Raw genomic sequence first — 224,810 nt, 5'->3', positions numbered from 1 at the left:
TGCCGGACCAGCCGCGTGCGCGACGGGCGACAGCAACGCGACCGATGCGGCCAGCACCGCGCCGGCCGATGCGAGCCGGACTGCCTGTTGGATCATGGTTGTTCTCTCAGCGGATGATGTCGTTCTGATCGGACGCCACGCGCGCCGGCGGCGGCAGCGCGGCCCGTGCGCCGTCGTTGCAATCGGCGCGAGCCGTAATGTAGCAGAAAGCCATCGGCCGTGAACCGGCGCCCGGCGCGGATTATGGGCTGCCTCACGAAGCGCCCCGATCGCCAGGCCCTCACGCGCGCAGGCTTCGCGCGTCCTTCGTCCCAATGAAAAACGCGCGACCTCCATGGCTGGAGCGTCGCGCGCGACGGGTGAATCGCGCGCCGTCGGGCGCGGCCGGCCAATTCAGCAGCCGGTGTTCTTCACGCGTTCCACCTCGAGGCCGAACCACGGGCGCAGCCGGGTGCCGAGCACGTTGCCGGCGAACGCGCAGACGAGCCACAGCCAGCCGTGCAGGCTGCCCGACACGATCCCGCTGAAATAGGCACCGATGTTGCAGCCATACGCGAGCCGCGCGCCGTAGCCGAGCAGCAGCCCGCCCACTACGGCGGCGACCAGCGAGCGCGGCGGCACGCGCCAGACGGGCGCGTAGCGGCCGGCCAGCGAGGCGGCGGCCATCGCGCCGAGGATGATGCCGATGTCCATCACGGTGGTCACGTCGTGGCTGGCCGGCGCGGCGAGCGCGGCGGCATTGGGGCCGGCCATCCAGTACTTCCAGTTCGCGACGTCGATGCCGAGCGCGGCGAAGCCCTTCGCGCCCCACAGCGCGAACGCGGAGGTCACGCCCCACGGCCGCCCGGACAGCGCGAGCGTGGCGAAGTTGAGCACGGCCAGCGCGACGGCGCCGGCCAGCAGCGGCCACGGGCCATGCAGCCACGGCGAGGTGTGCGGCGCGCGCGTCTCGCGCACCAGGCCGCCGTGGCGGCGCTTCTCGAGCGCCACGGTCAGCGCGGCGATCGCGGCGAACACCGCGAGATTCAGCGCGAGCGCGGGCAGCACGCCGAACGCGCGGACCAGCGAGACGGGCCTCAGTTGCGGCATCGAGGTCCAGAACGGCATGTGCGCGGTGGCCACCACCGAGCCCACCACGAACGCGAGCAGCGTGACGATCATGCGCGTGCTGCCGCCGCCCACCGTGTAGAGCGTGCCCGAGGCGCAGCCGCCACCGAGCTGCATGCCGACGCCGAACAGGAACGCGCCGACGATCACCGAGGTGCCGGCCGGCGAGACGAGGCCGGTCACCGGATGGCCGAACAGCGTGCCGGCCGACAGCGCGGGGAAGAACAGCAGCACGCCGATCGCGAGCATCAGCATCTGCGCGCGCAGGCCGGCGCCGCGGCGGTCGGCGATGAACACGCGCCACGCGGAAGTGAAGCCGAACGCGGCGTGATAGAGCGTCATCCCGAGCAGCGCGCCGACCAGATACAGCGCGGCCTGCCGGAGGCTGACGGCCTGCGCGAGATAGACGGCGCCGAGCGCGACGAGCAACAACGCGACGCCGAGCGATTTCGGATTGATGGAGTCGAGCACGCGCGGAGCGCGCACCGGCGACGAAGGCAAAGTCGACATGAGCGGAGAAACGAAACGTGACGGAGAGAACAACCGGGCTGACGAGGTCGGAAGACGTGGTGCGAGGGGTGAATCGCGGGATTCGCGCGCTCGTTCACGCCGCCAATCGGATAAATCGGCGTGCCGAACCAGCGGGCATCGCGCCGGGCGCGATCACGGGCCACCCGGTCGGGCGTGAGCCGGACGCAAGCCTAGCACGAAACGAAATCCGCGCCGTGAGGAGGGAACGGCGCCGCCGCGCCGGCCAGTCGACCGGACGCGGCGGCGTTCATGCGAGCCGGCCCGCAAGCCGGCCGTCAACTTCAGTGCGACGAACGTTCGAAGCTGAACACGCGCTCGGCGCGCTCGCCGTTGGTACGTTCGACGGTCACGGTGCCGCGATTTTTCACATGCCAGCCGGGCCGCGCGGTCACTTCCGCGGGCGGCTGGCTGTCGATGCCGCCAAGCCCCTCGACGGGCGGGCTGGTGGCGTCGTCGAGCGAGGCGTTCGACTGGATCACGTTGTCCTGCAGCGGCGACGCTTCGCGGCGCGCCTCCAGCCCCTTGCCGTCCACGTCCACCGAGTTGTCGGTGGCTGCCATGTTGCCGTTGTCGAGCGAGGTGATGCGCTCGGCGGCGCGGCGCACCGGGTCGTCGTGCTGCTGCCCGCGATGACCGCGTTCGATCGGCGGCAGGCCGGTGGGCGTCTTGCCCGCGATCGACTCCGGCGTCTGCTTGTTCGCAAAGCCGGCCGCCTGCGTGCCGGCGTCGGGCTGGTCCTTGCCGGCCGCCGGCATCTTCACCGGGCTCTGGCCGGCCTTTTCGTGCTGTTGCTGCGGATAGGTGTTCGATTTGACCGGTTGTTCAGACATATGGGCTCCTTGTCGCGCCGCCGGTCGAGCCTGGCGACGCTGGTGGCGTTGAGTGGGCTGGGCCGTCGACGAAGGCGAAGGAACGCCGACGACGCGCGCGAGCCAGCAATCGGCGCATCGAGAGCGTCATCCCTTCTCCACGTTCGCCGCGGGCGGGTCCATGGATCCATGCAACATGCGTGCCGGCCTCGAGGCCCGTGACGACGGCCTGCGGGCGGCCTGCGCGCGACGGCGCGGCTCCATGCCGGCAATCGCTACATCGCGTTTGCAAATCTTCCCCGACCGCCACGTGCATTCGACCCCGCGTCCCGGGCACATGCCTGCGCGCGGCAACGCCGGAACGCAGACACGGCCAAGACACCTTACGCCGCCTCGTCGGGCCTGCGGGTCGGGTCGAAATCCTGCCAGCGGCCGTCGCGCCATTCGCCGTCCACGCGCTCGACCGAGATCGCTCCGGTCGAGCGCAGGATTTCCTCGGCCGCGGTGGCGTTGCCCTCGTTGACGTGCGCGGCCAGCACCACGCCGTGCTCGGTGCGTTCGAGCGTGCCCGTGCCCTCCTCGGCGCGCCCGCGCATGCCTGCCAGCGCGCCGCTGAACGCGCCCAGATAGGCGCCGAGCAGCGTCGTCGCGACGGGCACCCACCACGGGGTGTGCCAGATCGCATAGACCAGCAGCCCGAGCAGCAGGCCGATCGCCACGCCCCGCACGGTGCCGGCGATCGCGCCGCGCCCGCCCGGCTTGGCGGCCGTATCGGCGTACACATCGCCGCCGATCGGAAAGCGCCCGTGCTGGCCGTGCGGATTCAGGAAGAAGATCGATACGTCGTCGCGCCGGAACTGTCGGTCCATCAAGCGGCGCCGGGACGTTTCCGCGTCGGCGAAAGTCTGGAAGTTGCCTGTCACGATCATCGTCATGATGTTCTCCTCTCGGGATCGGGCGCATGTGCCGTCGCTCGTCCAAGCACGCAAGCGCCGTGCCGCGAGGCGCCGGGAGAACACACGGGAGAAAGCCGCGCGTGTCGCGCCCTTGCCGCGCGGCCGGCACGTGAATTGCGCGCTGTCCGGGCCGACAACGTCAGACGGAGGACAACGGATGATTCGGGTAGCGGATGTGATGTCGCGCGACGTGGTATCGATCGCGCCGAACGACACGGTACGGCACGCGGCGCAGTGCATGGCGCATTACGACGTGGGCGCGTTGCCGGTGTGCGATCGCGGACGCATCGTCGGCATCGTGACCGATCGCGATCTGACGGTGCGCGTGCTCGCCGACGACGTCGGCCCCGACACGGCGATCGGCGAGATCGCGACGACGCGGCCGGTCTGCTGCCGCGAGCACGACGATCTCGACGCGGTCCAGCAGCGCATGGCCGAGGCGCGGATCCGCCGGACGCCGGTGGTGACGGCCGGCGGGCGACTGGTGGGCATGCTGTCGCTCGGCGATATCGCCACGCGCGCCCAAGGCGCGTCGCAGGACGAACTGGCGAACACGCTCGAACGCGTCTCGCAGCCGGGCCAGTGATGCGCGGCTGATACGGACGCGCGACGACGCGGGCGGTAGCGCGACGCACTCCCGGCGTGGCCGCCGCGACAATGGCGGCAAGCTTTTGCGATCGGCGGGATGGCCGGCGTTGCGGCGCAGCCGACGCCGGCCGCGGTGCGGGCGAGGCGCGGGATCAGTACGTGGGCAGGCCGATGCAGGCGTTCGGATCGGCCGACGCGCAGGCGATCGAATAACCGGCCGCGCTCATGGCCAGCATGTCCTTGCCCGCGTCGAGCGCGTCGCGCAAATCGTCGGGGCAGCGTTCGTAGGTAATGAAGGCGGTACAGGCGACAGCGGACATCACGACCAGCGAGAAAGCAATCTTTTCAAGTACGACAAAACGGTGAGGCATCATCCCTCAATCCTCCTTTGAGGGCGTCATTCTATCGCAGCATAGGGTTTTTACCTAGGGATTGCACCGGAGTCGAGGGGCGCGACGCGGCCCGAGCCTGCCCATCACGATGCGAGCCCGCTGCCACGGGCCGTGAAGACCGCCAGGCGCGGGCTCGGGTGTCGGATTCACGCAACGCCGCCCGCCGTCGAGTGACGCGGCGCGGGCGAAATTGCATCGAAGGGTCGAATCCGCACGACCGGGCGGCGAGCTGCCCGGCCGGCCGTGCGGCATTCGGCGACGTTGCGCGTCAGGCGCTCAGATCGCCGTCGTGACGGGCGTGGTGGCAGCCGGGTCGGTGATGGTCACCTTGCCGTTCTCGACGCGCCCGGCGATGCGGCGCAGCCACGACGGGTTGTCGGCGATCGTGAACTGCAGGTCGTACCACTGGCCGTTGCACGACAGGTCCCAATGCGCCTCCACGCCCTGCCCGGCCGGCACCGTCAGCGTGCGCGGCGCCTGACCGTAGGCGAGATCGGTGGCGATCACCGTCATCGGCTGCGTGCCGGCGTTGGCGAGCGTCACGTAGACGTTGCCGTTGGCCACGTCGTAGCAGGTCGTCAGGTCCGGATGCGCGGCGGTCTCGCCCGAGGCCGAGCCAAGGAAGCGGCGGAAATAGCCGTTCGGGCCGTAGACGTGGATCGCGTAGCCGCTTCCCGCGTCGAGCGCCCAGGTATCGGACAGCTGCTTGCCGGCTTCCACCGTGTACGAACGCGGCAAGGCGCTCGAATCGTTGGTATAGACCCAGAAGTGCGCGCCCTGCGTGCCGCCGCTCGCGAACGTGAGCGTGTAGCCGGCGTTCGTCAGCTGCCCGTTCACGTGCAGCTCGTAGGGCGTCGGACGCGCGAGGCGCGTGCCCGGCTCCTGCGCGGCGATGCTCGGCGCGGCGCTGGCGGCCGGCGCGGTCTGCGCGGTGGTGCGCGCGCACTGCAGGTCGGCCTGCGCGACGTAGTTCGAGGTGCTCGGCAGGTTCGGGAAGGTGGCGTCCGACTTCGTGAAGTCGAGCGTCGACGTGAGGTCGCCGCATACGGCGCGACGCCACGGCGAGATGTTCGGCTCCTTCACGCCGAAGCGCTGCTCGATGAATTGCAGCACCGAGGTGTGATCGAACACCTGCGAGCTGACGAAGCCGCCCTTCGACCACGGCGACACCACGAACATCGGCACGCGCGGCCCGAGGCCATACGGCAGCGTGTCGGCGGTAAAGGTGCCCACCTCCTGCGCCGGCACCACGGTGTGGCGCTCGAGCGAGATGTCCACCGTGCTCGCGCCGACGTTCGCGGGCGGCGTCGAGACGAAGGTCGGCGCCTGCGGCGGCACGACGTGGTCGAAGAAGCCGTCGTTCTCGTCGTACATGATGAACAGGACGGTCTTGCTCCAGACGTCCGGGTTCGAGGTCAGCGCGTCGAGGATCGTCGAGATGTAGTACGCGCCGTAGAGCGGCGTGTACTTCGGATGCTCCGAATACGCGGCCGGCGGCAGCAGCCACGACACCTGCGGCAGCGCGCCGGCCTGCACGTCGGCCTTCAGCTGCGCGATGTTGCGCGTGCTCATGCCGCGCTGCTGCAGCGACGAGCCGGCCGGGGCGTTCACGAAATTCTGGAACGCCGCGAGCATGTTGGTGCCGTAGTTGCCCGTGTAGTTGTCGAAGTCGGTGCCTTGCTGGTACACCTGCCACGACACGCCGGCCGCCTCCAGGCGCTCCGGGTAGGTGGTCCAGGTCAGCGGGGCGCGCAGCTGGGTCGGCTCGAACTGGTTGTCGATGTAGTCGATGTTGTCGAGCAGCGGACCGCCGCCGGTGGCGAGCGGATCGACCATGCCCGTCATCAGGTACATGCGGTTCGGGTGGGTGTTGCCGGGAATCGAGCAGAAGTATTGGTCGCAGACGGTGAACGCATCGGCGAGCGCGTAGTGGAACGGCACGTCGTCGCGCTGATGGTAGCCCATCGTCATGTTGGTCTTCTGCGCGGCCCACTGGCCGGCGCGGCCGTGGTCGATCGCGCTGTGCGTGGTGACCCAGGTATGCGGCAGGCCGCCGATGCACTGCGCGTTCCAGTTCGGGTTGGTGGTGTCGTAGCGGAACGGCGCGATCACCTTGGTTGCGTCTTCCTGGCGCGGCTGGAACCACACCGGCTTGCCGTTCGGCAGCGTGACGGGGAAGCGGTCGTTGTAGCCGCGCACGCCGCTCAGGTGGCCGAGGTAATGATCGAACGAGCGGTTCTCCTGCATGAACACGACGATGTGCTGCACGTCCTGGATCGTGCCGGTCACGGTGGCCGGTTCAATGGCCAGCGCGCGGCGGATCGAGTCGGGCACCAGCGTGGTGGCCGCGGTGGCGCCGGCCAGGCCGGCGGAGAACTTCAGAAAATCGCGTCGGGATTGGGTGACCATGTCGGGTCCTGATGGATGGATCGTCGGACGTCAGGATTTCGGCGCCGTGAAGCCGGGCGGGCAATGCAGGTTCGCGGTGGCGACCGCGGCGTTGCCGCAGGCCGCCTTCGGCGGCGTGGTCACCGGCGCGGCCGGCCGCGAGTCGTCGCCGTTGCAGGCGGCGAGCGAGGCCGCGGCGGCGAGCATACCGATCAGTATCAAGTGCCGTGGTGCCGGCGTCTGCATGGGGATTTCTCCGTCGTGGGATATCAGGCGGACGCGGGCTCGCGTCCGGGGCGGGCGTCTCACTCCTCGCGCCCGCGGCCCCGACGATAGTTCGCGATTGTTACATCGCGGTGTTGGGAAACCCAACGATTCTCTCCGCGCGCCTTGTCCGGCTGGCTTGCCGTCGGATCGGTCGAAAGCAAAAAGAAAGCTTCGGCGGCCGTTCAGCCACCCTTCCGCAGCCGTCCGGGCGCGGCGGCGGGCGCCGTACCGGCACCAACGCTCACGTCGCCTCGCATTCCGGACCATTCCCGGCCATTCCGGGATTGCCGCGAATGTTCTACGATGACAACATCGATCCGCCAAGCGCGTTCCCCGGCCAGGACAGCCATGCGCACAGGCGGACACGCCATCCGACATCGTGAGACCCGATCGCATGCAAATCGCCACCCTTCCCGCCAACGAGGCTTCACGGCTCGCCCGGCTGCATGGCCTGAACCTGCTCGACACACCGGACGAGGAGCGCTTCGACCGCATTGCCCGGCTGGCGCGGCGCATCTTCGACGTGCCGATCGCGCTCGTTTCGTTGATCGACGAGAACCGCCAGTGGTTCAAGAGCTGCTTCGGCCTGGCGGAGCGGGAGACGCCGCGCGACGTCTCGTTCTGCGCCCACGCGATCCTTTCGCACGATGCCCTGGTGATCCCCGACGCCACGCTCGACCCGCGTTTCGCCGACAACCCGCTCGTCACCGGCGCGCCCGGCATCCGTTTCTACGCGGGCCACCCGCTCGCGCTGCCCGACGGCACGAATCTCGGCACGCTGTGCCTGATCGATACGCGCCCGCGCGAGATCGACGCGGCCGACCTGGTCCACCTGCGGGATCTGGCGGGCCTGGCCGAGCGCGAGGTGGCGGCCGTGCAGATGGCCACGCTCGATTCGCTGACCGCGCTGTCGAACCGGCGCGGCTTCGAGATGTTCGCGCAGCAGGCGCTGAACGCGTGCCGGCGCCGCGGCCTGCGCGCCTCGCTGCTGTTCTTCGATCTCGACGGTTTCAAGCAGATCAACGACCGCTTCGGCCACGCCGAGGGCGACCGCGCGCTGGTGCTGTTCGCGCAGTCGCTCACCACCGTGATGCGCGAGATCGACGTGATCGGCCGGCTCGGCGGCGACGAGTTCGTCGCGCTCGTGATGGCCGACCGGCTCGACGCGCACGATCTCGCCGAGCGGCTGCGGCAGGATCTAGGCGTGCGCAGCGAACAGGCCGGGCTCGCGTACCACATCCGCTTCAGCGTCGGCCACGTCGATTACGAGCCGGGCGACGATCCGTCGGTCACGCGGCTGCTCGCCGAGTCGGACCTGCGCATGTACGCCGACAAGAGCCGCACGAAGTCGGGGGCCGCGCCGCATTGAGGCGGCGTTGAGCCGGCGCCGGATCGGCTTTGAATCACGCGCGGGGAAGCTGCACCGGTTCCCGCCGAGCCCCGCGCTTCGGCGCCCCGCCGTCGTCCCCCACCTGGAGAGATTTCGATGCATGTCGCCGCTTCACTCGTCGCCATCCTGTCCGCGCTGATGCTGGGCGCGATGATTCCCGGCCCCAGCTTCGTGCTGGTGGCGCGCAACGCGATCGGGCTGTCGCGCCGCGACGGGCTCGCCACCGCGCTCGGCATGGGCGTGGGCGCGATCGTGTTCGCCTGCGTGGCGCTCGCGGGGCTCTACACGTTGCTCGGTTCGGTGGCGTGGCTCTATCTGGCGCTGAAGGTGGCGGGCGGCCTTTATCTGCTGTATCTGGCCGTGCAGTTCTGGCGCGGCGCGCGGCAGCGCTTCACGTTCGACGCCGATATCGCGCGCCACGGCGGCCGGCCGCTGCGCTCGTTTCGCGTCGGCCTGACCACGCAACTGAGCAACCCGAAGACGGCGATCTGGTACGGCAGCATCTTCGCGGCGCTGCTGCCCGCGCATCCGCCGACGGTGGCGTACCTGGTGCTGCCGCCCGCGGTGTTCGTGATGGAGGCCGGCTGGTACACGGTGGTGGCCCTCGGCTTCTCCACGCGCCGGCCGCGCGAGCTGTACCTGCGCGCGCGCGGCGTGATCGACCGCCTCGCGGCGGGCGCGATCGCGGCGCTCGGCCTGCGGCTGATCTGGAACGCGCGCGGCACGGGGATCTGAGCGGAGCCGCCGGCGAACGCGCGCGGGTCACGCATCCTGCCGCGCGCTTTCCCCCGTCCGTGCGAGGTCAGCCGCTTGCGAGGTCGGCGCTGCCCGGCTCCGGCCTGCGCGGACGCAGCGGGCGAGTCCGGGACTGCAGAAAACAGCGGAGTTCAGTGGCGCCGCTGGCGGCGCAGGTCGTCGCGCACGCGCTTGGCCGCGAGCAGCGCGATGTAGTCGAGGATGCGCGCGCCGTCGCGATATTCGGCGAGCGTCTTCTCGTAGAGGGCGGAAACGGTTTCCTTCGGCGTGTGGGTATCGGAGGCGATCGACTGGACGATTTCGTCGATGTTGATCTGTGTGGCCATGTGTTGCGCTCCTGATGGTGGGACGGAAGGACCAACGCGAACGGCACGGTGCGGAACGCCATTGAACGACGCACGGCGCCATTTCGCAAATAGAATCGATCTATGAATCTCGCATGATCATCACGAGGCGTTCGGTCACGATAAGCGAAGTAGCCGGCATGTTCCCGCCTCGTCGGGCGCCTGCCGCCATCACCGGATTCGTGCCGGCGGCGCGAAGCGGCGCCCCTGCCGGGATTCCGCCCGGGCGCTGCCCGCCCGGGCCGCCGGTGTCGCACGACGCGTGCCGCCGTCCTCCGCGTTGGCAGCGAAACCGCTGATCCCGCCCCTTGCGTTTGCCAAACGCGCGCCACTCGCGTAACTTTGATCGCCATTTGGCGGATTGCGCGCCACGTCCCCCGACCGCCCCTCCAGGAGGCCGCTTCACGATGGATATCGCCGTTCGCCGCCGCATCTGCGCGGCGCTTTCGCTCGTCGCCGCGTTCGGCGGCACGCTCGCCGCCGGCACGGCACACGCCGACACGGTCACCGTCGCCTCGAAGATCGACACCGAAGGCAGCCTGCTCGGCAACCTGATCGCCCAGGTGCTCAAGTCGCACGGCCTGGGCGTGACCGACAAGATCAGCCTCGGCGCCACGCCGATCGTGCGCAAGGCACTGGTGGCCGGCGAGATCGACGTCTATCCCGAGTACACCGGCAACGCCGCGTTCTTCTTCAACAAGAGCGGCGACCCGGTCTGGAAGGATGCCGCGCGCGGCTACGCCGAAGCCAGGCAGCTCGACTATTCGGCCAACCATCTGGTCTGGCTCACCCCGGCGCCCGCCAACAACACCTGGGGCGTGGCCATGCTCGGGCCGCTCGCCGGCCAGCAGCACCTGAAGACGTTCAGCGATTTCGGCCGCTGGGTGGCCGCGGGCGGCAAGGTCAAGCTCGCGGCGTCCGCCGAGTTCGTCAACAGCGCCTCGGCGCTGCCGTCGTTCGAGAAGGCCTACGGCTTCAAGCTGAAGCCGGACCAGCTGCTGGTGCTCTCGGGCGGCGACACGGCCGCCACGATCCGCGCGGCCGCCGCGCAGACCGACGGCGTCAACGCCGCGATGGTGTACGGCACTGACGGCGCGATCGCCGCCTCGGGGCTCGTGCTGCTCGCCGACGACAAGCAGGTGCAGCCCGTCTACGCCCCCGCGCCGGTGATCCGCGAGGCGGTGCTGAAGGCGCATCCGCAGATCGCCGACTGGCTCAAGCCGGTGTTCGCGAGCCTCGACCTCAAGACGCTGCAGACCCTCAACAGCCGTATCCAGATCAACGGCGAACCGGCCGCGCACGTCGCGGCCGACTATCTGAAGGCGAAGGGCTTCGTCAAATGACGGACCCCGCCGCGCCCGCGGCGCCCTCCGGCCGGGCCGGCCCGCGGCGACACGGCGGCTACGTCGACCGGGTCGGCGTGCTGGTCGCGCTCGCCGGGTGCGGCGCGCTCGCGCTGCCGTTCGTCACGTTCCGCGCGAACCGGATCGTGCCGGGCCACGGCCTGGCGCTGACCGACATCTTCCCCGCCCCGCTCGCCATGCTCGCGCTGGCCGGCTGGCTCGCGGCCGCCGCGTTCGCGCTCGCGCGCACGCGCCCCGGCTGGCGCGCCGCGGCCGGCACGGCGGCGCTGGTCTGGCTCGGCTACTGGCTCGGCGCGGCGCCGGCGCGGCTCGTCGGCGGCGAGATGCCGATCGCGCGCGTCTCGCCCGCGGCCGGCGCGTGGTTGCTGCTGTTCGCGTTCGCGGTGCTGATCGCCGACGCGCTGGCGCGGCTCGAGCTCGCCCCGCTCAAGCGCCTCGGCGCGCTGGCGGTGGCGCTGGCGGCGCTCGCCGCCGCGCTCGCGAGCGGCTGGTGGGACGGCCTGTCGGTGATGCAGGAATACGCGGTGCGCGCCGACACCTTCTGGAACGAGGCGGCCCGCCATCTCGCGCTGGTGGCCGGCTCGACGTTCGCCGCGTTCGCCGTGGCGCTGCCGGTGGGCATCGGCTGCGCGCAGCGCCCGGCCTGGCGCGCGACGCTGCTGCCGGCGCTGAACGTGGTGCAGACCATCCCGAGCATCGCGCTGTTCGGCATCCTGATGGTGCCGCTCGGCCTGCTGGCCGCGCACCTGCCGCTCGCCGCCGCGCTCGGCATCGGCGGGATCGGCCCGGCGCCCGCGTTCGTCGCGCTGTTCCTTTACGCGTTGCTGCCGATCGTGTCGAGCGTGGTGGTGGGGATCGACGGCGTCGACGCGCGCGTGGTCGAGGCCGCCGCCGCGATGGGCATGACGCCGCGCCAGCGCGTATTCGGCGTGGAACTCGTGCTGGCGCTGCCGGTGATCCTCGCCGGGCTGCGCATCGTGCTGGTGCAGAACGTCGGGCTGACCGCGGTGGCCGCGCTGATCGGCGGCGGCGGCTTCGGCACCTTCATCTTCCAGGGGCTCGGCCAGGCCGCCACCGACCTCGTGCTGCTCGGCGCGCTGCCGACCATCGCGCTCGCGTTCATGGTGTCGGTGGTGTTCGACGCGGCCATCCAGTCCACCCAACGGAGTGCTTCCCGATGATCGAGATTGAACGCGTGACGCGTCGCTTCGGGCCGCTCGTCGCCGTCGACGACGTCTCGCTCGCCATCGCGCCCGGCACCGTCACGGCGCTGGTCGGCGCCTCGGGCAGCGGCAAGTCCACGCTGATGCGCATGATCAACCGGCTGATCGAGCCGACCAGCGGCACGATTCGCATCGACGGCGTCGATACCGCCACGGTGCGCGGCGAGACGCTGCGGCTCGGCATCGGCTACGTGATCCAGGGCCACGGCCTGTTTCCGCACTGGACGGTGGCGCGCAACATCGCCACGGTGCCGACCCTGGCCGGCTGGCCGAAGGCGCGCATCGAGGCGCGCGTCCACGAACTGCTGGAACTGTTCGAACTCGATCCGTCGATCTACGGGCACAAGCTGCCGCACCAGCTCTCGGGCGGCCAGCAGCAGCGCGTGGGCGTGGCGCGGGCGCTGGCCGCCGAGCCGGCGATCCTGCTGATGGACGAACCGTTCGGCGCGCTCGACCCGATCATCCGCGGCAAGGCGCAGGACGACCTCGCGGCGCTGCAGCGCCGCACCGGCATCACGATCGTGCTCGTCACGCACGACATGGACGAGGCGCTGCGGCTCGGCGACCAGATCGCGGTGATGGACGGCGGCCGCGTGCTGCAGGCCGCCCCGCCCGCGCAGCTGCTCGCGCGGCCCGCGCCGGGCTTCGTCGAGAAGCTGGTGGCCGGCGCCGAGCGCCCGCTGCGGTTGCTGGCGCTGACCCCCGTCTCGCGGCTGGCCGAGCCCGGCCACGCGAGCGGCACGCCGATCGAGGCCGACCGCTCGCTGCGCGACGCGCTGTCCGAACTGCTGTGGCGCGGCGTCGACGCGCTGCCGGTGGCGCCGGCCGGCGGGCGGGCCGAGCCCGGTTCACGGCCCGACGCGCCAGCCGCCCCCACCCGCATCACGCTCGCCGCGCTGGTCGCGCATGCGAGGCACGGCGCATGAGCTTCGCGAGCGGCACGCCTGGAGGCAAGAACAGCGGCAGCAAGGCAGGCGGCACCGTCCCGCGCGCCGTGTCCGCCGCGGCACGGCTCGCGGCGCTGGCCGCGCTGCTCGTGCTGATCGCGCGGCCCGGCTGGCTGCAGCCGCTGTTCGCGCCGCTCGCCGAGCACGGCGCGCCCGCCATCTACGACCGCGCGAGCCTGATCGACCTGACGCTCGCGCACCTCGCGCTGGTGGCGGCGTCGAGCCTGATCGGCTCGGTGCTCGCGATCGCGGCCGGGATCGCCGTCACGCGCCCGGCCGGCGCCGATTTCCTGCCGGTGGCGCGCAGCATCGCCAACCTCGGCCAGACCTTCCCGCCGGTGGCCGTGCTCGCGCTCGCGGTGCCGGCCGTGGGCTTCGGCGCCACGCCGGTGCTGCTCGCGCTGACGCTGTACGGCCTGCTGCCGGTGTTCGAAAGCACGCTGGCGGGCCTCGGCTCGATCCCGGCCGCCACGCTCGACGCCGCGCGCGGCATGGGCATGAGCGCGCGCCAGCGGCTCGTCTCGATCGAGCTGCCGCTGGCCATGCCGGTGATCGTCAACGGCGTGCGGCTCGCGGTGGTGATCAACCTCGGCACCGCCACGATCGGCTCGACGGTGGCCGCCAAGGGCCTCGGCGACGTGATCATCGCCGGGCTCCAGACCTCCAACACCGCGTTCGTGCTGCAGGGCGGCGTGATCGTCGCGTTGCTCGCGGTGCTGCTCTACGACGCGCTCGGCCTGGCCGGCCGCCTGCTCGCGCCGGCCGACACGGCCGCGCGCCGCGCCGGGCGCGACTGAGCCGCCCGCGCTTCCTGCTTTTCCTTCCGCTCCCTTCCGCCGCCGTTGCCATTCGTCAATCGTGCCGGCCGCGCCGCGGCATTTGCGATGCATCCTATGGTTGATTCGCCTTCCGCGTAAAACGATTCCGGTCGATCGGGTGTTTCAAATAAACTTTCCATAACGCCCTATTGTTTTATCGTTTGCATCGTGCATCGATCGTTCACTGGTGAATAAACCAATCCCGACGAAGCGGACGCCGATATGCGGCGCTGCGATCGCATGTCGTTCACATTTAAACAGACCAAAAAGATCCAGAGCACCTCAGCGATGAAATGTAAATGAAAGATTCCGCCAAACCCTTTCTGGACGGGCCGTTCATGCCCGTCAATTAAGCGATTCATGGCGACTACCTGATTTTCGTGATTCGGGTCAACGATATAGGGGTTCGGGAAGGTAAAGAAAAAAACAAACGTCCCGTTAACGCACCTACGACGAACGGACGTCGCGCTGATTTTCGTCTCGAACCCTACTTACAAGAGGTTAATCATGAAAATTCTGCGGCTGAGCATCAAGACCAAACTGCTTGGTGCTTTCGGCTTGCTGGCGGCAGTCGTGGTGGGCATTTCGGCATTCGCGCTGAATGCGCTATCGGACACCAATCACGCGTTCGCCAGTTATACCGAAGGCATCAATGCGCGCGCCAACGTGGCCGAGGAAGTGCGCACGGCGGTGGACCGCCGCGCCATCGCGGCACGCAACCTGGTGCTGGTGACCCGGCCCGCCGACGTCGCGCTGGAAAAGGCCGACGTGCAGCGCGCGCATGCGGACGTGCAGCACGGGCTCGCGCAGTTGCAGTCGATGCTGGCCGCCGCCCCCGACGCCACCGACCGCGCCCGCGCGCTCGCCGCCACCATCGCCGAGGTGGAGCGCCGCTACGGCCCGGTCGCGCAGCGGATCGTCGACCTGGCGCTGCAGGGCAAGCGCGACGAGGCCACCACCGCCATCGACGACGAGTGCCGCCCGCTGCTGGCCGAGCTGGTGCGGGCCACCGACGCCTACGCAGCCTACACGCGCGAGCGCGAGGCCGGGCTCGCGCAGGCCGGCGCCGAGCGCTACGCGAGCGTGCGCAACCTGATGGCCGTGATCAGCGCCGCGGCGACCCTGCTGGCGATCGGCGCCGGGCTCTGGCTCACGCGCTCGATCACGCGGCCGCTGTCGGACGCGGTGCGGGTGGCGCGCACCGTCGCCGACGGCGACCTGACGAGCCACATCCTGGTGCGCGGCCACGACGAGACGCGCGACCTGCTCGACGCGCTCGACACCATGAACACGCGGCTCGCCGGCATCGTCAGCCGCGTGCGCGAGGGCAGCTCGGGCATCGCCGCCGCGGTCGGCGAGATCGCGGCGGGCAACATCGACCTGAGCGAGCGCACCGAGGAACAGGCCGCGTCGCTGGAGGAAACGGCCGCCACCATGGAACAGTTCACGTCCACGGTGCGACTCAACGCCGAGAACGCACGCCAGGCCAGCGCGCTCGCCAGCAGCGCCTCGGACGTCGCGCAGCGCGGCAGCCATGCGGTGGGCCGCGTGGTCCACACCATGAACGACATCGGCGAGCGCTCGTCGAAGATCGCCGACATCACCGGCATCATCGAGGGCATCGCGTTCCAGACCAACATCCTGGCGCTGAACGCGGCCGTGGAAGCGGCGCGCGCCGGCGAACAGGGGCGCGGCTTCGCGGTGGTGGCGAGCGAGGTGCGTTCGCTCGCGCAGCGCTCGTCGGTGGCGGCCAAGGAGATCAAGGACCTGATCGCCGCCTCGGTGCAGACGGTGCATGACGGCGCCGCGGTGGCTGACGAGGCGGGCCGCACCATGACCGAGGTCACCCAGGCGGTGGCGCGCGTGACCAACATCATGGAGGAGATCGCGGCGGCCTCGACCGAGCAGAGCCGCGGTATCGAGCAGGTGAATCTGGCGATCACGCAGATGGACGAGACCACCCAGCAGAACGCGGCGCTGGTCGAGCAGGCGGCGGCCGCGTCGAAGTCGCTGGAAGCGCAGGGGCGCCAGCTCGACGAGACGGTGGCGCGCTTTCGCGTCAACGCCGGGCGCCCGGACGCGCCGGTCGCGAGCGTCGTCTCCGAGCGCTACGCGGGCCACGCCGAATGGCGCCTGGCGACGGCATGAACGCCGCGCCCTGCCTGCTGCGCGACGGCTCGACGGCCGCCGCGCGCGCCGCGCGGCGCCTCGGCCGCGCCCGCCACGCCGACGCGCTCCACCACTGCCTGCGCCACGCACGGCGGCGCCCGCCGCGCGAACGGCGGCCGATGCCGCGCGCGCTCTGAGAGAGCGGCACCGCGTCGGCGCCTGGGCGGACCGGACAGTCTCTCGCGTCTCGCGGCCCGCGCCCGCCCGGCTTGACGCGGTCGGCATGGCGCCCCGGACGGAACCGGCGGCGTTCGGCGGTTCCGTATACCATCGCGACACCCTTCACTCACACCGAGCGCCCCATGAGCGACCTGTCCGCGTTCCCGATCACGAAGAAATGGCCGGCGCAGCATCCGGACCGCATCCAGCTCTATTCGCTGCCCACGCCGAACGGCGTCAAGGCGTCGATCATGCTGGAAGAACTCGGCCTGCCCTACGAGCCGCACCTGGTGCGTTTCGACGCGAACGACCAGCTCTCCCCGGCGTTCCTCTCGCTGAACCCGAACAACAAGATCCCCGCGCTGATCGATCCGGACGGCCCCGGCGGCCAGCCGCTCGGCCTGTTCGAATCGGGCGCGATCCTGCTGTATCTGGCCGAGAAGACCGGCAAGCTGATCCCGGCCGACGCGGCCGGCCGCTATGAAACGATCCAGTGGCTGATGTTCCAGATGGGCGGCATCGGCCCGATGTTCGGGCAGCTCGGCTTCTTCCACAAGTTTGCGGGGCGCGAGTACGAGGACAAGCGTCCGCGCGACCGCTACGTCGGCGAGGCCAGGCGCCTGCTCGGCGTGCTGGAGGCGCGGCTCGCGTCGAACGCCTGGATCGTCGGCGCCGACTACACGATCGCCGACATCGCGACGTTCCCGTGGGTGCGCAACCTGGTGGGCTTCTACGAGGCGCGCGAGCTGGTCGAGTTCGAGCGCTTCGCGAACGTCGGGCGCGCGCTCGAGGCGTTCCTCGCGCGCCCGGCCGTGCAGCGCGGCCTGACGATCCCCGCGCGCGACTGAGCGCGACCGGCCGGTGTCGCGCCGGCCCGGCACGATGCCGGCGGCGCGGTGCGGCGCTTCCCGCCGCTTCCCGCCGCTTCGCGCGTCCGCGGCGCCGCAGCGTCCTGCCCTTCCCTTCCCGCCGGATGTCCCGCGGCACGCCCGGCAAGGCTCAAGCCTTGGCGTAGAGCGTCGATTCGTCGAACCGATCGGTATCGAGCACGCGGCCGATCAGGATCAGCGCCGTGCGCTCGATCGCGGTGGCCGCGATCTTGCCGACGATGTCGGCCAGCGTGCCGGTCACGCGCGTCTCGTCGGGCCAGCTCGCGCGGTAGATCACGGCGATCGGGCAGTCGTCGCCGTAATGCGGGCGCACCTCCTCGACAATCTTCGCCAGATGCCGCACGCCGAGATGGATCGCGAGCGTCGCGCGGTGCGCGGCCAGCCCGCTAAGCGCCTCGCCCTCGGGCATCGTGGTCTTGCCCGCGTAGCGCGTGAGGATCACCGTCTGCGCGACGCCGGGCAGCGTCAGCTCGACGCCGAGCGTGGCCGCGCAGGCCGCGGTGGCGGTCACGCCGGGCACGATCTCGTAGGGAATCCCGAGTGCGCGAAGGCGGCGGATCTGCTCGCCGATCGCGCCGTACAGCGACGGGTCGCCCGAATGCACGCGCGCCACGTCCTGCCCCTTCGCATGCGCGTCGGCGAGCAGCGCGACGATCGCGTCGAGGTCCAGCTCGGCCGTATTGACCACCGTTTCGGCGCGATGGCCGTCGAGCACCGCCGCCGGCACCAGCGAGCCGGCATAGAGGATCACCGGGCAGCTGCGCACGAGGCGCTGGCCCTTCACCGTGATCAGCTCGGGGTCGCCCGGCCCCGCGCCGATGAAATACACCGTCATCTGTCGTGTTCTCCGTTGGAATGGCATGGCGCCGGGCATGCGGTCCGGCCGGCTTCCGCGCCCGGCATCACGACGCGCGCCAAGCGGCGAGCGCGTCGGCCAGCGCGGCCGGATCGTCGAAACGACGCCCGGCCTCGGGCAGCGTCGGCCGCTCGATCATCACGACCGGGATGCGCCGCTCGCGCGCGACCTCGAGCTTCGCCTCGGTCGCCGCGCCCCCGCTCATCTTGCTGACCAGTACGTCCACCCCGAGCAGCGCGAACAATGCACGCTCGGCGGACAGCTCGAACGGCCCGCGCGCGGCGATCACGTTCGCGCGCGCGTTGCCGGGATGCGCGTCGAGGCAGCGGACGGTCCAGTGCTGGTGCGCGGCAATCTCGTCCAGATGCGCGAGCGGCTCGCGGCCGAGCGTGAAGAACGGCCGCGCGAACGGCGCGATCGCGGCGGCCACGCCGGACCAGTCGCGCACCAGGCGCCAGTCGTCGCCGTCGCGCGCGGCCCAGGCCGGGCGGCGCAGCGCCCAGTAAGGCGTGCCGGTGGCCGCGCAGGCGGCCGCCGCGTTCGCGCTGATGCGCGCGGCATACGGATGCGTGGCGTCGGCCACCAGGCCGATGCCGGCCTCGCGCAGCCAGGCGGCCAGCCCGTCGGCGCCGCCGAAGCCGCCCACGCGCACCTCGCAGGCCAGATCGTCGGGGATCCTGCCGAGCCCGGCGAGGCTGTAGACGTCGGAGGCCGGCAGCGTGCGCGCGATCTTCAGCGCGTCGCCGGTGCCGCCGAGCAGCAGCACGCGCATGGCGGCGCGAGGCGTGTCGTGCGAGGTCATGCGCCGCCGTCCGCGAGCGGCTTGCGGACCTCGTAGAGCGTGACGGGCAGCGCCGGGCGCCAGGTGTCGAAGCCGCCGAGCGGCGCCGCGCCGGCCAGCGCGACGCGCGTGAGCGTGCCGCCGTGCCGGTCGCGCCAGTCGAGCAGCGCGGCCTCGGCCTGCAGCGTCACCGCGTTGGCCACCAGCCGGCCGCCCGGCTTCAGCGCGGCCCAGCAGGCGGCCAGCACGCCGGCCTCGCTGCCTCCGCCGCCCACGAACACCGCGTCGGGCACGGCAAGCCCGGCAAGCGCCTCGGGCGCGCGGCCCGCCACGATCGCGAGCCCCGGCACGCCGAGCCGGTCGCGGTTCAGCGCGATGGTCTCGCGGCGCACCGCGTCGGCCTCGATCGCGAGCGCCATGCACGATGGATGCGCGCGCATCCATTCGATGCCGATCGAGCCCGAGCCCGCGCCGACGTCCCACAGCAGTTCGCCCGGGGTCGGCGCGAGCCGCGCCAGTGTGATCGCGCGCATGTCGCGCTTGGTCAGCTGGCCGTCGTGCTGATAGGCGTCGTCGGGCAGGCCCGGGGTGAGCGGCACGGGCGGCGTGTCGGCCGCGCGCACGCAGTCGAGCGCGATCAGGTTCAGCGCGGCGACCTGCGGCGCGGGCCAGCCCTGCGCGAGCGCGTCGATGCGGCGCTCGTCGGGGCCACCCAGATGCTCGAACACGCTCATGCGCGTCGCGCCGTAGCCGGCCTCGGCCAGCCGCGCCGCGAGCGCGGCCGGCGTCGCGCCGTCGGCGCTCAGCACCAGCAGGCGCCGGCCATGATGCAGATGGCGCGCGAGCGCCGCGAGCGGGCGGCCGACGCACGACACGACCTCGAGATCCTGCAGTGCCCAGCCGAGCCGCGCCGCGGCCAGCGACGCTGCGGACGGCGCCGGCAGCACGCACAGTTCCTCGGCCGGCAGCTGCCTCGCGAGCGTCGCGCCCACGCCGTAGAACATCGGGTCGCCGCTCGCGAGCACGCACACGGCCTCGCCGCGCCGCGCCAGCAGCGCCGCGAGATCGAACGGCTTCGGCCACGGCTCGCGCCGCGCGCGCAGGCAGGCCGGCAGCATCGCCAGATGGCGCTCGCCGCCGATCACCACGGCCGCGTCGATCAGCGCGCGCCGCGCGCGCTTGCCGAGCCCCGCGAACCCGTCGTCGCCGATTCCGACCACCGTCAGCCACGCCGTCATGCCCCGTTCCCCATCCGTGCTCCACCCTTGCCGCGTTGCCGTCCATCGCCGCGCCGGGCACGCCGGCCGGCGCGCCCGGCGTATCTCGGCCGAACGAAAGCAGGCATAATACAGCCTCGTTCGCCGGTGCCCAACGGGCCTAACAGGGAACGCAGGGCGTGGCTTGCCGCGCCGCTGCGGCTGCCCCCGCAACTGCGCGCAGCGAGTGCGCCGCCCGTCGATGCCACGGCATGCCTGCCGGAAGGCGCGCGGCGGCAACCCGCTGCGCACCAGCAGACCTGCCGGCGCGATGAACGTGCCGGCCGGCATCAGGCGGGGTAAACCGATGCCGCTGCGGCGCACGCGCGAGTCGCGGGCGCCCGTCTCCCGCCGGCTCGCGACCTGACCCGGCACGCCGTTGACTCGTTCGTTATCCTCCCCTCGCTCGATCCATCGCCCGACCCTGAATCCGACCGAACGGCCGGCCGATGGCCGGAGCGATGTCGCGCCTGCCGCTGCCCCGCCCGCCGGCGCCGCGACCGCCGCCGCGCCGGCGATCCGGCCGAGCGCCTGCCCGGGGCTGGTGCGCGTGGTCGCGACGAAGGACGGCGGACTGTGCCGCGTGCGGCTGCCGGGCGGCCGGCTCGATGCCGCCGGCGCGCGCGCGCTCGCGGCGGCGGCCCGCGCGCACGCCTCGGGCGCGCTCGACGCGACCAACCGGGCGAACCTGCAGATCCGCGGCGTGTGCGCCGGCCACGAGGCCGCGCTCGCGGCGGCGCTGATCGAAGCGGGGCTCGGCCCGCTGCCCGACGGCGGCACCGATCTGGCCGCCGCGGCACTGCGCGACGACCTGCGCAACGTGATGCTGAGCCCGGCTGCCGGGCGCGATACGGGCGCGCTCGCCGACACGCGCGCGCTCGGCGCGGCGCTGCTGGCGATGCTGCAGACCGAGCCGCGCTTCGCCGCGCTGTCGCCGAAATGCTCGCTGCTGCTGGACGGCGGCGAGCGACTCGCCGCGCTCGATCATCCGCACGATCTCTGGTTCGCCGCGCTGCACGACGCCTCGGGCGAGCCGCGCTACGCGTTCGGGCTGGCCGGCCGCCCGCCCGTGACAGGCGGCGATGCGCCCGCGCTCGCCACGGTGGCGCCCGACCAGGTCGTGGCCACCGCCCATGCGCTGCTGCTCGCGTTCATCGAGCTCGCGCCGGCCGACGCGGCACGGCTGCGCGACGCGCTCGCCGTGCTGCCCGCCGAGGCGCTGCTCGCGCACGCGGCCGCGCGGCTGCCGTTCGCGCCGCACCGCGACGCGGCGCTGGCCGGCTGGCGCCGCGTCGCGGCCGAACCGCTGCGGCGCTTCGGCGTGCAGCCGGAGACGGACCCGGCCACGCGCCAGGTCGGCGCCCAGGTACCGCTCGGCCGGCTCGACGCGGCGACGCTCGTGGCGCTCGCGGCGCTGGCCGAACGCCACGGCGACGGCACGCTGCGCTTCACGCCATGGCAGAGCGTGCTGCTGCCCGGCGTGCGCGCGGCCGACGCCGACGCCGCGCTCGCCGCGCTGACGGCGCTCGGCCTCGTCGGCACGGCCGACGCGCCGCTCGCGCATCTGGTCGCCTGCGCGGGCAGCCGCGGCTGCGGCCGCGCGCTGGCCGACACCAAGGCCGACGCGCTGGCGCTGGCCGCGCGCCTCGCCGCGCCGGCCGAGGCGCATCTGAGCGGTTGCGCGCGCGCCTGCGCGCAGCCCTGGCCGGCCGCCGCCACGCTGGTGGCGGTCGAGGCCGGCCACTACGACCTTTACCGGCGCGACGGCGAGGCCGGCTTCGGCCGCCTCGCCGCGCGCCATCTGACGATCGACCAAGCCGCCGCGATGCTCGATGCGCCGCGGCGCACTCAGGACTGACTCGCATGCTCGACTACCTTCGCGACGGCCAGGCAATCTACCGGCAATCGTTCGCGACGATCCGCGCCGAAGCGGATCTGACGGCCATCCCGGCCGACCTGGAAAAACTCGCCGTGCGCGTGATCCACGCGTGCGGGATGGTCGACATCGTCGCCGACCTGCGCTTCTCGGCCGGCGCCGGCGCGGCCGGCCGCGCGGCGCTCGCGGCCGGCGCGCCGATCCTCTGCGACGCGCGGATGGTGGCCGAGGGCATCACGCGCGCGCGGCTGCCGGCCGCCAACCCGGTGTGCTGCACGCTCGGCGAGCCCGAGGTGCCGGCCCTCGCCGCGCAACTCGGCAACACGCGCTCGGCCGCCGCGCTCGAACTGTGGCGCCCGCAACTGGCCGGCAGCGTGGTGGTGATCGGCAACGCGCCCACCGCGCTGTTCCACCTGCTCGACATGCTCGACGCCGGCGCGCCGAAACCGGCGCTGATCCTCGGCTTCCCGGTCGGCTTCGTCGGCGCGGCCGAATCGAAGGCGATGCTGGCCGCCGACAGCCGCAGCGTGCCGTTCGTGGCCGTGGCCGGCCGGCGCGGCGGCAGCGCGATGGCCGCCGCCGCCGTCAACGCGCTGGCCACGGAGGTCGAATGAGCCTGCCGTTCGATTCGCTCCTGCCGCCCGTGCCGGCCGACCTGCTCGCCGACATCCCCGCCGCCCGGCCCGCTGACGTCCCGCCGGGCGCGCCGCGCGGCCGGCTGTTCGGCATCGGCGTCGGCCCCGGCGACCCCGAGCTGCTGACGCTGAAGGCCGTGCGCCTGCTGCGCGCGGCGCCGGTGGTGGCCTACTTCGTCGCCAAAGGCAAGAAAGGCAATGCCTACGGCATCGTCGAGGCGCATCTGGCCGAGAGCCAGTGCCAGCTGCCGCTGGTCTACCCGGTCACCACCGAGGCGCTCGCGCCGCCGCTCAGCTACGAACACATCATCGCCGACTTCTACGATACCGCCGCCGAGGTGGTGGCCGCGCATCTCGACGCCGGCCGCGACGTGGCCGTGATCTGCGAGGGCGACCCGTTCTTCTACGGCTCCTACATGTACCTGCACGACCGGCTCGCGCAGCGCTACGACACCGAGGTGGTGCCCGGCGTCTGCTCGATGCTCGGCGGCGCGGCCGTGCTCGGCGTGCCGCTCGTCTACCGCAACCAGACGCTGTCGGTGCTGTCGGGCGTGCTGCCCGCCGACCAGCTGCGCGCGCGGCTCGAGAAGGCCGACGCCGCCGTGGTGATGAAGCTCGGCCGCAATTTCGACAAGGTGCGCCGCGTGCTCGAGGAACTCGGGCTGGCCGGGCGCGCGCTGTACGTCGAACGCGCGACCATGGCGAACCAGCGCATCGTGCCGCTCGCCGAGGTCGATCCGATGGCCTCGCCGTATTTTTCGCTGCTCGTCGTGCCGGGGGAAAAATGGCAAGGCTGAACGTCGCGCCGGCGATCGTCGTGCTCGGCGCCGGCGCGCTGCCGGTGGCCGAGCGGATCCGCGCGCACTACGCGGGCGCGACCATCCACGCGCTCGCGGGCCGCGCGCGGGGCGACGTCGGGTTCGCCGAACTGGGCGCGCATCTGCGCGAGCTGTACGCGCGCGGCACGCCGATCGTCGCGCTGTGCGCGGCCGGCATCGTGATCCGCTGCGTCGCGCCATGCCTCGCCGACAAGGGCGTCGAACCGCCGGTGCTGGCGGTGGCCGAGGACGGCAGCGCGGTCGTGCCGCTGCTGGGCGGGCTGACCGGCGCGAACCTGTTCGCGCGCGAGATCGCCGCGCTGCTCGCGGTGGCGCCGGCCATCACCACCAGCGGCGAGTTGCGATTCGGCGCCTGCGTGCTGAATCCGCCCGACGGCTACGCGCTGGCCGACCTCGGCGCCGGCAAGCGCTTCGTGTCGGACCTGCTGGCGGGCGCCGGCACGCGCGTGGACGGCGACGCGCCGTGGCTCGACCAGGTCGCGCTGCCGCTCGACCCGGGCGCCTCGCATGCGATCCGCGTGACGCCGCGCGTGGCCGACGGCGGCGCCGGCGAACTCGTGATCCATCCGCGCAGCGTGGTGGTGGCGCTGCGGCCGGAGGCGCGGGCGGTGGCGCCGCTGGCGTCCACGACATCGCACCTGGACGCCTCGCTCGATTCCCGCGCCGATCCGCTCGCGGCCCACGTGCTCGACGCGCTGGCCGCGGCCGGTCTCGCGCCGCTCGCGCTGGCCGCGCTCGTCGCGCCGCGCCGGGCGATGCGCGACGCGGCGCTCGCGCGCGCCGCGCGCGCGCTTGGTGTGCCGCTGCGCTTCGTGCCGGACGCCGGCGCCGATGCCGGCGCGCTGCTCGACGCGGCGCTCGCGTCGGCCTCGATCGTCGCGACCCGCGTCGTGGCCGCCGATCCCGCCGGGCAAGCCCTCACCGCTGCGACGCATCACGGCGCCGAGGGCGCGATGCCCGTCGCGATCGCCGTGGCCGCCGCGCCCGTCGACGCCGACGCGCTCGGCCAGGCGCGCGGCAGCCTGACCGTGCTCGGCTTGGGCCCCGGCAGCGCCGAACTGATGGCGCCGGCCGCGCGCGCCGCGCTCGCCGCGGCCACCGACATCCTCGGCTACGCGACCTACGTGCGCATGGCCGGCCCGTTCCGCGCCGACCAGCGCGTCCACGAAACCGACAATCGCGAGGAATTGCAGCGCGCGCGGCACGCGTTCGAACTGGCCGCGCAGGGACGCCGCGTGGCGATGGTGTCGTCGGGTGATCCCGGCGTGTTCGCGATGGCCGCGGCGGTGCTGGAGGCGCTCGACGGCAGCGACGACGCGGCCTGGGCCGACGTCGCGCTCGACGTGGTGCCCGGCGTGTCGGCCGCGCTCGCCACCGCCGCCCAGGCCGGCGCGCCGCTCGGCCATGATTTCTGCGTGATCTCGCTGTCGGACAACCTGAAGCCGTGGAGCGTGATCGAGGAACGGCTCGCCCTTGCCGCGCGCGCCGATCTGGTGATAGCGTTCTACAACCCCGTGTCGCGCGCGCGGCCGTGGCAGCTCGATCGCGCGCTCGAGATCGTGCGCGCGGTGCGCACGGCCGACACCGTCGTCGTGCTGGGCCGCGACATCGGCCGGCCCGGCGCCACGCTGCGCAGCACGACGCTCGGCGCGCTGAGCGCGGCCGACGTCGACATGCGCACGATGGTGATCGTCGGCTCGTCGAAGACGCGCCGCTTCGTGCGCGGCGAGCGGGAGTGGGTTTATACGCCGAGGTTTTACGATTGACGGGGGCGTGGGTGGATAGATGGCCGGAAATGGCCGGCACGCCACCGTGCAACAACGCGACCGTCGCAGATCGGCTCTTTGCCGACCTTCGAACGTCGCCGGGCGAAAGACGGGTTTGCAACCTGGCCCGCGCCCTGAACCGCGCGAGTTCCCTGTCAGTCGGGAGGTAATCGTTGCAGTCATGCTAGCGCGCCAATGCTGGATCAAGAAACGCTCGCACTCGCTTCGGTTGAGCCGTCCTGTTTCCGTCGTAAAGGTGCAAGCCGATATGCGCGCCCGTAAGCTGCAGAAGCACTGGCACGAGTCGTCCCTCACGTATGTAGGGCGCGGCCGAAGCGCTTCAGGCGAAACAGGCGCTGGTCGACACACTCGGCGAGATTGCCAGCGACAAGGGTGCAACGTCGGATCGCATTCGCATGGCTGCTCGCCCGGAAACCTTGGATCGTTCCGATCCCGGGTACGACCAAGCTGCCCCGGCTTCATCAAGCGTGTAAGAACACTCTGCTATTCTTCGGCCCTCATTCTGGCTGACCAGGAGTAGCGACATGCGTTGGATAGTGCCTCTCGTACTGGCGATCGTATGGATGTGTTCCGCGCAGGCAGATCCGGCCGCTTTTCACGCGGGGGTAATCCGGCTCACGGGGGTGAACGACGCCGTCCCTTTCAACACGGTGATCTTTTACCCTACGCGTGAGCGTGAGGTTCCGTGGCAAGCAGGCCCGTTCACTGTTGAGGCGACGCGCGATGCTTCGCCCGTACCAGATGGCCGCTTCCCCGTTGTATTGATTTCACATGGCCGAGGCGGCAGTCCCCTCAGCCACCGTGAATTGGCCACGACCCTGGCTCGCGCCGGATTTATCGTCGTCTTGCCGACGCACGTTGGGGACGCGTCAGGCTATCCCCGGGCGCCGTCCCAAGCCCGGATTCTGATTGATCGCCCCCGGCAGGCAGAGGCCGCGCTCGATGCAGTCCTCGCGGATCCACGGTTTTCCGCGAGCGCCGATGTCGGCCGAATCGGCATGATCGGCTACTCGGCCGGTGGCTACACTGCGCTGATTCTGGCGGGAGCGAAACCCGATTTTGCGTATGCCAGTGCGTACTGCGCAGATCACGACGATCCGGGATCGTGTCCGCGTCCAGCAACGGGCAATGGTGCGCACGGCACCCAAGGCAAACCGGCCGTACCCGCTGACCTGGTAGCTTGGCAACCGCCCGCCGATCGCCGCCTGAAGGCCTTGGTGCTGATGGATCCACTGGCGATGATGTTTGAGGCATCCGGCTTGTCCGCCGTGCGCGTACCGACGATGCTCTATCGACCGCAGGACGACAGCTATCTTGGTTCTGCGAGAAACTCTCTTGCCGTTGTGTCAGGCTTGCCCATACCGCCCGCAGTCCACATCGTGCCAGGCAACCACTTCGTTTTCATTGATCCTTGTCCGGCCTCGGCCGCAGCCAGTGCGGCACTGATCTGTCAGGATGCGCCCGGGATCGATCGTGTGGAGATTCATCGCCAGATCGACCATGAGGTCGTGGACTTTCTACGCGCAAATCTATAAGTCATCCGTCTTCAGGCTGCGGAACAGCCGTTCCATCGGGGAGTTAACCCAACAATCTCCACGACGGCTCATGCGCTGCCTGATCCGATTGCCGGCCGAACTGCGGCCCTCGATGAACAGATCATGCGCGCGACTACGCGACGCCCTACGCTCGACATTCACGCGCTTGGCGCGCGCCCGATACGCATACAGGCGGGACCGCGACACGTCCATCACGGCGCAGACCCTCTCGATGGATTTTCCCGCACAAATCTGATCGATTATTTCGTAGGTTCGATCCGTTCCGACATCGAGCGCGCCGTGGTTTTTTTAAAAAAGCAGTCCCTGCGGCCTCGCACGATAGCGGAACGCCGGGTCGGCCGGCTCACGAGTAAAGCAAGAGAGTAGCCGGCCGCGCGGCCGAAAGCCGAAAACACGCCGCCAGCCGGTTGCATGCGCCGCCGCGCCCGGCCGGCATATGCCCGGGTATCGCCTCATCCACCTCAAACGGACCGCCAGGTGCAGCAAGCATCGTCCGCACCGCTCAAGCCCCCACCGCCAACCCGTCAATCATCACCTGATGATGCCCGAGCGAACACGGCTCGATGCGCGCCACCACGCCAAACACGTCAGCCAGGCTTTTCGCCGTGACAACCACCTCCGGCGCGCCAAAACGTTCGATGCCGCCGCGATGCAGCAGCATCGCGCGATCGCAGGCGCGCATCGCCGCGTTGATGTCGTGCAGCACCACCACGGTGACGATCCCGCGCTCGCGCGTGACCTCGCGCAGCACCTGCATCACGTGGAACTGGTGGTTCAGGTCGAGCGCCGAGAGCGGCTCGTCGAGCAGCAGCACGTGCGGATCGCGTGCGAGCGCCTGCGCGATCCCCACCAGCTGCCGCTGCCCGCCCGACAGTTCATCGAGCGAGCGCGTCGCGAGCGCGCCGATGCCGAGCCGCTCGAGCACCGCGTGCGCGGTGGCCAGATCGGCGGCAGAGCCCTGCCGCTGCAAGGCCGGATCGCGCGCCGCGCGCCGCGCGACCAGCACCGATTCGAGTACCTGCAGCCGCACGCCGGCCGGCAGCGTCTGCGGCAGGTACACCACGCTGTGCGAACGCGCGCTGCGCGCCGACAGCGCCAGCGGCTCGCCGTCGAGCGTCAGCCCGCCGGCGCTGGCGGCGGTCAGCCCGGCCAGCACGCGCAGCAGCGTGGACTTGCCGCTGCCGTTCGGCCCGAGCAGCGCCGTGATCATGCCGCGCGGCAGCGGCCCGGCCGACAGCTCGCGCAACACCTCGCGCCGGCCGTAGCGCACCGACAGCCCGTGAATCGACAGTCCGCTCATTGCGACCCTCCCTGCGAACGCACCACGATCGCGAGAAACAGCGGGATGCCGACCAGCGCCGTGACGATGCCGACCGGAATCAGCACGCCCGGCACGATCAGCTTCGAGGCGATCGACGCGAGCGAAAGCATCAGCGCGCCGCACAGCAGGCTGCCCGGCAGATAGAAACGGTGGTCCTCGCCGAGCAGCGCGCGCGCGATGTGCGGCGCGATCAGGCCGACGAAGCCGATGGTGCCGACAAACGACACCGCGAGCGCCGACAGCACCGCCACCCGCAGCAGCGTGCCAAGCCGCAGCCGGCGCACGTCGATGCCGAAGCTGGCCGCGCGCTCCTCGCCGAGCCGCAGCGCGGTGAGCGCCCAGGCATTGCGCATCGACAGCGGCAGCGCGATCGCGAGCGCCGCCGCGAGCACGCCGATCTTCGGCCAGTCGGCGCGAGCGAGCGAGCCGAGGGTCCAGAACACCAGCCCCTGCAGCGCGTCGGCCGAGGCGATGAACTGCATCAGTTCGACCAGCGCATGGAACGAGAACACCAGCGCGATGCCCATCAGCACCACGCCGGCGGTGCTCATGCCGCGCCAGCGCGCAACCAGGTCGAGCAGCATCGCCGAGGCGAACGCGAACACGAACGCGTTCGCCGAGATCACCCAGGTCTGCGGCACGTGCGGGATCGTCACGTCGAGCACGATCGCGAGCGACGCGCCGAACGCGGCGGCCGCCGACACGCCGAGCGTGTACGGGCTCGCCAGCGGATTGTTGAGGGTGGTCTGCATCTCGGCGCCCGACAGGCCGAGCGCGGCGCCCACCACCAGCGCCATCACCGCATACGGCAGGCGGATCTGCCAGACGATCACGGCGTTGGCCGGATCGGCGCCGGCCGGCGAGAAAATCGTGCGCAGCAGCGTCGCCAGCGGCAGGCCGGAGGGCCCGGACGAGAGATCGAACAGCAGCGACGCCACGATCAGCAGCGCGATCGCCGCGAGGCACAGCACGCGGCGCCGCGTGAGCCGCGCATAGACGCGACGCGCATGGCCCTCGTCGGGCGCATGCGCGCGCGGGTTGGCCATCGGATGCGCCATCGGGTTGGCGGTCGGTCGGGCCGCCGGATCGATCGGACCGGCCGGCCCGCCGTCGCGGCCGGCCGATGCGGCCGGCGCCGTCGGAAGCGGCGCGCTCATCGCGCCGCCTGCTGCGCGCCGCCCGCCGGCAGCGGCGAGTCCACCCATTCGGTGCCCGACACCGGCACCGCGAGGAAGCGGCGATACAGCTCGGCCTGCGTGGCGTGGACGTCGAGCGACGCGAAGCGCTGCGGATAGAACCACTTCGCGAACGCCTCGATCGCGATGATGTTGTACGGCGAATCGTAGTAGTTGTGCGCGATGCCGTGGACGCGGCCGTCGTGGATCGCCTTGATGGTGTCGAAGCCGGGCCGCGCGACCAGCTGCGCGAGGCTCGCGCGCGCGTCCTGCTCGCTCGTCAGCGCGCCCACCCGCAGCGACGCGAGGCCGGGTTTGGTGCGCGCGCCGGTGGCGATGTAGACGTCGGGCCGCGCCGTGATGATCTGCTCCATGCTGAGGTCGCCGAGCACGCCGGGCAACAGGCCCGCCGCGATGTTGCGCCCGCCCGCGGCGGTGATGAACTCGCCGAAGTTGCCGTTGCCGGCCGTGTGGCAGCAGCCGGCGTCCCAGACGCCCGCGAGCATGTCGATGAACACCTTCGGACGCTGCGCCTCGGGCACCGTGTCCACCACCTGCCGCACGCGCGCCAGATGCTGCTGGTAGAACGCAACGTAGTCGCTCGCCTCGCGCTCGCGGTGCAGCACCTGGCCGAGCAGACGGATGCTCGGCAGCGTGTTCTGCATCGGGTGCAGGCGGAAATCGATGAACACCACCGTGGTGCCGGTCGCCTCGAGCTGCTTGACGAGCGCGTTGTAGCGGCTCGGCCCGTGGCCCGCGAGGCTGAAGATCGCGACGTCGGGCTTCAGCGCGAGCGCCTTCTCGTCGCTGATGCTGTCCTCGCTGGCCTTGCCGATCAGCGGCACCTCGCGGATCTCGGGGAAGGTCTTCGCGTAGGCGTTGAACGCCTGCGGGTCCATGGTCGGCAGGTCGCCCTGCCAGCCGACGATGCGCGCGAGCGGATGCTTGCCCTCGAGCAGCGCGACGGCCTCCAGCGTGCGGCTCTCGCCAAGCAGGATGCGCTTCGGCTCGGCGGCCGGAATCCGGATCGCGCGGCCGGCCAGATCGGTGACGGTCCGCGCGTCCGCGGCGGCGGCGGTCGTCGCGGCGAGGGCCGGCGTACCGGTGGCGCAAGCCGCGCCGGCCAGCACGACGGCGGACAGGGCGCGCGCGGCCGGCACCGCGATCACGACGGACACGACCGCTCGGGCCGCGCGAACAAGGCTGAAAATCGACATGGTGGACATCTCAAATGAGAACGATTGCTATTTGTGCGTGGCCGACACTGTAGCGACGCTTTGTAATGCCGGTGTGTTGGGCGCGGGCGCTTTTGTAATGGATTGTGTTGGGCCGGCGCGCGGGCTGAAAGGCGATGCGCGGGACGATCACGGCTTGATGCGATTGCCGCTCGCGCGGCGCGCCGGTTCGCGGTAACGTCGCGCAGGCGCGGTGCGTCCGGTGCGAGAGCTGCTCTCCCGGGGTACCCGCCGCTTCGTTGCCTTCCTGCCCCGTTACGCCCATGACCTTTCGCCTGTGGCCCGATTCGCTGTTCGGCCGTCTCGTGACGATCCTCGCGGCCGGCATGTTCGCCGGCCAGCTGCTGACCAGCACGATCTGGTTCGACACGCACGACAACCGCGCGCTGGAGATTCCGGCTCGGCTGTTCGCGAGCCGCCTCGCCGACACGCTGCGCCTGCTCGACAACGCGCCCGACGCGGCCACCCGCGACGCCACGCTCGCGCGCCTCGCCGACGCGCGCTACCAACTGCGCTGGGTGGCCGCGCCCGAGCCGGCACCTGCCTCGCCCTCGTTCGTGCAGCGCGCCACGGGCGGCCTGATCGCGGGCGTGATCCGGCGCCGGCTCGGCACGCCGGTGGAAGCGCGGCTGCTCGATGCACGGCTGCGCGACGATGCCGGACGCCATCTCGGCATCCTGAGCCTGTTCAACTCGCGCATGCCGATGGGCGACTTCCACCTGCAACTGCAGGTGCCGAATCAGGGCTGGCTCGACGTGGTGGCGCACGAAGGCCAGGCCGGCATGCACAGCGAGCCGGGGGCGCTGGTGGCCGACTACCTGCTGCGGCTCTACCTGATCCGCTTCGTGGCCGTCTGCGGCTTCGCGTTCGTCGCGGTGCGCTTCGCGCTGCGTCCGCTGCGCGCGTTCGCGAAGGCCGCCGAGGCGCTCGGCCGCAACATCTATCGCGCGCCGCTCGCGCTCGACGGTCCGCAGGAGGTGCGCGGCGTGGCGAAATCGTTCAACGCGATGCAGCAGCGGCTGATCGACAGCTTCGCCGCGCGCACGCGCTTCCTGGCCGCCGTCTCGCACGACCTGCGTTCGCCGCTCACGCGCCTGCGGCTGCGCGCCGAGATGCTGCCCGATCCGCTCTGGCGCGAGCGGCTGCGCGGCGATCTCGACGAGATGGAGGCGATGCTGCGCGCCACGCTCGACGCCGTGCAGGGCATCGAGATCACCGAGCCGCGCCAGCGCATCGACGTCGATTCGATGCTGGCCGGCCTCGCCGAGGACGCGCGCGATGCCGGTCATGCGGTGCGCATCGAAGGCCACGCGGGCGCGCCGTATCCGGGCTTCGCGCGCAACCTGAAGCGCTGCCTGCAGAACCTCGTCGACAACGCGATCCGCTACGGCGGCGACGTCTCGATCCAGGTCGCCGACGACGGCCGCGCGCTGCGCATCGTGATCGGCGACCGCGGGCCGGGCATCCCCGATCCGGCGCTGCTCGAACGCGTGTTCGAGCCGTATTTCCGCGCCGCCACCGCGCACGACGGCACCCCCGCGCCGGACGGCACCGGGCTCGGCCTCACCATCGCGCAGGGCATCGCGGCCGCGCACGGCGGCACGCTCACGCTGCGCAACCGGGTGGACGGTGCGCGCATCGACGGGCTCGACGCCGAACTGGTGCTGCCGCGCGAGGCTTGAGGCTCGAGAGATGTGAGACGCGACGCGGCCGGCGCGGGACCGCAGCGTCGTCGTGCGTGGCGCGCCGCTTCGCAAATGCGGCGCCCGCTGCGGACCGGACCCGGGCCGCGGCCGCCGGCCGTGACAGACTTTGCCGGTTTGGGCAGGCGCTGCCCGTTTCCGTCCACCGTCGAGGTCCGCTGCCGATCGAGGCCGCCGGCCGTGCCGCCGTGCGCGCCGTTTGCCGGCACGCGGCGGCACGGGCCGGCCCGCATCGGTTCGAAGCGGGCGGCCCGCGAGGCACGCCGCATCCGGCCGGCCTCGCGGCGCGGCGTGCCGGTCGCGACCGCGCCGCCCGCCCGTCCCTCTTCCACCGCCTGCCCATGAATCGCTTCGATCCGCATCTCCTGCTCGACCTGCCCGGCTATCCGGAGCATGGCTACGCGCGGCTCGCCGATCGCATCCGCCACCTGCTCGCGACCTCGGCCGACATCCTGTTCGTGCAGGCCGAGGCCGTGTTCGCGCTGGAGGCCGTCGCCACCAGCCTCGCGCGCCCGGGCCTGACCGCCGTGAACGTCGTCACGAGCCGCTACGGGCGCTGGTTCGGCGCTTGGCTGCGGCGCGGCGGCGTGAGCGTCCACGACGTGACGGCCGCGCCCGGCCAGGCGATCGCGCTCGAGGCCGTCGAGGCCTGCGCCGCCGAGCTGGAGCGCGTCGACATCGTGGCCGCCGTGCATGCCGAATCGTCGACCGGCGCGCTCAACCCGATCGCCGGCCTCGCCGCGCTGGCCCGCGCGCACGACGCGCTGTTCGCCGTCGACGCGGTCGCCTCGGTCGGCGGCCATCCGCTCGAACTCGACGCGCTCGGCATCGACGTGGCCGTGATCGGGCCGCAGAAGGCGCTGGCCGGCCCGGCCGGCGTGTCGGCCGTGGCGGTCGGCGCGCGCGCCTGGGCGCAGATCGAGGCGGCGCCGGATTTCGCGCCGTCGGGCCTGTCGCTGGCCGCGCTGCGTCGCGAATGGCTGCAGCGCGATCGCGGCCTGCTGCCGGGCTCGCCGTCCGCGCTCGAATTCTGGGCGCTGGAGGCCGCGCTCGACCGCATCGAGGCCGAGGGCATCGCGCGGATGGTGGCGCGCCACGCGCAGGCCGCGCGCGCGAGCCGCGCGGCGCTGCGCGCGCTCGGCGTGACGCCGTGGATCGCGCACGACGACGACGCCTCGGCGCTCGTCACCGCCGCGCCGGTGCCGCCCGGCGTGGACCCGCTCGCGCTGATCTCGCACGCGCGCCGGCATGGCGTGGAACTCGCGCCCGGCTCCGGCGAGATCGCCGGGCAGATCGTCCGGCTCGACCACACGGGCCTGCGCGCCACCGCCGACGCCGTGCATGCGAACCTCGTCGCCTACGGCTGCGCGCTCGAGCAGCAGCGTTATCCGGTCGATCTCGACGCGGCCGGCCAGGCGATCGCCGACGCCTACGCGGGCGAGTGACGTTCGCCGGCTGGCGGCGAGGCGCACGCCGGATCGTCCGGCTCGATCACACCGGCCTGCGCGCCACCAATGACGCCGTGCAGGCGAACCTCGTCGCCTGCGGCCGCGCGCTCGAGCGGCAGCGCCATCCGGTCGATCTCGAGATGCGCCCGGACCGGCGATCGCCGACTCGGGCGAGTGACGCGCGCCGCGCCGGCATCGGGACCGCGACCGTGACGGCGCTCCGGACATCGGCCCGCAGCACCGCCGGCGACGCGCTGCCGACATCGGCCCGAAGTCCATCACCCCGCCCGTCGCCTCGCCCGCGTCAGATGCCGAGCGACTCGCGCCACGCCTCGCAGGCCTGCGCGTCGCCCCATGCCGGATAGAGGCTCGACGGGTCATCGAAGCCATCGGCCAGCCGCGTGGCGAGCACCGGATTGCGCTGCGCCGCGCGGAACAGGCCCAGCACGTGCGGCGCCGGCGGGAACAGCATCGAGTTGGTCCATTGCACGGCATAGGCGGCGTCGCGCCAGTACGCGGCGAACGCCGACAGCATCCAGCCATGCGTGAACGGCAGCGCGCCGCGCTCGACGATCGCCTCGACGTAGGCCGCCGCGCATTTCACGGCGCCATTCGCGCCTTGCCCCGTGATCGGATCGTGCAGCACCACCGCGTCGCCCATCCCCAGCACCGCACGCCCCGACGGCAGCACCGCCACCGGATGGCGGACCATCGGCGCGAACGACCCGGTCAGCGTGCCGTTCGCGTCGGTCAGCTCCACGTAGCGGCAGGCGTCGAGCTCCCAGGGCGTGAAGCGCCGCATCACGTCGAGCGAGCGGCCCAGGTGCGCGCCGGCCGACTTCACGTCGCGCCAGCAGTCGAGCGGGCCGCCCGCGATGCCTTCGAACACGGCGACATGGCACGGCCCGGAATGCGTGAGCGCCGGCATCACGAAGATCTCGCCGACGCCCGGCACCACGTTGAAGCTGACCGCGTCGGCCGGCCCGACGCGGCCGTCGCAGTGCAGAAAGGTCAGGCCCAGCACGCGCTGCGGGGTGCGGAACACCGAGCGCACCGCGTCGCGCTCGAACAGCTGGCCGGGCTCGCCGCGCCCGGTCGCCACCAGCACCAGATCGTGCGAGGCCGCCAGTTCCTCCAGCATCGCGACGTCGGCCGTCGCGATCCGCACCGTGCCGCCGCGCCGCGGCACCTCGCGCAGCAGCGCGGCGAACTTGATGCGCGGGTCGATCGCGGCCGCGCCGCGGCTCAGCGCGCCGCGCCAGGAGATCATGCGGCCGTTCGGGCTGCGCGCGTCCACCGCGCCGAACGTGATCGCGTTGATCGGCGGGCAGGCGTCGCGGCCGAACTCGATGCCGGCCGCACGTTCGAGCCGCAGCGCCTCGCCGAACAGGCACTGGCTCGATTTCACACGGCCGCGCTCGACGTCGTCGGGCTCGCGTTCGGCCACCAGCGTGACCGCGTAGCCGCGCCCGAGCAGCGCCAGCGCCGCCTGCAGTCCCGCCTGCCCCGCGCCGACCACGGCGATCCTGCGCCCCGCGCCGGCAGTCCCGGGGCTCTCCACTTGCATCATTGCTGTTACTCCGTCTCGTAGGCCTGGATTCGGGAGGCCGGTCAGTCCGGCCGCCCGCCCCATGCGAGGCACGCGTCGCGGCTGCGTGCGTGTCGTCGTGGGGCGCGTGTGCTGATGTCCTGGCCTTAACGGATGAAGGGGCGGGATTATTCCGCGAATCGGGTGCGGTGGATTGGAGATGCGTGGCGGCGCGGTGATGTGATGGAAGATCGCGCGGACGACGGGCACCTGCGCGGACCGTCATCCGCGATCAATGACCCGTCATGCCGGCAACCGGAGCGGACCGGCGCCCGGGCCTGGCAGGCGCGTGCCTAGCGAGCGGCGCCGTCGTCCGGCCGCACGGGCTTGCGCGCCGGCCAGCGATACAGCGCGGCGGCGCCGCGCAGCCCCGGCCCTTGCCGCACCGCCTCGACCTGCCGCTCGCGGAACCAGAACGTCAGCGCCACCACCGGCGTGCCGGGCCGCAGCATGCGGTCGAGCAGCGCCGCCAGCTTCGGCATCGGCGCCATCATCAGGTAGCAGGTCACGGCGTGCGCGTCGCTCAGATCGCAGCGATGGAAATCACGCCGCCGCAGCGACACGTTGGGCAGCCGCCGCGTGCGCCAGCGCGCCACCCAGTACGGCAGCGGCGACGCCTCGATGCCGCGGATCTCGGCGTCGGGAAACGCCCGCGCCAGCGCGATCACGAGCGCGCCCCAGCCGCTGCCCAGTTCGTAGACGATCGCGCGCGGCGGCAGCTTCGCCTGCTTCAGCAGCGCCACCACGTCGGCCGTCTCGGCCGCGCCCGACGACATCGGCGGCACGCCCGTGAGGATCTGGAACAGCAGCAGCGACAGGCAGAGCGCCACGACCACCACCAGCACCACGAGCGAGAGGATATCGGGCATCAGCGACCTGACTGGCGAAGCGATCGGTTACGCAGCCGGCGCCTGGCGCCGCCGGGCGGGTGCGAGTGAAAGCGCACATGCGAGCGCGATCCGGGCGGACCGCAACGAGGCGCCGCGCCGGATGCCCGTCACGCGCGGCCGAAGCCGTCGACGGCGGTGCGCAGCGCGGCCACCACGTCCGACCAGTCGCCGCGCCTGACCTGCCGGAACAGCCGCGCGCCGGCGTACCACGGGCTGTCGTCGCGGCCGAGCCGCCAGCGCCAGTCCGGCATGAACGGCAGCGCGATCCAGACCGGCTTGCCGAGCGCGCCGGCCAGATGCGCCACGGCGGTATCGACGCTGATCACGAGATCGAGGCGCGCGACCAGCGCCGCGGTGTCGGCGAAGCTGCCGAGCCGCGCGGACACGTCATGCAGCACGCCGCGCGCCACGTATTGCTCGAGCGCGGCGCGATCGCCCTCGCGCAGGTCCGGCTGCAGCGAGAAGAACGCCGCGTCGGCCTCGAGCAGTGGCGCGAGCTGCGCCAGCGTCATCGAGCGGTTGCGGTCGTTGCGGTGGGTGCGGCTGCCCGACCAGACCAGGCCGACACGCGGCCGGCCCGGCGCAGGCGCGGGCAGGTCGTCCCGGCCCGCGGCCAGCGCCGCGTCGGCATGCAGGTACGGCCCCGGCACCGCGATGTCGGCCTCGCGCACCTTCAGCGCGAGCGGCAGGCTCAGCATCGGAATGTGGAAGTCGAACGCGGGCACCGGTGCCGTCTCGCCGATCACCTCGGCCGCGCCGGGATAGTCGCGCAGCAGCGGCAGCAGCGGGTCCTGCACGCGCAGCACGACGCGCGCGCCGGCCGCGGCGAGCCGGTCGACGAAGCGCACGAACTGCAGCGTGTCGCCGAAGCCCTGCTCGTGATGGACGAGGATCGTCCGGCCGGCCAGCGGCTCGGCGCCGCTCCACTGGCTTTGCGCCGGGAAGCCGTGGCGCGTCGGGCCTTCGCGCCAGCGCCATTCGTACTCGCGCCAGCCGTGCTCGTATTCGCCGAGCAGCAGGTTGGTCTGGGCGCGGTTGGTGCGTGCGCCGACGTCGTTCGGATTGATCGCCAGCGCCTTCTTGAATTGCTGCAGCGCCTCGTCGAAGCGCGTCAGGTCGCGCAGCGCCACGCCGAGGTTGACGTAGGCGTCGGTGAAGCGCGGGTTCAGCGCGATCGCCTGCCGGTACGCGTCGAGTTCGTCGTCGTAGCGCGCCATCGTGCCGAGCAGCGTGCCGCGGTTGTAGTGCGCCTCGGCCGAGCGTGGCTGGAGCCGGCACAGCCGCTCCAGCAGGTCGAGCGCGCGCGCGTGCTCGCCGAGCGCGATCAGCGACATGGTCGCGCCGTGCAGCGCGTCGGGCCGGTTCGGCAGCCGTTCGAGGCTGCGCTCGAACAGCGCCAGCGCATCGGCATGGCGCTGCACCGACTGGCAGACCTGCGCGGCGAAATCGAGTTGCGCGTCCGACATCGGCAGGTGCGCCGCCGCGCGGACCAGATAATCGGCCGCGCCGGCGTGATCGCCCTGCCGGATCGCCAGATGGCCGAGCCCTTCGAGCGCGTCGCCCTGGGCGGGGTCGCTCGCGAGCACCTCGTGCAGCAGGCGCGTGGCCTCGCTCAGGCGGCCGGCGACGGCGTGTTGCTGGGCGGCGGCGAGCGCGTGCTCGGTATCTTGGGTCATGACGATCGGGGATGACGGACGGGTGGACGGCCGGGAGCGGCCGTCGCGGGGCAACATTGTAGCGGGTGCGTGTAGCGGGTGGGCGTGGCGCGAACCGGCGCGGGGCCGGCGCGCCGATGCACTGCGAGGCTTGGCGGGTTCGTGCGGATCGAACGCGACGCGTCGTGCGGGAGCAGCCGGCGTGTTGCACGCGCCGCTCGCGGCTGGCGTCGCGTTCGCGCTGGACGGCGGCGAGCGCCGCCGATCTGCGGCGAGCCGCGTGAAGCGCCCGGCCGCCGGGCGCCGGCCCCTCAGCGCACCAGCCCGCGCGCCGCCAGATTGCGGAACAGCGCGCGCGTGCCGAACTGCCACGGCGCCACCTCGGTACACAGCGACACGCGGTTGACGAGCGCGCCGAGCGAGGCCGTCGAGATCGTCACGCGATCGCCGAGATGATGCGTGAACCCGGCGCCGGCCTGATCGCGATCCTTGATCGGCGAGAACATCGTGCCGAGGAACAGCATGAAGCCGTCCGGATACTGGTGATGCGTGCCGCAGGTCTGCGCGACCAGGTCGAGCGGATCGCGGCTGATCTCCGACATGTGGCTGACGCCGTCGAGCTCGAAGCCGTCGCTGCCGTCGATGCGCAGCCCCACCGAGGCGCCGCGCACCGTGTCGATCGTGAACGCGCCGTCGAACAGCCGCACGAACGGCCCGATCGCGCACGACGCGTTGTTGTCCTTGCACTTGCCGAGCAGCAGCGCCGAGCGCCCTTCCACGTCGCGCAGGTTCACGTCGTTGCCGAGCGTCGCGCCCACCACCTCGCCGCGCGCGTTCACGGCCAGCACCACTTCCGGTTCGGGGTTGTTCCAGGTCGAGATCGGCAGCAGGCCCACCTCGCTGCCGAAGCCGACCGCCGACATCGGCTGCGATTTCGTGAACACCTCCGCGTCGGGGCCGATCCCGACCTCCAGGTATTGCGACCACACTCCGCGGTCCTGCAGTTCCTTCTTGAGCCGCAGCGCCGCCTCGGAGCCCGGCACGACCTGCGAGAGATCGGTGCCGATCGCACGCTGGATGGTGGCGCGCACCTCGTCGGCACGGCTCGCGTCGCCAGCCGCCTGTTCCTCGATCACGCGCTCGATCAGGCTCACCGCGAAGGTCACGCCGCAGGCCTTGATGGCCTGCACGTCGCACGGGGCGAGCAGCCGGATCGCGGGCCCGGCGCCGTCGCCGAGCTGCGCCGCGAGGATCTCGCGCGCGCTGCCGAGCGGCTCGCCCTCGGCGCGGCGCGCCACCTCGACCGCGTCGGGCAGGTCGAACAGGTCGGCCGTGGTCGGCGCGGCGGCCGTGATGTCGAACACCTCGCCGTCGCGCACGGCTACCACGCACGGCCCCTCGAAGCTCGCCGTCTTGCGCCAGACGCGGCCGACCAGCAGCGCGCTGCCGAGGTCGGCGGGAAGAAAATCGTCGATCGTGAACTTGTCTGCCTGGGATGCCATGTGTCCTGTCTCCTCCATCGGATGCGGCCGATGCTAGGGCGAAGCGTCCGGCCTGTCCAACTGGCGAACGTATAATCCAGCCAGCTGGACAGGCTCGGATGCCCTGCCGTTGTGCCGCCGTCGTCTCGCCGTCGTCCCGCCGCCGTTCCGTCCACGCCCTGCCCACCCGCGAGCCGCCCCGATGCCCAACCTGTCCGAGAAGGCCAGCCAGCCCGACAAAACCAGCGACGTGCCCGCGATCGGCCGCGTCCACGACATCCTCGACGCCTTGAAGACCACGCGCCGCCCGACCTCAGCGCGCGACCTGCTCGCGCTGACCGGCATGCCGCGCAGCACGCTCTACCTGACGCTCGACGCGCTCGAACGCCGGCAGTGGCTGGAAAAGATCGGCGACGGCTACGCGATCGGCGTCGCGCTGTTCGAGATCGGCAGCACCTACCTGCTCGCCGATTTCACGCTCGACGCGTTCCGCCGCGAGGCGGCCTGGTTCGTGGCGAAGCACAACGAGGCGGTGCAGATGGCGGTGCTCGACCGCGCCGAGGTGGTCTATCTCGCGCGCGAGGACCCGTCGCGCGCGGTGCGGCTCGTCTCCGACATCGGCTCGCGGCTGCCCGCGCATTGCTCGGCGCTCGGCAAGGCGCTGCTCGCCAGCCTCGCCGACGAGACCGTGCAGATGCTGCTGCCGGCGCGGCTGCACGCGCTGACCGAGCGCTCGCTGACGCGCCGCGCCGAGCTGATCGAGGCGCTGGCCGGCGTGCGCGCGAGCGGCTACGCAATCGAGCGCGAGGAAGCCTGCACCGGGCTCGCTTGCCTGGCCGTGTTCGTGGGCGTGTCGTCGGTGGGCAAGCGGATCGCCGTCAGCACCAGCGTCCCGGTGGACCGGCTCGACGCGAAGCGCGAGAGGCGGCTGCTGGTTGATCTGACCACGCTCGCGCAGCGCGTGGCGCGCGGGCTTTGAGCGCGACGCGACGAGGCCGCTCCCCGTCATCTGCAAGCTATGATTGTGATGGCTTTGGAAGCCATCGCGGGGAAGTGTGTCGAAGGCGCGAGACGGGCTGACCGTTAGTTGCGCGCGATACTTCGACGCTCCGAATGAACATCCCCCGCATCAATCGCGAATCAACATCTCCGGCAGCCACCAGCGCGCTTCCCAGGCGCGCGCCAGCCGTTCGGCGCGGCCGAGTCGCACGGCGGCATCGTCGAAATCGACCAGATGGATCTCGTCGGCCTGCGCGGGCCGCGCCGGCATCTCGTCGGTGCGTCCGTCGGTCAGCAGCCAGAGCGAGCGCGGCGCGCCGGGCCGCCGCCGGGCGAGCTGCGCGAGCAGCGCACGCGCCGCGTCGATGCCGAGCGCGAGCGGCGTGCCGCCGCCGCCCGCCACCGGTTCGAGCCAGCGCTCGTTCCACCAGCGCGGCACGGCCGGCCCGAAGCGCCGCTCGGCGCCGCCCGCGCCGAAGCAGATCAGCGCCACCTCGGCGCGCTCGCGCGCCGCCGCGTCGAACAGGCCGACCAGCAGCCCTTTCGCGCGCGCGAGCCGGCCGCCGTCGAGCATCGACGCCGAGCAATCGAGCACGAAGCAATGGAACGCGCGCGGCGCGCCGGCGCGCGGCCGGAAGCGCAAATGCGCCGGCGCGAGCGCGGCGCCGCGCGCGGCAACCAGCGTCGCGGCCCAGGCGATGCGCGTGCCGGGACGGCCGCGCCGGTCGGGGAGCTTGCCGTGCTGCCATCGAACCCCGCTGCCGGCGGCGGCGGGGGCATCCGTCCGATGGCTCAGCGTTTTTTTGACGGCAGGGGGATCACGCCCTTGACGGGCACCAGGCCGGCCGGCTCGGGCGGCAGGTAGCCCCAGTCGGCCTCGTCGCGCGCCGCGCTCGCCGCGGCCGGCGAATGCAAGGATGAGCCGGACGACGCCGCGCCGGCATCATCACCCGCGCGGCGCTCGTCGCGTGGCGCGTCCGGCGTCGGCCGCGACGGCGCGGGCGGCACGCTGCGACGGTGCCGCAACACGTCGTCGGCGATCCGATCAACATGCTCGTCGCGCACCGCCGCCTCGCCGTCGAGCGCCGCGAGCGCGCGCGCGGCGCGCAGCATCACCAGATCGGCGCGCAGCCCGTCCACGGCGGCCGCCATGCAGCAGGCCGCCACGCGCGCGTGAACGGCGTCGTCGATGCGCACCGTGGCGAGCGCCGCGCGCGCGCGGCGAATCCGTTCGACCAGCGCGGCCTGCGCCTCGCCATGCGCGGCGCGAAACGCGTGCGGATCGAGATCGAACGCGAGCCGCGCCTTGACGATCCGCTGCCGCTCGTCGGCATCGCGCGGGTTCGCGAGTTCGACCATCAGCCCGAAGCGGTCGAGCAGTTGCGGGCGAAGCTCGCCCTCTTCCGGGTTCATCGTGCCGACCAGCGCGAAACGCGCCGCGTGCGAATGCGAGATCGCATCGCGCTCGACGGTGTTGACGCCGCTCGCGGCGGCATCGAGCAGCACGTCGACCAGGCCGTCGGGCAGCAGGTTCACCTCGTCCACGTAGAGCACGCCGAGATGCGCGCGCGCCAGCAATCCCGGTGAAAAACGCACGGCCCCCTCGCCGAGCGCGCCGGCCAGATCGAGCGAGCCGGTGACGTGCTCGTCGGCGGCGCCGAGCGGCAGCGTGACGAAGCGGCCTTCGGGCAGCAGTTCGGCCAGCGCGCGCGCGGCCGTCGATTTGGCGGTGCCGCGCGGCCCGCTCGCCAGCACCCCGCCGATCGCCGGATCGACGGCCACCAGCAGCAGCGCGCGCTGCAGCGCGGCCTGCCCGACCAGCGCGGAAAACGGAAAGGGCGGCAGCGCGCCCGGCGCATTGTTTGGGCTCATCGCCGGCTTCCTTCGAGATGCTGCTCGACGGCGAGCAGTTGTTGTTCGAGCTGGTCGCGATAGGCGCCCGGCTCCTGCCAGAGTCCGCGCTGGATCGCCTCCAGCAGCCGCTCGCAGATGCCGTGCAGCGCGTGCGGATTGTGCTGTTCGAGGAACGCGCGCGTCGCGGCGTCGAGCACGTAGGCGTCGGTGACGAGCGCGTACTGATGGTCGGCCACCACGCGCGCGGTCGCGTCATAGCCGTACAGGTAATCGACGGTCGCCGCCATCTCGGCCGCGCCCTTGTAGCCGTGCCGCTTCACGCCGTCGATCCATTTCGGATTGACCACGCGCGAGCGGATCACGCGCGCGATCTCCTCGGTCAGCGTGTTGACGCGCGGCGTGTCGGGCCGGCTGTGGTCGCCGTGATAGAGCGCCGGCTGGCGCCCCGAGCGATGCCGGACCGCGGCCGCCATGCCGCCCTGGAACTGGTAGTAGTCGTTCGAATCGAGCAGGTCGTGCTCGCGGTTGTCCTGGTTCTGCACCACCGCGTCGAGGGTGGCGAGCCGCGCGCCGAACGCGTCGTGCGCCGCCTCGCCGGCGCTGTTCTGCGCGTAGGCGTAGCCGCCCCAGGCCTGGTAGGCGTCGGCGAGGTCCGCGTCGGTCTGCCAGCCGCGGCCGTCGATCATCTCCTGCAGGCCCGCGCCGTAGCTGCCCGGCCGCGCGCCGAACACGCGCCAGCCGGCGCGCCGCCGCGCCTCGTCGGCGGCCACGCCGCGTTCGACGAGCGCCGCCGCGTCGCGCTGCACGCGCGCGCGGATCGGGTTCCGATGCGCGGGCTCGTCCAGTTCGGCCACTGCCTGCACGGCCGCGTCGAACAGGTGCATGAGGTTCGCGAACGCATCGCGGAAGAAGCCCGACACGCGCAGCGTCACGTCGATGCGCGGCCGGTCGAAGATCTCGATCGGCAGGATCTCGAAGTCGGTCACGCGGTGGCTGCCGTGCGCCCACTTCGGCCGCACGCCGATCAGCGCGAAGGCCTGCGCGATGTCGTCGCCGCCGGTGCGCATGGTGGCCGTGCCCCAGACCGACAGGCCCACCGCGCGCGGATAGTCGCCGTGCTCCTGCAGGTGGCGCTCCACCAGCTGGTGCGCGGACTTCATGCCGAGCGACCAGGCCGCCTGGGTCGGCACCGCGCGCGTATCGACCGAATAGAAGTTGCGGCCGGTCGGCAGCACGTCGGGACGGCCGCGCGAGGGCGAGCCGCTTGGCCCCGGCGGCACGAAGCGGCCATCGAGCCCGCGCAGCAGATGGCGCAGCTCGTCGGCGCCGCAGGCGTCGAGACGCGGCGCGAGATCGCGCGCGACGCGATCGAGCACGGCCAGCGTGGCGGGCCAGCGCTCGGGATTCGCGTGGAGATCGGGGGTGCCGGCGAGCGCATCGACTACATCGACTGCGATCGCGGCTTGGTCGGCTTGGTCGGCTTGGTCGGCTTGGTCGGCTTGGTCGGCTTGGTCGGCTTGGTCGGCTTGGTCGGCTTGGTCGGCTTGGTCGGCTTGGTCGGCTTGGTCGGCTTGGTCGGCTTCGGCAGCGCCCGGCGCGCCGTTCGTCGCGATCGCACGATCATCGTCCGCTGCCGCATCGCCGTACCCGTCAACCTCACCAATCAACGCCGCCATCAGCCGCTGCGCGAGCAGTTCGAGCCGCTCGCGCGTGTCGCCGGCATGGCGCCACGGCGCCGGATCGACGGCCAGCAGTTCGGCGGGCCGCGGCCCGGTCCACGGCGCGGCCCAGTCGGCCGCGAGCGGATCGAAGCCGGCGCCGAGCGCGAGATCGCGCGCGAGCGCCGCGATCAGCCCCGCGTTCGCGCCGAGCCCGTCGCCGACCGGAAAGCGCGCCAGCGCGAGCAGCGTGTCGCGGCGCTGGCGCCCTGCGGGAGAGCGGCCGAAGGTGTGCAGCCCGTCGCGGATCTGCGCTTCCTTCAGCTCGCAGAGCCAGGCGTCGACGCGCGTGAGCAGCGCGTCCTCGTCGCCCTGCCCGGCCGGCGCGGCCATGCTCAGTTCCTCGTGCAGGCGGTGCTCGACGATGGTGTCGAGGATGGTCCGGCGCAGCAGCTTCGCGCGCCGCGCGTCCACCATCAGCGCCTCGTAGTACTCGTCCACCTGCCGCTCCAGGTCCTGCAGCGGCCCGTAGTTCTCGGCGCGCGTGAGCGGCGGCATCAGGTGGTCGACGATCACGGCCTGCGCGCGGCGCTTGGCCTGGCTGCCCTCGCCGGGATCGTTGACGATGAACGGATACAGGTGCGGCAGCGGCCCGAGCACGAGGTCGGGCCAGCACGCGTCGGACAGCGCGACGCTCTTGCCCGGCAGCCATTCGAGGTTGCCGTGCTTGCCGACGTGGACGATCGCGTCGATCGCGAACACGTCGCGCAGCCAGAAATAGAACGCGAGGTAGGCGTGCGGCGGCACCAGATCGGCATCGTGATAGCTCGCGTAGTCGTTGGCCTCGCGCGTGCGCGCCGGCTGGATCCCGACGAACACGTGCCCGGCGCGCCAGCCGGCGATCGGAAAGCGCCCGTGGCGCAGCGCCGGATCCTGCTCGGGCGCGCCCCAGCGCGCCTCGATCGCCTCGCGCGCGGCGGCCGGCAGGCGCGCGTAGCGGCGCCGGTAGGCCTCCATCGCGAGGCTCTGGAACGCCGGCCGGATCGCGCTTTGCGCCGCGTCGTTGGTCACGCCGCCGGTGAGCCGCGCGATCAGCGCGTCGCCCGACTCCGGCAGCGGCCCGGTGAGCGTGTAGCCGGCCGCGCCGAGCGCGGCCAGGATGCCGAGCGCCGAGGCCGGCGTGTCGAGCCCGACGCCGTTGCCGATCCGCCCTTCGCTGGTCGGATAGTTGGCCAGCACCAGCGCGAGCCGCTTGTCGGCGTTCGGCGCGGTGCGCAGCCGGCACCAGCGCCGGCCGAGCTCGGCCACGAACGCCACGCGTTCGGCATCGGGCTGGTAGCGCACCACGTCCACCTCGGTGTGCGGGCAGCGATAGGCGAGCCCCTTGAAGCTCACGGCGCGCGTGACGATGCGCCCGTCCACCTCGGGCAGCGCCACGTGCATGGCGATGTCGCGCGCATGCAGCCCCTGCGGGTCGGCCAGCCACGCCTCGCGATTGCCGCCCGACAGGATCACCTGCAGCACCGGCGCGTCGCCGGCCAGCTCGACGGCGGCGGGCGCGTCGATCGCGCCGGCCGCGAACGCGGTGGTGTTGAGCACCAGCGCCACGCGCTCGGACGCCACCAGCCGGTCGATCACCTCGCGGCTCATGGCGTCCTTCAGCGAGGTGACGGCGATCGGCAGCGGGTTGAGCCCCTCGCCTTCGAGCGCCTCGATCAGCGCGTCGAACACCGCCGTGTTGGCGGCCTGCCAGTGGGCCTTGTAGAACAGGATCGCCACCACCGGCGCGCCGGGCGTCCAGCGCGCGTGCCAGTCGTCGAGCGTGGCCGGCTCGCGCGCCGGATGGTAGAGCGCGGCGGCCGGCAGCGGCCGCGGCGGCGGCGGTTCCTCGCCCACCCCGAGCGCATGGAACGCGATGCTGCGCAACAGCGCCTGCGCGTTGTGCGCACCGCCCTCGCGCAGATAGCGCCACCATTGCCGGCACAGCGCCGGCTCGACGGTGCTCCTGGCGATCAGGTTCGGATCTTCCTGCAGGTCGCCCGAGAACATCGCGAGCCGCTGGCCGCGCCGTTCGGCGAGCGCCACCACCTGCTCGATCCCGTAGGGCCAGTAGGCCTCGCCGCCGAGATGGTCGATCACCACCACACGCGCGTGCCGCAGCACGTCGTCGATATAGAAATCGACCGACGCCGGCTGCCGCAGGAACGTCACGTTGGCGAGCCGCACGCTAGGGAAACCCTCGCCGAGCAGCGGCACGGCGCTCGCGAGCAGCGACAGCGTGGTGTCCGCCGAGCTGAGGATCACGATCTCGGCGGGACGCTGGTCGATCCGGATCACGCCCTGCGTGTCGTCGACGAAGCCGCCCGGCGTGGTGCGCAGCAGATGCATGGTGGCGGCGGGCGCGTCAGGCCGCCCGCGCGGCGCCGAGCGCGGCCGTGAAGGCCTGCTGCAGCGCGGCCGCGTCGAGATCCTCGCCGATCAGCACGAAGCGGCTGACCTCGCCCTCGCCGTCCTGCAGCCTGCGGTCGAAGTAGCTGTCGAAGCGCCCGCCCACGCCCTGGATCACGAGCCGCATCGGCGTGTCCGGCAGCGCCGCGAAGCCCTTCACGCGATAGATCGTGTGGCCGTCCACCAGCGCGCGCAGCGCGGCGATGGTTGCCTCGCGCGAGGTGACGCGCGCCGCCACCACCACCGAGTCGAACTCGTCGTGATGGTGGTCGGCGTCGTCGGCCGAGCCGTGGTGGTCGTGGCGCAGATGGATGGTTTCCTCCGAGGCCGCGTTCAGGCCGATCAGCGTCGCCAGATCGAGTTCGCCGCGCTGCGCGCGCACGATCTTCACGTGGGCCGGAATTTCCTCGCGAATGGTGGCCTCGACCGAGGCGAACTGCGCGTCGTCGAGCAGGTCGGTCTTGTTGACGATCACGAGGTCGGCCGACGAGAGCTGATCGGCGAACAGCTCGTGCAGCGGCGATTCGTGATCGAGGTTCGGATCGGCGCGGCGCTGCTCGTCCACGGCCCCGGGGTTCTCGGCGAACTGGCCGGCCGCGGCGGCCGGGCCGTCCACCACCGTCAGCACCGCGTCGCAGGTGAAGCTGTTCTTGATCGACGGCCAGTTGAACGCCTGCACGAGCGGCTTGGGCAGCGCGAGGCCCGAGGTCTCGATCAGCACGTGGTCGATGTCGGCGCGGCGCTCGACGAGCGCTTCCATCACCGGATAGAACTCCTCCTGCACCGTGCAGCACAGGCAGCCGTTGGCGAGCTCGTAGAGCTGGCCGGCCGCTTCCGCGCCCTCTTCGCAGCCGATGCCGCAACCCTTCAGGATCTCGCCGTCGATGCCGAGCTCGCCGAATTCGTTGACGATCACCGCGATCCGGCGGCCCGACGCGTTCTCGAGGATGTGACGCAGCAGCGTGGTCTTGCCGCTGCCGAGGAAGCCCGTGACGACGGTCACGGGAATTTTGCGCATTTGCATGGGAAGGATTCCGTCGGTGAGTCAGTGGATGATGCCATCGGCGCGTGGCATGGGCGATCGCGCGAGCAGGCCGCCACGCCGGCGGCCGGGGACGGCGCGCCGCCTCCCGCGGCGCGTCCCTCCGGAACCTCGCGCGCCGCGCGCCGGACCGGGTCCGGACGCGCCGCGAACGCGGCGGTTCCACCGTTCTGGCCGGTATCCGGGCTGGCGATCGCACCGCTTCGCCTTCCCGGACGCCGGCGGCATCCAGTGGCCTGGCCGCGCGTGACTCGCACGCGCGGTGAAGCGGGCCTCGCATCGCCTGCGCGATGCATTCGCTTACCGTTGCGGGGGCAGCACAGGTTGATCGCGGCCGCGGCGCGGCCCGATGCCCTGTTTCCCGTTCAACTGCGTGCGCAGGAATCCGCACGCGAGCACCAAAACGGCTGCGAGTGTAGGCGCCGCGCCGGGACGCGTCAAGGCGGCCGGGCGGGCCTCGCGCGGGCCGTCCGGCGCCGGGCGCCGGGCCGTCCGCGCGCCGTCGCTGTGCTATCGTATGCGCGCGTCTGGTGCCCGCTGCCGCGCTCGCGGCGGCGGTTGAACGGGAAACAGGAAGCGATGCGCATCCAGCGGCGCCTCGCGTGGCCTGTGCTGTCCTCGCAACGGTACGCCGCCGGCGGCGCGCGCAAGCGGGCCGCGCGGATCGACGAACGCCACTGCCGCGCGCGGCGGGAAGGCCTCGATCCGTTCGTTTCGATCGGCGGTCAGCCCGGATACCGGCCGACGCAATGGCGGGTTCGCCCGCCCCGACACGGCGCTCGCGAGGTACGCGCGCCATCGTGGCCGCGCCAGCGCGCCGTTCCGATCAACCCAGGTTCGATCCCGCTTTCGCATGACCCGCTCCGCTTCGCGTCCGGCCCCGGATCACGCGTCGTCATCCGCCGCGATGCCGTCCGGTATGGCGCGCGCGTCTGATGCCGCGCCGTTGTCATCCTCGTCGCCCTCGTCGTTATCCTCGTTGCCTTCGTCTTCGTTGCCTTCGCCCGCGTGCGCGCCGGCCGCCGGGGTGCCCACCGCCGATGCCTGCGCCCCGTCCGCCGTGCCGCGGCGCGTCGCGATCGGCGTCGGCTGCCGCGCCGGCCGCCCGGCCGAGGCGATCGACGCCGCGATCGACGCCGCGCTCGCGCGCCATCCGGGCCTGGCGCGCGAGGCCGTCGCGCTCGTCGCGACGCTCGACGCGAAGGCGGCCGAGCCCGGCCTCGTCGCCTGCTGCGCGCGCCACGGCTGGCCGCTCGTCGCGATCACGCGCGAGGTGATCGCGGCACTGACAAGCGGGCACGGCGCGAGCAGCGAAGCCGGCGGCGACCCTGACGACGCGCCCGTGCAGGCGGTGCAGGCGGTGCAGGCGCGCTTCGGCGTCGCCGGCGTGTGCGAGCCCTGCGCGCGCGCGGCCGCGCCGAACGGCACGCTGCTGGTACCGAAGACGATCCTCGACGGCGTGACCGTCGCGATCGCCGGCCCGCTCTGAACCCATCCCTCTCCCCATTTCCGCACTCAGGACCCGAAGGACGATCCGATGAAAACCGATCCCGAATCGCATCAGCGCATGACCGAACGCCGCCGCGCCGGCCACGAGAAGAAACAGGCCGAGGCCACCGTCGAGAAGGGGCTCTTGATCGTCAACACCGGCAACGGCAAGGGCAAGAGCACGGCCGCGTTCGGCATGGCGGTGCGCGTGCTCGGCCACGGCATGCGGCTCGGCGTGGTGCAGTTCATCAAGGGCGCGCTGCACACGGCCGAGCGCGACCTGCTGAACAGCTTCGCGCAGTGCGACTTCGTCACGATGGGCGACGGCTACACCTGGAACACGCAGAACCGCGACGCCGACATCGCCACCGCGCGCAAGGGCTGGGACGAGGCGCGCCGCATGATCGAGAGCGGCGACTACCAGATGGTGATCCTCGACGAGCTGAACACGGTGCTGAAGTACGAATACCTGCCGCTCGACGAGGTGCTGGCCGTGCTGGCCGCGCGCGCGCCGCTGCTGCACGTGGTGGTCACCGGCCGCCACGCGCCCGACGCGCTGGTGGAGGCCGCCGATCTCGTCACCGAGATGCGGCTCGTCAAGCACCCGTACCGCGAGCAGCACGTGAAGGCGCAGCGCGGCGTGGAGTTCTGATGACGACGGCCGGCGCGCCCGCCTGCCCCGCGCTGTTCGTCAGCGCGAGCGGTTCGGGCCAGGGCAAGACCTCCGTGACCGCCGGGCTCGCGCGGCTGCACCGGCGGCTCGGCCGGCGCGTGCGCGTGTTCAAGACCGGCCCGGACTTCCTCGATCCGATGATCCTCGCGCGCGCGAGCGGCGCCGAAGTCGAGTCGCTCGATCTCGGCATGGTCGGCGAGGCCGGCTGCCGCGCGCTGCTGGCACGCGCGGCAGCCGAGGCCGACGTGATCCTGATCGAGGGCGTGATGGGGCTCTACGACGGCACGCCGAGCAGCGCCGACCTGGCCTGCCGGTTCGGCGTGCCGGTGGCCGCGGTGATCTCGGCGAAATCGATGGCGCAGACCTTCGGCGCGCTCGCGTTCGGGCTCGCACGCTTTCGCCCCGAGCTGCCGTTTCACGGCGTGCTCGCCAACCGGGTCGGCTCGGCGCGCCACGCGACGCTGCTGCAAGCCGCGCTGCCCGACGACATCCGCTGGCTCGGCCACCTGTCGACCGACGCCGGCATCGCGCTGCCCGAACGGCACCTCGGGCTGCATCAGGCCGGCGACATCGCCGATCTCGACGCGCGGCTCGAACGCACGGCCGACGCGCTCGCGGCCACCACGCTCGCCGAGCTGCCGCCGCTGGTGCGCTTCGCGCCGCCCGAGCCCGCCCCACCGCTGCCGCGCTGGCTCGACGGCCTGCGGGTGGCGGTGGCGCGCGACGCCGCGTTCTCGTTCATCTATCCGGCCAATCTCGCGCTGCTGGCCACGCTCGGCGCGCGCGTGACGAGCTTCTCGCCGCTCGCCGACGAGCCGCTGCCCGACTGCGACGCGCTCTATCTGCCGGGCGGCTATCCCGAGCTGCATGCGGCGCGCCTGGCCGGCAGCGCGCGCAGCGCGGCCGGCATCGCCGCGCACGTGGCGGCCGGCCGGACCGTGCTGGCCGAATGCGGCGGGCTGCTCTACCTGTGCGAGACGCTGACCGACGCCGAGGGCACGACCACGCCGATGCTCGGCCTGCTGCCGGGCGCCGCCACCATGCAGCGGCGCTTCACGGCGCTCGGCATGCAGCGGCTCGACACGCCGCACGGGCCGCTCAACGGCCATACCTTCCACTATTCGAAGCTGGCGACGCCGCTCGCGCCGGCCGCGATGGCCGCGCGCCCCGACGACGGCGCGCGCGGCGAGGCCGTGTACCGGCACGGGCCGATCGTGGCGAGCTACCTGCATGCGTACTGGCCGTCGAACCCGCGCGGCCTCGCGAGCCTGCTGCGCGGCGAATGGCCCGACGCCTCCGCGCGTCTCTGAGCGAGGCCGGCGCGGCGGGCGCGCGCCACGTCGAAAGCAGGCCCCGCGCGCGGCGCGCGCCGGATCAGGTCGCGCCGATCAGCACGTCGGCCGGAATCCCGAGCCCCCGGTGCAGCCGGCGGATCATCGCGAGGCTCAGCGAGCGCTTGCCGTTCAGCACTTCGTAGATGCGATTGGTATTGCCGATATAAGGCCTGAGGTCGGCGACCGACAGGCCGTCCTGCTCCATGCGGTAGCGGATCGCGGCGATCGGGTCGTGCGCGTGCCGGCGCAGGCAGGCGTCCTCGTAGCGCTCGACGAGGCACCCGAGGATCTCGAGCTTGTCGCCGCCGGGCGTGCCGGGCTTGGCGCCGGCCTCGGCCAGCGCCGCCATCTCGGCGAGCGCGGCCTCGTAATCGGGTTCGCTGCGGATCGGGCGAATCGTCAGGTCCATCGGGTCATCTCCACGGTAGCCGCACCGGCCGGACGCGCGGCGGGATTCCGGCGGATGCCGGCCGGGAAGCGGGGCGAGCCATGGTAGTCCCCGTGCGGGACCATTCTCAATGCGACATGGCTGCGCGGGTATCGATCGGGACCGGCAGTGACGGGAATGGTGGCAGTGGCGCGCCGGCAAGACGAGGTCACCGACACCACCCGCGCCGGGACACCGATGACGACCAGGGCATGCCGAGGCGCGCGCGCCTAACGCCGCCTCGGCGCCGCCGCGAAGGCGGGCGGCACGGCGCCGCGGTCGAGCGCGTCGAGGCTCTCCGCGCAGTGCCGCGTCACGTCGCGCACCATGAAATGCACGAGCGTCTGCGAGACGTCGAGCGCGTTCGCGGTGGCTTCGAGCGTTTCCTCGCGCAGCCGCACCATCTCGAACGCGGTGCGGCTGCGCGCGGGAATCGCGGCCAGCGCATGCTGCACGCGCCGCAGCGCGTCGCGCGTCAGCACGGCCGCCTCGGGCGTCGGCGCGGGCGAGGCCGCTTCCAGCGCGGGCGCCTCCGCCTGGTCGGCGAACCAGGTGGTTTCGAGCGACTGGCGGCGGCACGCGTCGATCGACGCGTTGCGCACCATGCGCGTGACGTAGGCGAGCGGCTGGCGGATCGCGTCCTGGTTCGGAAAATCGACGAGCCGCACGCAGACGTCGTGAACCACATCCTCGGCACGGCTCGCGCAGCCGAGCACGCCACGCGCGACCTGGACCAGCATCGCGCGATGGCGGACCAGCACCTCGACGAGCGCGCCCGCGGCTGGCACCGCGCCGCGTTCGCTCGCCGGCTCGCGCCGCCCCGTTTCAGCGCCGCGAGCGTCCGTGGCGCCCGCCCGACGCGCACGGCGCGCCGGCGGCGGTAACACCCCGGCGAACGCCGGGGCGGCAGGTAGATCCGATCTCACGGCAGGGCTCCTTGGCGACGACGCGCATTCGACGGCGCGCGCGGCGTCGACGACACCGCCGCATTCGTCGCATTCGCCGTCGGGAATACGGAATCCGTCAATTTAATGCAAACACGAATCGTTCTCAATATTGTTTGAGGACATTCCCCCGCCTTCACCGAAAACCGTGTCGTATGACAGCCTCGCCGCGCTGGCTCGCATCATGCCCAAGCTTGCCGATCCGCCCACGATCGCGTCGGGGACTTTCATCAAACCCCATATAAAAAATCCGAATGCGACGGAACGCGGACGACATCGCGCTGTCATTTTTCCTGGCATCGATTTCCACGCAGGGTCCCGCCCTTCATCGATGGATCCTCGTCCGGCGCGTTTCACCGCGCGCCGACGCGCCGAACCGAACGCAGCCGGCCGCCCTCGCGGCGCCTGCTGCCGACGCCCAGGCGCCGCCGGGCCGCGTCGTGTCACGCGGCCCGCGCTCCCGTCGCCCCGAACCCGTTTTTTGAGGAAGTGCAGTCCGTTGAACCCCATTTCCGACGTTCCCGTTTGTGCCGGCGCCCGACACGCCCGCCGGCCCGCCTCGCGCCCCCTCGCGCGCCTCGTTCCCGCCACCGGCGCCATCGGCGCGCTGGCCGCGCTCGCCGCCCTCAGTCTCACCGCCGCGCCGCCGGCCGCCTCGACGCCGGCCTCGCCGACGCTGGCCGGCGCCGCGAAGACGCCGCTGCGCGTGTTCGCGGCGACGCCGTTCCCGAGCGCGCAGCGCTTCGTCACCGACCAGCTCGAAGCCGCGATCGGCGCGCACGGCGCGGCGCCGGGCCAACTCACCACGCTTGCCCCGCGCCGGCCTGCGCGGCCGGGCCTGCTCGGCGATGCCGGCGACCTGTTCTCGCTTGCCGCGCCCTCGCCCGACGCCGCCGCGGCGCCGCAGGCGAGCGGCGTGCGCACCGGTACGATCGAGCATTCGTTCGCGGACACGCTGCAGCGGCTCGACGTGCCGCCCGAGGTGCGGATCCAGATCGGCGACCTGGTCGCCGCGCACGCGCGCTCGCATGCCGCCGCGCAGGCCGGCGACCGCTACCGGCTCGCCTACGAGGTGACGCGCGACGGCCCGCGCCTGACCGCGCTCGACCTGCGCAGCGCTGGGCACCGCTTCGGCGCGATGTGGTTCCGTCCGCCAGGCGCGATGCACGGCGCGTTCTACACGTTCGACGGCACGCCGCTCGAAGCGGCGGCGCTGACCATGCCGGTGGTCGCCACGCGCATCAGCTCGCCGTTCGGCGAGCGCATCCACCCGATCTCGCATCTGCACCTGATGCATACCGGCGTCGATTTCGCGGCGCCGCGCGGCACGCGCGTCAACGCGGCGGCAGACGGCGTGGTGTCGTTCGTCGGCGTCGATCCGCATGGCTACGGGCGCTACGTGGTGGTCGAGCATCCCGACCACGATTCGACGCTGTACGCGCATCTGTCGGCGTTCGCGCCCGGGCTCGAGGAAGGCATGCACGTCGCGCAGGGCCAGCGGCTCGGCGCGGTCGGCATGACGGGCGCCGCCACCGGCCCGCATCTGCATTTCGAGGTGCGCGTGGCCGATACGCCGGTCGATCCGGTCGTCGCGCTCGCCGACGCCAGAAACACGCTCTCGCCGATGCAGCTCGACGCGTTCCGCCGCGAGGCCACCGACATGCGCACCGAGCTCGCCGCCGCGGCCGGCCCGGCCGCCGGCATCGCGATGCTCGACGCGGCGCCGGCCGGCGCCGGCCCGAGCACGCTCGACCCGACGCTGCGCGCGCTGCTGCCGGCAGCTGGCCTGGGCACGGCGTCGTAACGGCGGTAACGACGATGCCCGCGCCGGCGGTGTCGGCGACGCCAATGGCGCCGGCGGTAACGGCGGTAACGGCGGTAACGGCACGATCCAGCCGCGCAACGCGGCACGCGCCATGACGCCGCGCCGCTGTCTCGCTATCATCGTGGGCAGGCGCGCCGGCAGCGGCACGCCTCGCGGGCCGCGCGCGGCGCGGCACAGCATTCCTCGACGGGAGCGCTTCGATGGCGCCAACTCAGTATTTCCGCAGCCTCGCCGGACGCGAGCGCAGCGCCGACGGCAATCGCCGGCTCGGCCTGTCGCTCGCGTTCGTGGCGGGCGCGGCCAATGCCGGCGGCTTTCTCGCCGTCCACCAGTACACCTCTCACATGAGCGGCATCGTGTCGTCGATCGCCGACGACACCGCGCTCGGCGATCTCTCGCTCGCACTGGCCGGCGTGGCGTCGCTGCTCGCGTTCGTCTGCGGCGCGGCCAGCACCGCGCTCCTCGTCAACTGGGGGCGCCGGCGCGGCCTGCACAGCCAGTACGCGTCACCGCTCGCGCTCGAGGCGCTGCTGCTGGTGGGCTTCGGCATGCTCGGCAGCCAGCTTGCCGAACATCGCCCGTTCTATGCGCCGCTCACGGTGATCCTGCTCTGCTTCATCATGGGGCTGCAGAACGCGATGATCACCAAGATCTCGAACGCCGAGATCCGCACCACGCACGTCACGGGGATGGTCACCGACATCGGCATCGAACTCGGCAAGCTCTGCTATCCGAACCGCGCGCTGTCCGGGCCAACGCCGGATGGTGCCGCGGACCCTCTCGCGGCCCTGCCGCCGGTGCGCGCGAACCTGCCGAAGCTGCGCGTGCTCGGCGCGATGCTGGCGATGTTCATCGGTGGCGGCCTGGCGGGCGCGCTCGGTTTCCAGCACGCCGGCTACGCGGCAACGCTGCCGCTCGCGGCGCTGCTCGTCGCGCTCGCGATCGTGCCGTTCGCCGACGACGTGCGCGCGCGGCTCGACCGCTCCTGAGCGCACCGCGCCGCCACCGCCCGCGCAATACGGACAAAAACGCGGACGAAAAAAAGCCCGCCGTCAGGCGGGCATCCAATCCCAGTCAAGGAGGTGTCACACGAACTACGGGTTCAGATTAAGGTGCCCGCCGCGTGACCACAACCAAGCATTTCCGATATCGTTATCGCGCGCGCGTTGCTACCGCCCCCGCGCTCACGGCTCGTGCCGCAGGTAGCCCTCCCTGGCCGGTTCGCGCATCCGCCACGACACCAGGAACGAGATCGCGCACAGGGCCGTCACGTACCAGTAGAACGTCGCCTCCGTGCCGGCCTGCTTGAACCACAGCGCGACGTACTCGGCCGTGCCGCCGAACAGCGCGTTGGCCACCGCATACGAAAGGCCCACGCCCATCGCGCGGACTTCGGGCGGAAACATCTCGGCCTTGATCAGGCCGCTGATCGAGGTGTAGAAGCTGACGATGGCGAGCGCGACCGTGATCAGCACGAATGCCATCACCGGGTTCGTGGTGCCCGCGATCGCATGCATCAGCGGCACCGTGCCGATCACCGCGAGGCCGCCGAACAGCAGCATCGAGGTGCGCCGGCCAATGCGGTCCGACAGTGCGCCGAACACCGGCTGCAGCAGCATGTAGACGAGCAGCGCCACCGTCATCACGTTGCTGGCCGTCTTCGCATGCATGCCCGCCGTGTTGACGAGGTACTTCTGCATGTAGGTCGTGAACGTGTAGAAGATCAGCGAGCCGCCGGCCGTGAAGCCGACCACCGTGAAGAACGCGCCCTTGTGCTGCATCACGCCGCGAATCGTGCCGGCGTCGCGCGCGTGGCGCGATTCGCTGGTGGAGGTCTCGTCGAGCGACTTGCGCAGATAAACCGACACCAGCGCGGCCGCCGCGCCGACCACGAACGGAATCCGCCAGCCCCAGGCGCGCAGTTCCTCGGTGGTGAGGAACTGCTGCAGGATCACCAGCACCAGCAGCGCGCAGAGCTGGCCGCCGATCAGCGTCACGTACTGGAACGACGCGAAGAAGCCACGCCGGCCCTTCAGCGCGACCTCGCTCATGTAGGTCGCGCTGGTGCCGTATTCGCCGCCCACCGAGAGCCCCTGGAACAGCCGCGCGACCAGCAGCATCACCGGCGCGAGCGCGCCGATCTGGTCGTAGGTCGGCATCGCCGCGATCACCAGCGAGCCGCCGCACATCATCAGCACCGAGATCATCATCGCGGTGCGCCGGCCGTGCCGGTCGGCGATGCGGCCGAACAGCCAGCCGCCGATCGGCCGCATCAGGAAGCCGGCCGCGAACACGCCGGCCGTGTTCAGCAGTTGCGTGGTGGGATTGCCGCTCGGGAAGAACGCGTGCGCGAAATAGAGCGAACAAAACGAATAGACGTAAAAGTCGAACCATTCGACGAGATTGCCCGACGAGGCGCCGACGATCGCGAAGACGCGCCGGCGGGTGTCATTGGCGGCCACGAAGGCCGGATCGGTGAGATCGGTCATGCAGTTGGGTTCCTCGATTGGTCGTGTGGTGCGTGCGTAGGATGCGGGCGTGTGGCGCGGGCAGACGGAGGCTCCCGGCGGCCGCGAGCAGCCTGCTTGCGGGCGTCGGCCGGCCTGATCCGGCACCGCCCGCGTCCGCAGCGGCGCCATTTTATCCAATTGAAAGGTTGCGTGCCTTCAGGGGTGTCCCCAAGACCGGGGACAGCCCGCGCCCACCCGCATCGACCGCGCCCCGCAACACAAAAGCCAGCCCGGAGGCTGGCTTCGTTTCACGCGGACCGGCGTGGCCGCTCAGACGCGCACGTCGGGCGGCCGGTAGCGGCACTCGTAGCGCTTGCGCACCGTGCCGGACTCGTCGACGCTCTCGAGGAACACGTCGAACTGCCAGAGCCGCGCCATGTGCTTGAGCACCTCGTCGCTGTCGTTCGACAGGTGGCGGTTGTCGGTCATGAAGTGGCGCAGCGTGAGGCTGCGGTCGCCGCGCGTGTTGACGGCCCACACCTGGATGTTCGGCTCGCGGTGATGGATGTCGTACTGGCGCGAGAGCGCCTGCCGCACGTACTGGTAGCCGCTGTCGTCGTGGATCGCCGAGACTTCGAGCGAATCGCGCATGTCGTCGTCGAGCACCGAGAACAGCCGCATCTCGCGGATCAGGTGCGGTGAAAGATATTGCGCGATGAAGCTCTCGTCCTTGAAGTTGCGCATCGCGTAGTGCAGCGCCGGCAGCCACGGGCTGCCCGCCAGCTCCGGAAACCAGCGGCGGTCCTCCTCGGTCGGGTTCTCGCAGATGCGCCGGATGTCGCTCATCATCGAGAAGCCGAGCGCATACGGGTTGATGCCGCTGTAGTAGGGCTTGGTGACGGGCGGCTGGTAGATCACGTTGCTGTGCGAATGGAGGAATTCCATCATGAAGCCGTCGGCCAGCTTGCCCTGCTGGTAGAGCGTGTTGAGCAGCGTGTAATGCCAGAACGTGGCCCAGCCCTCGTTCATCACCTGCGTCTGCCGCTGCGGGTAGAAGTACTGCCCCACCTTGCGCACGATGCGGATCACCTCGCGCTCCCACGGCTCGAGCAGCGGCGCGTTCTTCTCGGCGAAGTACAGCAGGTTCTCCTGCGGCTCCGGCGGGTAGCGTCCTTCCACTTCCTCGTCGGCCGCCTCCGGCTTGCGGCCTGGCAGCGTGCGCCAGAGTTCGTTGACCTGCGACTGCAGGTAGGTCTCGCGCTCGCGCCGCAGCGCGGCCTCCTTGGCCAGCGACGGCTTCTGGGGACGCTTGTAGCGGTCCACGCCGTAGTTCATCAGCGCGTGGCACGAGTCGAGCAGTTCCTCGACGCGGTCGAGCCCGTAGCGCTCCTCGCATTCGGCGACGTAGTTCTTCGCGTAGACGAGATAGTCGACGATGGCGTGCGCGTCGGTCCAGAGCCGGAACAGGTAGTTGCCCTTGAAGAACGAGTTGTGGCCGTAGGCGGCGTGCGCGATCACGAGCGCCTGCATGGTCAGCGTATTCTCTTCCATCAGATACGCGATGCAGGGGTTCGAGTTGATCACGATCTCGTAGGCAAGCCCCATCTGGCCGCGCCGGTAGCTCTTCTCGGTCGACAGGAAATGCTTGCCGAACGACCAGTGGCGGTAGTTGACGGGCATCCCGACCGACGCGTAGGCGTCCATCATCTGCTCGGCGCTGATCAGCTCGAGCTGGATCGGGTAGATGTCGAGCTCGTATTGCTCGGCCACCTGCGCGATATGCGTGTCGTACTCCTCGATCAGCTCAAAGGTCCAGTCCGACGGGCACGGCAGCGGTTTGCGTTCGGCGACGTTCATGCGCCCTTCCTTGTGCCCGCTCTCGGGCATTGCTGGGTGCGGCGGCGAGGCGTCGGCTCCGGCTTGATCGGCGCCGGGGCCGGGCGCGTCGTCGCCCGTGTGGCGCGCCTGCCAGCCGCGCGCCTCGTTGTCCGGGTGGCGTGTCGTCATGCGATCAGGTTTCCACGTGTTTTTCGAACAGCTCGCGGAATACCGGGTAGATGTCCGCGGCCGACTCGGCCTTCTTCATCGCCATGTGCGGCTGCGACAGCGCGAGCTGCGCGTATTCGAGCCACAGGTTCTGCTCTTCCGGCGCCACCTGGATGTAGGCGAAATAACGCGTCTTGGTGAGGATGTCGTCCTGGAGGATCTTGCGGCACTTCGGCGAATCGTCGGTCCAGTTGTCGCCGTCCGAGGCCTGCGCGCCGTAGATGTTCCATTCGGTCGGCGAGTAGCGCTCGTTCATCACCTTGCGCATCAGTTCGAGCGCGCTCGACACCACCGTGCCGCCGCTCTCGGTCGAGTGGAAGAAGGTGTCCTCGTCCACTTCCTCGGCGCGCGTGTGATGGCGGATGAACACCACCTCGATGCGCTCGTAGTTCCGCTTCAGGAACAGATAGAGCAGGATGAAGAAGCGTTTGGAGAGATCCTTGCGCTGCTCGTCCATCGAGCCCGACACGTCCATCAGGCAGAACATCACGGCCTGGCTCGACGGCTGCGGCTGCTTCACCCGATTCACGTAGCGCAGGTCGAACGGATCGATGAACGGAATCCGCCAGATGCGCCCCTTCAGGTGATGGATCTGCGCCTCGAGTTCGGCGATCTCGACGCGGTGGTCGCCGGGATCGTCCTGCAGCGCCTCGAGTTGCGCCTCGAGCCCGCGCAGCTCGGCCACCAGCGGCGAGCCGAGCGCGATGCGCCGGCCCAGCGCGCTGCGCAACGAACGCACCACGTCGATGTTGTTCGGCGTGCCTTCCGCCGCCCAGCCCGCGCGCACGCTTTTCCAGCTCGGCACCGTCAGCAGGTGCGTCTTGACGAGCCGCGGCAGTTCCAGGTCGTCGAAGAAGTACTGCATGAACTCGTCGCGGCTCAACTCGAACACGAAGTCGTCCTGCCCCTCGCCTTCGTTGCTGGCCTGGCTGCCGCCGCCACCGGAGCCGCCCGGCGGACGCGGAATCTTGTCGCCGCGGATGTAGTCGGAATTGCCGGGATGCACGTGTTCGCGCCGCCCGCCGGACGCGTGGCGGAACGTGGGCTCCGCGATGTCCTTGCGTGGAATGGTGATGCTCTGGGTGCTTTGGATGTCCTTGATGCTACGGTCGCGGACGGCGTCGGACACCGCCCGGCGAATGTAGTTCTTGACGCGACGCAGGAAGCGTTCGCGGTTTGCAATGCTCTTGTTCTTGCCGGCAAGCCTGCGGTCGATGATTTGATGAAGCACTCCCGGTCTCCCGCTTGAAGGTCGATACGCCGGGACGTGCCGCACGATCCGCCGTGCGGCGCGTCGCTCAGGGTGCCCGCGCGGCGCGGCCGCGCGGGCGGTGCAACAGATGCGTCATGACGACTTGCGCACGCGCAGGTACCAGTCGCAGAGCAGGCGGACCTGCTTCGGCGTGTAGCCCTTGGCGACCATGCGGTTCACGAAGTCCTCGTGCTTGCGCTGCTCCTCCGCCGATCCCTTGGCGTTGAACGAGATCACCGGCAGCAGTTCCTCGGTGTTCGAGAACATCTTCTTCTCGATCACCACGCGCAGCTTTTCGTAGCTGACCCAGGCCGGATTCTTCCCGCCGTTCGCGGCCCGCGCACGCAGCACGAAGTTCACGATCTCGTTGCGGAAATCCTTCGGATTACTGATGCCGGCCGGCTTCTCGATCTTCTCGAGCTCGGCGTTCAGCGAGGCGCGGTCGAAGCTCTCGCCCGTGTCGTGATCGCGGAACTCCTGGTCCTGGATCCAGAAGTCCGCATAGGTCACGTAGCGGTCGAAGATGTTCTGCCCGTACTCCGAATACGATTCGAGGTACGCCGTCTGGATCTCCTTGCCGATGAACTCCGCGTAGCGCGAGGCGAGCAGATCCTTCACGAACGACAGATACTTCTGCTCCGTTTCCGGCGGGAACTGCTCGCGTTCGATCTGCTGCTCGAGCACGTACATCAGGTGGACCGGGTTCGCGGCCACCTCCGAGCTGTCGAAGTTGAACACGCGCGAGAGGATCTTGAACGCGAAGCGCGTCGACACGCCCGTCATGCCTTCGTCGACGCCGGCGTAGTCGCGATACTCCTGATACGACTTCGCCTTCGGATCGGTGTCCTTCAGGTTCTCGCCGTCGTACACCTGCATCTTCGAGAACAGGCTCGAGTTCTCGGGTTCATGCAGCCGCGTGAGCGCCGAGAACTGCGCCATCATCTTCAGCGTGCCCGGCGCGCAGACGGCTTCGGCCAGCGAGGAACTGCGGATCAGCTTCTCGTAGATGCGGATCTCTTCCGACACGCGCAGGCAGTACGGCACCTTCACGACGAAGATCCGGTCGAGCAGCGCCTCGTTGTTCTTGTTGTTGCGGAACGCCTTCCATTCGGACTCGTTCGAGTGGGCGAGGATCACGCCGTCGAACGGGATCGCGCCGAAGCCTTCGGTGCCTTTGAAGTTGCCTTCCTGGGTGGCCGTCAGCAGCGGGTGCAGCACCTTGATCGGCGCCTTGAACATCTCGACGAATTCGAGCAGACCCTGGTTGGCGAGGCAGAGGCCGCCCGAGTAGCTGTAGGCATCGGCGTCGTCCTGCGCGTACTGTTCGAGCTTGCGGATGTCGACCTTGCCGACCAGCGAGGAGATGTCCTGGTTGTTCTCGTCGCCCGGCTCCGTCTTGGCGATGCCGATCTGGCGCAGGATCGACGGATAGCGGCGCACCACGCGGAACTGGCGGATGTCGCCGTTGTATTCGTGCAGCCGCTTGACGGCCCACGGGCTCAGGATGCTCTTGAGGTAGCGGCGCGGGATGCCGTATTGCTCCTCGAGGATCGGGCCGTCCTCGTCGTAGTCGAACAGCCCGAGCGGCGATTCGTTGACGGGAGAACCCTTCAGCGAATAGAACGGCACGCGCTCCGCCAGTTGCTTGAGACGCTCGGCGATCGACGATTTGCCGCCACCGACCGGCCCGAGCAGATAGAGGATCTGCTTCTTCTCCTCGAGCCCCTGCGCCGAGTGGCGGAAGTACGCGACCACCTGCTCGATCACCTCCTCCATTCCGTAGAACTCGCGAAACGCGGGATAGACCTTGATGACTTTGTTCGCGAAGATCCGCGACAGACGCGGGTCGTTTCGCGTATCGACCTGCTCCGGTTCCCCGATGGCCGCCAACATGCGTTCGCCCGCGGTGGCGTACGCCGATGGATCGTTCTTGCAGAGCGCGAGATACTCTTCGAGCGAGAACTCCTCCTCGCGGGTTTTCTCGAAGCGGTTCGCGAAGCTGCTGTAAATATCCATGCTACCTCCTCGCCTTGTGACGGAAGACGATCTTGCCTTCGTTGGAACACGCAGAAGCAGGACCGTTCGATTTCATCCTAAACCCATTTCCCTATTTTTTCACGAACAAACTTCAGTCGGAACGTTGTTGCCAGACACTCAGAAAAACCCCGCTTGGACTGGGCTTTTTGACTGCCATACAATGTTCTCCCCGAGCTTGGCAACGTGACGCACGCGTCCTCTCCTGTTGCATGGAATCGTCTCTTTCACCGGACGCGTTCCTCCCTTCTTCCCTATACGATCGAAGCGGCATTTCGGACGACAGAGCGATCGCATTCGTTACAATTTTTTGCGATTGGACCGGATTCGCGCGATGGCGCGTGAGGCATGCGCGACGAGCTGCGTCGGTGGCGTGTCGGGCCACTTCGCGGCGCGCACGACCCGGTGGGATGCGCGCGGATGGTGCGTCGGTGAAACGCGGTGGAAGCACGCGTGATGCATCGGCGAAGACACGCCGTGGCACGTCGGGCGTTCATGCGTCGAGCATGCTCGGCATCACGGGATGCGGGTCGGTGCAATGCAGTGCGGTGCGGGCAGCGCGCCATGCTCGTTAACGTGCATCCGGATGGTGGATCGAGACGCCGGGCGCGAACAATGATGGAAACGAACCGGACGAAGCGCCGCGATCACGTCGTCATGCATGCGCCGCAAGCGTTGGCCCGATATCGCGGATACCGCGATCCGCGGACGTCGCGCGTCGTGCCGACGACGCATGCAAGCGCGGCTCGCCCGCTGATCCGGTCCGGTGACGGGTACCGGTTTGTGTCGTGGATCTCGCGATGGACGATCGGGAACGCGGGGCGATCTCGATATTCAGACGAGCCGCTCGTCGCGATCCCGGCGACGCCCGGCTCGCACCCGTGCGGGCACCGAACGTGCGGCGCGCCTGCTTGATCACCGCGAGCGATCCGCCCCGATAAAGTGGCGTGCCCAGACGAACGAATCCGGCGCGAGGCCGGATTCGAAGGCGTGCCGCGTGCATGAAGCGCAAGCGAAGTCTAGGCGGAAAGCTCTTGTAGGGTCGGAATCGAAGGTTGCGCGCCGACGCGCGTCACCGACAGCGCGGCCGCGCGTTGCGCGAAGCGGATCGCTTCGTCGAGCGCGTCGCCGGCCGCGAGCCGTGCCGCGAAACCGCCGATGAAGGTATCGCCGGCCGCCGTCGTGTCGACCGCCGCCACTTTCGGCGCCGGATAATGACGCGTGCCGCCGTCGGCGTACCGCGCCACCACGCCCTGCCCGCCGAGCGTGACGATCACGTTGCGCGCACCGCCCTCCGCGAGCCGTCGGGCAGCCAGTTCGGCATCGGCCGGCGTCGCGATCGGGACGCCGGTCAGCGCGGCCGCCTCGATCTCGTTCGGGATCAGCCAGTCGACCAGCGGCAGCCAGCCGTCCGGCAGCGGCGCGAGCGCCGGCGCCGGATTCAGCACGACGATGCGCGCGTGGCGGCGCCCCGCCTCCAGCGCGGCCCGCACGGCCGGCATCGGCGTCTCCAGCTGGCAGACCAGCACGTCGGCGGCCGCGATCATCGCGTCGTGGGCGGCGACGTCCTCCGGCGTCACGAGGCCGTTGCCGCCTGCCACGATCACGATCGCGTTCTGGCTCGCGTCGTCCACCACGATCAGCGCCACGCCGGTCGGCACGCCGGCGCTGGTCGCGAGCGCCGCGCAGTCGATCCGCTCGGCCTCGAGCGCGGCGCGCAGCGCGGCGCCGTTCGCGTCGTCGCCGAGGCGCCCCAGCATCGCGACCTGCGCGCCGAGCCGCGCGGCGGCCACCGCCTGGTTGCCGCCCTTGCCGCCCGCGGCCTGCGCGTACCCGTGGCCGCTCAGCGTCTCGCCCGGTTTCGGCAGGCGCGGCGCGCGCACCACCAGGTCCATGTTCAGGCTACCGACCACGGCAACCCGCCCCCCCGGCGGCCGCGCGCCCTGCTCGCCGCCGCTCATGCGCGCTTGGCCGGCACGACGCCGGCCTCGCCGTTGTAGGCCGCGGTCGATTCCCGCAGCACCAGCCGCGGCGACACCACGCGGCGGCGCTTGGTCATGGCCGCCGAGCCCTCCGAGCCGGCCGCGATCCGCTCGATCAACGTCTGCGCGGCAATTTCGCCCAAGGCGCGCACCGACTGGCCGACCGTCGACAGCGCCGGGTAGGTGTAGCTCGACATCTCGATGTCGTCGAAACCGATGATCGAGCAATCCTCCGGCACGCCGAGCCCGCGTTCGGCCGCGGCACGCAGCGCGCCGATGCCCATCAGGTCGTTGCCGGCGAAGATCGCCGTGGGCTGCAGCGTGTCGAGCAGCTCGGCCGCGGCACGGCGGCCGCCCAGGCACGAGAAGTCGCTCTCGGCGATCGCGCCGGGCATGATGTCGAGGCCGCGCTCGGCCATCGCACGGATGAAACCGTGGACGCGCATCGCGCTGACCGCCGTATCGACCGGGCCGGTGATGCAGCCGATCCGCGAATGCCCGAGCTCGATCAGGTGGCGCGTGGCCAGATAGGCGCCGCGTTCATGGTCGATCTGCACCAGATCGGCCGACAGCCCCTCGATGTTGCGGTCCACCACCACCAGCGGCTCGCGCGAATCGGCGAGCGTCTGCGCCAGCACCGCGTCCTCGCCCGCCGAGGCGATGATCAGCCCGTCGATGCGTTTTTCCTGCAGCACGCGCAGATAGTTGCGCTGCTTGACGGGATCGTCGTCGGAATTGCAGAAGAACACGCAATACCCGCGTGCCGCGCACTGATCCTCGATGCCGCGCGCGAGCTCGGCGAAATACGGATTCGTGCTGTTCGGCACGACCAGGCCGATGGTGGCCGTCGAACGTGCTTTCAGGGATCGCGCGACGGCCGACGGGACGTAGTTGAGCTGGGCGATCGCCCGCTCCACCTTCGCCCGCACGTCGGCCGACACCGGCCGCGAATTGTTCACCACGTGTGAAACCGTCGTGAACGACACGCCTGCCATGGCAGCCACATCCTTGATCGTCGCCATCTTGAATCCCTCTGGTCTGTCTTTAAGTGCGCGATCGGCGGCTGCGATACGTGTCGAGTACAACGGCGACGACGATCACGGCCCCGGTAATGATGCGCTTGGTCGGTTCGTTCGCGCCGATCTGGGCAAGCCCCGCCGCCAGCACCGAGATGATCAAGACGCCAAAAAACGTGCTGATCACGGAGCCGCGCCCGCCCATCAGGCTCGTGCCGCCGATCACGACGGCCGCGATCACCTGCAGTTCGAGCCCGACGCCCGCATTCGGGTCGGCCGCTTCGAGCCGCGAGATCTGGAACAGCGCCGCAAGCCCCGCGAGCGCGCCCATCAACGCAAACACGATGATTTTATACGGACGAGGGTTCACCCCGGCAAGCCTTACGGCCTCTTCGTTGGTACCGATACCAACCAGATATCGGCCGAACACCGTCCGGGTAAGCACGAACTGGGCCACCAGCATCACCGCAACCGCGATCGCGAAGGCCGGCGAAATGCCCAGCGCGAAAGGATTCGACAGGAAATCGAAGGCATCGCCGATGTAGGCAGTACGCGAATTCGTCAATTGATAGGCCAGCCCGCGCGCGCCCTCCAGCACGCCGAGCGAGACGATGAACGACGGAATCCGCCAGCCCACCGTCACGGCCCCCGTCAGCATTCCGGTGACGGCCGCCGCGGCCATGCCGAGCAGCGCGGCCGGCAGCGGCGCCCAGTGCCACTTCAGCGCCGCCACGGAGACCACCGAGGCGGCCAGCGCCAGCACCGAGCCGACCGACAGGTCGATGCCGGCGATGATCAGCACGAAGGTCATGCCGACCGCCATCACCACCAGATCGGGAATCTGGTTCGCGATCGTGCTGAACGTGTCGTAGGTGAGGAAATGCGAGCTGAGCGCCGAGAACAGCGCGATCATCGCGAGCAGCGCGCCGGCCAGGCCCAGGTAGTTGGACAGCCCGAGCCGCGTGCCCGAGAGGCGCTTCGCGGAAGGCGCGGCCGCGTCGGGCGCGGCACCGCCGGCCGTGTCGTGGCCGGGGACGATCGGTTCATTCATGAAGGAATTCCTGGAGTCGAGTCACCTGCCGGCGCGGCAGGCAACGGAGCGGGCGTGGCGTCGCGGCGCGAGAAGCCGGCGAACGCGGCGGCCAGCAGCGCGTCCTGGGTCCAGTGCCCGCGCTCGAACACGGCCGTCATGCGGCCGGCCGACATCACGCCGATCCGGTCACAGATCAGCATCAGCTCGCGCAGGTCGCTCGACACCACGACGAGCGCGCGGCCCTCGCGAGCGAGGCCGCCCATCAACGCGTAGATGTCGAACTTGGCGCCGACGTCGATCCCGCGCGTGGGCTCGTCGAACAGCAGCACGCCCATGTCGTGGGCCAGCCAGCGGCCGATCACGACCTTCTGCTGGTTGCCGCCCGACAGTTCGCCGACCGGCTGCGCCGGCCCGCGCGTGCGGATCCGCATCGCCTCGATCTGGCGCTGGGCGAGCGCGTGCTCGCGCCGCGTGTCGACCACCCCGCCGCGCGAGATCCGGCCGAGCTGGCCGAGCGACACGTTGGTCGCGATCGGCAGAGACAGCAGCAGCCCCTCGCCCTTGCGGTCCTCTGTGATCAGCGCGATGCCGTGCTTCACCGCGTCGGCCGGCGAGCCGATCCGCACCGGGCGCGGCGGCGTGCCGATCGAGACCGTGCCGGCCTCGGCGCGGTCGGCGCCGTAGATGAGCCGCAGCAGTTCGGTGCGCCCGGCGCCGATCAGCCCCGAGATGCCGAAGATCTCGCCGGCGCGCACCTCGAACGACACGTCGCGCACCGCGGTGCCGCGCGCGAGGCCCGCCACCGCGAGCCGCGGCGCGCCGATCCGGCGCTCGCCGAACTCGATGTGCTCGCCCACCTCGCGGCCGGCCATCAGCGCCACCAGCCGCTCGCCCGACACCTCGCCCATCGGCCCGGCATGCACCAGCCGGCCGTCGCGAAGCACCGCCACGCGCTCGGCCACGCGCGCGAGTTCCTCGAGCCGGTGCGAGATGTAGACGAGCGCGACGCCGGCGGCCTTGAGCCGGTCGATCTGCGCGAACAGCAACTCGACCTCGCGCGCGGTCAGCATCGCCGTCGGCTCGTCGAGGATCAGCACGCGGCAGTCGCCGATCAGGTTGCGCGCGATCTCGACCATCTGCTGGTGGCCGATGCCGAGCGCGCCGACCGGGGTGTCCGGGTCGATCGCGTCGAGCCCGACGCGCGCCATCGCCTCGCGCGCGTCGGCGCGCAGCCGGCGCCGGTCGATCACGCCGAAGCGGCGCGGCAGGCGGTTCAGGAACAGGTTCTCGGCCACCGTCAGGGTGGCGAGCAGGTTCAGCTCCTGCATCACCATCCGCACGCCGAGCGCCTCGGCCTCGCCGCGGCTGGCCGGCGCATAGGCGCCGCCCGCCAGCCGCATCGCGCCGGCCGTCGGCGTGACGAGGCCGCCCACGATCTTCGACAGCGTGCTCTTGCCCGCGCCGTTCTCGCCCGTCAGCGCGAGCGCCTCGCCCGCGTGCAGCGCGAGCGAGACGTCGGCCAGCACCGGCTCGGCGTAGGTCTTGCCGATCCCCGAGACGTCGAGTACCGGTTCGCCGGCGGTTGCGATCGTCGCCATGCGGGCCTTACTGCTTGACGATCAGGTCGACCGGCGTCTCGACCACGCCCGACAGGTCCGACTGCTTCTTGTGCGCGGCGATCGCCTTCAGCGCCGTGTCGATGCCGAACACGGCCTGCTTGGCCGCGTACTGGTCGGCGGTGGCGAGGATCCGGCCGTCCTGCAGCATCGGCTTGACCGCGTTGATGTTGTCGTAGCCGACCACGTAGACCTTGCCTGCCTTGCCGGCCGCGCGCACCGCCGACACGGCGCCGATCGCCATGCTGTCGTTGCCGCACAGCAGCGCCTTCAGGTTCGGATATTCGTTGAGCATCGCCGAGGCCACCGCGTTGCCCTTGTCGATCTCCCACTCGCCCGACTGCACCGACACCACCTTCACGCCCGCCGCCTTCATCGCGTCCTGGTAGCCGGCCGTGCGCTGCTGCGCGTTGGTGGTGGTCGACACGCCCTCGAGGATGCCCACCTCGTCACCGGCCTTCAGGCGCCTGGCGAGGTAGTCGCCGATCTTGCGCGCGCCCTTGCGGTTGTCGGGGCCGACGAACGGCACGTTGAGGTTCTTCGACTTCAGCACGTCCGGATCGAGCCGGTTGTCGATGTTGATGACGATGATGCCGGCATCCACCGCCTTCTTCACCACCGGCACCAGCGCCTTCGAATCGGCCGGCGCCAGCACGATCGCGTCGGCCTTGGCGACGATCATCTGCTCGACGATGCGGATCTGGTTGGCGGTGTCGGTCTCGTCCTTGATGCCGTTGGTGACCAGATCGAACAGCGCCGGGTTGTGCTGCTGGTAGTCCTTCGCGCCGTTCTCCATGGTCAGGAAGAATTCATTGGCGAGCGACTTCATCACGAGCGCGACCTTCGGCTTGTGCGCGGCCTGCGCCTGCGCCTGCGCGCCGGGCGGTGCGATGGCCACGGCGGCGCCGACGAGCGCGGCGGCGAGAACACGGCGGCGAATGCGGAAATCCATACGACTCTCCTCACTGATCTGGCCCGGCTGCCCGGGTGTCGTTTTCATGTTGAGCAAACGTTTGCTCGATAGCATCCGGCACGGTGCGAAAAAAGGTGCGACCACAACCATGAACGCGCCGGATCGGCGTCGACGGCGACCGTCCCCTCTCGCGCATCCCGGTCTGCCCATCCGGGCCGGGCGTATCGGCAAGCGCCCATGCTGGACTGATCGCGCGCGATGCGCAACGGGGTTTTGCCCTGATTGAGCGTGGGTCGGGAGTTTGCAGTGCGCGACACGGGTACGCACCGTCGCGGTTGACCGCGGGCGCCGGCGGGTGCCGGCCCCGGGCGGGATGGCGCGCCGGCGCCGCCTCGCGGCGGGCGCGGCGCCTCGCGCTCAGAGCGCGGTTTCCTTCAGCTGCGCGACCACCTCGGCTTCGGTCAGGTGCGGCGCGAACATCTCGAGCAGCCGGTAGGCATAGGAGCGCAGGAACGCGCCCTTGCGCAGGCCCACCCGCGTCGTGCTGGCCTCGAACAGGTGCTGGGTGTCGAGCGCGACGAGCCCGGCGTCGCGCTGCGCGTCGTAGGCCATCGCCGCCACCACGCCGATCCCCATGCCGAGCTCGACGTAGGTCTTGATCACGTCCGCGTCGATCGCGGTCAGCACCACGTCGGGCACCGCGCCGGCCTTCGCGAACGCCTGGTCGATGTGCGAGCGGCCCGTGAAGTCCTGGTCGTAGGTGATGATCGGATGCTCGGCGATTTCCTCGAGCGTCAGGTTCGCGCGGCCCACCAGCGGGTGATCCTTCGGCACCACCACCGTGTGATGCCACGAATAGCACGGGAACGTGACGATGTCCGGGTAGCGGTCGAGCGCCTCGGTCGAGATGCCGACATCGGCCTCGCCGCTCAGGATCATCTGCGCGATCTGCTGCGGGCTGCCCTGGCGCAGCGCCAGGTGGACCTTCGGGAACACCTCGGTGAACTGCCGGATCACCTTCGGCAGCGCGTAGCGCGCCTGCGTGTGGGTGGTCGCCACCACCAGGTGGCCGCTGTCCTGGTCGGCGTACTGGCGCGCCACGCGGCGCAGGTTTTCGGCGTCGAGCAGCATCCGCTCGATCAGCTGATGCACGGCCTTGCCCGGTTCGGTCAGGCCGGTCAGCCGCTTGCCGCGGCGGATGAAGATGTCGACGCCGAGTTCGTCCTCCAGATCCTTGATCTGCTTCGAGACGCCCGACTGCGACGTGTAGAGCACGTTCGCGACCTCGGTCAGGTTCATGTTCTGGCGTACCGCTTCCCGAACGAAGCGCAATTGCTGGAAATTCATGGGTCAGCCTCTCAGGGGCGTTGTCATTATCGATTGTCGATGAAAAGCGGGCCTCAGCGGGCCGGAAACACGCGTGCGTGGCGCGGCACCGCCGTGGCGCCGTCGCCGACGCCGAGCGCGAGCGTGCGCCAGGTGTCGCGATCGAGTTCGGCTTCCAGCAGCGTGCCGCCGGCACGCGGCGCGAGCTCGATGCGCACCGCGCCGCCCAGCGGCACCACGCGCCGCACGTCCACCGCGATGCCGTCGCCGCGCGCCTCGCCGGCCGCGACGATCTGCAGGTCGTGCGGGCGCACGTAGGCATGCGCGCGGCCGGCGAAGTCGGCGGCCACCGTGATCGGGCCGGCCGCGCCGTCGGCCACGAAGCCGTCGCCATGCACCACGCCGTCGAGCCTGTTGGCCGCGCCGAGGAATTCGTAGACGAACGCGCTCTGCGGATGGTCGTACACGTCCTGCGGGCTGCCCACCTGCTCCACGTGGCCGTGATTGAGCACGACGATGCGGTCGGCCACTTCCAGCGCTTCTTCCTGATCGTGCGTGACGAAGATAGTCGAGATGTGCAGGTCGTCGTGCAGGCGGCGCAGCCAGCTGCGCAACTCCTTGCGGACCTTCGCGTCGAGCGCGCCGAACGGCTCGTCGAGCAGCAGCACCTTCGGTTCGACCGCGAGCGCGCGGGCCAGCGCGATGCGCTGGCGCTGGCCGCCCGAGAGTTCGGACGGATAGCGCGGCGCGAGCCAGTCGAGCTGCACCAGCTTGAGCAGCTCGTGGACCTTCTCGCGGATCACCGCCTCGGACGGACGCTCGGCGCGCGGCTTCACGCGCAGTCCGAACGCGACGTTCTCGAACACGGTCATATGGCGAAACAGCGCGTAATGCTGGAACACGAAGCCGACCTGGCGCTCGCGCGCGCCGACGTCGGCCACGTCCTGGCCTTGCAGCACGACCTGGCCCGCGTCCGCGTGCTCGAGGCCCGCGATCACGCGCAGCAGCGTGGTCTTGCCGCAGCCGGAAGGCCCGAGCAGCGCCACCAGCTCGCCGGGCGGGAAATCGAGCGAGACGTCGTCGAGCGCCGTGAAGTCGCCGAATTGCTTGTGCAGGTTACGAACGGTGATACCCATCTGGTGTGCCTCTTCGATCAGGAGTGCGCCGTGGCGCCAGCGCGCGCATCGGCGAGTTCGGCCGACATGCGGCGTTCGGCGAGCAGCTTCAGCGCCAGCGTGACGAGCGCGAGCAGGGCCAGCACCGAGGCCACCGCGAACGCGGCCGAGAAGTTGTATTCGTTGTAGAGGATCTCGACGTGCAGCGGCATGGTGTCGGTCTGGCCGCGAATGTGGCCCGACACCACCGATACCGCGCCGAACTCGCCCATCGCGCGCGCGTTGCAGAGGATCACGCCGTACAGCAGGCCCCAGCGCACGTTGGGCAGCGTCACGCGGCGGAAGATCTGCCAGCCGGAGGCGCCGAGCACGCGCGCGGCCTCCTCTTCATCGTTGCCCTGCGCCTGCATCAGCGGGATCAGCTCGCGCGCGACGAACGGAAACGTGACGAAGATCGTCGCCAGCACGATGCCGGGCACGGCGAAGATGATCTGGATGTCGTGCGCCTCGAGCCACGGTCCGAGCCAGCCCTGCGCGCCGAACATCAGCACGTAGACGAGCCCCGAGATCACCGGCGACACCGAGAACGGCAGGTCGATCAGCGTGGTCAGCAGCGCCTTGCCGCGAAACTCGAACTTGGCGATCGCCCACGACGCGCAGATCCCGAACACGAGGTTCAGCGGCACCGCGATCGCGGCCACCGTCACGGTCAGCTCGATCGCGGCCCAGGCATCGGGGTCGCCGAGCGATTCGAAGTAGAAGCCGATGCCCTTGGCGAGCGCCTGCGCGAACACGGCGGCGAGCGGCACCACCAGGAAGCCGGCCAGGAACAGCAGCGCGAGGCCGGTCAGCACCCAGCGCACCAGGCGCGATTCGGTGACGGGATCGCGCCGGCGCGAGGCCTTCGCGCGCGGCGCGGCGCCGGCGGGCAGCGTGGAACTGGTCGCGTCGCGGCTCATTGCGCACCTCCGGCGGCAGCCGCCACGGCGCCGGTCGCGGCCGGCGCCGGACCGCTCGCGCCGCGACTGGTGCGGCGCTGCAGCCACCATTGCAGCGTGTTGATCAGGAGCAGCATCAGGAACGACACCACCAGCATCACCACCGCGATCGCGGTGGCGCCCGCGTAGTCGTACTGCTCGAGCTTCGTGATGATCAGGAGCGAGGTGATCTCGGACTTCATCGGCACGTTGCCGGCGATGAAGATCACCGAGCCGTACTCACCGAGCGCGCGCGCGAACGCGAGCGCGAAGCCCGTCAGCAGCGCCGGGAACACGGCCGGCAGCACCACGCGGCGGAACGTCAGCCAGCGCGAGGCGCCGAGGCAGGCCGCGGCCTCCTCCTGCTCTCGCTCGAACTCCTCGAGCACGGGCTGCACCGTGCGCACCACGAACGGCAGGCCGATGAAGGTCAGCGCCACCAGCACGCCGAGCGGCGTGAACGCGATCTTGATGCCGAGCGGCGCGAGATACTGGCCGACCCAGCCGTTCGACGCATAAACGGCCGCGAGCGAAATGCCCGCGACCGAGGTCGGCAGCGCGAACGGCAGGTCGACGATCGCGTCGACGATGCGCTTGAACGGAAACCGGTAGCGCACCAGCACCCAGGCGACCAGGAAGCCGAACACGGCGTTGATCAGCGCGCCGCCGAGCGCCGAGAGGAACGTGAGCCGGTACGAGGCGATCACGCGCGCGGAGGTCGTCGCGGCGACGAACTGATCCCACGTCAGCGTCGCGGTCTTCAAAAACGTGGAGGCGAGCGGTATCAGCACCACGAGGCTCAGATAGGCCACCGTGATCCCGAGCGTCACGCCGAAGCCGGGCAGCGCGCTCGGCTTGCGGAAGGTGTACGTCGTCATGCGAAATGCGCTTCCTTGGTTGACATGGGAGGCGCGGCCGTCGGAGGGTACCGGCCGGCCGCGCGTGGGTTCGTGTTCGTCGTTGTAGCGGGCCGCGCGTGCGCTCGCTCGCGCCGCGCGGCCTCGGGTTGCTGCTCTGCCTCGGGTGTTGCGCGCCGCGCTTATTGCGGCTTGTAGATCGAGTCGAACACGCCGCCGTCGGCGAAGTGCGTCTTCTGCGCGTTGGCCCAGCCGCCGAAGGTGTCGTCGACGGTATAGAGCTTCAGCTTCGGGAACTGCTTCGTCAGCTCGGCCGGCACATCCTTCGAGCGCGGACGGTAGAAGTTGCGCGCCGCGATCTCCTGGCCTTCCTTGCTGTAGAGGAAGTTCAGGTAGGCCTCGGCCAGCTTGCGGTCGCCCTTCTTGTCGACCACCTTGTCGACCACCGCGACCGGCGGCTCGGCGAGGATGCTGGCCGACGGCACGACGATCTCGAACTTGTCCGGACCGAACTCCTTCAGCGACAGGAACGCCTCGTTCTCCCAGGCGATCAGCACGTCGCCGATGCCGCGCTGCACGAAGCTGGTGGTTGCGCCGCGCGCGCCCGAATCGAGCACGCCGGCGTTCTTGTAGACCTTCGCCACGAAGTCCTTCGCGCTCTGCTCGCTGCCACCCGGCTTGTGCAGCGCGTAGGCCCAGGCCGCGAGGTAGTTCCAGCGCGCGCCGCCCGAGGTCTTCGGGTTCGGCGTGACGATCGACACGCCCGGCTTGATCAGGTCGTCCCAGTCCTTGATGCCCTTCGGGTTGCCCTTGCGCACCAGGAACACGATCGTCGAGGTGTACGGCGACGCGTTGTCGGGCAGGCGCTTCTGCCAGTCCTTGGCGACGATGCCCTTGTTGGCGAGCGCGTCGATGTCGTAGGCGAGCGCGAGCGTCACGACGTCGGCCTGCAGGCCGTCGAGCACCGAGCGCGCCTGCGCGCCCGAGCCGCCGTGCGACTGCTTGAAGGTGACGGTCTCGCCCGTCTTGGCCTTCCATTCCTTGCCGAACGCCTGGTTGACGTCCTGATACAGCTCGCGGGTCGGATCATACGAGACGTTCAGCAACGTCGTGTCCGCGAGTGCGTGCGTGGCGCCGCCGAGCGCCGCCGCGCCTACCGCCAGTGTTGCGATCAGACGGCGAACGCCGCCAGCCAGCCCCGTGTTGCGCTTGACCATCCCGTGATCTCCAGAGGTTCGTGGATCGTTTTTTGCAATGTCGGGCCAAGTCTAGCGAACAGCTTTCATCATTAAAAATAATCGTTCCGAATTTTTTTATACGAAAAAGTGGTAAGGACCAGCCGGCGGACGGTTGCGACATCGGAACCGGCGTTTGGACGTCGCTCGATCGCGGCGGAATCGCCGCGATAGCGCCGAACTTCAAGTAACACTTGAATTTCCCGAACTACTGTATAAAAATACAGATCACTGTCTATCCATACAGTCCGACCATGACCAAACTCACCGCACGCCAGCAGCAAGTGTTCGACCTCGTTCGCCGCGCGATCGAGCGCTCCGGCTTCCCGCCGACCCGCGCCGAGATCGCCGCCGAGCTCGGCTTCAGTTCGCCGAACGCCGCCGAGGAGCACCTGCGCGCACTCGCCCGCAAGGGTGTGATCGAGCTGGCCGCCGGCGCCTCGCGCGGCATCCGGTTGCTCGGCCTCGAGGACGCGCCGCACCAGCTCACGCTGCCGCACGCGGCGCTGATGCAGCTGTCGCTGCCGCTCGTCGGGCGCGTCGCGGCTGGTAGCCCGATCCTCGCGCAGGAACACATCTCGCAGCACTACGCGTGCGATCCGGCGCTCTTCACGAGCAAGCCCGATTACCTGCTGAAGGTGCGCGGGCTGTCGATGCGCGACGCCGGCATTCTCGACGGCGACCTGCTCGCCGTGCAAAAGCGCAGCGAGGCCAAGGACGGCCAGATCATCGTCGCGCGGCTTGGCGACGACGTCACGGTCAAGCGCCTGAAGCGCCACTCCAGCGGCATCGAGCTGATCGCCGAGAACCCCGACTACGAAAACATCTTCGTGAAGGCCGGCAGCGCGGAATTCGCGCTCGAGGGCATCGCCGTCGGCCTGATCCGTTCCGGGGAGCTGTAGCGCCTGGGCCAGGGCCGGTTGCGGTTCGCCGTCCGGCCGTTTTTTGCCCGCTTGCTATCTGCTGCCTGCACCCGGTTTGCATCCGCCTAGTACGTTCGTCCCTCCATCCGATCTGGAGAACACATGGAACGCCTCGCCCGCCTGTTGCCCTTCCGTCAATTCGGTCGCCTGCGCCATCTGCGGGGCCGCACGCCCTGCGCGCCGCTCGTTGCTGATTCCGCCGAATCCGCCGGGTTTGCCGAGTCCGGCACGCTGCCGCTGGCCGCCGAGCCGGCCGCGTTGCCCTCGGCGCTGCCGGCCTTCGCGCGCGTCTCGCTGAACGCCGGGCTCCATCACGCCGAGCCGGCACGCCGTGCGCCGGTGCGCGTCTACCACGGGCAGTCGCGCGTGATCATGGTGGGGACGATCGACGCGGTGTGTCGCATGATCGATCGTTGTATTGCCGAGGAACGCTCGGCGGTCTGATGGTCTGATACGCTCTCCAGGTTCCGAGACCGTCTTTCGAGACAGGAGGCCTGGTGTCCGTTTCTTCGTCGTCTGATTCGCCGTCTGATATGTCGTCCGTTCCGCCCCCGCGCCGCAAGCAGCTCGGGTGGATGCCTGCCCTGGTGGTTGCCGTCGCGGGGCTTGCGGCGATCCTGTACGCGGCCGCGTCGCCCTATCTCGCGTTGCGCGAGTTGAAGCAGGCAATCGACGCGCGCGACGCGCAGGCGATCAGCCGCTATGTCGATTACCCGGCCTTGCGCATCAGCCTGAAGCAGCAGTTGACCGACGAGCTGATGCGTCGCATCGATCTGCAGCGGCACGACAATCCGCTCGCGATGCTCGGCGCGATGGTCGGCTCTGCCTTGATCGGCCCGCTCGTCGATGCCTATGCGACGCCCGAGGGCGTGGCCGCGCTGCTGAGCGGCCTGCCGCCGAACGGCGATCCGCGCCAGCATCCGCCGGCGCTCGATCAACCCGCGGCGCCGGCCCCCGCTCCGGCATCCGGCGCCGGTGTCGCGCCGCCCGCCGGCGCCAGCGCGCCTCCGCCTTCCGGCACCGGTACGCCGCCGCCCGCGGCGCCGCAATCGAGCGCCGCCTACCACGGCATCAACGAGTTCATCGCCGTTTATCAGCGAGATGCCGGCGGCACGCGCTACGCGGCCATTTTCCGACGCAGCGGCCTGTTCGGCTGGAAGCTCAGCGCGATCGATCTCCAGCACTGACGCGCTCCGCGCCACCGCATGCCGAAGGCAGTCGGCGGCGCGATCGGAAGCGGCTGACAACGGGCACGGAATTCGCGGGCACGCCCGTTCACCCATCGCTTCAACCTCATCGATCCCGCCGATCAACCCATCGGTCCGCCGGTCCGTCGATGCTCAGGTGTGGGCCGCCGCCGCGAGCGCGGCTTCCTTTTCCTTCGCCAGTTCCTCGCGCTGCTCGTCGGACGACGCGCAGGCCACCAGGATGCTGCACGAAATGCGGTCGAGCAGCTGCGTGTTGCCGGCGCCCATCCACCAGCGCGCGAGCCCGCTGCGGCAGCGATGGCCGACAACGACCAGGTCCACACCAAGCTCCTTGGCGAGATTCGCGATCTCGTCGATCGGATAGCCGAACGCGAAATGGCCCTGCGCCTGCACGCCGCGCGCGGTCAGCCAGTCGACGCCTTCCTGCAAGATCGCGCGCGCCGTCTCCTCGAAGCGGCCGCAGGCGACGTCGGTCAGCAGCCCGGCGCTCTGCGCGATGCTCGAACGCATGTCGACCACCGACAGCAGATGCGTCTCGGCCTTCAGTTCGAGCGCGAGATCGGCACCGCAACGCAGTGCCTTGCGGCCCTCGAGCGTGCCGTCGTAGCAAAGCAGGATTTTCTGATAACTGGCCATGATCGCCTCCATTGCGACATCGGTCGTCAATTCATCATCGTGCGCCGCAATTCAGGATGCAAGGGTTGGAAAACGCGAAGACCATTGTCGGGCGAGGCTGCCGCGCCGCGGTGCAGGCTTGCACGATGGCGCGGCAAGTTCGGGCCGATATCGGGCCTGATGCACTAGAATGGCCGCTTCGTGATGTCCTTCCGCCCCTTTCGCCCTTCGCGCACCCATGTCCGTCGCTCCGATCGAATTCCTCGATGTCAAAAAAAGCTTCGGCGAGCGGCTTGTCGTCGATCATCTGTCGTTCCGCGTGCAGCGCGGCGAATGCTTCGGGCTGCTCGGCCCGAACGGTGCCGGCAAGACCACCACGCTGCGGATGCTGCTCGGCATCACGCAGCCCGACGCCGGCACGATCCGGCTTTGCGGCGAGCCGGTGCCCGAGCGGGCGCGTCATGCGCGACAGCGCGTCGGCGTGGTGCCGCAGTTCGACAATCTCGATCCCGACTTCACGGTGCGCGAAAACCTGCTCGTGTTCGGGCGCTACTTCGGATTGTCGGCTGGCCAGGCGCGTGAGCTCGTACCGTCGCTGCTCGAATTCGCGAAACTCGAGAGCAAGGCCGATGCGCGGGTGGGCGAGCTGTCGGGCGGCATGAAGCGCCGCCTCACGCTGGCGCGCGCGCTCGTCAACGATCCCGACGTGCTGGTGCTCGACGAGCCGACCACGGGGCTCGACCCGCAGGCCCGGCACTTGATGTGGGAACGGCTGCGCTCGCTGCTCGCGCGCGGCAAGACGATCCTGCTGACCACGCATTTCATGGAGGAAGCCGAACGGCTCTGCGACCGGCTCTGCATCGTCGAATCGGGCCGCAAGATCGCCGAGGGCGCGCCGCCTGCGCTGATCGAGGCCGAGATCGGCTGTGACGTGGTGGAAATCTACGGCACCGATCCGGTCGCGCTGCGCGACGAGCTCGCGCCACGCGTCGCCCGCGCCGAAATCAGCGGCGAGACGCTGTTCTGTTACGTGGATGATCCGGAGCCGCTCGCCCGGACGCTGAAGGGCCGGCCCGGCCTGCGCTACCTGCACCGGCCGGCGAATCTCGAAGACGTGTTCCTGCGGCTGACCGGCCGCGACATGCAGGACTGACCGCCATGGATACCGGCCACTCGTCACCCGCCGCCGCGCCGCGGCCGCGCGACGCCCGCTTCACGATCGCGCTGCCCGCCAACGCGACCAACTGGATCGCCGTCTGGCGCCGCAACTATCTGGTCTGGCGCAAGCTCGCGTTCGCGTCGATGATCGGCAATCTCGCCGATCCGATGATCTACCTGTTCGGGCTGGGCCTCGGGCTCGGGCTGATGGTCGGCCACGTGGACGGCGTGTCGTACATCGCGTTCCTCGCGGCCGGCACGGTCGGCTCGAGCGTGATGATGTCGGCCAGCTTCGAGGCGATGTATTCGGCGTTCTCGCGCATGCACGCGCAGCGCACCTGGGAGGCGATCATGCATACGCCGCTCGCGCTCGGCGACATCGTGCTCGGCGAGATCGCCTGGGCCGCCAGCAAGGCGATGTTGTCGGGCACCGCGATCATGCTGGTCGCGGGCGTGCTCGGCTATGCATCGTTTCCGTCGCTGCTGGCCGCCGTGCCCGCCATCGCGCTCGCCGGGCTGGCGTTCGCGAGCGTCACAATGATCGTGACGGCGGTGGCGCCGTCCTACGACTTCTTCATGTTCTACCAGACGCTCGCGCTCACGCCGATGCTGCTGCTCTCGGGCGTGTTCTTCCCGATCGCGCAGCTGCCCGCGGTCGCGCGCTACGCCGCCAACGCGCTACCGCTGGCGAACGCCGTCGACCTGATCCGGCCCGCGATGCTGGGCCGGCCAGCCAGCGACGTCGCGCTGCATGCCGGCGTGCTGGCCGCCTACGCGGTGGTCGGCTTCCTCGTCTCGGCCTGGCTGTTCCGCCGCCGCATGATGCGCTGAGCGTGAGCCGTGCCCGCCGCCGTGCGATGGGGCCGGGCGCGGAGCACGCACGGTTCTGTTGCGTGCGTCTCACGCACGGTTCCATCGAGCACACCTCGCATGCGGCTGCGTGCAACGCATCCCGCATGCGGTCCACCCGAATCCGCTCCACTCGTGGTTCGACGGCATGCATCCCGCGGCGGCTTCATACCGGCCGGCGCCCGAGAAAGTGGGCGCATCGGCGAGTACCGTGACGTTTGCTTACGCGTCGTCGTCGCCCCAGGGCATCTCGACATCGGTCAGGAACGCCACCGTCGCGATCGGCCCGCCTTCCTGGCGGCCGAGCTTGCCGTCGGCGCGATGCCACTCGACACGGAACATCGTGCCGGGATCATCGGCCAGCAGGTACACCGAGCGCAGTTCCTCCTCGTCCGCTTCCTCGACCGGGCCGTCGAACGACACGCGCATGCGCTGCGGCCAGAGGCCGTTGACGGGATCGTAGATCCGGTCGCCCTGCGGGATGTCGATGCTGGCCTCGACGCCGATCGTCGACGACGCCTCGACGATCATCTTGCCGAGTGCGTTCAGCACCGCGGTCGCGCGTGCGGAATTGGCCTGGCGGATCGCGAGATCGCCTCGCGTCAGCGCCTGTTCGAGTTTCGGATGGATCTTGTGTTGCTTCATGCGTAATCCTGATTGCTTCGGGAGAAGCCGCCGCGAGATCGCGACGGCGGTCGATTCGTCATGCCTCGAAGCCGGCCGCTGCGCGGCGCCCGGTCGAGGCGCCTAGCCACTCAGAAGCCGAGCGCCACCGCGGCGAAGCCGCCCACGATGCCGAGGCCGACCACCAGCACCGCGACGAGCGCGAGCGTGCGGGCCGGAAACGAGCGCGACAGCATCGCCATCGACGGCACGCTGACGGGCGGCAGCGTGAGCAGCAGCGCCGCCGCCGGGCCGACGCCCACGCCGAGCGCGAGCATCGCCTGGACGATCGGCACCTCGCCCGCGGTCGGAATCACGAACAGCATGCCGGCCACCGCGAACGCGACGATCCACAGCACCGTGTTGCCGACGTCGGCGCCGACGTGCGGAAACAGCCACGCGCGCGCCGCGCCGAGCAGCAGCACCAGCACGATGTATTCGGGAATCAGGCGCAGCGTCATGCGCGCGAGGATCTCGAGCCAGCGCCGGAACGCGTTGCCGCCCGCCGCCTGGCCCGCCGCGAGACGTGCGAGCGTCGCGTCGTCGAGCGGCTGCGCTTGCGGCGCCGCGAGCCGGTTCAGCAGATAGCCGATGCCGAACACCATCACCACGCCGAACGCGATGCGCAGGCCCGCCCACTGCCAGCCGAGCACGAAGCCCATGAACACCAGCGTGGCCGGATTGAGCACCGTGTTGCCGAGCCAGAACGCCACCGCGCCACCCGGCGAGGCCTGCCGCGCCCGCAGGCCGGCCACCACCGGCGCCGCGCAGCAGGTACACATCATGCCGGGCAGCGACAGCAACCCGCCCGCCACGACGCTGCCGAAACCGGTGCGCCCCAGCAGCCGCGCGATCGCCTGCGCGGGCAGCAGCGCCTGGATCGCCGAGCCGAGCAGCAGGCCCAGCACCATCGCCTGCCAGATCGCCTTGCCGTAGGCCCAGGCGTAGTCGAGCGCCGCATGCCAGGACGGCGCGGGCGCGCTGCTCGCGCCGCCCATCAGGATCGACTGGCCGATCGAATGATGCTCGGCCGCGACGAATGCGCGGTGGTAGTACGGGAACCACTTCACGTAGAAGAGGCCGACGATCGCGATCAGCGCGAAGGTCGCCCAGCCGAGGGCCGGAGAGGTTGTCGAGGTGCGGGTCGTGTTCATGTCCTTGGCTGCGTGCGGTCCCATGGGCGTGGTCGGCGAGCTTGATCGCCCGCGCTTTCGTTGGTCCGCGCTGCGGTAGCCCGAAGCGCGGCGCCGCCGGCCGAAGCGCGTCATTGCCGAGACGCGCTGGCGGGCAAAGGCGGATTATCGCATGCGGCAGGCGCGAGGCGGCGTATGGTGATCCGCCCGCGGCGCGGCGCGCTTGTCGGCACGCGAAGCGTCGCCGGGTGCGTGCCGTTCAGCGTGCGGCGAACGTATCGCAGTCGCGCACGTCGCCGCGCTGCATGCCGCGCCGCAGCCAGGCGACGCGCTGCTCGCTGGTGCCGTGCGTGAACGCGTCGGGGACCACGTAGCCCTGGCTGCGGCGCTGCAGGGTGTCGTCGCCGATCGCCGCCGCGGTCTTCAGGCCCTGCTCGAATTCGCCCGGCTCGATCAGCCGCTGATTCGCCTGCCGCGCGTTGTGGGCCCACACACCCGCGAAACAGTCGGCCTGCAGTTCGAGCCGCACCGACAGACGGTTCGCCTGCGTCGGCGAGCTCCGCTCGCGTGCGGCATCGACCCGGTCCGAGATGCCGAGCAGCTTCTGCACGTGATGGCCCACCTCGTGGGCGATCACATAGGCCTGCGCAAAATCGCCGCCCGCGCCGAATTTCTGGCGCAGTTCGTCGTAGAAACCGAGATCGATATAGACCTTGCGATCGGCCGGACAGTAGAACGGCCCCATCGCCGTCTGGCCCGTGCCGCAGGCGGTGGGCGTGGTGTGCTCGAACATCACGAGCGTGGGCGGCGCATATTGGCGCTGCAGTTGGGTCGGGAAGATGTCGCTCCAGGTGCGCTCGATATTGCCGAGCACCTTGCGCGTGAACACGGCGCGCGCATCGGCGGGATTGGCGCGCGATGACGGGTTCGCCGACGGCGCGGGCGCCTGCCCGGCCTGCTGGCCCTGCAGCGCCGCGGCGCCCTGCAGCACCACGCGCGGATCGATGCCCAGAAAATACGAGGCAGCCAGCGCCACCACGAGCGTGCCGATACCGATCGTCGCGCCGCGTCCGCCGCCCAAACCGCCCCGGCGATCCTCGACATTCTGGCTTTCGGCTTCGTCGTCGAGGCGCATGGCAATACTCCGTTCGGCAGGATCGCGGGCGATGCGCCGCGGGACGAGCGAAGTATAGCGAATGCCTTGCCGGCCTACGGCAGGCTTTCATCATCGTGACGAAAGCCCCGCACGCCGCGGCAACGCTTCGTCGCGGCGCCCGGCCGCTTACTCGGGCCGCTGAATGAAGCAGGTGGCCGAAGCCTGGGCGACGATCTTGTCGTCGGGCGTCTTGAGCGTGCCTTCGGCAACGCCGAGCGTGCGCGACAGATGGGTCACGCGCCCCTCGGCGATCAGGTCGACGTCGCGCGGCACCGGGCGCAGCATCGTCACATGCAGGTCGACGGTGCTGTAGCCGACGCCGCGATCGAGCATCGAATGCACCGCGCAACCCGTCACCGAGTCGAGCACCGTGGCCGCGAAACCGCCATGCACGCCGCCCAGCGGATTCAGATGCCGCTCGTCCGCGCGTGCCGCCATCCTCACGTAGCCGAGTTCGACCGCGTCGAGCCGCATCGGCATCGTCTTCGTGATCGACGGGGCGGGGACGTCGCCCGCCGCCGCCGCGCGCAACAGGTCGATACCGGAAAAATCGAGCGGTTTCATCAGCACACTCCTTCTCATCGGGCCAGACCGGCACCTTGGTAAGTTCCAAAACAGAACGCATTATTCTTCGCCGAATTGGACACTGTCAACGCAGCAATTGCCGGTTCGAGAGAGCGTTCTATAATCGGACCCACTTGTGCCAACCGCGTGAGGGCTGCCGATGAAATGGGACGACGTAGGCGAGTTTCCGTGCTCGATCGCGCGCACGCTGGCCGTGCTCGGCGACCGCTGGACCATGCTGATCCTGCGCAACGCGTTCTTCGGCACGCGCCGCTTCGATGCGTTCCAGGCGCAGCTCGGCATCACGCGCCATGTGCTCGCCGACCGGCTGGCGCGGCTCGTGGACGAAGGCATCTTCGTGAAGCAGCGATATCAGGAGCGGCCGCCCCGCGACGAATATCGGCTGTCGGAAAAGGGCCGCGATCTGTATCCGGTGCTGCTGGCGCTGACCGCCTGGGGCGATCGCTGGAAGGACGACGGTGCCGGGCCGCCCATGCTGATGCGCCATAAGCCATGCGGCAAGCTGCTGCGGCCTGTGATGATCTGCCCCGAGTGCGGCGAGACGCCCGATCCGCGCGACGTCGAACTGCTGCCCGGCCCCGGGATACAGACGCAGGCCACTGGCGACACGCATTGAGAGGCGCTTGCCGGCAGCGCCCTCGCCTCGCGCCGACGGCTCCGGATGCGCCGATCACCGGCCGTGCCGCCACTCATCGTCTGCGGAAATAAAAAAGCCCGCCTCGGTTTCGACGAGGCGGGCTCAAACTCAAGGCAGCCGAGGCAAGTCAGCTGTCGATCAAAGAATAGCGGCCTTGGCGCACGAGACTTTGGTTTACTTCCACACAACTTGCTCTAGATCAATATTTCTAGATCTGGAGACAACATTTTTCGGAATGAAAGCCGTATACGGCCATTGTTTAGTTTTGGAAAAGAAACAATGCGGCTGCGTGGCTTGCGAAGCGTGGAAAACAACGCAGGTAGCGAGATCCAGTGGCGTGCGGCTATCGAGCCTTTGTTATTTTGAGATAGCAAAATGACAAACAAAAACGGCGCCAACCTTTCGATTGGCGCCGTCTACAACTAGACCCGCTTCTGAATTCTTCGATGTGTCTGAGCTAACCGGCCGCCCTATCCCGTAGGATGGCAGGCCTGCGATCAAACACCGTTTCCGTTACACAGCGGCCCGGGCATTGAATGTGGGAACAACTGGGCACCTTGGGACCGACAGGCGTTTTGGAAAACGCTGCGATTGTACGGCGGCTGGCACGGTTTTCGCAAGCAGATCTGTTTGCATAAGCGGGATCGGCTACTTCCATGGTGCATCTGTCATGGCGTCGATCGCCCGCCGTCTTCGCAACCGGGGGTTGCCGCACGGATTGCACATACGTAGGCCTGCAGCGCCTTCAGTTTGTCGATTTCGCGCTGGTCGTCGCCGGCAACGGCGAAAACGCGCTGCGCAGTCGCTGGGTCGAGGTCCGCGACGGCGGCGGCACCATCGTCCATGCTGGCGGCGCAGGCAGTTCCGGGCACATCGTCGGCACTGGCTGCAACATGGTCGCGGACCGCGACGCGCAGCCGGTCAGTGCCGTCAGCAAGAGCCAGGCGGTAGCGACGATTGTCGATCTCATGGTTCGTTCGCTCCTTCGTGAATTGCGCATCGGCGACGGCCACCCGCGAGGCGGCCGCCTGGTGCGCCGCGTTCGCGCGCTGCTCGGCGTCGAGCGCGGCTTGGGAGACCGCGAGCAGTTCGGCTTCATGGCGCTGCGCGTCGGCCGCGCGCCCCGCCGCCTCCGCAGCGAGCCCACGCGCATCGAACACATGCATGCCATACGCGCCGACCGAGGCTGCCAGCGCGGCAGCCAGCACGCCGGCCACACCGCGCGCCATCATGGCTGCGCCTTGCGCGTCGCGAGCGGCCGCTTGAAGAACATCGCGCCGAGGATGGCGAGACAGAAGCCACCGGTGATCACCGGCTCGCCGGGCCAGACGTCGTTGTAGCCGAGCCAGATCAGTCCGGCGAGATTCCACAACGTGCCGAACTGGATCACGCCGAGCACGGCGCGCCAGGCGGGCGACTGAGGCAGCATCAACAGCCATCCGACCGTCGAACACAACGCCAGGTGCATCAACACGTACACCACGATCAAAGGGCTCATTTCCTTTCCTCCGTTCCCGCCACACGATCGACAATCTCCTCGGCCACGCCGTCGCCACGCGTCTGGATCACGCGGATCGCGATTTCCGCGACGATCGGGCCGGCGATACCGATCACAAGCGCCACGCCGCGCTGCAGCGCGATGCTGTTGCCGCGCAGCCAATACTCGACGACGGCGGGCGCAACGAATAGCGCCATCAGCGCGCCGATGACGATATGTGCAAGCATCAATCGCCGGTTCGCGGGCGGTGCCACGACGGCCCGCACCAGCGAGCCGGCGGCACCGGCCGCAAACACCGACAGCGGGCCAGTCAGATAACGGACATAGTCCACCGCACGGCCTCCGTCAGACCTGACCGGCGAGCATCATGTCGGCAAGCCGCACGGCACGCGCGCCGACCTGCCGGGCCCATTTCGAATCGAGCATGCCCTTGGCCGCGCTTGCGTAGTCGGCCCGCTTCATTGCGTCCAGCGTGTTGACGAACGAGAGCAGATTGCCGCCCAGGTTGAACGCCATGTTGATGACGACGCGCTGTCGGACGCCGTCGAGCCCGCGCCACCAGGGGAGTTGGTCATCGAGCCAGGTTACGGTGCGGCCGATGTCGTCCGACAGCAGTAGATCGCATTCGCGATCGCTGATGCCGACGTCGGTGAGATTGCGGCCGACGCCGATCGTGAGCTTGCCGACGGTGTCGGTGTAGGGCTTCAGCAGCCGGCCTTCGTCACGGCTTAGTTCGGATATCAATTTTTCTTCATCGTATGTTTTCATGTAGGAATCCTATGTTTCTCCAATTAGAGTTTCACTAGAATTTCCGTCTCGCGTGACATTCCTGTCTTCAGGATGGAATGATCGCTTTGCGGGAGGTGCTTGCTTGGACGTTTCGCGGGCCGGGAGTTCGATGCAACGGCCGTTAAGGGTTCTTCTGCATCCGCGGCGCCTCTCGGGCTGTCTGTTTAATTGTGTCATCCTGATTGGACAAGAATGGCGGCAGTGTCGGCAGTGTTATGTCAGGCCAATTCGGCATGTCACTGCACTCGCGTAGAACTTGTCGGTAGTTGAGCAATATAGCGAATTGATCGGCTGTCAGAGTCGTTCCCCGGCCAAGCAGCTTTTCGTCTTGATGTCTTGCGACAAGCCAGTCGGTCGCCCTCAACACGGCGTCTCGCGACGCTCGCATAAAGGCAGCTGCTTGGGCCGATGACGGCGGTGGAGCAGTCAACCATACCGGCTTCAGATTTTCGTCAAGTGCCTGTCGCTGTCCCGCTGGCACTTGCAGCAAGTAGTTGTATTCTTCCACACTCAGTCGCACTGATGCGGCCCCCTCAGGCACCTGGACAATATCGCTATCGTAGAATCCCGTGATAAAATGGCAGGGATCATTGCCGTCGTATACTGCAAATAAATTTCCCATATTCTCCACCTTTAATTTCCAACCGCAAAATATCTTGCTCCGTACGAACGATATTCCGGTCCATTTCCCACACCTCCGATTGACCAAACCTTGAATTGAGTCGGTGAAATTGGTCGAAATGAGAAGGTTCCTACTGCGGCATCAGAATCACTGCCCACGATTTGAAGGGCGCCGTGTGGAAATGCAATCGGAAAATTGACGAGCGTCCCAGAAAAACCATCACGCTCGTTGAAAGTAGCAATTCCCCACTGAAAGATCAGGCCCCCAGGTAATTTTTGAAAACCTGCTTGTGAATGGTAATGCGCGAATTGTTCGCCAATACGTTGCGTATAGGTTCCAAACGCCTGCCAATATTTTCCACTCCATACCAGTTTGACGAACTCGCCTGCAACGAGCGTGATCGAAACGGCGAGACCCACGGTAGTGTCGATGATTTGATCTGCCTTGTAGGTACTAATAATCAAATCAGATACGGAGCCACGCTGAAAGGTAATTGTCGCCCCCACCGGCAGGTTCGCTTCATTTGGCAACGTAGCTGTCTGATTTGAACGGCCATTGAAGTAGCAAAATCCGCCGATGTCATCATTAGTTAATAATGTAACTTCTTCGCTTATGCCGGAACCGGGTCGATTACCGCCGTTAAAGCTTCCCAATGCATGCCGCACGAAGGCCGTCGAGGCGATATTTGTACTGCTTTCGAATAAAGGCGGCGTCGGCACCTTTGGAAGACCAGTGAACGTCGGCGAGTCAATTTCTGCTTTTTTTTCTGGGTCAAAATTTCCGGTATCCCATGGCGTTTCCTTCCATACCGGACGAACTGGCAACGTTAACACGCCTTCCTCATCAATGAAGCTGTACTTGTACTCACCAGCTGGCCCCGTACGAAAAACAATATTGCGTCTACCCTGATCGTTATAGATCAGCGCGGCGGATGTATCATTCTCCACGCCCTGATTTACGCTCAGATTCGGGGTATTTAGCGTCCCCGTCATCGTATCGCCGGCTTTATTAACAGAGTTATCCCGCACCCAATGCTGCGTCGCAAAGTTGCCCGACAGCTGTTGCACAAATGCCGTCGTCGCCAGCCGAGTCGAGTCGTCTCCCGCACCCGGCGTCGGTGCAGTCGGCACACCTGTCAGCGCCGTATCGTTAAATATCGCGGCCTTCAGGTTTTCCACCAACGTATCGACGCTTCCATTGTCAATCGCGTCCTTTCCAGCCTGATCAACAATAAATTGTGCTAAAACAGCGGCCATGATCGAACTTTGCCGCAACACCTTGTTCATTTGCGCCGATTGCGCGATTCCTGACTGAAATCCTGACGAACGCGCGACAAGCGCCTCGTAATCCTGCTGCGAAAGCACGTTTGCATCATCGCCGGTGGCAAACGCCTTGAAGTCATTCTTGACCATCAATCCTCCATGCAATAAAAAAGCCGCCCTAAGGCGGCCTGATTCAACAATCCATTGCGACTATATTTCCCCATGCCCCTTCATCGAAACCTGCAACGTACTCGTTCTCCATATCGAATCCGAATAACGACGCGCCATCGACAGGCGTGACGATGACGTAATCCACCCGCACCCCTTCGGGCTTCAACGGGATGTAGCCCTCCGCAAGCAACGCAAGATACACGGCCGACGGAATCTTTCCGGTAATGCCGATCGTCATCGACATATCCTGATGATCCTCGATGAACGCATGGGTGCCGCCGCCGAAGATGCCGTTCAGGATTTCCGAGCCGCGCGCCAATGTCCCGTCCCAATGATTCGCACCGATCCGGGCTCGGATGACGAGCCGGTAGGTGTCGTCATCGAGCCGAGTCAGGCCGGTATCCGGATCGTGCGGCCCTTTCCAGACACCTTGCTCGAAACCCAGATGCTCGTTATCGAGCGAGAAATACACATCGGTCAACAGCGTGCGAATGCGCCGGGATATGCCGACCCACTGCCCGACGATGTCGAGCTGGTCACCGACAGCACGATCGAGGTCGAACTGGGCCGGAAGCCCGGCCAGCAACGTCATCTGCTCGACGAGCGGCCGCACGACGGCTGAAACGGTCGCGGCGAATCGCGGCCTGTCCCCGTGCTCCGACGTCAGCAGATCGAGATAATCGGTCAGCGCAGCCATCACTTCACCACCAGTTTCACGTCGGTACACGAGCACGACGCCGCCTCGTTGAAACGCAGCGCGACGTCGGGCGTGCCCGCACCGCGCGGCCCATTCAGCGTCAGGCCGGACAGCTTGAAGGTCGTGCCGCCGTTCACGCCGTTCGCCGTGCTCAACGCGTCGCCCCACTCCACGCTACCGGACAGCCCGCCGCCAATCGGCACGCCGTTGATATAGTCCGACACGGCCCGGCCAATTTCCTCGCCGGTCTGGGTCGTGTAGCCCGCGAGCGCCTTCAGGTCGAGCGTCGCCGTGATCGGCGCGGCCGTCGGACGGAAAAAGCGGATCGTACTCGGCCGGCCAAAATTGTCCGTCACGACGATCGCCGTCGTGCCATAGGTGCCGGCACCCGGCGTCTTTTTCACCAGGATCGCGTTCGCAATGGCAGCCGCGTCGCCACCTTCAACCACGAGCGAAATCGAATGCGGGGGAATGCCATGTACATCGACTTCGGACGTGTCGTTCTCGTAGGCGACGCAACGCATCACGCCGTCCACGTTGGTCACGGCGCCGACGATGCCCTCGAGCACGGTCAGCGAAGGCAGCGCAGTGGATACGGCCTGCCGCTGGCGCAGCGCGGCGTCGGTTTCGATCGGCGCGCCCGGTGCAGCCGGCGCCGCGTTCGTCACGGATTGCCAGCCTTGCGTCGGAGTGCCGATCGACGTGATCGTGCCGGCGGCGGCGGTGATCGCACCGAGCGTCGTGCAGGTCGCCGTGACCGTAATCTCGCCGGTGGGCGGGATCGTCACGCTGGCTGGGAGCGCCCATTGAAGATGGTTGCCGTCCTTCGCGATGCCGTTCGCGATTGTCGTGCCGGCCTGGCCGACGAGCTTCAGATCAGCACTCGAGTAGCTCGCCGCTTCGCGCGTGATGCCGTTGATCTTCACGTTGCTCGACAGCGCCGCGCCGATCGCCTTGGCCGGGCTGAACGAGTTGTAGATGCCGATCGCAACCGCATTCACATCGGCGATCGCCTTCGCGAACACGGCGATCAGCTGGCCATCCTGACTATCCGGCTCGATATAGATGTCGGCACCATAGATAGCGCGATATTGCTCCTGCAACCACGCAAAAGTTTCCGCGTAAGTCGGCGCGGTGATGCCGTGCGCGTCGATGGTCGGCGCGATGGAGGAAAGTGTCATCGTCACAATATGGCCTCGAGAGTCGTGTTGGTCGTGCCGTAGATCGTCCCGATCCTCGCGGTAACGCGCAGCGTGCGAGTGGCGGCGTCGATCTCGCTCGCGTAGGCGGCGATTTCGGTCACGCCGAGGGTGTCGAGAATGCAGGCGCGAACGGCCGCGTCGGCCGTACCTTGCGTGTTCTTGCCGAGTACCGCACCGGCCCATGGCATCCCGGCCGTGGTATCGAGAAACCATTCGCCGCGCAGCAGGCGCAGGCGCGTCAACACGGCCTGCGCCACGGCCTCCGGCGTGTCCTCGAGAAAGTCGTTCATCCCGCCGCCAAACGTGTAATCACCGTCGGCGTCGAGTTTTCTATACAACATGAATCCCCCTTTTCAATTGCGATTGATTCGTGGGAACAGCTTCATCGTCGCGCCCGGCCGGCTCGCGACCGGCGCCTCGTCTTATTGAACCGGGCCGGTGTTGCCGCCGCCTGGCTGCACGCCACCGTGCGAGTGCGTGTCGTCGATACGCTTGCCGTTGGCGGTCAATGTGCCAATGAAATTGATGGTGCCGGAGATGGCCGCGGCCACACCCTGCCCCGTGCTGCCGATCAGACCGGCCAGGAACGTGAAAACACCCTTGACGGTCAGCGCACCGGAGAACGTGGATTGCGGCGACGTCACCGTCACCGAGTCGTTCGCATTGAACACGATGCGCGGCGCGTCGACCTCAAAGCCGCCCGGTGCCACGATCTTCACCGCGCTCGCGGCCGGATTCAGTTCGATGAACGCCGCGCCGTCGTCGCTGCGCAGTTGCACCGCAGCCGTGGCGACTGCCGGCAGCACGCGCGGCTTCGAGCGAAAGCCCAGCAGGGCGAAGCCGTCGGACAGATCGTGCATCCGGAATTCGGCCTGCTCCTGCACGCCGCCCGACTGCCACCAGGCGTCGATGCAGCGCGAGGCAAACACGACCAGGCACTCGTCGCCGGCCACCACGGGAAAAGTCAACGTACACTGGCCGCCAGCCGGAAATTGCACCGGACAATCGACCAGAGGCGGAAGCGCAACCGTCGTGACGCCACCGTCGCTCGCGGTGATCTGCGCCTTGATGGCGGGCTGGATAACCACGGTCTGGGTACCGACATCGTAGGATTCGATGGTGCCGGGCAGCGCCGTCCAGAGGTCGGCCTGCTGGCCGCGCAAGGCCGCGCGCAACGACATCAGCGGATCGCCGATTTGCTCGTTTCGATTCATGGTGAGGAAATAACGATAAAAGGAAGCCATCGCGCCGCTCGTGGCACGTGCCGCGACAATGGATAGCGGCTCCACGGCGCTGTTATCGCGAGCGCAGGTGGAAACCATCACCCGCGACTCGGCGCTCGCATCGATCAGCCGTTCGAGATCACGCCCAGCTTCGCCGGTGCGGGCGCCCTGACGCCACCTGCACCATCCGACGTTTCCACTCCCGACGTCGCATCCGCAGGCAGACAGATGATTTCGGTGTACCAGTCGTTTCCGCTTGTGTCGCCCTTGATCGATGCGTTCACGACGCAATAGATGCCGTCCTTGTCGATCAGGTTGGCCCGGGATTGCTCGGCAGTACCTGCGTTCCGGTCGACACCGGACCCGCTCTCGGTGGGTGGAATACTCGCGTTATCGAGCTTGACCAGATGCCCGATCCTGATCGATGGATTCAGCAGCATCCGCACCTTGATGCCGCCAGTCTCCAACGTCATCGTCTCGAGCATGCCGGTCCGGGCGGTGATGACCGGCACCTCTCCGGGCACATACGAGGTTTCAGGCACGATCTGCAAACGGCCGTCCTGAATCGACCAGAGCGTATGCGTGGTCCTCGCGACGATTTCAAGGCGATCGCGCGCCATGCCGAACATCACCTTGCCACGTGGCAGCGGGTTTCCGCCAAGCGCCGGACGGTAGCCCGCGCTCACGCCGCACGGCTCCATCGCCGCCGTGCAGGCCTTCACGTGATCCTCGGGCAGCGACCCCGCCGCGAGCGTCTTGTTCACGATGGCAAAGTTATAAGCCATGTCGCCATCGTTGGCGGTGATGTTCAGTAGTGTGTCGGTCGCGCTCTCGCGGCCCCGCGACACGTTCACGATCGAGCCGTCGAAAATGATGCCGTAATTGCCTTCGTAGCCGGCCTGCAGCACGATCCGCGTGAACTCCTTGCTCTCGGCTTTCTGCACGGTGTGCTCCGAGAGGTTGTAGACGGTGAGATCAAGCGTGTTTGGCGAATGCGTGTCGCCACGCTTCACGGCGAACCTGATCCTCAGGTCGGAGAGATCGAGCGCGGCGCCGGAATCGGGGCCAATGACGAGCCCTACCTTGCGGCCGAATTGCGTAGTCATGAGTCTGTCGCCCAGAAAACGTGAGAACCGACGCCGAGATCGTCGAAGCTCGGGAGCTCGTCGGGGCCGTCGTCACCCTGCACCCAGAGTCGGCCGCCCAGGCCGAGATGGCGATACTGGCCAAGCAGATCGACACCGGTGACGAGCGGGATGCCATTGATTAGCGGATCGCCGCTGGCGTGCGCCATGTCGAGGGTCCAGCCGGCCTCTGCGGCGTCGCGATACAGCACGGTCAACCGATACGCCACGCCGCTCAACGTGATGGAAAACACCTGCGGAGTCGGCGCCAGCGGAATTTCATAGAAAGTCGTCATCAGCATGCCTCACGATGGCGTGAAAGAGCCGCCGCGTGCCGGCCTGGCCGGCAGCGCGGATTTGGTGCCCATGCTCTGGGTCTCGGCGGTGGCCGCCGGACGCGCCTGGTTCGCGCGCGGCGGCAGCGTCGTCGACTTCGTGCTGACGACGTTGACCTGTTGCAGCGTCACGCTGATCGGCAGTGCCGCACCGCTGGCGTTATCCGTCTCGAGCGACAGGGATGTGACCAGCATGTTCGAATACTTGCGCCGGGTGGTGACGATATCGAGCAGTTCGTGATCGGCCTGCAACTGCAGCAGCTTGCTGTAGACCGCGTCGATATAGGTGCCGCCCACCATCGAATTCGCACCGGTGGTGTCGAACGCGACGGCAGCGGCACCAAACAGCGCCGATGTATCGGCATTGCTCCAGCCACACTTCATCACGATCTGGCGCGGGTTCATGTAGGCGTGGTCGCTGATCGTCGCATTGGTTTCGACGGGAAGATTGGTGACGGTGACGTCGTCGGTGTACGCCTCGGTTATCACGGCCGAAATCGTGAGGCTGCCGATCTTCTTGCGTCCGACCAACATGACGTCGAGGATGTCGGAGATCGAATTCACTGAAATGCTCCCTGCATGTTCCTGCCCACGTGGTCCATCACCGACCGCTGCTCACGGCCGATCGCCTGCGCGGTTGCGTGCGGATCGTGGGCACCCGTCACTCGAATCGTCACGTCGTTGTGGATCTCGACGTGGTTGGTTCGCGCGCCCTGTCTGCCTGCGGTCGCGTGCGGTGTCGGCATGATCATCAGACGCGAATTGAACAACGCGTCGCCGGCCCGCCTGGCATCGATCGACGCGTGATTCTTGCCTACGGCGTCGTAGTGACCGCGTCCGGTGTCCGGGTCCTGGAAACTCGCCCACTCTCGCGACATGCCGACCAGTGCTGCATGGCGATCCGAGCTCTTGCCCAACAGATAATCGCCGATGGCACGACGCTTTCTTAACACCAGGTATGCGAGGACTTGGTCCTGCAACGACTGATCGAACAACTCGTTGCCGGTCAGATGAAGGGCAGCCGCCGCTTGGCCGAGCGTACCGGGCACGAGCTGATACCGACCGGCCGCCTTGAACTTGCCGGCGCGCTGCGCCTCCATCACCTGCGCCACCGTCATGGAGGTAAGCGCTGCGGTGCTCGCCTTGTAGGCACCTTTGGCGCCTAGATTCACGCTGTTGTAGTCGCCCTCCCCCGAAGCAATCAGGTTGCCGATCGGTAAATGTGCGAGGCGCTCGGCAAACTGCACACGTGCCGATGGGCCATATGCGCCATATCTGCGCAGAACACTTTGCCCTTTCTCGTTCAGATTCCCAATTCGAAACAGCGACTCGAGGCCACCGAATGTCGGGCCTGCCCACCGCAATGCTCCTGCAAAAGCTTCGATCGCCCGGACTCCTGCTGTCGGCATGGCAGCCTCGCTGGTTGTCGCCGCGCGGCTCGCGGCGTTCGCCATCTTGCCGAGTTTGGTCGAAGCCGGCTTCGCGTGTACCGTTGTGTCCGCAACGGCCTGCGGTATTTTGCCGATGGCGGCCTTGGTCGTACCATCGCCATCGGCCACCGCAGCCCGCGCGTTTCGCGGCGACATTCCGGTAGTTGGAAGTCCCACCCGCTTCGCAGCGCTCGCCATCTTGGCCGCCCATCCATCTTTGGCAACGGTGGACCTCGCGGTGACGTTCGCGGTAGATGTTGCCGCCTTCCCGAAGGGTCTTTTCACGCTGATGCCGGACACATGATCGAGTGCCGTCGGTGCCACCCTTCCGGCACCGGCTTTCAAATGACGCAGCGTATCCAGCAGAGCGTATGCGCCGTGGCTCGCTGCATCGGCTCCATCCCCCACGTCGCCGCCTTCGGCGGATCTGCGGGTTTCCAACGCCGACACGAATGCCATAGCGCGCGCCCCGAGTGCAGCAGCGGCCTCGGCGGCAGCAGCCGCCATCGAGGCGGCCGACTTACCCGTCCTGACTCTCGTCGCCTTCGACCTGGCGCTGCGGATCGCCTTGTCGACGGCGTCGCTGATTCTCCTTGCCGATTCGGCATCGAGCCTGATGCCGAGCGCAGTGAAAAACTCCTGGATCACCGACTTGTCAGCCATGCCTGTTCTCCTGTCTACGGCTCGCGGCCGCCTCGTTGTCTGCCCGCACCGCGATCGCGTCGTTCATCAGCGCGATATCGGCCAGGCCGAGCGTGCCGTCGAGCAATGACTCGTAACGACACCAGCCCTGCCGGACCGGTTCGAGCAGCCAATCCTCGCCACCCGGCAACGCTCTCATCCAGCCGGTGTCGGCTCGGTCGGGCTGCTCACTGGGTCGGTAAGCAGCCCTTGAATAAAAGGGCCGAGGTTTTCGATGATCACGCGGCCCGTCAGATTGAGCATCACGCCCATGTCGATGTCGTCGAACATGCAGATGTCCTGCGTCGTCGACCAGACTCGCGCCCAGCCGTTGCCGTGTCGACGCTCCACCACGCGCATGCAGGCACCGATGACGTATTCCGCCTCCTCATCCTTCATGCGTGCGAGCGCTTCCAGCACCGGTTCGATCGAGGTCGCGAGCGGTGCCAGATTCTTCACCAGCGGCGGTTCGAATTCCTGCAGTTCAAAGTACGCCAGAATCAGCGGCGGCAACACTGGCGCGATGCGGCGGCTCACGTGGAACTGCTGCATCGCGCTCAGTTTGCCGATCTGATAGCGCGTGCCGTTCAGATCGGTTTCAGTGGTCATCGTCAGTAGGTTCCGAGGATGCCGTCGATCTTGATCGCATCGAATACCCATTCCACGATGTCGGTGTCGGCCTTGTACGTCATATCCGGCACCTTGCTGAACGCGCAACCGCGTGCGCTATAGAGATCACCGGCCGCCGATTGCCCGACCTCGATCAGGTTCTTGCCCCACTGGCTGCTGTCCAGTTGCTGCGCGTCGTAGAGCGCCATCAGCTTCGCGTTGATGGGCGCGGTCTTCAGATAATGCAGCTTCACCTGCCCGGACTTGTTTGCACTCAGGCTGTGCATCCCCTCGCCGTCGGCACCGATCGACATCGTGTTGCTGCTCGCGGCACGCGAGATCGAGATGCCCTCGGTCGCGTTCGCCTCGCCATAGCCGAGAGAAAAGGCCCCACCGGGGCCGACCAGCGTCGCGGTGACGTCCTGAAAACTGTACGTTGCCATCGTGAATTGCTCCTTTATCGATTAACGTTGACGGCGATGTCGGCGCCATGAATCGCACCGGCCTCCTTCGCCGCAATCTGGAATACCACCGACTTGCGCGCCTCGCGGTCGGCCTGGGATTGCCGGGCGATCGGCGGCGTATAGACGTAGTAGCCTTTCGCCAGCGTGTCGCCCTGGCTCAATGCGCCGAACCCTGCCGAATTCCACACGCCGGGAGCGAGATAGCCGTTGTTGACGGCGGCCTCGCACGCGGCCGAGATCACCGCGGCGATCAGTGCGTTGCCGGCGTCGGTCTGGGGAATCTTGGTCGGGCTCTGATACAGCAGGTTGAACAGATCCGTCTCCACGCGATTGCGGAACCAGATCGCGTTGTAGATCGAATCCATGAAGATGCCGCTCGGCGTCACGCCGTACTGGACGATCGAGGTGTCGTTGCCATACCCGACGAACACGTTGCAGCGCTTCGTCTGCAGCACGTTCGCCTCGGTGCTGGACAACTGCTCGGCCGCCACGCTCGGCTCCTGCTTGAACATCAGCGTGATGGTCGTGCTGTTGCCATTGAAGTTCACCGTCAGCAGACGGCCGAGCAGCGACGTGACGGCATACGGCGAGGTGCTCGAATACTGCACGATCGTGTATTTCAGTTCGAGTGCCTTGAGGCTGCTCGCCAGATCGGTCGAAACCGTTGCGTCCAGCGTCTGCGGGTTGCGGGTTGTGACGCCGTAGAGATGGCGCTGATCCGCTTCGACCAGCTTCGCGACCGCGATGTGCTGGGCATCGGTGATGGACGAATCCGCGAACGTCATGGCGAGGAACTGGCCGGCGAAGCGGTCCAGCAGCACCGCCACGGCCTCGGCCGGCTGCTCGGGCGCCGTGCCGGAAGCGGGCACGCCGGCCAGCTCGTTGGTCAGGCCGAGCATGGTCGACAGATCGGTGCCGCTCTGCGGCGAACTCGCGTAGCCGATCGTCGATTCCGCGCCGCTCGAGCGCGAGGTGACGACGAACCGCGACCCGGTCCAGGCGATCACCGCGCCCGTCAGCTTGGCGTTGATCACGGCGGCGACGCCGTTCAGGTTGGTCTGATCGGCGAGGTCGACGCCGCTGATCGTCTTGACCTCGCCATCGATCGGCAGATCGAATGCGCCGGCCGTCACCTCGTTCCAGGCACTCATCTCCTGCTGCTCGACCGACAGCGCGCCGCCGCGCAACGAGCCGGCGCTCGCCGTCTTCGCCCAGCGGCCGATCATCAGCGACTGAGGTTGCGGCATCTGGTTGAAGTAGAGCGCCGCGGCGGCATACTCGGGCGAACCGGTGCCGAAGTCGGCGGCCACCTCATCGATGCCGCCGTATGTTCGGGCGCGCTCGGCTGTGTCGATCACGGCCGACGGTCCGAGGACGAGCGCGGTATTGAGACTTGCACCTTGCGCCGCAAGCGGCGACATGTTGATCGTCACGTTGATCAAACGCGACACGGGCAATCCGTTGGACATGCTGATCCTCCTTAGGAGTGGACGGATGAAATGTCGGACGCGGGCGTCGACGAATCGGTCGTCATCGCCGCGCTGGCCGAACGAAGGTTGAGGACCGCATAGGTCCGGGTGAGCTTGCGGCGCAGCGATACGGTGATGTCGTAGCGGTACGCCGCGGGTTGATCGGCTTGCCGATCGACGGGTTCGGGCGATGCCCGAATCGGGCTGGCTCCGGCGAACGCCATGTCGTGCAGTTGCAATGGCTCGCGGTTCTGCGGCATGGCAAGTCCGTCGGCGAGACGCTGTGCGTAACTCCGTGCCTGAGGACCAGAGAAACGGCAAAGCACCTCGATTTCCTGATGCTGCACGTAGCAATCGCGACCCTCGCCGGTGCCGTCGTGACGAATCACCGGTCCGGCGTCGGAGCAAAGCGAGTGGATGCCGAAGACACATCCATCGGCATACGGACTCGGCGTCGACAGCGGGGTGGCCTTCCCCACGGGCCAGACGGCATCGGGGGGGAGTGTCGTGACGCCCGCGATCAATTCGCCGAGCAACTCGTCAAGTCCATCGTCCTCGATCGGCGGTTGAGCGCTGGCCGGCGTCAGGTATCCGCCGGTCGAGCTATCGTTCATGGCGGCGCTCCGATAAGGGCACGCCATCTGCGCTCGCTTCGGCGAAATGATCCGAGACGACGTGTATTTCGCTCGTTGCGGCGTCGGCGAACCGGCCGGCGCGATCGATGCCGTTCGCGCAAACGCATTCGGGACCGCTGGATGCCGTTCGGCGGCAGACGGGTCCGGCATCCACGCGAACGGAATCGCGTGAAACGTCGTTGGCGTCGAGTGATGCCATAGGTCGCTCCAATAAAAAAGGGCCGCGCGTAGCGGCCCTGATGACGGGGATGATGTGTAACTTCGGTCTGCAGACAGCGTTGGCAAGCTGACGGCCCGCTCGTGCGCCGAGCGTCGAATTTCTACACGCCGCCGGCACGCCAATTCGAATGAAACTGACCGCCACCGATGGGCGGTCGAGGCCGCCATGCACGGATGACCCGCAAATAAAAAAGGTTCATCGCAGGATTCCGTGGAGCCGTGGCGAGCAGTTTTGTAATCTGACGTCTTTCAAGCAAGGCGTTGGAGGATGAAGTGCTCGATCGCAAGGCATTGCAAGCGCTGGGCTGCTGGACGGGCTATCGGCTGGAGCGGGTGGAGTGGCCACAAGGCGAAGGCCGCACGCTCGCGCTGTATCTGAAACCGGTAGGCAAGGTGATGCTCTGCGAGCAATGCGGGGCGCGTTGCTCGCAGATCCACGAGACGTCGATTCGCAGAGTGCGCGATCTGCCACTGTTTGAATATCGTGTCGTGTTGCACGTGCCGCGTCGACGAGTGTGGTGCGATCACTGTGGCGGTCCGAGACTGGAGAAACTGGACTGGTTGGGCCGCTACCAGCGTGTCACGGAGCGGTTTGCCAAAGCCTGCGAGAAGCTGCTTCAGGCGGCCAGTGTGCAGGCAGTGGCGGCCTTTTACGATTTAGGCTGGCATACAGTCAAATCGATCGACAAGGCCCGTTTGCGTGCTCGAGTAAGGGATCCGGACTGGTCATCCATCCGCTATTTGGCGATGGACGAATTCGCACTTCACAAAGGTCACCGTTACGCCACGGTGGTCGTCGATCCGATTGGCCGTCAAGTGCTGTGGATCGGTCAGGGACGCTCACGCGAGACGGCCCGAGCCTTCTTCGAGCAGCTTCCGCCAGGCGTCGCCAAGCGCATCGAAGCGGTTGCCATCGACATGACGACGGCCTACGAGCTGGAGATCAATGCGCATTGCCCACAGGCCGAGATCGTCTACGACCTGTTCCATGTCGTTGCCAAATACGGACGCGAGGTCATTGACCGCGTTCGTGTCGATCAAGCCAATCAACTGCGCCACGACCGGCCGGCGCGAAAGGTTCTGAAGTCCAGCCGCTGGCTGCTGCTGCGCAACCGGCGCAATCTCAAACCGGAACAGTCGGTGCATCTGAAGGAGTTGCTGGAGGCCAACCAGCCGCTGTTATGTGTCTATCTGCTACGCGATGAACTCAAGCGGCTCTGGTTCTATCGCAAACCGGCGTGGGCCCAAAAGGCCTGGGAGCATTGGATAGAGCAGGCGGCGCAAAGCGGGATCGCTGCGCTCGAGTTGTTCGCCCGGCGCCTGCAAGGCTATTGGCACGGCATCGTCGCGCGCTGCCGGCACCCGCTCAATACCAGCGTGGTCGAGGGCATCAACAACACGATCAAGGTCATCAAGCGCCGCGCTTATGGGTATCGCGACGAGGAGTATTTCTTCCTCAAAATCCGCGCCGCGTTCCCCGGTAATCCGCGATGAACCATAAAAAAGCCCGCGAGATCGCGGGCTTCTGACTCTGGACACACGAATGACGTGTATCTGATGTTTCACATTATTGTGTGCCGAACACACATCGTCAAGAACATCGTCATCCTAAATGGCAACCTGGGACGTCAGGTCGCGGCATTCGTTTCGACCAGTCCGATCTCGATGAATCGCTGTTCGAGCTTCGCCCATGCCGCCTGCATGACGCCGGTGGTGCCGGTGCGTTGATCACCATCGAGCCATTTCCGAATCGTCGTATTGTGTTTGCTCACCGTATTGATATGCACGCCGCACGTGTGTGCGATGTCCACCAGATTGACCTTTGCGCCGAAGGTCTTTTCGATGATCGCCCGCCGCACGCGGTAATGCGAGCAACCCGAGCAGTGCGCCATCGACGCATCGGTCAACCAGGCAACGGCCGCCTGCCACTCGCCGTTCGGCCGCCAGTGCGAACAACAAGGTCTGCCGCAATCGCAGGGCAATTGCCGAGGCGCCGCGCGCGCGACGATCACGGCAAGATGCAACTCCGACAGGCTCTCGATCTCGCGGCGGATCATGCCAACCTGGGCAGCGCCGTCCAATCCGACCAGCCCCATCCCGGAGCCTTTTTTCGAAGCATCGACGTGCTTCGCCAGGATCGTCTCCCCATACTGCTGCGACGAATAACAGAGCGCAAAGCGGACCGCGTCGAACGCCGACTTGAATACGATCTCGCTCATCACGGCACCTGTATCGCCGCCGATAGCTCTCGCGATCTATCGAGCCAAGCTGCGCTGCCGGAAACCTGGCTTGCAACACGCGAGGACAACGGTGCCTGCTGCCCTTCCGGCAATCGTTCGACCGTATCGACGCTGTCGCTCTTCCGGCTTGACGCGGCGGCGTGAGTGGATCGCTTCCCGTGCATGATTTTCATCGTTCTCTCCGGTGTGCTCGCTCGGTTTCTACTGATTCGAGCCGGCAATACGTCATGACAAGACCGCACGTTCTGATTAGAAGTGCAAATCATTTTCGATACCCGTTTGGAATTTTAGGCACCTGGAATGTATCTACATCCGCCCGATCGGAAATCGGCCTGCCGCGCACCGATGCCGTTTCGCTTCGTTTCGAAATCTGATGTGCATCGGCGCGCCGGCCGCCGTGTCAATATTGAAAGACACCAACCGCGTCGTGCGAAAATTGAAGTTCTTATCCTCCCTCAACTTAAACAGCGGGGTTTGCATGGCGACGACCATCAACCTGAATTACACCGACAGAGCACGCGAAGCCCTGTCGGGTGCCGACAACACGATGTTTCACTACGAAACCGGCGCCCCCTTTCCGCAAACCGGCGATTTCCTCGAGACCGATCTGGCCGGCGGCACGCAGACCTTCATCGTGATCGGCCGGGTGTTTCGCTATCGAACCGACGAGATCGTGGTGAACGTCTATCTGGATCTCCCGCCCGGACCGGAGCCCGATGGCACCGACACCACTGTATCCGGCACGGAGGCCGACTGACCCTCAGGCGCCACGGCATCCAGAGCCGCGGCGGGATAGCGTCGTCGGGAGATGCCCGCCGGCATCCCTCATATCAACGTGTCTCGGAGTCTTCAAGGCCCGCTTTTCATCCCATCCTCGCCGTCGATTGCCGCGATGAAACCGGGCCGTCGTGAGCGGTCACGGCGGCGTTCGCCACTCTCGGCACGGACGCCGGACATGTGGCGTGCCTGCATGGTCAGCGTCACCGGTTTGTTGCTGCGCAAGGAAAAAGCACGGCGGAACAGCAGCGCCGTCAATTGGCTCGAGGGTGTTCCGGCCGATGCATCGCGCGCGCCCGGCGGTGGCTGGAAGTTGCGAAGCGGCCTAGCAATCTCCATCGGAACCCTGGCGGTCCCGACAGGCGGCACGGTGCCGGCCGGTGCGGGCCTGCCGCGCCGGCCGGCAGTCCGTGCGTACCGAGCCGCGCGGGCGGCGTCCATGTGAAGCGCGTGGGTGAATTTCCGATAACCGCCGCCGCTGCCAATCAATCGGTGGCCTGACGCTGTGCCTTGCTTAATTGCGATGACATTCATGGCGCAATTAAACACTATGTTTAATTAAAAATCAAACATGACGTTTATCAACAAGGCGAGCACTTGCGCCAACATTGCGCGCATGGAAAAGCCAATGCACGCGTCTGTCGCGCGGCTCCTTGCCGCGGCCAATAGGAAGGATCGCACGATCGTGCGACTTGCGGACCTCGCGCGCGCGCTCAACAAAAGCGAGCAAGTGTTGAACAACTGGGCTTATCGCGGTCACGGCGTGTCCAAGGAGGGGCGCCTGCTCGCACAGAAGATGCTGGGTATCGACGCGACCTGGATCGAGGATGGCAAGGGGCTGGAATTTGCGTCGGACGACCTGCACGCCGAGCTGACACCGAATCACCAGACCGCCGACAACGCGGCCCTGAGAAAATGCAGCCCGGCCGCTCAAACGCTGATCGACTCGATTATTGCCGCAGACGGTGCGGGAATTTCCAACGAGATATTTGAGGCCCTGCAGCGGACGCTGGAACTCTTTCTCGCGAACGATTCGCCACGAAGCACGCGGCCTCGAAAAGACGAGGCCGTGCGCTGATCGATGGATAAATATGGATGTCGCGCCGCGGAACGACACCGGTCTTTCCAAATAGTTCTCGTCACGCTGATTCACGCCTTCCTGCGTTTTATCTCGACTTCGATGATTTTTTCCAAAATCCGCTAATCTTGAAGAATCGAGACTTCCCTCTCGTGACGCTTCGCCATACGGATCAACGTGAACGGGTCGGGTGAGGCCGTCGATCCAGAAATAAACACGACGTTTACATCAAACGCAGCCTGACTCGCTGCACGCGATGGGTCCACCGCCTCTCTTACACGCACCACGACGTCCATCTAATGACCGCGCCAAGCCTGCACAGGTTAAGCGGCTAAAGCAAATGCCTCGGCCGGAGCCTTCATCTGCAGCGATTGATGCGGTCGCCGGTGCGTAATTCCGTACCAGCTTCGTGTACTTTTGACTCGTGAAAACCGGGCCGTTGTCATTCCTCAGCAAGAACGGCCTCGACACGCGCCCCAGAGTGCCGAATCGGGCGATCAAGGCATGTTCCAGCGCGTCGGTTGCGGTCGTCGCCTTTCCGCTGCGAGACAGGTGCCAACCCAGCAACTCGCGCGTGTAGCAATCGATGACCAAGGCTAAAGTTGCCCAGCCGTCTCGTCCTGCCCAAACACGGCACATGTCGGTGGACCAGCGCTCGTTTGGCTGCAGCGCAACCGATGGCATTGATTGCACGCGTGGCCGAAAGCCAACCGGCCGCTTGCGCACGTGCCAGCCCATCAACTGGAACACGCGTTGCACGGTGTTCTTGTTGAAGCCAGCAGGTGCGCCACCGTCCGATAACCGAACGATGGTGACTCTTCGATCATCGCCTTGATCGGTTCCGAGAAACGCGCCTGCACGACGGGATGTGCTTTGACTGGCCGGTAATACACGGTTCGGCGCGGCACGTCGAACCACCTGCAGAGCTGGGAAATCGAAACGACAACGCCTTCTTCTTTCAGTCCCTGATGGATCGTTTCGATCACTTCTCGTCCTCGCCCAGCAGGGACTGCAATTTTTTCTGGCGCGCAACTCCAGCATGGCTTCGCAGTAAGCCGCTTGCAGCTCCTTGACCTGCCGCTCGTATTGCTCTTGACGTCAAGCGGATTGGCGCGCAGCGCGTTCTTCATGCCTCGCTTGTCGTCGTCCACGTCCACCCAGTTCTCGACCTCGGATGGCGACCGGTCATAGGTGCGGTTGGCTTCGGCAACCGTCGTCTTGCCCTGAACGATGTCCGTCACCAGCGCGCTCTTGCGCTTGGCAGTCCATCGTTTGATATCTTCGTCCATCTTCGTGCTCATCGTCTTTTCGTTCAATATGACGTGAGCAGGTTTTGACTGGGTCGGTACACGATCGGCAGATCGACGGCGCCTTACTGTTCCCGAACCGGCGCGGCTAGACGCATCCGAAGAGTGGCTGGGCGTCGGTCTGGCAGAACGCCGTGTACGCCTTCATCGGCGCGCACGATCCCAAGATCGCGCGCGAGCAGGAAGGGAAGATGATGCGCGAGGCCGCGCAGCGCATCGCGAACCGGATCAACCGCCCGATAAAGGGAGGGATGGAAACGATGCCGACGAAGCACCCCGATGACTTCTCGATGGAGGATCTCCGCCCCGCCGCCATCACCATCGAATTGTCGAATCGAGACGCGGGCGCATACGATTTCGCCGCGCAGGCGAATCCCTGCACGGCACATCAGCGAGACGATCGAGGAAAGGTGAAGACGACAAATGCGATCGAGTAAATTCCGAAATTGCGTTTTCCGCTCCGAAATTCACATCATGGAAAGCAAAACAGGCGCCTAAGCGCCTGTTTTTACTGACATTCTTTGGGGTGGCTGATGGGACTCGAACCCACGACGACAGGAATCACAATCCTGGACTCTACCAACTGAGCTACAGCCACCACTGTTATTGCTTACTTCTGCTTCGTTGCCGTTTTGTTTCAGCAGCGAAGAAGTGAGATTATATGGACACTTCTTCGTTTTGTACAGCCCCTTTTTTAAAAAATTTCGGAGGGGGCCGTCAGGTGGGTTCGAGCCTCGGCGAAGATCGCCGCCACGTCGCCGCGCGAGAGCCGTTTGCTGTCCGACAGCACGCGCCGCCAGCCGCGCGCGCCATGCACGCCGCGGTAGAGCCCGAGCGCGTGGCGCACGATCGCGCCCAGGTAGGTGCCGCGTGCGACGGCGTCGGTGCAGTAGGCGATCAGCTGCGCCTCGATTTCCTCGCGCGTCGGCACTGCGCCGGCCGCACCGTAGAAACGCGCATCGACCTCGGCCAGCACGAACGGGTTGTGATAGGCCTCGCGGCCGAGCATCACGCCGTCGACGTGCTGCAAATGCGCATCGACTTCATCGAGCGTCGTGATGCCGCCGTTGATGATGATCTCGAGGTCAGGGAAATCCTGCTTGAGCCGGTACGCGTAATCGTACTTGAGCGGCGGGATCTCGCGGTTCTCCTTCGGCGAGAGGCCCTTCAGGATCGCGTTGCGCGCGTGGACGATGAATACGTCGCAGCCGGCCTGCGCGACGGTGCCCACGAAATCGCGCACGAACGCGTACTCCTCCACGGCATCCACGCCGATCCGGTGCTTGACCGTCACCGGCACCGACACCGCGTCGCGCATCGCCTTCACGCAATCGGCCACGAGCGTCGGCTCGTTCATCAGGCAGGCGCCGAACGCGCCGCGCTGCACGCGCTCCGACGGGCAGCCGCAGTTCAGGTTGATTTCGTCGTAGCCCCAGTTTTCACCGAGCTTGGCCGACTTTGCGAGATCGTCGGGTTCGCTGCCGCCCAGTTGCAGCGCGACGGGCGCCTCGTCGGGCGTGAACGCGAGATGGCGCGCCACGTCGCCATGCATCAGCGCGCCCGTCGTCACCATTTCCGTATACAGCCAGGCATGTCGCGAGATGGTTCGATGCAGGGCGCGACAATGGCGGTCAGTCCAGTCCATCATCGGCGCGACGGACACGCGGCGGGGCGTGGTTTTCGCGGAAAAATTCTTTTCAGTCAAGGTGTTGCTGCCCGTTTGGCATGTTGGGTTCGCTGCCGTTCTCCGTCGTGTTTGCCGGCGCTTCGTAATCGGGCGCCATGATGCATGCACGGATTTTTTCGCGGAATATCGCAAGCCGCATGGGCACCATCACCCGGAAAACACGAGGACGGAAGTATAGGTGATGTGCGGCAAATCCGCCGAACCTGCCAGGTGCCGCGTCATGCGCAAGCCCGGTCACGCCTCGGCGGATCGCCGGTTTGGCGTTATCGCATCAGGCGCAGGGTCTTGACGTCGATCTCCACGCTGTTCCAGTCCTTGTCGACCTCGCCTTCGACATGCACCTTGTCGGTCGGCACCACGGTCTGCCCCATCCAGCGCTTGTCATCGAGGTCGAGGCGGATCGTGCCGCTTTTATCGCGAAACTCGTACAGTTCATGTCCGATCTGCTTGACGATATGCCCTTCCAGCACGACCCAGGCATCGTCCGGCAACGACTTGGCCTGAGCGACCGTCGTCAGGCCCGGCGTCGGCCCCTTGAAGCCACCGGGCGATCCAAAGCCATCGTGTGAAACCGGGCCGCCCTGCCGGGCAAACGCGCCCACCGAAAACATGCCGAGCAAAATGGCCATCCCCATGCGTTTCATCTTCGTGCCCCCTTTGGCGAAGTGGTGAAAATCGACATCCCGGAATCGCTCCGTGTCGAATATCGCCGAGCCTAAAAGGCGCTCTTGATGGTTTCCATCGAACTCTTTCGAAAGTCGATGAAAACGCATGCGGAAACGGCAGTTGAATCGCCGCGCGGCAAACCTGCGGCAGTTGGTCGGACTAATTCGATTTTCAGTGTGAAATCAAGCAGCCTTGGTGATTGGCGGCACGATGAGTCCCGACAATATGCGACCGTATCGGCATTCTATTCTCGTATCGGCGTTCTATTTTTTATCGCCCCACCGATCATCAATTTGGCTTCAAGGAGAAACCATGCGATTCCCGCTCATCTTTTTCCTGTTGATCGGCGTGAGTCTCGCCGCCGGCGCCGCGCCTGAATCCACCGAAGGCACCGAAGGCACCGGCGGCGTCCTCTTCAAACGATACGACGAGATCGAGAAAGACCAGCAGCGCAAACAGGCCGACCTGATTCGCGAGTCGATCAAGACCCGGATGAATCAGGACCGCATGGATCTGCACGGAAAATTCCCTTATCAGGTCCATCGATACGTCGCGCCGGAACGATCGATTTCCATCCAGCCGCGCTCGAAGAACACGAGCACCTACTGCTTCACCGGCCCGGATCACTCGTCCACTTGCGGCGCGAGCCTGACCTGGTGAACGCGTGACACCGGCGCCCGATCAACCGGCGCCGTTTCCGCATCCGTGGCTTCAGGCCGCCCGCGCGCCGCCCAACTCGCGATCGACGGCCGCACGCGCCAGCGCCAGCACCTGATCGACGACGCGCCGCTCGCTGAGCCAGACGCCGTCGACATGCACGAGCCGCCAGCCGATCAGTTCGGCGTCGCCTTCCAGCACGCGATAGTGCGCCTTCTCGCCGATCCAGACCTGCTCCGTGCGCACTTCGAGCCGGTAGCCCTTGTACACCTCGGCGAAATTGCCGAGATCACGTCCTGTGGTTTCCATATTCGTCCTCCCGAGTCGCGTCCGATCGTTACCGATCAGTCGAATTGTTCCGACAAATACGCCCGGCCGTCGTCGGTCAGGTCGACGAGCCCGGCGCCGCTCTGGTAAACATAACCGTCGTTGAGCAAGCCGTCGATGAGGGGCGCGAACTGCGAAGGCATGGGGCGAAGGCCGCCGAACCGGTCGAGCCATTTCAGCGCGTCGATCGCGTCGGGACTGAGTACGGGAAACATGGATCGCCTCCGTCGTTGGGGAGAGCTTCGATCCTAGCACTACAAAATGAAAATACCGGCACGCGCCGTGCCAACGCCAGGCGGCCGCCATGCACGACAGCGCCGGCCGTCACCGGGCCGGCGCGCACCGCCCCGCGCGAGGCTCAGAGGCGCGCGATCGACACCTCGGTGGATTTCACGAGCGCGACGACTTCGGCGCCCACCTTGAGCTCCAGTTCGTCGACGGAGCGCGTCGTGATGACCGACGTGACGATGCCGAACGGCGTGTCGACGTCGACCTCGGACACCACCGGCCCGCGGATGATTTCCTTGACCTTGCCCTTGAACTGGTTGCGTACGTTGATGGCGATGATGCTCATTGGGGATTCGCTCCGAAAAGATCAATCAAATGGAGCCGGGCGGCGTCAGACCGCCCAGCGGATACGGGTCGCGGACGCGGCCGGCGGCTCGAACGCGTCCGGCGCATCGAGTCCCGGGCCGCCCTTGAGCACGCGCTGCAGCACGCGGTCCTCGAGCGCGGCGAACGACGCCGAAGCGCGCGCGCGCGGCCGATCGAGCGGCACCGGCTGATCGAGCGCGATCTTGCCCGCCTCGATCAGCAGAATCCGGTCGCCGAGCGCCACCGCCTCCTGCACGTCGTGCGTGACGAGCAGCGCCGTGAAGCGATGCTCACGCCAAAGCCGCTCGATCAGCGCATGCATCTCGATGCGCGTGAGCGCGTCGAGCGCGCCGAGCGGCTCGTCGAGCAGCAGCAGTTGCGGACGATGCACGAGCGCACGAGCCAGTGCGACGCGCTGGCGCTGCCCGCCCGACAGCTGCGCGGGCCAGTCGTTGGCGCGCTCGAGCAGGCCGACCTCGTCGAGCACGGCGCGCGCCTCGTCGCGCGCGCGCCGGCCAAGGCCGAGCATCACGTTCTGCAGCACCGTCTTCCACGGCAGCAGCCGCGCGTCCTGGTACATGATCCGCGTGTCGAGCGCGGCGCCGGTTTCGGTGCGCTTGACGAGCGTGCCGCCGGTCGGCTTTTCGAGTTCGGCGATCAGGCGAAGCAGCGTGGACTTGCCGCAGCCGCTGCGGCCGACGATCGCGACGAAGCTGCCGCGTTCGATCGACAGGTTGAAATCGCTGAGCACGGCGCGCTCGCCGTACTGCTTGCCGACGTGGCGCAGCTCGACCGAATGATCGGCGCCGCGCAGGTTCGCGCCGGCCTCGCGGTGCCGTGCGAGCGGCACCACGTGGGCGCCGGCGTCGCGCTCGAACACAGCGGCGTTCTGCCGGTCGGCGTCGGACGTGCGCGCCTGGGCCAGCTCGGCCTCGAGATCGGCGCCCGCGATCGGGCCATAGGTCGGATTCAGCGTGGTCGAGCTCATGATTTCGCTCCCGGTTGATACGCGGGGTGCCAGCGCAGCGTCGCGCGTTCGAGCCACTTCGCGAGCACGTCGGCGAGCTTGCCGAGGATCGCGTACAGCAGGATGCCGACCACCACCACGTCGGTTTGCAGGAATTCGCGCGCGTTCATCGTCATGTAGCCGATGCCGGATTGCGCGGAGATCGTTTCCGCCACGATCAGCATCACCCACATCAGGCCGAGCGCGAAGCGCACGCCGACCAGGATCGACGGCAGCGCGCCGGGCAGGATCACGTCGCGATAGAGCGCGAAGCCCTTCACGCCGTAGCTCTTCGCCATCTCGATCAGGTTCGCGTCGACCGAGCGGATGCCGTGGTACGTGTTGATGTAGATCGGGAAGAACACGCCGAGCGAGACGAGGAACAGCTTGGCCTTCTCGTCGATGCCGAACCAGAGGATCACGAGCGGAATCATCGCGAGCGCGGGAATGTTGCGGATCATCTGGATCGTCGAATCGAGCGCGACCTCGGCCGCCTTCGACAGCCCGGTCGCGAGGCCGAGCACGAGGCCCACGCCGCCGCCGATCGCGAAGCCGACCAGCGCGCGCCAGGTGCTGACCTTGACGTTGGCCCACATGTCGCCCGATTCGATCAAGGACCACGCGGCGCGCACCACGGCGAGCGGCTCGGGCAGCACGCGCGTGGACAGCGCGCCGGTGCGCGCGGCCAGCTCCCAAGCCAGCACCAGCGCGATCGGCACGAGCCACGGCGCGATCGCGCGCCAGCCGCGCAGCGCGACGCCGCGCACCACGCCGCGGCCGGCGCCTCCCAGGTTCTGAAGTGTCGGCGTTGCCATCGTCGTGCCTCCGTTCAGCTCTGGCTCGCGTTCGGCGCGTAGTGATTGCCGATCACCTCGCCGAACGGACCCGACAGCGGGCCGGTCCGGCGCTGGGTGCCCTCGCCCTTGTTGATCAGCGGGAACACGAGTTCGGCGAAGCGATACGATTCCTCGAGATGCGGATAGCCGGATAGGATGAAGGTCTCGATGCCGAGCGACGCGTATTCGCGCATCCGTTCGGCCACCTGTTTGGCACTGCCCACGAGCGCGGTGCCCGCGCCGCCGCGCACGAGGCCGACGCCGGCCCACAGGTTCGGATAGACCTCGAGCTCCTGGCGCGAACCACGCTTGCCGCCGTGCAGCGCGGCCATGCGGCGCTGCCCTTCCGAGTCCATCTTCGCGAACGATTTCTGCGCGCGCGCGATCGTCGCGTCGTCGAGCCGGCTGATCAGGCGGTCCGCGTCGGCCCACGCCTCCTCTTCCGTCTCGCGCACGATCACGTGCAGGCGGATGCCGAACTTGATCTGGCGGCCACGCGCCTCGGCGCGCGCGCGAATGTCGGCGATCTTCTTCTCGACCGCCTCGGGCGGCTCGCCCCAGGTCAGGTAGGTGTCGATGTGGTCGGCCGCGATCGCGTGCGCGGCCGGCGACGAGCCGCCGAACCACAGCGGCGGATGCGGATTCTGGACCGGCGGATAGAGCAGCTTGCCGCCCTTCGATTGCAGATGCTTGCCGTCGAAATCGACGTTGGCGCCATCGTGCGATTTCGCGAGCAGTTCGCGCCAGACGTGCAGGAATTCGTCGGTGATTTCGTAGCGCGTGTCGTGATCGACGAACACGCCGTCGCCTTCGAGTTCGGTCGTGTCGCCGCCCGTCACGACGTTGATCAGCAGGCGTCCTTCCGAGAGCCGGTCGAAGGTCGCGGCCATGCGCGCCGACAGGGCCGGCGACGACAGCCCCGGGCGCACCGCGACCAGGAACTTCAGCCGCCGGGTGGCGGGAATCAGGCTCGAGGCCACTACCCAGGCATCCTCGCAGGAACGGCCGGTGGGCAGCAGTACGCCTTCGTAGCCGAGCGTGTCGGCCGCCACGGCGACCTGCCGGAAATAATCGTAATCGGCCGCGCGCGCGCCTTCGGAGGTGCCGAGGTAGCGGCTGTCGCCGTGCGTCGGAATAAACCAGAACACATTCATCTGATGCTCCTGCCTGACTGTTCTTGCGAAATTCGGGCAAAGCGATCCCCTCGACGCGCGCGGCGCGCATCGAACGAAAAACGTCTGCCGGGAAAGGGGCTCGCCGGATCGATCCGCGCGGCGGGCGAGCTCGCGATTGCGCGGGGGACGGCACTACCGTCTCTGGGAAATCAGTCTAGGGAGGGGGTCATCGTTTAGGAACGATTTTTTTCAACTTAGGTTTTCCGCTTTCGTGATTTGCGCGCTGCTGCAGCGAATATCGCGACGCGTGGGCGATCGGACCGCGGCGGGCACCCCTATAATGGCAAACCCGAACCGACTCACCCGTGAAATCGGCCGATTGCCGCGCCCACCACGCTCTCCCCGATGCAGAAAGTCATCCTGCCGTTCCTGTCCGGCTTCCTCGCCGCCCTGTTCTTCCGCGAAGCGACGCTCGCGCTGCTGCACGCGGCGGGACTCATCGAGACGGCCGGCTTCTCGGTCGTGCCGTTCGCGCCGCTCGGCATGCCGGAATTCATTGTCAACGCGCTCGTCAGCGCGTGCTGGGCGATCCTGATGGCATGGCTGCTGCGCGTGGCGCCCGAGCGGCGCGCGCCGTGGGTGCAGGCGCTGGTATTCGGCGGCCTCGTGCCGACGGCCGCGCGCGTGTTCGTGATCGATCCGCTGCGCGGCATCTGGCCGGCCGGCAACATGCTCTCGCCGCTCGCGGTCGGCTTCGCGGCGAACGCGATCTGGGGCTGGGGCGCACTCGTGTTCATGCGCGCGTTCATGTCCGACGACGATTACGACGACTGAACCCGCCGCCGCGCTTGAACGATTTCGTTCGACGCGTCGCATGCGGGCCTCGGGCACGCGAGGTCCGCGCGCAACGAAGCACCGTTACCACTCAGTGCGCCTGCATCTTCGAGAACAGATTGAGGACGACGACGCCCGCGATGATCAGTCCGAGCCCGATCACGGCCGGCAGGTCCGGCACCTGCCTGTACAGCACGATCGCCACCAGCGTGATCAGCACGATGCCGGCGCCGGACCAGATCGCATAGACGATCCCGACCGGCATGCTCTTCAAGGTCAGCGACAAACCATAGAACGCGATGGCGTAGCCGGCCACCACGATCAGCGTCGGCACGAGCCGCGTGAATCCCTCGGATGCGCGCAGCGCGGACGTGCCGATCACCTCGGCGACGATCGCGAGCGCAAGCCATGCGTAGGCGGGCAGCTTCATTGCGCCGCCTCCCTCGCGAGCGCGAGCGCCGCGTAGTCGTGGCCGAGCTCCGCGCTGAGCGCCTCGACCACGAGCTCGTGATCGGCGCGCTGCGGCAGGCCCGACACCGTGACGGTGCCGATCACGCCCACGCCCGCGACGGCAAGCGGGAACGCGCCGCCGTGCTCGGCATACTCGGAGGCCGGCAGCGCGTGCTTCGCGAAGAGCGTGGTCCCGGCCTGCTTCATGCGCAGGCCGATCGCATACGAACTGCGCCGGAAATGCGCGACCGTGTTGCGCTTGCGCGCGATCCAGACGAGGTTGTCGGGCGTCGCGCCGTCGAGCGCCGCGAAGAACAGCGGCTGGCCGAAGGTGCCGATGTCGATCGCCACGGCGTGGCCGCGCGCCACCGCCATCTCGCGCAGCCGCACGCCGAGCGCCCAGGCGCGGCCGGTATCGAACTGCGGGAAGACGAGCGTGTGTTCCTGAACGAGGATGGATTGCAGATCGTGAGCGAGGTCCATGAAGATCGTCGAAGCGGGCGGCGCATCGCAGGCGGGTGGGCTGCCCGATGGTGAAAAGGTCCGGAGCCGGGACGCAAAACGGGACTCCCGCGCGGCCGAAAGATTCTAGCCTAGCGGTGCCACGCTCGACGCACCATGACGGGATCGAACAAAACGCTTGCACGCCGTCCGGGAACACCCTATAATTTAATTCTTCTGACGGACGCGGGGTGGAGCAGTCTGGCAGCTCGTCGGGCTCATAACCCGAAGGTCGTAGGTTCAAATCCTACCCCCGCAACCAAGTCGAATCGATGATGGGTCACAGCGCAAAGCTCGTGGCCCATTTTCGTTTTGGGGCGCCGGTATTGCATCGTCCGGTCGCCATCGACATGCGCCTGTTTCCGGCCCCCGCCAGGCCTCCGTTATCGCAGCGGGTTTGCGAGCCAGCGCGCCGACACGTTCGCGCCGCCGCCCTCCGCTGTTCAGGAATCGCCCCGCCCGGTGATACACTCGCATCACCCTTTCGCTCCCCATTCCCATGAAATTCTGCTCAGCCTGCGGCCACGAGGTCGTTGCGCGAATCCCGACCGGCGACAACCGCGAACGCTTCGTCTGCGACCAATGCGGCACGATCCACTACCAGAATCCGCGCAACGTGGTCGGCACGGTGCCGGTATGGGGCGAACAGGTGCTGCTGTGCCGGCGCGCGATCGAGCCTCGCTACGGCTACTGGACGCTGCCCGCGGGCTTCATGGAAATGGGCGAGACCACCTCGGAGGCCGCCGCGCGCGAGACGCTCGAGGAAGCGGGCGCGCACGTCGAGGTGCAGAACCTGTTCACGCTGCTCAACGTACCGCACGTGCATCAGGTCCATCTGTTCTATCTGGCGCGCCTGACCGATCCCGACTATTCGGCCGGCGAGGAAAGCCTCGAGGTGCGGCTGTTCGACGAAGCCGACATCCCGTGGGACGACATCGCGTTCCCCACCGTCAGCCAGACGCTGCGCCTGTTCTTCGCCGATCGCGAAGCCGGCTCGTTCGGCGTGCATACCGGCGACATCTTCCGCTCGCTGCGCAACGGCTGATCCGCGGCACCGGCATGGTCCCCTGGCTCGCCCCCGACGCCCCGTTCCCGCCCGTCGAGCGTGCGCTCGGCCCCGCGAGCGGCGCGCCGGGACTGCTCGCCGCGAGCGCCGAGCTGCACCCGGCGCGCGTGGCCGACGCCTATCATCGCGGCATCTTCCCCTGGTACTCGGACGGTCAGCCGGTGCTCTGGTGGAGCCCCGACCCGCGCATGATCCTGGTGCCGGCCGAGTTCCGCGTCTCGACCACGTTCCGCAAGACGCTGCGCCGCGTGCTGCGCGACGCACGCTGGGAGGTCCGCGTCGACGACGATTTCGCCGCCGTGATGCGGGCCTGCGCGCAGGCACCGCGCGCGGGCCAGCGCGGCACCTGGATCACCGACGAGATCGTCGACGCCTACACGGCACTGCATCGCGCCGGCAACGCGCACAGCGTCGAGACCTGGCTCGACGGCGAACGCGTGGGCGGCCTCTACGGCGTCGCGTTCGGCCGGATGTTCTTCGGCGAATCGATGTTCGCGCGCACCACCGACGCCTCGAAGATCGCGCTCGCGACGCTCGTCGCGCATCTGCTCGTGTACGGCATCGAGATGATCGACTGCCAGCAGAACACCGGCCACCTCGCCTCGCTCGGCGGCCGGGAAATCGAGCGCCAGCGCTTCGTCGCGCACGTGCGCGCCGCCACCGGCGAGCCGGGCATCCCGTGGCGCTTCGACAAGCAGGTGCTCGCGCGCCTGACCGGCCCGGCCGCGGCCGGCTGAAGCCGCCACGGGATCACGCGAAGTCGAGGCCAGGCCCGGGCACGCCAGCCATCACAAAATCGCGCCGAATCGGCCGCCCCGCGCCGCTTCCGGGCGGCCCGCGCGAAGCCCGCGAAGACTCCTCGGCGCGACAATTTTCATGTTACCTTTATCGACATCCGACCGGCCGGCGCCCGCCGAGGCCGGCACCATCCGACTCGCTATCCGATGCCCACCCTGACGATCCGCCGCCAGCACGCGTCGCCCGCCACGCCGGCCGCCGCGCATGCCGCCCATCGCGCCAGCGCCGCCCGCGTGGCGTGCCATCGCGCCGGGCCGGCCTGCGGAATCCGTTCGGGTCCGGCACGGAGCGCGACGGGTTCCGGCGCCGCGCGCCCGGCCCGCTGACGCACCAGTCCGCTTCGAGAGCTGCCCATGACTCATCCCACTGAGCTGCCGCTTTCACCGCTTTCGGCATTGCAGTTCTATGCCACCGCGCCCTACCCGTGCAGTTATCTCGACGGCCGCGTCGCGCGCTCCCAGGTCGCCACGCCGAGCCACCTGATCAATTCCGACATCTATACCGAACTCGTCAAGGCCGGCTTTCGCCGCTCGGGCGTGTTCACCTATCGCCCCTACTGCGACGGCTGCCGCGCCTGCATCCCGGTGCGCGTGCCGGTGGACGCGTTCACGCCGGGCCGCACCCAGCGCAAGATGTGGAACCGCCATCGCGCGCTGCTGGCCACGGTGTCGCCGCTGCACTACGACGAGGAGCACTACGCGCTCTACATGCGCTACCAGTCCGCGCGGCATGCGGGCGGCGGCATGGATCGCGACAGCCGCGACCAGTACGAACAGTTCCTGTTGCAGAGCCGGATCAATTCGCGGCTCGTGGAATTCCGCGACCCGCTGCCGGGCGAACACGGCACGCCCATGCCCGGCACGCTGCGCATGATCAGCATGATCGACATCCTCGGCGACGGGCTCTCGTCGGTCTACACGTTCTTCGAACCCGGCGACGGCAACGCGAGCTACGGCACCTACAACATCCTCTGGCAGATCGAGCAGGCACGCAGCCTGCGCCTGCCCTACGTCTACCTCGGCTACTGGATCCGCGAGAGCCCGAAGATGGCCTACAAGGCGAACTTCCGGCCGCTCGAAGGGCTCATCGACGGCCGCTGGAAACCGCTCGACCCGACCACCGTCGACCTGCCGCCGGTGGACGCGGCGCTCGCGCGCGCGCCGCTGCCGGCCGGCCACGGCGGCACGCGCTGAGGCCACGGCGGCCGGGCCCGGCCGCCGTTCGGTTAAAATGGCGGGTTATCAATTTTCGGCCCCGCCCTTCCCGTCGTGTTCAGCTCCCTTTATCCGCTTGCCCGCGCGTCCCTGTTCCGGATGGACGCGGAAGACGCCCACCACCTGACGCTGCGCCTGCTCGGCGCCGCCGGCCGCGCCCGCGTGGCCGGGCTGCTCGCGCCGAGCGTGCCGGACGCGCCGCGCACCGTGATGGGCCTCACGTTCCGCAACCCGGTGGGGCTCGCGGCCGGGCTCGACAAGGACGGCGCCTGCATCGACGGGCTCGCCGCGCTCGGCTTCGGCTTCATCGAGGTCGGCACGGTCACGCCGCGCGCGCAGCCGGGCAACCCGCGCCCGCGCATGTTCCGCCTGCCGCAGGCCGAGGCGGTGATCAACCGGATGGGCTTCAACAACCACGGCGTCGAGCAGTTCGTGCAGAACGTGCAGGCCGCGCGCTATCGCGGCGTACTGGGCCTGAACATCGGCAAGAACGCCGACACGCCGATCGAGCGCGCGGCCGACGATTACCTTTATTGCCTCGAGCGCGTCTACCCGTTCGCGAGCTACGTGACGATCAACATCTCGTCGCCGAACACGAAGAACCTGCGCCAGTTGCAGGGCTCGAACGAGCTCGACGCGCTGCTCGCCGCGCTGAAGGACAAGCAGGCGCGCCTGGCCGACCTGCACGGCAAGCTGGTGCCGCTCGCGCTGAAGATCGCGCCCGATCTCGACGACGAACAGGTCAGGGAAATCGCCGCGCTGCTGCTGCGCCATCGCATCGAGGCCGTGATCGCCACCAACACCACGCTTTCGCGCAGCGCCGTGCAGGGTCTGCCGCACGCCGAGGAAGCGGGCGGCCTGTCGGGGCGGCCGGTGTTCGACGCGTCCAACGAGGTGATCCGCAAGCTGCACGCCGAGCTCGGCGGCGCGGTACCGATCATCGGGGTTGGCGGCATCTTTTCGGGCGACGACGCGCGTGCGAAACTCGCCGCGGGCGCGTCGCTGGTGCAGCTCTACACGGGCTTCATCTATCGCGGGCCGCCGCTCGTCGCCGATTGCGTGCGTGCCATCGCGCGCGGCTGATATCGCGGTTATATGGAAATGAACAAACGATAGTTAGGCTTGTGCCTGCGCTTCGCTATGATGCGCCGCTATCGTCAACGCCCGCTGCGGGCATTACAGGGAACAGAATGAAGATTGCGTTGCTGAAGAAGCTCCTGACCGCCGGCCTGATCGGCGCGTCGCTCGTCGCCGCCACCGCGCACGCGGCCGATCTGCTCGATCAGGTCAAACAGCGCGGCACGCTGCGCATCGGCCTCGAAGGCACGTTCCCGCCGTTCAATTCGAAGTCGCCGCAGGGCGACCTGGTCGGCTACGACGTCGACATCGCCAAGGCCGTGGCCGCCAAGCTGGGCCTGAAGCCCGAGTTCGTCACGACCGAGTGGAGCGGCATCATCGCCGGCCTGCAGGCGGGCAAGTTCGACGTGATCGTCAACCAGGTCGGCGTGACCGACAAGCGCAAGGAAGTGCTCGACTTCTCGCCGGGCTATACGTACTCGGCCGCGCAGCTGATCCAGCGCAAGGACGACACGCGTCAGTTCAAGTCGCTCGACGACCTCAAGGGCAAGAAGCTCGGCGTCGGCCTCGGCACGAACTACATGGACATGGCCAAGTCGGTGCCGGGCATCGACGTGAAGACCTACCCGGGCGCGCCCGAGTATCTGCGTGACCTCGCGGCCGGCCGCCTCGACGCGGCGCTCAACGACCGCCTGATGCTCGCCTACCTGCTGAAGAACTCGCAGCTGCCGCTGCGCACCGGCGCGACGCTGCAGGCCGGCGAACCGTCGGCGATCCCGTTCAAGAAGGGCAACCCGCAGTTCGCCAAGGCGATCGACGAGGCGATGACCCAGCTCGAGGCCGACGGCACCTTCACGAAGATCTCGGACAAGTGGTTCGGCATCGACGTGTCGAAGCCGATCAAGTAAGTCCCGCCGCGCCACGTGCGCGCTTGCAGGGCGGCGCCGGCGACGGTGCCGCCCTTCGCTTTATATCGTCGGTTTATGATGGCGCTTTTCGCGCCGGCCTCACCCGCTCCACATGTCGATCACTTCCCTGCTCGTCGATTCGCTGCCCGTGCTTGCGCAGGGCGCGGTGTTGACCGTCAAGTTCGCCGTCCTGTCGATGGTGTTCGGCCTCATCGCCGCCGTCGGGCTCGCGCTGATGGGCATCGCCCGCAGCCGCGTGCTCAATGCGATCGCACGCGTCTACGTGAGCCTGATGCGCGGCACGCCGCTGCTGGTGCAGATCTTCGTCATCTACTACGGCCTGCCGAGCCTCGGCATCTCGCTCGATCCGACGCCGGCCGGCGTGATCGCGCTGTCGGCGAACGTCGCGGCCTACATGTCCGAAAGCATGCGCGGCGCGATCAACGGCATCGAGAGCGGCCAGTGGCTCGCCTCGTACAGCCTCGGCCTGTCGTGGGGGCAGACGCTGCGCTACGTGATCGGCCCGCAGGCGCTGCGGATCGCCGTGCCGAGCCTGTCGAACAGCCTCATCAGCCTGATCAAGGACACCTCGCTGGTCTCGGTGATCACCGTCACGGAGCTGCTGCGCAGCGCCCAGGAGATCATCGCCTCGACCTACCAGCCGCTGCCGCTCTATCTCGCGGCCGCGGCCGTCTACTGGGTGCTGTGCCAGATCCTCGAGTGGGTGCAGCGCTGGTGGGAGCGCCGGCTCGCGCTGCCGGGGCGGCACTGAAGCGTGAAGCTTGAAGCCGGCGGCCCGCGCCGGCCCTGACGCAGCTGGGGTGTGGGCGCGATCTCGGCGAGCCGCCCGCCGTCAATCGAACGTCCCCGGTCGACGGCCTGCCGCCGTCAGCCCGCGCTCGCGTCGTCAGCCGCGAACCGCACGCCGAGCGCCGCGCGCGCCGCGTCGCACAGCGCGATCATGTGGCGCGAATGCGCGTGCGTCATCACCGGGCTTTCGAGCCGCCCTTCGCGCAGCAGCGCGCAGAAGTGCTCGGTCTCGTAGTTGAGGCCGCCGCCCGAAAACGGCTCGTCGAGCTCGACGACGCGGCCGTCCGCGTAACGGATCGTCGCCTTCGCCGGATTCCACCAGTTCTCGTGGATCGTCACGGTCCCGCCCGCCGCGCCGAGCAGCGCGTCGCCGCGCCCCATCACGTCGAGCCCGCAGAACAGCTGCGCGATGCCGCCTTCGGCATGAAGGCTGTTCAGGCTCGCGAACACGTCCACGCCGCTCGCGCCGACGCGGCCGAGCGTCTGCACCTCGCGCGCCTCGCCGAGCCAGTCGACCGCGAGAAACAGTTCGTAGATGCCGATGTCGAGCAGCGCGCCGCCGGCCGCCTCGAAACTGAAGCTTGGATGATCGGCCGGCACCGTCGAGAACGCGCCGCCGGCCCGCACCAGCCGGATCGCGCCGATCGGGTCGCGCGCGAGATGCTCGCGCAGCCGCCGGTAGAGCGGATAGAACGGCGGTTTCATGGCCTCCATGAACAGCCGCCCGGCCGCCGCAGCGGCCGCCAGCACGGCGTCGAGCTCGCGCGCGTTGACGGTGGCCGGCTTCTCGCAGAGCACGGCCTTGCCGGCCGCGAGCGCGGCGAGCGCGTAACGCGCGTGGCTGTCGTTGAGGGTCGCGATGTAGATCGCGTCGAGATCGGACGCGCATAGCGCCTCGAAGCTCGCCGCGGGCGTGCCGCCCAGCTCGGCGCAGAACGCGGCGGCCGCTTCCGGGCGGCGTGCCCAGACCTGCGAGAGCGTGGCGTGAGCCACATGGGTCAGCGATTGCGCGAAGCGGCGCGCGATCGCGCCCGCGCCGACGATGCCGAAACGGATCGGTTGGGAAGAAGGAGCGGTCATCGGGATCGGAGTTGAACGGGAAACCTCGCCGGCCAAGCCGGCGGCCGGCCGTCATGATAACGGCCGGCGGGGGCCGGTGTCCCGCCCGCGCCGCAGTGCCTCCGCCCGTTCCCTAATCAGTCCGTCTCGGCACGCCTCAGCCCACGGCGCGCGCCTCCGCCGGCGCATGGCACGGCGCCTCGGTCGTCAGGTCGATCAGTTCGCGCGCGGCCGCTTCCGCCGCCCGTGCGTCGCGCTGCTCGATCGCCACGACGATGCGCTCGTGCAGGCCGACCAGCCGCTCGTGGCTGCCTTCGCGCCGGGCCGTCTGCTCGCGCACCAGCCGCAGCGCGCCGCAGATGATCGCGCTCATCTGCTGGTAGAACTGGTTGCCGCTCGCGTGGACGATGCGCGCGTGCAACAGCTCGTCGGCGGCGTCGTAGTTCGCCTCGCCCACCTCGAGCGCGCGGAACGCCTCGAAGGCTTCGCGAATGCCGGCGATCTCCGCCGCGTTCGCGCGCTCGGCGGCCTGCCCCGTCGCGCGCGGTTCGATCAGCATGCGGAATTCGAGCACGTCGCGCATGAACTGCGGGTCCGGTTTCGCCCGGAAGCGCCAGCTCACCACGTCCTCGTCGATCATGCGCCAGTCGCGCATCGGCCTCACGCGCGTGCCGACCTTCGGACGCACGTCGAGCATGTCACGCGCGAGCAACATCGAGAGCGCCTCGCGCATCACCGTCCGGCTGACGTCGAAATCCCTCGACAGCACGTCCTGCGGCGGCAGGATGCCGCCGTACTTGTCTTCCACTATCCCTGTGACAAGCCCGTCCATCACCTTGCTGACGAGCGACCTGTCTTTTGCCTGTTCCATACGAGACCTCCCCGTTACGTATCTGTGTTGGCGTACTGCCCCCGCAGTTCGGCCCGGCCCCTTTTCTCTCGTTTTATTGGAAATGTACGCGACACTATTGTTCGTATGTTCGATACATTGCTGAGTTCGCGGTCGCAATGCTATCTAGTAAACACCTGAGAGGGTAATCCCTCTTAGGATTTCGTTTAGATATCCTATAGCAAAAAAATGCCCGACAGGCTTGGGAAAAGCCGTCGGGCAGTTTGTCAGTATCGCAAAACGTTTGCGGCTGGTGATTCATTCGCGCGCGCCGCTCGAAAATCGAAAATCGCGTCGCGCTGATTTTTAAACTCCCGCTTAAACGCCGCGATAATCGATCGTTTCCACCCCGGCCGCGCCGCCGAGCAGGCACAGATCGGCGCCGCGCTGCGCGAACAGACCGACCGTGACGACGCCGGGCCAGCCGTTGACCGTAGCTTCCAGCCCACGCGGATCGGTGATGGCGAGCCCCTTCACGTCGAGGATCTCGTTGCCGTTGTCGGTCAGGTAGGGCGTGCCGTCGCCCTTGACGCGCAGCACCGGCACGCCGCCCAGCGCGGTCAGCCGGCGGCCGATCGCGGTGCGCGCCATCGGCACGACTTCCACCGGCAGCGGGAACGCGCCGAGCGTCGCGACGCGCTTGCTCGCGTCGGCGATGCAGACGAAGGTGCCCGATACCGAGGCCACGATCTTCTCGCGCGTGAGCGCCCCGCCGCCGCCCTTGATCATCGCGCCGCTCGCGTCGATCTCGTCGGCGCCGTCCACGTACACCTGCAGGCCGTCGATCTCGTTGAGGTCGAACACGCGGATGCCGTGCGCTTCCAGGCGCTGCGTGGTGGCGATCGAGCTCGATACCGCGCCGCGGTAGCGTGTCTTGATCGCGGCCAGCGCGTCGATGAAGCAGTTCGCGGTGGAGCCGGTGCCGACGCCGATCACCGAGCCTTCCGGCACGTTCGCCAGCACGTAGTCGGCGGCCGCCTGGCCGACGAGGCGTTTGAGTTCGTCTTGAGTCATGGAGAGGGGGAAAGCGCTGATTGCGAAAGCGGCGAGTTTACCGGAGTCGTTCGGCATGGCGTCGATTTTCGTCGACCGCGCGGCGTCGGCGCGACAGTCGGCTCGCCGTGCGAAGCGGATGCGCTCGCAAGCGCGACGCACGGCGGGCGGGGAACGGGCGAGGACGCGCGAAAACGAGCGGGAACCGCGGGAAAACTACGGCGTCATGCCGGGACGGGCCCCAGCGGCCGGCGCCGAAACCGGCGCCGTGGTCGGCGCGCCCGCGCCGGGGAAATACTTGTCGAGCAGGGCCTGCGCGATCGCGTCGGTCTGCGCGTCCGGCTTGCCTGAGTAGTCAGCCGGCCGGAAGTGCATCTGGAACGCCGCGAACACGCGTCGCGTGCGCGCGTCGAGCATGCCGTCGGTCGCCACGTCGTAGCCGTAGCGCGCAAGCTTCAGCTGCAGCCCGCGCACGTCGGCCGGGTCGCCGGGCGCGCGTCCCGCCAGCCGCGCGGTCACGGTCGCGTCATCGGGCCAGGCGCCGACGCCGGCGCGCGCGAGCGCCTGCCACGGGAACGCCGGACCCGGATCGATCTTGCGCTGCGGAGCGATGTCGCTGTGCGCGACCACGCGCGTCGGCGGAATCCGGTAGCGCGCGACGATGTCCTGCGCGAGCCTCACGACCGCCTCGACCTGATCGGGCGAATAGGCCTGCCAGGTCTGGTTTGCCGGCGCGTCGAGCGGGCCGGCGTTGACGATCTCGATGCCGATCGAGGCCGCGTTGAGCTCGGTCGTGCCCTGCCAGTCGCTGACGCCCGCATGCCACGCGCGCTCGCTCTCCGGCACCAGCTGCAGCACGACGGGCTTGCCGTTGCGGTATGCCGGATGGCTCGGGATCAGGTAATGGGCGCTGACGTCGTTGTGGGTCAGCACGAACAGCGCGCGCGGGTCGTCCGCCTCGGTGTAGTGCAGCACCAGGAAGCGCACGCGCGAATCGGCGCCGCGCGCCGGGTGGCTCGTATCGGCGACGTAGCTGCCGCGATCGACGAGCGTGGGCGAGCTGCAGGCGGCCAGCGCCGCCGCGAGGCACCCGGCGGCAAGCACGCGCGTCGCCGTGAGCACGCGGCCGCGCCGGCCGGCGCCACCCGCCGCCGGCGCGGGCCGGCGTGTGATCGCCCACGGCATCGTATTCATCGCCCCGGCCTCACCGGCTTACTTCGCGGCGCCAGCCACGCGCCGCTGGCGCACGGCTTCGTACAGGCACACGCCGCTCGCCACCGACACGTTCAGGCTCTCGACGCTGCCGGCCATCGGGATGTTCATCACGTCGTCGCAGGTATCGCGCGTGAGGCGGCGCATGCCCTCGCCCTCGGCGCCCATCACCAGCGCGACCGGGCCTTCGAGCTTGGTCTCGTAGAGGCTCGCCGGCGCGTCGTCGGCCGTGCCGATCACCCAGACGCCCGCGTCCTTCAACTCGCGCAGCGCGCGCGCGAGGTTCGTCACCGTGATGTAGGGCACGGTGTCGGCCGCGCCGCTCGCGACCTTGGCGGCCGTCGCGTTGAGCCCGACCGCGCGGTCGCGCGGCGCGATGATCGCGTGCGCGCCAGCCGCGTCGGCCACCCGCAGGCAGGCGCCGAGATTATGCGGATCGGTCACGCCGTCGAGCACCAGCAGCAGCGCCGGGCCCTGGATGCCGTCGAGCAGCTCGGCCAGGTTCTGCGCGAGCGGCAGATCCTCGACGCGCGCTACCACACCCTGATGGCGCTCGGTATGCGCGAGGCCCCACAGCCGCGTTTCGTCGGCGGCGATCAGGCGCACGCCCGCTTCCTTCGCGGTCTGCAGGAAATCCGTCATCCGGCGATCGCGCCGGGTCTGGTCGTACAACACCTCGGCGACCGTCGACGCATCGTGCCGCAAGCGCGCGGTGACTGCGTGAAAACCGTAGAGAACCTTCAAACGTGACATGACTGACCAACCTTCATCTTGACGCGGAGCGCGGCCGGCGCGCCTCGCGAGCATTGCAAACGGAAGCGCCGCGTTGCCGGCCTCGCGGCCGGACAACGCGGCGTCTTCGATTCATCGACCGCCCGGACCGGCGCGCGACGGCGCCGGCCACGGGGTCAATATTTCTTGCGCGGACGCGCCTTTTTCGCCGGCGACTTGGCCGCCGTGCCGCCCTTCTTCCTGGCGGGCGGATGCGCGGTGCGCGCGTCCTTCGCGGCGGGCGCGACCGTGCTGCCGGCGGCGGCCTTGCGGCGCCCCGCCGGCGGCTCGTCCTCGCCGGTCACGCCGGGCATCGCACGCACACGCGGCGCGCCGCGTTCGGCCGGCAGCGGGGCCGCGCCGCGCGGCGCCTTCACGGGCGTGTCGCGCACCAACCGGAAATCGATCTTGCGCGCGTCGAGATCGACGCGGCCGACCTGCACGCGCACGCGGTCCGACAGCCGGTAGCGGATGCCGGTACGCTCGCCGCGCAACTCGTTCTTGATCTCGTCGTACTGGAAATAGTCGGAGCCGAGTTCGGTGACGTGGACGAGCCCCTCGATGAACAGCGTATCGAGTTGCACGAAGATCCCGAACGGCGTCACGCCGTTGACCATCCCGCCGTATTCCTCGCCGAGCTTGTCGCGCATGAAATAGCACTTGAGCCAGGCCTCGACGTCGCGCGAGGCTTCGTCGGCGCGCCGCTCGTTGGCCGAGCAGTGCAGGCCGAGCTCTTCCCAGATCGCGTCGTTCGAACGCACGCGGCTGCGCGATTCGTCGTCTTCCTTCTGCATCGCACGGGCACGCGGCGAAAGCGCCGTGTTCAGCGTGACGCCGTCGGGCGCCTTCGGCGTGTACTTCTGGCCGGACAGGATCGCGTAGATCGCGCGGTGCGTGAGCAGGTCGGGATAGCGGCGAATCGGGCTCGTGAAATGCGCGTAGGCATCGTAGGCGAGACCGAAATGGCCGATGTTGTCGGGGCTGTAGACGGCCTGCTGCATCGAGCGCAGCAGCATCGGCTGCAGCATCTGCGCGTCGGGCCGCTCGCGGATCTTCGCCATCAGCGCCGCGTAGTCGCTCGCGTGGGGCTTCTCGCCGCCGCCGAGCGTGAGCCCCATGCCGCGCAGAAACGAGCGCAGGTTCTCGAGCTTCTCGACGGTCGGGCCGGCGTGGATCCGGTACAGGCCCGACTGCTTGTGGCGCTTCATGAAGTCGGCCGCGCAGACGTTGGCGGCCAACATGCATTCCTCGATCAGCTTGTGCGCGTCGTTGCGCTGGCGCGGCAGGATCTGCTCGATCTTGCCCTGCGCGTTGCAGACGATGTAGGTCTCGGTGGTGTCGAAATCGATCGCGCCGCGCTTCTGGCGCGCCGCGAACAGCGCCTTGTAGACGCCATAGAGATCCTGCAGGTGCGGCAGCAGATCGGCGCGGCGCGCGGCCTCCGGCCCCTTGGTGTTGCCGAGCACGGCCGCGACCTCGGTGTAGGTCAGGCGCGCCGCCGAGTGGATCACGGCCGGATAGAACTGGTAGGCCTTCACTTCGCCGCGCGCGGTCACCACCATGTCGCAGACCAGCACGCAGCGATCCACCTGCGGGTTCAGCGAGCAGAGCCCGTTCGACAGCTTCTCGGGCAGCATCGGGATCACGCGGCGCGGGAAGTAAACCGAGGTGCTGCGTTCGAGCGCGTCGACGTCGAGCGACTCGCCCGGCTTCACGTAGTGCGAGACGTCGGCGATCGCGACGATCAGCCGGAAGCCGTCACCGCGGCCGACCTTCGTCGGCTCGCAGTAGACGGCGTCGTCGAAGTCGCGCGCGTCCTCGCCGTCGATCGTGACGAGCGGCACGTCGCGCAGGTCGACGCGATAGCGCAGGTCGACCGGGCGCACCTTGTCCGGCAGCGCAGCCGAGGCCGTCAGCGCTGCCGGGCTGAACTCGTGCGGGACGCCGTACTTGCGCACCGCGATCTCGATCTCCATGCCCGGATCGTCGATGTCGCCGAGCACTTCCGCGACGCGACCGAGCGGCTGCGAATGGCGGCTCGGGAATTCGGTCAGCTCGACCACCACCACCTGACCGACCTTGGCCTTCTTCGGGTTCTGCGTGATCAGGATGTCGTGGCCGATCCGCTTGTCCTCGGGGGCGCAGATCACGGCACCATTCTCGTTGAGCAGGCGGCCGATCACGCGCTTGTTGGCGCGGTCGGTGACCTCGACCACGTGCCCTTCCGGGCGGCCGCGGCGATCGTAGCCGACGATCCGCGCGAGCACGCGATCGTTGTGCATGACCTTCTGCATCTCGCCGCTCGGCAGGAACAGGTCGTCCTGGCCGTCGTCGCGGATCAGGAAGCCGTAGCCGTCGCGATGGCCCTGCACGCGCCCCGCCACGAAATTCGACGGATGGGTCAACTGATAATGCCCGCGCTTGTCGAGCCGGATCTGGCCGTCGCGCTCCATCGCGGCGACGCGCCGGAAGAAGCCCTCGCGTTCCTGGCGCTTGATCGACAGCGCTTCGGCGATGTCGTTCGCGGCCAGCGGGGCGTCGCTCGTGCGCAGCACGCCGAGGATTTCTTCGCGGCTCGGGATGGGATACGGATACTTGCTCAAGGGCTTGTCGATGGTTGTTCTCGTTGCGTGAACTACTCGTCCGGTTCGAACGATCGGACGCCAGGTTGCGGGCCATTCTATCACCCGCCGCCGCGCCGAAAGCCGCGAAACGGGGCACGAGGCGCGCGAGCGGGCCGATCACGGCGGCGATGCAAAAAGGTGTTGACACAATTATTCGTGCTGCTATGATTGCGTTCTTGCTTGATGCAGCTTGTGCCCAGGTGGCGGAATTGGTAGACGCACTAGGTTCAGGTCCTAGCGGTGGCAACACCGTGGAGGTTCGAGTCCTCTCCTGGGCACCACAAGTTTAAAAAAGGCCGGCTTCATGCCGGCCTTTTTCATTTCCTGGCCAGGAAGCAAAGTGCCTGCGCACTTTGCGTGGGGACTCGAAAGGTTTCGCCTGCCAGCGAAACCGGGGTCGCGCTCGCGTGACCGAGTCCTCTCCTGGGCACCACAAGTTTAAAAAAGGCCGGCTTCATGCCGGCCTTTTTCATTTCCTGACCAGGAAGCAAAGTGCCTGCGCACTCTGCGCGGGGACTCGAAAGGTTTCGCCTGCCAGCAAAACCGGTGGCGTGCTTGCGTGACCGAGTCCTCTCCTGGGAGCAAATGAATAAAAAGCCGGCTTGGCAAGCCGGCTTTTTCATTGATCGCCCCTCGCGAGGCGCCCAATATCACCCAGCCGCCCCCACCAGATAGCGCGTCAACTCCGCCGTCGACATCTCCCGCGCGAGCCGCGCCGCCTGCCCCGCCCACATGTTGCTGAAATCCGCCTTGCCGGCCTTCTCGGTCACCGCGCGCAGGGGCACCAGCGCACCGCCCGCGGTCGGAAACACCGGCGCCGCCGCCGAGATCGGGCCGATCTCGCGCATCAGCCGGTTCGTGATGCCGCGCGCCGGGCGCCCGGTAAACAGGTTGGTCAGCGCAGTCTGGTCCTCGCCGGCCGTGCGCAGCGCTTCGCGATGGAACGCGCTGAGCTTCGCCTCGGGCGTCAGCAGATAGGCCGTGCCGACCTGCACGGCCGACGCGCCGAGCGCGAACGCAGCCCGAACGCCGCGCGGATCGGCGATGCCGCCCGCCGCGATCACCGGTACCGGCACCGCGTCGACGATCTGCGGCACGAGCGCGATGGTGCCCACCTGGGTCGACATGTCGTCCGACAGGAAATTGCCGCGATGGCCGCCCGCCTCGTAGCCCATCGCGATGATGGCGTCCACGCCGCGCTCCGCGAGCCAGCGCGCCTCCGCGACCGTCGTCGCCGACGAGATCACGCGCGCGCCGGCACGCTTCACGCGCTCGACGAGCCGCGCCTCGGGCAGGCCGAAGTGGAAGCTGACCACCTCCGGCCGGTACGCCTCGACGATCTCGCAATAGGCGTCGTTGAACGGCGCGCGGCTCGAGGACGGTACCGGCTCGGCCGGATCGAGCCCGAGCTCGACGTAATAGCGCGCGAGCGCCGCGCGCCACGCCATCTGCGCGGCCGGGTCCGGCGCCGGATCGGTATGCGAGAAGAAATTGACGTTGATCGGCTTGCGCGTCGCGCCGCGAATCTCGTCGAGCGCGGCCTTCATCTGCTCGACCGACAGCAGCGCGGCCGGCAGCGAACCGAGGCCGCCCGCCTCGCTCGCCGCGATCACCATCGCGACCGTGGTCGCTCCCGCCATCGGCGCCTGGATGATCGGCAGCTCGACGCCGAACAGATCGAGGATACGCGTGTCTTGCCCGTTACCCATGAGTGCATGCTCCATCGAATGGTGCTTGAGTGGCGCCCGGCCGGCGCGGGGGCGCGTGGTAGCTTCGCGCGCCATCGTACCGCAGGCGGCCACCGGACGGCGCCGGCCCGCCGGCGCGTCCTATTTCGTTTCGCCCGTCGCGGCCGTGCGCTGCTGCTCGCGCCATTCGTGCATGGTCACACCACCCACGCCCCAGTTGTCCAGCTCGACCTCGTCGATCACGACGAGCGTGGTGTGGGGCGGCTTGCCCATCACCTCGAACAGCAGGTCGTTGACGCCCTTGATCAGCGCCTTCTTCTGCTCGGGCGTGGTGGCCGTCGCGCCCGGCGCGGGTACCTTCGCGGGTCATCTTGATGTTGACGTATGGCATGGCGTTGTTCGGGTGAGGTTGTTCCTGTGAGTCTCCCCAAGCGGCCCCGGCGGCTCGCGCCTGCCGGCAGCCGCACCGCCCTGCTGCGCGGCGCGATTTACCAGCGGCCGGCGTGCTGGCCGCCGTCCACGTTCAACGTCTCGCCCGTGACGAAATTCGCGTGCTCGAGGCACATCGCCGCCTCGACGATCTCCGAGATTTCGCCCATGCGGCCCATCGGGCGCGGCGCGCCGAGCACGTCGCGCGTTTCGCGCCGGATGCATCGGTGTCTTGATGATGCCGGGGGCGATCGCGTTCACGCGCACGCCGCTCTTCGCGTATTCGATCGCGAGGCCACGCGTGACCACGCCGAGACCGCCCTTGGTCAGCGTCGGCAAGGATCTGCCGATCCGGACCGTCGTGGATTACCTGGCGCAAGTGTTCGCTCAGGCGCGGCCGTCGTTTCAGGCATGAGATCGCAAAAACCGTTGACACGCTCTGTTGGCACGCTATAATCGCATTCTTGCTTGACAAGCAACTTGTGCCCAGGTGGCGGAATTGGTAGACGCACTAGGTTCAGGTCCTAGCGGTGGCAACACCGTGGAGGTTCGAGTCCTCTCCTGGGCACCACAAGTTTAAAAAAGGCCGGCTTCATGCCGGCCTTTTTCATTTCCTGGCCAGGAAGCAAAGTGCCTGCGCACTTCGCGTGGGGACTCGAAAGGTTTCGCTTGCCAGCGAGCACGATCCTGCCGCAGGAAGTGCCGGCCACGCTGAAGCCTTACCTCGACGGCAGCAGCGAGCAGTTCTGGTATCGCCGAGACAAGCCGGGCGTGGTGTTCCTGATCACCGTCGATTCGCTCGATGCCGCGCGAGCGGCCACGAGTTCGCTGCCGCTCACGGCCGAGCGCATTGCCGAATACGAGTTCATGCCGCTCGGCCCGCTGGCGCCGCTCGGCATGCTGATCCAGGGCCACTGATCGAGGTCCGGCGAACCGCGACATCGCCCGCCCGACGCCAACTATCGATTTGTCCCGAAAAAGCGTTGACAGGCTCGTGGAGCGCTATATAATTGCGGTCTTGCTTGATGCAGCTTGTGCCCAGGTGGCGGAATTGGTAGACGCACTAGGTTCAGGTCCTAGCGGTGGCAACACCGTGGAGGTTCGAGTCCTCTCCTGGGCACCACAAGTTTAAAAAAGGCCGGCTTCATGCCGGCCTTTTTCATTTCCTGACCAGGAAGCAAAGTGCCTGCGCACTTTGCGCGCGTCCGAGTCCTCTCCTGGTTGAAGATAAAAAAGCCGGCTTTCCAAGCCGGCTTTTTCATTTATCGCGAAGCGGCAAATCTAAAAACAGATCTACCCCGCCAACCTCCCCACCGCGTCATCCACGCTCAATTCCGACAGCGCCTCATCCCTGAGCCCGCCACCACCGGCCCGCCGCAGCACCTCGAGCACATCCGGCTTCAACCGCACCAGCATCAAGCGCCACCCACGCGCCTCGCACTCGGTCGCGAACGTGATCAGCGCCTCGACCGCCGTGCCATCGAGGTCCGGCGACTCCTCGAGACTCAGCACCACCGTCCTCAACCCCGTCACCGCATGCGCCAGTTGCCGGACCCGCCCCAGCACGCGCTCCGCGTTCGCGAAAAACAGCTGCCCCTCGGGCCGCACGATCAGCATGCCCGGCACCGGCGTCGCGTCGGCATGATTACGCACGTCGACGAAATCACGGCTGTCACGCAGCCGGCCCAGTTCGCCGAGCTTGGGCTCCGACAGCTTGCGCACGGTCAGCAGCAGGCTCGCCGCGATCGCCGCGAGCAGGCCGTTCAACACGCCGAGCACGAGTACCGCGAGAATCGCGGCCAGCACCAGCAGCCTGTCACGATGCCAGCGCCAATACGGCTGAAACACGCCCGGATGCAGCGAATGACTGACCGCGAAGATCACGATCGCGGCGAGCACCGGCTCCGGCGTGCGCGCCAGTTGCGGCAACAGCAGCCAGACGATCAGCGCGATCACCACGGCCGCGCAGGCCCCCGCGAGCCGGCTCTGCGCGCCGGCCGCCTCGTTGGCCGAACTCGCCGAATAACCGGCGCCGACCGGCATGCCGTGCAGCAGCCCCGACACCAGGTTCGCGCAGCCGAGCGCGACCAGGTCGCGGTTCGGCGCGATCGGATCGCCGTGCTTCAGCGCGAAATTGCGGATCGAGCCATACGACTCGGCATAGAGGATCAGCATCAGCGCGAAGCCGAGCTCGACGGTCTGCGTCCAGGCGGAGTGATCGAGCGACGGCAGCCCGAACGCGAGATGCTGCAGATCGATATGCCCGACCACGGCGATGCCGTGACGCGTCCAGTCGATCCCGTAGCCGGCCGCGATGCCGAGCACGATCACGATCAGCGTGGCCGGCGCGCGCGAACGCCGGCCGAGCGCGAACAGGATCGCGAGCGCCACGGCGCCGAGCGCGACGCTGGCGAGGTTCGTCCGCGGCAGGCCACGCACCAGGTCCAGCACCACATGCGGCGTATCGCCGTGATGCACGGGGACCACGAGGATCTTCGGCAGTTGCTTGATCACGATCGTCAACGCGAGCCCGAACGTGAAGCCGCGCAGCACGGGTCGCGCGATGAAGTCCGAGATGCCGCCGAGCCGCGCGGCGCCGGCGATCACGAACAGCAGGCCGGTGGTGGCCACCAGCGCGGCCGCGAGCGCGAGCCGTGCCGTCGCGATGGTGCCGGTCTCGGACAGCACGGTGGCGGCCAGCACGGCGGCCGACGACGAGGTCGACGAGACGATCGCAAAGCGGCTGCTGCCGAGCGCCGCGTATACCACCAGCCCGACCAGCAGCGCGATCAGGCCGGCCTGCGGCGGCAGGTTCGCGAGCCCGGCGTAGGCGACCGCCTCGGGAATCAGCAGCCCGGCGATCGACAGGCCGGCCAGCGCGTCGCGCCAGTTCCGCTCGCCGCGCGGCATCCCGGGCGCGGCGAGCGCCGAGAAATGGGCAGCGTCGCGCGGCGCCGCATCGGGCACCGGTTGCGCGGGCGTCGGCCGGATCGCGGCGCGGTGCGGCTGGCGCATCTCAGGGCCTCGGCTCGAACTCGCCGGCCCAGCCGGGCAGATAGCGCGCATCGGGTGCATGCGCATGGGTGAGCGCCGCGTCGAGCGCCGTCGAGAAATGCTTGCGCACGGTCCTGGCCGGGATCTTCGTGCGCAGATAGTCGGCCCACAGGAATTCGCTGAACGGCGTGGTGTCCTTCGCGTAGCCGCCGGCCGTGCGCAGTTCGCCCGCCAGGCTGCGATACGGGTCGTCGCTCAGTCCGGTCAGCGCGGCGGGCAGGCGCTCGTAATCGTGGCGCGCGCCGTCCGGCCCGAACGGATGCACCCACTGGTTGTGCTCCATCATGCGCCAGAAGATCGTGTCGTCTAGCCAGGACAGGTCCTTCAGCAGCATCACCTTCACTTCGCTCACGCCCTCCTCGAGCAGCGCCAGCCCGAGATGATGGTGATCGACGATGAACAGCGCGTTGCCCGGGCCGGCCACGGCCGGAAACCAGTGCAGTTCGATCTCGTCGCGGCGCGCCGCCTTGCCGAGCGATTTCCAGTGCTTGCGCTTGGCCTTCACCTCGCGATAGCCGACGGTCATCTGCGTCGGTCGCAGGCTTTCGAGGGAGGCGGGAATCAGGCGGACGTCGCGGCCGAGCGTCATGGTCGTGCTCCGATGAAAAGATTCGCCACGATAACCCGCCGCGACCGCGTCGTGCCAACCGGCACGCATCGCCTTCCATCCGGCCGCGATAACAATTTACAGAATCAAAAATAGATTCATTCAATATGGATACGTTTCTTTCAAAACAAATTCAAGCCTGTTCATATTCCCGTTCAATACCGTTTTTTATCTAGGGATTAATCCCGATCCGTGAACGGAAAGCGGACGTGGAAACAATTCCCCGGCGTACACTGAATCCGCCGTGCGCCCCGCCGGGCGGCCCTCGCCGCCCTCCGCGCCAACCCCACCAAGGAGACCTCCGCCATGAGCTGGACCCGGGAACAGAGAAACGTGACGATCGCCGCCTATTTAGGCTGGACCCTCGACGCATTCGACTTCTTTCTGATGGTATTCGTGCTGAAAGACATCGCGGCGGAATTCCATACCAAGATCCCGGCGGTCGCCTTCGCGGTAACCCTGACGCTGGCCATGCGGCCGCTCGGTGCGCTGATCTTCGGCCGGCTCGCCGACCGCTTCGGCCGCCGTCCCACGCTGATGATCAACATCGCCATCTACTCGCTGCTCGAACTCGCCTCCGGCTTCGCGCCGAGCCTCGCCGCGCTGCTCGTGATGCGCGCGCTGTTCGGCATCGCGATGGGCGGCGAATGGGGCGTGGGCTCCGCGCTGACGATGGAAACGGTGCCGCCCCAGTCGCGCGGGATCGTCTCGGGGCTGCTGCAGGCCGGCTATCCGAGCGGCTATCTGCTCGCCTCGGTGGTGTTCGGCGTGCTCTACCAGTACATCGGCTGGCGCGGGATGTTCATGATCGGCGTGCTGCCCGCGCTGCTGGTGCTCTACGTGCGCTCGCACGTACCCGAATCGCCGGCCTGGAAGCAGATGGAGAAGCGCCCGCGGCCGAGCCTGGTGGCTACGCTGCGGCAGAACTGGAAGCTGTCGGTCTACGCGGTGGTGCTGATGACGGCATTCAACTTCTTCTCGCACGGCACGCAGGATCTGTATCCGACCTTCCTGCGCGAACAACATCACTTCGATCCGCACACCGTGTCGTGGATCACGATCGTGCTGAACATCGGCGCGATCGTCGGCGGCCTCGCGTTCGGTTCGCTTTCCGAAAAGATCGGCCGGCGCCGCGCGATCTTCATCGCCGCGCTGATCGCGCTGCCGGTGCTGCCGCTGTGGGCGTTCTCGACCGGCGCGGTGGCGCTGGCCGCCGGCGCGTTCCTGATGCAGATCTCGGTGCAGGGCGCGTGGGGGGTGATCCCGGTCCACCTGAACGAGATCTCGCCCGACGAGATCCGCGCGACCTTCCCCGGCTTCGTCTACCAGCTCGGCAACCTGCTCGCCTCGGGCAACGCGACGATGCAGGCGCAACTGGCCGTCAACAACGGCAACGACTACGGCCATGCGCTCGCGCTGGTGGCCGGCGTGGTCGCGGTGGTGATCGCTTCGCTGATCCTGTTCAGCCGCGAACGGCGCGGCATCGACATGACGCAGAGCGCCGCGCAGGTCTCCGCGGCCCGCTAGCGCGCACGCAGCGCATCATCGCGTGAAGCGCGCCACGCCGCGCTTCACGCGAAACGATGCTGCAACGCACATCGCCTCTAGAGGAATCCGCCCACAAACAACGCTTGCCGCCCGCCCCCGCGCCTTTTTATCTTAATAAAAACGCTTGTTTCAATTACAGATTTGAATCGCTCGTTCGGTCACCGAAACAGCGATCATGGGAGGCGACATGGCGGTTCGGCAAGCCAGCCGGCAAACCGGCGGCACGAAGGCGCGCATTCTCGACGCGGCGGAAGACCTGTTCGTCGAACACGGCTTCGAAGCCATGTCGATGCGACAGATCACGTCGCGCGCCGCGGTGAATCTCGCGGCGGTCAATTACCATTTCGGCAGCAAGGAAGCGCTGATCCACGCGATGCTGTCGCGCCGCCTCGATCAACTGAACGACGAACGGCTGCGCATCCTCGACCGCTTCGAGGCGCAGCTCGGCGAAGGCATCACTTGCGAGCACGTGCTCGGCGCGATGTTCATCCCGGCGCTGCAGGCCTCGCGTGATCCGCAGCGCGGCGGCCGCGCGTTCCTGCGCCTGATCGGCCGCGCCTATACCGATCCGTCCACCTTCGTACGCAGCTTCCTGGCCGCGCACTACGCGAGCGTGGCCGGCCGCTTCTTCGACGCGTTCCAGCGCGCGCTGCCGCAACTGCCGCGCTCCGAGCTGGGCTGGCGCCTGCACTATGCGATCGGCGCGCTGTCGGGCGCGCTCGCGGGCGCCGAGACCGACAGCCTGCTCGACGATTTCTCGCAGGGCCGCACCATGAACGACGTGCAGATGATCGCGCGGCTGTCCTCGCTGATCGTCGCCGCGCTGAAGGCGCCGATGCCTGACGCGGGGCAGATGTCGATCTTCGCGGCCGTGCTCGACGACGCGCAGCGCGGCAGCACCGTGCCGCCAAACGGCGGCGAGCTGCCGGCGGGACCGTTCGGCGCCTCGGCCGGCACGCGGCTGCATGCGCGGCACGCGTCCTGAGCCGCGCGCCGCGCACGAACCACGGACACCCGCAGGCACCGCACACGCACCCGGCACGCCGGACCCACGAACGGCACGCCCCCTGCACCCGATACACCGCGCGCCGCGCGCGGCGGCGCCGCTCGCATGCGAGCGGCCGGCCGCACGCGCTCGGCCGCCTGACATCACGACTCTGGAGACACGCGATGAACGCCTCCGCTGCTTCGCTCAGCACGCCGGTGCCGAACACCGACGGCATCTGGTTCCCCTCCTATCCGCGCGGCGTTCCGCACGAGATCGACATCACGCAGTACGGCTCGCTCGTCGAATACTTCGACGAATGCGCGACGCGCTTCGCCGAGCGCGTCGCCTATGTCAGCGCCGGCTCGAACCTGAGCTACGCCGCGCTCGCGCGCAAGGCCGAAGCGTTCGCGGCCTACCTGCAGCACTCGTTGGGCGTGAAGCCGGGCGACCGCGTCGCGATCATGCTGCCGAACTCGTTCCAGTATCCGGTCACGCTGTTCGGCACGCTGAAGGCCGGCGCGGTGGTGGTCAACGTCAATCCGCTCTATACCGCGCGCGAACTCGCGCATCAGTTGAAGGACAGCGGCGCGCAGACCATCGTCGTGTTCGAGAACTTCGCGCGCACGCTCGAGGAAGCGCTGCCCGGCACCGCCGTGCGCAACGTGGTGGTGACCGCGCTCGGCGACCTGCTCGGCGAGGGCTTCAACGCGAAGGGCCGGCTCGTCAATTTCGTGCTCAAGCGCGTGAAGAAGCTCGTGCCGCCCTATCACCTGCCGCAGGCGGTGCGGCTGCGCGCGGCGCTGGCCGCCGGCGCCCGCTCGCGCGCCACGCCCGTCACGCTCACGCGCGCCGATCTGGCGTTCCTGCAATACACGGGCGGCACCACCGGCGTGGCGAAGGGCGCGATGCTCACGCACGGCAACCTGATCGCGAACCTCCTGCAGGCCAAGGCCTGGATCGCCGACCAGATGTCGGACGAGATCGAGACCGTGCTCACGCCGCTGCCGCTCTATCACATCTATTCGCTGACCGTGAACGCGCTGATCTTCATGGGCCTGGGCGGACGCAACATCCTGATCGCGAACCCGCGCGACACGACGATGATGATGAAGGTGCTTCGTAACGAAACCTTCACCGGTATCACCGGCATCAACACGCTCTACAACGCGTTTCTCGACAACGCCGAATTCCGCGCCCGCGATTTCTCGAAGCTGAAGCTCGCGATGGCGGGCGGCATGGCGATGCAGCGCGCGGTCGCCGAACGCTTCAAGGAGGTCACCGGCCAGCCGGTGGTGGAAGGCTACGGGCTCACCGAATGCTCGCCGATCGTGACGATGAATCCGGTCGACCTGAACGACATGCACGACTTCAGCGGCTCGATCGGCCTGCCGGCGCCGTCCACCGTGGTGCGTTTCCGGCGCGAGGACGGCACCTGGGCCGCGATCGGCGAGCCCGGCGAACTCTGCGTGCGCGGCCCGCAGGTGATGCTCGGCTACTGGCAGCGCCCCGACGAGACCGCCAAGGTGCTCGACCGTGACGGCTGGCTCGCCACCGGCGACATCGGCGTGATGGACGAGCGCGGCTTCGTGCGGCTGATCGATCGCAAGAAGGACATGATCCTGGTGTCGGGTTTCAACGTGTATCCGAACGAGATCGAGGAAGTGCTGGTGATGCATCCCGGCATCAGCGAGGCCGCCGCGATCGGCGTGCCCGACACGGCGCACGGCGAGCGGATCAAGGCCTTCGTCGTGCGACGCGACATGGCCCTCACCGTCGACGAGGTGCTCGCGCACTGCCGCAAGAACCTGACGGGCTACAAGATGCCAAAGGCAGTGGAGTTTCGCGAGGCGCTGCCGCAAACCAATGTCGGCAAGATCCTGCGCCGCGCGCTGCGCGACGAGGAGCTCGCGAAGCTCAAGCAGCCGGCGCAACCGTGATCCGGCATCCCCGACGTTTCCAGGAGAGTTGCATGCGTTCGAGTTTCACCCCGCGTCCGTTGCGCCGCTTCGCGCTGCCGTTGACGATCGCCGCCGCGAGCGTGGTCGCCACGGCCGCGTTCGCTCCCCCGGCCCGCGCCCAGACCGCGGCGGACACGGCGCCCGCGCCCGCCGCCGCGCTGCCGCCCGAACTCGCGCGCGTCGTCCAGCAGGACGTCACGCAGCAGGCCGCGTGGCTCAAGGCGGCCGCGCGCGACGGCACGCTCGAGAAGCTGGACGACGCGACGCTGACCGCCCTGTTCAGCGCGCTCGATCCGATGACGGTGCCGGCCTACATCGCGGCCGGCCCGAACGGCTATCCCGCGTACGAATTCACGATGACACGCCAGGAACGGATCGGCGACAGCTGGGCCGACAAGCCCGACCACATGCTCGTGAAGATGACGCGCGAGCCGCTGCGGATCTACGCGAAATGGCTGCCGGGCGGCCCGCACGCAGGCCAGGAGGCGATCTACGACGAGACCAAGCGCAAGGACGAGATGTATGGCCACCTCGGCGGCCTGCTCGGCAAGTTCCCGCTGTGGACCGCGATCGACGGCAGGCTCGCGCGCGCGCAGTCGAACCATACGATCCGCGATCTCGGCACCGAATTCGTGGCGGCGCAATACCTGAGCGAAGGCAAGAAATACGCGGCGGCCGGCGTCAGCAAGCCGACCCGTGTCGAGGCGAAGACGATCGACGGCGTGCGCGTGGTGGCGCTGACCTACGAAACCCCGGCCGGGCGCCCGCAGTTCTACGCGAAAAAGGAAACGCTCGGCCTGGACCTGCGCCATCCCTATTTCCGGACGGTCGAATCCTACGGCAACGACGGCAAGATCTTCGAGCGGATCGTGTTCGAGACGATCACGCCGAAAAGCTTCGACGACACCACGTTCGACCCGAAGAACCCCGACTACAAATATTGAGCGGCGCGCACGGACCGGCCGCCGTCGGGCGGCGTGCCGGCCTCGGCGCCCCGTCGCGAGCGGTGCCCTGACCGCCGGTCCGCGCCAGCACAATAACGCGACAAAATGCCCGATTTCCTTCGGCCGCTGCCGTGCCAGACCCGCTCGTCGGGGGTCGCATCCGCTCTCCACGGGCCGTCCGGGCCATTCGGCCGATCACACTTCGCGCGCCGAACGTCTATAGTGGGTAACGGTTGGACACAAACGTCCCCGCACGCATCTCATATGAACAGGGTAGAATCCCGCACAAGCGCTCCGCGGACAGCGCGGCGCGCAACCATGCAAAACCCTCATCTGACGCCGGCTCAAGCCGCTTCTCAATGGCCAATCCTGCAGAATCCCATCCGCAAAACGACTTCATCAACGCCGCTCGCAAGGAACGCAAGCGCGTCGAAATCTACCTCGTCAACGGCATCCGCCTGACGGGCTGTATCGAGTCGTTCGATCAGTACCTGGTGATGCTGCGCACGCCCGTCGGTTTGCAAGGCATCTACAAACGCGCGATCTCCACGATCCAGCTCGACATGGGCGGCTCGCGGCCCGGCGGCGGCGGCCGCGGCGGCCCCCGCACGGGCGGCGGCGGCCATGGCGGCGGCCGGCCGCCGCGCGAAGGCGGCGGTCACAACCCCTACGGCTCGCACGGCGGCCCGCGCGAATCGCGCGGCGAGGGGCGCGGTGAAGGCCGCAGCGAAGGCTACACGCCGCGCGAACCCCGCGAGCCGCGTGAGCCCCGCGAGTACAGCGCGCCGCGCGAATACAGCAGCTCACGCGACTATCACGCGCCGCGCGAATCGCACGAAGGCGTCTCGACGCCGCCCGAGCGCTCCGGCAACAGCCCGGTGATCGTCACGCGCCGCCGGCGCCCGCTCGGCCCCACCAGCGGCAACAACGAGTAAACGCGAAACGGGCAAGCTGCAAGGCTTGCCCGTTTCGTTTCCCCGCTTTGTTTCTCCGCCGCGCCCCGGTCCGATTCCGGCCAGGATCTCCGGCAGCCACCTTCCCGCCAGCTTTCCTGCTCAGGCGCCGCGGCATGGCACCGCCCGAGCGGCGCATGCCACCGCGAACCGTCCTAGCGGTCGCCCGGCAGCCCGGCGTCGGCCTGGCGCTGCAACGACCGGACCTGCATCTGCAGCTGGCGCAACTGGGCCTGCAGCGCATCGCGCTGGGCCTGCAGTGCCGCCGCTTCGGTGCGCGTGGCCTTCTGGCGATTGTTGACGGCGGCCTGCTGCTCGCGCGCGACCTGCAGATCGGCCTGCAGGCGGTTCGCGCGCTCTTGCACGACGGCGATCTGCTTGTCCGTCTGCGCCTTCTGGGCCTCGAGCCGCGTTGCCTGCAATTCCGAGGCGGCGAGCGATTCGGCCTGCTTCGAGAAGTCGTGGAACACCGCTTCGGCACGCGCCTCGTTGGTGGTCTTGACCACGCGCCAGAACGCCTTCTGCTGGAACAGCGCCACGTAGTAAGTCGCGTTCTGGATGCTGAACAGCAGGCTCGCGCCGTAGCTGCCGTTGTAGGCGGTGCGCATCTCGGTCAGCGAATGTGACTGGATCAGTTGCTGAAGCTCGTCGATCGTGCTCTGCGCCGTGGCGCCGCCCGCCGGTACCTGGGCGGCCGGGGTGGTCGGCGGCAACGCACCGGTGGCGGCCGGCGCCGCGTTCACCACGCCGCCCGAAGCGGCGACCGGCGCCGCCGCGTCGTCACTGCCGGCCAGACCCTGCGCCAATGCAACCTGAAGTCCCCCCGCCATCATCAAACCTGCAACAAATGTGCGCCCCAAAACCCGTTTATGACTCATGTAGAGATTCCTGCACAGATTTAGTTGTATTTCTGACCGCAATCCAGCCATTATCACTCACTTTCGCGCGCCTCGGGCTCTTCGTCGAAAATCTGGTACTTGCGCATCTTTTCCCACAAGACCTTGCGACTGATACCGAGATGCTGCGCGGTATCCTGGCGGCGCCAACCGTTTGCGTCAAGTGCCGCGATCACGCGATTGCGTTCGGTCATGTCCCACTTGCTGCGGTCGACGTAGACCTCGGCCGCGCTTTCGGCCGGCACCGGCTGCACGGCGCGCGCGTGGGAGATCAGCCGCTGCAGCCGCGCGGCGTCCCAGGCCCCGGTCTGGCGCACCGTCACGCCGACCCGCTCGGCCAGATTGCGCAGCTCGCGCACGTTGCCGGGGAAGTAGGTGTCGGCCACCGCGTCGGCGAGCCAGTACGGCAGGTCCGGCAGCGTGCCGAGCCGGTCGTCGCCCACCACCTCGGCGACGAACGACTTGAACAGCGCGATCTTGTCGACGGCACCGCGCTCCTCCAGCGACGGGATGCCGAGTTCGATCACCGCAAGCCGATAGTAAAGGTCGGCGCGGAACGTGCCCTCCTTCACGAGCTGCGGCAGCTTCTTGTTGCTGGCCGCGACGAGCCGGAAATCGACCTTGAGCGGCGCGCTCGCGCCGACCCGCAACACCGTGCCGTCCTCCAGCACGCGCAGCAGCTTCACCTGCTGGTAGAGCGGCAGATCGCCGACCTCGTCGAGGAACAGCGTGCCGCCGGCCGCCTGTTCGAAGTAGCCCTTGTGCGCGACCACCGCGCCCGTGAACGAGCCCTTCGCGTGGCCGAAGAACAGCGACTCGAACAGGCCGTCCGGAATCGCGCCGCAGTTGACCGGCACGAACTCGCCGTGCCGGTAGCGCGAGTGCTTCTCGTGCAGCAGCTGGGCGATGCGCTCCTTGCCCACGCCGGTCTCGCCATGCAGCAGCACGTTGGTATCGCAGTCGGCGAACGTGTCCACCTCCTGCAGGAGCGCCTGCATCGGCTCGGAATGGGCGACCAGCATGGCCGGCGCCGAAGTCTTCGCGGCGTGCGCGCGCAACTGCGCGACCAGCTTCGTCACCAGGCCGCGCAGTTCCGCACAGGTGAAGTCGAGCGGCAGGATGTGAGAGTACTCGGGCGGATACGAGGCGGCGTCCGCACCGCCGCGCGCGGCGCCGACCCACACCACCGGCATGCCGATGTTGGCCTGCCACTCCGACAGGAAGGCCGCGCCGCTCTCGATCATGCTGATGCTGATGATCGCGAGCGACGGCCGCGCGGCGGCCCGCTCGGGCGACAGCGCGACGTTGTCGGCACGGATCACCTCGACGTCGAAGCTGGCCATGCAGCGCGCGACGCGGTCGACGATGTCCGCCTTGCCTTCCCAGACGTACAGATCGAGTCCCTCGATTGCAGGTGTATTTCTCATCGGATACCAGTCAATGCATTCAGTAGACCGTCTGCGCGACCCCGCAATTCAGCGAGATCTGATGGACGGTGGCCGCCCCGACCTGCACCCCGAGCAGGTTCAGCAGCGGAACGATGACGGCGTCGAGCGAGCTGAGCAGCGGGCCCAGCGCGCTGGTCAGGATGCCGAGCACGGTCGAGACGAAATTCCCCGGCACGCTGACGACGGACGTGCCGAACAGCGCCACGTTCGGCGTGATCTTGGCGCTCGACAGCTGCGCGAGCGCATTGGCCAGCGCCGAGCCGAGCGCATTCGAGTTGACCGTCCAGTAATTGGCATCGAGCCCTGCCACGCCGCTGAACACGTGGGTGGCCGGCGCACCCTGCACCTTCACCGAAATGTTCGAGAGCGACACCGTCAATTGCGCGACGTTGACGAGGTTCAGCAGCGTGAGCTTGGCGTTGACGATCTGCGCGGGACTCGTGCAGCTGTACGACGACGACAGGTTGATCAGCCCCTTCGCATTCAGCGGCGGCGTGCCGATGCAGAGATTGGCGATGCCCGGCGTGGCCTTGATGGTCGCCGTGCTCGCCTGCGGGGTCTGCGCGCATCGGGTCGATTCGAGTACCGCGGTACCGGTGCCGGCCTGGATGTAGATCGGCAGCGTGACGTCGACGTTGACGCCGACCAATTGCAGCAGCGGCCCCAGGATCGGCAGCGTCTGGGTGCCGAGGTCGACCACCAGGTAGACGCCGGCCGCGGCCGTCGAGGCCTGGGTGCGCCAGTTGCCGTTGGCGTCCTTGCCGCCCTCGCCGACGGCGATCGACGGCGGGCTGATGATCTGCACCTGCAACTGCGTGCCGGTCAGGCCGCCGAGCGCGAGCGCCGGCATATTGAGCGCCACGGCGTTGCCGGAATTGGCGATCTCGGCACCCACCATCACCAGGTCGAGCAGGTTGACCTGGGCGTCGGCGGCCGACTTGGTGTCGGCCAGCGCCACGTTGAGCACGCCGTTCGGGCCGCCGAGGTTGATGTTCGCGGAATTCACGGTGGCCGAGCCGAGCACCTGCAGCGCGCCGATGGCCGCCTGCAGGTTCGCGTTGACCACGCTGGTCTGGCTCGCCGCGCTCGCCACCACGCTCAGGAACTTGCTCAGCGACAGCTTCGCGGCCAGCAGCTGATCGATCGTGCCCGCCTGGGCCGCCAGCGCGAGATCGCCGAGCTTGATGCTGGTGCAGGCCAGCGCCTGGTACGACACGAGGCTCAGGTTCAAGCCCGACTTGGTGCCGAGCAGCGCGCCGAGCAGCCCGTTGACGAGCCCCGGGTTCGCGCTCGACGAGGCCGGCGTGCCCGCGCAGCTCGTGCCGCTCAGCTGCGCGAGCGTGGCGCCCACCGAGAACACGTCGATCGCGGTCGCGCGCGAGGTCGACCTCGCGTACACCGTGCGGGTCGGCCCGAGGAAGAAGTACGGCACCTGGCGCGACACCGCCACCTGCACCGCGTTGAGCTGCACGGCCGGGCTCGACGCGCCGGGGTTCGGGACCGGCACGTAATAGCTCGGCGCGGGATTGACGGTCGGGTCCCAGCGGCCGCAGCCGATCGAGATGGTGTCGCCGGCGCTCGCGTTGAGGCCGTTGCTGGTCGCGCTCTGGCGCGCGCTGACGGGCGCCTGCGTGCAGGTGGTGTCGAGCCGCTGCACGCCGGCGAGCGCGGCCATGTCGGCGATGCGCTGGAGGTCGCGGCGCTGGAAGAACACGTTGCCGATGTCGAGCATGCCGAGGATCGCGATCATGACCGTCATGAAGATGATCGTCATCATCGCGAACGCGCCGCGCTCGCGGCGGCGCCCGACGATCGCGCCGGCGTGGATCGGCTGGCGCGGGCGGCGCGTCTGGACGGGTTTCATGATCGCCTCGACGGTTATTGCGACTGCAGATCGCCTCCGCCGGACGAACCGCCGCCCGACGAACGCTGGACCGACGTGAACCAGGTCGGAATCGGCTTGGCAAACGACTGCAGGTAGCGCTGATACGCGGACGATGCCGCCGCGCCTTCGAACGGATGCGCCTCGGGGGACGCCGCGCGGTTGCTGCGCTGGAGGTCGAGCCAGGCCGTCGTCGCCGGGCCGACCACCGACGGACGGGGCATGGCCAGCGGCGGCTGTGCCACGGCCACCGGCCGCGGCGGCGCAACGGCAGCCTGCGGCGGCGCCTCCGCAGCCGGCGCTGCAGCTTGTGCCTGCGCTCGTGCCGGCGAAAGCGGCCGGACCACCGGCAGCGGCTGCGGCGCCGCCTGCACCTGCTGCACCTGCTGCACCTGCTGCACCTGCTGCACCTGCTGCACCTGCTGCTCGGCCGGCGCCTGCAGCTGCGCGCCCGAGATCGGCTGCAACTGCTGCTGCAACTGCGCGAGCGCCGGGTCCGCGGCCTGCTGGGCGAATCCGGCCGGCACCGGACCGACCAGGGCAGCCAGCACCACCCACGCGGCAGGACGAACGGGCGGGCGCGGCCGCCAGGATTGGGAATGTCGCATCGTCGGCTCTGTGTCGTGGGTCATTTTTGCGAGAAGCGCTGCAACAGCGGCGCGGCCAGGTCGAAGCCTTCATTGCTCGCGATCGGCGCGGCGCCGGGGCCGGGGCCGGCCGGCCGCGACGCGTCGGCCGGCCCCGGCGGCACCACGGTCAGCTGGCGCATGCGCTGCGCGGCCGTGACCCGGGCCGCGTCGTCGCGAATCTCGGCGCGCACCTGCGGCGTCAGGCGCTGCTGGTCCATCAGGCCCTGCGCATCCTCCGGATGCCCGCTCGCCATCAGGAACAGCGCGACGTTGCTCATGATCCGCGGGTTGCGGTGATCGAGCTCGGCGGCCTTCATCAGCGGCACGCGCGCGCCGCCCGGATCGCCGGCCCGCATCCGCGCGTAGGCGAGATCCGAGAGCGCCGCGGCGTCGGTCGGCGCGAGCAGCGTGGCCTGTTCCAGCAGCCTGGCGGCGCGCGTGAAGTCGCCGCGCGCGCCCGCGATCAAGCCGATGCCGCGATAGCCGCGCGCGGCCAGCGGCGTGTTCAGCAGCTGCGTGTAGGCCTGCTCGCCGGCATCGAGCTGCGAGGTCGCGCGCAGCGCGTCGGCACGCAGCAGCCGGGTATCGGGCGTCGCGCCGTACTGCTTCTCGTATTCGTCGATGTGCGCGAGCGAGGCGTAATAGAGCCCCTGCTGCTGCATGCGGTCGATCAGGCCCAGATACATGCCCGGCGTGTCGGGCGGGTCGACCTTGTCGGCCGCGGCCTGGATCATCGCGGCCCGCTCGGCCTGCGCGCCGACCCCGTAGTTCGCATCCTTGAACAGCGAGCAGCCGCTCGCCAGCCCGGCGACGAGCACGCCGGCCAGCACGGTGCGTCCCTTCGATCGTTTCATCTCGCTGCGCTCCTCTTCATGGTGTCGCCCGCCGTCAGCGCTTCATGTTCGCGAGCGCGAACACCACGGTCATGATCCCCGGCCCGGCCGTCACGATCAGCAGCGCCGGCAGCAGCGTGACGATCATCACGCCGGTCATCTTCACGGTCAGCCGGCCGATCCGCTCGCGCAGGGTGGCGCGGCGCCCGTCGCGCAGCCGGTCGCCGAACAGCCGCAGCGGCTCCTGCACCGCGCCGCCGTGCTTGTCAACCTGGATCAGCAGCCGCACGATCGAGCGCAGGTCCTCGTTGTCGAAGCTGCTGGTCAGGCGCGCGAGCGACTGCTCGCGCGTGCGCCCCGCCGCGAACTGCCGCTGCGCGACGCCCAGTTCCCACGACAGCACCGGCAGCATGGTGGTGAAGTCGTGCGTGATCACCTGCATGCTCTGGTCGAGCGACAGGCCGACGCCCTGCAGCAGGCGCAGCATGTCGACGAACAGCGGCATCTCGTCGGCCACGCTCTCGCGGCGCGCCGCCGCGCGGCGGCGCACGTAGATCTTCGGGAGCATGAAGCCGGCCGCGAGCGCGAGGAACAGCCCGAACAGCCATTTGCCGGCCCCGCCATGCGCGATGAACGGCAGGATCGCGAGCGGCAGCCCGATCGCGCAGGCCAGCCGCGCCACCAGGAACAGGCCGCGCGAGCGCGCCTCCACGTAGCCGCACTGCTCGAGCAGCTGGCGATCCTCGTCGGCCACCAGTTGCTTGCCGAGGCTGGTGTCGAGCCAGCGCATGCCGATCCGCTCGGCCTGCGCGCGCCACGCCGCGAAGCCGGCCTGCCGCGCCCCGGCCGGCTTGAGCTCGGCGGCCTGCGCCTGCCCGGCGCGCGCGGCCGCGGCGCGGCTCGCCGCCAGACGCTGGTCGAGCGCGGTCGCGAGCGTGCGTTCGCTGCGCTGCAGGAGCAAGGCGCGCACGATCGCCACGCCGGCCAGCAGCAGCACGCCGATCGCCCCCAAGCCCAGCGCCATCGCGCCCAGGTGATGTGCCTCCATTACGCCTCCCCTACCTGAGCCGCGCCATCCGGTACAGCAGATAGCCGCCGAGCATCTGCAGGCCGAACGCCACGTACAGCACGAGGCGGCCGGACTCGTTGATCCACATCGCCGTGAAATACTGCGGATTGGTCGACACCACGAAGCTGCCGACCGCGATCGGCAGCAGGCCGAGCACCCATGCCGACAGGCGCGTCTCCGCCGACATCGCGTGCAGTTCGCGCTCGGCCTGCTCCAGATCGCGCATGAAGGTCGCCATGCGTTCCAGCATCACGTCGGCGCGCCCGCCGTACTTGACCGACAGGCGCAACACCGAGCCCACCAGCTCGAACTCGCGGACGCGGTATTCCCTGGCGATATGCAGCATCGCGCGATCGATCTCCACGCCGGTGCGCAGCATCCTCGACACCTGGTCGAGGCAGCGGCGCAGCGGCATCTCGGTGGTGCCGAGCGCGCCCTGAAACGCGGCCGGCACGCTGTTGCCGAGCGTCACGAGCCGCACCACGCCGTCGAGAAACGACGGCAGCTGCCGGACGATCTTCAGGCGCCGTGCCGAAATTCGCCGCAGCACCCACAGGCAGACCAGCGCGGCGCCGCCGAGCAGCGCCGCGCCGGCCGCCACCCAGCCGCCGCGCGCGCCGGCCACCAGCATCGCCAGCAGCACCAGCCCGGCCAGCACGTAGAGCAGGCCCCGGACCTCCTCGAGGCCGGCTCGATCGCTGATGCCGAGCCACCACGCCTGGGCCCTGGCGCGCCACGCCGCGAGGCCCGCGGCGGCCGTCGTCGGCCGGGCCGCCTGCCCGGCGGGCGGCCTCGCGGCCGCAGCCTTCTGGCGCGTGGGCGCGCTACCGGCACCGCCGGCCGTAGCGGCCGGCACGGCCACCTTCGCGCCCGCCTCCAGGCGGCTGTCGAAGAAGCGCCGCGTGTGCGCGCTCTGCTCGCGCAACTGGCTGCCGCGCCACAGCATCACGCCGGCCGCGGCCAGCAGCAGCGCGAACGACAGCGCCCACAGCACGCCGCTAGACATTGAAGCCTCCGCCGCGGCCGAAGCCGTCCATGCCGCCGCCGAGGTTGCCGATCAGCACGCTGCGAAAGCGCGCGAGCTTCGGCGAATGCGGATGGATGCCGAGCGACTCCCAGTGATCGATCTCCTCGCCCTCGGGCGTCACGCGCGCGTCGTAGCGATAGAGCTCCTGGGTCGCGACGATGTTGTCCGACATGCCGGTCACCTCGGTGATCGACAGGATCCGGCGGCGCCCGTTGGAGAGCCGCCCGATCTGCACGATGAAGTCGATCGCGTTCGAGATCTGGCGGCGCAGGCTCGACTCGGTGCCCTGGAAGCCGGCGAAGCCGGCCAGCATCTCCAGCCGGTACAGGCATTCGCGCGGCGAGCTCGCGTGGATCGTGCCCATCGAGCCGTCGTGGCCGGTGTTCATCGCCTGCAGCATTTCCAGCACCTCGCCGCCGCGCACTTCGCCGACGATGATGCGGTCCGGGCGCATCCGCAGCGTGTTGCGCAGCAGGTCGCGGATGGTCACCACGCCGGTGCCGTCGAAGCCGCCCGGGCGGCTTTCGAGCCGCACCACGTGCGGATGGTTCAGCGACAGCTCGGCGGTGTCCTCGATGGTCACCACGCGTTCGTTCTCGGGCACGTGGAACGCCAGCGCGTTGAGCAGCGAGGTCTTGCCCGAACTCGTGCCGCCCGACACCAGGATGTTGCAGCGCGCCTCCACGGCGGCCTCCAGCAGCGTGCTGATCTCGTCGTTGTAGGTGCTGTTCTCGAGCAGGTCCGACGGCTTCAGCGGGTCCTTGCGGAACTTGCGGATCGACACCACCGGCCCGTCGAGCGAGAGCGGCTCGATCACGACGTTCACGCGCCCGCCGTCGGGCAGCCGCGCGTCGACCATCGGGTTCGATTCGTCGAGCCGGCGCCCGACCGGCGCCAGGATCCGCCGCACGATGCGCAGCAGGTGCGCGTTGTCGGTGAAGCGGATCGGCAGCTTGGCGAGAATCCCGCGGCGCGACACGTAGATGTCGTTGTAGCCGTTGATCAGGATGTCCTCCACCAGCGGATCGCCGAGCAGGTCCTCGATCGGCCCGAAGCCGGCCAGCTCCTTGGTCAGCGCCTCGGCGATCTCGCGCACCTCGCTCTCGTTGAGCGGAATCCGGCGCAGCCGCACGAAGCTGTCGATCTCCAGATCGACGAACTGGTTGATCGCCTGCCGCGACCAGCGCCCGAACTCCGAACCGAGCTCCTCGATGCGGTTCAGCAGATGCTCGTGCGCGGCGTCCTTGATGTCGTGGAACTGCTGCGACTGCGAGAACGGCGCGGCGCCGTCGGCGAATTGGATGTCGTCGTGTGCCATCGCTTACGATCGCTTCGTGGAGGAATGGATGAACCGCTTGAGCGCCGACAGGCCGCTGCCGGCGGCCTGCGACGGCAGCGCCGGATCGGGCGGGGCGGCCGCCGTGAGCCGCTCGACCAGTGCCTCGAGCGCCTTCACGTAGGGATCGCGCTCGGCCGCCTCGACGATCAGGCGGCCCTGGTTCGCCGCGTGGCCGATCGGCACGCGCCGCGCCGGCAGCGTCGCGGCAAGCGGCAGTTCGAGCCGCTCGGCGATCTGCGCGGGCAGCAGGCCGATCGCCGCGTCGTACTGGTTGACCACGAGCCGCACGCGCGCGAGGTTCACACCCTTCTCGCGCAGGTCGTCGAGCAGCTCGACGGCCGACACCACCGAGGCCACGCCCTGGTCGCAGACCAGCCAGGTCTCGTCGCCGAGCGCGACGATCTGGGCGATGAACTCGCGGTTCGTGAAGCCGCCCAGGTCGACGAGTTGCTGGTCGACGAACGCACGCAGCCGGTTGAACAGGCCCGCGCAGGCCGCCGCCGACACCTCGCGCAGGTCGGCCAGGTTCGGCGGCAGCGTGGTCAGCGCCACGCCGCTCGCATGATGCGCGAACGCGGTGTTCACGAAGGTGCGATCGAAGCGGCGCAGGTTGCGCACCGCCTCCACGAAATGCAGCTCGCAGCGCGTGTTGAGGAACAGCGCGCTGTCGCCGGCCGGCAGGCCGAGATCGATCAGCGCGGTACGGCGGCTTTGCGCGGCCACCTTGCGCTGCAGCAGCACCGACAGGTTCGCGGCGAGCGTGCTCACGCCCATTCCGGCGCGCGCGCCGAGCAGCGCGAGCACCTTGCCGTGGCGGCTGGTCGGCTCGCCGAGGTTGTCGAGCAGGCCGCGCGTGATGCGCAGCGCCTCCTCGGCCGGCGCCGAGAAATCGACGAAGTCGCGCACCCCCGCGCGCAGCGCCGAGAGCGCGCTCTCGGGCTCGGTGAGCGTGCCCAGCGCGATCACCGGCAGGCCCGGATAGGCGATGCGCACCGCCGACACCGCCGCGCTCGCGCCCGCCTGCTCGCCCGCGAAGTCGATGAACACCAGGGCTGGATTGAGCCCGCCGATACGCTGCACCAGCACCGCCGGGTCGAGCGGCGAGGCCTCGACCGCGCCGGTCGAGAGGAGCGTCTGCGCGAGCCAGCGCACGCGTTCGGCACGCGGCGAGGCGCAGATGAAATGATCGGTGACGGCGGGCTCAGCCAATGATTGAGTTCTCGCGTTCATGTTGAACACTCCCCGTTGTGCCGCGCGCGCGGGCCGGCCAGGGCCGCCCGTGCGCGCTCCGTTGCGCCGGCGCGCTCATTTCGAGAACCCCGGGGCCGCGTCCGGCACCAGCATGCCGCCGAGGAACGAACGCCAGACCGGTCCGTCGCGCTGCTCGGACAGCTCGCCCGGCGCCGACGGCAGCGTCGTGCCGGCCGCGATCGGCGACACCAGATGCGGCGTCACGATGATCACGAGTTCCTTGTCGTTCTGCTGGTAGCTCAGACTCTTGAAAAACGCGCCGATGATCGGCAGATCGCCGAGAAACGGCACCTTGCTCAGGTTCGACGTGGTTTCGCGATCGACCAGCCCGCCGATCACGTAGCTCTCGCCGTCGCCGAGCTCGACCGTGGTGTCGGCGCGGCGCGTGGTGAGCGCCGGCACCGTCACGCCGTTGATCGTGATGGCGTTGACGAAATCGAGCTGGCTCGCCTCGGGCGCGACCTTCAGCGCGATGCGGTTCGGGCCGAGCACGGTGGGCGCGACCGTGAGACCGATGCCGTAGGGCTTCCATTCGATCGAGACGGTGCCGAGCGCCTGCGGCACCGGCACCGGGATCTCTCCGCCCGCCAGGAAGTTCGCGCTCTGCCCGGACAGCGCGACCAGCGTCGGCTGCGCGAGGATCCGCGCCAGGTTGTTCTGTTCGAGGATCGACAGGTTGCCGGTGATGCCGCGCGAGGCCGAGCCCACCACCAGGTTGAACGCCGAGGCGATCGGCTGCGCGGCCGTTACCGCCAGCCCCGAGGTCGCGCTCGATCCGAGCGAGCTCAGCGAGCTCGGCGCGAACGAACCGAACGCGAAGCCGTTGCTGCTCTTGAAGAAGTTCAGGCCGGCCTGCTTGACCGCCGAACGGCTGAACTCGACCACCCGCACATCGACCTGCACCACGTTGCGGCCGCTGATGGTCGAGGCGTCGACCACCGACGACGCGGCGCCGCTGCCCACCCCGCCTCCGCCGGCACCGCCCGCGGCGCCGGCGCCAGCCTTGCCGTTCGCGCCCGCGCCGCCGGCCTGCGCGGCCGCGCGCGCGGCGGCCGCCGCGTTGGCCACGTCCACCGCGCGCTGGTGCGCCTCCAGCGTCGTCGCCGAGCCGGCGATCACGGTGGTGTCGCCGTAGGTGTCCACGCGCGGCGTGTCGGCGCCGAGCAGCGCCCTGGCCGCACCGCTCGTCACATGCACCGGATAGACATCCGGTTCGCTACGACCTCGTTCCCAGAGCATCACGTTCGTGGTCCCGGCACTCTTGCCGATCAACAGCACACCGCCGCCATTTCCCTTGACGACCAGCACGTCGGCCACCGCGGGATCGCCGATCGCGACGCGCTGCAGGCTGCGTCCGGTCGCGATCTGCCGCTGCGCGCCGACCGCCAGGTCGACGCCCGCGTCCGGGCCGGCTGCGTTTGCCACGGACGACACCATCACTGCGCTCGTTGCCATGGCCAATGCAATCAGTTTCTTTTTCATTGTGTCGGAGATCCGCAGCCGGACCTCTCCGTATCGGTTGCAAGACTGCCTGCTGCCGTGCTCGTTTCAATAGGCGACCGACTCGGCGCGCCCACCCCGTATCACTTCGATGCTGCCGCCGTCCGGACTGCGCGCCACCACGCGGGCCGGCGCCGCCCGGCGCGGCACGGCGGCAGCCGGGGCATCCGCCACGCCGCGCGACAGCTCGGAAAGCGACAGCCCCTGCGCCGCGCGCGCCGACGGATCGGCGGCCGTGCCCACCCGCATCGCGACGGTCTGCGTCGCGACCTCCTCGTCGCGCGGGCTGCGCAGCGCGAGCGTCAGGTTGCCGCTTGCCTCGGCCAGCGTCAGCGCGTCGATCTGCGCGGTCGGCACCGCCAGCACGGCGGTGCGCACGCCGCCCGCGGCGCCGCCCGACTGGTCGCGCGCGGTGGTCGCGTCGCCGAACGCCAGCACGCGGATCTTCGAGAGCAGCAGCTTGGCCTGCGTCTTCGGAATCTCCGGCCCGCTCGAATTGGTGCCGGGAATCCCGCCCGCGGCGTCGCGCTTCAGGTTGACGAACACGTCGACGAAGTTGCCGGGGCGCACACGGTTGCCGACCGCGTTGTTCTCGTCGACCTTGACCGCGATCGCGCGCTCGCCCGGCTCGACCAGGTCCGCCATGCCCGAGGACAGCGAACTCTCGACCACCGCGGCCTGCTCCGGGATGTCGGCGCTCGGCACCCGGCCGATGATCTGCACCGGATCGACGAACGCGCCGTCGGGCCGTGCCGCGACCTGCTGGACCTTCAGGCTGCTGGCCACGATCGGCACGCCCGCCTTCAGCGGCTGGACGGCCACGACGACCGGCACCTGCCGGGCCTGCGCCACCGGCTGCCCCGACACGACCGGCGCGGACGACGACCGGCTGCCCAGCACCCAGGCGTACACGCCGAGCAACAGCGCGATCACGATCAGCGCCACCGCGAGGATCTTCGTCAGATTGTTGGCCATGGTTGTTCTGCAAACCTGCGATTCATGAAATCGGGCATTCCGCGCCTGCCTTGCCGGTATCCGGCCAGTCCGGTTCCGCCCGCCGCCGCCACTGCTGTCACTGCGCCTGCTGTCACCGCCCTTGCCGCCGGTTTTGCCATTGCGCGCGCCGCCTCGTCGCGGCGCGTCGTACCGCGAACCAGGCCTCCTAGATGATGTTGACGGGGCTGATCTGCACCGTGGCCGTCCCCGTCAGCGAATCCGGCACCGGCAGCAGCATGCCGACGAGCGGCAGCGGCGCGATCAGCGGACTGGTCCTGTAGGGATACGTGAGCGTGACCTTGATGCAGTACATCGACGCGTCGTAGCTGCAGTTGCCGGCCGGCGTCGACGCGCAGCGCACGCCGGTCAGCCAGCCGGTCAGGTTGGTCGCGGCCGTGCAGGCGGCGGTGGCGCGCGCGGTCAGCGCCGCCTGCGGCGTCGAGCTGATCTGGTAATTCAGCGCGGCGCGCGCGCCCTCGGTGGCGGCGAGCGTCAGGTTCTGCTGCGCGGCGAAGATCAGCCCGTAGGTAATGACCGCGTAGAGCACCATGAAGAACGCCGGCAAGATCAGGGCGAATTCGACCGACATCGAGCCGCGCTCACTACGGCGCGGCGGGGCGTGAAGTAATGGCTTCATCGCAGATTCCCCGTAACGATCAGATATATCAGCCACCCGGCCGCCGGTATTACGAGAAACGCCGCGTAAGGCGAACCACGGCGCGCGCCGAGCGCCAATGCCGGCGAACCTCGTTGCCACAATGCCCCGATTGGCGTGCGGGTCCAGTACATCAAGCCGAGCACATGAATCAGCGCCGCCAGACTCGCGACAATCCAGCACCAGAACAAACCCCGGAATCCGCACCATAGCCCGAGCACAGTAAATACCTTCACATCGGCGGCACCCATCAGGCGCCATGCGAAAAACGGAAACAATCCGACGAAACCGATCGCCGCACCGATTATTGCCTCGGCCAGTGTTATATCAAACGGGTTATATCGAGCCATTGTCGATACAAATCCGCAGATCAGGCCTGCCACTACCAAGGAATTGGGAATACGCCGAAAACGAATATCGCCCACCGCAACCATCACTACCCAGGCCAGGAACACCCCGACGCTCAAAAGCAGAATCATTCAGATTCCCGAAGGGCAGGCATGACGAACGCGGGCGCCGAAACGGCGACCCGCGCATCCTCATGCGGAAAAACAGGATCGGATTAGCTGCCCGAGCCGCCGGCGGCGCCCAGCCCGGTGAGCTTGTTGGCGATATAGCTGAATGCGTTGGTAATGCCGCCCGACAGGACGCCGACGGCCGTGACGAGTGCCACTGCCATCAGGCCCGCGATGAGGCCGTATTCGACAGCGGTAACCCCGTCTTCTTCCCGGAGGAAGCGATTGATGAGTGTGTTCATGGTAATCCCTCGTGCCTTGAGTTTCGTGGGCCTGATGCGCCTGGCATATTGGCCGTCCAACCGTCACCGGCTTCGACGTCCGGCTCCGGCCATTTCTTTATAGCTCGTTTTTTCAGGAGCTCTTACCTATTTCGATGCCATTTAACAATCTTGCAATCGTTTCGATAGGCACCTCCACTTCGGGTTTGTGGTGCGGCAGGAACACGCACCGACAAATCTTAAAGCCGAACAGCTTTTCTTTTCAACTTTTTTTATGCATTTCCTGAGCGACAGCTCGGCGCGCGGCCTCATTTTCACTATCTTTCGGTGGGACCCCCATAAGGGCTAACGATAGGTTAGATCTACCTGTCTAATCCATCAGTAAAACAATCGTTCGAGTGAACCGTTTTCATGCCGCCCACGTTACGCGACGTGCGTAACGGAAATCCTGTGACGTTACGTTACGTCCCTCGAATATCGCCCCGCGCTTCGGCATTTCAATCTGCGTGAGAATCGTTTTCAACCATCGTTAAACCGAGACGGCGCAAGGCTTTGCGGCCGGCGCGAATTGTCGTACCGCGGTCGCGGCGTGCCGTTCGAATCGCGTGGCATGAGTGTTGCAGAGTGTTGCTCGCGGTAACACAGACCACACAACACCACTGCGAGGACGACATGGATACCCAACCGATTGCCCAAGGCATGCTCCGGACGACGCTGATCGCCGCCACCGTGGCAGCCATGCTTTCCCTCTCCGCCTGCGGCGGCTCCGGCTCGCTTAGCCAGGGCACCGGCGGCTCCAGTTCGGGTTCTTCCGGCACGTCCGGCACGAACACGCCGCAAGGCACGAGTTCGGGCACCAGCGGTACCTCGGGCACCAGCGGCACGTCCGGCACCAGCGGTACCTCGGGCACCAGCGGCACGTCCGGTACCAGCGGTACCTCGGGCACCAGCGGCACGTCCGGTACCAGTGGTACCTCGGGCACCAGCGGCACGTCGGGCACCAGCGGCACATCCGGCACCAGCGGTACCTCGGGCACCAGCGGCACGAGTTCGAGCAACGCGGTGGGCAGCGTGGTCGCCAGCACCAGCAACGTCGTGTCGAGCGTCGGTACCACCGTGTCGGGCCTCGGCACCGTGATCGGCAGCCAGTCGGTGCCCGGTCTCGGCAGCGCGCCGACCCAGGCGCTCGGCAGCGTGGTGGGCAGCGTCGGCGGCGCGGTCAGCGCGCTCGGCAATGGCCTCGCGGGCGGCCTCGGCCAGCTCGGCGCCACCTCCAACCCGCTCGGCACCACGCTCGGCTCGACCGGCAACGTGGTGTCGCAACTCGGCAACGCCGTGACCGGCACCGGCAACCTCGTGACGAGCCTCGGCAGCGGCCCGCTTTCGCCGCTCGCCCCGGTCACCTCGACGGTCGGCGGCCTGGTCTCGACGCTCGGCAGCACGGTGGCCAACGGCGGCACGACGCTCGGCAACGTGCTGAGCACCGGCCCCGTGCAGCAGATCACCCAGACCGTCAGCTCGGCGATCACGCCGATCACCTCGGTGGTCGCGAACACCACGCAGACGGTCGGCAACGTCACCGGCCTGGGCGCGCCGGTCAACACGCTGCTCGGCACGATCGGCGGCGGCCTGAATCAGGCCGGCTCGCTGATCGCCTCGACGGGCGGCGGCAACCCGGTCACCGCGGGCCTCGGCTCGACGGTGTCGGCCACCGGCAACACGGTCGCCTCGCTCGGCGGCCTGCTCACGGGCGGCAGCGGCGGCAACCCGCTGGCCCCGGTCACCTCGCTGGTGGGCGGCCTGACCAACACGCTCGGCGGTCTCGGCGGCACCAGCGGCGGCAGCGGCCCGCTCGCCCCGATCACGGGCCTCGTCTCCAATGTCACCGGCACGCTCGGCAGCCTGGGCGGCACCACCGCCGGCGGCGGCGCGAGCGGCCTGCTGGCACCGGTCACGGGCCTCGTCTCGTCCGTCACCGGCGCGCTCGGCGGCGCCACTGGCGGGGCCACCGGCGGCGGCGCGAGCGGTCTGCTGGCACCGGTCACGGGTCTCGTCTCGTCCGTCACCGGCGCGCTCGGCGGCGCCACGGGCGGGGCCACTGGCGGCGCCGCGGGCGGCCTCCTGGCGCCGGTCACGGGTCTCGTCTCGTCGGTCACCGGCGCGCTCGGCGCGGCCGGCGGCACCACCGGCGGCGGCGCGCTGGCGCCGGTCACGGGTCTCGTCTCGTCGGTCACCGGCGCGCTCGGCGCGGCCGGCGGCACCACCGGCGGCGGCGCGCTGGCGCCGGTCACGGGTCTCGTCTCGTCGGTCACCGGCGCGCTCGGCGCGGCCGGCGGCACCACCGGCGGCGGCGCGCTGGCGCCGGTCACGGGTCTCGTCTCGTCGGTCACCGGCGCGCTCGGCGCGGCCGGCGGCACCACCGGCGGCGGCGCGCTGGCGCCGGTCACGGGCCTCGTCTCGTCGGTCACCGGCGCGCTCGGCGGCGTGGCGGGCGGCGGCGCGGCGGGCGGCAGCGCCGGCGGCCTGCTGGCGCCGGTCACCGGCCTGCTGAGCGGCGTGGCGGGCGCGGCGGGCGGCGCGGCGGCGGGGGCCACCAGCGGCGCCACGTCCGGCGCGACCACGGTCGCGACCGGCCTGAGCGGGTCGAGCAACGGCGCCGCGGCGAGCGGTTCGGGCGGCCTGCTGGCACCCGTGACCTCGCTGGTCGGCGGGCTGCTCGGCGGCGGCAAGAAGTAACGGTGTTTTGTCAGTCAGACCAAATAGCGTCAGGAGACCCATCATGAAACCGATTCAATCGATCTCGTCCCCGTCATCCTCGCCGGCGTTGCGTGCGTGGCGGCTCACGCTGACCGTGGCGGCGGCAGCCACCCTGTCCGCGCTGGCCGCCTGCGGCGGCAGCGATATGACGACGCAGGCCGGCACCAGCGGCGGCGGCAATGTCCCGCAAACGACCGGCACCAGCGGCACCACCAGCTCGTCGTCGAGCAGCGGCACCACCGGCGTGCTGACCACCGCCGGGCAGACCGCCACCGATCTCGGCAACACCGTCGGCTCGGTAACGATCCCCGGCGTCGGCAGCGGCGTCACGCAAGGCCTCGGCAGCACCGTGTCGAGCGTCGGCACGGTCGTCAACGCGGCCGCCAACGCGCTCAGCAGCGGCCTCGGCCAGACCGGCACCACGTCCGATCCGGTCGGCACCACCGTCGCCGGGCTCGGCGGCGTGGTCAGCGCGGCCGGCACCACGGTCGCCGGCCTCGGCCAGACCGTCAATTCGCTCGGCACCGGCCAGCTCTCGGCGCTGGCGCCGATCACCACGCCGGTCGGCACGCTGCTGAACACCGCCGCCAACGGCGTGGAAGCCGGCGGCATGACGCTCGGCAACGTGCTGTCGTCGAGCCAGGTCCAGGCCGTCACGCAGCCGCTCAGCTCGGCCATCACGCCGATCGTCACGACGGTCGGCCAGACCACCCAGACAGTCGGCTCGGCCAGCGGGCTCGGCGCGCCGGTCTCGGGCCTGCTGCAGCAGCTGGGCGGCGCGGTCGCCTCGGCCGGCACGCAGATCGGCAGCACCTCGTCGCAACCGCTGGTCGGCGACGCGGGCAAGCTCGTGACCTCGCTCGGCAACACCGTCACCAACGCGGGCGGCCTGGTCGACGCATCCGGCCCGAACGGCGCGCAGCCGGTGGCCGGCCTGATCACGAGCCTGGTCGGCAGCTCGACCGTGACGGTCGCCAACGGCTCGTCGTCGGGCAGCGGCGCGAGCAACCCGCTCACCGGCCTGATCGGTTCGCTGACGGGCTCGCTCGGCGGCGCCGCCGGCGGCGCAAGCGGCCCGCTCGCGCCGGTCACGGGGCTCGTCTCGACCGTCACGGGCGCGCTCGGTTCGGCCACCAGTGGCGCCACCGGCACAGGCGGGACGAATCCGCTCGCGCCCGCCACCGGTTTGCTCAATACTGTCACCGGCACGCTCGGCGGTGCCGCGGGCGGGACGACGTCCGGCTCGGGAGCGGGCTCGCTGCTCTCGCCCGTCACCTCGCTGGTCAGCTCGGTCACCTCGACGGCGAACTCGGGCACCGGCAGCTCGACGGGCCTGCTCGCACCGGTCACCGGATTGCTGGGCACGCTGGGCAGCGTCGGGAAGTAATGGCGGTAAGCGTCCGTGCCGGCGGGAGGCACGGACGGTCATCACAGGTTGCACGGGACGGACGACATCGATCGCGATGCCGTCCGTTCGCAGTCGAAAACTAAAAGCAGCAGGCCTACGAGGACTCACCGACAATGCGAACCCAGAAACAGGTTTGGACGTTGCTGTGCGCGCTCGCCGCTACAGCCGCCGTTCCCGCCCAGGCGCAGACCCGCCCCGCCGGCAACCCGCTCGAATCGCTGCCGCCGGTCAACCCGCCCCAGCGCTCGACCGTCACGGTCCAGGTCGAACCGCAGGCGCAGCAGGTGCAACAGCTGCTCGCCCGCCACCTCACCCCCGCCACGATCCGCATCGAAGGCGTCAAGTCGATTCCGTTCGAGGAAGTGTCGGCGCGCTTCACGCCGCTCGTCGGCAAGGACATCACGATAGGACAACTGATCGAAACCGCGAACGGCGTGACCAAGCTCTACCAGGACAAGGGCTATGCGCTGTCGTTCGCGTTCGTGCCGGCGCAGACCTTCGAGGACGGCGTGGTCAGGATCACGGTGGTCGAGGGCTTCGTGTCCGACGTGCAGATCACCGGCAACCCCGGCGCGATGGAATCGAAGCTGCGCGCGGTGGCCGCGCACATCACCGCCGACCGGCCGCTGCGGCGCGCCACGTTCGAGCGCTACGTCAACACCTTCGGCCTGCTGCCCGGCATCACCGTGAAGGCCAACGTGCCGCCACCGCAGAACACCGACGGCGCGACCACCCTGTCGCTCGACGTCAAGCGCAAGCCGATCAACGTGAGCAGCGGCATCGCCACCAGCAACCCCGGCGTGCAGGGGCTGTTCACCGTGACCGAAAGCGGGCTGACCTCGCTCGGCGAGCAGTTGAGCCTGTCGGCGCTCGCGCCGAAAGGCCCGAACAACGTGACCTACGTGGCCGCGAGCGGCTCGGTGCCGATCGGCAGCAACGGCCTCACGGCACGCGTCGACGCGAGCCATTATCGCGGCAACCCGAGTGACAACCCGGGGCTGCCGTCCTACGTGAAGCGCACCGTGGTCAACGACAAGCTCGGCGTCTCCGCGTCGTACCCGATCCTGCTGAACAACCAGCGCAGCCTGCTCGCGACGGTGTCCGGCTACGCCTCGCACAGCGAGGACCAGTACCAGAACCAGATCGGCGGCCAGTTCATCGGTCTGCGCTCGCAGGTGCGCGTGCTGCAGGCGCAGATGGATTTCACCAACGTGCGGCCGACCTCGGTCACCAAGGTCAGCTTCAACGTCGCGAAGGCGTTCGACATCCTCGGCGCGTCGAAGTCGGTCGACACCAACATCCCCAACTCGACGCAGACCAACCCGGCCTCGATCACCTTCGTGCGCACCGGCGCGACGCTCGTGCAAACCAACCAGTGGCCGTTCAAGATCGGCACGACGCTGCAGCTGACGGGCCAGTTCAGCCCGGTCTCGCTGCCCACCACCGAGCAGATCGCGTTCGGCGCGCAGCGCTTCGCGCTCGGCTACGAGCCCGGCGAAACCTCGGGCGATTCGGGCTGGGGCATGTCCGCCGAGATCAACCGCTCGTTCGCGCTCGGCTTCGCCTATCTGAAGTCGATCACGCCTTACATCGCCTACGACATGGCGCGCGTCTACCTGCATGCCGGCACGCCGCTGCCGAACCGGCTGTCGTCGGTCGGCCTCGGCGTGCGCGTGTCGGACGGCCAGCACTACAACATCGACGTCTCGGTCGCGAAGCCGATCGGCGACGCGCCGATCGAAAGCGCCTCGCGCAGCCCGCGCGTCAATGCATCGTTCTCCTATCAGTTGAACTGACCCCGGCGGGCGTCCGCGCGCCGCGGGCGCCCACCTCGATTAGAGGCACCTCTATCAAACGCGGCGACGGCTTTCACGTATTCTCGATGACGGTTTCCGGCGCCTTGCGAGGCCGGGTATCCGCATGAGAATTTGCACAAAAAGACGATGCATTCAAGGAGGAAGACAATGACCCGCTTCAATTCCCGCCTGCGCCGGCTCGCCGTCGGCGGCACCTTGCTGATGTCCGCGCTGGGCGCCTTCGCCCAGGCCGACAGCCCGATCGGCACCTGGCAGACCATCGACGACCACACCGGCAAGCCGAAGGCGCTCGTGCAGATTTCCCAGGACGGCAACGGTGAACTGTCGGGCGTCGTCAAGCAGGGCCTCGGCGACAACGACACGCCCGAGCGCCGCTGCACCGCCTGCACCGACGAACGGAAGGATCAGCTGATCAAGGGCATGACGATCATCAAGGCCATGAAGGCCGATGGTGATCACTGGGATGGCGGCAACATCCTCGACCCGGAAAACGGCAAGGTGTACCGCTGCAAGATGACGCTCGAGGACGGCGGCCAGAAGCTGATCGTGCGCGGCTATATCGGCGTGTCGCTGCTCGGCCGGTCGCAGACCTGGGTCCGCCAGCAATAAGCGTATCGCGCTGGAGGGTAGTGCCGCCTGCGGCTGCAGGCGGGCAAAACGAGAGACACGGCGCGAAGCAAGGCCCCGGACGGCCCGCCAGGGCGAGCGGACGCGGGCGGTGCGCCGCCGCCCGCGTCCGGCTTCATGCCGCGGAACGCGGCGGCAGGTGCGGCTCGGGCGTGAAGGCCGGATCGATGCGCGACAGACGGATCCGGTTCGGCTGCACCGCATGGCGCAACTCCGCCGCATGGGAATGCACGTGCTTGCGCATGCGGATCGTCATGGTCTCGTAGAGATCGTCGCTGGCCGGGCCGAACAGCTCACTGAGCACGGCGCGCAGCGTGCCCGACTCGTACCAGATCATGAAGCGGCGATGGCAGGTTTGATACGCCGGATAGCGGCGCGGAATGGCCGACCATGACGCGCCGCTGAAAATGACCCACAGCACGCCATTCAGCACGCTGCGGGCATCGGCCAGCGGCCGCCCACGCAGTTCCTTGCGCGGCCGCAATTCCGGCAGCAAGCTGGCAACGCGCTGCCATTCGCCATCGGTGATGTCTCGATATGGTGTCATGTATCTCTCCATTTACAGGAACATGACACACGATATCGGGCGGCTTTCGCGCTGGATATTGAACGATTCCGAGAATGCTTGAGTAAAGCGGAGTCGCTCGGCAAAATCGAAATAGTACGATCCCGCAGGCGCGGGATTCAGGCGCGATTCGCCCCGCCCCTGCGCGCGCCCGGAAGCGCGGCCCGCGGCGCGACGAATCAATCAGGTCAGCGAGGTATCGACAATGCGTCGCGGTGTCTCAAGATATTCCTGAGACTGCATCTCGACGATGCGCGACACGGTCCGGCTGAACTCGTTGGCCATCGGCCCTTCCACGTACAGGTCCTCGGCCGGCACCGCCGCCGACATCAGCAGCTTCACCTTGTGGTCGTACAGCACGTCGATCAGCCAGGTGAAGCGGCGCGCCTCGGAGGCCATCCGCGGCGACATCTGCGGCACCCCGGACAGCACGATCGCGTGGAAGCGCGAGGCCAGTTCGAGATAATCGTTCTGCGAACGCGGCCCGCCGCACAGCGTGGCGAAATCGAACCAGACCACGCCGTCGGCCTTGCGCAGCGCCTTCAGCTCGCGCTTCTCGATGTGCAGGATCGGGCTCTCGTCGGGCACCGCCGCGAGCTTCGCGAACGCGCTGCGCAGCGCGCGATCGGCCTCGGCGCCGAGCGGCGTGTGATACATCTTCACCTGCGTCAGCGTGCGCTGGCGGTAGTCGACGCCGGCGTCGACGTTCATCACGTCGAGCTTCTGCTTGATCAGCGCGATCGCGGGCAACATCCGGTCGCGGTGCAGGCCGTCCGGATAGAGCAGGTCCGGATCGTAGTTCGAGGTCATCACGAACTGCACGCCGTTGGTGAACAGCCGGTCGAGCAGGCGGTAGAGGATCATCGCGTCGGCGATGTCCGAGACGTGGAATTCGTCGAAGCAGATCAGCCGGTAGCGCCTGGCGATGCGGCGCGCGAGTTCGTCGAGCGGATCGGCCTGCCCTTTCAGCTCCTCGAGTTCGCGATGCACCTCGCGCATGAATTCGTGAAAATGCAGGCGCGTCTTGCGCTGCACCGGCACCACCGCGAAGAAGCTGTCCATCAGGAAGCTCTTGCCGCGGCCGACGCCGCCCCACATGTAGACGCCCTTCGGCAGTTCCGGCCGGATGACGAGCTTCTTGAACGCGTTCGAGCGCCGCGCCTTGTAGGCGACCCACTCGTCGAAGCACTGCTGCAGTCGCGTGATCGCGGTGCGCTGCGCGGTATCGGCCTGGTAGCCGCGCGAGCCCAGTTCGCGCTCGTAGTATTCGGTGACGTTCATCATGCAAACCGGAAAAAAACAAAGGCGAGCGGAAAATTCCCGCCCGCCTTCGGCATCAAACGGCGACGCCGGCCGGCGAACCGGCGCGGCGCCCAGGCGGCCCTCGGGGCCGCGTCGATCAGCTGTTGATCGAACGCTTGTCGGTCGCGAGCGCGGCTTCGCGCATGACTTCCGACAGCGACGGGTGCGCGTGGCAGATGCGGGCGATGTCTTCCGACGCCGCCTTGAATTCCATCGCGACCACCGCTTCGGCGATCAGGTCCGACGCGTTCGCCGAGATGATGTGAACGCCCAGCACTTCGTCGGTCTTGGCGTCGGCGATCATCTTCACGAAGCCGTCCGGCGCGTTCATGCCGAGCGCGCGGCCGTTGATCGAGAACGGGAACTTGCCGGTCTTGATCTCGCGACCCTCGGCCTTCAGCGCCTGCTCGGTCTTGCCGACCCAGGCGATTTCCGGCGAGGTGTAGATCACCCACGGAATGCAGTTGTAGTCGATGTGCGGCTTCTGGCCGTCGATCACTTCGGCCACCAGCACGCCTTCGTCTTCCGCCTTGTGCGCGAGCATCGGGCCGCGCACCACGTCGCCGATCGCGTAGACGTTCGGCAGCGCCGTGCGGCAGTGGTCGTCCACGTCGATGAAGCCGCGCTCGTTGGCCTTCAGGCCGATCGCCTCGAGGCCGAGGTTGTCGGTGTTCGGCACGCGGCCGACCGACACGATCAGGCGGTCCGCCTCGAGCGTCTTGGCGTTGCCGTCCTTGTCGGTGTAAGCGATCGACACGCCGGCGTCGCTCGCCTTCACTTCGCCGATGGTCACGCCGAGGTTGATGTCGAGGCCCTGCTTCTTGAACAGCTTCGCGGCTTCCTTGGCGATCGCCTCGTCGGCGGCGGCGAGGAACGCCGGCATCGCTTCGAGCACCGTCACGTCGGCGCCGAGGCGGCGCCACACCGAACCGAGTTCGAGGCCGATCACGCCGGCGCCGATCACGGCGAGCTTGTTCGGCACCGTGTCGAAGTTCAGCGCGCCTTCGTTGTCGGCGACGATCCTGTTGTCGACCGGCACGTTCGGCAGGTGGCGCGCCTTCGAGCCCGTGGCGATGATCACGTTCTTCGCCGTGACCACTTCCGTCTCGCCCTCGCCGCTGACTTCGATCTGCACGCCGGCGTCGGTCTTGCCGGTGAACTTGCCATGGCCCTTGAGCCAGGTGATCTTGTTCTTCTTGAACAGGAACTCGATCCCGCCCGTCATCTTCTCGACGATGGCGTCCTTGCGGGACAGCATCTTCGCGTTATCCATCTTCACGTCGCCGACCGAAATGCCGTGGTCGGCCAGGTGATGCGACGCCTTTTCGAACTCTTCCGACGAAGCGAGCAGCGCCTTCGACGGGATGCAGCCGACGTTCAGGCAGGTGCCGCCGAGCTTCAGCGCGCCGGCCGGGTTCTTCCACTTCTCGACCACGGCAACCGTGTTGCCGAGCTGGGCTGCGCGAATCGCGGCCACGTAGCCGCCGGGGCCGGCGCCGATCACGACGACGTCAAATTCCTTGGACATGACTATCCTTCTCTGTTGCCCGGCGCGCGGCCACACGCAACGCGTGTGCCGCGCGCCCGGAGCGATTCAATACGGGAGCAACGCAGGCTTACAGGTCGAGCAGCAGGCGTGCCGGATCTTCCAGCGCATCCTTCATCGCGACCAGCGACAGCACCGCTTCGCGGCCGTCGATGATCCGGTGGTCATACGACAGCGCGAGGTAGTTGATCGGACGGATCACGATCTGGCCGTTCTCGACCACCGGGCGCTCCTTGGTCGCGTGGACGCCGAGGATCGCCGACTGCGGCGGGTTGATGATCGGGGTCGACAGCATCGAGCCGAACACGCCGCCGTTCGAGATCGAGAACGTACCGCCCGTCATTTCCTCGATCGACAGCTTGCCGTCCTTGGCCTTCTGACCGAACTCGGCGATCTTTTTCTCGATGTCGGCCAGGCTCAGCTGGTCGGCGTTGCGCAGAATCGGCACCACCAGGCCGCGCGGCGAACCGACCGCGATACCGATGTCGAAGTAGCCGTGGTAGACGATGTCGTTGCCGTCGATCGACGCGTTCACGAGCGGGAACTTCTTCAGCGCGTGGACCGCCGCCTTGACGAAGAACGACATGAAGCCGAGCTTCACGCCGTGTTCCTTCTCGAACTTGTCCTTGTACTTCGTGCGCAGGTCCATGACCGGCTGCATGTTCACTTCATTGAACGTCGTCAGGATCGCGTTGGTCTGCTGCGATTCGAGCAGACGCTCGGCGATCCGCGCGCGCAGGCGCGACATCGGCACGCGCTGCTCCGGACGGTCGTTCAGCCAGTTGGAGGCCGAGGCCGGCACCTTCACGTCCGGCAGCGCGGCCTTCTTCGGCGCGGCGGCGGCCGGGGCGGCAGCGGCCTTGGCCGGCGCGGCGTTCGCGGCCAGCGCGTCACCCTTGGTGATGCGGCCGTCGCGGCCCGTGCCGGCGACCTGGCTCGCGTCCACGCCCTTCTCGGCCAGCAGCTTCGAGGCGGCCGGCGAAGCGGCGTTGCTCGAACCCGCTGCGGCAGCCGGCTGCGCGGCCGGTGCCGGCGCCGCGGCGACGGGCGCCGGAGCCGGTTGCACTTCGGCTTCGCCGGCGGCCGCGGCGACGGCACCTGCCTTCGCTTCGGTATCGATGGTGGCGATCACCTGATCGGCCACGACGGTGTCGCCGTCGTTCTGCAGCACTTGGGAAAGCACGCCGGCGGCCGGCGCCGGCACTTCGAGCACGACCTTGTCGGTTTCGAGTTCGATCAGGATTTCGTCCTGCGCGACGGCTTCACCGGGCTTCTTCTTCCATTGCAGCATGGTCGCTTCCGACACCGATTCGGAAAGCTGGGGGACTTTGACTTCAACGATAGCCATGACTTGATTCCTGGATGCTTGATCTGGGTAATGTCGGGATCCTGCGGACGGGCGCACGCCTGCTTTGCGCGTGCGGAGACGGCCCGGGCGCGCTTGCCGCGCGCACCGGGCCGTGACGTCCGATTATTTTGCGATCGACGCGCTCTTCAGGCGGCCGAATGCCCCTTCGATCAGGGCCTTCTGCTGCTCGTAGTGCTTCGCGTAATAACCGACCGCCGGCGAAGCCGAAGCCGGGCGGCCGCTGTACGCGAGCTTCTGCCCTTCCTTCATGCCTTCCTTCAGGTGGTGTTCGATGTAGAACCACGGACCCTGATTCTGCGGCTCATCCTGCACCCAGACCACTTCGGTCGCGTTGTCGTACTTCTTCATTTCCGCTTCGAACTGCTTGTGCGCGAACGGATAGAGCTGCTCGATCCGGACGATCGCGACGTCGTGCGCCTTGGCTTCGCGGCGGTGCGCGACGATGTCGTAATAGACGCGCCCCGAGCAGGCGATCACGCGCTTGACCTTCTTCGCGTCGATCGTCTCGTCGACCTCGCCGATCACCGGCAGGAACGAGCCCTTCGCCAGTTCGGACAGGTCCGACACGGCTTCCTTGTGACGCAGCAGCGACTTCGGCGTCGCCACGATCAGCGGCTTGCGGAACAGGCGGATCATCTGGCGGCGCAGCAGGTGGAAGATCTGCGCCGGCGTGGTCGGCTGGACCACCTGCATGTTGTGATCCGCGCACAGTTGCAGGAAACGCTCGATACGCGTCGACGAGTGCTCCGGACCCTGGCCTTCGTAGCCGTGCGGCAGCAGCATCGTCAGGCCCGAGACGCGGCCCCACTTCACTTCGCCCGACGAGATGAACTGGTCGATCACGACCTGCGCGCCGTTCACGAAGTCGCCGAACTGCGCTTCCCACAGCACCAGCGTGTTCGGTTCCGCGGTCGAGTAGCCGTACTCGAAGCCGAGCACCGCTTCTTCCGACAGCACCGAGTCGATCACCGTGAAGTTCGCCTGGCCTTCCGAGACGTTCTGCAGCGGCACGTAGGTGCCGTCGTTCCAGCGCTCGCGGTTCTGGTCGTGCAGCACCGCGTGGCGGTGCGTGAACGTGCCGCGGCCCGAATCCTGGCCGGTCAGGCGCACGGCGTAGCCGGACGAGACCAGCGAGGCGAACGCGAGGTGCTCGCCCATGCCCCAGTCCAGCGGCTGGTCGCCCTGCGCCATCTTGCGGCGGTCGTTGATCACGCGCTCGACGAGCGGGTGGACCTTGAAGTTCTCCGGCACCGTCGTGATGCGTTCGCCGATGCGCTTCAGTTCGGCGAGCGGCACGGCCGTGTCGGCCGCGTCGGTCCACTTGCGGTTCAGGAACGGCACCCAGTCGACCGCGTACTTGCTCTTGTAGTTCGAGAGCACCGGATCGACCGTGTGGTGGCCGTCGTCCATCGCCTTGCGGTAGGCCTTGACGAACTCGTCGCCCTGCTCGGCGGTGATCACGCCCTGCTGCACCAGCTTCTCGGCGTACAGCGCACGGGTGCCCGGGTGCTGCGCGATCTTCTTGTACATCAACGGCTGCGTGACGGCCGGCGTGTCCTGCTCGTTGTGGCCGAGCTTGCGGAAGCAGACGATGTCGATCACGACATCCTTGTGGAACTGCATGCGATAGTCGATCGCGATCTGCACCGCGAGGACCACCGCTTCCGGATCGTCGCCGTTCACGTGCAGCACCGGCGCCTCGATCATCTTGACCACGTCGGTGCAGTACAGCGTCGAGCGCGCATCGCGCGGGTCCGACGTCGTGAAACCGATCTGGTTGTTGATGACGATGTGCAGCGTGCCGTGCGTGCCGTAGCCGCGCGTCTGCGCGAGGTTCAGCGTTTCCATCACGACGCCCTGGCCAGCGAAGGCCGCGTCGCCGTGGATCTGCACCGGCAGCACCTGCAGGCCGTCCGCGTCGCCGCGACGGTCCATTCGCGCCTTCGCCGAGCCCTCGACCACCGGGTTGACGATTTCCAGGTGCGACGGGTTGAACGCCAGCGACAGGTGGACCGGACCGCCCTCGGTCGCGATGTCCGACGAGAAACCCTTGTGATACTTGACGTCGCCGGCCGGCAGGTCGTCGACGTGCTTGCCTTCGAATTCGGCGAACAGATCCGCCGGCATCTTGCCGAGCGTGTTCACGAGCACGTTCAGGCGGCCGCGGTGGGCCATGCCGATCACGATCTCCTGCACGCCCTTCGAGCCCGAGTGCTGGACCACTTCGTCCATCGCCGCGATGAAGCTCTCGCCGCCTTCGAGCGAGAAGCGCTTCTGGCCGACGTACTTGGTGTGCAGGTAGCGCTCGAGGCCTTCGGCGGCCGTCAGGCGGTTCAGCACGTGCTTCTTCTTGTCCGCGCTGAAGTTCGGCGTGGCGCGCGTCGATTCGAGACGCTCCTGCCACCAGCGCTTCTGCTCCGGATCGCCGATGTACATGTACTCGACGCCGATCGTGCCGCAGTACGTGTCGCGCAGCGATTTGACGATGTCACGCAGCGAAGCCTGCTCGAAACCGAAATACAGGTTGCTCGCGCTGAACGTCTGGTCGAGGTCGGCCTCGGAGAAGTCGTAGAACGCGGGTTCGAGTTCGGGGATCGCGGGACGTTCGCGGCGCTTCAGGGGATCGAGATTGGCCCATTGCGAGCCGAGGAACCGATACGCGCTGATCAGGGACTGGACGTGGACCTGCTTGCGGGCGGTGGCGAGATTGCCGCCGCTGCTTTCACGCGGAATGAAGGCGTTGGCCTTCGCACGCTGGGCGAACGATTCGACGATCGGATTGTGGGCAACATCGTTCGCATTCGAACCGTCCGTCGCCGGCACATTCTGCAGCGCGTCGAAATACTCGCGCCAGTTGTCCGGCACCGATGCCGGATTGTCCAGGTAGGCTTCGTACAGTTCTTCTACATACGAAGCATTGCCGCCGAACAGATAGGAGTTCAGCTGGAACTGCTTCATTACATCTGACATTTTACGCTCACCTTTCTTCGAGCTTCTCGAGAAATAGCGGGTTACTCAACCTTCCGCGACACGGCCTGACCGTTTAGCGGATTGCGCGAATCAAGTCTTGCTTGGAAGGACCTAAAACTTGCGTGCGCGCAGCATATCACAATACGCACCACTGAAGGTCACAATGTCGCACCCCGAAAGCCCGTCTACCCTGGTTTTCGCGGCAAAAAGCCTCGATTTCCCCAGCCCACGCAACAGTGTTTTACTCGCAGCAATGCCGCCAGAAGCAAAAAAGCCGCCCGAGGGCGGCTTGACGCGAGACGTCGCGGCAGCGGCGCCGATCACTCGGCTTCGCGGCTCGCGCGGCGGCGCTCGTGTTCCTTCAGGTGGCGCTTGCGCAGGCGGATCGACTGCGGCGTCACTTCGACGAGCTCGTCGTCATCGATGAATTCGACCGCGTACTCGAGCGACATCTGGATCGGCGGCACGAGGCGCACGGCTTCGTCGGTGCCCGAGGCGCGCACGTTGGTCAGCTGCTTGCCCTTGATCGGGTTCACGACCAGGTCGTTGTCGCGGCTGTGGATGCCGATGATCATGCCTTCGTACAGCGCGTCGCCCGGCTTCACGAACATGCGGCCGCGATCCTGCAGCTTCCAGAGCGCGTAGGCGACGGCCGCGCCGTCGTCCTGCGAGATCAGCACGCCATTGCGGCGCTCGCCGACCGAACCGTCCTTCACCGGCGAGTACGAATCGAAGATGTGGCTCATCAGGCCCGTGCCGCGCGTGAGCGTCAGGAACTCGCTCTGGAAGCCGATCAGGCCCCGTGCCGAGATCTTGTACTCGAGGCGCGTGCGGCCGCGGCCGTCCGAGGCCATGTCGAGCATTTCGCCCTTGCGGCGGCCCAGTTCCTCCATCACGCCGCCCTGGTGCTCATCCTCGACGTCCACCGTCAGCAGCTCATACGGCTCGTGCTTCTCGCCGTTGATTTCCTGCATCACCACGCGCGGACGCGACACGGCCAGCTCGTAGCCTTCGCGGCGCATGTTCTCGACCAGGATCGTCAGGTGCAGTTCGCCGCGGCCCGACACCTCGAACACGGTTTCGTCGCCGGTATCGCGCACGCGCAGCGCCACGTTGTGATTCAGTTCCTTCATCAGGCGATCGCGGATCTGGCGGCTCGTCACGAACTTGCCTTCGCGGCCCGCCAGCGGCGACGAGTTGACGAGGAAGTTCATCGTCAGCGTCGGCTCGTCGACGGTGATCATCGGCAGCGCCTCGGGCGTGTCGACGGCGCAGATCGTCGCGCCGATGCCGACATCCTCGATACCGTTGATCAGCACGATGTCGCCCGCTTCGGCCGAGTCCACCTGCACGCGCTCGAGGCCCTTGAACGACAGCACCTGGTTGATCTTGCGGTTCAGCACGTCGCCTTCCGGACCGAAGCGCATCACCACCGGCTGGCCCGGCTTGATGCGGCCGCGCGTGATGCGGCCGACGCCGATGCGGCCAACGTAGGTCGAATAGTCGAGCGAGGTGATCTGCAACTGCAGCGGCGCGTCCGGATCGGCCGGGCGGACCGGCACGTGCTCGAGGATCGCCTCGAAGAGGGGACGCATGTCGCCTTCGCGCGCCGACGAATCGAGCGACGCGTAGCCGTTCAGGCCCGACGCGTAGACGATCGGGAAGTCGAGCTGCTCCTCGGTCGCGCCGAGCTTGTCGAACAGGTCGAAGGTCTGGTTGATCACCCAGTCGATGCGCGCGCCCGGACGGTCGATCTTGTTGATCACGACGATCGGCTTCAGGCCGAGCGCGAGCGCCTTCTTCGTGACGAAGCGCGTCTGCGGCATCGGGCCTTCGACCGCGTCGACCAGCAGCAGCACCGAATCGACCATCGACAGCACGCGCTCGACCTCGCCACCGAAGTCGGCGTGCCCCGGCGTATCGACGATGTTGATGTGGGTGCCTTCGTATTCGACCGCGCAGTTCTTCGCGAGGATCGTGATCCCGCGCTCTTTTTCGATGTCGTTCGAGTCCATCACCCGCTCGACCATCTGCTGGTTCTCGCGGAAGGTGCCGGACTGGCGCAGCAGTTGGTCCACGAGCGTAGTCTTGCCGTGGTCGACGTGGGCGATGATGGCGATGTTGCGAAGGGCGCGGGTCATAGAAACCTGAAATCGAAACCTGATGATCGGACACGCAAAAACGCGCGTGGCTGATTACCCCTCACGCGCGCTGCTTGACTAAAATTGCATGTCCTGGAAAGCCTACGATTATAGCATGCCAGGATGTCGCGGGCGGACCGCTTCGCTGCACCGCACACCGAGTGTCGCGCGAACGCCAAGCCGACATGGTCCGGCCCCACCCGTTTCGCATCTTTTTTGCAGCCTCGGCGGCCGCTTTCCCGGGCTTGCCTGCCGGCTTCGCGCCCTGCGCCGCAAGCCCTGCGGCCGGGTCTCGGTATCGCTCCCGATTGCCGCCGTCGCGCCCGTCAATCATATTTGTCGCGGCAAACAATCACGCCTATACTGCTGCCTAGTCAACTATTGCAGAATCAGAGAATATGCCGGATCCTTCCACGCCCTCGCCGGCCGGCCCGTCCGTGTCCGCGTATCCGATCAACGACAGCGTCGGCTACCTGCTCTCGCGCGTGCGCTCGCTGATGACGAACCTCGTCACGCAGCGCACCCAGACGGAGCTGGGGATCACCGGCACCCAGGCCAGCATGCTGTTCATGCTCGCGGTCGGCAAATGCTCGACGGCGGCCGAGCTGGCGCGCGAATATGCGATCGACGCGAGCGCCGTGACGCGCCTGCTCGACCGCGTCGAGAAGCGCGGGCTGCTGTCGCGCGTGCGCAGCCACGAGGACCGGCGCGTGGTGCGCCTCGAACTGACCGACGAGGGCCGCGAACTCGCGGAACGGATGCCGGAGATCTTCATCAGCGTGCTCGACCGCCTCCTCGACGGCTTCACGCCCGAGGAAGTCGGTTTCCTGAAAAGCATGCTGCGCCGCATCCTCAGCAACTACTGCGGCGAGGGCAACACCGGCGGCGGCACCACCGCCTCGTAACACGTCACGGCAATCATCATCCGATGCATCGACATAAGGAAATCCTTGCAATGTCCACTTTCGAGTCACGGGCGGCGGCAAACGTGCCGCGCAAGGGCTTGTGGCCGGCACGCGCCGCCGGCCCCCTCGCCGGGGCCGCGCTGGCGCTGGCGTTGGCCGGCTGCGCGAACTACGCCGGCATCCACAGCGACAAGCAAGTCGCGCCGGCCTCGCAGTTCGACAGCGCGCAAAGCCTGCCGGCCGAGGGCGGCCACTGGCCGGCGCTCGACTGGGCCAACCAGTTCGGCGACCCGCAGCTGCCGCGCCTGATCGACGAGGCCGTGGACGGCAACCCGACCATCGCGCAGGCGCAGGCACGGCTCGCGAAGGCGTCTTCGTACATCGAATCGTCGCGCGCGACGCTATTCCCGAAGATCGAAGGCAGCTACTCGTGGACCCGCGAGCTGTATTCGGGCAACGGCCTTTATCCGCCGCCCTACGGCGGCAACTGGTTCAGCGAGAACAACGTGCTGGCGAGCGCGTCGTGGGAACTCGACCTCTGGGGCAAGAATCGCGAGAAGCTGAAGGCGGCGGTATCGCAGCAGAAGGCCGCGCAGGCCGAATACCAGCAGGCACGCATCACGCTTGCGGTGTCGATCGCGCGCGCCTACAACCAGCTCGCCCAGCTTTACGCGTTGCGTGAGATCGCACGCCACGAGATCACCAACCGCGAGACGGTCGGCAAGATCACCGAGGGCCGCGTCGGCGCCGGGCTCGACACCAACGTCGAGCGGCAGACCGCGCGCGGCAACGTCGCCACCAGCGAATCGACGCTGTCCGATCTCGACGGCCGGATCACCACGGTGCGCTACCAACTCGCCGCGCTGCTCGGCAAGGGCCCCGATCGCGGCCTGAAGATCGACACGCCGGTGCTGAACCCGGGCGGCGCGATCGCGCTGCCCGACAACATCCCGGCCGACCTGGTATCGCGCCGGGCCGATCTGGTCGCCGCGCGCTGGCAGGTCGAGGCGGCGGCGCACGACGTGAAGGAAACCAAGACCGAGTTCTTCCCCGACGTGAACCTCGCGGCCGGCTTCGGCTTCGATGCGTTCGGCTGGGGCCAGTTCCTGAAGTTCGCGAGCCGCCAGGCCCAGTTCGGCCCGGCCATTCACCTGCCGATCTTCTATGGCGGCGCATTGCGCGCGCAGTTGAAGGGCGCCTACGCGGACTACGACCTGAGCGTGGCGAATTACAACCAGACGCTGATCGGCGCGCTCAACGACGTCGCCACGCAGGTTTCGTCGATCCGCGCGATCGACCGGCAGATGGGCGACGCGCAACGCGCGCTCGACGCCGCGACGCGCGCCTACGAGCTTGCCGTGATCCGCTACAAGGCCGGCCTCTCGCCGCAGTTGCAGGTGCTGAGCGCCGACAACGGCCGGCTCGACGCCGAGCAGTCGGTAACGAGCCTCGTGATGCGCCGCCGCGACCTGCAGATCGGCCTGATCAGCGCGCTCGGCGGCGGCTTCGACGCGGCCGGCACGCCGCTCGCGGCCGCCGGCCCGGCAGCGCAGGCGGCCGCGTCAGCCGCGCCGGCATCGGCAACGCAGCAGCAGGCCGCCAACTGAAGCCCTGGCCCGACACCACCCGTATCACTCGCACCACACACAAGAATCGACGGAGAAACTCGCCATGAGCGACGCTCAACAGAACACGGCCGGCACCGCACGGCCGAACAACACGAAACGCAAGCGGATGATGACGATCCTGATCGTGATCATCGTGCTCGCCGCGATCGCCTACGGCATCTATTACTTCCTCGTCGCGCGCTTCCACGAAACCACCGACGACGCCTATGTTAACGGCAACGTGGTGCAAATCACGCCGCAGGTGACAGGCACGGTGATCGCGGTCAACGCCGACGACACGCAGACCGTCACGGCGGGCGCCCCGCTCGTCGTGCTCGATCCGGCCGACGCGCGCGTCGCGCTGCAACAGGCCGAGGCCAATCTCGCGCAGACCGTGCGCAAGGTGCGCGGCCTGTTCGTCAACGACGACCAGTATCGCGCGCAGGTCGCGCTGCGCGAAACCGACCTGTCGAAGGCGCGGGACGACCTGCGCCGGCGCCTGGCCGTGGCGCAGACGGGCGCGGTCTCGCAGGAAGAGATCTCGCACGCGCGCGACGCCGTGAAGGCCGCGCAGGCGTCGGTCGACGCCGCGCAGCAGCAACTCGCCTCGAACCGCGCGCTGACCGCCAACACCACCGTCGCCGACCATCCGAACGTGCTGGCCGCGGCCGCGAAAGTACGCGACGCCTACCTGGCCAACGCGCGCAACACGCTGCCCGCGCCCGTCACCGGCTACGTGGCGAAGCGCTCGGTGCAGGTCGGCCAGCGCGTCGCGCCGGGCAATCCGCTGATGTCGGTGGTGCCGCTCAACGGCGTGTGGGTCGACGCGAACTTCAAGGAAGTGCAGCTCACGCACATGCGGATCGGCCAGCCGGTCGAGCTGACGGCCGACGTCTACGGCTCGTCGGTCAAGTACCAGGGCAAGGTGGTGGGCTTCTCGGCCGGCACCGGCTCGGCGTTCTCGCTGCTGCCGGCGCAGAACGCCACCGGCAACTGGATCAAGGTGGTGCAGCGCCTGCCGGTGCGCATCGCGCTCGATCCGCAGCAATTGCAGCAGCATCCGCTGCGCATCGGTCTGTCGATGCAGGTCGACGTCGACATCAAGGACGACCGCGGCGGCCAACTCGGCAACGTGCCGAACACGGTCTACCAGACCGACGTGTTCGCGAAGTACGGCGACGATGCCAATGCCGAGATCGCCCGGATCATCGCGGAGAACGCCGGCGGCGCCGCGCCGGCCGCCACGAAGCCCGCCGCCGGCGCCACGCCGAAGCGGATGTAAGCCCGGAACCGAACGCCCATGGCCAAGTCCCAACCCGTCACCTACCCCCCGCTGGAGGGTGGGCAGCTGCTGCTCGGCACCATCGCCGTGTCGCTCGCGGTGTTCATGAACGTGCTCGACACCTCGATCGCCAACGTCGCGATCCCGACCATCTCGGGCGATCTCGGCGTGTCGTCGGATCAGGGCACCTGGGTGATCACCTCGTTCGCGGTCGCCAACGCGATCTCGGTGCCGCTGACCGGCTGGCTGACCGACCGGATCGGCCAGGTCCGCCTGTTCTTCGCCTCGATCATCCTGTTCGTGATCTCGTCGTGGCTCTGCGGGCTCGCGCCGACGCTGCCGTTCCTGCTGGTGGCGCGCGTGGTCCAGGGCGCCGTGGCCGGGCCGATGATCCCGCTCTCGCAGTCGCTGCTGCTGTCGAGCTATCCGCGCGCGCGCGCATCGATGGCGCTCGCGCTGTGGGCCATGACCACGCTGATCGCGCCGGTGGCCGGGCCGATTCTCGGCGGCTGGATCTCCGACAACTACTCGTGGCCGTGGATCTTCTACGTGAACATTCCGGTCGGGATCGTCGCCGCGATCGTCACCTGGATGATCTACCGCAACCGCGAATCGACCAAGCGCAAGGCGCCGATCGACGGCGTCGGCCTCGCGCTGCTGGTGATCTGGGTCGGCTCGCTGCAGGTCATGCTCGACAAGGGCAAGGATCTCGACTGGTTCTCCTCGACCACGATCGTGGTGCTCGCGCTGACCGCCGTGATCGCGTTCGCGTTCTTCGTGATCTGGGAGCTGACGGCCGAACACCCGGTGGTGGACCTGTCGCTGTTCGCGATGCGCAATTTCAGCGGCGGCACGATCGCGCTGTCGGTCGGCTACGGGCTCTACTTCGGCAACCTCGTGCTGCTGCCGCTGTGGCTGCAGACGCAGATCGGCTACACGGCGACCGACGCCGGGCTCGTGATGGCGCCGGTCGGCTTCTTCGCGATCCTGCTCTCGCCGCTGACCGGCAAGTACCTGCCGCGCACCGATCCGCGCTACATCGCCACCGCCGCGTTCCTGACCTTCGCGCTGTGCTTCTGGATGCGCTCGCGCTACACCACCGGCGTCGACCAGTGGTCGCTGATGCTGCCGACTTTCGTGCAGGGCATCGCGATGGCGGGCTTCTTCATCCCGCTCGTCTCCATCACGCTGTCGGGCCTGCCCGGCCACCGGATTCCGGCCGCCTCGGGCCTGTCGAACTTCGTGCGGATCATGTTCGGCGGCATCGGAACCTCGATCTTCCAGACCGCGTGGGATCATCGCAACAACTTCCATCACGCGCAGATCGTCGAGGCGACCAACGTCTACAACCCGATCTACAACCAGGCGGTCGCGCAGATGGGCAGCCTCGGGCTCTCCGAGCAGCAGGCCAACGGGCTCATCAACCAGATGGCCACGCAGCAGGCCGCGCAGCTCGGCGTCAACGACCTGTTCTACGTGTCGGCCGTGATCTTCGTGGTGCTGATCGGCCTGATCTGGATCACCAAGCCCGAACGCACGGGCGGCGGCGATTCGAGCGCGGCGGCATCGGCCGCGCATTGAAATCATCGCCCTCTCCTGAAAAGCACGACGCCCGGTCATCACGACCGGGCGTCGTGCCATGTGGCGGGACTTCGGCAACGCGCGGCGTATCGCGGTGCGTCGTGTGCCGTGTGCCGTCAGCCGGCCGCCTCGCCGCTGACGACGAGCCGCTCCGGTGCCAGCACGCCATCGAGCAGGCGCGCCACGCCGAGCAGTTGCCCGGCCTCGTCGTACACGCGCACCCGCGCGCCCGCTTCGTCATCGGCGCCGGTCTCGGGCGCCGCGGCGAGCCGCAGCCGCTGGCCGTGCCGGAACCGCTTCGCTTCGTCGGCGTCGAGCCGCACCGGCGGAAACGTCGACAGCAGCGCATCGACGGGCTGCAGCCAGCCGTCGCGTTCGGCGGCTTCGGCATCCGACAGCGCGTCGAGCGTGACCGCGTGCTCGAGGGTCAGCGCGCCGACGCCGGTGCGCCGCAGCGCCACCAGATGCGCGCCGCAGCCGAGCGCCTCGCCGATATCCTCGGCGAGCGTGCGCACGTAGGTGCCCTTGCTGCAGGTCACGCGGAACGTCACGTCGGGCAGTTCGCACGCGAGCAGTTCGAGCGCGTGGATCGTCACGTTGCGGCCCTCGCGCTCGACGGTCTGCCCGGCGCGCGCGTATTCGTAGAGCGGTTTGCCGTCGCGCTTGAGCGCCGAATACATCGGCGGCACCTGCACGATCTCGCCGAGAAAGCGCGGCAGCACGGCCTCGACGGCGGTGCGCCGGACCTGCACCTCGCGCGTCTCGACCGCCTCGCCCTCGGCGTCGCCGGTGGTCGTGCGGATGCCGAGCCGCATCGTCGCTTCATAGGTCTTGTCGGCTTCGAGCAGATCCTGCGAGAACTTGGTGGCCTCGCCGAAGCAGAGCGGCAGCAGGCCGGAGGCGAGCGGATCGAGCGTGCCGGTGTGGCCGGCCTTCTTCGCGAGATAGAGGCGCTTGGCGCGGATCAGCGCGTCGTTGCTCGACAGCCCGACGGGCTTGTCGAGCAGCAGCACGCCGTCGAGCATGCGGCGCGGCACGCGTGGTTGCTGGGAGCGTTGAGGAGCAGTCGTCATGGCGAAATCGGAAATCGGCGGAAATCGGCGGCGTGGATCAGTCGTCCTTCGCGCGCGTCGAATTCGCCTGTTCGATCAGACGCGACATCTCGACGGCTTTCTCGATCGTCTTGTCGTAATGGAAATGCAGCGTCGGCACCGTATGGATGTGCAGGCGCTTGAACAGCAGGTTGTGCAGGTGGCCCGACGCGTGGTTGAGTGCTTCCTGCGTCTGCAGGGGGTCGCCCGTCAGCGCCGTGAAATAGACCTTCGCATGCGCGTAGTCGGGCGTCAGCTCGACGCTCTGGATCGTGACGATCCCGATACGGGGATCCTTCACTTCGCGCATGATGAGCTCGGACAGATCGCGCTGGATCTGGTCGGCGATCTGGACGTTGCGATTGGGAGAACTGCGTTTCTTCGTCATGGTGAATCCGTCTTTCCGTTCTTGGACGACCGGCCGCGCGAGCGGCCGGCGCCATGAAAAAAGGCGGGACCGGCCTCGCGCCGGTCCCGCCCTTGAGAGCCTTCACGCCGGCATTACAGCGTACGCGCGACTTCCGTGACCTCGAACACTTCGAACTGATCGCCTTCGACGATATCGTTGAAGTTCTTGATCGACATACCGCACTCGAAGCCCTGCTTCACTTCCTTCACGTCGTCCTTGAAGCGCTTGAGCGAATCGAGCTCGCCGGTGAAGATGACCACGTTGTTGCGCAGCACGCGCACCGACGACGAGCGCTTGACCACGCCGTCCGTGACCATACAGCCGGCGACCAGACCGATCTTCGGCACCTTGATGACCTGGCGCACCTCGACCGTTCCGGTCTGGACTTCGCGCTTTTCCGGCGCCAGCATGCCCGACATGGCCGCCTTCACCTCATCCACTGCGTCATAGATGATGTTGTAGTAGCGGATATCCACGCCATTCGACTCGGCGACCTTGCGGGCTTGAGCATCGGCACGCGTGTTGAAGCCGATGATGACCGCCTTCGAGGCCACCGCCAGGTTGACATCGCTTTCACTGATGCCGCCCACCGCGCCATGCACGATCTGCACACGCACCTCGTTGGTCGACAGCTTGAGCAGCGACTGCACCAGCGCTTCCTGCGAACCCTGCACATCGGCCTTGACGATGAGCGGCAGGTTTTGCACTTCGCCCTCGCTCATCTGTTCGAGCATGCTCTCGAGCTTCGCGGCCTGCTGCTTGGCCAGCTTGACGTCGCGGAACTTGCCCTGGCGGAACAGCGCGATTTCGCGCGCCTTGCGCTCGTCCGGCAGCACGATCACTTCCTCGCCCGCGCCCGGAACTTCCGACAGACCCTGGATCTCGACCGGAATCGACGGGCCGGCCGTCTTGGTCGGCTTGCCGTTCTCGTCGAGCATCGCACGCACGCGGCCGTAGGCGGTACCCGCCAGCACCACGTCGCCACGCGTGAGCGTGCCGGACTGCACCAGCACCGTCGCGACCGGGCCCTTGCCCTTGTCGAGCTTCGCTTCGATCACGATGCCCTTGGCGGGCGCCTCGACCGGTGCCTTCAGTTCCAGCACTTCGGCCTGCAGCAGCACGTTTTCGAGCAGATCGTCGATGCCCGAGCCGGTCTTCGCGGAGACCGCGACGAACGGCGAATCGCCACCGTACTCTTCCGGCACGACGCCTTCGGCGACCAGTTCCTGCTTGACCCGATCCAGATTCGCATCGGGCTTGTCGATCTTGTTGATCGCGACGACGATCGGCACCCCACCCGCCTTCGCGTGCGCAATCGCTTCCTTGGTCTGCGGCATCACGCCGTCATCGGCCGCGACCACCAGAATCACGATGTCGGTGGCCTTCGCGCCACGCGCCCGCATCGCGGTAAACGCTTCGTGACCCGGCGTATCGAGGAACGTGACGACGCCGCGCGGCGTTTCGACGTGGTAAGCGCCGATATGCTGCGTAATCCCGCCCGCTTCGCCCGCCGCCACCTTCGCGCGACGGATGTAATCGAGCAGCGAGGTCTTGCCGTGATCGACGTGACCCATCACGGTAACGACAGGCGGACGCGACAGCTGCTCCGCGTCGACGCTCACTTCGCCCTCGACCAGCAGCGCTTCCGGATCGTCGAGCTTCGCCGCCACCGCGCGGTGCCCCAGTTCCTCGACGATGATCATCGCCGTTTCCTGGTCGAGCACCTGGTTGATCGTGACCATCTGGCCGAGCTTCATCATGATCTTGATGACCTCGGAAGCCTTCACCGACATCTTGTGCGCGAGATCGGCAACCGAAATGGTTTCCGGCACGTGGACTTCGCGGATGATCGGCTCGGTCGGCGCCTGGAACGACGACGCGCTGTCCTGGTGACGGCCACGCCCCTTCGGGCCGCCGCGCCAGCCGCGGTCGACGCCGCCGCTCGAATCGCCGCGCGTCTTGATCCCGCGGCGCTTCGAAGCGTCGTCCTGCCAGCCGCTCTTGCCCGCGCCCGGCTTCTTGTTGCGATCGGCCGCGCCCGGTGCTGTGGTCGTGCTGGCCGGGGCCGCTGCCGCCGGCTTCTTCGCGGCCGGATTCGCCGGACGCGCACCTGCCTCACCGGCCGGCTTGGCCGGCTTGTGCAGCGTGCCCTTCGCCTCGGCCGCCTTCGGCGGCTCGACCGGCTTGGGCGGCTCTGGCGCCTTGACCTGCGCCTTGCGCGGCGTGGCCATCATCTCGCGAATCGCGCGCGCTTCGGCCTCGGCCTTCTCGCGGCGCTTGCGGATTTCTTCCTGCTCGGCGCGAGTCTTGTCGGCGGCTTCGCGCGCCGCGTCCTCGGCCTTCTTCGCCGCTTCGCGTTGGGCTGCCCGTTCGGCGGCCGCGCGCTCCTCGTCCTGGTTCGACTGCGCCGCGGCCGGCTCCTGCGGAGCCTGCGCCTGCTGGGCACGCGCCGCCGCCTGCTCGGCCGCCGCCGCGGCCTGCGCCGCCTGCTGGGCCTGAGCCGCCGCCGCTGCCACCGCGCGCTTGGTGGCCGCTTCTTCCTCGGCGCGACGGCGTTCCGCCTCGGCCGCTTCCTCGCGCGCACGGCGCTCGGATTCCTCGCGTTCGAGGCGCTCCTGGCGTTCGCGCAGTTCCTGCGCTTGCTGCTCGAGCAGCTCGGCCTCGCGGCGCGCCTCTTCCTCACGGCGCTTCAGCTCCGCGTCGGCCGCCACGTCGTCGGCCTGGTCCTGCGAAGCGTCCGCACCGCTCTCGGCGACATCGTCGCGTTTGACGAACGTCCGCTTCTTGCGCACCTCGACCTGAATGGTGCGAGCCTTACCCGTTGCGTCGGATTGTTTGATTTCCGACGTGTGCCGGCGGGTCAGCGTGATCTTGCGTTTGTCGGCGTCGGACGCACCGTGCGATTTACGCAAATGATCGAGCAGACGCGCCTTGTCGGTTTCCGACAGCGCATCGTCTTCACTCGCTTTCTGGACGCCCGCTGCCTGCAGCTGCTCGAGCAGCACACCAGCAGGCATTTTCAGTTCCGCGGCAAATTGGGCTACGTTGTTACTCGCCATTCATTCCTCTTAGTGCAAGGACCGATTCCTTGCGGTTAGCATCGGGTCATGCGGCCTTCCGGCCGCCAAATATCAGTGCGCCATGGTCATTTCTCACTGGAACCAGTGTTCACGTGCTTTCATGATCAGCGCTTTCGCGGCTTCCTCTTCCACTCCGGTCATGTCGACCAGTTCGTCGACGGCCAGCTCGGCGAGATCGTCGCGCGTCTGCACGCCGTTTTCCGCCAGCTTCGCCAACAGCTCAGACGTCATGCCGTCCAGGCTCTTCAGATCGAGCGCAGCATTCTCCACCTTTTCTTCGTTGGCGATCGCCATCGTCAACAACGCATCGCGCGCGCGGTTGCGCAACTCGTGAACGGTTTCCTCGTCGAACGCCTCGATCTCGAGCATTTCGTTCAGCGGTACGTAAGCGATTTCCTCGAGGCTCGTGAAGCCTTCGTCGATCAGGATGTCGGCCACCTCTTCGTCGACATCGAGGCGCGCCATGAACAGGCCGCGCAAACGATCGCGTTCTTCGTTCTGCTTCAGCGCGGATTCGTCCGGCGTCATGATGTTGATCTGCCAGCCGGTCAGTTCGCTCGCGAGGCGCACGTTCTGACCGCTCCGGCCGATCGCGACGGCCAGTTCGTTCTCGTCCACGACGACGTCCATCGAATGCTTTTCCTCATCGACGACGATCGACTGCACGGCAGCCGGCGCGAGCGCGCCGATCACGAACTGAGCGGGATCCTCCGACCATAGCACGATGTCGATGTTTTCGCCACCAAGCTCATTGCGCACCGCCTGCACGCGCGAGCCGCGAATGCCGACGCAGGTGCCGATCGGATCGATCCGCTTGTCGTAGGCGACCACGCCGATCTTCGCACGAACGCCGGGATCGCGTGCTGCCGCCTTGATTTCCAGCAGACCCTGCTCGATTTCCGGCACTTCCATCTCGAACAGCTTCATCAGGAATTCCGGGGCCGTGCGCGACAGCTCGATCTGCGGGCCGCGCGCGGTGCGATCGACCTTCGCGATATAGGCACGCACGCGGTCGCTGACGCGCAGGTTTTCCTTCGGGATCAGCTGGTCGCGGCGCAGCAGCGCCTCGACGCGGCCCGATTCGACGATGAAGTTGCCCTTGTCGAGACGCTTGACCGAGCCGGTCATGATCTTCTCGCCGCGCTCGAGGTAGTCGTTCAGGATCTGCTCGCGCTCGGCATCGCGAACCTTCTGCAGAATCACCTGCTTGGCCGCCTGCGCGCCGATCCGGCCGAACTCGATCGACGGCACCGATTCCTCGATATAGTCGCCGACATCGATTTCCGGCTTCTGCTCGCGCGCTTCAAACAGCAGGATCTCGCGATCCGGTTCCTGGAGCCCTGCTTCGTCCGGCACCACGAGCCAGCGCCGGAACGTCTCGTGTTCGCCGCTCTCGCGATCGATCTGGACGCGGATTTCGGCGCCTTCGTCGAACAGCTTCTTGGAGGCCGACGCAAGTGCCGCTTCGAGCGCACCCAGCACGACATCCTTGTCGACGTTCTTCTCGCGCGCCAGCGCATCCACCAGCATCAACACTTCGCGACTCATTGTTTGCGGCTCCTAAAGTCAACTTGCGGAATCAGACGGGCTTTGTCGATGTCGGCCAGCGTGAAGTCCAGCATGGCCGCCTCGCCCTTCTTCATCTCGAATTCCAAACCGATCGTTTCGCCGTTCGGCGCATGCAGGATGCCCCGGTAGGTCTTGCGGCCTTCCAGCGGCTTTTTCAGGGTGACGGAGATTTCGCTCCCGGCGAACCGTTCGAAGTCGGCCAGCTTCTTCAGCGGTCGGTCGAGGCCCGGGGACGACACTTCGAGCCGTTCGTAATCGATGTTTTCGACCGTCAATACGTGCTGCAGCTGACGCGTGACTTTTTCGCAGTCGTCGATCGAGATGCCCGCTGGCTGGTCGATGTAGACGCAGAGCATGCCGCGCCCGGTGCGCTCGAGATCGACCAGCTCGTAGCCGAGCCCGGTGACCGTGGTTTCTATCAATTCCGTCAGTTGCACTGTGTCCTCTCGGATGTTCGCGCCCGCCGTTCGCGATTCACCCGCAGACGCGCGCCTTTGCTGGCGCAGGAAGCGCTACCCGAGATGCCCAGCCGTTTTAGCAAAAAAAAATGGGCGAAACGCCCATCTTCTTACTCCGGTGGTCGCACCTGAGCCGCACAAGGAACCTGTACGACCAGCGACTCGGCGATTATAGCGTTTTTTAACTCAAACGCAAAGTATCGCCCCCGCGAAATCGGCCGGAACAGCCGATTTCGCCTGATTTTGCCGCGCGTTTGCGCGCGCGGTACGGCGCCGGGAGATCAGCGACCGCGCGAGCGATTGTTGCGGGCCTGCTGCGGGCGCGCGCCACCACGTGCGTTGCCGCCGCCGTCGGCCCGGTTGCCGTTCCCGTTGCCGCCACCGCCGCCGCTGCGCGGACCCTTGCCGCCGCTGCCGCGCTTGTTGCCGTTGGCGCCATAGGACAGACGATTGCCGTCGACGTCGCCGCCACCGTTGCGGCGGTTGCCGCTCGCGTTGCCGTTGCCGCCATTGCCACCATAGCCGCCGCCCGACGCGCCGCCGGCATAACCGCCGCCAAGTCCGGCACCGAAACCGCCGCCCTGCGCGCCGCGCCGGCCGCCGCCGCGACGCGGCTGGTCGAGCTGGCCGTGCGTGGTCAGCACCGGCTCGCGATTGAGGAAACCCATCGAGGTCTGCATCGGGTCCGGCTGCTTGCGCTCGGCCGTGGCGGCCCCGCGCTTGCCGCCCTTCTCTTCGGCCGCGACCTTGAGGCCGACAGTGGACATCAGCTTGCGCACCTGCGTCTCGTCGAGCTCTTCCCAGCGGCCGCGCTTCAGGCCGCGCGGCAACGGGATCGAACCGTGGCGCGTGCGAATCAGCCGGCTCACCATCAGGCCGACCGCTTCGAACATGCGGCGCACTTCGCGATTGCGGCCTTCGGCCAGCGCCACGTGATACCAGTGGTTAGTGCCTTCACCGCCGCCGTCGCGGATACGCAGGAAGTTGGCCGGGCCGTCGTCGAGCTCCACGCCGTGCAGCAGCTTCTGGCGCGAGGCTTCGTTCAGTTCGCCGACCACGCGCACCGCGTATTCACGCTCGACGCTGTAGCGCGGATGCATGAAACGGTTCGCGAGATCGCCCGAGGTGGTCAGCATCAGCAGACCTTCGGTGTTGAAGTCGAGCCGGCCGACCGCGAGCCATTTCGCCGTCTTCATCGGCGGCAGGCGGTCGAACACCGAGGCGCGGCCTTCCGGATCGGCGTGGCTGACGATTTCGCCGGTCGGCTTGTGGTAGAGCAGCACGCGCGGCGGCTTGTTCTGCAGCTTGCGCTTGACCGGCTTGCCGTTGATCCGCACCTGGTCGGTCGGCAGGATCCGCTGGCCGATATGCGCCGGCTCGCCGTTCACCGACACGCGGCCGGCGACGATCAGCTCCTCCATCTCGCGCCGCGAGCCCATGCCGGCCTCAGCGAGCACCTTGTGCAGCTTCGGCGCATCGTCTTCCGGCGCGAGCACGCGCTTTTGGGGTTGGCGGCCACGACGCAGCATCGGCGCACGCACGCCGCCGCCGGCCGACGCGTTGTCCGCGTCGAACGCCGGCGAAGTCACATAGGAGAAGATGTCTTCCTGCCCGGCGCCACCACCGACACCCTCGGCCGACGGCGCCGCGGCGGTTGCGCCCGCGGCCGCGCCGCGCCTGGCCTGCGCGCCACCACGGGGGGCGACGCCTTCGCGTTTCGCGGCCGGCTTGCGCGGCGCCTTTGGCGCGCCGTCCTTGCTGCGCGCGGCGCGCGGTGCCGGCGCCGCGGCCGGCGCATCGGCATCGGCCACGTCGGCCGGCGCGACTTCCGCACCCTCCGACGGCTCGGCCGTCTTCGATTTGGCCGCCGCGCGACGGCGTGCGATGAGGCTGCGCGGACCGCGGCGCAGGCCGCGGCGCGGGCGCTCGTCGCCGCCCGCGTCCTGCGCGGACTGCTCGGGGGCGCCGTCGGCGCGCGATGCCTGCACGGCGTGCGCGGATTCGGACGAATCAGTGTCGTGGGTATCTGTCAAAACAACCTCGAAATGTCAGGTCTCGCGCCCGTCGCGGGCGCGGCAATCTCATCTGGCCGCGTCAAGCGCGGCGCTGCGCGGGCGCATCCCGATCCGGCGATTCCTCGCCGGACGTCGTGTCGCCCAGGGATTTGGCGGCTTCGCCATGCACGTCGTCGTGCGCCGGGACCGCCTCAGCCACATCGGCCTCGTGCTGCCCGGACTGCACCGTTGCGCAGCTGGCTCCCGCCTCGTGATCGCGCGCCGCCTCGTCGGCATCGGGCGCGCGGCCTGGTGTTTCCTTCTCGACCGGATCGGGCGACGCGGGTTCCGTTGCGTCGTCGATCGAATCGGCGTTGCCGGGGAAATGGCCGTCGGCCTCTTGAGCCGCGTCCACTTCGCTCACCGATTGGTCGATTTCCGCCTCGTTCGCCGGGGCGGCGGCATCCGCCGGCACCGCGTCCGAAGGCTGCATCGGGTCGCCGGCTGGCGCGACCAAGGCCGCGTCGTCGTCCGGGCGTTCCCCGGCCGGCACGACCGGGTCGGCGCCGGACACGCCGTCAGCGAATTCCATCGATGCCTGCGCCAGCAGGCTCGCCTCGAGATGCGCGGCGGGCTCTTCGAGCGCCGGCAGATCGTCGAGCGCCTTCAGCCCGAGATCGTCGAGAAACTGTTTCGTGGTCGCATAGAGCGCCGGGCGCCCCGGCACGTCGCGATGGCCGATCACCTCGATCCAGCTGCGATCCTCGAGTTGCTTGACGACCTGGGTATTCACCGTCACGCCGCGAATTTCCTCGATGTCACCACGCGTGACCGGCTGGCGATACGCGATGATCGCCAGCGTTTCGAGTACCGCGCGCGAATATTTCGGCGGTTTTTCCGGATGCAATCGATCCAGATGAACGCGCATCGCCGGCTTGCTCTGAAAGCGCCAGCCCGTGGCCAGCGCGACGAGTTCGACACCGCGGCCGGACCACGCCTCTTTCAATTCTTCGAGCAACGTTCGGACTGTGTCCGCCGACACGCCGTCGGCAAAGAGCTTGCGCAGATCGCTCAGCTTGAGCGGCTCCTGCGCACAGATCAAAGCAGTCTCGAGGACGATCTTCGCCTCTTGGGTATTCATGCAGCTAGGCCAGACCCTCTGGTCAAACGAACCGGATCAAAATACGAAACAGACGAATAGGAACGGAAGACGCGCTCGCCCGATTCTGATCGGTCATATTGATGGGAGCACGAACCGGGGGTGGCGAAACCTGCTCGAAGCCTGACCCTGACCGGACGGAACAGCGCGAAACCTTGATCGAATCGCGTGACTGAGCGCCATATTACGCAAATTCGAACGAGGCGTAAAGCTGCCGGACCGCTTCGATCGAGATCGCACGCGGCCCGGCTGACGCGGCTGCCAGCTTCAGACGCCGCTTCGGTGCAGGAATGCCTGCAAACGTTCCACACCGATGTCGAGCCGCGCGGTGTCGCAGGCGTAACACCAGCGGACGAAACCCTCGCCCTCGTCGCCGAAAGCGCGCCCCGGCGCCAGGCCGATGCCCGCCTCGCGCACCAGCCGCTTGCAGAACGCAAGGCTGTCGTGCGCGCCCGGCAGCCGCAGGAACAGGTACATCGCCCCGTCCGGCGCCTCGACGGACACGTCCGGCAGCGTGTTGAGCGCTGCCACCAGGTGATCGCGGGCCGTGCGCAGCGCGCCGACGAACTCGGCCACGAACGGCTCGCCGTCGCGCACCGCGGCGATGCCGGCCGCCTGCACGAAGCCCGGCGCGCACGAGGTGTTGTATTCGACGAGCTTCGAGAGCCCGTCCATGACCCGCTCCGGGGCAACCAGCCAGCCGAGCCGCCAGCCCGTCATCGCCCAGGCCTTCGAAAACGAATTGACGACGATCACGCGCTCGTCGCGCGACGCCAGGTCGAGGAACGACGACGCCCCGTCGGCGCCGAACGCGAGCCGTTCGTAGACTTCGTCTGCGACGATCCAGATGCCGTGCCGCCGGCAATGCGCGAGTACCGCCGCCTGCTCGGCCCGCGACAGGGTCCAGCCGGTCGGGTTGTTCGGCGAATTGACGAACAGCATCCGCGTGTCGGGCGTGAGCGCCGCCAGCAGGCGCTCGAGATCGAGCCGCCAGCCCGCCTCGCCGTAGTCGAGCGCCACGCACTCCACTTGGGCACCGAGGATCTTCGGGATCTCGACGAGGTTGGGCCACAGCGGCGTGACCGCGACCACCCGGTCGCCGGCGCCGACCAGCAGCTGCGCCGCCAGCATCAGCGCGCTGACGCCGGCGCTCGTGACCGCGATCTGGGTAGCCTGGGTCGCGCCGTGGCGCGCCGTGACGTAGGCGGCCAGCGTCTCGCGCAGCGCGGCCGCCCCGAGATTGTGCGTATAGAACGTGTCGCCGTCCGCGAGCGCCGTGCCGGCCGCCTCGCGGATGAACGCCGGCGTGACGCGATCCGATTCCCCGAACCAGAACGGCAGCACGCCGTCCACGCCGAAGCCGGCGTTCGCGACCTCGCGGATCAGCGACGGCCGAAGCGATTCGACGCTCGCACGCGGGCCCCACGAACCGGATCCCCGCTCCATCTCGTTGCCGATAAGGTTCAAACCTCTCTCCTGGTTGATCGATCCCCGCCAGTGTAGCGGCCCCGGCGGCCACGCGGAGCCGGGAAACAATCCGGGCGCCGCCGATCCTGCGCGCGCGGGCGGGCGGCGTCAGTCGAGATCCTCGGCGCGCGCCGGCATGCCATGCACGAGCCCCCAGATCGCCTCGGCCGCCGGCGACAGCGAGCGGTCGCGGCGCCGGATCAGCTCGACCGTGCGTTCCGCGCGCGGCATCAGCGGCCGCGCCACCAGCGACGAGCCGGCCGGCAGCGGCAACGACAGCCACGGCAGCACGCTGACGCCCACGCCGGCCTCGACCAGCCCGAACACGGTCGCCGAATGGCCGAGTTCCTGTACGACCGCAGCACCGACCCGATGCAGCGCCAGGGCCGCGTCGATCAGCGGCCGGCTGCCCGACGCGTAGTCGAGCAGCACGAGGCGCTCGCCGTCGAGCGCACTCCACGACACGCTGTCGAGCGCGGCGAGCGCATGATCGGCGCGCGCGATCAGGCAGAACGAGTCGGTCATGAGCGGCTCGCAGACCAGGTCGGTGGCCACGAGCGGCCCGATCACGACGCCGAAATCGACCTCGCCCGACTTGACCTTGCGCAGCACGTCGCTCTGCACGTCGTCGCGCAGCCCGAGCGTGACGAACGGAAACTGCCGCTCGGCCGCCGCGACCACGCGCGGCATCAGCCGGCAGGCGACGGTCGGGCTGGCGGCGACCAGCACGCGCCCGCGCCGCTGCTCCCCGATCTCGCGAATCTCGCGCAGCGCGTCGTCCAGGTCGCCGAGCAGCCGCGAGACGCTCGCGACCAGATTCGATCCCGCATCGGTCAGTTGCACGTCGCGCGTGGTGCGATCGATCAGCTTCAGGCCGATCTCGCCCTCGAGTTCGCGCACGCAGCGGCTGACCGCGGACTGCGTGAGCCCGATCTCGTCACCGGCCCGGCTGAAGCTGCGCAGGCGCGCGACCTCGATGAACACCCTCAGCTGGCGCAGGGTGATATTCATTGGATGCCCTCATCAATCTCACGCTTCGATGCGCGATTGTAGGGCTTGTGTCCCCATCCCGTTCGCGATGAATCGGTGCGGTGCAGCAAGTGCCCCCACGCACGCCGCACGGGCTCGATTGCACAAGATTGGTGATTGTCCCGATTTGCCGCAGGGGCATTTTGGCGTCTTATACGCCCCTAGCTGACTTGGCCGTCGGCCCGGTGCGAAGCGGCTTTCACGGGGATTGCCGTCAACGTGGCACGCTTCATGCATTAAGTCGCGTACAGGGTCGCGGTAACCTCCGGACAAACGGAGCGAACCGGTACCCCCACCCGGCACCCGGTGCGGATCGGGTGCTTGAAGAGTGCGCGGCGCGGGGCAGCGCACCGGAGTTAGCTTCGCTGAGGTGAGGACATGATGCTGTTCGACGATTTGAAGGATAACGAATGGGCGCTGGTCGAAGGACTGTTCTGCGCGGAACCGGCTCGCAGTGAGCGCCGTGGTCGTCCCCGCGTGGAAGCACGTTCGGTCGTGAACGCCGTTCTGTGGGTATTGTCGACGGGCGAAGGCTGGTCGAAACTTCCGGGCCGCTATCCGTCGCCGCCGACGTGCCGCCGGCGCTTCGACGAATGGCAGGCCGACGGTACGCTCGCCGAAGTCGTCAAGCGCCTCGGCACGAGCGGCCGCCAGATCTCGCTGCGCGGCCGGATCGGCGCCAGCGCGGTGAAGCCGCCCGCGCCGCCGAGCCGCGACCGCCTGCGCGGCGCGTTCTGGACCAATCCGGAATCCTGGCGCGCGCCTGTCAAGATGGCGTGATGTCAGGCCGGTTGCGGGTGACGCCTGCGCCCGCAACCGCCCCGGGCCGGCGAGATGCCGCGCGCCGGTGCGCGATTCGCGGCTCGCCTTGATCCGGCCGCGACCGCGAAACATCTCCTAACCATTGCTTACAGCGTGCTCGCGCTCCCGCCCCTATCGTTCGGATAGATGAACGGGCCGCATCGACGGCCTCAGGGAGCCCGAACCATGCAAAGCAACACGCTGCTCGCGGCGACGAGCCTGATGCTTGCATTGGCGCTCGCCCAGCCTGCGCAGGCGGACCGGCGCGTCGGGCCGCCATCCGCTCATCGCGGGCAGGCAGGGCACGCTCATGCACCGTCGGCACCGCCCGCCGCCCCGCCGAACATCGTCCCCCGCGGTGACCTGCGCGGCGATATCGCGAGCAATGCCCGTGGACGCAACGCGCCGCTACCGGCGCGGCCGCCGGGCTTTGCGCCGCGCCAATGAGCCGCCGCCCCCGTCGCAACCGGTCGCGAAATTCATCGAGGCCGGGAACTGCGCACCACGTCGGCAGTCACATCAGAGCCATGTGAACCGTCCTGGCAACAGCGAAATGTACCCGGTATCGCCCGTATCTCCCGATACGGGCGCTTTTTTTGCCCGCACGCTCCGCGCTAGAGACGGCTCTCGAGGATCGACACGGCACCGGCTTCGCTGAGCGCGTAGTCGTCGATGCGGCGGTCGATCCAGGTGGGCAGGCGTTCGGCACGTTCGAGCCGCGCGAACTCGGCGCGCCCCGATTCGGTCAGCACCGCGATATCGACCGGGGCATGAAAGCCCGGGGCCGGTGCCACCGTCTTTTGGCGCACCGTGTCCATCAGTCCGAGGTTGCGAAGGTATTCGAAGACGTTCGGGCGCCGCGCCCAAGGGACCTGCCGGTACTGCACCCGCCGGAGGGCATCGAGCACTGCTTCGTTGGAATACGTGGCCATCTGGACTCTTTCTCAAAGTACAGCGATCTGCAGGCGGTCTCGCCGACCGGGTCTCCGCCCGCCGGCACCGTCATGCAACGACAGGTGGGCATTACCTATCCTCCCCCTGCGCCTTTCTCATCCGTCCCCGTTACGCTACATTTCGCAGCGATTCGGTCCGGATCGGACACAACCGAGCAAAAAGTTAACTTACCCCATTCAAATTGATTCTGTTCGATTCATTTGTGCTGCTCTTCGCAGCCGCCGCCATCTGGCGTACCCGCCGCACCGCCCTCCTCATGCTCGGCTTCGCGCTGCTGGCGGGGCTCGCCACCGGCTGGCTGACCGCTCCGCTCGTCGCGCTCGCCGAGTCCGGCGTGACGCCCGCCGAGCCGCCGATCTTCGCGGGGCACACCGCGATCGTCGTGCTCGGCGCCGGAATCGAGCGCCGCGACGGCCTGCTCGTGCCGCCCGACGACGGGCTGGCCCGCATCGCCCGCGCGGCCGAACTCCATTCGGTCTGCGAACGAACCCTGGCACGCTGCACCGTGATCGTGACGGGCGGCGATCCGCACCGGCACGGCACGACCGAAGCCGATCTGTATGCCCCGCTGCTGCTCGCGCGCGGCGTGCCCGTGCGCGATCTGGTCCTCGAACGGCGCAGCCGCACCACCTACGAAAATGCGAAGTACACGGCACCCATCCTACTCGCCGAACATTACGATGAGACGATTCTCGTGACGTCTTCGTATCAGATGCGGCGCGCGCTGCTCGATTTCGCGAGATTCGGCGTGACGCCCCAGCCGGTATTCGCGAACCGGCATCGGGCGATCCGCGGCTGGTGGCCGCGCTGGACGAACGTCGTCGTGGCGTCGCGCGCCCTGCACGAAATCGCCGGAATCGTTCAATTCTACGCATATCGCCGGCTGGGCTGGTTCTGAGACGACGCGGCGCGCCGCCGCGACGCGCCTGCGGGGCGTCCCGCGGGCAATCCGGGGCCGTGCCGCGCAGCCGCACGCACACGCAGATGGCGCCGCGATGTCGGCACCGCCGCTGTCGCGCGGGCAAGACGCCGGCGCCGCGCCCCGAGCCGGAAGTGCATCGATCCGTCACTTTTGCTACACTCGGCTCACTCGGTTGCTGTGCCGGACTCTTCGGCAAACTCGGGTCCATCACCACTTAGCGGAGGTAGAGCAATGAAGAAAATGTCCCTGGCTATTCTGGTTTCGATGTCGGCTCTGACCGGCGCGGCTTATGCGCAAGAAAGCACGACGATCACGACGATCACCGATCCGGCCAAGATTGCGGAAATCGAGCAACGGGCTCAAGCTCTGCAGCAGCAGCGGGAGGCCCAGCAATCCGCCGAAATGCAACAGCCGGCCCATCATCACCATCACACGATGAAGAAGACGCACAAGGCGAAGAAGGCGGCGGCTCCGGAAGCCGCCAGCCAGTAAGCGCCATCCGCAGTCAGCGGTCCGCGTGACCGTCGCAGGCCGAATCCGGTGCCGCCGGGTTCGGCTTTTTTCATGGTTCGGCAGATACCGCGCGCTGTGCTAAAGTCGCGCACCCGACTTTTCCAACCGTGCGCACCGTGGTGCGGAGGACAGAATGAGCAATATCCAGCTGGACATCGAATGGACCGAAGAGGCGACGCGCAAGATCAAGCAATTGATGCCGCGCGGCTCCGACGATGCGTTTCTTGCCCTGCCCCCGATCGAGTGCCTGCCGATGGAAGGCGACGTGCTGTTCCTCGGCCCGCAAGGCAAGCAGCAGCCGTTCATCGTGGTGGAGCGGCAGTATCACCATGACGGCGACGCCGACTGGACCATCATCCTGATCCTCGACGTGCCGAACGCCGCGCACTGACGGCGAAGGCAGCGCGGGCAGCCCGGATGCTGCCCGTCGCACGGACGCGGCTTTCCGGCAGACGCCGCGCCCATGCCACCACTTCATGCCGCCTCAGGCCACCCGATGCATCACGCGGACTTCCGCGCTTTCGATCCACTCGGCGGCATTCTGCTTGTAGGCGCGCATATGGGCCGCCTGCCCGTGCGCGACCAGCGCCGCGTCACTCTCCCAACGCTCGAAGAACACGAAACGCCGCAGATCGTCACGATCACGGTGCAGGTCGTATTGCAGCGCCCCCTGCTCGACCCGGGTCGGCCCGATGATCGTCCCGAGCTGCTCGAACAGCTTGTCCTCCATGCCCGGCTTGGCGATGATCGTGGCGACGACGGCGACTTCTGACATGTTTCGGCTCCTGACCTGATTCGGAAACGGGCAGCGTACACGAATCCGGCCAAGCTGGCCGCGAGCCTGGCGATCCACAAAAAAATTGCCCGCGCTTCCTTCGAAGCGCGGGCAAAACCGTCGCCCTACGAGGATAGGCGACGGGGCCATCGAGGCCCATGCGCGGCACGGGCCATCAGGCGGGTCGGGCGCGGAATCGTCCGCGCCGCGCAAAGCGGTGACCGGTAGCGTCGGCATCGGCGGTGACAGGCCTGTGGCGTCACGCGCGCCGCGCCGGGCAACATCGTTCGGTATCCCTATCAGCAGCTTCCGTGCCAGCGAAAAATTCTCCGGTAAGTCTTTGATTTATTTGAGTTAACAATCATGCACCCGGCAGCACACGCCCGCGCGGCCCGCGCGTTACCCGGGTAACGTTACGTAACGCGCATTCATTTCCGTGACACAAATGAAAAAGCCCGCCGGACGGCGGGCTTGGCGACTGCGGGGAAAGCCGGAAGATTAGCGCAGCTGGTCGACGAGCAGCCCCATGATCTGGCGAGCCGGACCGGACCCGTCGATGTTGCCGCTCGCGTCGACCACGGCGACGCGCGTCTGGTCCTGCGTCAGCGCCTTCACGTTGACGAGATACTGCTTCGCGGTCTTTTCCTTCTTGCCGTGGAACAGCTGGCTCCAGAAACCCTGCTCGGCCGAGCTCAGATCCTTCGGATCGACGTAGCGGACGTAGTAGAGCCCCTTCGAGCGATCGCGATCGTCGACCGTGAAGTTCGCGCGATCGAGCGCGAGCCCCACGCGCAGCCACGAGCGGTCATACGGCTCGCCGAGCGTGACTTCGGGCGGCACGTCGCCCGCTTCGCTGGACCGGCGCGGGCCTTGCGAGCCCGCGTTGGCGGCGTTCTGCGCCGCGATCGCGGCGGCGGCCGCGTTGCCACCGGCCGGCGTCGCTGCCGGCGCGGCCGGCACCGATGCCGCGTCGGTCGCTGCGGCGCCACCGGCAACCTTGCGCGAATCGTTCTGACCGAGCACGACCATCAGGCGCTTCAGGTATTCGGTTTCGAGCGCCGGATCGTTCGGCCGCGTTTCCCACTTGCTCGAATCGTTGTTCGGCCCGGTCAGCGCCTCGCGCATCCCCTTCTGGCTGATGAACACGTAGGTGCCGCCGTTCGGCGCGGTGTCGAGACGCGTGCGGTACTTGTTGCGCTCGGCCGTCACGTAGGAATTGCCCATCGCCTTCGAGATCACGCCGCGAATCAGGCCCTGGTTGATCGACGGATGCGTTTCGTTCCAGTCGGTCTCCATCACGCCCTTGTCGCGCTGATCGATGACGAGCAGGAAGCCCTGCTCCTGCCAGAAGCGGCGCACCTGCGGCCAGACTTCGGCTGGCGTCTGGCCGTCGATGACGAGCCAGCTCTCCGTGCCTTCGCGCTGCAGATGCATGCCCTGCGTCGGCGGCACGACCGTATCGGTGGTCGGCGCGACCTGCTGGGTCTGTTGCAGACTCGACAGCGACGTTTCACCGCCCTGCGGCGGCAGCGAACGCTGATCGGCCGTCTCGTCCATCATGTTCGGCGGAACCGCGAGCGATACCTCCTTGGTTTTGGAATCGCTCTTGTAATCGATTTTCGTGGGCGACGGCGAGCTGCACCCTGCCACGAACGTACCGACTGCCAGCACAACCGCGAACCGCTTGGTAAGACGAAGATCAGACATGTTCAGGGAATCCTTCCGCGAGTGGCCACGGGTACTTTTCCGTGGATCAACATTGCATTTTACCGGGCTCGCACCGCCAAGTGCAAAAAGAGCGCATGCAAACGTGCCGACGCACGCTCCGCGGCGGTAAATTCACCCGCCCTCGCCTGACCTCATCCACCCTTCATCCCGCCTTGCGCGCCCCGACGGACGCACGCCTGTTCATCCGGTGCCGCCGCCGTGCCAGGCCACGGCCGAACATGCGTGAATCGCCATGCTCCCGCCGCCGGGATTTCCATTTTCCTGATCAAGATTGAAAAATTCAGGATTTTCGTGCTAGCCGGATTTTCACTATCCCCATCGATATCCGGAAAACTCCTGATTCGCCTCCTGTTGAAAATCGGGCATTCGTGCGCGGTATTTCAGGCCGTGCCGGGAGGCACGCAAATGTTTTTTCCGCTTAATAAATGACAGCCACCTATCGTGAAACGTTTGGCGTCGAATCGAGATTGTTTTGTAAAATCTTTAACGCTATAGTTGCGACGCCTTACCTGCCCGGTGCCCAGGATTATCTCCGGCACATCCGGAATCGCCAGCCAACGCAGAATGGAGTTGTCAAATGGGAATCAGCGCTACCGTCAATGCCGTCTTCAATATCGACAGCAAAATCTACACCGCCTCCCTGAATATCCCGACCAGCACGCCGACCGGCGCCGCGCCGTTCCTGTTCAACGTCACTTCGTCGGCCGCGCCGAAGGAAGGTGAGTCGCCCGCCACGCCGACGACGCTGCTGGAAGTGGCGGTGGGCGGCAGCAACCAGGTGTACGTCGCGGTTTCGCCGCCGATGGACGTGATCAAGGAAGCCATCAATAACGATATCGTGCAGAACCTCAACGTCGTCGTATCGGAAGGGACCTACGACCCGAGCAAGCACGTTTTCAGCGGCTGAGCGGTATTGGAGTCCGGGGGCGAAGTGACGTTCGTCACCTCGCCGCATGGCAGCATATTTAGTGCGAGAGAACGTTTCGCCCATGGACATCCGCATCTCGGCCCGGTTTGCGTGGTCGGAAATTTTCGGCGGCAAATTCAATAGCCAGAGCCAGTGCCAACTGGATTTGTCGCGTCAATACAGCCTGATTTACGTCGATCTGGCGTCACCCGCCGCCGGCGGCCTCGATGTTTTACAACTCCTGAACGACGCTTTCAATACGCAATTGCCGCCGGGGAAAATCCTGGTGCAGGACGCGGGCTTTTTCACCTTCAGCTATTTCGGCAAGGACGCGCCCTCAGGCACGACCACGCTGTCCAGCCTGTTTCCCCGGACGCCCGTGCCGAACACCGTGGCCGACGCCACCACGGTCATGAAGGACACCTGCGGCTTCTGGCTCACGGTCCGGCTCAGCAACCTCAATCTGTTCGGCAGCCTGCTGCAGATCGGCTATCAAACGCCGGCCGGCTCCGGGGACGTGCTGTCGCTGTCGGCGGTGCTGGCGAGCGGCACCGCGGCCGGTACGGCCGTCAAGCAGGCCACCTACAGCGCCACCCTGCCGAACTTCAAGCTGTTCGACCTGTTCGGTTTCGAGCAGATCCAGGTCGGCTACCGGTTCACCACGGCCACGCACCTGAGCGTGAGCGGGACCATCACGGTCACGCTGTTCGACCGCAACTACGCGTTCTCGGGCGCCCTGATCGTCGACGGCGAGCAGAAAACCGTGACGGCCTGCCTGCTGGCGGCGCAGGTCGACCTCAGGGTGCCCTCGCTGTTCGACGGCGCGATGCGCGGCATCGCGTTCTCGAACCTGGTGTTCGGGGTCTACGCCAGATACGGTGACAACGACAAGCAGAAGAACTTCCAGGTGCAGGGCACGGTGACGGTCGGTTCGGCCCAGTTGACCGGCTATCTCTACCTGCAGGACGGCATCCCCCGCGTGGCCAGCGTCAAGGTCGACAAGAGCCTGTCGATCGGCGACGTGTTCAACCAGTGCCTGGGCGGCCAGCTGTGGCCGACGTCGCTGATCGACATCACGTTCAAGGCGGGCAGCCAGCTCTATTACTGCAAGCCGGCGCAAGGCCAGAGCGGGTCCGGCGGCAACGCGCCGCTGAGCCTGGAGGGATTCGCCTGCCCCGTCTCGGGCGGCGCCGGACAATTGCCGACCGCGCCCCCGACGAGCAGCATCGCATACCAGCCCGGCTTCAACATCGAGGCCATTTTCGACATGACCGTGGTCGGCACGATCACGGTGGTCGGCACGATTCAGATCGCCGATGACGGCATCACCGGCGCCATCGCGCTGGCCAATCCCGTCGACATCTACATCCTGACCATCGCCGCGCCTGACGCCAGCAGCGCCACGGGCGGGCCGAAGCTGATGATCTCGACGGTCGGCGGCCGCAAATCGATGGGCTTCGCCGGCAGCCTGTGGTTCATGCAGGCCTCGTTCGGCGTCGGGGTCAGCGTCGCGGTCCAGAAGAATGCGCGCGGCAACCTGCAGGTCGATGCTTCGCTCACCTCCCTGACCGATTACTCGCCGTTCCTGCCGAAGAACACCACGCTCGGCGTGCGCTACAGCAAGGACGGCGGCTTCCAGGTCACCAACTGGCCGCAGTTCGACTACCTGACGCAGGCGATCGACTTCATCAAGACGCTGCAGAAGCTGTCGAGCCAGGGCAGTTCGGGCTGCGGCCAACTGGTCGATTTCACCTTCAACCAGCTACTCAAGTCGAGCTTCAAGATCGACGTGTCGTTCGGCACGGGGGACGCCGGCCTGCTCCTGAAGCTCGGCGGCACCTACAGGTTGACGATCGCCACCACCTCGCTCACGGCGGCGGCGATCCAGTTCCCCGACATGGTCGAGATCCCGCTGCCCAATTCCGCCAAGCTGTCGGAGCTCGGTTCGTATATCGAAAGGGCGCTGGCGGGCGCCGCCGAGTCGTTCGTCCAGGGCCTGCTGAAGAACAGCGAAGCGATCGCCACGCTGATCGCGCTGACGGCGGGCAAGGCGGCGGCGGCCTATGCCGCGACGCTCGCCTGCCAGGGCCTGATCGAAGCCGCCGCCGCCGACGCGGTGGCCGCCACCGCGGGCACGGCGGCTGCCGCCGCGGCGGAGGCTGCCGCCGGCGCGGCCGGTGCCGCCGCCGCCGTCGCCGGGGCCGTCGGTGCCATCGCCGCGATCCTCGGCGGCACGGGCACCGGGACCGGCACGGGAACGGGCACTGGGACGGGTACCGGTACTGGGACTGGAACGGGTACCGGAACCGGCACGGGCACCGGGACGCAAAGCGCGCCCACCCATCCGGCCGTGCGCGTCGACAATCGGGTCGTGACGTTCACCTGGGGCGGCGGCCAGGGCAACAGCGGCTACCACGCCCAATTGCTCGACAGCGCCGCCAAGGTGCTGCTCGATCAGCCGGGACTCGCCATCGAGACCCGCCAGACCACGTTCGATTTCGAATCCGCGTGGCCCTCAGGCGGCTACAAGGCGCAGGTGCAAGGCACCAAGGGCGCATCCGCCACCGCCTGGGTCGACGTGCCGTTCCAGCGCCTGCCGGCCCCGGCCAGGCCCACCGCCGTGCCGCTGGCCGACGCCAACGCCACGCCGCCGGCAATCGGCATGACCCTGAGCTGGCCCGTGGTCGACAACGCCGAATCCTACGTGCTCGGCAGCACGCATGCGGGCGGCGGCTGGGAGCCCGACCGCATCGTCGCCGCGCCCACCCCGCCGCCCCAGCCGCCAGTCGTGCATTGCGACGTGACGTTCGACGCCGCTGCCCCGAGCGGCGACTTCGGCTTCACCGTCGTTGCCCGGGGCGGCGCCACTACGGTACCGAGTCCGGCCAGCACCGCCCTCGTGCTGACCCGGCTCGACGCCCCACAAGACCTTCGCGCCACCAGCGCGAGCCGCATCGCGACGCTGAGCTGGCGCCCCGTGCCGCGCGCGTTCCGCTATCAGGTGCGCATCACGCCGGCGCGGCAGCAGCCGGAGATCCGGCTGCTGGCCTGGAGCACGCGAGGCGATGTGCTGGTGGCGTCGCTGACGCTCGACGGCCCGATTGGCACGCCGTTTGTCTACGAACTGGCGCTGCAGGCGCTGCCAGCCGAGGACCAGCCGAACGTGGTGGCCGGGCTGCTGTCGGCATCGGTGAGCCTCACGATCACGGTCTATGCGAATGCCGTCGCGATGGCCGAGGCGCTCCACGCGCAGGGAATCGACGGCGCGAGCTGTGGGCCGCAACTGCTGCAGGCGTTCCCGTCGATCGTGCTCGACGGCATGGCGAGGGTCATGGCCCATGCGGGCTACGAGGCCGCCGAGACCAGCCAGGCCCTGCTCGCCGCGTGGCCCGACACCCCGCCATCGGCGCTGGCCCGGGCGCTGGCCCGGGCTTATCCGGATCCGCTGCAGACCGCGCGCGACCTGCGCGCCCGAGGCTCGTCGGGCGCCAGTTGCGGCCCGGCGCTGCTCAGGATGTTCCCGACCCTGACCGCCAAGGACATGGCCGGTGTCATGGCGCAGGCCGGCTACGTCGCCGACGACACGGCAGCCGGGCTGATCGCCGCCTTTCCTTCGCTGTCCCCGCTCGACATGTCCATCGCGCTCGCGAGCGCTTATCACTGAGGTCATCGTGAACGACAACCCGACCAACACGCCCGACGTCCATCAACTCGCCAGCCTCCTGCTGCCGCTGCGCGAGCGCGGCATGACTCCGCAGGAGGCCGTCCGGTCGATCCTCGCCACGAATCTCATTCACGACACCGGCTTGCGAGGCGTCGCGTTGCTGGCGCAGGCGCTCGTGCGAATCTTCGTTGCGCTGACGCCGGCCGAACTCGCGATCATCCTGCACCACAGCTATCCCGATCTTTCCGCACTCGACGTCGGCCGCCTGCTGCTCGCGCCGGAGGTCTTTCCCCACACGTCGCGCGACGAGATGCGCAGCGCATTGCTCGGTGCCGGCTTCGACGCGAACGGCGTCACCGAAGCGATCAACGTGCTCTATCCCGCGCCGCCCGTCAAAACGCGCTTCGACGCGATCGCCACCTCGATGCAGGCCGGCAATCGCGGCATCGAGGTATGGTCGTCCGGCACCACGGGGCAGGTATGGACCTTGTATCAGCGTGTCCCCGGTGCAGACTGGAGCAGTTGGGAGGGCCCCGGCTTCAAGGGGCAACCGAAGCCGTTGCGCCAGTTGGCCGCCGCCTTGCAGAACAACGGCGACGTGATGTTCGCCGGGCTCGACGACGCCGGCAGCGTCTGGGCGTGCCCGCAGGGCAGCCCCGGCGGCGACTGGGGCGCGTGGCACGGCCCGAACCTCGGCGGCCAGCCGCACGCGTTCCGGCAGTTGGCCGCCTCGCAGCAAGGCGGCAGCCGCGGCGTCGAACTGTGGGCCGCCGGGGACGACGGCCAGGTCTGGACGCTTTACCAGCTCACCGCGGGCGGGCCGTGGAGCCGATGGGAAGGCCCGGGCTTCAAGGGCCAGCCGGCGCCGATGTTCAAGATGGCCGCCGCCCAGCAGAACAACGGCAACGTGATGTTCTTCGGCCTTGATCGCAACGGCCGGCTGTGGAGCATCGGCCAGGACCGGCCCGGCGGCGACTGGGGGGGCTGGCAAGGCCCGGGCGTGGCCGGCCAGCCCGAGCCCTTCGTCGAGATCGCCGCCTCGGAGCAGCACGGCACGCGCGGCGTGGAAGTGTGGGGACTCGGCGCCAGCGGGCAGATCTGGACGCTCTACCAGCTGACCGCGGGAGGACCGTGGAGCCACTGGGAAGGCCCGGGGTTCAAGGGCCAGCCGGTCCCCATGAAGAAAATCGCGGCGGCCTTGCAGAACACCGGCTGTGTGCTGCTGTGGGCCGTCGACGGCGACGACCGGCTGTGGCGGATCGCGCAAGGCTCGCCGGGCGGCGACTGGGCGGGCTGGGAGCAATCCAGCGTGCCGCCGGCTTGAACGCGGAGCCTGCCCTCAGCGCCCTCGCCGCTTCGATGGTTCGCCGCGAGCCGTCATCCTGATAGTCAAAACGAAGGGGCTTCATCATGAACAACGACGTACGGGAACTGATCGACCAGCTGGAGCCGTTGAAACGGGAAGGCCTGAGCGCGCTTCAGGCAGCGCGGACGGTGCAGTCGCGGCTCGCGCGCGACGGCGCCTCCGGCGTGCCTCACGAGACCATCGTCCGTAACGGCGCGGCGATGGGGCAAGCCGTGGCGGTGGTCTTCGAACCGCTGACGCCGGCCCAGCTGGCCATCATCCTTCACGACCTTTATCCGGATCTGTCGGCCGTCGAGGTCGGACGTATCATCCTCGCCGTCGAGGGGTTCAAGGACACGCCGCCGGCGACCCTGCTCGGCGCACTGACCGGCGCGGGCTTCGACGAAAACACCGCAACCGACGCCGTCAACATCCTCTATCCGATCGCCGTCACGATCCATGCCGATCAGTACTGGCAGAACACCGGCCTGATCGTGACCGGCCGCCAGCTCACGCAAATCGCGGCAGCGGGCTCGTGGACCGCCAATCCCGCCACCGGCATGGTCGGGCCGAACGGCAACCGCGGGCTGCCCGCGAAGTCCGGCTATGTCATGCCTCACGAGCCCGAGGGTGCGCTGGTCGGCCGGATCGGCGACCACGCGCCGTTCCTGGTGGGCGAGCGCACGCAGGTGTCGCCGGGCCAGGCCGGCGCGCTGCAGCTGTGCATCAACGACGATTGGGACGGACGCTACGGCGCGGGGCTGAAGGACAACATCGGAACGCTGCGCGTCGAGGTTGTCACGCTGGCCAGCTGAGGCGCGCGCCGAAGCATGCCGCCAGGCTCTCCATCGTGCTCGCCGGGACTCGCCCCGGCGAGCACGCTCAGGGCGCTGCCGTGCGGTTCCGTTCGCCGTACAGCATCGTGACGTTGATGCGCCTGTCGGCGTAACCGGCCCGGAATCGCAGCGGCGCCGTGGCGTGAAACAGATCCGAGTTGAAGATGATCGCGCGGTTGCAGCGGTAAGGGATGACGATCCGCTGCGCGCCGGCTTCCTGCAGGAATGCCGAAATCCGGTCGCCCTGCCGGTTATAGGCGTCGAAATCCCAGTCCACCGGCGCCTCGACGTCGTAGATCACGAGGCCGCCGGACTGTTCGTCCTGATTCGCCTCGTCCGGCGTGATCCAGAAGTTCACGTTGACGGCGGCGAAATCCGCGTGCGGATGCGTGGCGGGCTGATCGTGCCGGTACTTGAATCCCCATAGCTGCAACAAGGGATGATGCTCGCCGATGAGGTTCGGAAACGCCTGCCGGATCTCCTCCGCGATCTGCAGCAGCAGCGGGCAGTTGAAGCCGTCGCGGAAGAACGCGCCCAGGCGGTCATAGGCGTAGCGGTTGGCATGCCAGACCGTGGATTCCAGGCAGAACCTGCGCAGCGCCGACAGCGCCTGCGGAGACAGGAAATCGTCGATCACCACGATGCCAAGCCGGCTTGCCAAGTACGCCTGCTCCGCCTGCGAATGCATCGCCGTCTCCGACAACGCGCCGCCGGGAACACGCGCCGCCGGATGGCAATGAACGATGCGGCCGTAGGTGCTTTTCATTTCCGGCGCGTCGTACAGCGCTTGCCTCAATGCCGCGTCGCCTTCGTTGAAGCGCTCGAGCGTCTGCGCGTAGCAGGCAATGACGGCGTCGAACGATTCGTCGAGTTGCCCTTCGTCGCGCAGATAGCGGAGTTGCTCCAGATCGTGACGCAGCTTGCCTCTCGACAGCCGCGGCTCCGGCATCGGCAGGTCGGGCGCGGCGGCGGGCATCGGATGGTATGGGCTGGCCCGGGTGACCGCGGCGTGGCGGGTCGCCCAATGTCCGGCGTCGGTGAGATCGTTGACCCTCAACGCGGCGCTGACCAGGTTGTCCAGCACCTCGGGATCGCAGGGATAGAGCGCGGCCAGCACTCGCCACATCGCCCTCGCCTCCTCGAACCGGCCGACGTGCCAATACAGACTGGCGAGCAGGTAGGCGAGATTCGCGCGGGCCAGCACGAACGCTGGAGCCAGTTGCACGGCCTTCTGATAGCTGAGCAGCGCGTCTTCATTGCGGCCTTGCGCCTGCAACGACCAGCCGAGGTTGTTGTGCGCCATCGGCCAATCGGGCTCGCTCTCGACGGCAATCCGGAAGCATGCCTCGGCGTCCGCGTAGCGGCCTTCGAGGCACAGGCGATGTCCGGTTGCGATCTGCTCGAGCGCGGCGGCTGATGCGTAGTCCGGAGCCGGTTCGCGGCCGCCGCCCATGGTGGTTCCGTAGCGGGCCGATCCGGAGCGGCGTTCGGCTTCGGGCGGCGTGGCCTGCGGTCCGGATTGGAGGTCCATGGTATTGGCGCGCGGTGGGTGGATGGGGTGTTTGGGGCAAAGGCTGGATCGGCTGCGGTGGTCACGTCCGGGACATCGCGGAGGCTTGCGATGCATCGTCGCACATTGCCGTGCCGACAGTGATTCTCTCAAGAACGGAGCGAATCGAAAACGACGGGACGGGTGGCATGTGTGAACCGCCACCGGCCGGACGATAAAAAGCGAAAAGCCCGCACAACCGATTGATTGTGCGGGCTTAATTCTGGTCGGGGCGAGAGGATTTGAACCTCCGACCACCTGCACCCCATGCAGGTACGCTACCAGGCTGCGCTACGCCCCGAGAAAGATCGAGAGTATATCAGACAGTTTGTTCGGGTAGAACCGTCTCGACGCAATTTTTTGCACGGCTTCGGCGCCGGTGCTGCTGTCGATGCGAATTCCGGCCCAAGCCGTGATGCGTCGTGCCGGCGCGCCGGCCGAAAACACCCGCCGCCGGCTCCTAGCGGATCGTCCTGTCTGCATCGCCCCGCTGCCCTGTATCGGAAAAAATTGACGCTTTGTGCTGCTGTTTTCACAGGGAGGCAAACGATAACCTGCGTCGCACGGGTCATCGAGCCCGTCACCCAGGAGTCAACATGAAAACGCATGCACCCGGCACACGACAGGAGTCGGCCACCTCGGAAGTCCGGCTTCACCATCGCCAGTCGATGATCGTGGCGCTGCCTCGCGGCACGCGGCTGGTGGTTGCCGAAGGCGCCGTGCAGCTGGCGTTCCCCGATCCGACGCTCGACTGGCTCGGCACCGCGACGCCCACGATCCGGCTGATGCTGCGCGAAGGCGACACGCATCAGATCGAGCGGCCCTGCCACGTCGCGCTGTCCGGCATCCGCTCTGGCACGACCATGCTGCGCCTCGAGGCACCGATCAAGCCGGGCCTGATGGCGCGACTGCGCGCCTGGTTCGCGGGCAACACGAACCCGGCGCGCACCGGCGCGGTGTCCCCCAAGGGGCACTGAATCACTGAACCACCGAACCGCGCCGCCTTGCTTCGTCAATCGCGCTTCTGGTTGACCCACTGCTGCACGCTCGGCCGTGCCCACTGCCGCTCGACGTAGCGCAGCACCTTCGGCGGCACCGGGTCGCCGCACGCCACCAGCCGGTTCAGCATCAGCGCGAAGTCGGTGTCGGCGATGCACCACTCGCCGAACACGCCGTAGCGCTCGTCGCTGATCAGTTGATCGGCCGCCGACAGCAGCTTCTCGCACGCCAGCTGCGCCGCCTCGCCCAACGGCTTCACCGGCTCGGGAAAATAGATCCGGTCGGCCTGCCGTTCGCTCTTGAGCGGCATGAAATCGCTGCGGATCCAGGCCTGCAGCTGCCGCGCGCGCGCCCGCGTCTCGCGGGCCGCCGGCAGGACGGTCGCGTATTGCGGCGCCGGATAGACCTCGTCGAGATACTCGGCGATCGCCGACGACTCCGCCAGCGTGAAGCTGTCGTGCTGCAGGGTCGGCACGCGGCGCGTCAGCGACACCTCGCGATAGGCCGAGCCATGTTGCTGCTTGTTCTTCAGATCGACGGTGCGAATCTCGAAGTCGAGACCCTTCTCCTTCAGCACGACGAAGGCGGACATCGCGAAGGCGCTGACGTAGTCGGCGCCGACATACAGCGTGATCGGTTTCTGGCTCATGATGTTTCCTGATCTGTGTTGGCCGGCACGGGCCGGCCGAAATCTTGAATGAATGAATGTTTGAAGCGTATCGACTCCTGGTCCGGCAGCGCCAGGCAGCACCCGGCCATGCGCAGGCCCGAGGCGATGCGCACCGGCCATGCCGCATGGGCTCAACCGTTGGCGCGCGCCAGCTCGGCCCTCGAGGCGCCGCGCCACAGCACGACGATCCCGGCTGCCAGCAACAGCGACAGCGCGCTCCAGGCCACGCCGTAACTCGAGTGATCGACGACCACGCCGAACAGCGGCGGCACCACGCTGATCGCGACCATGTTCAGCGTCATCGAAAAGCTGATCGTGGAGGCGACCACGGTCTTCGGCGCCATCTCGGCGATCTGCAGCAGATAGAGCGGATACCAGCCCACGCCGAACAGCCCGAGCACGCAGAAGATCGCGGTCAGCACGGCGTTCGAGGTACCCACCGGCAACAGCAGCAGCGCGATCGTCGCGGCAATGCAGATCGCCATGCTGGCGCCGAGCGAGCGCACCCGGCGGTTGGGCCAGAAGCGGTCGCTGATCCACGCAAGGCCGACGCGCCCCGCGATGCCGAGCCACTGCGAAATCGAGAACAGCAACGCGGCGGCCACCACCGAGTAATGGAAACGCGCGGCGATGAACGGGATCGCATGGGTGGCGAACGTGTACTGGAACGTCACCATCGCGGCCCCGGCCAGCATCACGGGCCACAGCGCCGAATAGCCGGCCACCAGCCTCACGGCCTTGAGCAGGTTCGGCGGCGCGGCGGACGGCGCGCCTGGGATGTTGCGCTCGTCGCGATGCAGCAGTCCGAACAAAATGCCGCCCGCGATGCCGACCGCCCCCTGCAGCATCAGCGCGGCGCGCCAGCTGTAGGTGGCGGCCAGCAGCGGCAGCACCATCGCGGCGAGCGCGGTGCCGAGCGGTAGCCCCGCCTGCCGCACGCCGGTGGCCATGCCGCGTTCGTTGGGCGGGAACCAGCGCACGATGGCGCGCGTGCCGCCCGGCTGCACCGAGGCATACGAGGTACCCACCAGCACGAAGAACAGCAGCAGCACGAGATAGCTCGGCGACACCACCGCCCCGACCAGCGCGGAGAGCCCCATCGTCACCATCGTGAACGCGACCACGTAGCGTTCGCCAAAGCGATCGATCAGCCAGCCCAGCATCAGCATCGTCACGACCTGCCCACCGTTGAGCGCGGACACCGACAGCGCCCCGGCGCCCTCGGACAGATGAAACGCCGTCTGCAGCGACGGGATCAAGGTGTAGATGCCCTGCGCGGTGATCGAGGCCGTGGTCTGGGCCAGGGCCGCGACGCCCAGCACGATCCATCGGTATCGGTCGCCGCGGCTTTGCGCCAGGTTGCCGGAGGGAAGATTCGTTGCGCTCATGGATGAGATCCTGTCGAGGTCACTGCTCCAGCGGGCGAGACCGCTGGCACGTCGTCGGAATCGGTCGGTTCCCGGGCCATCAGGTTGCCGAGCCGCGTCTGTTGCGGCAGGTTGCTCATGCTGAACAAAATGAGCGCCGCCGCTTTATCACACTGGAATGCATGCTCGCACCAAGCAGGCACCAGCAGCAAGTCGCGCGTGGCAAGTTTCACCGCTTCGCCGGTGGCGCCGAGATAGGCGGTGCCGCTGCCCGACTGCACGACGAACAGGTGCCACCATGCATGCGCGTGCGGCCGCGTGGAGGCGCCGGCCTGCACCACCTGCACGTTGACGGCCATGCCGGGCAGGATCTCGCAGCCGGAGGCCGTGCCGTCGGCGCTCAGCGTGAAGGTGCCGCGCTCGCCATGCGCCGAATCGGCGAGCCGCGCCACGATCGCGGCCCACGACCACGCCACCGCGCTCGGCTCGGCATCGGCGAAATGCTCGCGATACCGCTGATAGTCGAACAGTTCCCCTCGCGTCACGATCTCGGCCATCTCAGGACTCCTTGCGCGTGGCCCGCACCGCCTTGCCCGGCAGCGGGTCCTCGTGCAGGCAGAAGATGTGCGGATCGTCGCGAAAGCGCGGGAACACGCTCGCGACGAGTGGATCGTGGCCGGGAATCACGTGGTCGGGTCCATCGGCGAGCGCGTCGATGGTCTCGAACGCGTCGAGCACCCTGGCGAGATCGTGCAGGATCGGAAACGCGAGCCGGCCGCGCACGTTGGCCCACAGATGCGCGGCATCGGCGGCCAGCACGACGTGGCCGCGCCGCGTCGCGACGCGCACCACCTGGCTGCCGGGCGTGTGGCCGCCCACCAGGCACATCTCGATGCCGGGCGCGAACTCGGCGGTGCCCTCATGCACGACGAGCCGGCCGTCGTAGAGAATGCCGACGGCCTGCAACACGTCCTCGCGATCGTAGATCTTGCGCAGCGCCGGGTGGCGCATCTCGGTGCCGGTGCAAAAGCGCAGTTCGGCGCCCTGCACGTGGACGCGCGCGTTGGGGAACAGGTCGAGATTGCCGGCGTGATCCCAGTGCAGGTGCGTGATGATCACGTCGGTCACGCTGGCCGGATCGATGTCGAGGCCGGCCAGCGCGTCGCCGACCGAGCGCATCATCTGCCGCTCGCGGCGCACGCCGGTCGAGATCGGAAACGCCGTGTCGACGATCACGGTCCGGTTGGCGTCGCGCACCACCCAGAAGAAATAGTCGAGCGGCATCGAGGCGTCGGGCGGCCCGCAGCAGGCGTCGAAGAAGAAGTTTTCGCGCGCGGTGCGTTGCGCGTTACTGCCGATACGAAGCGCGTAGACCTCGTAGAGCGGCGGCGTCGGGGCGGTCATGTGAGGAACTCCTGAAGCGGGTTGCATGATGGACGTCGGGGCCGGCGGGCCGCGCTCAATGCGCGATCCGCGTGGTGCCGGCGAACTCGAAATCGAGCTGCCCGAGGATGCCGAGCTCGTCGGCGAGCCGGTGCAGCCCGCTGTAGTCGCGCGTCAGGGTGTTGCCGGCACCGGGCTGGCGACACTCGCGCACGATCCCGGCGCCGTTGGGCACGCCGAGCTGGCGCAGGATCGCCTCCCACATCGAGAAGTCCTGCGCCACGAACGCGCGCAGCGCGACCGGCAGCGTCTCGATGAAGAACACCTTCTGCTTCGCGTTCAGGCGGTGGAACACCACCTTGCTGATCTCGCCGAGCGTCTTGCTGTGCGCATACTCGTCGCGGTTGTGGAGTTGCGCGACGCTGCGGTTCTGCGGCTGGATCGTCTCGTCGTCGGCGAGGATGTCGAGGAACGCGTTGACGCTGATCTCGGCCACGGTCGCGAACACCACGGCGGCGAGCTGGCGCTGCCACGGCTCGGCCAGCGTCGCCTTCAGCGCCTCGAGCTCGCGGTAGGTGACCGACATCGGCAGTTCCATGTCGATCGTGATCGCGCGCTGCCTGCGGGTACGCTGGATCGCGTTCAGGTGCATCAGCGTGTGATAGTGCTCATCGATCAGCGTCTGCCGCACCGACTCGGTGAACACCCAGTCGTCGCCGGCCAGGATCTCGCTGGCCAGGTAGTTCAGCGCGGGATTCACGACCAGATCCTCGGCGGCCACCGTGCGTCGGTTGTAGCCGATCCAGCCCCAGGTCAGGATCGCCTGCCGCAGCGGATCGTCGAGCCGCTGGATCGCATCGTGCGTGAAGAACGGCACCAGCGCGGCCGGATAGTCGGCGCGCGTCGGGTCGAACTCGCCCTCGACGCGAAATTTCGCCATGTCGCAGACAGTCGCGCGGCGCGGCCAGGCGTTGTTCAGTTGCGTGAGCAACGTCGTGTTGGTGATGGTCATTCGCGATTCCTCAGTGTGCGGTTTGCAGCCAGTAGCGCGTCAGGTGACGTTCGGGGTCGGTGAACGTGCTGCGCGCGTGGATCAGCCGGTGGTTGTCCCAGATCAGCAGGTGGCCGTCCGGTATCAGCACCGGCACGGCGTCCGCTTCGAAATACGCCTGCGCCAGCTTCGCCAGACGCGCGAGCGGCGTGTCGGTGCCCCCGCCGTCCGACGCGCGTTCGAGCGCGTCCTCCGACGGATTGACGTCGCCGTACAGGAACTGGTTGTAGCTGAAACGGAACACCGGCCGCTCGCCGTCGCGGCTCATGATCGGCACCGTCAGCGTCTGGCGAGTGTGGGTGCCGGGCACCAGCGTGGCCGCGAACGTGACGGGCGTCTCGCTCACGAAGCGCTGCAGTTCCGGGGCGAGCGAGCGGCAGAACGCGAGGCCGTCGGCGAGCCGCGTATGGCCCTGCCCGCAGCGCGCCTGGCGATGGCAGTGCAGCGCCAGATAGCGCGGCGGCGGCGCGCCGACCGGCACCTCGGTATGCGGGCCGATGCCGTTGCGGCTCTGCGAATACGGCACCTTCTCGAAGCCGGGCTTGACCTTCACCTCCCAGGTGTCCTGGCCGTTGTATTGCGGCACGATCGTGCCGAAGCGTGCGAGCGTCTCGCGCACGCCGGCGCCGAGCGCCCGCGGCGGCAGCACGGTCCAGCCCTGGCGGTCCAGCTCCTCGCGCGCGGTGTCGAGCAGCGCGGCGCCGTCGTGGATGTCGATGTCGACGTCGAGCGTGTCAGGCATGGATCGCGACTCCTTCAGGTTGACGGACCAGCGCCGAATAGGCGGCCATCAGATCGAACGTGATGGCCGACGACGTGAATTCGTGCGCGTCGATGCGGCCGACCGGGCAGACCTCGGCCGCCGTGCCGGTAACGAAGCATTCGCTGAAGCTGCCGAGCTCCTCCGGCAGGATGGTCCGCTCGATCACCGTCAGGCCGCGTTCGCGCGCGAGCCCGATCACGGTCTGCCGCGTGATGCCGTCGAGGAAGCAGTCGGGCACCGGCGTGTGCAGCACGCCGTCGCGCACGAAGAACACGTTCGCGCTGGTCGCTTCGGCGACGTGGCCGCGCCAGTCGAGCATCAGCGCGTCCTGGAAGCCGTGGTCCTCCGCGTGGTGCTTGCAGAGCGTGGCGATCATGTAGTGGCTCGACGCCTTCGCCGCAAACGGGCTCGCCGAAGGCGGCGGGCGGCGCCAGGCGGCGGTCTCGAGCGTGATGCCGCGCTTTTTCGCCTCCGGATCGAAGTAGCTCGGCCAGCTCCAGCAGGCGATCGCGACGTGGATGCGGCTCGCGCGCGCCGAGGTCGAGATCTGTTCCGAGCCGCGCCACGCCACCGGGCGCACGTAGCCCTCGACGATGCCGTTGCGCTCGATCAGCTCGGCGGTGGCCGCCTCGATCTGCTCGGGCGTGTACGGCAGCGCGAAGTCGAGCGTGTGCGCGGAGCGATAGAGCCGCTCGGTGTGCTCGCGCAGCCGGAACACCTGCCCCGCGTAGACGCGCTCGCCCTCGTAGACGCAGCTCGCGTAATGCAGGCCATGCGTGAGCACGTGGATCTTCGCGCTCTTCCACTCGACGAATTCGCCGTCGAACCAGATCTGGCCGTCGCGCTGGTCGAACGGCAGGTTTTTGGGGGGTGTCATGCGGTCTCCTTGTGCTGCATGTGATCGGTCGAAAAGAGATGCCCGAGGCCGAGACGTTCGGCTTCGGCCTGCAGGCCGCGCCATTCGTCGTCGTTCAGCGGGACGCCGTGCTCGGTGCGGTGCGCGATCGAGGCCTTCTGCGGGTCGCCCGCGACCAGCACGCGCTCGCCGTCCACGGCGGGCGTCTCGCGGATCGCCTGCATCAGCGCGGACACGCCGGCGGTGAAGCCGTCGAGCGGGCCGAAGCGCGCCGGATCGATCGCGATCAGGCAGTGGCCGATCTCGCGGCCGCGGTCGTAGGGCTCGGCGTCGAGATGCGTCAGCGCGTGATCGAGCGGCATCGCGGCGAGCAGGCAGCTGAGGATCTGCACCATCATCGCGAGCCCCTGCCCCTTGTAGCCGCCGAGCGTCGCGAGCGAGACCACCTGCGCCGGGTCGGTCACCGGCTGGCCTGCGGCGTCGAGCGCCCAGCCCGACGGCAGCGCCATGCCGTTGCGGCGGAAGTGCTTGACCTGCGAGTACGAGATCTGGCTGGTGGCCATGTCGAGCAGGTACAGGTCGCCGTCGCGGGCCGGCGCGGCGAAGCAGATCGGATTGGTGCCGAACATCGCGCGCGTGGCGTTGAACGGCGCCATGCGCGCCGCGGCACTGGTCGTCACGATGCCGACCAGCCCTTGCGAGGCGATCCATTCGCCGTACACCGACGCGGCGCCGAAGTGATTCGAGTTCGCCACCGCCACCACGCCCACCCCGCACTCGCGCGCCAGTTCGCTCGCGAGGCGTGCCGCGTGGCTGCCGGCCACCACGCCCGGCGCGGCGTCGGCGTCGAGGAGCGCCGTGCCGTGAAAGCGCCGCACGGTGCGCAGCGCCGGTTCGGGATTGCTGCGCCCTTCGTCGAGTTCGCGCAGGTAGAGCGGCAGCAGCCGCACGCCATGCGTGTCGATGCCCATCAGCGAGGTGCGGATCAGGCCGTCCGCGAACCACCTCGCGTGGGTCGCGCTCAGGCCGCGACGCAGCGCGGCCGCCTCGCAGAGTTGGCGGAGTCGTTCCGCCTGGACCAGGTTGTTCATGTCGTCAGCTCGCAAGCGTGAGGGAGGATTCGGCCGCGTCGGCGCGCGTCAGGTAGATCGGCTCGCGCACGCGCGGCTCGCCGGCGCCGGTCTGGAAGAAGAACGCGGGCTCGCCGAACGCCGGCTGCAATTCATCGAACCAGACGGCCTGCGGATCGAACTTCGCGAAGAACGGCCGGCGCACCCAGTCGGGATCGCGCGCCTGCAGGAACTGCAGCGCGAACACCTTCTCGCCGCCGAGCGTGACGACGCCGTCCACCAGCACCTTGCCGTACAGCGTGCTCATCGACGGGCCGCGCACCGTGCGCGACAGTCCCGACACACGCTGATACGCAGTCCTGAAGATATCGTACGCCTCGACGAGCGGCAGCTCGAAATAGCGCTGCGGCCCGGTATCGCGTTCGACGAACATGTAGTACGGAATCGCGCCGAGCCGCACGCCGGTGGTCCACAGCTCCTGCCAGGTCTCGGCCGAATCGTTGATGTGGCGCACGATCGGCGACTGCATCCGGACCGTCGCGCCGGTCCCGATGATCCGCTTCACGGCGCGCCGGGCGATCTCCGGGCGCAACTCGGCCGGATGGTTGTAGTGCGCCATGACCGACAGGTTCTTGCCGTGCGCGACGACGCGCTCGAACAGCCGCAGCACGGCGTCGGCGTCCTTGTCGGTCACGAAGCGCTGCGGCCAGTAGGCGACCGACTTGGTGCCGATGCGGATGTTCTGCAGATGCGGGATGGCCAGCAGCGGCTCGATGTAGCCGGCCAGCGATTCGGCGTTCATCACCATCGGATCGCCGCCCGTGATCAGCACGTCGGTGACTTCCGGATGCAGCCGCAGATAGCGGCTCAGCTCGTCCGACTCGCGCGCGTTGAACTTCATGTCCTCGGCGCCGATGAACTGCGGCCAGCGAAAGCAGAACGAGCAGTACGCGTGGCAGGTCTGCCCCGCCGCCGGGAAGAACAGCACGGTTTCGGCGTACTTGTGCTGCAGCCCCGGCAGCGGCCGGCCGTCGAGCATCGGCACGTTGTGCGTCATCTGCCCGGCCGGATGCGGATTCATGCGATGCCGCAGCATGTCGATATAACGCGCGCCGGCGGCCGGGTCCGCGCCGTCCGCGAGCAATTCGCGCAAGCGTCGATAATCGTCCGCCGGCAACATCCCGGGGTGCGGAAACGTCAGTCGGAACACCGGATCGTCGGGCACCCGATCCCAGTCGATCAGTTCGCGCAATACATATTCGTTGATCCGGAATGGCAGCACCCGGGAAATCGATCCGAGCGCGCCTTTAATCTCGTCGGGAATTCGCGACCAGTATGGCGAATTCGCAATCGATTTAGCGTTATAGGCTTTGAATTTTTCAGCGTCCACATTCTCTCCTGGTGAAGATCGCTTAATTTCCCTGATGTTCCGAAACGCCAAGTTTCTCAACACATCAAATCGCCAATCCGCCGATAACGGGCGGGCGATGTCCGCCGGGTGGCCAACCCGGAGAACGCTTGACGTGCATCGAATATGCACACGGCAACCGACCGCGCCTCACGGCGCTGGCATCACGGCGTTGCCGGCCAATCCCGGCTTACCGCAATGAAAGGTTAAAGAAATGCCCTCGGTAAATTGCCGCTCGCATCCGAAATCGATTCGCATCGAAAAATCGGATTTATTTCTTTTGGTTTCGAACGATCGACATCTTCGTGTATTTGTTCATCACTGAACACGCACAAAAATATGAAAAATTCACCGGCTTAGTTGCCGATTCTGCATCCCTGTACTGGTATAATTTTCCGGATCTATACCGGTCTTTAGTACAAGAAAAATGCACACGAAATATCGTTTGCTCGCGGAGCACTACGCGAAGGCCATCGAAAACGGGTTTCTCGCGGAAGGTGAGCGACTGCCGTCCTTGCGGGAATTGATGGCGCTGCATCACGTGTCGATTTCCACGGCGGTGGAAGCGTGCCGTGTGCTCGAGATGCAGGGTTATGTGGAAGCGAAACCGAGAACCGGCTACTTCGTCCGCTCGCGCAAACCGATCAAGGTGCCGGTTCCGGTCCAGCAGGAAAGCCGCATGGAAGCGCCCGCCGAGCGGATCGATCCGGCCGATTACGTGGGGGTTCACGAACGCATTTCGGTCACGCTCGCGCGCGGCCAGCAGCGCCAGCCGAAAATCGACCTGGCCGGGGCCGTGTGCGCGCCGTCCCTCTATCCGGGCGCGGCGCTTCGCGACACCATGCTGCGCATCCTGCGCGCGCGGCCGAGCCTTTACGATTCCGGCCCCGAGACCGACGGCGTGCGCAAGTTGCGCGAGGCGATCGCGCGCACCTCGCTCACGCGCGGCCTGCATATCGATGCGGACACGGTGCTGGTCACGCACGGCTGCAGCGAGGCGCTGTCCCTCGCGCTGCGCGCCGTCACCGGGCCGGGCGACATCGTCGCGATCGAGTCGCCGTGTTATTTCGGTATCTTGCAGATCATCGAGTCACTGGGGCTGCGGGCCATCGAGATCCCCACCGATCCGCAGACCGGCATCTCGGTCAGCGCGCTCGAGTTCGCGATCAACCACATGGGCAGCATCCATGCCGTGGTCTGCATGCCGTCGGTGCAGAATCCGCTCGGCAGCGTGATGTCGGATGCGGCCAAGCAACGGATGGTGGCGCTGTGCGAGAAACACCACGTGGCCATCATCGAGGACGACACCTACGGCGCGTTCCTGCCGAGCCCGGCCAGCACCAAGCCGATCAAGGCCTGGGACCAGAGCGGCAACGTCATCTACTGCAATTCGTTCAACAAGTCGCTGTCGCCCGGCTCGCGAGTGGGCTGGCTGATCGGCGGAAAGTGGCAGAACCGGATCAAGATGCTGATGTACGCGGTATCGCGCCATCGCGAGGAGATGTCCCAGCTGGTGGTGGCCGACTTCACGTCGGGCGGCACCTTCAACCGGCACATGCGGCGCATGAACCGGCTGCTCAAGGATCAGCGCGCGCAGGTGGTCGACGCGGTGCTGCGCCATTTCCCGGCCGGTACCACCGTGACGCAGCCGGGCGCCGGCCTGCTGCTCTGGGTCACGCTGCCCGACGAGCTGAACACCGACCGGCTGTTCGACAAGGCGCTCGACAAAGGTATCCGCATCTGTCCGGGCTCGATCTTCTCGAACACGAACAAGTTCAGCAACTGCCTGCGGCTCAGCGCGGGCATGCCGTTCGACGCGAAGATCGATGCCGCCTTGAAGACGCTCGCGCAACTGAGCACCGAGACCTGAGAGCCCGGCGCGACTCGCGTGCGTGCCCGGCGGCGCACCGGCTGTCGGCACGCTCGCCGCCCGCGGCGCGATTCGCGCGGGCCGTATGGATCAGGACACGGCGCGAGCGGTGCCCGGTCCTTTAAAACTGATGAAAGAAACTGGCGGCGAAACTGAACGCCTGGCTGACATTGTTACTGAGATCCGTGGCGACATACCCGGCCACACCTGCGATCGCACCCACGATCAACCCGTATTCGATCGCGGTCGTCCCTGCTTCTTCGGCAAGGAAACGCCCCAACAAAACCTTCATTCTTTCAACCCCGTAGTCCGTAATCGACTTAATTTATGTGGCCATCATACCTCGCATAAATGTCGAGAAAATTCTCGCGCGCCGGTATTTTGCTCGCTTGGCACCGATACAACGGAATCCTGAGCATCCCATCCGGCACTTATCCGATGAAAGCCAGACAAAGCGCGAAATCGGCGCAATTCAAGCGCAAAGGAGACGGACTGGTCCCACCACTACACGGCGCGTGCGCGCGGTTTCACTCATACGTCCGTTTGAATCGGCGCGTTTGAATCGACGCGCGGCGTCGCCCGCGCCTCGCTTGGCCATCGCGTTCCGCCGCGTCGCAGCAGAGCGCCCCGCTGTTTGGTGCCGCTTCTCTACGCGGCCTATGCCAGACTTCAAAATGACAGTCAGACAAGTCGAACGCCACGACACCTCGGGCCGGCGAGCCTGCCGCGCCATGGCCCGAACGACAGGGAGACGACCAACATGCGGAAAATCGCGTCGCGTGCCGGCGGCACGCGCCTCGCTCGCGTGCGCCCATGGCACGGGCTGGCGCGGATGCCGGCCCTGCTGGTGCTCGCCGCGTCGCTGTGCGGTGCCGGCTGCGCGGACCCGGCGGCCCATGCCGGCACCGATGCCGGCGGCACGGTCCCGAAGCTCGAACGCGACAAGGCCGTGCAATTGCAGCGCGAGCAGCAGGCAGCGCGCACGGTCCCCTCGCTCGCGGCGATCCGGCTCGCGCAGCCGCGCCCCGTCACGCTGCGCGACTCCGGTCAGAACGGCTCGATCACGCTGCTGCGCGACGTCGATTTCCGCGTGGTCGGCGATCTCGGCTTCTACGTCCATCAGTTGTCCGCCACGCTCGTACCGGCCCGCGCCGGGGCGCCGGTCGTGTTCGACGATCCGTCGAGCTTCGGCATCGACGTGCATCGCGGCATCGTCACGCTCGACGACGCCAAGCTGACCGCCGTGTTCGACCGCTACCTGTTCGGCTATCGCAACGCACCGCTGCGCAGGCTGCGGGTGTCGGCCGGCGACGGCGAGATCCACCTGACGGGCGAGATGCAGCGCGGCGGCTGGGTGCCGTTCGCGCTGACGGGCAAGCTGTCGGTGCGTGGCGGCAGCGAGCTGGTGTTCCATCCGACCGCGATCCGGGTCCAGGGCCTCGACGCGAATCCCGTGATGCGCGCCGCGAACGTCAGGATGTCGGACCTGCTGAGGATCGATACGCCGATCGCGAAACTGGTCGGCGACGATCTGGTGATGCAGGTCGACAGGCTGATGCCGCCGCCGCGCCTGAAGCTGACCGTGGTGGCGCTGCGGATCACGCCGGCCGGCCTCGACCTCGCGTTCGACGACGGCACACAGGCCGGTTTCGCGATGCCCGACGGCGCGCCGCGCCAGGCGATGCTGATTCGCGGCGGCGACGTGAAGTTCATGCGCTCGATGCCGATGAACGCCGACATTTTGATCGGCCCCGCGCCCGCCGCGCCCGACGGCGCACCGTTCGTGTTCGACCTCTATCACTACCGCGAGCAGGTCTCGGCCGGCTACTTCAACTTCGCGCCGAGCGGTGCGATGACGATTCGGATTCCTTCCTATTTGGGCACCACGCCGCCTGTCGATGCACTCGGCTCGGCCGGCGCGCGTCTGAACGACAGCTTCGCCGACGCACAGCAGGCGGCGCTGCGCGAGGCACGGCGGCGCTGGTTCGCGGACGCGCTCGCCGGCAGCGCCGCGGCCCCCGCGCCCGCCGACGAGCGCCACGTCTCCGACCGCGCGACCACGATCCAGCTGCGCAACGTCGATTTCTACCTCACCGGCAACATCGGTTTCCACGTCGACCAGCTCGATGCCAGGATGGTGCCGCGCCACCCCGGCGAGCCGGTCGATCTCGACGATCCGAACCAGTACGAGATCCGCATCCTCGGCGGTTCGGTGCTCGAATCGTGGCCGGCCATGAACGCGCTGTTCAACGACTATCTGCTCGATTACACGCCGCGCGCGCTCAACGACCTGAAACTCGCGCCCGACGGCACGCAGCTGCGCGTGACGGGCGGCATCCGGCTCTGGAATCACGTGCCGCCGGGCGTCTGGCTGCCGACCTCGATGACGGGCAGCATCCGCGTACTCGACGGCCGCCACCTCGCCTATACGCCGTCGCAGGTGTCGGTGCTCGGCGTGCCGCAGGCGAAACTGCTGCATGCGCTCGGCATCGAGCTCGCGTCGCTGACGCCGCTGCGCCGGCGCGGCGCCGAACTGAAGGGCGACTCGCTGGTGCTCGATCAGTACACCGTGTTCCCGCCGCCCGTGTTGAACGGGCAGCTCGCCGAGACGCACGTCGAGCCGGGCGGGCTGCGGCTCACGTTCCACCGCGCGAGCGACGCGCCGCCGCTGCCGAGGCCGGCCGCCGGAACCGCGACGAGCTACATCTGGATGGAAGGCGGCGACATGAAGATGTTCAACGTGCTCGAAACCAACCTGCGTGCGCTGATCGAGAACACCGCGCAGCCGGGGCCGATGCGCTTCGACCTGTACGGCTATCGCGAGCAGGTCTCGAAGGGCTCGGTGCGGATGGCGGCCGACGGCACGCTGCTCGTCGATCTCGGCAAGGCCGATCCGCTCGCCGCCCCGTGAGCAAAGCGCGCGCGCACAAGCAATCGGCCCGCGAGGCGTCATGCACCTGGCGGGCCGATCGGGTCATGCGCGCGCGGCATCGGACGCCGCGCGTGGAACATCGCTTCATGGCTTGTGGCCGAGTCCGTCGATCACGTCGAGCAGCGCGCGCCGCAGCTGATCGACGTCGACGCCGGCGGCCGGCGCCTCGTCCGCGGCAGCAACCGCGGCGGCCGAAAACAGTTCCTCCTGCGTCTCGCCCGGCGCGGCCCGATCCGCGCCGGGCGAATCGAGCCGGTTGCGCGCGCCGTTGATCGTGAAGCCCTGCTCATAGAGCAGTTCGCGAATCCGCCGGATCAACAGCACTTCGTGGTGCTGGTAATAGCGCCGGTTGCCGCGGCGCTTCACCGGGCGCAGCTGCGTAAACTCCTGCTCCCAATAGCGCAGCACGTGCGGCTTCACACCGCACAACTCGCTGACTTCGCCGATCGTGAAGTAGCGCTTCGCGGGAATCGGGGGCAACACGACTTTCTCAACCGTCGATGTCATCGTCAGTCAACCGTCGTTAAGGGGCGCGGCGGCCGCGCGGCGGAAAACGGCGTATCCGTCAGCGGGGGATCGGCGTGTCGGAGCCGTTCTCGACGAGCGCCTTGAGCTTCTGGCTCGCATGGAACGTGACGACGCGGCGCGCGGCGATCGGAATCGCCTCGCCCGTCTTCGGATTGCGCCCCGGACGCTGCGGCTTGTCGCGCAACTGGAAGTTGCCGAAACCCGACAGCTTCACGCTTTCGCCGTTTTCGAGCGCGTCGCGGATCACCTCGAAGAACGCCTCGACCATGTCTTTCGCTTCGCGCTTGTTGAGCCCAACGCTGTCGAACAACAGCTCGGCCAGCTCCGCCTTCGTCAGCGTCGGCGTCTCGCCGGACGGTGCCGGCGCGACGTCGCGGTTCAGGGCGCTGCGCTGCGCCGTCAGGAGGGCTTCGAATTCACTCGAGTTCATGTCGTTCATATCTGCAAAACTTGCGCATTATCCCTGGACAAAACTGGCCGGAACCTGATGCGTTCCGGCCGGCCTCGCGTGTCAGCCGCGCAACCGCGCGCCGCACCCACGCAGGCTGTCGACGAGGGCCTGGATCGCCAGATCGACCACTTCGTCCTGCAGCGTCCCGGCGGGATCCTGCAAGGTGACGCGGAACGCCAGGCTTTTCTCATGCGCGGCGAGACCACCGGAAGTATTTGATTTTGCACGAAATTCGTCAAAGAGTACAACCTTCTGGACGAACTTGCATGCGTCACCGGCGAGCGCGCTCCGCATCGCGTCGAACAGCGCCTGCGCCTCGACCCCCTGATCGACGACCACGGCGATATCACGACGTACCGGCGGGAATTTCGACACGTCGGTCGGCACCGGCAGCGCGCGCGCGATCAGCGCGTCGGTATCGATCTCGAACATCACGGGCGCGTGCGGCAGCTCATATTGCTGCATCAGGCGCGGGTGCAGTTCGCCGATCCAGCCGACCGCGCGGCCGTCGAGCTCGATGCGCGCGCTGCGGCCCGGATGCAGCGCCGGATGCTCGGCCTTCACGAAACGCGCCACCGCCGGCGCGAGCAGCGCCTCGATGTCACCCTTCACGTCGAAGAAATCGACCTGGCGCGTGGGCGCGCCCCATTGCTCCTCGAGCAGCGGGCCGTAGGCGAGCGCGCCGACGCGCTTCGGCTGCGCGTAGCCCTCGACCGTCAGCTCACCGGCCGCGATCGCCGGATCGGCCAGGAACACGCGGCCGGCCTCGAACACGCGCACGCGGTCCGCGCGGCGGTTCAGGTTGTGGCGCAGCACGTTGACGAGGCTGCCGAACAGCGTGGTGCGCATCACCGACAGCTGGCTCGCGATCGGGTTGAGCAGGCGCACCGGATTCGTGTTGCCGGCGAAGTCGCGCTCCCAGTCGGCGTCGACGAAGCTGAAGTTGACCGTCTCGGCGTAATCGCGCGCGGCGAGCGCATGGCGGACCGTGTGGATCGAGCGCTGCGTCTCGTTGGTGGCGCGCATCTCGCTCGTCGCCACCGGCGGACGCGCCGGGATCTTCTCGAATCCGTAAATACGCGCGACTTCCTCGATCAGGTCTTCCTCGATCTCGATGTCGAAGCGATGCGGCGGCGGCGTGACCAGGAAGGTGTCGCCGTCGCGCTCGAAGCCCAGGCCGAGACGCGTGAAGATGTCGGCGATCTCGTCGGCGCCGATCGCCACGCCGATGATGCGGTTCGCGCGCGCCACGCGCATCGCGACCGGCGCGCGCGACGGCAGGTTCACCGCCTGGTCGTCGACCGGGCCGGCCCGGCCGCCGCAGATCTCGAGGATCAGTTGCGTGATGCGTTCGAGATGCTCGACGGTGGTCGAATAATCGACGCCGCGCTCGAAGCGGTGGCCCGCGTCGGTCGCGAAGTTGTACTTGCGCGAGCGGCCGCGGATGCTGTCGGGCCACCAGAACGCCGCTTCGAGGTAGATATTGGTGGTGTCGAGCGTGACGGCCGTGCTGTCGCCGCCCATGATGCCGGCCAGGCTCTCGACCTGCCCTTCGTCGGCGATCACGCCGACCGTCTCGTCGAGCTCGACCGTGTTGCCGTTCAGCAGCTTCAGCGTTTCGCCGCGCTTGCCCCAGCGCACGTCGATCGCGCCGTGGATCTTGTCGAGATCGAACACGTGCGACGGGCGGCCGAGCTCGAACATCACGTAGTTCGAGATGTCGACCAGCGCCGACACGCTGCGCTGCCCCGAGCGCGCGAGGCGCTCGACCATCCATTGCGGCGTCTTCGCGCGCGCATTCACGCCGCGAATCACGCGGCCCGAGAAGCGGCCGCACAGATCCGGCGCGGAGATCCGCACCGGCAGCGTTTCGCTCAGCTCGATCGCGACCGGCGCGAACGCGACGGCCTTCAGCGGCGCGCCCGTGATCGCGGCGGTCTCGCGCGCGATGCCGTACACCGACAGGCAGTCGGCCTTGTTCGGCGTCAGCTTGATTTCGAAGATCGTGTCGTCGAGGTTCAGCACCTCGCGAATGTCGCGGCCGATCGGCGTGTCCTCGGGCAGGATCATCAGGCCGCTGTGATCGTCGGACAGCTTCAGCTCGCGCGCCGAGCAGAGCATGCCCTGGCTTTCGACGCCGCGCAGCTTCGACAGCCGGATCAGGAACGGCTCGCCGCCTTCCTCGGCGGGCGGCAGTTCCGCGCCGACCAGCGCGACCGGTACCTTGATGCCCGGTGCGACGTTCGGCGCGCCGCAGACGATGTTCAGCGTCGTGCCCGTGCCGGCATCGACCTGGCAGACGTTCAGCTTGTCCGCGTCCGGATGCTTGACCACTTCGAGGACGCGGCCTGCGACGATGCGCGAGGTCGGAGGCGCGGCCGGGCGCAGCGACTCGACTTCGAGCCCGGCCATCGTCAGCGCGTGCGACAGCTCGTCAGTCGTCAGTTGCGGATCGACAAAGGTTCTCAACCAGGATTCAGGGAATTGCATGAGTGTCTACGTTCGAAACAGGTTAGATCGATACCGCGGGGCGCGCGGCGAGGCGCCCGCTCGGGGCGCGCCGCGCGGCGGGTCACGCGAACTGGCGCAGGAAGCGCAGATCGTTCTCGAAGAACAGACGCAGGTCCTGCACGCCGTAGCGCAGCATCGTGAGCCGTTCGAGACCGCTGCCGAACGCAAAACCGATATAGCGCTCCGGGTCGAGACCCATGTTGCGGATCACCGTCGGGTGGACCTGGCCGGAGCCCGAGATCTCGAGCCACCTGCCGGCGTTCCTGCCGTGCTCGAACATCATGTCGATCTCGGCCGACGGCTCGGTGAACGGGAAATACGAGGGGCGGAAGCGCACGAGGATGTCGTCGCGCTCGAAGAATTTCTTCAGGAAATCGGTGTAGACGCCCTTCAGGTCCGCGAAGCTGACGTTCTCGTCGATCCACAGGCCTTCGACCTGGTTGAACATCGGCGAGTGCGTCGCGTCGCTGTCGACGCGATAGGTGCGGCCCGGGGCGATCACCTTGATCGGCGGCCGGTTCATGCGCGCGTAGCGCACCTGCATCGGGCTGGTGTGCGTGCGCAGCAGCAGCTGGCGGCCGTCGGCATCCTTGCCGTCGACGTAGAAGGTGTCCTGCATCGAGCGCGCCGGATGGTTCTCCGGGCTGTTCAATGCGGTGAAGTTGTACCAGTCGGTTTCGATCTCGGGACCATCGGCGACATCGAAGCCGATCGAGCGGAAGATCTGCTCGACACGCTCCCAGGTGCGCATCACCGGGTGCAGGCTGCCCGCGCCGGCGCCGCGACCCGGCAGCGTCACGTCGATCGCCTCGGAAGCGAGACGCTGGTTCAGCAGCGCGTCGGCGAGCGCCTGGCGGCGCGCCGTCAGGGCGCCTTCCACCTGCTGCTTCGCGACATTGATGCGCGCGCCTTCGGTCTTGCGCGTGTCGGGATCGAGTTTGCCGAGCCCTTTCAACAGCTCGGTCAGCGCGCCCGATTTGCCGAGAAAGCGAGCCTTCTCGTTTTCGAGCGTGGTGATATCGGCAGCCTGTTCGAAGGCCTGCTTCGCGTCAGCGACAATCTGGTCCAGATCCATTGATCCCATCATTTCCAACGTCAATCGTTCTCGGGGAGCGAATCGCTCGATCCAACAAAAACGGGGCTCGGATGAGCCCCGTTTTCGCTGCAGCGGCCGAGACTACCGGAGCTTCGCTGCAACTGACCACGCAGTGCTAATTTCGCAATTAGGCTGCAACGGCGGCTTTCACCTGCTTGACGATCGCGGCAAAAGCAGCCTTGTCGAACACCGCCATATCGGCCAGCACCTTGCGGTCGAGTTCGATCGACGCCTTCTTCAGGCCGTTGATGAACACGCTGTACGTCATGTCGTGCTGACGAACCGCGGCGTTGATACGCGTGATCCACAGTGCGCGGAACACACGCTTCTTGTTGCGGCGGTCGCGATAGGCGTACTGGCCGGCGCGCATCACCGCCTGCTTGGCGATGCGGTAGACGTTATTGCGGCGACCGCGATAACCCTTGGCCAGGTTGATGATCTTCTTGTGGCGGGCCCGTGCGGTTACCCCACGTTTGACTCGAGGCATGTTTCTCTCCTTGGAGTATCAGTTAGGGTTACGCGAACGGCAGCATTGCGCGGACGGAGTTCAGATCGGAATCATGAACTGCCGTGGCGCCGCGCAGGTGGCGCTTGTTCTTCGTGGTTTTCTTGGTCAGGATGTGACGCTTGAAGGCTTGACCGCGCTTGACGGTACCGCCCGGACGCACCACGAAGCGCTTTGCGGCGCTCTTCTTGGTCTTCATCTTAGGCATGACGAACAACTCCAGTTTATTAGATGGAGATGGGTGTGCGGCTGGCTTTCGCCCTGGCTCCGCCCTTTGAAACCCAGTCCACTTGTGTACGGCGCCGCTTGCGCGGACGCCGTCGGTTGGCACGCCGCCCTTGAGGGGCGTGGCGCCGAACTGCGTGGATGCCGCCGCGCATCACGCGGCGGCATCGCGATTACTTCTTCTTCTTCGGAGCGAGCACCATGATCATCTGGCGCCCTTCCATCTTCGGCATCTGCTCGACCTGACCGACTTCGTCGAGATCGGTGCGCAGGCGTTCGAGCATGCGCATGCCGATTTCCTGGTGAGCCATTTCGCGGCCGCGGAAACGCAACGTGATCTTTGTCTTGTCGCCTTCCTCGAGGAAGCGCACCAGATTGCGAAGCTTGACGTTGTAATCGCCATCGTCGGTACCCGGGCGGAACTTCACTTCCTTGACCTGGATGACCTTCTGCTTCAGCTTCGCTTCGTGCTGCTTCTTGGACTCCTGGTACTTGAACTTGCCGTAGTCCATCAGACGGCAAACGGGGGGAACGGCCTGCGGCGCGATTTCCACCAGATCAACATCCAGTTCTTCCGATTTACGGAAGGCATCGGCGAGTTTCACGATGCCGATGGGCTCCCCATCGACTCCGACCAGACGCACTTCCGGCGCGTTGATTTCACCGTTGATGCGATGCGACGACTTATCAGTAGCGATGTTACGTTTCCTCTAAAAATTAAAAAAACGAGCCGCGCTGCCAGGGCGGTTACTTGAACGCCCGCAGATCCTGCTGCAGGCGCTCAACGAAGGCTTCGGCCGGCATTACGCCAAGGTCGACGCCGCCACGGGCACGCACGGCTACCGTTTGTGCTTCACGCTCCTTGTCACCGACAACCAGCAGGTACGGGACTTTCTCGAGCGTATGCTCGCGTATTTTATAGCTAATCTTCTCGTTGCGCAAATCGGCCTCCACCCTAAGCCCTTGTTTTTGCAAAGATTGGGCTAAAGACCTCGCATAATCGACCTGGCTTTCCGCAATATTCATCACGACGACCTGCACCGGAGCGAGCCAGGCGGGCATCGCGCCGGCATGGTGCTCGATCAGAATCCCGAGGAAACGCTCCATCGAACCGACGATCGCGCGGTGCAGCATGACCGGCCGGCGGCGGCCGTTGTCCTCGGCGACGTACTCGGCGCCAAGGCGCTCCGGCAGCACCATGTCGAGCTGCAGCGTGCCACATTGCCACGACCGGCCGAGCGCGTCCTTGATGTGGTACTCGATCTTCGGGCCGTAGAACGCGCCTTCACCCGGCAGTTCTTCCCACTCGAGCCCGCAGGCGGTCAGCGCGTCGCGCAGCCCTTGCTCGGCACGGTCCCAGGTTTCGTCGGTGCCGGCGCGCTGCTCCGGGCGCAGCGACAGCTTGATCGCGATCTGATCGAACCCGAAATCCTTGTAGACGCTCATCGCGAGTTCGTTGAACGCGATCGACTCGGCGATGAACTGATCCTCGGTGCAGAAGATGTGCGCATCGTCCTGCACGAAGCCGCGCACGCGCATCAGGCCGTGCAGCGCGCCCGACGCCTCGTTGCGGTGGCACGAGCCGAATTCCGCGTAGCGCAGCGGCAGGTCGCGATACGAGCGCAGGCCGTGATTGAACACCTGCACGTGACCGGGGCAGTTCATCGGCTTGATCGCGTAGTCGCGCTTCTCCGACTCGGTCGTGAACATGTTCTCGCGATAGTTCTGCCAGTGGCCCGATGCCTCCCAGAGCGAACGGTCCATGATCATCGGCGTCTTGATCTCGAGATAGCCGGCGTCGTTGACGCGGCGGCGCATGTACTGCTCGACCTGCTGCCAGAGCGTCCAGCCCTTCGGATGCCAGAACACCATGCCCGGCGACTCTTCCTGCATGTGGAACAGGTCGAGCTGCTTGGCGAGCTTGCGGTGGTCGCGCTTCTCCGCCTCCTCGAGCATGTGCAGGTAGGCGTCCTGGTCTTCCTTCTTCGTCCAGGCAGTGCCGTAGATGCGCTGCAACTGCTCGTTCTTCGAGTCGCCGCGCCAGTAGGCGCCGGCCACCTTCATCAGCTTGAACACCTTCAGCTTGCCGGTGGACGGCACGTGCGGGCCGCGGCACAGGTCGGTGAAGCCGCCGTGCGAATAAAGCTTGATCTCGTCGCTCGACGGAATCGATTCGATGATCTCGGCCTTGTACTTCTCGCCGATGCTGCGGAAGTAGTCCACCGCCTCGGCGCGCGAGACGACGCGCCGCGACACCGGCTCGTCCTTCTTCGCGAGTTCCTGCATGCGCTTCTCGATCTTCTCGAGATCTTCCGGCGTAAACGGCCGGCTGTACGAGAAGTCGTAGTAGAAACCGTTGTCGATCACCGGCCCGATCGTCACCTGCGCCTCGGGGTACAGCTCCTTGACCGCGTAGGCAAGCAGGTGGGCCGCGGAGTGGCGGATGATGTCGAGGCCGTCGGCATCCTTGTCGGTCACGATCGCGAGCGACGCGTCGTGATCGATCAGCGCGGACGTGTCGACGAGTTCGCCGTCGAGCTTGCCGCCGAGCGCGGCCTTGGCGAGACCGGGGCCGATCGAGGCAGCCACTTCGGCAACGGTCACCGGATGCTCGTACTGTCGCACTGAGCCGTCGGGCAGGCGTATCGAAACCATAAGGGCACTCTCCGTGATGCCGACCGGAAGCGGCAGGCAATGCGTTGAAAAACGACCAAAAAAAATGCGGCCCCGCTTTCGAGGGGCCGCATTCTGATGCATCCGAACTACTGGCGAACAGGTTCCTCGACTAGCGTCGTTCCGAAGTGGTTTCGGTCAACGTTCGCGGCGTCATAACCGTATTCGCCCTTTTGAGTTTGAGTAGAAGTGCCTACTGCCGCTCCAGCGCGCCGCGCCGGAGCCGATGTCGTTGGTAGGCTCGATTGGATTCGAACCAACGACCCCCACCATGTCAAGGTGGTGCTCTAACCAACTGAGCTACGAGCCTGAAGAAACACGATTATATGGACCTTTTTCAGATGTGACAAGCGCTTTGTGCAGCGCGGGAAACGGTCCGGGGCTGATGCACCCCGCGCGCTGTCTTCGCCTCGCGGGGCCGATCGCGACGCGCTCAGGTCTTGCGCGTCGCGCGCACCACGCCGGCCACCTCGCCGAGCAGCGTGCAGGCGCGCTGCACCTGAGCCGAATTCGACACCTCGACCGTGAACTGCATGACGGCCGCGTTGCGCCGGCTCTGCGTCTTCACGCCGATCACGTTCATCTTCTCGCGCGCGAACACTTCGGAGATGTCGCGCAGCAGCCCTTGCCGGTCGCTCGCATCGATCATCAGGTCGACCGGATAGACCGACGCGCCGCGTCCACCCAGCACGTCGGCGGACCAGGTGGTCTGCAGCACGCGCTCGGGAGCGCGCTCGGCCATGCGCTGGAACATCGCGCAGTCGCTGCGATGGATCGACATGCCCTTGCCGCGCGTGACGAAGCCGCTGATCGGATCGGGCGGCGCCGGCCGGCAGCAGCGCGCGAGCTGCGTGAGCAGCGCGTCGACGCCGACCACCAGCACGCCCGTCGAGGCCCCGTGCGCGACGCTCGAACCGCTGCTGCGCTTCTCGAACTGCTCCGGCACTTCCGCTTCGGGCTCGGGCGGCGGCGCGTCGGACAGCGCGTGTTCGACGTGGCGCAGACTGAACTCTTCCTTGCCGACCGCGGCGAACAGCTCCTCCGGCGCCTTGAAGCCGAGCTTCGCCGCGAGGCTTTCGAGGTTCACCGAGGTCTTGCCCTCGCGCTGCAGCGTCTTTTCGACGAGCGCGCGCCCGCGCGTGATGATTTCCTGCTGGTCGACGAGGTTGAACCAGGCGCGCACCTTTTGGCGCGCGCGGCCGCTCTGCAGGTAGCCGAGTTGCGGGTTGAGCCAGTCGCGCGACGGGCCGCCCTCCTTCACGGCGACGATCTCGACCGTCTGGCCGTTCGCGAGCGGCGTGTTGAGCGGCACCATCGCGCCGTCCACGCGCGCGCCGCGGCAGCGGTGGCCCAGCTCGCTGTGCAGGTGGAAGGCGAAATCGACGGGCGTCGCGCCGTGCGGCAGCGCGATCACGCGCGCCTGCGGAGTCAGCACGTAGATGTGGTCGTCGTCGAGCGAGGTCTCACGCAGCTGGGCCCAGGCCTCGTTGCCGGCCTCGGCGGCCGCACCGTCGGACACCTCGTCCTTCCAGGCCAGCAGCTGCCGCAACCAGGCGATCTTCTCGTCGTACTTGTCGCCGGCCGAAAACTGGCCGCCGTAACCGCGCGCGCCGGCCTCCTTGTAGCGCCAGTGCGCGGCCACGCCGTATTCGGCGAAGCGGTGCATCTCCTGGGTGCGGATCTGGACCTCGAACGCGCGGCCGTCGTCGCCGATCACGACGGTGTGCAGCGATTTGTAGCCGTTCGGCTTGGGCCGCGAGATGTAGTCGTCGAACTCGCGCGGCACCGGCTGCCACAGATGATGGACGATGCCGAGCACCGCGTAGCAATCCTTGATGTCGGGCACGATCACGCGGAAGGCCCGCACGTCGTAGAGCTCGGAAAAGTCGAGCTCCTTGCCGCGCATCTTGCGCCAGATGCTGTAGATGTGTTTCGGCCGGCCGCTGACCTCGGCCTGGATCTGCGCCGCGGCGAGCTCCTGCTCGAGCCGCGCGATCGCATGCGTGACGTAGGCCTCGCGCTCGACGCGTTTCTCGTCGAGCAGCTTCGCGATGCGCTTGTAGGTGACCGGATCCTCGAAGCGGAACGCGAGATCCTCGAGCTCCCACTTCAGCTGCCAGATGCCGAGCCGGTTCGCGAGCGGCGCGTAGATGTCGAGCGTCTCGCGCGCCACGTCGGGCGGCGGCTGCAGCCTGGCGGCCGCGTAGTAGCGCAGCGACTGCAGCCGCGAGGCGAGCCGGATCACCACCACGCGGATGTCCTGCGCGAACGCGAGCAGCATCTTGCGAAGCGCCTCGATCTGCGCGCGGCGCTCGGCCTGCGCGTCACGGCTGCCGTCGCTCGCCTGGCGCGCCGCGATCAGGCTGACGGAGCCGAGCTTCAGCAGCTTGCGCGTGTCGGCCACCAGCTTCGCGACTTCCTCGCCGAAGCGCTGCGTGATTTCGGCGTCGGGATCGTGCAGATGCGGCGTCAGCGCGAACAGCGCGGCGGCCTGCACCGCATGCGGATCGACGTTGAGCGTGCGCATGATCGCGACGATGCCGGCCGCGTGATCGACGAGCCGCTCGCCCGACGGCTGCAGCGCGTCGCCGGCGTGCTCGCGGACGAACGCGAGCACGTCGTCGAACGCGGGCGACACGGGAGCGGCGGAATCGACGTTCATGGGCGGGCGGGGATCGGGATCAGCGCAGTATCAATTTGGAATCGGCGCGCTCAGGCCTTCTGCGCGGCGACCACCACCACTTCCACGAGGCAGGCCGGGTTCGCGAGCTTGGCCTCGACGGTCGCGCGCGGCGGCGTGGCGCCCTGCACGACCCAGCCTTCCCACACTTCGTTCATGCCGGCGAAGTTCGCCATGTCGGTGATGTAGATCTGCACCGACAGCAGGTTCGCCTTGTCGCTGTTGACTTCGGCGAGCAGGCGGTCGATGTGGCCCAGCACTTCCCGCGTCTGGCCCTTGATGTCCTGGGCGGTGTCCTCGGCGATCTGGCCGGCCAGGTAGACCGTGCCGTTGTAGACCGCGGTTTCGGAAAGACGGGGACCGACGTGATGACGAATGACTGCCATGGAAATTCCCGGAAAGAAAGGTTGGAAAACGGCGGGTTGGAAAACGGCGCGCGGCGAGCTTCGCGGCGCGGCCGAACTGCATATTATGACGCGTCTTCGACGAAAAATTGGCGGGCAATCGTAATCTGTGCCGGATCGAGGAAGGCCGGCGCATGCCCGACGCCGGGAATCTCGACACCCGACACGGCCCGGCCACGCGCCTTCATCTCGGCGAAGGTGGCCGCCGAGAGCAGGTCCGATTCGGCCCCGCGC

The 224,810-nt window shown here is 68.0% G+C and carries 210 protein-coding genes, 7 tRNA genes, 5 pseudogenes and 3 riboswitches (2 of these 225 only partly in view); of the genes and pseudogenes, 73 read left to right on the top strand and 149 right to left on the bottom strand.

Annotated elements, in window-relative coordinates; translation table 11 throughout:
- The 4 genes from bpln_RS08830 to bpln_RS08815 all read right to left on the bottom strand — a co-directional run.
- Positions 1-96, bottom strand: the 5' portion of a protein-coding gene (locus bpln_RS08830; RefSeq protein ID WP_042624899.1) for a hypothetical protein. The gene continues 333 nt to the left of window position 1, outside the view; the window shows 96 of its 429 coding nt (coding positions 1-96); its start codon is at positions 94-96; the stop codon falls past the left edge of the window.
- A gap of 297 nt (positions 97-393) precedes the next feature.
- Positions 394-1,617 (bottom strand): YeeE/YedE family protein, encoded by a 1,224-nt coding sequence (locus bpln_RS08825; protein WP_055138602.1) that lies wholly within the window; start codon positions 1,615-1,617, stop codon positions 394-396.
- Between the two features lie 302 nt (positions 1,618-1,919).
- Positions 1,920-2,468 carry a DUF3005 domain-containing protein gene (locus tag bpln_RS08820; protein WP_055138601.1) on the bottom strand — a complete coding sequence of 183 codons (549 nt, stop codon included), beginning with the start codon at positions 2,466-2,468 and terminating at the stop codon, positions 1,920-1,922.
- Positions 2,469-2,830: 362 nt separating this feature from the next.
- Positions 2,831-3,382: a hypothetical protein gene (locus bpln_RS08815; RefSeq protein ID WP_055138600.1), complete on the bottom strand. Its 552-nt coding sequence runs from the start codon at positions 3,380-3,382 to the stop codon at positions 2,831-2,833.
- 178 nt (positions 3,383-3,560) lie between these two features.
- Between bpln_RS08815 and bpln_RS08810 the strand changes: the two genes are divergently transcribed.
- Entirely contained in the window at positions 3,561-3,989 is a 429-nt protein-coding gene (locus tag bpln_RS08810; protein ID WP_042624895.1) for a CBS domain-containing protein, read from the top strand.
- A 154-nt stretch (positions 3,990-4,143) separates the two neighbouring features.
- Here the strand turns inward: bpln_RS08810 and bpln_RS08805 are convergent, their stop codons facing one another.
- From bpln_RS08805 to bpln_RS08795, 3 genes are all read right to left on the bottom strand, one after another.
- Positions 4,144-4,365, bottom strand: a complete 222-nt coding sequence (locus bpln_RS08805; RefSeq protein WP_082465241.1) for a hypothetical protein — start codon at positions 4,363-4,365, stop codon at positions 4,144-4,146.
- A 294-nt stretch (positions 4,366-4,659) separates the two neighbouring features.
- Positions 4,660-6,792, bottom strand: a complete 2,133-nt coding sequence (locus bpln_RS08800; protein ID WP_042624894.1) for a phosphocholine-specific phospholipase C — start codon at positions 6,790-6,792, stop codon at positions 4,660-4,662.
- 30 nt (positions 6,793-6,822) lie between these two features.
- A complete protein-coding gene (locus bpln_RS08795) occupies positions 6,823-7,017 on the bottom strand; it encodes a hypothetical protein (RefSeq protein WP_042624893.1) in 195 nt (64 codons plus the stop codon).
- A 415-nt stretch (positions 7,018-7,432) separates the two neighbouring features.
- On the opposite strand from bpln_RS08795, the gene bpln_RS08790 reads away from it, so the two are divergent.
- Together bpln_RS08790 and bpln_RS08785 are read left to right on the top strand one after the other, a co-directional pair.
- Positions 7,433-8,407, top strand: a complete 975-nt coding sequence (locus bpln_RS08790; protein ID WP_055138599.1) for a GGDEF domain-containing protein — start codon at positions 7,433-7,435, stop codon at positions 8,405-8,407.
- 117 nt (positions 8,408-8,524) lie between these two features.
- On the top strand, positions 8,525-9,163 hold the full coding sequence (locus bpln_RS08785) for a LysE family translocator (RefSeq protein WP_042624891.1): 639 nt from the start codon (positions 8,525-8,527) through the stop codon (positions 9,161-9,163).
- Positions 9,164-9,315: 152 nt separating this feature from the next.
- Here bpln_RS08785 and bpln_RS08780 read toward each other — a convergent pair whose 3' ends face one another.
- The gene (locus bpln_RS08780; protein ID WP_042624890.1) at positions 9,316-9,510 is read right to left on the bottom strand and encodes a DUF3562 domain-containing protein; all 195 of its coding nucleotides are present in this window, start codon (positions 9,508-9,510) and stop codon (positions 9,316-9,318) included.
- Between the two features lie 425 nt (positions 9,511-9,935).
- Here bpln_RS08780 and osmF point away from each other — a divergent pair, with 425 nt between their 5' ends.
- The 7 genes from osmF to bpln_RS08745 all read left to right on the top strand — a co-directional run bounded on the left by osmF (position 9,936) and on the right by bpln_RS08745 (position 17,056).
- Positions 9,936-10,871 (top strand): glycine betaine ABC transporter substrate-binding protein OsmF, encoded by a 936-nt coding sequence (osmF, locus tag bpln_RS08775; protein WP_042624889.1) that lies wholly within the window; start codon positions 9,936-9,938, stop codon positions 10,869-10,871.
- Complete coding sequence (locus tag bpln_RS08770; protein ID WP_055138598.1) at positions 10,868-12,073, top strand: ABC transporter permease; 1,206 nt, start codon at positions 10,868-10,870, stop codon at positions 12,071-12,073. The genes osmF and bpln_RS08770 overlap by 4 nt, the downstream gene beginning before the upstream one ends.
- Positions 12,070-13,041 carry an ABC transporter ATP-binding protein gene (locus bpln_RS08765; protein WP_055138597.1) on the top strand — a complete coding sequence of 324 codons (972 nt, stop codon included), beginning with the start codon at positions 12,070-12,072 and terminating at the stop codon, positions 13,039-13,041. The genes bpln_RS08770 and bpln_RS08765 overlap by 4 nt, the downstream gene beginning before the upstream one ends.
- Positions 13,038-13,859 (top strand): ABC transporter permease, encoded by an 822-nt coding sequence (locus tag bpln_RS08760; RefSeq protein WP_080937170.1) that lies wholly within the window; start codon positions 13,038-13,040, stop codon positions 13,857-13,859. Before bpln_RS08765 ends, bpln_RS08760 begins: the two co-directional genes overlap by 4 nt.
- Positions 13,860-14,387: 528 nt before the next feature.
- Complete coding sequence (locus bpln_RS08755) at positions 14,388-16,028, top strand: methyl-accepting chemotaxis protein (protein WP_055138596.1); 1,641 nt, start codon at positions 14,388-14,390, stop codon at positions 16,026-16,028.
- The gene (locus bpln_RS36645; protein WP_158336054.1) at positions 16,025-16,186 is read left to right on the top strand and encodes a hypothetical protein; all 162 of its coding nucleotides are present in this window, start codon (positions 16,025-16,027) and stop codon (positions 16,184-16,186) included. Before bpln_RS08755 ends, bpln_RS36645 begins: the two co-directional genes overlap by 4 nt.
- Positions 16,187-16,351: 165 nt before the next feature.
- Complete coding sequence (locus bpln_RS08745) at positions 16,352-17,056, top strand: glutathione S-transferase N-terminal domain-containing protein (protein ID WP_055138595.1); 705 nt, start codon at positions 16,352-16,354, stop codon at positions 17,054-17,056.
- Positions 17,057-17,207: 151 nt separating this feature from the next.
- On the opposite strand, the gene cobM is transcribed toward bpln_RS08745, so the two are convergent.
- The 3 genes from cobM to bpln_RS08730 all read right to left on the bottom strand — a co-directional run bounded on the left by cobM (position 17,208) and on the right by bpln_RS08730 (position 19,973).
- Complete coding sequence (gene cobM / locus bpln_RS08740) at positions 17,208-17,933, bottom strand: precorrin-4 C(11)-methyltransferase (RefSeq protein WP_055138594.1); 726 nt, start codon at positions 17,931-17,933, stop codon at positions 17,208-17,210.
- Between the two features lie 67 nt (positions 17,934-18,000).
- A complete protein-coding gene (locus bpln_RS08735) occupies positions 18,001-18,756 on the bottom strand; it encodes a cobalt-precorrin-6A reductase (RefSeq protein WP_226993529.1) in 756 nt (251 codons plus the stop codon).
- Entirely contained in the window at positions 18,753-19,973 is a 1,221-nt protein-coding gene (locus bpln_RS08730; RefSeq protein WP_055138593.1) for a bifunctional cobalt-precorrin-7 (C(5))-methyltransferase/cobalt-precorrin-6B (C(15))-methyltransferase, read from the bottom strand. Before bpln_RS08730 ends, bpln_RS08735 begins: the two co-directional genes overlap by 4 nt.
- Positions 19,974-20,081: 108 nt before the next feature.
- Positions 20,082-20,273: riboswitch (cobalamin riboswitch) on the top strand.
- Positions 20,274-20,508: 235 nt separating this feature from the next.
- Between bpln_RS08730 and cobG the strand changes: the two genes are divergently transcribed.
- From cobG to bpln_RS33800, 6 genes and pseudogenes are all read left to right on the top strand, one after another.
- Positions 20,509-21,849, top strand: coding sequence for a precorrin-3B synthase (gene cobG, locus bpln_RS08725; RefSeq protein ID WP_055139485.1), 1,341 nt, complete (start codon positions 20,509-20,511; stop codon positions 21,847-21,849).
- A gap of 5 nt (positions 21,850-21,854) precedes the next feature.
- Entirely contained in the window at positions 21,855-22,481 is a 627-nt protein-coding gene (locus bpln_RS08720) for a precorrin-8X methylmutase (protein WP_055138592.1), read from the top strand.
- The gene (locus bpln_RS08715; RefSeq protein ID WP_244132065.1) at positions 22,478-23,299 is read left to right on the top strand and encodes a precorrin-2 C(20)-methyltransferase; all 822 of its coding nucleotides are present in this window, start codon (positions 22,478-22,480) and stop codon (positions 23,297-23,299) included. Before bpln_RS08720 ends, bpln_RS08715 begins: the two co-directional genes overlap by 4 nt.
- Positions 23,296-25,107: a precorrin-3B C(17)-methyltransferase gene (cobJ, locus tag bpln_RS08710; RefSeq protein WP_162492380.1), complete on the top strand. Its 1,812-nt coding sequence runs from the start codon at positions 23,296-23,298 to the stop codon at positions 25,105-25,107. The genes bpln_RS08715 and cobJ overlap by 4 nt, the downstream gene beginning before the upstream one ends.
- Positions 25,108-25,439: 332 nt before the next feature.
- A pseudogene (locus bpln_RS37650) lies at positions 25,440-25,593 on the top strand (aldo/keto reductase); the annotation flags it as partial.
- Positions 25,594-25,652: 59 nt separating this feature from the next.
- Complete coding sequence (locus tag bpln_RS33800) at positions 25,653-26,663, top strand: alpha/beta hydrolase family protein (RefSeq protein WP_082465240.1); 1,011 nt, start codon at positions 25,653-25,655, stop codon at positions 26,661-26,663.
- A 523-nt stretch (positions 26,664-27,186) separates the two neighbouring features.
- Here the strand turns inward: bpln_RS33800 and bpln_RS08705 are convergent.
- The 3 genes from bpln_RS08705 to bpln_RS08695 form a co-directional block, all read right to left on the bottom strand.
- Positions 27,187-27,984 carry an ABC transporter ATP-binding protein gene (locus tag bpln_RS08705; RefSeq protein ID WP_042624879.1) on the bottom strand — a complete coding sequence of 266 codons (798 nt, stop codon included), beginning with the start codon at positions 27,982-27,984 and terminating at the stop codon, positions 27,187-27,189.
- On the bottom strand, positions 27,981-29,051 hold the full coding sequence (locus tag bpln_RS08700; RefSeq protein ID WP_042626574.1) for a FecCD family ABC transporter permease: 1,071 nt from the start codon (positions 29,049-29,051) through the stop codon (positions 27,981-27,983). Before bpln_RS08700 ends, bpln_RS08705 begins: the two co-directional genes overlap by 4 nt.
- Before the next feature lie 107 nt (positions 29,052-29,158).
- Positions 29,159-30,397: an ABC transporter substrate-binding protein gene (locus bpln_RS08695; RefSeq protein ID WP_082465329.1), complete on the bottom strand. Its 1,239-nt coding sequence runs from the start codon at positions 30,395-30,397 to the stop codon at positions 29,159-29,161.
- A 281-nt stretch (positions 30,398-30,678) separates the two neighbouring features.
- On the opposite strand from bpln_RS08695, the gene bpln_RS08690 reads away from it, so the two are divergent.
- Together bpln_RS08690 and bpln_RS08685 are read left to right on the top strand one after the other, a co-directional pair.
- Positions 30,679-32,097, top strand: coding sequence for an ATP-binding protein (locus bpln_RS08690; RefSeq protein ID WP_055138589.1), 1,419 nt, complete (start codon positions 30,679-30,681; stop codon positions 32,095-32,097).
- A gap of 362 nt (positions 32,098-32,459) precedes the next feature.
- Positions 32,460-33,563, top strand: coding sequence for a pyridoxal-phosphate-dependent aminotransferase family protein (locus bpln_RS08685; protein ID WP_042624876.1), 1,104 nt, complete (start codon positions 32,460-32,462; stop codon positions 33,561-33,563).
- Here bpln_RS08685 and bpln_RS36640 read toward each other — a convergent pair.
- From bpln_RS36640 to bpln_RS08665, 5 genes are all read right to left on the bottom strand, one after another.
- Positions 33,548-33,691, bottom strand: coding sequence for a hypothetical protein (locus bpln_RS36640; protein WP_158512015.1), 144 nt, complete (start codon positions 33,689-33,691; stop codon positions 33,548-33,550). The genes bpln_RS08685 and bpln_RS36640 overlap by 16 nt on opposite strands.
- Positions 33,692-33,870: 179 nt before the next feature.
- Positions 33,871-35,136, bottom strand: coding sequence for a styrene monooxygenase/indole monooxygenase family protein (locus bpln_RS08680; protein ID WP_055138588.1), 1,266 nt, complete (start codon positions 35,134-35,136; stop codon positions 33,871-33,873).
- 311 nt (positions 35,137-35,447) lie between these two features.
- Positions 35,448-36,023 (bottom strand): class I SAM-dependent methyltransferase, encoded by a 576-nt coding sequence (locus tag bpln_RS08675; protein ID WP_055138587.1) that lies wholly within the window; start codon positions 36,021-36,023, stop codon positions 35,448-35,450.
- A gap of 128 nt (positions 36,024-36,151) precedes the next feature.
- Positions 36,152-37,720 (bottom strand): tetratricopeptide repeat protein, encoded by a 1,569-nt coding sequence (locus bpln_RS08670; RefSeq protein ID WP_042624874.1) that lies wholly within the window; start codon positions 37,718-37,720, stop codon positions 36,152-36,154.
- A gap of 290 nt (positions 37,721-38,010) precedes the next feature.
- The gene (locus bpln_RS08665) at positions 38,011-39,201 is read right to left on the bottom strand and encodes a fumarylacetoacetate hydrolase family protein (RefSeq protein ID WP_055138586.1); all 1,191 of its coding nucleotides are present in this window, start codon (positions 39,199-39,201) and stop codon (positions 38,011-38,013) included.
- Positions 39,202-39,382: 181 nt separating this feature from the next.
- Here bpln_RS08665 and bpln_RS08660 point away from each other — a divergent pair, with 181 nt between their 5' ends.
- Entirely contained in the window at positions 39,383-40,159 is a 777-nt protein-coding gene (locus bpln_RS08660) for an IclR family transcriptional regulator (RefSeq protein WP_055138585.1), read from the top strand.
- Between the two features lie 150 nt (positions 40,160-40,309).
- Here the strand turns inward: bpln_RS08660 and bpln_RS08655 are convergent, their stop codons facing one another.
- From bpln_RS08655 to bpln_RS37645, 5 genes are all read right to left on the bottom strand, one after another.
- The gene (locus bpln_RS08655) at positions 40,310-40,879 is read right to left on the bottom strand and encodes a vWA domain-containing protein (RefSeq protein ID WP_055138584.1); all 570 of its coding nucleotides are present in this window, start codon (positions 40,877-40,879) and stop codon (positions 40,310-40,312) included.
- 92 nt (positions 40,880-40,971) lie between these two features.
- Entirely contained in the window at positions 40,972-42,051 is a 1,080-nt protein-coding gene (locus bpln_RS08650) for a magnesium chelatase ATPase subunit I (RefSeq protein ID WP_055138583.1), read from the bottom strand.
- Complete coding sequence (gene cobN, locus bpln_RS08645; protein WP_055138582.1) at positions 42,048-46,079, bottom strand: cobaltochelatase subunit CobN; 4,032 nt, start codon at positions 46,077-46,079, stop codon at positions 42,048-42,050. Before cobN ends, bpln_RS08650 begins: the two co-directional genes overlap by 4 nt.
- Before the next feature lie 16 nt (positions 46,080-46,095).
- The gene (cobW, locus tag bpln_RS08640) at positions 46,096-47,163 is read right to left on the bottom strand and encodes a cobalamin biosynthesis protein CobW (protein WP_042624868.1); all 1,068 of its coding nucleotides are present in this window, start codon (positions 47,161-47,163) and stop codon (positions 46,096-46,098) included.
- Positions 47,164-47,336: 173 nt separating this feature from the next.
- A riboswitch (cobalamin riboswitch) is annotated at positions 47,337-47,599 on the bottom strand.
- Positions 47,600-47,691: 92 nt separating this feature from the next.
- A riboswitch (cobalamin riboswitch) is annotated at positions 47,692-47,941 on the top strand.
- Between the two features lie 125 nt (positions 47,942-48,066).
- Positions 48,067-48,216: a hypothetical protein gene (locus bpln_RS37645; RefSeq protein ID WP_244132064.1), complete on the bottom strand. Its 150-nt coding sequence runs from the start codon at positions 48,214-48,216 to the stop codon at positions 48,067-48,069.
- Here bpln_RS37645 and bpln_RS08635 point away from each other — a divergent pair.
- From bpln_RS08635 to bpln_RS08625, 3 genes are read left to right on the top strand one after another with little or no spacing between them, the layout of a single operon-like run.
- The gene (locus bpln_RS08635; protein WP_244132063.1) at positions 48,209-48,670 is read left to right on the top strand and encodes a cobalamin biosynthesis protein; all 462 of its coding nucleotides are present in this window, start codon (positions 48,209-48,211) and stop codon (positions 48,668-48,670) included. The two genes, bpln_RS37645 and bpln_RS08635, sit on opposite strands and share 8 nt — an antisense overlap.
- A 48-nt stretch (positions 48,671-48,718) precedes the next feature.
- Entirely contained in the window at positions 48,719-49,321 is a 603-nt protein-coding gene (gene cobO, locus bpln_RS08630) for a cob(I)yrinic acid a,c-diamide adenosyltransferase (RefSeq protein ID WP_055138580.1), read from the top strand.
- Entirely contained in the window at positions 49,321-50,652 is a 1,332-nt protein-coding gene (locus bpln_RS08625; RefSeq protein WP_055138579.1) for a cobyrinic acid a,c-diamide synthase CobB, read from the top strand. Before cobO ends, bpln_RS08625 begins: the two co-directional genes overlap by 1 nt.
- Positions 50,653-50,716: 64 nt before the next feature.
- Here bpln_RS08625 and bpln_RS08620 read toward each other — a convergent pair whose 3' ends face one another.
- Both bpln_RS08620 and bpln_RS08615 read right to left on the bottom strand, forming a co-directional pair.
- Positions 50,717-51,085 carry a helix-turn-helix domain-containing protein gene (locus bpln_RS08620; RefSeq protein WP_055138578.1) on the bottom strand — a complete coding sequence of 123 codons (369 nt, stop codon included), beginning with the start codon at positions 51,083-51,085 and terminating at the stop codon, positions 50,717-50,719.
- A gap of 248 nt (positions 51,086-51,333) precedes the next feature.
- Entirely contained in the window at positions 51,334-52,029 is a 696-nt protein-coding gene (locus bpln_RS08615; protein ID WP_055138577.1) for an RNA polymerase factor sigma-70, read from the bottom strand.
- Positions 52,030-52,546: 517 nt separating this feature from the next.
- On the opposite strand from bpln_RS08615, the gene bpln_RS08610 reads away from it, so the two are divergent.
- Positions 52,547-53,851, top strand: coding sequence for a M23 family metallopeptidase (locus bpln_RS08610; RefSeq protein ID WP_420807356.1), 1,305 nt, complete (start codon positions 52,547-52,549; stop codon positions 53,849-53,851).
- A 221-nt stretch (positions 53,852-54,072) separates the two neighbouring features.
- A complete protein-coding gene (locus bpln_RS08605; RefSeq protein ID WP_042624861.1) occupies positions 54,073-54,861 on the top strand; it encodes a YoaK family protein in 789 nt (262 codons plus the stop codon).
- Positions 54,862-55,056: 195 nt separating this feature from the next.
- On the opposite strand, the gene bpln_RS08600 is transcribed toward bpln_RS08605, so the two are convergent.
- The 14 genes from bpln_RS08600 to bpln_RS08535 all read right to left on the bottom strand — a co-directional run bounded on the left by bpln_RS08600 (position 55,057) and on the right by bpln_RS08535 (position 73,706).
- On the bottom strand, positions 55,057-56,361 hold the full coding sequence (locus bpln_RS08600) for an MFS family transporter (protein WP_042624860.1): 1,305 nt from the start codon (positions 56,359-56,361) through the stop codon (positions 55,057-55,059).
- Positions 56,362-56,652: 291 nt separating this feature from the next.
- On the bottom strand, positions 56,653-58,329 hold the full coding sequence (locus tag bpln_RS08595; RefSeq protein ID WP_042624859.1) for a SpoVR family protein: 1,677 nt from the start codon (positions 58,327-58,329) through the stop codon (positions 56,653-56,655).
- Between the two features lie 4 nt (positions 58,330-58,333).
- The gene (locus tag bpln_RS08590) at positions 58,334-59,599 is read right to left on the bottom strand and encodes a YeaH/YhbH family protein (protein ID WP_055138575.1); all 1,266 of its coding nucleotides are present in this window, start codon (positions 59,597-59,599) and stop codon (positions 58,334-58,336) included.
- Between the two features lie 114 nt (positions 59,600-59,713).
- A complete protein-coding gene (locus bpln_RS08585; protein ID WP_042624857.1) occupies positions 59,714-61,636 on the bottom strand; it encodes a PrkA family serine protein kinase in 1,923 nt (640 codons plus the stop codon).
- A gap of 1,037 nt (positions 61,637-62,673) precedes the next feature.
- Positions 62,674-63,615 (bottom strand): ribokinase, encoded by a 942-nt coding sequence (gene rbsK, locus bpln_RS08580; protein WP_055138574.1) that lies wholly within the window; start codon positions 63,613-63,615, stop codon positions 62,674-62,676.
- Positions 63,612-64,658 (bottom strand): LacI family DNA-binding transcriptional regulator, encoded by a 1,047-nt coding sequence (locus bpln_RS08575; protein ID WP_042624855.1) that lies wholly within the window; start codon positions 64,656-64,658, stop codon positions 63,612-63,614. Before bpln_RS08575 ends, rbsK begins: the two co-directional genes overlap by 4 nt.
- A gap of 22 nt (positions 64,659-64,680) precedes the next feature.
- Positions 64,681-65,703 carry an ABC transporter permease gene (locus tag bpln_RS08570; RefSeq protein WP_055138573.1) on the bottom strand — a complete coding sequence of 341 codons (1,023 nt, stop codon included), beginning with the start codon at positions 65,701-65,703 and terminating at the stop codon, positions 64,681-64,683.
- On the bottom strand, positions 65,700-67,283 hold the full coding sequence (locus bpln_RS08565) for a sugar ABC transporter ATP-binding protein (protein WP_042624853.1): 1,584 nt from the start codon (positions 67,281-67,283) through the stop codon (positions 65,700-65,702). The genes bpln_RS08570 and bpln_RS08565 overlap by 4 nt, the downstream gene beginning before the upstream one ends.
- Positions 67,284-67,290: 7 nt before the next feature.
- Positions 67,291-68,253 (bottom strand): sugar ABC transporter substrate-binding protein, encoded by a 963-nt coding sequence (locus tag bpln_RS08560; RefSeq protein WP_042624852.1) that lies wholly within the window; start codon positions 68,251-68,253, stop codon positions 67,291-67,293.
- A 378-nt stretch (positions 68,254-68,631) separates the two neighbouring features.
- Entirely contained in the window at positions 68,632-69,561 is a 930-nt protein-coding gene (locus bpln_RS08555) for a CysB family HTH-type transcriptional regulator (RefSeq protein WP_042624851.1), read from the bottom strand.
- Between the two features lie 53 nt (positions 69,562-69,614).
- On the bottom strand, positions 69,615-70,676 hold the full coding sequence (locus bpln_RS08550; protein ID WP_042624850.1) for a sulfate/molybdate ABC transporter ATP-binding protein: 1,062 nt from the start codon (positions 70,674-70,676) through the stop codon (positions 69,615-69,617).
- A 17-nt stretch (positions 70,677-70,693) separates the two neighbouring features.
- Positions 70,694-71,614: a sulfate ABC transporter permease subunit CysW gene (cysW, locus tag bpln_RS08545; RefSeq protein ID WP_055138572.1), complete on the bottom strand. Its 921-nt coding sequence runs from the start codon at positions 71,612-71,614 to the stop codon at positions 70,694-70,696.
- Positions 71,611-72,510: a sulfate ABC transporter permease subunit CysT gene (gene cysT, locus bpln_RS08540; protein WP_042624848.1), complete on the bottom strand. Its 900-nt coding sequence runs from the start codon at positions 72,508-72,510 to the stop codon at positions 71,611-71,613. Before cysT ends, cysW begins: the two co-directional genes overlap by 4 nt.
- Before the next feature lie 161 nt (positions 72,511-72,671).
- Positions 72,672-73,706 (bottom strand): sulfate ABC transporter substrate-binding protein, encoded by a 1,035-nt coding sequence (locus bpln_RS08535; protein ID WP_055138571.1) that lies wholly within the window; start codon positions 73,704-73,706, stop codon positions 72,672-72,674.
- 272 nt (positions 73,707-73,978) lie between these two features.
- On the opposite strand from bpln_RS08535, the gene lexA reads away from it, so the two are divergent.
- The 3 genes from lexA (at position 73,979) to bpln_RS08520 (ending at position 75,834) form a co-directional block, all read left to right on the top strand.
- A complete protein-coding gene (gene lexA, locus bpln_RS08530; RefSeq protein ID WP_042624846.1) occupies positions 73,979-74,626 on the top strand; it encodes a transcriptional repressor LexA in 648 nt (215 codons plus the stop codon).
- 123 nt (positions 74,627-74,749) lie between these two features.
- Positions 74,750-75,091, top strand: coding sequence for a hypothetical protein (locus bpln_RS08525; RefSeq protein WP_042624845.1), 342 nt, complete (start codon positions 74,750-74,752; stop codon positions 75,089-75,091).
- Between the two features lie 89 nt (positions 75,092-75,180).
- Positions 75,181-75,834: a DUF2939 domain-containing protein gene (locus bpln_RS08520; RefSeq protein WP_055138570.1), complete on the top strand. Its 654-nt coding sequence runs from the start codon at positions 75,181-75,183 to the stop codon at positions 75,832-75,834.
- A 153-nt stretch (positions 75,835-75,987) separates the two neighbouring features.
- Here the strand turns inward: bpln_RS08520 and bpln_RS08515 are convergent, their stop codons facing one another.
- A complete protein-coding gene (locus tag bpln_RS08515) occupies positions 75,988-76,491 on the bottom strand; it encodes a universal stress protein (protein ID WP_042626572.1) in 504 nt (167 codons plus the stop codon).
- A 217-nt stretch (positions 76,492-76,708) separates the two neighbouring features.
- Between bpln_RS08515 and nodI the strand changes: the two genes are divergently transcribed.
- A complete protein-coding gene (nodI, locus tag bpln_RS08510) occupies positions 76,709-77,623 on the top strand; it encodes a nodulation factor ABC transporter ATP-binding protein NodI (protein ID WP_042624843.1) in 915 nt (304 codons plus the stop codon).
- 5 nt (positions 77,624-77,628) lie between these two features.
- Positions 77,629-78,459 carry an ABC transporter permease gene (locus tag bpln_RS08505; RefSeq protein ID WP_042624842.1) on the top strand — a complete coding sequence of 277 codons (831 nt, stop codon included), beginning with the start codon at positions 77,629-77,631 and terminating at the stop codon, positions 78,457-78,459.
- A 240-nt stretch (positions 78,460-78,699) separates the two neighbouring features.
- Here bpln_RS08505 and bpln_RS08500 read toward each other — a convergent pair whose 3' ends face one another.
- The 4 genes from bpln_RS08500 to bpln_RS08485 form a co-directional block, all read right to left on the bottom strand.
- Positions 78,700-79,122: a hypothetical protein gene (locus tag bpln_RS08500; RefSeq protein WP_042624841.1), complete on the bottom strand. Its 423-nt coding sequence runs from the start codon at positions 79,120-79,122 to the stop codon at positions 78,700-78,702.
- Positions 79,123-79,232: 110 nt separating this feature from the next.
- On the bottom strand, positions 79,233-80,294 hold the full coding sequence (locus bpln_RS08495) for a permease (RefSeq protein ID WP_042626571.1): 1,062 nt from the start codon (positions 80,292-80,294) through the stop codon (positions 79,233-79,235).
- A gap of 238 nt (positions 80,295-80,532) precedes the next feature.
- Positions 80,533-81,408, bottom strand: a complete 876-nt coding sequence (gene ypfJ, locus bpln_RS08490; protein ID WP_042624840.1) for a KPN_02809 family neutral zinc metallopeptidase — start codon at positions 81,406-81,408, stop codon at positions 80,533-80,535.
- Positions 81,409-81,555: 147 nt separating this feature from the next.
- The gene (locus tag bpln_RS08485) at positions 81,556-81,993 is read right to left on the bottom strand and encodes a PaaI family thioesterase (RefSeq protein WP_042626570.1); all 438 of its coding nucleotides are present in this window, start codon (positions 81,991-81,993) and stop codon (positions 81,556-81,558) included.
- A 160-nt stretch (positions 81,994-82,153) separates the two neighbouring features.
- On the opposite strand from bpln_RS08485, the gene bpln_RS08480 reads away from it, so the two are divergent.
- On the top strand, positions 82,154-82,630 hold the full coding sequence (locus bpln_RS08480) for a winged helix-turn-helix transcriptional regulator (protein WP_042624839.1): 477 nt from the start codon (positions 82,154-82,156) through the stop codon (positions 82,628-82,630).
- Between the two features lie 689 nt (positions 82,631-83,319).
- Here bpln_RS08480 and bpln_RS08475 read toward each other — a convergent pair.
- The 20 genes from bpln_RS08475 to bpln_RS35205 form a co-directional block, all read right to left on the bottom strand.
- Entirely contained in the window at positions 83,320-83,880 is a 561-nt protein-coding gene (locus tag bpln_RS08475) for a lysis system i-spanin subunit Rz (RefSeq protein ID WP_055138569.1), read from the bottom strand.
- Positions 83,880-84,149 (bottom strand): hypothetical protein, encoded by a 270-nt coding sequence (locus bpln_RS08470; RefSeq protein WP_141755134.1) that lies wholly within the window; start codon positions 84,147-84,149, stop codon positions 83,880-83,882. The genes bpln_RS08475 and bpln_RS08470 overlap by 1 nt, the downstream gene beginning before the upstream one ends.
- Positions 84,146-84,481, bottom strand: coding sequence for a hypothetical protein (locus bpln_RS08465; protein ID WP_055138567.1), 336 nt, complete (start codon positions 84,479-84,481; stop codon positions 84,146-84,148). The genes bpln_RS08470 and bpln_RS08465 overlap by 4 nt, the downstream gene beginning before the upstream one ends.
- A gap of 13 nt (positions 84,482-84,494) precedes the next feature.
- Positions 84,495-84,917, bottom strand: coding sequence for a glycoside hydrolase family protein (locus bpln_RS08460; protein WP_055138566.1), 423 nt, complete (start codon positions 84,915-84,917; stop codon positions 84,495-84,497).
- A 142-nt stretch (positions 84,918-85,059) separates the two neighbouring features.
- Complete coding sequence (locus bpln_RS33790) at positions 85,060-85,560, bottom strand: tail fiber assembly protein (protein WP_148654055.1); 501 nt, start codon at positions 85,558-85,560, stop codon at positions 85,060-85,062.
- Between the two features lie 11 nt (positions 85,561-85,571).
- Positions 85,572-86,972, bottom strand: coding sequence for a gp53-like domain-containing protein (locus bpln_RS35215; protein ID WP_148653965.1), 1,401 nt, complete (start codon positions 86,970-86,972; stop codon positions 85,572-85,574).
- A gap of 43 nt (positions 86,973-87,015) precedes the next feature.
- Positions 87,016-87,690, bottom strand: a complete 675-nt coding sequence (locus bpln_RS08455) for a DUF2612 domain-containing protein (RefSeq protein ID WP_055138565.1) — start codon at positions 87,688-87,690, stop codon at positions 87,016-87,018.
- Positions 87,690-88,871, bottom strand: coding sequence for a baseplate J/gp47 family protein (locus tag bpln_RS08450; protein ID WP_055138564.1), 1,182 nt, complete (start codon positions 88,869-88,871; stop codon positions 87,690-87,692). Before bpln_RS08450 ends, bpln_RS08455 begins: the two co-directional genes overlap by 1 nt.
- 2 nt (positions 88,872-88,873) lie before the next feature.
- Positions 88,874-89,233: a contractile injection system sheath initiator gene (locus tag bpln_RS08445; protein ID WP_055138563.1), complete on the bottom strand. Its 360-nt coding sequence runs from the start codon at positions 89,231-89,233 to the stop codon at positions 88,874-88,876.
- Positions 89,234-89,314: 81 nt separating this feature from the next.
- Positions 89,315-90,106: a Gp138 family membrane-puncturing spike protein gene (locus bpln_RS08440; RefSeq protein WP_042626569.1), complete on the bottom strand. Its 792-nt coding sequence runs from the start codon at positions 90,104-90,106 to the stop codon at positions 89,315-89,317.
- A gap of 134 nt (positions 90,107-90,240) precedes the next feature.
- Positions 90,241-91,221, bottom strand: a complete 981-nt coding sequence (locus bpln_RS08435; RefSeq protein ID WP_042624830.1) for a phage protein — start codon at positions 91,219-91,221, stop codon at positions 90,241-90,243.
- The gene (locus tag bpln_RS08430; protein ID WP_042626568.1) at positions 91,218-91,535 is read right to left on the bottom strand and encodes a phage baseplate plug family protein; all 318 of its coding nucleotides are present in this window, start codon (positions 91,533-91,535) and stop codon (positions 91,218-91,220) included. Before bpln_RS08430 ends, bpln_RS08435 begins: the two co-directional genes overlap by 4 nt.
- A gap of 9 nt (positions 91,536-91,544) precedes the next feature.
- Positions 91,545-92,138, bottom strand: a complete 594-nt coding sequence (locus tag bpln_RS08425) for a phage baseplate protein (protein ID WP_042624829.1) — start codon at positions 92,136-92,138, stop codon at positions 91,545-91,547.
- Positions 92,135-93,667 carry a glycoside hydrolase family 104 protein gene (locus bpln_RS35210; RefSeq protein ID WP_148653964.1) on the bottom strand — a complete coding sequence of 511 codons (1,533 nt, stop codon included), beginning with the start codon at positions 93,665-93,667 and terminating at the stop codon, positions 92,135-92,137. Before bpln_RS35210 ends, bpln_RS08425 begins: the two co-directional genes overlap by 4 nt.
- The gene (locus bpln_RS08410) at positions 93,660-93,845 is read right to left on the bottom strand and encodes a DUF6889 family protein (protein WP_055138561.1); all 186 of its coding nucleotides are present in this window, start codon (positions 93,843-93,845) and stop codon (positions 93,660-93,662) included. The genes bpln_RS35210 and bpln_RS08410 overlap by 8 nt, the downstream gene beginning before the upstream one ends.
- Positions 93,842-94,294, bottom strand: a complete 453-nt coding sequence (locus tag bpln_RS08405; RefSeq protein ID WP_055138560.1) for a phage tail assembly chaperone — start codon at positions 94,292-94,294, stop codon at positions 93,842-93,844. Before bpln_RS08405 ends, bpln_RS08410 begins: the two co-directional genes overlap by 4 nt.
- A 2-nt stretch (positions 94,295-94,296) precedes the next feature.
- Positions 94,297-94,737, bottom strand: a complete 441-nt coding sequence (locus bpln_RS08400; protein ID WP_042624824.1) for a tail tube family protein — start codon at positions 94,735-94,737, stop codon at positions 94,297-94,299.
- 14 nt (positions 94,738-94,751) lie between these two features.
- Positions 94,752-96,227 carry a DUF3383 domain-containing protein gene (locus tag bpln_RS08395; protein ID WP_055138559.1) on the bottom strand — a complete coding sequence of 492 codons (1,476 nt, stop codon included), beginning with the start codon at positions 96,225-96,227 and terminating at the stop codon, positions 94,752-94,754.
- Between the two features lie 11 nt (positions 96,228-96,238).
- A complete protein-coding gene (locus bpln_RS08390; protein WP_042626567.1) occupies positions 96,239-96,841 on the bottom strand; it encodes a phage neck terminator protein in 603 nt (200 codons plus the stop codon).
- On the bottom strand, positions 96,831-97,061 hold the full coding sequence (locus tag bpln_RS35205) for a hypothetical protein (protein WP_123863492.1): 231 nt from the start codon (positions 97,059-97,061) through the stop codon (positions 96,831-96,833). Before bpln_RS35205 ends, bpln_RS08390 begins: the two co-directional genes overlap by 11 nt.
- Positions 97,062-97,354: 293 nt before the next feature.
- Between bpln_RS35205 and bpln_RS08385 the strand changes: the two genes are divergently transcribed.
- Entirely contained in the window at positions 97,355-98,575 is a 1,221-nt protein-coding gene (locus bpln_RS08385; protein WP_055139483.1) for an ISL3 family transposase, read from the top strand.
- A 134-nt stretch (positions 98,576-98,709) separates the two neighbouring features.
- Here bpln_RS08385 and bpln_RS08380 read toward each other — a convergent pair whose 3' ends face one another.
- On the bottom strand, positions 98,710-99,300 hold the full coding sequence (locus bpln_RS08380) for a hypothetical protein (protein ID WP_042624822.1): 591 nt from the start codon (positions 99,298-99,300) through the stop codon (positions 98,710-98,712).
- Positions 99,300-99,494 (bottom strand): hypothetical protein, encoded by a 195-nt coding sequence (locus bpln_RS35200; RefSeq protein ID WP_123863491.1) that lies wholly within the window; start codon positions 99,492-99,494, stop codon positions 99,300-99,302. Before bpln_RS35200 ends, bpln_RS08380 begins: the two co-directional genes overlap by 1 nt.
- 305 nt (positions 99,495-99,799) lie before the next feature.
- Here bpln_RS35200 and bpln_RS08375 point away from each other — a divergent pair, with 305 nt between their 5' ends.
- A complete protein-coding gene (locus bpln_RS08375; RefSeq protein WP_042624821.1) occupies positions 99,800-100,078 on the top strand; it encodes a hypothetical protein in 279 nt (92 codons plus the stop codon).
- A gap of 92 nt (positions 100,079-100,170) precedes the next feature.
- On the opposite strand, the gene bpln_RS35195 is transcribed toward bpln_RS08375, so the two are convergent.
- Positions 100,171-100,632, bottom strand: coding sequence for a hypothetical protein (locus tag bpln_RS35195; RefSeq protein WP_148653963.1), 462 nt, complete (start codon positions 100,630-100,632; stop codon positions 100,171-100,173).
- A gap of 37 nt (positions 100,633-100,669) precedes the next feature.
- Between bpln_RS35195 and bpln_RS08370 the strand changes: the two genes are divergently transcribed.
- Positions 100,670-101,176, top strand: a complete 507-nt coding sequence (locus bpln_RS08370) for a hypothetical protein (RefSeq protein WP_055138558.1) — start codon at positions 100,670-100,672, stop codon at positions 101,174-101,176.
- Positions 101,177-101,404: 228 nt separating this feature from the next.
- Here the strand turns inward: bpln_RS08370 and bpln_RS37640 are convergent, their stop codons facing one another.
- From bpln_RS37640 to bpln_RS33780, 3 genes and pseudogenes are all read right to left on the bottom strand, one after another.
- Entirely contained in the window at positions 101,405-101,815 is a 411-nt protein-coding gene (locus tag bpln_RS37640) for a DDE-type integrase/transposase/recombinase (RefSeq protein WP_244131916.1), read from the bottom strand.
- Between the two features lie 98 nt (positions 101,816-101,913).
- Positions 101,914-102,162: a hypothetical protein gene (locus tag bpln_RS37635; protein ID WP_158336051.1), complete on the bottom strand. Its 249-nt coding sequence runs from the start codon at positions 102,160-102,162 to the stop codon at positions 101,914-101,916.
- A pseudogene (locus bpln_RS33780) lies at positions 102,159-102,477 on the bottom strand (DUF1153 domain-containing protein). The gene bpln_RS37635 and the pseudogene bpln_RS33780 overlap by 4 nt, the downstream one beginning before the upstream one ends.
- Positions 102,478-102,617: 140 nt before the next feature.
- Here bpln_RS33780 and bpln_RS08365 point away from each other — a divergent pair.
- Positions 102,618-102,920, top strand: a complete 303-nt coding sequence (locus bpln_RS08365) for a hypothetical protein (protein ID WP_055138557.1) — start codon at positions 102,618-102,620, stop codon at positions 102,918-102,920.
- An 85-nt stretch (positions 102,921-103,005) separates the two neighbouring features.
- On the opposite strand, the gene bpln_RS08360 is transcribed toward bpln_RS08365, so the two are convergent.
- The 3 genes from bpln_RS08360 to bpln_RS08350 all read right to left on the bottom strand — a co-directional run bounded on the left by bpln_RS08360 (position 103,006) and on the right by bpln_RS08350 (position 104,943).
- Positions 103,006-103,081: transfer RNA gene (locus bpln_RS08360), tRNA-His, on the bottom strand.
- Between the two features lie 96 nt (positions 103,082-103,177).
- Entirely contained in the window at positions 103,178-104,131 is a 954-nt protein-coding gene (gene dusA, locus bpln_RS08355) for a tRNA dihydrouridine(20/20a) synthase DusA (RefSeq protein WP_055139482.1), read from the bottom strand.
- 302 nt (positions 104,132-104,433) lie between these two features.
- Positions 104,434-104,943: a YgiW/YdeI family stress tolerance OB fold protein gene (locus bpln_RS08350; protein WP_275472434.1), complete on the bottom strand. Its 510-nt coding sequence runs from the start codon at positions 104,941-104,943 to the stop codon at positions 104,434-104,436.
- A 205-nt stretch (positions 104,944-105,148) separates the two neighbouring features.
- On the opposite strand from bpln_RS08350, the gene bpln_RS08345 reads away from it, so the two are divergent.
- Positions 105,149-105,496 (top strand): hypothetical protein, encoded by a 348-nt coding sequence (locus bpln_RS08345; protein ID WP_055138556.1) that lies wholly within the window; start codon positions 105,149-105,151, stop codon positions 105,494-105,496.
- Positions 105,497-105,547: 51 nt separating this feature from the next.
- Here bpln_RS08345 and bpln_RS08340 read toward each other — a convergent pair whose 3' ends face one another.
- From bpln_RS08340 to ssuD, 6 genes are all read right to left on the bottom strand, one after another.
- Positions 105,548-105,802, bottom strand: a complete 255-nt coding sequence (locus tag bpln_RS08340) for a hypothetical protein (RefSeq protein ID WP_042624767.1) — start codon at positions 105,800-105,802, stop codon at positions 105,548-105,550.
- A 35-nt stretch (positions 105,803-105,837) separates the two neighbouring features.
- A complete protein-coding gene (locus bpln_RS08335; RefSeq protein WP_042624766.1) occupies positions 105,838-106,035 on the bottom strand; it encodes a hypothetical protein in 198 nt (65 codons plus the stop codon).
- A 143-nt stretch (positions 106,036-106,178) separates the two neighbouring features.
- Positions 106,179-106,394 (bottom strand): TOBE domain-containing protein, encoded by a 216-nt coding sequence (locus bpln_RS08330; RefSeq protein WP_013697841.1) that lies wholly within the window; start codon positions 106,392-106,394, stop codon positions 106,179-106,181.
- Between the two features lie 45 nt (positions 106,395-106,439).
- The gene (locus bpln_RS08325; protein WP_055138555.1) at positions 106,440-107,402 is read right to left on the bottom strand and encodes an ATP-binding cassette domain-containing protein; all 963 of its coding nucleotides are present in this window, start codon (positions 107,400-107,402) and stop codon (positions 106,440-106,442) included.
- Positions 107,399-108,235, bottom strand: a complete 837-nt coding sequence (ssuC, locus tag bpln_RS08320) for an aliphatic sulfonate ABC transporter permease SsuC (protein WP_042624764.1) — start codon at positions 108,233-108,235, stop codon at positions 107,399-107,401. Before ssuC ends, bpln_RS08325 begins: the two co-directional genes overlap by 4 nt.
- 14 nt (positions 108,236-108,249) lie before the next feature.
- On the bottom strand, positions 108,250-109,410 hold the full coding sequence (gene ssuD / locus bpln_RS08315) for an FMNH2-dependent alkanesulfonate monooxygenase (protein ID WP_055138554.1): 1,161 nt from the start codon (positions 109,408-109,410) through the stop codon (positions 108,250-108,252).
- 366 nt (positions 109,411-109,776) lie between these two features.
- Between ssuD and bpln_RS08310 the strand changes: the two genes are divergently transcribed.
- Positions 109,777-110,205 (top strand): hypothetical protein, encoded by a 429-nt coding sequence (locus bpln_RS08310; protein ID WP_042624762.1) that lies wholly within the window; start codon positions 109,777-109,779, stop codon positions 110,203-110,205.
- 91 nt (positions 110,206-110,296) lie between these two features.
- Here the strand turns inward: bpln_RS08310 and bpln_RS08305 are convergent, their stop codons facing one another.
- A complete protein-coding gene (locus bpln_RS08305; RefSeq protein ID WP_042624761.1) occupies positions 110,297-110,635 on the bottom strand; it encodes a DMT family transporter in 339 nt (112 codons plus the stop codon).
- Positions 110,632-111,138, bottom strand: a complete 507-nt coding sequence (locus tag bpln_RS08300) for a heme-degrading domain-containing protein (RefSeq protein ID WP_042624760.1) — start codon at positions 111,136-111,138, stop codon at positions 110,632-110,634. Before bpln_RS08300 ends, bpln_RS08305 begins: the two co-directional genes overlap by 4 nt.
- A 203-nt stretch (positions 111,139-111,341) precedes the next feature.
- On the opposite strand from bpln_RS08300, the gene bpln_RS08295 reads away from it, so the two are divergent.
- The 7 genes from bpln_RS08295 (at position 111,342) to bpln_RS08265 (ending at position 116,991) form a co-directional block, all read left to right on the top strand.
- Positions 111,342-111,418, top strand: a tRNA-Met gene (locus tag bpln_RS08295).
- 237 nt (positions 111,419-111,655) lie between these two features.
- Positions 111,656-112,201, top strand: a complete 546-nt coding sequence (locus tag bpln_RS08290; protein ID WP_042624759.1) for an NUDIX hydrolase — start codon at positions 111,656-111,658, stop codon at positions 112,199-112,201.
- Positions 112,202-112,215: 14 nt separating this feature from the next.
- A complete protein-coding gene (gene aat, locus bpln_RS08285; RefSeq protein WP_055138553.1) occupies positions 112,216-112,959 on the top strand; it encodes a leucyl/phenylalanyl-tRNA--protein transferase in 744 nt (247 codons plus the stop codon).
- A gap of 414 nt (positions 112,960-113,373) precedes the next feature.
- The gene (locus tag bpln_RS08280) at positions 113,374-114,213 is read left to right on the top strand and encodes an arginyltransferase (protein WP_055138552.1); all 840 of its coding nucleotides are present in this window, start codon (positions 113,374-113,376) and stop codon (positions 114,211-114,213) included.
- Positions 114,214-114,288: 75 nt separating this feature from the next.
- The gene (locus tag bpln_RS08275; protein WP_042624756.1) at positions 114,289-115,317 is read left to right on the top strand and encodes a quinone-dependent dihydroorotate dehydrogenase; all 1,029 of its coding nucleotides are present in this window, start codon (positions 114,289-114,291) and stop codon (positions 115,315-115,317) included.
- Positions 115,318-115,424: 107 nt separating this feature from the next.
- Entirely contained in the window at positions 115,425-116,219 is a 795-nt protein-coding gene (locus bpln_RS08270) for a transporter substrate-binding domain-containing protein (protein WP_042624755.1), read from the top strand.
- Positions 116,220-116,331: 112 nt separating this feature from the next.
- Positions 116,332-116,991: an amino acid ABC transporter permease gene (locus tag bpln_RS08265; protein WP_042624754.1), complete on the top strand. Its 660-nt coding sequence runs from the start codon at positions 116,332-116,334 to the stop codon at positions 116,989-116,991.
- A 116-nt stretch (positions 116,992-117,107) separates the two neighbouring features.
- Here bpln_RS08265 and bpln_RS08260 read toward each other — a convergent pair whose 3' ends face one another.
- The 6 genes from bpln_RS08260 to rnr form a co-directional block, all read right to left on the bottom strand.
- Positions 117,108-118,109 (bottom strand): Gfo/Idh/MocA family protein, encoded by a 1,002-nt coding sequence (locus bpln_RS08260; RefSeq protein WP_055138551.1) that lies wholly within the window; start codon positions 118,107-118,109, stop codon positions 117,108-117,110.
- Between the two features lie 136 nt (positions 118,110-118,245).
- Entirely contained in the window at positions 118,246-118,959 is a 714-nt protein-coding gene (locus tag bpln_RS08255) for a FadR/GntR family transcriptional regulator (protein WP_042624752.1), read from the bottom strand.
- 336 nt (positions 118,960-119,295) lie between these two features.
- Positions 119,296-119,991 carry a ribose-5-phosphate isomerase RpiA gene (gene rpiA, locus bpln_RS08250; RefSeq protein ID WP_055138550.1) on the bottom strand — a complete coding sequence of 232 codons (696 nt, stop codon included), beginning with the start codon at positions 119,989-119,991 and terminating at the stop codon, positions 119,296-119,298.
- A 195-nt stretch (positions 119,992-120,186) separates the two neighbouring features.
- Positions 120,187-121,164, bottom strand: coding sequence for an N-acetylmuramoyl-L-alanine amidase (locus bpln_RS08245; RefSeq protein WP_244131884.1), 978 nt, complete (start codon positions 121,162-121,164; stop codon positions 120,187-120,189).
- An 18-nt stretch (positions 121,165-121,182) separates the two neighbouring features.
- The gene (gene rlmB, locus bpln_RS08240) at positions 121,183-121,935 is read right to left on the bottom strand and encodes a 23S rRNA (guanosine(2251)-2'-O)-methyltransferase RlmB (RefSeq protein ID WP_042624750.1); all 753 of its coding nucleotides are present in this window, start codon (positions 121,933-121,935) and stop codon (positions 121,183-121,185) included.
- A gap of 155 nt (positions 121,936-122,090) precedes the next feature.
- Positions 122,091-124,556: a ribonuclease R gene (gene rnr, locus bpln_RS08235; protein WP_042624749.1), complete on the bottom strand. Its 2,466-nt coding sequence runs from the start codon at positions 124,554-124,556 to the stop codon at positions 122,091-122,093.
- 215 nt (positions 124,557-124,771) lie between these two features.
- Between rnr and bpln_RS08230 the strand changes: the two genes are divergently transcribed.
- Positions 124,772-124,858: transfer RNA gene (locus bpln_RS08230), tRNA-Leu, on the top strand.
- A gap of 369 nt (positions 124,859-125,227) precedes the next feature.
- On the opposite strand, the gene bpln_RS08225 is transcribed toward bpln_RS08230, so the two are convergent.
- From bpln_RS08225 to bpln_RS08215, 3 genes and pseudogenes are all read right to left on the bottom strand, one after another.
- A complete protein-coding gene (locus bpln_RS08225; RefSeq protein WP_042624748.1) occupies positions 125,228-126,286 on the bottom strand; it encodes an NAD(P)H-dependent flavin oxidoreductase in 1,059 nt (352 codons plus the stop codon).
- A 120-nt stretch (positions 126,287-126,406) separates the two neighbouring features.
- Positions 126,407-126,538 (bottom strand): tautomerase family protein, encoded by a 132-nt coding sequence (locus bpln_RS38245; protein WP_338025970.1) that lies wholly within the window; start codon positions 126,536-126,538, stop codon positions 126,407-126,409.
- 215 nt (positions 126,539-126,753) lie between these two features.
- A pseudogene (locus bpln_RS08215) lies at positions 126,754-127,033 on the bottom strand (SDR family NAD(P)-dependent oxidoreductase); the annotation flags it as partial.
- 145 nt (positions 127,034-127,178) lie between these two features.
- Between bpln_RS08215 and bpln_RS08210 the strand changes: the two are divergent.
- From bpln_RS08210 to bpln_RS08200, 3 genes are all read left to right on the top strand, one after another.
- Positions 127,179-127,265, top strand: a tRNA-Leu gene (locus bpln_RS08210).
- A gap of 98 nt (positions 127,266-127,363) precedes the next feature.
- Positions 127,364-127,612: a hypothetical protein gene (locus bpln_RS08205; protein ID WP_244131886.1), complete on the top strand. Its 249-nt coding sequence runs from the start codon at positions 127,364-127,366 to the stop codon at positions 127,610-127,612.
- Positions 127,613-127,730: 118 nt separating this feature from the next.
- Positions 127,731-127,817: transfer RNA gene (locus tag bpln_RS08200), tRNA-Leu, on the top strand.
- Between the two features lie 170 nt (positions 127,818-127,987).
- Here bpln_RS08200 and bpln_RS08195 read toward each other — a convergent pair.
- Positions 127,988-129,709: a SulP family inorganic anion transporter gene (locus bpln_RS08195; protein ID WP_055138548.1), complete on the bottom strand. Its 1,722-nt coding sequence runs from the start codon at positions 129,707-129,709 to the stop codon at positions 127,988-127,990.
- A gap of 1 nt (position 129,710) precedes the next feature.
- A complete protein-coding gene (locus bpln_RS08190; protein WP_042624746.1) occupies positions 129,711-130,337 on the bottom strand; it encodes a ParB-like protein in 627 nt (208 codons plus the stop codon).
- A gap of 324 nt (positions 130,338-130,661) precedes the next feature.
- Here bpln_RS08190 and bpln_RS08185 point away from each other — a divergent pair, with 324 nt between their 5' ends.
- From bpln_RS08185 to hfq, 5 genes are all read left to right on the top strand, one after another.
- Complete coding sequence (locus bpln_RS08185) at positions 130,662-131,882, top strand: MFS transporter (protein ID WP_042624745.1); 1,221 nt, start codon at positions 130,662-130,664, stop codon at positions 131,880-131,882.
- A 208-nt stretch (positions 131,883-132,090) separates the two neighbouring features.
- Positions 132,091-132,888: a TetR/AcrR family transcriptional regulator gene (locus bpln_RS08180; RefSeq protein WP_055139480.1), complete on the top strand. Its 798-nt coding sequence runs from the start codon at positions 132,091-132,093 to the stop codon at positions 132,886-132,888.
- A 185-nt stretch (positions 132,889-133,073) separates the two neighbouring features.
- Entirely contained in the window at positions 133,074-134,828 is a 1,755-nt protein-coding gene (locus bpln_RS08175; protein ID WP_042624744.1) for an AMP-binding protein, read from the top strand.
- A 32-nt stretch (positions 134,829-134,860) separates the two neighbouring features.
- Positions 134,861-135,793, top strand: coding sequence for a DUF1571 domain-containing protein (locus tag bpln_RS08170; protein ID WP_055138547.1), 933 nt, complete (start codon positions 134,861-134,863; stop codon positions 135,791-135,793).
- 359 nt (positions 135,794-136,152) lie between these two features.
- Complete coding sequence (gene hfq / locus bpln_RS08165) at positions 136,153-136,728, top strand: RNA chaperone Hfq (protein ID WP_055138546.1); 576 nt, start codon at positions 136,153-136,155, stop codon at positions 136,726-136,728.
- 173 nt (positions 136,729-136,901) lie between these two features.
- On the opposite strand, the gene bpln_RS08160 is transcribed toward hfq, so the two are convergent.
- The 14 genes from bpln_RS08160 to bpln_RS08100 all read right to left on the bottom strand — a co-directional run bounded on the left by bpln_RS08160 (position 136,902) and on the right by bpln_RS08100 (position 151,028).
- A complete protein-coding gene (locus bpln_RS08160) occupies positions 136,902-137,624 on the bottom strand; it encodes a DUF2968 domain-containing protein (protein WP_055138545.1) in 723 nt (240 codons plus the stop codon).
- A gap of 53 nt (positions 137,625-137,677) precedes the next feature.
- Complete coding sequence (locus bpln_RS08155) at positions 137,678-139,069, bottom strand: sigma 54-interacting transcriptional regulator (RefSeq protein ID WP_055138544.1); 1,392 nt, start codon at positions 139,067-139,069, stop codon at positions 137,678-137,680.
- Positions 139,070-139,088: 19 nt separating this feature from the next.
- The gene (locus bpln_RS08150) at positions 139,089-140,954 is read right to left on the bottom strand and encodes a TadG family pilus assembly protein (RefSeq protein ID WP_055138543.1); all 1,866 of its coding nucleotides are present in this window, start codon (positions 140,952-140,954) and stop codon (positions 139,089-139,091) included.
- A 14-nt stretch (positions 140,955-140,968) separates the two neighbouring features.
- Entirely contained in the window at positions 140,969-141,580 is a 612-nt protein-coding gene (locus bpln_RS08145; protein WP_244131888.1) for a DUF3613 domain-containing protein, read from the bottom strand.
- 20 nt (positions 141,581-141,600) lie between these two features.
- Entirely contained in the window at positions 141,601-142,455 is an 855-nt protein-coding gene (locus bpln_RS08140) for a tetratricopeptide repeat protein (protein ID WP_055138541.1), read from the bottom strand.
- Positions 142,456-142,489: 34 nt separating this feature from the next.
- Positions 142,490-143,482, bottom strand: a complete 993-nt coding sequence (locus bpln_RS08135; RefSeq protein ID WP_042624737.1) for a type II secretion system F family protein — start codon at positions 143,480-143,482, stop codon at positions 142,490-142,492.
- Between the two features lie 10 nt (positions 143,483-143,492).
- Positions 143,493-144,509 carry a type II secretion system F family protein gene (locus bpln_RS08130; RefSeq protein WP_055138540.1) on the bottom strand — a complete coding sequence of 339 codons (1,017 nt, stop codon included), beginning with the start codon at positions 144,507-144,509 and terminating at the stop codon, positions 143,493-143,495.
- Positions 144,502-145,848 carry a TadA family conjugal transfer-associated ATPase gene (locus tag bpln_RS08125; protein WP_042624735.1) on the bottom strand — a complete coding sequence of 449 codons (1,347 nt, stop codon included), beginning with the start codon at positions 145,846-145,848 and terminating at the stop codon, positions 144,502-144,504. Before bpln_RS08125 ends, bpln_RS08130 begins: the two co-directional genes overlap by 8 nt.
- Before the next feature lie 3 nt (positions 145,849-145,851).
- Entirely contained in the window at positions 145,852-147,099 is a 1,248-nt protein-coding gene (locus bpln_RS08120; RefSeq protein ID WP_055138539.1) for a fimbrial protein, read from the bottom strand.
- A 75-nt stretch (positions 147,100-147,174) separates the two neighbouring features.
- A complete protein-coding gene (locus bpln_RS08115) occupies positions 147,175-148,602 on the bottom strand; it encodes a type II and III secretion system protein family protein (protein WP_055138538.1) in 1,428 nt (475 codons plus the stop codon).
- Positions 148,603-148,668: 66 nt separating this feature from the next.
- Positions 148,669-149,595, bottom strand: a complete 927-nt coding sequence (gene cpaB / locus bpln_RS08110) for a Flp pilus assembly protein CpaB (RefSeq protein WP_042624732.1) — start codon at positions 149,593-149,595, stop codon at positions 148,669-148,671.
- Between the two features lie 187 nt (positions 149,596-149,782).
- The gene (locus bpln_RS08105; RefSeq protein ID WP_042624731.1) at positions 149,783-150,253 is read right to left on the bottom strand and encodes a TadE/TadG family type IV pilus assembly protein; all 471 of its coding nucleotides are present in this window, start codon (positions 150,251-150,253) and stop codon (positions 149,783-149,785) included.
- Positions 150,250-150,750: an A24 family peptidase gene (locus bpln_RS33775; RefSeq protein WP_080937144.1), complete on the bottom strand. Its 501-nt coding sequence runs from the start codon at positions 150,748-150,750 to the stop codon at positions 150,250-150,252. Before bpln_RS33775 ends, bpln_RS08105 begins: the two co-directional genes overlap by 4 nt.
- A gap of 83 nt (positions 150,751-150,833) precedes the next feature.
- Complete coding sequence (locus bpln_RS08100) at positions 150,834-151,028, bottom strand: Flp family type IVb pilin (RefSeq protein WP_055138537.1); 195 nt, start codon at positions 151,026-151,028, stop codon at positions 150,834-150,836.
- 651 nt (positions 151,029-151,679) lie between these two features.
- Between bpln_RS08100 and bpln_RS08095 the strand changes: the two genes are divergently transcribed.
- The 4 genes from bpln_RS08095 (at position 151,680) to bpln_RS08080 (ending at position 157,598) form a co-directional block, all read left to right on the top strand.
- Positions 151,680-153,743, top strand: a complete 2,064-nt coding sequence (locus bpln_RS08095; RefSeq protein ID WP_244486969.1) for a collagen-like triple helix repeat-containing protein — start codon at positions 151,680-151,682, stop codon at positions 153,741-153,743.
- 43 nt (positions 153,744-153,786) lie between these two features.
- Entirely contained in the window at positions 153,787-155,151 is a 1,365-nt protein-coding gene (locus bpln_RS08090) for a collagen-like triple helix repeat-containing protein (RefSeq protein ID WP_042624728.1), read from the top strand.
- A gap of 134 nt (positions 155,152-155,285) precedes the next feature.
- Positions 155,286-156,968 carry a ShlB/FhaC/HecB family hemolysin secretion/activation protein gene (locus tag bpln_RS08085; RefSeq protein WP_055138536.1) on the top strand — a complete coding sequence of 561 codons (1,683 nt, stop codon included), beginning with the start codon at positions 155,286-155,288 and terminating at the stop codon, positions 156,966-156,968.
- 168 nt (positions 156,969-157,136) lie between these two features.
- Positions 157,137-157,598, top strand: a complete 462-nt coding sequence (locus bpln_RS08080; protein ID WP_042624726.1) for a DUF2147 domain-containing protein — start codon at positions 157,137-157,139, stop codon at positions 157,596-157,598.
- 133 nt (positions 157,599-157,731) lie between these two features.
- Here the strand turns inward: bpln_RS08080 and bpln_RS08075 are convergent, their stop codons facing one another.
- The 6 genes from bpln_RS08075 to typA form a co-directional block, all read right to left on the bottom strand.
- Positions 157,732-158,163 carry a transposase gene (locus bpln_RS08075; protein WP_042626538.1) on the bottom strand — a complete coding sequence of 144 codons (432 nt, stop codon included), beginning with the start codon at positions 158,161-158,163 and terminating at the stop codon, positions 157,732-157,734.
- Between the two features lie 201 nt (positions 158,164-158,364).
- Positions 158,365-159,462 (bottom strand): cell division protein ZapE, encoded by a 1,098-nt coding sequence (gene zapE, locus bpln_RS08070; protein WP_042626537.1) that lies wholly within the window; start codon positions 159,460-159,462, stop codon positions 158,365-158,367.
- Positions 159,463-159,580: 118 nt separating this feature from the next.
- Entirely contained in the window at positions 159,581-161,011 is a 1,431-nt protein-coding gene (gene lpdA / locus bpln_RS08065) for a dihydrolipoyl dehydrogenase (RefSeq protein ID WP_042624725.1), read from the bottom strand.
- Positions 161,012-161,099: 88 nt separating this feature from the next.
- Positions 161,100-162,377: a 2-oxoglutarate dehydrogenase complex dihydrolipoyllysine-residue succinyltransferase gene (gene odhB, locus bpln_RS08060; protein WP_042624724.1), complete on the bottom strand. Its 1,278-nt coding sequence runs from the start codon at positions 162,375-162,377 to the stop codon at positions 161,100-161,102.
- A gap of 123 nt (positions 162,378-162,500) precedes the next feature.
- Positions 162,501-165,368: a 2-oxoglutarate dehydrogenase E1 component gene (locus bpln_RS08055; protein WP_042624723.1), complete on the bottom strand. Its 2,868-nt coding sequence runs from the start codon at positions 165,366-165,368 to the stop codon at positions 162,501-162,503.
- Positions 165,369-165,688: 320 nt separating this feature from the next.
- Positions 165,689-167,509, bottom strand: coding sequence for a translational GTPase TypA (gene typA / locus bpln_RS08050; protein ID WP_042624722.1), 1,821 nt, complete (start codon positions 167,507-167,509; stop codon positions 165,689-165,691).
- A 398-nt stretch (positions 167,510-167,907) separates the two neighbouring features.
- Between typA and bpln_RS08045 the strand changes: the two genes are divergently transcribed.
- The 4 genes from bpln_RS08045 (at position 167,908) to bpln_RS08030 (ending at position 172,884) form a co-directional block, all read left to right on the top strand.
- Positions 167,908-168,414: a MarR family winged helix-turn-helix transcriptional regulator gene (locus tag bpln_RS08045; RefSeq protein ID WP_042624721.1), complete on the top strand. Its 507-nt coding sequence runs from the start codon at positions 167,908-167,910 to the stop codon at positions 168,412-168,414.
- A gap of 50 nt (positions 168,415-168,464) precedes the next feature.
- Positions 168,465-170,021, top strand: coding sequence for an efflux transporter outer membrane subunit (locus bpln_RS08040; protein WP_082465235.1), 1,557 nt, complete (start codon positions 168,465-168,467; stop codon positions 170,019-170,021).
- A 64-nt stretch (positions 170,022-170,085) separates the two neighbouring features.
- Positions 170,086-171,303, top strand: a complete 1,218-nt coding sequence (locus tag bpln_RS08035) for an HlyD/EmrA/EmrK family protein (RefSeq protein WP_055138535.1) — start codon at positions 170,086-170,088, stop codon at positions 171,301-171,303.
- An 18-nt stretch (positions 171,304-171,321) separates the two neighbouring features.
- Complete coding sequence (locus bpln_RS08030) at positions 171,322-172,884, top strand: DHA2 family efflux MFS transporter permease subunit (protein ID WP_042624719.1); 1,563 nt, start codon at positions 171,322-171,324, stop codon at positions 172,882-172,884.
- A gap of 116 nt (positions 172,885-173,000) precedes the next feature.
- Here bpln_RS08030 and truB read toward each other — a convergent pair whose 3' ends face one another.
- From truB to bpln_RS07985, 9 genes are all read right to left on the bottom strand, one after another.
- On the bottom strand, positions 173,001-173,957 hold the full coding sequence (gene truB, locus bpln_RS08025; RefSeq protein WP_042624718.1) for a tRNA pseudouridine(55) synthase TruB: 957 nt from the start codon (positions 173,955-173,957) through the stop codon (positions 173,001-173,003).
- Between the two features lie 37 nt (positions 173,958-173,994).
- On the bottom strand, positions 173,995-174,363 hold the full coding sequence (rbfA, locus tag bpln_RS08020; RefSeq protein ID WP_042624717.1) for a 30S ribosome-binding factor RbfA: 369 nt from the start codon (positions 174,361-174,363) through the stop codon (positions 173,995-173,997).
- A 113-nt stretch (positions 174,364-174,476) separates the two neighbouring features.
- Positions 174,477-177,443, bottom strand: coding sequence for a translation initiation factor IF-2 (infB, locus tag bpln_RS08015; protein ID WP_055138534.1), 2,967 nt, complete (start codon positions 177,441-177,443; stop codon positions 174,477-174,479).
- 93 nt (positions 177,444-177,536) lie between these two features.
- Complete coding sequence (nusA, locus tag bpln_RS08010) at positions 177,537-179,012, bottom strand: transcription termination factor NusA (RefSeq protein WP_042624715.1); 1,476 nt, start codon at positions 179,010-179,012, stop codon at positions 177,537-177,539.
- Positions 179,009-179,470: a ribosome maturation factor RimP gene (rimP, locus tag bpln_RS08005; RefSeq protein ID WP_015875997.1), complete on the bottom strand. Its 462-nt coding sequence runs from the start codon at positions 179,468-179,470 to the stop codon at positions 179,009-179,011. Before rimP ends, nusA begins: the two co-directional genes overlap by 4 nt.
- 302 nt (positions 179,471-179,772) lie before the next feature.
- On the bottom strand, positions 179,773-181,524 hold the full coding sequence (gene rluB / locus bpln_RS08000) for a 23S rRNA pseudouridine(2605) synthase RluB (protein WP_055138533.1): 1,752 nt from the start codon (positions 181,522-181,524) through the stop codon (positions 179,773-179,775).
- Positions 181,525-181,585: 61 nt separating this feature from the next.
- Entirely contained in the window at positions 181,586-182,626 is a 1,041-nt protein-coding gene (gene scpB / locus bpln_RS07995) for an SMC-Scp complex subunit ScpB (protein WP_055138532.1), read from the bottom strand.
- A 285-nt stretch (positions 182,627-182,911) separates the two neighbouring features.
- Entirely contained in the window at positions 182,912-184,090 is a 1,179-nt protein-coding gene (locus bpln_RS07990; RefSeq protein WP_055139478.1) for a pyridoxal phosphate-dependent aminotransferase, read from the bottom strand.
- Between the two features lie 129 nt (positions 184,091-184,219).
- A complete protein-coding gene (locus bpln_RS07985; RefSeq protein ID WP_042624712.1) occupies positions 184,220-185,122 on the bottom strand; it encodes a LysR family transcriptional regulator in 903 nt (300 codons plus the stop codon).
- 399 nt (positions 185,123-185,521) lie between these two features.
- On the opposite strand from bpln_RS07985, the pseudogene bpln_RS07980 reads away from it, so the two are divergent.
- Positions 185,522-185,996: pseudogene (locus bpln_RS07980) on the top strand (transposase); the annotation flags it as partial.
- Positions 185,997-186,127: 131 nt separating this feature from the next.
- On the top strand, positions 186,128-186,388 hold the full coding sequence (locus tag bpln_RS33765) for a hypothetical protein (RefSeq protein ID WP_082465233.1): 261 nt from the start codon (positions 186,128-186,130) through the stop codon (positions 186,386-186,388).
- Between the two features lie 167 nt (positions 186,389-186,555).
- Here bpln_RS33765 and bpln_RS07975 read toward each other — a convergent pair whose 3' ends face one another.
- A complete protein-coding gene (locus tag bpln_RS07975) occupies positions 186,556-186,873 on the bottom strand; it encodes a hypothetical protein (RefSeq protein WP_042624711.1) in 318 nt (105 codons plus the stop codon).
- Between the two features lie 203 nt (positions 186,874-187,076).
- On the opposite strand from bpln_RS07975, the gene bpln_RS07970 reads away from it, so the two are divergent.
- The 3 genes from bpln_RS07970 (at position 187,077) to bpln_RS07960 (ending at position 188,721) form a co-directional block, all read left to right on the top strand.
- Positions 187,077-187,793, top strand: coding sequence for a YdcF family protein (locus tag bpln_RS07970; protein ID WP_055138531.1), 717 nt, complete (start codon positions 187,077-187,079; stop codon positions 187,791-187,793).
- Positions 187,794-188,048: 255 nt separating this feature from the next.
- A complete protein-coding gene (locus tag bpln_RS07965) occupies positions 188,049-188,309 on the top strand; it encodes a hypothetical protein (RefSeq protein WP_042624709.1) in 261 nt (86 codons plus the stop codon).
- A 154-nt stretch (positions 188,310-188,463) separates the two neighbouring features.
- Positions 188,464-188,721, top strand: a complete 258-nt coding sequence (locus bpln_RS07960; protein ID WP_015876007.1) for a hypothetical protein — start codon at positions 188,464-188,466, stop codon at positions 188,719-188,721.
- A 93-nt stretch (positions 188,722-188,814) separates the two neighbouring features.
- Here the strand turns inward: bpln_RS07960 and bpln_RS07955 are convergent, their stop codons facing one another.
- Positions 188,815-189,105, bottom strand: a complete 291-nt coding sequence (locus bpln_RS07955; protein ID WP_042624708.1) for a putative quinol monooxygenase — start codon at positions 189,103-189,105, stop codon at positions 188,815-188,817.
- 498 nt (positions 189,106-189,603) lie between these two features.
- Positions 189,604-190,812, bottom strand: a complete 1,209-nt coding sequence (gene bamC, locus bpln_RS07950) for an outer membrane protein assembly factor BamC (RefSeq protein ID WP_055138530.1) — start codon at positions 190,810-190,812, stop codon at positions 189,604-189,606.
- A gap of 243 nt (positions 190,813-191,055) precedes the next feature.
- Between bamC and bpln_RS35190 the strand changes: the two genes are divergently transcribed.
- The 5 genes from bpln_RS35190 to bpln_RS07930 all read left to right on the top strand — a co-directional run bounded on the left by bpln_RS35190 (position 191,056) and on the right by bpln_RS07930 (position 197,564).
- Positions 191,056-191,262 carry a hypothetical protein gene (locus tag bpln_RS35190; protein ID WP_148653962.1) on the top strand — a complete coding sequence of 69 codons (207 nt, stop codon included), beginning with the start codon at positions 191,056-191,058 and terminating at the stop codon, positions 191,260-191,262.
- 148 nt (positions 191,263-191,410) lie between these two features.
- Positions 191,411-191,740, top strand: coding sequence for a hypothetical protein (locus tag bpln_RS07945; RefSeq protein ID WP_055138529.1), 330 nt, complete (start codon positions 191,411-191,413; stop codon positions 191,738-191,740).
- A gap of 82 nt (positions 191,741-191,822) precedes the next feature.
- The gene (locus tag bpln_RS07940; RefSeq protein WP_055138528.1) at positions 191,823-195,404 is read left to right on the top strand and encodes a hypothetical protein; all 3,582 of its coding nucleotides are present in this window, start codon (positions 191,823-191,825) and stop codon (positions 195,402-195,404) included.
- Between the two features lie 7 nt (positions 195,405-195,411).
- Positions 195,412-196,728, top strand: a complete 1,317-nt coding sequence (locus bpln_RS07935; protein ID WP_055138527.1) for a DUF8189 domain-containing protein — start codon at positions 195,412-195,414, stop codon at positions 196,726-196,728.
- Positions 196,729-196,814: 86 nt separating this feature from the next.
- Entirely contained in the window at positions 196,815-197,564 is a 750-nt protein-coding gene (locus bpln_RS07930) for a hypothetical protein (protein WP_055138526.1), read from the top strand.
- A 67-nt stretch (positions 197,565-197,631) separates the two neighbouring features.
- On the opposite strand, the gene bpln_RS07925 is transcribed toward bpln_RS07930, so the two are convergent.
- Both bpln_RS07925 and bpln_RS07920 read right to left on the bottom strand, forming a co-directional pair.
- Positions 197,632-199,116, bottom strand: a complete 1,485-nt coding sequence (locus tag bpln_RS07925; protein ID WP_055138525.1) for a tetratricopeptide repeat protein — start codon at positions 199,114-199,116, stop codon at positions 197,632-197,634.
- 242 nt (positions 199,117-199,358) lie between these two features.
- A tRNA-Pro gene (locus bpln_RS07920) sits at positions 199,359-199,435 on the bottom strand.
- A 295-nt stretch (positions 199,436-199,730) separates the two neighbouring features.
- Here bpln_RS07920 and bpln_RS07915 point away from each other — a divergent pair.
- The gene (locus bpln_RS07915; protein ID WP_055138524.1) at positions 199,731-200,111 is read left to right on the top strand and encodes a hypothetical protein; all 381 of its coding nucleotides are present in this window, start codon (positions 199,731-199,733) and stop codon (positions 200,109-200,111) included.
- Between the two features lie 35 nt (positions 200,112-200,146).
- On the opposite strand, the gene yfcF is transcribed toward bpln_RS07915, so the two are convergent.
- The 9 genes from yfcF to bpln_RS07870 all read right to left on the bottom strand — a co-directional run bounded on the left by yfcF (position 200,147) and on the right by bpln_RS07870 (position 208,683).
- Positions 200,147-200,782 (bottom strand): glutathione transferase, encoded by a 636-nt coding sequence (gene yfcF / locus bpln_RS07910; RefSeq protein WP_055138523.1) that lies wholly within the window; start codon positions 200,780-200,782, stop codon positions 200,147-200,149.
- 152 nt (positions 200,783-200,934) lie between these two features.
- Positions 200,935-202,191 (bottom strand): MFS transporter, encoded by a 1,257-nt coding sequence (locus bpln_RS07905; RefSeq protein WP_042624701.1) that lies wholly within the window; start codon positions 202,189-202,191, stop codon positions 200,935-200,937.
- Positions 202,188-202,727 carry a cupin domain-containing protein gene (locus tag bpln_RS07900; protein WP_055138522.1) on the bottom strand — a complete coding sequence of 180 codons (540 nt, stop codon included), beginning with the start codon at positions 202,725-202,727 and terminating at the stop codon, positions 202,188-202,190. Before bpln_RS07900 ends, bpln_RS07905 begins: the two co-directional genes overlap by 4 nt.
- Position 202,728: 1 nt before the next feature.
- Positions 202,729-203,574, bottom strand: coding sequence for an N-acyl homoserine lactonase family protein (locus bpln_RS07895; protein ID WP_055138521.1), 846 nt, complete (start codon positions 203,572-203,574; stop codon positions 202,729-202,731).
- A gap of 55 nt (positions 203,575-203,629) precedes the next feature.
- The gene (locus bpln_RS07890) at positions 203,630-204,565 is read right to left on the bottom strand and encodes a diiron oxygenase (protein WP_055138520.1); all 936 of its coding nucleotides are present in this window, start codon (positions 204,563-204,565) and stop codon (positions 203,630-203,632) included.
- A gap of 10 nt (positions 204,566-204,575) precedes the next feature.
- Positions 204,576-205,346 (bottom strand): TauD/TfdA family dioxygenase, encoded by a 771-nt coding sequence (locus bpln_RS07885; RefSeq protein ID WP_080937139.1) that lies wholly within the window; start codon positions 205,344-205,346, stop codon positions 204,576-204,578.
- Positions 205,339-206,244: a branched-chain amino acid aminotransferase gene (locus tag bpln_RS07880; RefSeq protein ID WP_055138519.1), complete on the bottom strand. Its 906-nt coding sequence runs from the start codon at positions 206,242-206,244 to the stop codon at positions 205,339-205,341. Before bpln_RS07880 ends, bpln_RS07885 begins: the two co-directional genes overlap by 8 nt.
- Positions 206,241-207,314 (bottom strand): Ldh family oxidoreductase, encoded by a 1,074-nt coding sequence (locus tag bpln_RS07875; protein WP_055138518.1) that lies wholly within the window; start codon positions 207,312-207,314, stop codon positions 206,241-206,243. The genes bpln_RS07880 and bpln_RS07875 overlap by 4 nt, the downstream gene beginning before the upstream one ends.
- A gap of 4 nt (positions 207,315-207,318) precedes the next feature.
- Complete coding sequence (locus tag bpln_RS07870) at positions 207,319-208,683, bottom strand: KamA family radical SAM protein (RefSeq protein ID WP_042624695.1); 1,365 nt, start codon at positions 208,681-208,683, stop codon at positions 207,319-207,321.
- 445 nt (positions 208,684-209,128) lie between these two features.
- On the opposite strand from bpln_RS07870, the gene bpln_RS07865 reads away from it, so the two are divergent.
- The gene (locus bpln_RS07865) at positions 209,129-210,571 is read left to right on the top strand and encodes an aminotransferase-like domain-containing protein (RefSeq protein ID WP_055138517.1); all 1,443 of its coding nucleotides are present in this window, start codon (positions 209,129-209,131) and stop codon (positions 210,569-210,571) included.
- Between the two features lie 121 nt (positions 210,572-210,692).
- Here bpln_RS07865 and bpln_RS07860 read toward each other — a convergent pair whose 3' ends face one another.
- Complete coding sequence (locus tag bpln_RS07860) at positions 210,693-210,863, bottom strand: Flp family type IVb pilin (protein WP_042624693.1); 171 nt, start codon at positions 210,861-210,863, stop codon at positions 210,693-210,695.
- A 468-nt stretch (positions 210,864-211,331) separates the two neighbouring features.
- On the opposite strand from bpln_RS07860, the gene bpln_RS07855 reads away from it, so the two are divergent.
- Positions 211,332-213,482: a hypothetical protein gene (locus bpln_RS07855; RefSeq protein ID WP_082465231.1), complete on the top strand. Its 2,151-nt coding sequence runs from the start codon at positions 211,332-211,334 to the stop codon at positions 213,480-213,482.
- 105 nt (positions 213,483-213,587) lie between these two features.
- On the opposite strand, the gene bpln_RS07850 is transcribed toward bpln_RS07855, so the two are convergent.
- The 12 genes and pseudogenes from bpln_RS07850 to bpln_RS07795 all read right to left on the bottom strand — a co-directional run.
- Positions 213,588-214,010, bottom strand: coding sequence for a MerR family transcriptional regulator (locus tag bpln_RS07850; protein ID WP_055138516.1), 423 nt, complete (start codon positions 214,008-214,010; stop codon positions 213,588-213,590).
- A 58-nt stretch (positions 214,011-214,068) separates the two neighbouring features.
- Positions 214,069-214,470 carry an integration host factor subunit alpha gene (locus bpln_RS07845; RefSeq protein ID WP_042624691.1) on the bottom strand — a complete coding sequence of 134 codons (402 nt, stop codon included), beginning with the start codon at positions 214,468-214,470 and terminating at the stop codon, positions 214,069-214,071.
- 72 nt (positions 214,471-214,542) lie between these two features.
- Entirely contained in the window at positions 214,543-216,972 is a 2,430-nt protein-coding gene (gene pheT, locus bpln_RS07840) for a phenylalanine--tRNA ligase subunit beta (protein WP_042624690.1), read from the bottom strand.
- Between the two features lie 82 nt (positions 216,973-217,054).
- Positions 217,055-218,068 carry a phenylalanine--tRNA ligase subunit alpha gene (gene pheS, locus bpln_RS07835; RefSeq protein ID WP_042624689.1) on the bottom strand — a complete coding sequence of 338 codons (1,014 nt, stop codon included), beginning with the start codon at positions 218,066-218,068 and terminating at the stop codon, positions 217,055-217,057.
- 148 nt (positions 218,069-218,216) lie between these two features.
- Positions 218,217-218,576, bottom strand: a complete 360-nt coding sequence (gene rplT, locus bpln_RS07830) for a 50S ribosomal protein L20 (RefSeq protein ID WP_004192938.1) — start codon at positions 218,574-218,576, stop codon at positions 218,217-218,219.
- Between the two features lie 28 nt (positions 218,577-218,604).
- Complete coding sequence (gene rpmI / locus bpln_RS07825) at positions 218,605-218,802, bottom strand: 50S ribosomal protein L35 (protein ID WP_004191477.1); 198 nt, start codon at positions 218,800-218,802, stop codon at positions 218,605-218,607.
- Between the two features lie 190 nt (positions 218,803-218,992).
- Positions 218,993-219,517 (bottom strand): translation initiation factor IF-3, encoded by a 525-nt coding sequence (gene infC, locus bpln_RS07820; protein ID WP_080569308.1) that lies wholly within the window; start codon positions 219,515-219,517, stop codon positions 218,993-218,995.
- A 49-nt stretch (positions 219,518-219,566) separates the two neighbouring features.
- The gene (gene thrS, locus bpln_RS07815; RefSeq protein WP_055138515.1) at positions 219,567-221,474 is read right to left on the bottom strand and encodes a threonine--tRNA ligase; all 1,908 of its coding nucleotides are present in this window, start codon (positions 221,472-221,474) and stop codon (positions 219,567-219,569) included.
- A gap of 251 nt (positions 221,475-221,725) precedes the next feature.
- A tRNA-Val gene (locus bpln_RS07810) sits at positions 221,726-221,802 on the bottom strand.
- 123 nt (positions 221,803-221,925) lie between these two features.
- A complete protein-coding gene (locus tag bpln_RS07805) occupies positions 221,926-224,154 on the bottom strand; it encodes a RelA/SpoT family protein (RefSeq protein WP_042624687.1) in 2,229 nt (742 codons plus the stop codon).
- Positions 224,155-224,204: 50 nt separating this feature from the next.
- Positions 224,205-224,558 (bottom strand): RidA family protein, encoded by a 354-nt coding sequence (locus bpln_RS07800; RefSeq protein ID WP_042624686.1) that lies wholly within the window; start codon positions 224,556-224,558, stop codon positions 224,205-224,207.
- A gap of 83 nt (positions 224,559-224,641) precedes the next feature.
- Positions 224,642-224,810, bottom strand: a pseudogene (locus bpln_RS07795) (alpha/beta fold hydrolase); its annotated part runs 752 nt beyond the window's last position; the annotation flags it as partial.

The sequence above is a fragment of the Burkholderia plantarii genome, from assembly GCF_001411805.1.
In the GTDB taxonomy this organism is placed as follows: domain Bacteria; phylum Pseudomonadota; class Gammaproteobacteria; order Burkholderiales; family Burkholderiaceae; genus Burkholderia; species Burkholderia plantarii.
The sequence above is the reverse complement of the archived record's forward strand: the minus strand, read 5'-3'. Positions and strand labels throughout refer to the sequence as shown.

Bases quoted from the DNA above. Each gene is read 5' to 3' on its own strand.
- bpln_RS08825 (WP_055138602.1), bottom strand. From the start codon at position 1,617: ATGTCGACTTTGCCTTCGTCGCCGGTGCGCGCTCCGCGCGTGCTCGAC.
- bpln_RS08820 (WP_055138601.1), bottom strand. From the start codon at position 2,468: ATGTCTGAACAACCGGTCAAATCGAACACCTATCCGCAGCAACAGCAC.
- bpln_RS08815 (WP_055138600.1), bottom strand. From the start codon at position 3,382: ATGACGATGATCGTGACAGGCAACTTCCAGACTTTCGCCGACGCGGAA.
- bpln_RS08810 (WP_042624895.1), top strand. From the start codon at position 3,561: ATGATTCGGGTAGCGGATGTGATGTCGCGCGACGTGGTATCGATCGCG.
- bpln_RS08805 (WP_082465241.1), bottom strand. From the start codon at position 4,365: ATGATGCCTCACCGTTTTGTCGTACTTGAAAAGATTGCTTTCTCGCTG.
- bpln_RS08800 (WP_042624894.1), bottom strand. From the start codon at position 6,792: ATGGTCACCCAATCCCGACGCGATTTTCTGAAGTTCTCCGCCGGCCTG.
- bpln_RS08795 (WP_042624893.1), bottom strand. From the start codon at position 7,017: ATGCAGACGCCGGCACCACGGCACTTGATACTGATCGGTATGCTCGCC.
- bpln_RS08790 (WP_055138599.1), top strand. From the start codon at position 7,433: ATGCAAATCGCCACCCTTCCCGCCAACGAGGCTTCACGGCTCGCCCGG.
- bpln_RS08785 (WP_042624891.1), top strand. From the start codon at position 8,525: ATGCATGTCGCCGCTTCACTCGTCGCCATCCTGTCCGCGCTGATGCTG.
- bpln_RS08780 (WP_042624890.1), bottom strand. From the start codon at position 9,510: ATGGCCACACAGATCAACATCGACGAAATCGTCCAGTCGATCGCCTCC.
- osmF (WP_042624889.1), top strand. From the start codon at position 9,936: ATGGATATCGCCGTTCGCCGCCGCATCTGCGCGGCGCTTTCGCTCGTC.
- bpln_RS08770 (WP_055138598.1), top strand. From the start codon at position 10,868: ATGACGGACCCCGCCGCGCCCGCGGCGCCCTCCGGCCGGGCCGGCCCG.
- bpln_RS08765 (WP_055138597.1), top strand. From the start codon at position 12,070: ATGATCGAGATTGAACGCGTGACGCGTCGCTTCGGGCCGCTCGTCGCC.
- bpln_RS08760 (WP_080937170.1), top strand. From the start codon at position 13,038: ATGAGCTTCGCGAGCGGCACGCCTGGAGGCAAGAACAGCGGCAGCAAG.
- bpln_RS08755 (WP_055138596.1), top strand. From the start codon at position 14,388: ATGAAAATTCTGCGGCTGAGCATCAAGACCAAACTGCTTGGTGCTTTC.
- bpln_RS36645 (WP_158336054.1), top strand. From the start codon at position 16,025: ATGAACGCCGCGCCCTGCCTGCTGCGCGACGGCTCGACGGCCGCCGCG.
- bpln_RS08745 (WP_055138595.1), top strand. From the start codon at position 16,352: ATGAGCGACCTGTCCGCGTTCCCGATCACGAAGAAATGGCCGGCGCAG.
- cobM (WP_055138594.1), bottom strand. From the start codon at position 17,933: ATGACGGTGTATTTCATCGGCGCGGGGCCGGGCGACCCCGAGCTGATC.
- bpln_RS08735 (WP_226993529.1), bottom strand. From the start codon at position 18,756: ATGACCTCGCACGACACGCCTCGCGCCGCCATGCGCGTGCTGCTGCTC.
- bpln_RS08730 (WP_055138593.1), bottom strand. From the start codon at position 19,973: ATGACGGCGTGGCTGACGGTGGTCGGAATCGGCGACGACGGGTTCGCG.
- bpln_RS08720 (WP_055138592.1), top strand. From the start codon at position 21,855: ATGCTCGACTACCTTCGCGACGGCCAGGCAATCTACCGGCAATCGTTC.
- bpln_RS08715 (WP_244132065.1), top strand. From the start codon at position 22,478: ATGAGCCTGCCGTTCGATTCGCTCCTGCCGCCCGTGCCGGCCGACCTG.
- bpln_RS33800 (WP_082465240.1), top strand. From the start codon at position 25,653: ATGCGTTGGATAGTGCCTCTCGTACTGGCGATCGTATGGATGTGTTCC.
- bpln_RS08705 (WP_042624879.1), bottom strand. From the start codon at position 27,984: ATGAGCGGACTGTCGATTCACGGGCTGTCGGTGCGCTACGGCCGGCGC.
- bpln_RS08700 (WP_042626574.1), bottom strand. From the start codon at position 29,051: ATGGCCAACCCGCGCGCGCATGCGCCCGACGAGGGCCATGCGCGTCGC.
- bpln_RS08695 (WP_082465329.1), bottom strand. From the start codon at position 30,397: ATGTCGATTTTCAGCCTTGTTCGCGCGGCCCGAGCGGTCGTGTCCGTC.
- bpln_RS08690 (WP_055138589.1), top strand. From the start codon at position 30,679: ATGACCTTTCGCCTGTGGCCCGATTCGCTGTTCGGCCGTCTCGTGACG.
- bpln_RS08685 (WP_042624876.1), top strand. From the start codon at position 32,460: ATGAATCGCTTCGATCCGCATCTCCTGCTCGACCTGCCCGGCTATCCG.
- bpln_RS36640 (WP_158512015.1), bottom strand. From the start codon at position 33,691: ATGGCGCTGCCGCTCGAGCGCGCGGCCGCAGGCGACGAGGTTCGCCTG.
- bpln_RS08680 (WP_055138588.1), bottom strand. From the start codon at position 35,136: ATGATGCAAGTGGAGAGCCCCGGGACTGCCGGCGCGGGGCGCAGGATC.
- bpln_RS08675 (WP_055138587.1), bottom strand. From the start codon at position 36,023: ATGCCCGATATCCTCTCGCTCGTGGTGCTGGTGGTGGTCGTGGCGCTC.
- bpln_RS08670 (WP_042624874.1), bottom strand. From the start codon at position 37,720: ATGACCCAAGATACCGAGCACGCGCTCGCCGCCGCCCAGCAACACGCC.
- bpln_RS08665 (WP_055138586.1), bottom strand. From the start codon at position 39,201: ATGGCATCCCAGGCAGACAAGTTCACGATCGACGATTTTCTTCCCGCC.
- bpln_RS08660 (WP_055138585.1), top strand. From the start codon at position 39,383: ATGCCCAACCTGTCCGAGAAGGCCAGCCAGCCCGACAAAACCAGCGAC.
- bpln_RS08650 (WP_055138583.1), bottom strand. From the start codon at position 42,051: ATGAGCCCAAACAATGCGCCGGGCGCGCTGCCGCCCTTTCCGTTTTCC.
- cobN (WP_055138582.1), bottom strand. From the start codon at position 46,079: ATGCATCTGCTGCGCACCACGCCGGGCGGCTTCGTCGACGACACGCAG.
- cobW (WP_042624868.1), bottom strand. From the start codon at position 47,163: ATGCAAATGCGCAAAATTCCCGTGACCGTCGTCACGGGCTTCCTCGGC.
- cobO (WP_055138580.1), top strand. From the start codon at position 48,719: ATGAAAACCGATCCCGAATCGCATCAGCGCATGACCGAACGCCGCCGC.
- bpln_RS08625 (WP_055138579.1), top strand. From the start codon at position 49,321: ATGACGACGGCCGGCGCGCCCGCCTGCCCCGCGCTGTTCGTCAGCGCG.
- bpln_RS08620 (WP_055138578.1), bottom strand. From the start codon at position 51,085: ATGGACCTGACGATTCGCCCGATCCGCAGCGAACCCGATTACGAGGCC.
- bpln_RS08605 (WP_042624861.1), top strand. From the start codon at position 54,073: ATGGCGCCAACTCAGTATTTCCGCAGCCTCGCCGGACGCGAGCGCAGC.
- bpln_RS08600 (WP_042624860.1), bottom strand. From the start codon at position 56,361: ATGACCGATCTCACCGATCCGGCCTTCGTGGCCGCCAATGACACCCGC.
- bpln_RS08595 (WP_042624859.1), bottom strand. From the start codon at position 58,329: ATGACGACACGCCACCCGGACAACGAGGCGCGCGGCTGGCAGGCGCGC.
- bpln_RS08585 (WP_042624857.1), bottom strand. From the start codon at position 61,636: ATGGATATTTACAGCAGCTTCGCGAACCGCTTCGAGAAAACCCGCGAG.
- rbsK (WP_055138574.1), bottom strand. From the start codon at position 63,615: ATGAGCGGCGGCGAGCAGGGCGCGCGGCCGCCGGGGGGGCGGGTTGCC.
- bpln_RS08575 (WP_042624855.1), bottom strand. From the start codon at position 64,658: ATGGCGACGATCAAGGATGTGGCTGCCATGGCAGGCGTGTCGTTCACG.
- bpln_RS08570 (WP_055138573.1), bottom strand. From the start codon at position 65,703: ATGAATGAACCGATCGTCCCCGGCCACGACACGGCCGGCGGTGCCGCG.
- bpln_RS08565 (WP_042624853.1), bottom strand. From the start codon at position 67,283: ATGGCGACGATCGCAACCGCCGGCGAACCGGTACTCGACGTCTCGGGG.
- bpln_RS08560 (WP_042624852.1), bottom strand. From the start codon at position 68,253: ATGGATTTCCGCATTCGCCGCCGTGTTCTCGCCGCCGCGCTCGTCGGC.
- bpln_RS08555 (WP_042624851.1), bottom strand. From the start codon at position 69,561: ATGAATTTCCAGCAATTGCGCTTCGTTCGGGAAGCGGTACGCCAGAAC.
- bpln_RS08550 (WP_042624850.1), bottom strand. From the start codon at position 70,676: ATGGGTATCACCGTTCGTAACCTGCACAAGCAATTCGGCGACTTCACG.
- cysW (WP_055138572.1), bottom strand. From the start codon at position 71,614: ATGAGCCGCGACGCGACCAGTTCCACGCTGCCCGCCGGCGCCGCGCCG.
- cysT (WP_042624848.1), bottom strand. From the start codon at position 72,510: ATGACGACGTACACCTTCCGCAAGCCGAGCGCGCTGCCCGGCTTCGGC.
- bpln_RS08535 (WP_055138571.1), bottom strand. From the start codon at position 73,706: ATGGTCAAGCGCAACACGGGGCTGGCTGGCGGCGTTCGCCGTCTGATC.
- lexA (WP_042624846.1), top strand. From the start codon at position 73,979: ATGACCAAACTCACCGCACGCCAGCAGCAAGTGTTCGACCTCGTTCGC.
- bpln_RS08525 (WP_042624845.1), top strand. From the start codon at position 74,750: ATGGAACGCCTCGCCCGCCTGTTGCCCTTCCGTCAATTCGGTCGCCTG.
- bpln_RS08520 (WP_055138570.1), top strand. From the start codon at position 75,181: ATGTCGTCCGTTCCGCCCCCGCGCCGCAAGCAGCTCGGGTGGATGCCT.
- bpln_RS08515 (WP_042626572.1), bottom strand. From the start codon at position 76,491: ATGGCCAGTTATCAGAAAATCCTGCTTTGCTACGACGGCACGCTCGAG.
- nodI (WP_042624843.1), top strand. From the start codon at position 76,709: ATGTCCGTCGCTCCGATCGAATTCCTCGATGTCAAAAAAAGCTTCGGC.
- bpln_RS08505 (WP_042624842.1), top strand. From the start codon at position 77,629: ATGGATACCGGCCACTCGTCACCCGCCGCCGCGCCGCGGCCGCGCGAC.
- bpln_RS08500 (WP_042624841.1), bottom strand. From the start codon at position 79,122: ATGAAGCAACACAAGATCCATCCGAAACTCGAACAGGCGCTGACGCGA.
- bpln_RS08495 (WP_042626571.1), bottom strand. From the start codon at position 80,294: ATGAACACGACCCGCACCTCGACAACCTCTCCGGCCCTCGGCTGGGCG.
- ypfJ (WP_042624840.1), bottom strand. From the start codon at position 81,408: ATGCGCCTCGACGACGAAGCCGAAAGCCAGAATGTCGAGGATCGCCGG.
- bpln_RS08485 (WP_042626570.1), bottom strand. From the start codon at position 81,993: ATGAAACCGCTCGATTTTTCCGGTATCGACCTGTTGCGCGCGGCGGCG.
- bpln_RS08480 (WP_042624839.1), top strand. From the start codon at position 82,154: ATGAAATGGGACGACGTAGGCGAGTTTCCGTGCTCGATCGCGCGCACG.
- bpln_RS08475 (WP_055138569.1), bottom strand. From the start codon at position 83,880: ATGGCGCGCGGTGTGGCCGGCGTGCTGGCTGCCGCGCTGGCAGCCTCG.
- bpln_RS08470 (WP_141755134.1), bottom strand. From the start codon at position 84,149: ATGAGCCCTTTGATCGTGGTGTACGTGTTGATGCACCTGGCGTTGTGT.
- bpln_RS08460 (WP_055138566.1), bottom strand. From the start codon at position 84,917: ATGAAAACATACGATGAAGAAAAATTGATATCCGAACTAAGCCGTGAC.
- bpln_RS33790 (WP_148654055.1), bottom strand. From the start codon at position 85,560: ATGGGAAATTTATTTGCAGTATACGACGGCAATGATCCCTGCCATTTT.
- bpln_RS35215 (WP_148653965.1), bottom strand. From the start codon at position 86,972: ATGGTCAAGAATGACTTCAAGGCGTTTGCCACCGGCGATGATGCAAAC.
- bpln_RS08455 (WP_055138565.1), bottom strand. From the start codon at position 87,690: ATGGCTGCGCTGACCGATTATCTCGATCTGCTGACGTCGGAGCACGGG.
- bpln_RS08450 (WP_055138564.1), bottom strand. From the start codon at position 88,871: ATGACACTTTCCTCCATCGCGCCGACCATCGACGCGCACGGCATCACC.
- bpln_RS08445 (WP_055138563.1), bottom strand. From the start codon at position 89,233: ATGTTGTATAGAAAACTCGACGCCGACGGTGATTACACGTTTGGCGGC.
- bpln_RS08440 (WP_042626569.1), bottom strand. From the start codon at position 90,106: ATGAATCGAAACGAGCAAATCGGCGATCCGCTGATGTCGTTGCGCGCG.
- bpln_RS08435 (WP_042624830.1), bottom strand. From the start codon at position 91,221: ATGACTACGCAATTCGGCCGCAAGGTAGGGCTCGTCATTGGCCCCGAT.
- bpln_RS08430 (WP_042626568.1), bottom strand. From the start codon at position 91,535: ATGACGACTTTCTATGAAATTCCGCTGGCGCCGACTCCGCAGGTGTTT.
- bpln_RS35210 (WP_148653964.1), bottom strand. From the start codon at position 93,667: ATGGCTGACAAGTCGGTGATCCAGGAGTTTTTCACTGCGCTCGGCATC.
- bpln_RS08410 (WP_055138561.1), bottom strand. From the start codon at position 93,845: ATGAGAGCGTTGCCGGGTGGCGAGGATTGGCTGCTCGAACCGGTCCGG.
- bpln_RS08405 (WP_055138560.1), bottom strand. From the start codon at position 94,294: ATGACCACTGAAACCGATCTGAACGGCACGCGCTATCAGATCGGCAAA.
- bpln_RS08400 (WP_042624824.1), bottom strand. From the start codon at position 94,737: ATGGCAACGTACAGTTTTCAGGACGTCACCGCGACGCTGGTCGGCCCC.
- bpln_RS08395 (WP_055138559.1), bottom strand. From the start codon at position 96,227: ATGTCCAACGGATTGCCCGTGTCGCGTTTGATCAACGTGACGATCAAC.
- bpln_RS08390 (WP_042626567.1), bottom strand. From the start codon at position 96,841: ATGAACGATAGCTCGACCGGCGGATACCTGACGCCGGCCAGCGCTCAA.
- bpln_RS35205 (WP_123863492.1), bottom strand. From the start codon at position 97,061: ATGGCATCACTCGACGCCAACGACGTTTCACGCGATTCCGTTCGCGTG.
- bpln_RS08380 (WP_042624822.1), bottom strand. From the start codon at position 99,300: ATGAGCGAGATCGTATTCAAGTCGGCGTTCGACGCGGTCCGCTTTGCG.
- bpln_RS35200 (WP_123863491.1), bottom strand. From the start codon at position 99,494: ATGAAAATCATGCACGGGAAGCGATCCACTCACGCCGCCGCGTCAAGC.
- bpln_RS08375 (WP_042624821.1), top strand. From the start codon at position 99,800: ATGGCGACGACCATCAACCTGAATTACACCGACAGAGCACGCGAAGCC.
- bpln_RS35195 (WP_148653963.1), bottom strand. From the start codon at position 100,632: ATGAATGTCATCGCAATTAAGCAAGGCACAGCGTCAGGCCACCGATTG.
- bpln_RS08370 (WP_055138558.1), top strand. From the start codon at position 100,670: ATGACGTTTATCAACAAGGCGAGCACTTGCGCCAACATTGCGCGCATG.
- bpln_RS37640 (WP_244131916.1), bottom strand. From the start codon at position 101,815: ATGTGCCGTGTTTGGGCAGGACGAGACGGCTGGGCAACTTTAGCCTTG.
- dusA (WP_055139482.1), bottom strand. From the start codon at position 104,131: ATGATGGACTGGACTGACCGCCATTGTCGCGCCCTGCATCGAACCATC.
- bpln_RS08350 (WP_275472434.1), bottom strand. From the start codon at position 104,943: ATGCGTTTTCATCGACTTTCGAAAGAGTTCGATGGAAACCATCAAGAG.
- bpln_RS08345 (WP_055138556.1), top strand. From the start codon at position 105,149: ATGCGATTCCCGCTCATCTTTTTCCTGTTGATCGGCGTGAGTCTCGCC.
- bpln_RS08340 (WP_042624767.1), bottom strand. From the start codon at position 105,802: ATGGAAACCACAGGACGTGATCTCGGCAATTTCGCCGAGGTGTACAAG.
- bpln_RS08335 (WP_042624766.1), bottom strand. From the start codon at position 106,035: ATGTTTCCCGTACTCAGTCCCGACGCGATCGACGCGCTGAAATGGCTC.
- bpln_RS08330 (WP_013697841.1), bottom strand. From the start codon at position 106,394: ATGAGCATCATCGCCATCAACGTACGCAACCAGTTCAAGGGCAAGGTC.
- bpln_RS08325 (WP_055138555.1), bottom strand. From the start codon at position 107,402: ATGAGCTCGACCACGCTGAATCCGACCTATGGCCCGATCGCGGGCGCC.
- ssuC (WP_042624764.1), bottom strand. From the start codon at position 108,235: ATGGCAACGCCGACACTTCAGAACCTGGGAGGCGCCGGCCGCGGCGTG.
- ssuD (WP_055138554.1), bottom strand. From the start codon at position 109,410: ATGAATGTGTTCTGGTTTATTCCGACGCACGGCGACAGCCGCTACCTC.
- bpln_RS08310 (WP_042624762.1), top strand. From the start codon at position 109,777: ATGCAGAAAGTCATCCTGCCGTTCCTGTCCGGCTTCCTCGCCGCCCTG.
- bpln_RS08305 (WP_042624761.1), bottom strand. From the start codon at position 110,635: ATGAAGCTGCCCGCCTACGCATGGCTTGCGCTCGCGATCGTCGCCGAG.
- bpln_RS08300 (WP_042624760.1), bottom strand. From the start codon at position 111,138: ATGGACCTCGCTCACGATCTGCAATCCATCCTCGTTCAGGAACACACG.
- bpln_RS08290 (WP_042624759.1), top strand. From the start codon at position 111,656: ATGAAATTCTGCTCAGCCTGCGGCCACGAGGTCGTTGCGCGAATCCCG.
- aat (WP_055138553.1), top strand. From the start codon at position 112,216: ATGGTCCCCTGGCTCGCCCCCGACGCCCCGTTCCCGCCCGTCGAGCGT.
- bpln_RS08280 (WP_055138552.1), top strand. From the start codon at position 113,374: ATGACTCATCCCACTGAGCTGCCGCTTTCACCGCTTTCGGCATTGCAG.
- bpln_RS08270 (WP_042624755.1), top strand. From the start codon at position 115,425: ATGAAGATTGCGTTGCTGAAGAAGCTCCTGACCGCCGGCCTGATCGGC.
- bpln_RS08265 (WP_042624754.1), top strand. From the start codon at position 116,332: ATGTCGATCACTTCCCTGCTCGTCGATTCGCTGCCCGTGCTTGCGCAG.
- bpln_RS08260 (WP_055138551.1), bottom strand. From the start codon at position 118,109: ATGACCGCTCCTTCTTCCCAACCGATCCGTTTCGGCATCGTCGGCGCG.
- bpln_RS08255 (WP_042624752.1), bottom strand. From the start codon at position 118,959: ATGGAACAGGCAAAAGACAGGTCGCTCGTCAGCAAGGTGATGGACGGG.
- rpiA (WP_055138550.1), bottom strand. From the start codon at position 119,991: ATGACTCAAGACGAACTCAAACGCCTCGTCGGCCAGGCGGCCGCCGAC.
- bpln_RS08245 (WP_244131884.1), bottom strand. From the start codon at position 121,164: ATGAATACGATGCCGTGGGCGATCACACGCCGGCCCGCGCCGGCGGCG.
- rlmB (WP_042624750.1), bottom strand. From the start codon at position 121,935: ATGTCACGTTTGAAGGTTCTCTACGGTTTTCACGCAGTCACCGCGCGC.
- bpln_RS08225 (WP_042624748.1), bottom strand. From the start codon at position 126,286: ATGGGTAACGGGCAAGACACGCGTATCCTCGATCTGTTCGGCGTCGAG.
- bpln_RS38245 (WP_338025970.1), bottom strand. From the start codon at position 126,538: ATGGGCAAGCCGCCCCACACCACGCTCGTCGTGATCGACGAGGTCGAG.
- bpln_RS08195 (WP_055138548.1), bottom strand. From the start codon at position 129,709: ATGCGCCAGCCGCACCGCGCCGCGATCCGGCCGACGCCCGCGCAACCG.
- bpln_RS08190 (WP_042624746.1), bottom strand. From the start codon at position 130,337: ATGACGCTCGGCCGCGACGTCCGCCTGATTCCCGCCTCCCTCGAAAGC.
- bpln_RS08185 (WP_042624745.1), top strand. From the start codon at position 130,662: ATGAGCTGGACCCGGGAACAGAGAAACGTGACGATCGCCGCCTATTTA.
- bpln_RS08180 (WP_055139480.1), top strand. From the start codon at position 132,091: ATGGCGGTTCGGCAAGCCAGCCGGCAAACCGGCGGCACGAAGGCGCGC.
- bpln_RS08175 (WP_042624744.1), top strand. From the start codon at position 133,074: ATGAACGCCTCCGCTGCTTCGCTCAGCACGCCGGTGCCGAACACCGAC.
- bpln_RS08170 (WP_055138547.1), top strand. From the start codon at position 134,861: ATGCGTTCGAGTTTCACCCCGCGTCCGTTGCGCCGCTTCGCGCTGCCG.
- hfq (WP_055138546.1), top strand. From the start codon at position 136,153: ATGGCCAATCCTGCAGAATCCCATCCGCAAAACGACTTCATCAACGCC.
- bpln_RS08160 (WP_055138545.1), bottom strand. From the start codon at position 137,624: ATGAGTCATAAACGGGTTTTGGGGCGCACATTTGTTGCAGGTTTGATG.
- bpln_RS08155 (WP_055138544.1), bottom strand. From the start codon at position 139,069: ATGAGAAATACACCTGCAATCGAGGGACTCGATCTGTACGTCTGGGAA.
- bpln_RS08150 (WP_055138543.1), bottom strand. From the start codon at position 140,954: ATGAAACCCGTCCAGACGCGCCGCCCGCGCCAGCCGATCCACGCCGGC.
- bpln_RS08145 (WP_244131888.1), bottom strand. From the start codon at position 141,580: ATGCGACATTCCCAATCCTGGCGGCCGCGCCCGCCCGTTCGTCCTGCC.
- bpln_RS08140 (WP_055138541.1), bottom strand. From the start codon at position 142,455: ATGAAACGATCGAAGGGACGCACCGTGCTGGCCGGCGTGCTCGTCGCC.
- bpln_RS08135 (WP_042624737.1), bottom strand. From the start codon at position 143,482: ATGGAGGCACATCACCTGGGCGCGATGGCGCTGGGCTTGGGGGCGATC.
- bpln_RS08130 (WP_055138540.1), bottom strand. From the start codon at position 144,509: ATGTCTAGCGGCGTGCTGTGGGCGCTGTCGTTCGCGCTGCTGCTGGCC.
- bpln_RS08125 (WP_042624735.1), bottom strand. From the start codon at position 145,848: ATGGCACACGACGACATCCAATTCGCCGACGGCGCCGCGCCGTTCTCG.
- bpln_RS08120 (WP_055138539.1), bottom strand. From the start codon at position 147,099: ATGAACGCGAGAACTCAATCATTGGCTGAGCCCGCCGTCACCGATCAT.
- bpln_RS08115 (WP_055138538.1), bottom strand. From the start codon at position 148,602: ATGAAAAAGAAACTGATTGCATTGGCCATGGCAACGAGCGCAGTGATG.
- cpaB (WP_042624732.1), bottom strand. From the start codon at position 149,595: ATGGCCAACAATCTGACGAAGATCCTCGCGGTGGCGCTGATCGTGATC.
- bpln_RS08105 (WP_042624731.1), bottom strand. From the start codon at position 150,253: ATGAAGCCATTACTTCACGCCCCGCCGCGCCGTAGTGAGCGCGGCTCG.
- bpln_RS33775 (WP_080937144.1), bottom strand. From the start codon at position 150,750: ATGATTCTGCTTTTGAGCGTCGGGGTGTTCCTGGCCTGGGTAGTGATG.
- bpln_RS08100 (WP_055138537.1), bottom strand. From the start codon at position 151,028: ATGAACACACTCATCAATCGCTTCCTCCGGGAAGAAGACGGGGTTACC.
- bpln_RS08095 (WP_244486969.1), top strand. From the start codon at position 151,680: ATGGATACCCAACCGATTGCCCAAGGCATGCTCCGGACGACGCTGATC.
- bpln_RS08090 (WP_042624728.1), top strand. From the start codon at position 153,787: ATGAAACCGATTCAATCGATCTCGTCCCCGTCATCCTCGCCGGCGTTG.
- bpln_RS08085 (WP_055138536.1), top strand. From the start codon at position 155,286: ATGCGAACCCAGAAACAGGTTTGGACGTTGCTGTGCGCGCTCGCCGCT.
- bpln_RS08080 (WP_042624726.1), top strand. From the start codon at position 157,137: ATGACCCGCTTCAATTCCCGCCTGCGCCGGCTCGCCGTCGGCGGCACC.
- bpln_RS08075 (WP_042626538.1), bottom strand. From the start codon at position 158,163: ATGACACCATATCGAGACATCACCGATGGCGAATGGCAGCGCGTTGCC.
- zapE (WP_042626537.1), bottom strand. From the start codon at position 159,462: ATGAACGTCACCGAATACTACGAGCGCGAACTGGGCTCGCGCGGCTAC.
- lpdA (WP_042624725.1), bottom strand. From the start codon at position 161,011: ATGTCCAAGGAATTTGACGTCGTCGTGATCGGCGCCGGCCCCGGCGGC.
- odhB (WP_042624724.1), bottom strand. From the start codon at position 162,377: ATGGCTATCGTTGAAGTCAAAGTCCCCCAGCTTTCCGAATCGGTGTCG.
- bpln_RS08055 (WP_042624723.1), bottom strand. From the start codon at position 165,368: ATGTCAGATGTAATGAAGCAGTTCCAGCTGAACTCCTATCTGTTCGGC.
- typA (WP_042624722.1), bottom strand. From the start codon at position 167,509: ATGACCCGCGCCCTTCGCAACATCGCCATCATCGCCCACGTCGACCAC.
- bpln_RS08045 (WP_042624721.1), top strand. From the start codon at position 167,908: ATGCCGGATCCTTCCACGCCCTCGCCGGCCGGCCCGTCCGTGTCCGCG.
- bpln_RS08040 (WP_082465235.1), top strand. From the start codon at position 168,465: ATGTCCACTTTCGAGTCACGGGCGGCGGCAAACGTGCCGCGCAAGGGC.
- bpln_RS08035 (WP_055138535.1), top strand. From the start codon at position 170,086: ATGAGCGACGCTCAACAGAACACGGCCGGCACCGCACGGCCGAACAAC.
- bpln_RS08030 (WP_042624719.1), top strand. From the start codon at position 171,322: ATGGCCAAGTCCCAACCCGTCACCTACCCCCCGCTGGAGGGTGGGCAG.
- truB (WP_042624718.1), bottom strand. From the start codon at position 173,957: ATGACGACTGCTCCTCAACGCTCCCAGCAACCACGCGTGCCGCGCCGC.
- rbfA (WP_042624717.1), bottom strand. From the start codon at position 174,363: ATGACGAAGAAACGCAGTTCTCCCAATCGCAACGTCCAGATCGCCGAC.
- infB (WP_055138534.1), bottom strand. From the start codon at position 177,443: ATGGCGAGTAACAACGTAGCCCAATTTGCCGCGGAACTGAAAATGCCT.
- nusA (WP_042624715.1), bottom strand. From the start codon at position 179,012: ATGAGTCGCGAAGTGTTGATGCTGGTGGATGCGCTGGCGCGCGAGAAG.
- scpB (WP_055138532.1), bottom strand. From the start codon at position 182,626: ATGAATACCCAAGAGGCGAAGATCGTCCTCGAGACTGCTTTGATCTGT.
- bpln_RS07990 (WP_055139478.1), bottom strand. From the start codon at position 184,090: ATGGAGCGGGGATCCGGTTCGTGGGGCCCGCGTGCGAGCGTCGAATCG.
- bpln_RS07985 (WP_042624712.1), bottom strand. From the start codon at position 185,122: ATGAATATCACCCTGCGCCAGCTGAGGGTGTTCATCGAGGTCGCGCGC.
- bpln_RS33765 (WP_082465233.1), top strand. From the start codon at position 186,128: ATGCAAAGCAACACGCTGCTCGCGGCGACGAGCCTGATGCTTGCATTG.
- bpln_RS07975 (WP_042624711.1), bottom strand. From the start codon at position 186,873: ATGGCCACGTATTCCAACGAAGCAGTGCTCGATGCCCTCCGGCGGGTG.
- bpln_RS07965 (WP_042624709.1), top strand. From the start codon at position 188,049: ATGAAGAAAATGTCCCTGGCTATTCTGGTTTCGATGTCGGCTCTGACC.
- bpln_RS07960 (WP_015876007.1), top strand. From the start codon at position 188,464: ATGAGCAATATCCAGCTGGACATCGAATGGACCGAAGAGGCGACGCGC.
- bpln_RS07955 (WP_042624708.1), bottom strand. From the start codon at position 189,105: ATGTCAGAAGTCGCCGTCGTCGCCACGATCATCGCCAAGCCGGGCATG.
- bamC (WP_055138530.1), bottom strand. From the start codon at position 190,812: ATGTCTGATCTTCGTCTTACCAAGCGGTTCGCGGTTGTGCTGGCAGTC.
- bpln_RS07945 (WP_055138529.1), top strand. From the start codon at position 191,411: ATGGGAATCAGCGCTACCGTCAATGCCGTCTTCAATATCGACAGCAAA.
- bpln_RS07940 (WP_055138528.1), top strand. From the start codon at position 191,823: ATGGACATCCGCATCTCGGCCCGGTTTGCGTGGTCGGAAATTTTCGGC.
- bpln_RS07930 (WP_055138526.1), top strand. From the start codon at position 196,815: ATGAACAACGACGTACGGGAACTGATCGACCAGCTGGAGCCGTTGAAA.
- bpln_RS07925 (WP_055138525.1), bottom strand. From the start codon at position 199,116: ATGGACCTCCAATCCGGACCGCAGGCCACGCCGCCCGAAGCCGAACGC.
- bpln_RS07915 (WP_055138524.1), top strand. From the start codon at position 199,731: ATGAAAACGCATGCACCCGGCACACGACAGGAGTCGGCCACCTCGGAA.
- yfcF (WP_055138523.1), bottom strand. From the start codon at position 200,782: ATGAGCCAGAAACCGATCACGCTGTATGTCGGCGCCGACTACGTCAGC.
- bpln_RS07905 (WP_042624701.1), bottom strand. From the start codon at position 202,191: ATGAGCGCAACGAATCTTCCCTCCGGCAACCTGGCGCAAAGCCGCGGC.
- bpln_RS07900 (WP_055138522.1), bottom strand. From the start codon at position 202,727: ATGGCCGAGATCGTGACGCGAGGGGAACTGTTCGACTATCAGCGGTAT.
- bpln_RS07895 (WP_055138521.1), bottom strand. From the start codon at position 203,574: ATGACCGCCCCGACGCCGCCGCTCTACGAGGTCTACGCGCTTCGTATC.
- bpln_RS07890 (WP_055138520.1), bottom strand. From the start codon at position 204,565: ATGACCATCACCAACACGACGTTGCTCACGCAACTGAACAACGCCTGG.
- bpln_RS07885 (WP_080937139.1), bottom strand. From the start codon at position 205,346: ATGCCTGACACGCTCGACGTCGACATCGACATCCACGACGGCGCCGCG.
- bpln_RS07880 (WP_055138519.1), bottom strand. From the start codon at position 206,244: ATGACACCCCCCAAAAACCTGCCGTTCGACCAGCGCGACGGCCAGATC.
- bpln_RS07875 (WP_055138518.1), bottom strand. From the start codon at position 207,314: ATGAACAACCTGGTCCAGGCGGAACGACTCCGCCAACTCTGCGAGGCG.
- bpln_RS07865 (WP_055138517.1), top strand. From the start codon at position 209,129: ATGCACACGAAATATCGTTTGCTCGCGGAGCACTACGCGAAGGCCATC.
- bpln_RS07860 (WP_042624693.1), bottom strand. From the start codon at position 210,863: ATGAAGGTTTTGTTGGGGCGTTTCCTTGCCGAAGAAGCAGGGACGACC.
- bpln_RS07855 (WP_082465231.1), top strand. From the start codon at position 211,332: ATGCGGAAAATCGCGTCGCGTGCCGGCGGCACGCGCCTCGCTCGCGTG.
- bpln_RS07850 (WP_055138516.1), bottom strand. From the start codon at position 214,010: ATGACATCGACGGTTGAGAAAGTCGTGTTGCCCCCGATTCCCGCGAAG.
- bpln_RS07845 (WP_042624691.1), bottom strand. From the start codon at position 214,470: ATGAACGACATGAACTCGAGTGAATTCGAAGCCCTCCTGACGGCGCAG.
- pheT (WP_042624690.1), bottom strand. From the start codon at position 216,972: ATGCAATTCCCTGAATCCTGGTTGAGAACCTTTGTCGATCCGCAACTG.
- pheS (WP_042624689.1), bottom strand. From the start codon at position 218,068: ATGGATCTGGACCAGATTGTCGCTGACGCGAAGCAGGCCTTCGAACAG.
- rplT (WP_004192938.1), bottom strand. From the start codon at position 218,576: ATGCCTCGAGTCAAACGTGGGGTAACCGCACGGGCCCGCCACAAGAAG.
- rpmI (WP_004191477.1), bottom strand. From the start codon at position 218,802: ATGCCTAAGATGAAGACCAAGAAGAGCGCCGCAAAGCGCTTCGTGGTG.
- thrS (WP_055138515.1), bottom strand. From the start codon at position 221,474: ATGGTTTCGATACGCCTGCCCGACGGCTCAGTGCGACAGTACGAGCAT.
- bpln_RS07805 (WP_042624687.1), bottom strand. From the start codon at position 224,154: ATGAACGTCGATTCCGCCGCTCCCGTGTCGCCCGCGTTCGACGACGTG.
- bpln_RS07800 (WP_042624686.1), bottom strand. From the start codon at position 224,558: ATGGCAGTCATTCGTCATCACGTCGGTCCCCGTCTTTCCGAAACCGCG.